This window comes from Streptomyces sp. NPDC051582 (genome assembly GCF_040681715.1).
Taxonomy (GTDB): Bacteria; Actinomycetota; Actinomycetes; order Streptomycetales; family Streptomycetaceae; genus Streptomyces.
On record NZ_JBFAZJ010000013.1, the window covers coordinates 1 to 215683 of the forward strand.

A 215683-nucleotide genomic window follows, 5' to 3' on the forward strand; every position below is an offset into this window, starting at 1 on the left:
TTACATTCCGAACCCGGAAGCTAAGCCTTTCAGCGCCGATGGTACTGCAGGGGGGACCCTGTGGGAGAGTAGGACGCCGCCGAACAATCATTGTGGGAAAGCCCCGCACCTTCTGGTGCGGGGCTTTTCTGCGTTCTGGGTCCCTGTGGGGTCCTGTAGGGTCATGAGGCATCGTTCGTACGTTCAACAGTGGAGGCCCCCGGGTGGAGGTCCAGGAGACTCGGGTTCAGACGGACCGAATTTTCACCATTCCGAACATCCTGAGCATGGCTCGCCTCGCCGGCGTGCCCCTGTTCCTGTGGCTGATTCTGGAGGAGCACGACGGCTGGGCACTGGCCGTGCTCATGCTGAGCGGGGTCAGTGACTACCTCGACGGGAAGCTGGCGCGGCGCTGGAATCAGATCAGCAACCTCGGCCGGCTGCTGGATCCTGCCGCGGACCGGCTGTACATCCTCTCCACGCTCTTCGGCCTGACCTATCGCGAGATTCTGCCGCTGTGGCTCACCGGGGCACTGGTGGCCCGCGAGCTGATGCTGCTGGTCATGGTCTGGATCCTGCGCCGACACGGCTATCCGCCGCCGCAGGTCAACTTCCTCGGCAAGGCCGCGACCTTCAACCTGATGTACGCCTTCCCGCTGCTGTTGCTCAGTGACGGTACGGGTTGGTTGGCCTGGATGGGGTCAGTTTTCGGATGGGCGTTCGCCGGATGGGGTACAACCCTCTACTGGTGGGCAGGAATCCTTTACGTGGTGCAAGTCCGCCGGCTCGTGAAGGCGGACGCCACGGCCGATTGAGCTCGCTCGGCGTGGGACTGACGCGGAGGAGTTGCGGAGTCACCGTCCGGGACGGGTGAGGTCGGCGAGAACGCCGTCTCTCAAGGAGGACTCTTCCGACATGAAGGCCGTCGTGATGGCCGGTGGCGAAGGCACTCGCCTTCGCCCCATGACCTCAAGCATGCCCAAGCCGCTCCTGCCGGTGGCCAACCGGCCGATCATGGAGCACGTGCTCAGGCTGCTCAAGCGGCATGGGCTCAGTGAGACCGTTGTTACCGTCCAGTTCTTGGCGTCACTGGTCAAGAACTACTTCGGTGACGGCGAGGAGCTCGGTATGGAGCTCACCTATGCCAACGAGGAGAAGCCACTCGGCACTGCCGGCAGCGTGAAGAACGCCGAGGAGGCCTTGAAGGACGATGCTTTCCTCGTCATTTCCGGCGATGCGCTCACCGACTTCGACCTCACCGATCTCATCCGGTTCCACAAACAGAAGGGCGCACTCGTCACGGTGTGCCTGACGCGGGTGCCGAATCCGCTGGAATTCGGCATCACCATCGTGGACGAGGAAGGCAAGGTTGAGCGCTTCCTCGAAAAGCCGACGTGGGGGCAGGTGTTCTCGGACACCGTCAACACCGGCATCTACGTGATGGAGCCCGAGGTCTTCAATTACGTGGACCCGGATGTTCCGGTCGACTGGTCCGGTGACGTCTTCCCGCAGCTGATGAAGGAAGGCCGGCCGATCTACGGCTACGTGGCCGAGGGCTACTGGGAGGACGTCGGCACGCACGAGAGCTACGTCAAGGCGCAGGCCGACGTTCTCGAAGGCAAGGTCCAGGTCGAGATGGACGGCTTCGAGATCTCGCCCGGCGTGTGGATCGCCGAAGGCGCCGAGGTGAGCCCGGACGCCGTGCTCCGCGGGCCGCTGTACATCGGGGACTACGCCAAGGTCGAGGCCGGCGTGGAGATCCGCGAGCACACGGTGGTCGGGTCGAACGTCGTCGTGAAGAGCGGGGCCTTCCTGCACAAGGCCGTCATCCACGACAACGTCTACATCGGGCCGCACAGCAATCTGCGCGGCTGCGTCATCGGCAAGAACACCGACATCATGCGGGCCGCCCGGATCGAGGACGGGGCCGTCATCGGTGACGAGTGCCTGGTGGGTGAGGAATCGATCATCCAGGGGAACGTGCGCGTCTACCCCTTCAAGACGATCGAGGCCGGTGCCTTCGTCAACACGTCGGTGATCTGGGAGTCCCGCGGTCAGGCGCATCTCTTCGGTGCCCGCGGCGTCACCGGCATCCTGAACGTGGAGATCACCCCCGAGCTGGTGGTCCGGCTCGCCGGTGCGTACGCGACGACCCTGAAGAAGGGCGCGACGGTCACCACGGCCCGTGACCACTCCCGCGGCGCGAGAGCGCTCAAGCGGGCGGTGATCTCTGCGCTGCAGGCCAGCGCGATCAACGTGCGCGACCTGGAGAACGTACCGCTGCCGGTGGCGCGGCAGCAGACCGCCCGTGGTACCGCGGGCGGGATCGTGGTCCGTACCTCGCCCGGAGTGCCGGACTCGGTCGACATCGTGTTCCTGGACGAGCGGGGAGCCGACCTCTCGCTGCAGCAGCAGCGCAAGCTGGACCGGGTGTACGCGCGCCAGGAGTACCGGCGCGCCTTCCCGGGCGAGATCGGTGACCTCCAGTTCCCGGGCAGTGTCTTCGACGCCTATACGGGTTCGCTGCTGCGGCGGGTGGACACGACCGGTGTCGCCGACTCCGGGCTCAAGGTGGTCGTGGACGCCTCCAACGGCAGTGCCGGGCTCGTCCTGCCCAGCCTCTTGGGCCGGCTCGAAGTGGACGCGTTGACGATCAATCCCGGCCTCGACGAGTCCCGGCCGACAGAGACGGCGGAGTCCCGGCGGGCCGGGCTGGTACGGCTCGGGGAGATCGTGGCCTCGGCGCGGGCCGCCTTCGGGGTGCGCTTCGACCCGGTGGGCGAGCGGATCTCCCTGGTCGACGAGCGCGGGCGGATCATCGAGGACGACCGGGCCCTGCTGGTGCTGCTCGACCTGGTGGCCGCGGAGAAGCGCAGCGGCAAGGTGGCGCTGCCGGTGACCACGACCCGGATCGCCGAGCAGGTGGCGGCGTACCACGGCACCCAGGTGGAGTGGACGACGACCTCGCCCGACGACCTGACGCGCGTGGGCCGGGCGGAGAACACGATCTTCGGCGGAGACGGCCGGGGCGGCTACATCGTTCCGGAGTTCAGCAGCGTCTTCGACGGATCGGCGGCGTTCGTCCAGCTGATCGGGCTGGTGGCGCGGACGCAGCTCACGCTGAGCCAGATCGATGCGCGGATACCGCGAGCCCATGTACTCAAGCGGGACGTGCCGACTCCGTGGGCGGTGAAGGGGCTCGTCATGCGGCGGGTCGTGGAGGCGGCCGGGGACCGGCAGGTGGACACCACCGACGGTGTGCGGGTCGTGGAGGCCGACGGACGGTGGGCGCTGGTCCTGCCGGACCCGGCGGAGGCCGTCACGCACCTGTGGGCCGAGGGGCCCGACGACGCGTCCGCGCAGGCGCTCCTGGACGAGTGGGCGGCCGTCGTGGACGGCGCCGGGCGCTGAGCCCCGGCAGCTGACGGAACAGAGCGGTCCGGTGGGCAGGGTGCGGAGGATGTTGCTCCCTGTCCACCGGACGGGCGCATTCGGTACGGGCGGCGCCGACATGCGACGATGAGCGGCATGTCGCAGCCGCCCCACAACCGGAGTTCGGCGCCGGCGCCCCCCGCGCGCCCGGACGCGTCCATGTCGCTGCTGACGCACGTGATGGACCACAGTCTCGACGAGGGCTACGCGGAAGCGTCGGCCCGGCGCGAGGCGGACGGCACGGCCGGTCTGCCGCGCAATCTGAAGGCCAAGCTGGCGCTCGCCGCCGGGCTCGTGCTCGCCGCCATGGTCGTCACGCTGGGTGCCGCCCAGGCGCGGATAGCGGCGCCGGTGCTGGCCAAGGAGCGGCAGGAGCTGATCGACCGGGTGCAGCGGGCCGACGAGCACGCGGACGGCCTGGAGCGGGACATCGAGCGGCTGCGGGAGAACGTCGCGAGCCGCCAGCGCGAGGCGCTCAAACAGCACGGCGGGGACCAGGGGCAGCTCGTGGCGCTGCTGTCCGGTGCGACCGAGGTCCAGGGGCCGGGTCTGAAGCTGGTCGTCGACGACGCGAAGGGCTCCTCTTCCGGCGGTGGCGGCAAGCCGCGCGAGAACGCCGGGTTCTCGGACACCGGCCGGCTGCGGGACCGGGACATGCAGAAGATCGTCAACGGGCTGTGGCAGTCCGGGGCCGAGGCCATCTCGATCAACGGGCAGCGGCTGACGGCGTTGTCGGCGATCCGGGCCGCGGGTGACGCGATACTGGTCGACAACAGGCCGTTGGTGCCGCCGTACGAAGTGCTGGCGGTGGGGGACAAGAAGCGGCTCGGGACGGCGTTCCAGGACTCCGCGGACGGCCAGTACCTGCACGCCCTGCAGGAGAACTACGGGATCCGCGCCACCTTGTCCCCGGCGGACGGGCTGCGACTGCCGGCCGCGTCCAGCCTGACCGTACGTACAGCTACAGCAGAAGAGCCGAAGAAGGGTGCATCGTGATCGCGGTACTGGGCCTGGTGGCCGGAGTGGTGGTCGGACTTCTGGTCCGGCCCGAAGTGCCGGCCGTCGTCGAGCCTTATCTGCCGATCGCCGTGGTGGCGGCGCTGGACGCGGTGTTCGGGGGGTTGCGCGCGATGCTGGACGGCATCTTCGTCGACAAGGTCTTCGTGGTGTCGTTCCTGTCGAACGTGGTCGTCGCGGCGCTGATCGTCTTCCTCGGCGACAAGCTGGGCGTCGGCTCGCAGCTGTCCACCGGTGTGGTCGTGGTCCTGGGCATCCGCATCTTCTCCAACGCCGCGGCCATCCGCCGGCACGTGTTCCGGGCGTGAGGCCGATGAGTACGAACGACAACCCGCCCGAGGAGCCGATGGGCTCGGAGCTGCCGCCCCAGGACGAGCCGGCGCGGCCCGCCGGGCCCCCGGCGGGTGGCGGGGAGGCGCAGCCCGGTGAGCCCGGGGCGCCCGCGCGCAGCGGCCGGCAGCGGCTGGCGGAGTCGGTGTGGCCGCCCCGAGCGAGCAGGGCCCAACTGATCGTCGCGCTTCTCCTGTTCGTCCTCGGTCTGGGCCTGGCCATCCAGGTGCGCTCGAACAGCGACTCCAGCGCGTTGCGCGGGGCCCGTCAGGAGGACCTCGTGCGGATCCTCGACGAGCTCGACGGGCGGACCAAGCGCCTGGAGGACGAGAAGCAGCGGCTGGAGGACCAGCGCAAGGAACTGGAGAGCAGCTCGAACCAGGCCGAGGAGGCGCGTCGGCAGACGGTCGAGAAGGAACGCCAACTCGGGATCCTGGCCGGTACGGTGGCAGCTCAGGGGCCGGGCATCGTCTTGAAGATCACCGATCCCACGGGCCAGGTGCAGTCGGACCAGCTGCTGGACACCCTCCAGGAGCTGCGGGCGGCCGGGGCCGAGGCGATCCAGGTCAACGGTGTGCGGGTAGTGGCGAGCTCCTTCTTCTCGGACGAGGGCGGCGGCATCGGGATCGACGGTAAGAAGATCACACAGCCTTATGAGTTCAAGGTGATCGGCAAGCCGCAGGATCTGGAGCCCGCCCTGAACATCCCCGGCGGTGTCGTGCAGACACTGGAGAAGGAACAGGCCACCGTCGGCGTCACACGACCGGCGAAGATCGTTGTGGATGCCTTGCGGGCTGCGAAGCAGCCTGACTACGCTCGGTCGTCATCGTCGTGACGCGGGACGGAGCGCGGACGGCCTCACGCGGGCTGATGCCTGCGGGGGGTCGGCGCACTGAAGTCGTGCCGCGTGGTGGAAACTGTCTGGTGGTTACGGACGTTGTGAGAATGTCCGGGTCGGCAGGTGTGTGCATTCGGAGTTCGTCCTGCCCCACGGGCGGGTCTGTTTCGTTCAAGGGGAATCGCCCGTGAAGTTGTTTGAGAAGTTGTTCGGAAAGAAGAACCGCGAGGAAAGCGGTGCGGCCAAGCACCGTGCGGGGCAGGGAGAGGTGGAAGGGCAGGGCGACCGGCCGCTCTTCCGTGACGAGGTCGCCGGCGCGGGGGATGTTCCGGGCGCGCCGGGCGCGTCGTCTGTTGACCCTGCCGGTTCCGGGCGCATAGGTTTCGGTGAACCATCAACCTCAAGTTCGGGTGGAGGGTTTGCCCCCGACCCGTATGCCACCAACGCCTCCGCGGGGCAGCCGCGGCGCGAGGAGCCGTCCATGTCGGCCGAGCAGGTTTGCAGCAGGTGCGGACACCGCAGCGATGCGGCCAGCCGGTTCTGCTCCAACTGCGGCGCGCCGCTGCGGGCGGGCCTGACGCCGGAGCGTGCCTCGGAGACCACGTCCACCATCTCGATCTCGGGCCTTGAGGCCTACGAGGCCGAGGCGTCGGGACAGCAGCACGTGTCGTCCTCGCTGTCCCCCGAGGCCCAGGCCGCGGTGGAAGCTCTGCCTCCGGGTTCCGCTCTGCTCATCGTGCGGCGCGGTCCCAACTCCGGCAGCCGCTTCCTGCTGGACGGTGAGCTGACCACGGCGGGCCGGCACCCGCAGAGCGACATCTTCCTGGACGACGTGACGGTCTCCCGGCGGCATGTCGAATTCCGCAGGAGCCAGGACGGCGGCTTCACCGTCGCCGACGTGGGCAGCCTCAACGGCACGTACGTGAACCGTGAGCCGATCGACTCCGTCGCCCTGCACAACGGCGACGAGGTGCAGATCGGCAAGTACCGGCTGGTCTTCTACGCGAGCCTGCGGGGCATCTGATCCTTCCCCTGGGGTGTGCCCGGGGGGTCCCCCGCCCGGGCTCCGTCCGGGGGACCCGCACCTCCGGACTCCGTCCGGGGGACACCCCCCAGAGGGAAGGTCCCATGCTGCGCATCCCCACCGGCGGTGCCCCGAAGAGCGGCACCGCCGGCAGCGTCGGCTCGGCCGGGCGGCTGGTGAGCATCGGAACGGTGCTCACGCTGCTGCGCGACGAGTTCCCCGAAGTCACGATCTCGAAGATCCGCTTCCTGGAGGCGGAGGGGCTCGTCGAGCCCCGGCGCACACCTTCCGGATACCGCAAGTTCAGCACCGAGGACGTCGAGCGGCTGGCCCGGATCCTGCGGTTGCAGCGAGACCACTACCTGCCGTTGAAGGTCATCCGCGAGCAGCTGGACGCGCTCGCCCGCGGTGAGCAGATCCGTATCCCCGCGCCCACGGCGCACGGGGATTTCGTCGATCCCGCGAGTCCCGGCGCCGTCTACGGCGAGGTGGGCCGGGAGCGGGCCGCCGCGCCCCGGGTGGGGCGCGCCGAGCTGCTCGCCGCGGCCGAGGTCGACGAGGCCCAGCTCGCCGAGTGGGAGTCGTACGGGCTGATCGGCGAGGCCCCGGGTGGCGGATTCGACGCCGAGACGGTCACCGTGGCACGCCTGGTGGCGGATCTGGGCCGCTTCGGGCTGGAACCGCGCCACCTGCGGGCCATGAAGGCCGCCGCGGACCGCGAGGCGGGTCTGGTGGAGCAGGTCGTGGCACCACTGCGCCGCCACCGCAACCCGCAGACCAGGGCCCATGCGGAGGCCACGTTGAAGGAGCTCGCGGGACTCTCCGTACGGCTCCACGAGGCCTTGGTGCAGACCGCTCTCGGGGTCCGTCTGCACTGACCTCGGGGATCTCCGAGGGGGCCCGACTACCCAAACCTGCCGAGCAGGTCCTAGGGTTGCTGTGTGAACGAGCTCGACGTTGTGGGTGTCCGGGTGGAAATGCCCTCCAACCAACCGATCGTGCTCCTGCGTGAAGTGGGAGGCGACCGGTACCTCCCCATCTGGATCGGACCGGGGGAGGCGACCGCCATTGCCTTCGCGCAGCAGGGCATGGCCCCTGCCCGCCCGCTGACGCACGACCTGTTCAAGGACGTGCTGGAGGCGGTCGGCGAGGAGCTCACCGAGGTCCGGATCACGGATTTGCGGGAGGGCGTCTTCTACGCGGAGCTTGTCTTCGCCAGCGGGGTGGAGGTGAGCGCGCGTCCTTCCGACGCCATAGCGCTCGCCCTGCGCACCGGAACGCCGATCTACGGGAGCGACGGCGTGCTGGACGACGCCGGAATCGCCATTCCTGACGAGCAGGAGGACGAGGTGGAGAAGTTCCGCGAGTTCCTCGACCAGATCTCCCCGGAGGACTTCGGCACCGGCCCGCAATGAGCCGGCGGCCGCGCCGGCCGTGCCGTCCACGACGCGTGTCCACGGGGAGCATCAGCCCATTCGGATAGCCTTTCCCCGGCACAGGACACGGGAAACCACTCTCAGGGTGATTATCACTCGGCGTGCCGAGTGTGGCGATCGTTGACGCACCCCTGGTGACTGCCTACCTTCGAGGGGGCAGGTCAAGGACGGAGGGTCGGCGTGAGAGTCACGGGCGACGGTACGACCGGGGGCATCCCCGTGCGAAGTGACGGTGGGCCGTACCCGCTCCACGGCAGTGCGGCGGGATCCGCGCGCCGTCAGCCGGACAGTACGCCGGTCGCGCCGGTGGGAGCGGAGCCGGCACCCGAGCAGGTCGGCTACCGGGGACCGACCGCGTGCGCCGCGGCGGGCATCACGTACCGCCAGTTGGACTACTGGGCGCGGACCGGGCTGGTGGAGCCCACGGTGCGCCCCGCCAGCGGGTCGGGGACGCAGCGCCTCTACAGCTTCCGGGACGTGGTGGTCCTCAAGATCGTCAAGCGTTTCCTGGACACCGGGGTGGCGCTGCAGAACATCCGGACCGCGGTCCAGCACCTGCGCGACCGCGGGTTCTCGGACCTGGAGCGCATGACGCTGATGAGCGACGGCGCCACCGTGTACGAGTGCACCTCGCCGGACCAGGTCGTGAGCCTGCTCCAGGGCGGCCAGGGCATCTTCGGCATCGCCGTGGGCGTGGTCTGGCGCGACGTGGAGAACGCGCTGTCGCAGCTGCACGGCGAGCGGGTCGACACCGGTGAGACGGTGGTCGGACACAACCCGACGGACGAGCTGGCGGCGCGGCGCAACCGGGCCGGCTGAGCACGCTTTCCGGCGCGGCCCGCACACCCGGGGCCCGGCCCCGGCCGAATGTCAGTGGCATGAGGCAGCATCGGGGCTGTGAGAGCCGCGCCGACCATCCTGCATCTGGACATGGACGCCTTCTACGCCTCCGTGGAGCAGGCGTCGAAGCCGAGCCTGCGCGGCAAGGCCGTGATCGTCGGCGGACTCGGGCCGCGCGGAGTCGTCGCCACCGCTTCTTACGAGGCCCGGCGCTTCGGGGTGCATTCGGCGATGCCGACGGCCCAGGCGCGCCGGCTCTGCCCGAACGGCGCGTACCTGATCCCGCGCTTCCGGCTGTACCAGGCGGTCAGCGAGGTGGTCATGGGGCTGCTGCGGGAGCTGTCCCCGTTGGTGGAGCCCCTCAGCCTGGACGAGGCCTTCGTGGACCTGGAGGCGGGCGGGACCGCCTTCGATTCGAAGGGCGCCCGGGAGACGGGGGAGCGGCTGCGGGCGGACATCCGGGCCGTGACGGGCCTGAGCGGGTCCGTGGGGCTGGCGGGATCCAAGATGCTGGCCAAGGTGGCGTCGGAGGAGGCCAAGCCGGCCGGGCTGCTGCTGATCGAACCGGGCACCGAGCGGGAGCTGCTCGCCCCGATGTCGGTGCGGACCCTGCCCGGGGTGGGGCCCGTCACCGGGGAGCACCTGCGGCGGGCCGGTATCACCACGGTCGGGGAGCTGGCCGAGGCCGGCGAGGACGAGCTGGTCCGGATGGTCGGGCGCTCGCACGGGCTCGGGCTGTACCGGATGGCGCTGGGACTGGACGACCGGCCCGTGGTCGCCGAGCGCGACGCTAAGTCGGTGTCGGTGGAGGACACCTTCGACGTGGACCTGCACGACCGGGTGCGGATCCGCACCGAGGTGCAGCGCCTCGCCGACCGGTGCGTGCAGAGGCTGCGCGGCTCGGGGCACTCGGGGCGCACGATCGTGCTGAAGGTGCGGCGCTACGACTTCTCCACGCTGACCCGCTCCGAGACGCTGCGGGGGCCCACGGACGATCCCGCGGTGGTGCGGGAGGCCGCGGCGCGGCTGCTGGAGGCCGTGGACACCACGGGCGGGGTTCGGCTGCTCGGGGTGGGCGTGACGGGCCTGGCGGACTACACGCAGGAGGACCTGTTCGCGCAGTCGCTGGCGGCGGAGGAGGCTGCGGCCGCGGAGGCGGTCGCCGGGGCCGCAGCCGCGGAGGGTGCCGCGGGGGCCGCCGCGGGAGCTGGAGGCGTAGCGGCGGATGGTGCGGCGGAGTCCGGTGGGCCTTCGGGGGCGGTGGGGCCTGGAGGGCCTGGAGGGGCCGCCGAGGGCGCGGAGGCCGGGGGGCCGGGCGGGGAGCCCGAGGCCGCCCCGGAGCGGCGCTGGGCGGCCGGGAGCGACGTACTGCACGCCGTGTACGGGCCCGGCTGGGTGCAGGGCAGCGGGGTCGGGAGGGTGACCGTGCGCTTCGAGCAGCCCGGATCGCCACCGGGCCGGGTGCGCACCTTCCGAGTGGACGACCCCGAGCTGGAGCCCTCCGATCCGCTGCCCCTCGTGGGCCGTGCCGATCCGCGGCCGGCGGCTTAGGGGCCGTCCTCCCCGTTCGCCAGGCGGCCGAAGTCGCGGCGGATGTCCGACGGGAGGGAAATGTCCAGGCCGTAGTGGTGGTAGAGCTGGAGTTCCTGTTCTGGGGAGAGGTGGCGGCCGACGCCGAAGTCCGGGGCGTCCTTGATGAGGGAGCGCTCGAAGGGGACCCGCAGGGTGTCGTCGACGACCTCGCTCGGCTCCAGCGGGACGAACGCGTCCCGGCTGAACAGGCCCGTCCGGACGGCGGCCCACTCGGGCACGCCCGTGGCATCGTCGAGGTACACCTCGTCGACGGTGCCGATCTTGGTTCCGTTGCGGTCGAACGCCTTGCGGCCGATCAGGCTGCGCGGATCGATGTCGGTCTGCACGGTCCCTCCATATGGTCGCAACTCCTCCGTAATGACTACAGAAGGGCATTTCCGCAGTGCGGGCCACTCGAAGCAGGGGCCAGAACCTCGCTGGTAGGCTGGGTGACGGCTGTTGACCCTGTGCGGGAGAGTCCTCCGAGTGAGAACGACGGAGGCGCCGAAGGAGCAAATCCTCCCCGGAATCTCTCAGGCATACGTACCGCACGTGACGAGGCCACTCTGGAAAGCAGGGGCGGGTACCGGGCGCGCAGTGCCGGTTCCCCTCCTCACCGACGGTGAAAGCCGGAATCCGCGGGTCACCCCCGCGACTCCGGTGAAGCTCTCAGGTTGAGATGACAGAGGGGGAGGCCGTCCGGGTGCCCGCGCCGTGGTGCCCCTCGCAGGTCGTACGACCCAGGAGGCCTCCGTACATGACCGCCAACCGCATTCCGCTCTCCCAGCTGGAGCGAGGCATCCCCTTCGAGCAGCGCCACATCGGCCCGGATGCCGAGGCGCAGGCGAAGATGCTCGCCCACGTGGGCTACGGCTCGCTGGACGAACTGACCGCCGCCGCGGTACCGGATGTGATCAAGAGCGCCGAGGCGCTGAACCTGCCCGAGGCGCTGACCGAGGCCGAGGTGCTGGCCGAGCTGCGCACGCTCGCCGACCGCAACCAGGTCCTCACGCCCATGATCGGTCTCGGCTACTACGGGACCTTCACCCCGCCGGTGATCCTGCGCAACGTGATGGAGAACCCGGCCTGGTACACGGCGTACACGCCCTACCAGCCCGAGATCTCGCAGGGCCGCCTGGAGGCGCTCCTCAACTTCCAGACCGTCGTCGCCGACCTCACCGGCCTGCCGACCTCCGGCGCCTCCCTCCTCGACGAGGGCACGGCGGCCGCCGAGGCCATGACGCTGGCCCGCCGCGTGGGCAAGTCCAAGGGCAACATCTTCCTGGTAGACGCCGACGCGCTGCCGCAGACGATCGCCGTGATCGAGACCCGCGCCGAGCCGATCGGCATCGAGGTCGTCGTCGCCGACCTGTCCGGTGGCATCCCGGCCGAGGTCGCCGAGCGCGGGGTCTACGGCGTGCTCCTCCAGTACCCGGGCGCCTCCGGCGCCGTGCGGGACATCAAGCCGGTCATCGACCAGGCGCACGAGCTCGGCGCGATCGTCGCCGTCTCCGCCGACCTGCTGGCCCTGACCCTGCTGACTTCCCCGGGCGCGCTCGGCGCGGACATCGCGGTCGGCACCACCCAGCGCTTCGGCGTCCCGATGGGCTTCGGCGGTCCGCACGCCGGCTACATGGCCGTCCAGGACAAGCACGCCCGCTCGCTGCCGGGCCGCCTCGTCGGCGTCTCCGTGGACGCGGACGGCAACAAGGCCTACCGCCTCGCCCTGCAGACCCGTGAGCAGCACATCCGCCGCGAGAAGGCCACCAGCAACATCTGCACCGCGCAGGTGCTGCTCGCCGTCATGGCCGGCATGTACGCCGTCTACCACGGCCCCGACGGCCTGCGGACGATCGCCCGCCGCACGCACCGCTACGCGAGCCTGCTCGCGGCCGGTCTCCGGGCCGGCGGGGTCGAGCTCGTGCACGGCTCGTACTTCGACACCGTCACCGCCCGGGTGCCCGGCAAGGCCGCCGAGGTCGTCGCCGCCGCCCGCCAGGGCGGGGTCAACCTGTTCCAGGTCGACGCCGACCTCGTCTCCGTCTCCTGCGACGAGACGACGCTGCGCGCCGGCATCGAGGCCGTCTGGGCCGCCTTCGGCGTCACCGCGGACATCGAGACGCTCGACGAGACCACGGCCGAGGCGCTGCCCGAGGGCCTGCTGCGCTCGGACGACTACCTGGCGCACCCCGTGTTCCACCAGCACCGCAGCGAGACCGCGATGCTGCGCTACCTGCGCAAGCTGGCGGACAAGGACTACGCGCTGGACCGCGGCATGATCCCGCTGGGCTCCTGCACCATGAAGCTCAACGCGACCACCGAGATGGAGCCGGTCACCTGGCCCGAATTCGGCCAGCTGCACCCGTTCGCCCCGGTCGAGCAGGCCGAGGGGTACCTCACGCTCATCACCGAGCTGGAGGAACGTCTCTGCGAGGTCACCGGCTACGACAAGGTCTCCATCCAGCCGAACGCCGGCTCCCAGGGTGAGCTCGCCGGCCTGCTGGCCGTCCGCGCCTACCACCGGGCGAACGGCGACGAGCAGCGCACCGTCTGCCTCATCCCGTCCTCCGCGCACGGCACCAACGCCGCCAGCGCCGTGATGGCCGGCATGAAGGTCGTCGTCGTCAAGACCGCCGACGACGGCGAGGTGGACGCGGCCGACCTGCGCGCCAAGATCGAGCAGCACCGCGACGAGCTCGCCGTGCTGATGATCACGTACCCCTCGACGCACGGTGTGTTCGAGGAGCACGTCGCCGACATCTGCGCCCAGGTGCACGAGGCCGGCGGTCAGGTGTACGTGGACGGCGCCAACCTGAACGCCCTGGTGGGCCTGGCCAAGCCGGGTCACTTCGGCGGCGACGTCTCGCACCTGAACCTGCACAAGACCTTCTGCATCCCGCACGGCGGCGGCGGCCCGGGCGTCGGCCCGGTCGGTGTCCGGGCGCACCTGGCCCCGTACCTTCCGAACCACCCGCTCCAGCCCACGGCGGGTCCGGAGACGGGCGTCGGCCCGATCTCGGCCGCCCCGTGGGGCTCGGCGGGCATCCTGCCGATCTCCTGGTCGTACGTGCGCCTGATGGGCGGCGAGGGCCTCAAGCGCGCCACCCAGGTGGCGGTGCTCGGCGCGAACTACATCGCCAAGCGCCTGGAGCCGCACTACCCCGTGCTCTACACCGGCCCGGGCAACCTGGTCGCGCACGAGTGCATCATCGACCTGCGCCCGCTGTCGAAGGCGACGGGCGTCAGCGTCGACGACATCGCCAAGCGCCTGATCGACTACGGCTTCCACGCGCCGACGATGTCCTTCCCGGTGGCCGGCACGCTGATGATCGAGCCGACGGAGTCCGAGGACCTCGCCGAGATCGACCGCTTCTGCGACGCGATGATCGCCATCCGCGGCGAGATCGAGCGGGTCGCGGGCGGCGAGTGGCCGGTGGACGACAACCCGCTGGCCAACTCCCCGCACACCGCGGCGGCGCTGGGCGGCGAGTGGAACCACCCGTACAGCCGCGACGAGGCCGTGTTCCCGGGCGGGGTCACGGCGGCGGAGAAGTACTGGCCGCCGGTGCGCCGGATCGACGGCGCCTTCGGCGACCGCAACCTGGTCTGCTCCTGCCCGCCGCTGGACGAGTACGACAACTGACACATTCGTGTGAAGTGACTGCATGACGAAGGGCCGGTCCGGGAGAATCATTCCCGGGCCGGCCCTTCGTCGTTCTCTTGCGCTCCGTTCCCGTTCAGTGCTGTCGCCGGCTAGGCCGCCTTCATCACATGCGCCGCCGCGAGCGGGCGGTGCGGGGCGATGATCTGGCCGTCCGGCAGCAGCTCACCGGTGTCCTCGAAGAGCAGGACGCCGTTGCACAGCAGGCTCCAGCCCTGTTCCGGGTGGTTGGCCAACGGCTTGGCGGCCTCCCGGTCGGCGGAGTCGGCTGACGGGCACGCTGGCTGGTGCTGGCACATGGATGCGTTCTTTCGCTGCGGTGTGGTCTGTGTGCTGCGGCTCGAAGCTTTGTTCATGGCCGCCCCCCGTATCAACGTCTTGGTTTGGTCAGGGTCCCAGTGTTGCCCTCCGGAGTTGCGTCCGCAGGGATTTCCCGGCAGCTGTCCTCATAGATTGATGACGCATCACCCGTGCGGGCGGTTCAGCTCAACTCCCCTGTCATTTCGGGTGGTTCGGGGGTGGCCCGACTGGGCTAGGCCGAATGGGTCGTACGGACCACCGGCAGGGAACGCACCTGCTCAGCGCCGCCGGACCGCAGCCTCGAAACCCGCTCAGGCGGCCGGTGCGGCCAGCGACGGCGGGACCGGCGGGCTCGGTGGAGTGAGTCGGTGCGTCATCACGGGCAACAGCTCGGACACCGGGTGCGGCCGGTACGGGGCGATGCCGGGCGGGGCCGGGGCCAGCGGAACCAGCAGGTCCGCGGCGGCCGGCAGCCCGGCGGAGGGGTCGGCGCCGACCGCCCCGTGCAGCCACAGCGTGAGCATGTACAGCTCCGGTACGGACAGCAAGCGCGGCTGGTAGTTCTTGCCGAGGGATTCCGCCTGGCGCAGGGCGCGTTCGGTGGCGGCGACGTAGGGGCCCTCGAAGAAATGGGAGAAGACCCAGCCGTCCGGCGTCAGCCGGGTGTCCGCGGCGGCGACGTAGCGGTCGCCGCTGCGGATCAGGAACCGCCAGGCGGTCAGCCGGGTGCGGGGCGGGCGGCCCCCCGTCGCCAGCTGGGAGACGTTCAGCCGGTCCAGGACGTGGACCGGCAGCGGCAGTTCGGCGGTCATCGGACCCTGCAGCGCGCGCAGGGCCGGAGTGTGCGCCTCGTGGACGGCGGTGGGGGAACCGAGTGCCGCGAGGACGCTGCGCAGGGCGGGCGCGGGAGCCGGAGGGACATGCAGCGGCATGGTGGGTCGCCTCTCACTTGGGAGACCTGGGGAACGGGGCAGGTGCGGACGGCGCTGTCGCATTCTGGGGCCAGAGGGGGGCTGAGGGGCAATGGCCGCGCGCCAACTCTCTGCCTCGTTTGCGGAGTTTATACGACATGTGTTCACGCAGTGTTTCGGGTAGCTGTCCCGCCTATTGCCGACAAGTCGCTTACCGGTCCCGCTGTCATGGCTTTCATGCCGCTTGCGCGCGAACATGTCGCGCTGACCTCGGAGGTTACCGGACGGGGGCTCGGCTGGAAAGCGCCCATTATCCGGAACCGGCAAAACCCGCGCGGAATTTGCATACGACGCCTTGCCAAGTGAATGTGCCATAGCGCCCTTCGGCCAAACCGGCGCGCGCTCCCCGCCACGCACGCCCCCTCGGCGTTATGGATCTCGCCTCCGGGGCATCATCGACCGTACACGCGCGCCCGGGTGGCATGGGCCGGGCGCAATCGAGGAGGGACGCTCCGATGGGGGAGAAGGTCGTGGCGGGCGGATTCGACCTGTCCGATCGGCAGAGGTATCGGAGGAAGCTCCACGAGTGCCTGGAGGGGCTGGAGCGACTTCTGGCGGAGAAGAGGTTCGATCGCCCCAAGAACATGATGGGGCTGGAGATCGAGCTGAATCTGGCGGGTTCGGACGGGTTGCCGAGAATGGTGAATGCGCAGGTTCTGGAGCGGATAGCGAGCCAGGATTTCCAGACCGAACTCGGAATGTTCAACCTGGAGGTGAACGTACTTCCGCACCGTCTCGGCGGTCGGGTATTCGACCAGCTCGCCGAGGAACTGAGCGCGGGTCTCGGCTATGCGCACCGACAGGCGGCGGAGATGGACGCCGGGGTGGTGATGATCGGCATCCTGCCGACGCTCACCCGCTCCGACCTGGTCGCCGCCAACCTCTCCGCGGTGGACCGCTACTCGCTGCTGAACGAGCAGATCCTGATGATGCGGGGCGAGGACTTCCTGCTCGACATCGACGGGGTGGAGCGGCTCAGCTGGAGCACCGGGTCGATCGTCCCGGAGGCCGCCTGCACCTCCGTACAACTCCACCTGCAAGTGACGCCCGGGCGGTTCGCCGACGTGTGGAACGCGGCGCAGGCGGTGACGGCCGTGCAGATAGCCGTCGGCGCCAACTCGCCGTTCCTGTTCGGGCGCGAGCTGTGGCGCGAGTCGCGGCCACCGCTGTTCACGCAGGCCACCGACACCCGGCCGCCCGAGTTGCAGGCCCAGGGGGTGCGGCCGCGGACCTGGTTCGGGGAGCGCTGGGTGGAGTCGGCGTACGAACTCTTCGCCGAGAACGTCCGGTACTTCCCGGCCCTGCTGCCCATCTGCGACGAGGAGGAGCCGCTGCGCGTGCTCGCCGAGGGCGGGGTGCCGAGCCTGCAGGAACTGGTCCTGCACAACGGGACGGTCTACCGGTGGAACCGGCCCGTGTACGGGGTCGCCGACGGGATGCCGCACCTGCGGGTGGAGAACCGGGTGCTGCCGGCCGGGCCGACGGTCGCCGACGTGGTGGCGAACGCCGCCTTCTACTACGGGCTGGTCCGCACGCTCGCCGACGAGCAGCGGCCCGTGTGGACGCGGCTGCCGTTCGCCGAGGCGGAGGCCAACTTCGACGCGGCCTGCCGCTACGGCATCGACGCACGGCTGCGCTGGCCGCGCCGGGGCCGCGGCGGCGGGCTGGCGAGCGTCTCCGCCGTACGGCTGGTCCTGGACGAGCTGCTGCCGATGGCGGCGGCCGGACTGGACGCGTGGGGCATCGAGCCCGCCGACCGCGACCACTACCTCGGCATCATCGAGGAGCGCTGCCAGCGGCGGGTCAACGGGGCGACCTGGCAGGTGGACACCTACCACCGGGCGCTGGCGTCCGGGATGGAACGGGACGAGGCGCTGGCGGCCGTCACCCGGCGCTACAGCGAGCTGATGCACAAGGGCGATCCCGTGCACACCTGGCCGGTGGGACTGGCGGACGAGGAGGTGGGCGCCGCGGTGCCGGTACGGCGCTGATCCGGCCGCCCCCGCGTCGGCTCCGGGCCCGCTGCGGGTCCGCTTCAGGTCCGCTCCGGGTCCGGTGATCCGCTTCCCCTGCCGAGGGGGCAGTATGGGGTGGACGAAGCGGAACGGCGGGACGGAGTCGGACGTGCGGGCGGAGCCGGAGCCGGTGGTCAAGGCGTTGCACGAGGACGGGCGCGCAATGCTGCGCACCGAGACGCTGCTCGTGCTGGCGCTGTCGCTGGGGGCGAGCGCCGTCTCCTCGCTGATCAGCTTCATCGGATCGCTGACCAAGCCCGGCGGCCTCAAGGACCAGGCCGCCACCCTGAACGGCTCGTACGCCCCCGGCCGGCCCTGGCTGGACCTGGCCTGGCAGCTGTTCGGCATCGGCACCGCCCTGGTGCCGGTGCTGCTGGTCGCCCACCTGCTGACCCGGGAGGGCGTGCCGGGGCTGCGCGTGCTGGGCTTCGACCGGAGCCGGCCCGGCTGGGACCTGGGGCGCGGGGCCCTGGTGGCGGCCGGGATCGGCAGCGCGGGGCTGGCCTTCTACCTGGGGGCGCGGGCGAGCGGGTTCAACCTGACGGTGGTGCCGGAGGCGCTGCCCGACGTGTGGTGGAAGTTCCCCGTACTGATCCTCTCCGCGGTGCAGAACTCCGTGGTGGAGGAGGTCATCGTGCTGGCGTACCTGCTGCGCCGGCTCGACCAGCTGGGCTGGTCGCCGACGGCCGCCCTGCTGGCCAGCTCGGCGCTGCGCGGCTCGTACCACCTCTACCAGGGCATCGGCGGGTTCATCGGCAACATGGTGATGGGCGTCGTCTTCGTCCTCGCCTACCGCCGCTGGGGCCGGGTCATGCCGCTCGTGGTCGCGCACGCCCTGCTCGACATCGTGGCCTTCGGCGGGTACGCGCTGCTCGCGGGCAAGGTGGGCTGGCTGCCGACGCCGTAGACACCCCCTAGGCGTGGGGGTGTGCGAGCAGTTCGCCGTCGATGACGGTGACCGCGTTGCCGGTCAGCAGCGTACGGTCGCCCGCCAGCTCGACCGCGACGAGTCCGGTGCGCGCGCCGCCCTGGAGGCCGACGAGTGAGGTACGGCCCAGCCGGGCGGCCCAGAACGGGGCGAGCGCGGTGTGGGCGCTGCCGGTAACGGGGTCCTCGTCGATCCCGACGGCCGGGAAGAAGCCGCGGGAGACGAAGTCGTACCCGCAGGAGGGGTCCTCGGCGGCCGCGGTGACGATCACCCCGCGGCGGGCGTGGCCGCGCAGGGCGGCGTGGTCGGGGGCGAGCTCCCGCACGGCCCGCTCGTCCGCCAGCTCGACGAGCAGGTCGCCGATGTGTTCGGACGTGTCGTGCACGGACTTGATCTCCGCGCCGAGGGCGTTGCGCACCACGGGATCCGCTTCCACCGGGGTCAGCGAGGACGTCGGGAAGTCCATGGTGATCGTCGAGTCCCCGGCCGTTTCGGCGGTGAGGATTCCGCACCGCGCGGAGAACCGGATCAGCCCCGTGGCCAGGCCGCTCGTCGCGATGACGTGCGCCGTGGCGAGCGTGGCGTGGCCGCACATGTCGACCTCGGCGGCCGGGGTGAACCAGCGCAGGGCCCAGTCGGCGTCCCCGCCGGGCGGCAGGGGGTGGGCGAAGGCGGTCTCGGAGAGGTTGACCTCGGCGGCCACCTGCCGGAGCCAGGAGTCCGGGGGGAACCCGCCGTCGAGGAGGAGCACTCCGGCGGGGTTGCCGCGGAAGGGGCGGTCGGTGAAGGCGTCGACGATTCGGAGGCGCATGGACCGACGGTAGGGCCGTTTCTCGATCGCCGACAAAGGCCAATCGCGGATGACTGGCCTGGTCGCAGCCGTGTTCGGTATGAGTTTCCGATATATCGTTGACGTGTCGCGATGGGTCAGCGATAGTTGAGGCATCGCAAGAGCGATGACGGGAAACCGAAAGACGAAAGGAGCGCAGCCATGCGTTCTCACGGACAGCACGACCACGGACAGCACGAGCACGGACGGGGCCACGGGCACTGCGGGCCCGATCGTCGGGAGGAGTTCAAGGGGCGGCGCGCCGCCTTCGGCCCGTTCGGACCGCCCTTCGGCGGCGGCCCCTGGGGCGGGCGCGGCGGACGCGGTGGACCGCGCGGCCGGGCCCGGCGCGGAGATGTGCGCGCCTCGATCCTGGCGCTGCTCAAGGACCGGCCGATGCACGGCTACGAGATGATCCAGGAGATCGGCGAGCGCAGCGGCGGGGCCTGGAAGCCCAGCCCCGGATCGGTCTACCCGACCCTCCAGCTGCTTGAGGACGAGGGGCTCATCTCCAGCGAGAGCGAGGGCGGCAAGAAGCTGTTCACGCTCACGGACGCCGGCCGCACCGAGGCCGAGTCCGGCGCGGAGGCCCCCTGGGCCGATGCCGGGCGCGGGTTCGACTTCGAGGCGATGCACGAGGTCCGGACGGCCGGGATCGGCCTGTTCGAGGCCTTCGGGCAGGTCTTCAAGACCGGCTCGCCCGAGCAGCGCGAGAAGGCCCTCGCGGTCATCAACGACGCCCGCAAGAAGCTCTACCTGATCCTGGCCGACGAGCACTGAGCCGGCCCGCACGATGGAAACGGCGCGCCCCGCGAGTCCTCTCGCGGGGCGCGCCGCCGTATGCGGGTGCCCGCCCGGGAAGGGGTCGGGGCGGGGTGGGGTGGGGGCCGGGTGGGGCGGTCAGGCGACCAGGCCGGCCAGCTTGCGCAGCGATTCGTTCAGGGCGGCGGTGGCGGAGTCCTTGAGCTTGCCCGCCATGAGGGAGACGGCGGCCCCGTTGAACTCCCCGTCGATGCGGACCGTGGTGGCCGCGCCGTCCGGGACCAGGGTGTACCGGGTGAGGATGGCCACGCCCATCGGGCCCTTGCCCGTAATGGCGAAGAGGCGCTCGTCCTCCAGCTCCGAGACGCTCCAGGCGACCTCGGCCGGGAAGCCCATCATCTTCATGTTCTCCACGAAGGTCGCCCCGACCGCGAGGGTCTCGGGGCCGCCCTTGGGGAAATTGGTGTGGGTCATGCTCCACTCGCCGTACGCCGCCCAGTCCGTCAGCTGGGCCCAGACCTTCGCGGCGGACGCCTCGATGCGTGATTCCGCGGTCACTTCGGCCATGCGGCCACCCCTTCTCGTCGGGTACGTGCGGCGGAAGGTAGCCCCGGCGGGCGGAACATTCAATACTGACGACCTGTCAGAAATCATCGGTGCGGTCACGCGCGGTCTCGGATCCGTCTCAACAGGTGTCACGCCCATGACGGTCCTGACCGGCCCTGCCATGATGGCCCGATGCAAGCGTCAGGGAGAAACGCCGGACTGGGCCTCGCGCTCGTCTCGGCCGTTGCGTTCGGTGGTTCCGGTGTGGCGGCGAAGCCGCTGATCGAGGCAGGTCTCGACCCCCTCCACATGGTCTGGCTCAGGGTGGCCGGGGCGGCGCTGGTGCTGTCCCCGCTGGCCTGGCGCCACCGCCGGCTCCTGGTGCGCAAACCCCTGCTGCTCGTCGGCTTCGGGATCGTCGCCGTCGCGGGCGTCCAGGCCTTCTACTTCGCCTCCCTGTCCCGGATCCCGGTCGGCGTGGCCCTGCTGCTGGAGTACCTCGGCCCGGCGCTGCTGCTCGGCTGGATCCGCTTCGTACAGCGCAAGCCGGTGACCCGGGCGGCCGCGGCCGGCGCCGCCGTCGCCGTCGCGGGGCTGGCCTGCGTCGTGGAGATCTGGTCCGGGCTGAGCCTGGACCCCCTCGGTGTGCTGCTCGGCCTCGCCGCAGCCTGCTGCCAGGCCTTCTACTTCGTGTTCGCGGACCACGGCGCGGGCGACGGGGCCGAGGACGACGTACCCGACCCGATCGGCGTGATCGCGTTCGGCATGCTGATCGGCGCGCTGGTGATGACGGTGATCGCCCGGCCGTGGCAGATGGACTGGCAGGTGCTGGGCGGACAGGCCTCGATGGGGGACCTGAGGGTGTCCGCGTGGGTCCTGCTCGGCTGGGTGGTGCTGATCGCGACCGTCTTCGCCTACCTGACCGGCGTGGTCTCGGTGCGCAAGCTCTCGCCGCAGGTGGCCGGTGTCGTGGCGTGCCTGGAGGCGGTGGTGGCCACCGTGTTCGCCTGGATCCTGCTGAAGGAGCACCTCTCGACCCCGCAGATCGTCGGCGGTGCGCTGGTGCTGGGCGGGGCGTTCATCGCGCAGTCCGCGCGGCCCACCCCGCCGGGGGCGGCCGATCCGGAGGCGCTCGTTCTGGACCGCGAGACGACGAGAGCCTAAGGTGGCGATCGTGCCTTCGACCGTACTTCCGCCTCCCGCCGCGTAGCCGCGGGCAGCTGCCCCTGTGACGAGGATCCGGCCCGGAGAGTTCCCGGGCGGATCCGCGCTGCCCGCGAAGCGATGACCTTCCCCTTCATCCTTCACGCATGCGCGGAGCACACTCGTGTCGAATCTTTCGCCCGCTTCCGGGCGCAGTCTGCTGTACCTCGTCGTCGCGGGAGCCGCCTGGGGCACCGCCGGGGCGGCCGCCTCCCTCCTCTTCCTGGCCAGTGACCTCGGCCCGCTCGCCCTGTCGTTCTGGCGGTGCGCCGGCGGGCTGGTGGTGCTGCTCGGGGTGCTCGCCGTACGCCGGCCCCGGGCCGCGGCGGCCGCCGCCCGGGCCGCGGCGCGGCCGTCGGCGGCCTCGCTCATCGGCACCGGCCTGATGTTCACGCTCTTCCAGGCCGCGTACTTCGCCGCCGTGCGCGAGACCGGCCTGGCGGTCGGCACGGTGGTCACCCTGGGCGCCGGACCCGTGCTGATCGCGGTCGGGGCGCGGTACTGGATGGGCGAGCGGCTGGGCCGGGGCGGTGTGGCCGCGGTCGTGGGGGCGCTCGCCGGGCTCGCCGTTCTCGTCCTGGGCGGCGGTGGGGGCGAGGTGCGGCCGCTCGGGGTCGGCTGGGCCCTGCTGTCGGCCGCCGGGTACGCCGGGATGACCCTGCGGGCCCGCTGGCTGGGGCGGCGCGGGGCGGGCGGGGACCCGCTGGTCACCACCGCCTGGTCGGTCGCCGTCGGCACGGTGTGCCTGCTGCCGCTCGCCGCGGCGGAGGGGCTGGTGCCGCACACCGCCGAGCTCGGGCGGGTGCTGTGGCTGCTGGTGTACGTGGCCACGGTGCCGACGGCGCTGGCGTACGCGCTGTACTTCACCGGGGCCGCCGCGGTGCGGGCCGCGACGGTGTCCGTGATCATGCTGATCGAGCCGGTGAGCGCGGCCGTGATCGCCGTCCTGGTGCTGGGGGAGCGGCTGACCGGCGCCGTGGTGCTGGGCACCGTACTGCTGCTGACGGCCGTGGGCGCGCTGATCGCGGCGGAGACGGGCAGGGCCGGGGACGGCCCTGCGGGCGGACCGGAGGTCCGGCCCGCCCGTGAGTCGCGTGAGTCCGGTGAGCCGCTCGGGGCTCAGAGCGCGGCGAGGTAGTCCGGAGTGGCGATCCCGGGGGTCAGGTCGTCGGCCGGGATCGGGGTGCCGTGCACCGGCGCGACCGGGACCACGCCCGACCAGTAGGGCAGGCCCGTGTCCTCGGGCTCGTCGTTGGGGCCGCCCGTGCGGATCTTCGCCGACACCTCGTCGAGGTCGAGGCGGATCACCGCGGTGGCGGCGAGCTCCTTGGCGTTGGCGGGCCGGGAGTCGGCCGAGCGGCCGGGAACCACGTGGTCGACGAGGGCGTCGAGGGCCATCCGGCGCTCGGCCTCGTCGGTCACCTGGTGGGCGGTGCCGTGCACGACCACCGAGCGGTAGTTGATCGAGTGGTGGAAGGCGGAGCGCGCCAGCACCAGGCCGTCCACGTGCGTCACGGTCAGGCAGACGGGCAGCCCCGGGTCGGTCTGGCCCGCGGCGAGCAGCGGGCGCGAGCCGGTCGAGCCGTGGACGTAGAGGGTCTCGCCGACGCGCCCGTAGAGGGTCGGCAGGACCACCGGGGCGCCGTCGCGGACGAAGCCGAGGTGGCAGACGTAGGCCTGGTCGAGTATCGAGTGGACCGTCTCGCGGTCGTAGCGGGCCCGCTCGCGGGAGCGGCTCGGGACGGTGCGGTCGGTGGGCTCGTAGCCGCCGCCGGTCGCCCCGGTCGCCCCGGACGTTTCGGGGATCTCTTGCGTGTCGGTCGTGGCGGTCATGGTGCGTTCTCCGTTGTACTAGTGCATACTTGGCTTTGTGCTAGGAGAGTATCGGATCACAGGGCGTCGCGCATCGGATATCGCGGCGAGCGTCGAGGCGGGCGTCGGGTCGGGCGCATTGGCCCCGGGAGCACTGCTGCCGCCGATGCGGGAGCTCGCGGGCGTGCTCGGGGTGAACCCGAACACCGTCGCCGCGGCCTACCGGACGCTGCGCGAACGCGGGGTCATCGAGACCGACGGGCGGCGCGGCAGCCGGGTCCGCGGCCGGCCGGCCAGTGCCCCGCGCGACGAGCTGCGGGTGGCGGTGCCGCCCGGCGCGCGGGACGTCGCGTCCGGCAATCCGGACGTGCGGCTGCTGCCCGCGCTGGACGGGGCCCTGGCCGAGGCGGCCCGGCGGTACGCGCAGGCGCCGACGCTGTACGGGGACGACCCGGTCGTGCCGGAGCTGGAGCGGCTGGCCCGGGCCGACCTCGACGCGGACGGTGTTCCCGCCGGGCCGATGGGGGTGACCTCGGGGGCGCTGGACGGGATCGAGCGGGTACTGGCCGCGCACCTGCGGCCGGGCGACGCGGTGGCGATCGAGGACCCGGGCTGGGGGAGCGTCCTGGACCTGGCGGCGGCGCTGGGGCTGCGGGTGGTCCCCGTGGCGGTGGACGACGACGGCCCGGTCGTCTCCGCGGTGGAGCGGGTGCTCGGGGAAGGCGCACGGGCGCTGGTGGTGACGGCGCGGGCGCAGAACCCGACCGGGGCTGCGGTGAGCGCCGAGCGGGCGGCGGAGCTGCGCGCCGTGCTGGCGCGCCATCCGGAGGTGCTGGTGGTCGACGACGACCACGGGCACGCCATCGTGGACCTGCCGCTGCACTCGCTCGGCGGGGTGACCCGGCACTGGGCGCTCGTCCGCTCGACGGCGAAGGCGTACGGGCCGGACCTGCGGCTGGCGGTGCTGACCGGCGACGCCGTGACCCTGGACCGGGTACGGGGGCGGCAGCGGCTGGGCCCGGGGTGGGTCAGCCGGCTGCTGCAGTACGCGGTGGTCGAGCTGTGGAGCTCGGGGGCGGTGGACCGGACGGCGGTCGCGCGCTCCTACGCGGAGCGGCGGGACGCGCTGGTCGCGGCGCTGCGGGAGCGGGGAGTGGCGGCGCACGGGCGCAGCGGGATGAACGTGTGGGTGCCGGTCGCCGACGAGACGGGGGCGGTGACGCGGCTGCTGGCGGCGGGCTGGGCGGTGGCCCCGGGCAGCCGGTTCCGGGTGGAGTCGGGGCCGGGCGTACGGATCACGGTCTCCGGCGTGCAGCCGGGCGAGGTGCCGGGCCTCGCGGCGGCGGTGGCCGCGTCGGTACGCCGTTCGGCGGGCGGCCGCTTCGACTGACGCACCCGGCCCGGCCCTCCCGTCGCGGGCGCACGACGAGATCCTCGTCGAGGCGTCCCCTCATGCGGGCCGACTCCGTGACCCCTGCCGACCTCAAGGGCCTGCCGCCCGAGGTCGGGCGCGAACTGCGCGGACCCGACGGGAAGATCGACCCGGTCGAGATGGTGCGGTACGCGCTCGACCACTGGGACAAGAAGGACGACCGACACCGAGTGGGAGAGCCCGGTCACACCCGGCACGGTGATCGCGGCGTTGCTCGTCCCGGTCCTGAGATGGAGCACGTCGCCGCGTGGTCGGGGCCGGTCCTCGGTCGGTCGGCCATGGTCGCCTGCCTGCTGCTCGCCCGGTGGATCCGGCGGCGCTGCGGCGTCCGGATCTGGGACGCCTGGCCCGGGCTCTTGGCGTTCGTCTGCGCCCTGCTCAACGCCGTGGCGGTCCTGCTGGAGCTGTTCATGATGTGGGCGGCCTGCACGCCCGACGGTTCCGGGCCGATCCTCGGCGACTGCGGGTAGCCGGCCGCGCCGCGCCTGCTACCGGCGGCGGGTCTGGCTGAGCGCCGCCCCCGCGAGGACGATGGCCGCGCCCACCGGGGTGTTCCAGTGGAGCTGCTCGCCGAGGAGCAGGACGCCCGCCGTGGTGGCGATGACCGGGATGAAGTACGTGACCATCTGGGCGGTGGTCGGGCCGATCTCCGTCACCAGCCCGTACTGCATCTGGAGGGCCATTCCCGTGCCCAGGGCTCCGAGCGCGATCACCGACAGCGTCGGCCAGAGCGGGAACGAGGCCGGGGCCGAGGTGAACGCGGCGCTGACCGCCAGCAGTTGCAGCGTGGAGACCATCAGCTGCGCGCCGGTCAGCGCCACCGGCGAGCCCGGCACCGAGGCCAGCGTGCGCCGGACGTAGATCCAGCCGATCGGGTAGCAGAGCGAGGCGAGCAGGGCGAGGGCGGTGCCCTTGGCGTCGATGCCCGAGAAGCCCTGCCAGGCGCCGAGGACCGTCAGGACGCCGAGGAAGCCCAGGCCCAGGCCGGCGAAGCGGCGGCGCGTGGGGCGGTCCTCGGACAGGGCCACCAGTGACAGCGCCATGCCCCACAGCGGCGAGGTCGCGTTGCAGATCCCGGCCAGGCTCGACGGGATGCTCAGCTCGGCGTACGAGAACAGCGAGAAGGGGGCGGTGTTGAGCAGGAGCGCCGCCACGAACAGGTGGGCCCAGGTGCGGCGGCCGCGGGGGAGCGGCTCGCGGCGGACCAGGAGCACGGTCAGCAGCGCGAGCGCTCCGAAGAACACCCGGCCGAGGGCCACCTGGAAGGGGGCGTAGGCCTCCGTGCCCACCTTGATCAGCAGGAAGCTGAAGCCCCAGACCACGGAGAGGATCGCGAAGCGGATCCGCCAGTCCACCCGGGCGGCGCGGACGGCCGTGACCGGTGGGGAGATGCTGAGGTCAGGGGCGGGGCGAGGGGTGGCGGGTGCGCTCATGGGGAGAACTCTGCTCCGCTCAACTACGTAGGACAAGCGAGATTTCATGGCGGTGACGGCGTAGCATCGCTTACATGTTGAACCTGGAGCGCCTGCGTACCCTCGATGCCCTCGCCCGCCACGGCTCGGTCGGCGGAGCGGCCGACGGGCTCCACGTCACCACCTCCGCCGTCTCCCAGCAGATGGCCAAGCTGGAGCGGGAGGTGGGCCAGCCGCTGCTGGCCAAGAACGGCCGCGGGGTCCGGCTCACGGACGCCGGACGGCTGCTCGCCGATCACGCGGCCCGCATCATCTCCCAGGTCGAACTCGCCCAGGCCGACGTCGAGGCCCAGCGGGGCCGCGCCGTCGGCGAGCTGCGGATCGGAGCCTTCCCGACGGCCATGCGCGGGCTGTTGCCCCAGGCGCTGACGGCCCTGCGCTCCGGACACCCCGAACTGCGGACCCGGGTGCGGGAGCAGGAGCCGGAGGACAGCATGGCGGCGGTCGTGCGCGGCGACCTCGACCTGGCGCTGGCCATCGACTGGCACAACAAGCGCATGCCCGTGCCCGCCGAGCTCACCCGGGCGCACCTCCTCGACGACTCCTGCGACATCGCTGTCCCGGCCGGCCACCGGCTGGCCGGCCGCGACCGGATCTCCATGGCCGAGTTCGCCGACGACGACTGGATCTCCTGGAACGAAGGCCAGTTCTGCCACGAGTGGCTCGTGTACACGCTGCGCGGAACCGGCGTCGAGCCGCGCATCGCGCACATCGCCGAGGAGCACCACACCCAGCTCGCCTTCGTGGAGGCCGGGCTCGGGGTGTGCGTGGCGCCCCGGCTCGGGCGCGGTCCGGTGCCGGCCGGGGTCCGGCTGCTGCCCGTGAATGATTCCGTCCGGCGTCACGTGTACGTCGTGTGGCGGGCGGACGCGGACCGGCGGCCCTCGATCAGGGCCGCCGTGGCGGCCCTGGAACAGGCCGCCGCCGCGGTCGAGTAGGACCTCAGAGCTTGCGGAAGTCCCAGGAGACGATCGACTCCGGGGTGAGGCGGATCCAGGCGTGGCGGCCGTCGTGCGGCATCTCCTCGACGCCGAAGTTCTTGGCCGGAAAGAGCCGCTCCGCCTCGGCGAGTTCCGGGCAGGGTTCGCCCGTGCGCGGCGCCTCGCCCACGAAGACGGCGCTGCCGCAGAGTTCGACCCCGCGCAGTTCGTCGTACGCCTCGCCCGCGTCCACGACCACCGAGATCCGCGGATCCTTGCGCAGGTCCGACCAGCGGCGGCTGCGGGTGATCGAGTACAGCCACATCGAGGCCCCGTCCCAGGCGAACCACAGGGCTCCCACGTGCGGGCGGCCGTCCGCGGAAACGGTCGCCACCCGGCAGGTGCGCTGCTCGCGCAGGAAGGCGTCCACTTCCTCGTCGGTCATCATGATGCGGCGGCCCCGCCGCTGTGATCCGTCCATCCGTCCCGCACCCCTTCACATCTGACTGAGTGTCAGGAATCATGCGGGATCGATCGCCGTCACACCAGGGGGAGCCATGCCGGAACTCGATCCCGCCACCACCGCGCTGCTCACCGTCGAGTGCCAGAGCGGCGTCGTCGGCGAGGAGAGCGCCCTGCCCGAACTCGCCAAGGAGGCGCGGGACTCGGGGATGCTGGGGCGGGTGGCCGCGCTGGTGGACGCCGCGCACGCGGCCGGCGTGCAGGTGCTGCACGCGATCGCCGAGCGACGGCCCGACGGGCTGGCCGCGAACGACAACGCGCGGCTGTTCCGGGCCGCCGGGAAGCTGCCCGTCCGGCAGCTGTCGGGGAGCCCGGCGGTGGAGGTGGCGGCCCCCATCGAGGTGGCCGAAAGCGACCTGGTGGTCCGCCGGCTGCACGGGCTCTCGCCGATCGCCGGCACCGACGTGGACCCCCTCCTGCGCAACCTCGGCATCCGCACCCTCGTCGTCGCCGGGGTCTCCTCGAACATCGCGATCCCGAACACCGTCTTCGACGCCGTGAACCTCGGCTACCGGGTCGTGGTCCCCTCCGACGCCATCGCGGGGGTGCCCGCCGCCTACACCGCCGAGGTGATCCGCAACTGCCTGGCGCTCGTCGCGACCGTCACCACCACCGCCGCCCTGCTGGAGCGGTGGGCTCCCGCCTGAACGGTGGGCTCCCCGCGCCGGCCCCCGTAACCTGGGCTGATGCTGTCCGAAGTGATCGCGACCCGCTACGTCACGCCCTTGCGCGAGGGCGGCTCGCTCCCGGGGATCGTCGAGGCCGACGACCTCGGTACCTACGTCATGAAATTCACCGGAGCCGGCCAGGGGCGCAAGACCCTGGTCGCCGAAGTCGTCTGCGGGCGCCTCGCCCAGCGCCTCGGCCTGCGCGTCCCGCGGCTGGTGCAGATGCAGCTCGACCCCGTGATCGGGCTCGGCGAGCCCGATCAGGAGGTCCAGGAGCTGCTGAAGGCCAGCGGCGGACTCAACCTCGGGATGGACTACCTGCCCGGGTCGATCGGCTTCGATCCGCTCGCCTACCAGGTGGACCCGGCCGAGGCGGGCCGCGTGGTCTGGTTCGACGCGCTGATCAACAACGTCGACCGGTCCTGGCGCAACCCGAACCTGCTGGTCTGGCACGGGGACCTGTGGCTCATCGACCACGGCGCCACCATGATCTGGCACCACAACTGGCCCACCGCCCAGAGCGCCGCCGCCAAGCCGTACAACGCCTGCGACCACGTCCTGGCCCCCGTCGGACCGGACGTCGCCGCGGCCGCCGCCGCGCTCGCGCCCCTCGTGACGCGGGAGCTGCTCGAAGAGGTCGTCGCCGACGTGCCCGACGAGTGGCTGGTCGACGAGCCCGGCTTCGACTCCACCGACGCGCTGCGCCGCGCCTACGTGGACGTGCTGCTGCCGCGCGCGGCCACGATCCACGAGAGGATCACGATGGAGGCCGAGGTGAAGGTCAGGACGGGTCCGCCCGGCTGGCTCGCCGACCGCCTCGACCCCCGTCCCCGGAAGATGAAGAGCGACAGCGAGTGACCAAGCGGGACGTGTTCGAGTACGCGCTGGTGCGCGTGGTGCCCCGGATGGAGCGCGGCGAGTGCTTCAACGCCGGGGTGATCGTCTACTGCCGGGCCCGCTCCTACGTGGCCGCGCGCATCCATCTGGACGAGGCCAGGCTCCTCGCCTTGGACCCGAAGGCCGACGCGGCGGGCGTACGGGCGGCCCTGCGTGCCGTCGAGGGCGTGTGCAGCGGCGGCGAGCGGGCCGGCCAGGCGGCGGGCGACGACGCGGGCCGCCGGTTCCGCTGGCTGATCGCCCCGCGCAGCACGGTGGTGCAGCCCGGACCGGTGCACACCGGCCTGACGGCCGACCCGGAGGCCGAGGTGGAACGGCTGCTCGACCTGCTGGTCCGCTGATCCGCTGATCGTACGAAGACCGGCGAGGTGTTCCGTGCGACGGCCGCCGCGCCTCGGGGTGCCCCGGAGGCGGCGGCCGTTGACACCGCGTGCCAGGGCTCCTAGCGTCTCCTCAGCTGAAGCTACTAAGCGGTTGCTCACCCACGGGCGGCCGCTGATGAGGATTCCGAGGGCGAGGAGATCCACCATGTCCACCACCGAGCAGCGCGTCGCGATCGTGACCGGGGCGGCCCGGGGCATCGGCGCGGCCACCGCCGTGCGCCTGGCCGCCGAGGGCCGGGCGGTCGCCGTACTCGATCTCGACGAGGCGGCCTGCAAGGACACCGTCGAGGCGATCACGGCGGCCGGCGGCAAGGCCCTCGCGGTCGGCTGCGACGTCAGCGACGCGGCGCAGGTGGAGGCGGCCGTCGAGCGCGTCGCGAGCACCCTGGGCGCGCCGACCATCCTGGTCAACAACGCGGGCGTGCTGCGCGACAACCTGCTCTTCAAGATGAGCGAGAACGACTGGGACACGGTCATGAACGTCCACCTGCGCGGTGCGTTCCTGATGTCCAAGGCGTGCCAGAAGCACATGGTGGAAGCCAAGTTCGGCCGCATCGTCAACCTCTCCAGCAGCTCGGCGCTGGGCAACCGCGGCCAGGTCAACTACTCCGCCGCCAAGGCCGGCCTGCAGGGCTTCACCAAGACCCTGGCCGTCGAGCTCGGCAAGTTCGGCGTCACCGCCAACGCCGTCGCCCCCGGTTTCATCGTCACCGAGATGACCGCCCAGACGGCGGCGCGCGTGGGCATGGGCTTCGAGGACTTCCAGGCCGCCGCGGCCACGCAGATCCCGGTGCAGCGCGTCGGGCGCCCGGACGACATCGCCAACGCGATCGCCTTCTTCACGGGCGAGGCCGCCGGCTTCGTCTCCGGCCAGGTCATGTACGTGGCCGGCGGCCCGCTCAACTGACGAGAGGCAGGCGCAGCACATGACGGACAACAGCACGCAGAGGGCGGCGGACAGCGGCAAGGTCGCGCTGATCACCGGAGGGAGCCGGGGCATCGGCTACGGCATCGCCGAGGCGCTCGTCGCCCGCGGCGACCGGGTCTGCATCACGGGGCGCAACGAGGACGCCCTCAAGGAAGCCGTCGAGGCGCTCGGTGCGGACCGGGTGATCGGAGTGGCCGGCAAGGCGCACGACGAGGCCCACCAGGCCGTCGCGGTCGAGCGGACGATGGAGGCCTTCGGGCGCGTCGACTTCCTGATCAACAACGCGGGCACCAACCCGGTGTTCGGCCCGATCGCGGACCTGGACCTCGGCGTGGCGCGCAAGGTCTTCGAGACCAACGTGATCTCGGCGCTCGGGTTCGCCCAGCGGACCTGGCACGCCTGGCAGAAGGACAACGGCGGCGCGATCGTGAACATCGCGTCCATCGCCGGGGTCTCCGCCTCGCCCTTCATCGGCGCGTACGGGATGAGCAAGGCCGCCATGGTCAACCTCACCCTCCAGCTCGCGCACGAGATGGCGCCCGGGGTCAGGGTCAACGCGATCGCCCCCGCGGTGGTCAAGACGAAGTTCGCGCAGGCGCTCTACGAGGGCCGGGAGCAGGAGGCCGCGGCGGCGTATCCGCTCGGCCGGCTGGGGGTTCCGGCGGACATCGGCGGGGCGGCGGCTTTTCTTACATCTGCACAAGCGGAATGGATCACGGGCCAAACTCTGGTCGTCGACGGAGGAATGTTCCTCAATGCCGGAGTGCACTGATCGATAATCGGACGCATTTGCCTCCCATGGGGAGGCAAATGCGTACCTAACAGGCACGAAATCGGTCAAGTGTCACATGAAACCTGCCCATTGGATTTGTGAGGCACTGCGGTAGGGTCTGCCGCACCCCTGGCTGATCGAGGAGCGTGCACGTGTTCATCCGGACCAGATGCCTGCAGATCACTGCAGCCCTTGCGTCCATATCCCTGCTCGCCGGATGCGGTCTGCTTTCGGACGACAGCGACGACGCCGTGAAGAGAATCGTCGTCGGCACGACGAGCGCCCCGAGCACCCTCGATCCCGCCGCGGCCTGGGACGGTTCCTGGGAGCTGTACCGGAACGTCTACCAGACCCTGCTGGCATTCCCCACGGGAGCCACCAAGCCCCAGCCCGACGCCGCCCAGGGCTGCGAGTTCACGGATTCCGGGAACGAGTCGTACCGCTGCACCCTGAAAAAGGGCCTGAAGTTCTCGGACGGCGAGCCGCTCGACGCCAAGGCGGTCAAGCACTCCCTCGACCGGATCCGGACGATCAACTCCCAGACCGGTCCGAAGGACCTCTTCGGCAGCCTGGACAAGATCGAGACCCCGGACGCGCTGACGGTCGTCTTCCACCTGAAGACCCCGGACGCCACCTTCCCCTTCGTCCTCGGCTCCCCGGCGGCCTCGCTGGTCGCGCCCAAGGACTACCCCGCCGACAAGGTCCGCGAGGACGGCAAGATCACCGGCTCCGGCCCGTTCGTGCTCGACTCGTACAAGGAGGGCGGCGAGGCGGTCCTCGGCAAGAACGCCTCCTACAACGGCTTCGCGAACCGGCGCAACGACGGCGTCACGATCCGCTACTTCGCGGACTCCGCCAAGATGGTCGCCGCGCTCAAGGCCAAGGAGATCGACGCCACCTACCGCGGTCTGTCGGCCCCCGAGATCAAGGACCTCCAGACCCCCGCGTCGCACGCGCAGGGCCTCCAGGTCGTCGAGAACGTCGGCGCCGAGATCCGCTACCTGGTCTTCAACCCCAAGGACCCGCAGGTCGCAAAGCCGGCCGTGCGCCAGGCCATCGCCCAGATCATCGACCGCGGCGCGATCGTCTCCAAGGTCTACCAGGGCACCGCCGAACCGCTGTACTCGATGGTCCCCAAGGGGGTCGTGGGCCACAAGACGCCCTTCTACGACAAGTACGGCCAGGCGGACGTCAAGAAGGCCCAGAAGATCCTCAAGGACGCCGGGATCACCCAGCCCGTCGAGCTGACCTTCTGGTACACCACCGACCGCTACGGCGCCTCCACGGCCGACGAGTTCACCGAGCTCAAGCGCCAGCTGGACGAGAGCAACCTGTTCAAGGTCACCCTGCGCGGCCAGCCCTGGAAGGTCTTCCAGGTCGGCTACAAGAACGGCGAGTACCCGGTCTTCGGCCGAGGCTGGTTCCCCGACTTCCCGGACCCGGACAACTTCATCGCGCCGTTCGTCGGCAAGGAGAACGCGGTCGGCACCCCGTACGAGCCCGCCGAGATCCTCAACGACCTGCTGCCCAAGTCCCGCCGCGAGAGCGACCGCTCGGCCGGGGTCCGCGAGTTCGAGCAGGCCCAGCAGATCTTCGCCGAGGACGTCCGGCTGCTGCCGCTGTGGCAGGGCAAGCTGTACGTCGCCGCCCGCGAGGACATCGCGGGCGCCGAGCGGGCGCTCGACCCGCAGACCGCCATGCAGATGTGGGAGCTGTACCGCAAGACCAGCTGGTAGCCGCAGCACCCGCGGGCAGCAGCCGCACCCGCCGCGCCCGCCGTACGCACGCCGCATCCGCAGGAGCCTCCGGGCGCCCGCGGATGCGGCGTTGTCAGTGGCCCCCGGTAGGTTCTGAGCTGTTGCACCGCGCAGTCGCGCGAAACTTGTACCGGAGGTTGTAGACGTGACCCAGATGCTGCCCGAGTCCTGGCTCCCCGTCCTCGGCGACGAGCTGGAGAAGCCCTACTTCGACGAGCTCGCCGAGTTCGTCGAGAAGGAGCGGGCGAACGGGCCGGTCTACCCGCCCCGGGAGCAGGTCTTCGCCGCGCTTGAGGCCACCCCCTTCGACCAGGTGAAGGTCCTCGTCCTCGGCCAGGACCCGTACCACGGCGCCGGCCAGGGCCACGGCCTGTGCTTCTCCGTGCGGCCCGGGGTCAAGACCCCGCCCTCCCTGCGCAACATCTACAAGGAGATGCACGCGGAGCTGGGCACCCCCATCCCGGACAACGGGTACCTGATGCCGTGGGCCCAGCAGGGCGTCCTGCTGCTCAACGCGGTGCTCACCGTCCGTGAGGCCGAGCCCAACTCGCACAAGGGCAAGGGCTGGGAGAAGTTCACGGACGCGGTCATCCGCGCCGTGGCCGACCGCCCCGACCCGGCCGTGTTCGTGCTCTGGGGCGCCTACGCGCAGAAGAAGCTGCCGCTGATCGACGAGGAGCGGCACGCGGTCGTCAAGGGCGCCCACCCCTCCCCGCTCTCGGCCAAGAAGTTCTTCGGCTCCCGGCCCTTCACGCAGATCAACGAGGCCGTCGCGGCGCAGGGCCATGAGCCGATCGACTGGACGATCCCGGACCTGGGCTGACGCCCCACCGCGCCTCGGTGTCAGAACCGGTGCCTCCGGTTAGCGTCGTGACGATCAGACCGGAGCAGGTCTGGCAGAGCGAGCCGGAGGCCGCCGTGACGGAGCAGCAGGAGGCGTCGGAGGACGCCGTCATGACCAGGATCGGCCAGGCCGTGATCCTGCTGCACGCCGGTGACCGCGAGGAGGCCCGCAACCGCCTCGGCGAGATCTGGACCGAGATCGGCGAGGACGGGGACTCCCTCCACCGCTGCACGCTCGCGCACTACATGGCCGACGCCCAGGACGATCCCGCCGACGAACTGGCCTGGGACCTGCGGGCCCTTACCGCCGCGGAGGGGCCGGGGCCGGGGCCGCGCGACGGACTGCCCGCGCGGCACGAGCCCCATCCGGCCGTGCGCGTGTTCTACCCGTCGCTGCACCTCAACCTGGCCGCCGACTACGTCAAGCTCCGCCGGCCCGAGGCGGCGCGGCGACACCTGGCCCGCGCCCGGGCCGCCACCGGGGCCCTGTCCGACGACGGGTACGGCAACGGCGTACGGGCCGCCATCGCCCGGCTGGAGCGGCGCCTGGCCGGGGAACCGCGCGGGGGACCCCGGCCGTTCCCGGAGCAGCACCCTTAGCAGGCCCCTCGCGGAGCAGGCCCGCGGCGGTCGCTCAGCCGCCGTGGACGCCGGAGCAGATACGGGCCTCCGGGCTGTCCGGGTGCCAGCGCCCGTGCCGGCGGCCCAGCGCGCAGACGTCGGCGGGCCGCACCGGCAGCTCCTTCATCAGCTCGCGCGGAACCTCCGCGTCCGGCCCCGAGGGGTCCGTACGGCCACCCTTGCCCCCTGAGGCGCGTCGAGCGGGCCGACGGGGCTCCGGGATGTCCGGCACCGGCGGGACGGCCTGTGAGGCCGCCTCGGCCGCCGGTGCGGCAGCGCCCGCCCGAGCCTGCGCACCCCGTGGTGCGGACTGCACGCCTCCGGTGGTGGCCGCCGGCCGCCCGGCCTCCCCCGGCACCGCCTTGAGGGCCTCCAGGGCGGGAGCCTGGACCTCCACCGGTACGGCCCCCGGTCCGCCGCGCGGCTCGTGGCGCGGCGGCGCCGCCGCGGTGCCGGGCGCCGCCGCCGGCTGCATCGGGGCGGGCGTCACATTCACGCAGCCGGAGACGGCCGAGACGGCACAGGCGACTCCGAGCAGCAGCTTTGTCGTGGTTCGCGTTGGATGCACTCGCGCAACTCTGCTGTGCGAGGACCCCGTTGCGAAAACCCGGAGCCGAAATTGACCCCGCACGGGTGACGGACATCCCCCGGACACCCGCCCGTCACCTGCGCGCCGCGATCCGGCGTGTGGTCGCCGTACGGCCGCCGTAGGGCCCGCGTCAGTCGCCCGTCGCGCCGTCGATCTGCTCGCGCAGCAGGTCCGCGTGCCCGTTGTGGCGCGCGTACTCCTCGATCATGTGCGTGTAGACCCAGCGCAGGCTGAAGGTCTCGCCGCGGTGGTGGCTCTCGGAATCCGACGCCAGGTCCAGTGAGCGGCCCGCCGCGGCCTGTCGCGCCAGCTCGACCTCGGTCTGCCAGGTCCGCTCGGCCTCGGCCCACGTTTCGCCGGGGCCGAAGTGGAAGTCGCCGTCCGGGTCCTCCTGCGTGCAGTACAGCTCGGGGAGCTCTTCGCCCAGCATGATCTCGCGGAACCAGTACCGCTCGACCTCCGCCATGTGCCGTACGAGGCCCAGCAGGCTCAGTTCGGACGGGGGGAGCGCGGCGCGGCCCAGCTGCTCGTCCCCGAGGCCCTCGCACTTCCAGGCGAGGGTGGCGCGGTGGTAGTCGAGCCAGCCGTCCAGCATCTCCCGCTCGTTCGCGGTGGTGGAGGGCTCGGTGCGATGGGATCCGGTGGTGGTGGTGGTGGTGGTCATGCCACCATCCTCGGCGAACGCGAGCCCCGCCACCAGGGATTAAGCTGCGGAGGTCCCGCAAGGATCAACCTGGAGGTTCCCGGTGAAGGTCGGCGTCATCGGACTCGGCGACATCGCCCAGAAGGCGTACCTGCCCGTCCTCACGGCCCGCCCGGGCGTGGAACTGCACCTGCAGACCCGGACCCCGGCCACGCTGGAGCGGATCGGGGCGATCCACCACATCCCGGCCGCCCGCCGCCACACCACCCTCGAAGCACTCCTCGCCGAGGGCCTCGACGCGGCATTCGTGCACGCCCCGACGGCCGTTCACCCCGAGATCGTGACGCGGCTGCTCGAAGCGGGCGTGGCGACGTACGTGGACAAGCCGCTCGCCTACGACATCGAGGACTCGCGGCGGCTCGTGGAACTCGCCGAGGAACGCGGGGTCTCGCTCGCCGTCGGCTTCAACCGCCGCCACGCGCCCGGCTACGCGCAGTGCGCCGAGCACCCGCGCGAGCTGATCGTCATGCAGAAGAACCGCGTCGGGCTGCCCGAGGACCCGCGCACGTTCGTCCTCGACGACTTCATCCACGTCGTCGACACCCTGCGCTTCCTCCTGCCCGGCGAGGCCGACCACATCGACGTCCGCGCCCAGGTCCGGGACGGGCTGATGCACCAGGTCGTCCTCCAGATGTCGGGCCCGGGCTTCACCGCGCTCGGCATCATGAACCGGCTCTCCGGTTCCACCGAGGAGGTCCTGGAGGTCGCCGGGCAGGACACCAAGCGGCAGGTCGTCAACCTCGCCGAGATCATCGACCACCGCGGCCAGCCGACCGTGCGGCGCCGCGGGGACTGGGTGCCCGTCGCCCGGCAGCGCGGCATCGAGCAGGTCGTGGACGGCTTCCTGGAGTCCGTGGCGGCGGGCAAGACGCTCAGCGCCCGCGACGCACTGCTCACCCACGAGCTGTGCGAGCGGGTGGTGTCGTCGGCTCTGGAGCAGGAACGGGCTTCCTGAGCCCGAGCGACCTGGCGCCCTCGGCCGCGCAGTACGCCGCCAGCAGCGCGAGGCAGGCCCCCACGGGCCAGTCCCCGAAGCGGACGTAGTACGTCGAGCCGCGGGCGAGCGGGACCTCGTACACCTGCGCCGCGCGGGCGGAGGTGGGCAGCGCCGGGCCGATCCGCTCGCCGGACGGGCCGTACACCGCGCTGATCCCGGTGAGGGTGGCGTGCACCATCGGACGGCCGTCCTCCGCCGCGCGCAGGGCGGCGAGCGAGGCGTGCTGAGCCGGCGCCCAGCTGCGCTGGAAGCTGGAGGTCGCCGACTGGGCGATCAGCAGGGCGGCCCCGTCACGGGTGAGGCGCCGGCTCATGTCGGGGAAGGCCGACTCGAAGCAGACCAGCGGGCCGATCCGGACACCGGGCCGCCCCGGCAGGTTCATCAGGACCGGCTGCGCCCCGCGCCGGCGGTCCTCGCCGGCGGCCTTGCCGACCGAGGTGGCCCAGCCGAGCAGGGACCGGGCCGGTATGTACTCGCCGAAGGGGACCAGGCGCATCTTGTCGTAGCGGTCGCCGGTCGGTCCGCGCGGGCCGACGAGGACGGAGCTCTTGTAGATGCCCCCCTCGGGAAGGGCGGCGGCCTCGACGGGCGCGGGGGCCGACAGCACCGGGCCCGCCGGCCGCCGGGCGTCGACGTTGACCAGCAGCGGAGCCCCGACTTCGGCGGACAGCGCGGCCAGCCGTCCGGCCAGGTCCGGGCGCGCGGCCAGATCGGCCCCGACGCTGCTCTCGCCCCACACCACCAGGTCCACCCGCTGCCCCGTCAGCGCCCGCGTCAGCCGCTCCCCGGCGGCGAACCGCTGCTCCGTGCTGTCCGGGCCGTCCGCCACCAGCCCCGGCTGTACGACGGCCACGCGCAGCGCGCCCGATGTCTCGGGCCGCGGCACCCACAGCCACACCGCCCCCGTCAGCACCACGCACCCCGTCACCCCGGCCACTGCCGGCACCCGGGCCCCCGGTACGGCGATCAGCAGCACCAGCCCGCAGTTCACCGCCACCACCCACAGGCTCACCAGCCACACCCCGCCCACCGAGGCGAGCCGTAGTGCGGGCGGCACCTGCCACTGGCTGGCCCCCAGCAGCCCCCACGGCCCGCCCAGCCCCTGCCAGGACCGGGCCAGCTCGGACAGCAGCCAGCCCGCCGGTACGAGCAGCAGCGCGGCCGTCGCCCGGCCCGGATCCGGGACCCCGCCGAGGAACTCCCGCACCAGCAGCGCCCAGGGGATCCAGAGCAGTCCCACCAGGGCGGCCAGCGGCAGCAGGAACACGTGCAGGCTGGGCAGCAGCCAGTGGTGGACGGCGACGATGAACCCGGCGCCGCCGAGCCAGCCCTCCAGGGCCGCCCGCCGCCCGGTCGGGGCCGACCTCAGCAGCAGCATCCAGGGCACGAGGGCGACGTACGCGAACCACCAGAGCGCGGGCGCGGGGAAGGCGAGGCACGGCAGCGCCCCGGCGGCGACCGCGGCCGCCGCACGCCGGTACCGGATCCGCTTCGCGACCATGGCGCGCCTCCGCTTCCAGTGTGGAACAGGGCCGTCCGGGCGGCCGCTCGAACAGGTTCACCACGCTCTAGGCGGTCATGTGCCGCCACTTCTCCTGGACGGTGACGCGGGTGAGCAGCCAGCCGCCGTCGGACGCGCGCGCGAGGCCGAAGGTGTAGCGGCCGGCGGCCACGAAGTTCGGCGCGGTCACCGTCCCGTCGAACTCGGGTCCGGCGAGCCGCATGGGATTGAGGAAGTCCGCCCGCACCTCGGCCCGGTCGCCCGGCCAGCCTCCGCGGTCCTCCAGCCGGATCAGCCGGTTCACGATGAGGTGCTGGCACACCGGGAAGAGCTTCATCGTCTCCGCGAGCCAGTCCGCGACCTCCGCGGCCCGTCCCTCCATCCCGCCCGCCGAGCTGTAATCGACCCGCCCGGCGGGGGCGAACAGCGCGCGGTACGCCGCCCAGTCGCCGTCGTCCACGGCCACCGCGTACCCCGTGACCACCTCGTCGATCGCCATCCGGTCCATGACCGTGGCCAGGTCCACACGCTGCGTCATCGGGTCAGTGTGGGGGTGTGGGGCGGCGAGGCCAAGGGGCGTGCGCGGTCCGGATCCGCGCGCGGTGGATCAGTGACCGGAATGCGCCTCCCGCTGCCGGACCACGACGAGGAACGCGTCGGTGGCCAGGTCCATCACCACTTCCGCCTGCACGCCCTCGCGCATCCGCTGCGCCGCGTACTCCTCGGCGGGCCAGCTTCCCCTCGGACTTCCGGCCGGAAACCGCTCCAGCACCACTCGACCCATGGGACACCCCCTGCTGTTTGCCTTCCGGTCTCTTCCGGTCTCTTCAGGCACAACGACGCGGAGGCCGCCCGGGAACGTTCCCGAGCGGCCTCCGGTTCACGCGAAACGGTGAGCGCGGGCGGGCTCAGCCCGCCGACTGGGCGGCGAACGGGCTGAGCACACCCATGCCGATCAGCACGAACAGCGCGATGCCCAGGACGATCCGGTAGATCACGAACGGCATGAAGCTCTTGCTGGAGATGAACTTCATGAACCAGGCGATGACGGCGTAGCCGACGAAGAAGGCGATGACCGTGGCGAAGATCGTCGGGCCCCAGGTGATGTGCCCCGGGCTCTCGACGACGTCCTTGATCTCGAACGCGCCGGAGGCCAGCACCGCCGGGATCGCGAGCAGGAAGGAGTAGCGGGCGGCCGCCTCGCGGGTGAAGCCCAGCAGCAGACCGCCGGAGATCGTCGCGCCGGAGCGGGAGACGCCCGGGATCAGCGCCATCGCCTGGCAGAGGCCGAAGACCAGACCGTCCTTGACGCTCAGTTCCTTGAGCGACTTGCGCTCGCGGACGGCGCGGTGCCGGCCCCCCTCCTCGTCGCGGGCGGCCAGACGGTCCGCGACGCCGAGGACGACGCCCATGACGATCAGGGTGGTCGCGGTCAGCCGCAGGTCACGGGCCGGGCCGGTGATCTGGTCCTTGAACGCGATACCGAGCACACCGATCGGGATCGATCCGACGATCACCAGCCAGCCCATCTTGGCGTCCTGGTCCGACCGCAGCGACGCGGTGAACAGCGAGCGGAACCAGGTGGAGATGATCCGCGCGATGTCCTTGCGGAAGTAGATCAGCACGGCGGCCTCGGTGCCGATCTGCGTGATCGCGGTGAAGGCCGCGCCCGGGTCCTGCCAGCCGGCGAATGCCGCGGTCAGCCGGAGATGGGCGCTGGAGGAGATCGGGAGGAACTCCGTAAGCCCCTGGACGAGACCGAGGATTAGGGATTCGAACCAGCTCATGTCGGGGTGCGCTCGTCCTTGTGATCGTCGGGCAGTTCGGGTCCGATGCTAGGGCCCGTGGGGAGCGGCGCTGACCACAGGGGGGTGCACGGGCACCGGATCGCGCGATTCGCACGCCGGTACGGGCGCCAGCCGGTGCCGCTTGCGCCATCCGACGACCGCGGCCGCCACCGCGGAGACGGCGATGAAACCGAAGGAGGCGAGGAAGGCGGGGGAGTCGGGTGAGGAGGCGCTCGCGCCCGCGACCACGTACGCGGCGGTGTTCGGGACCACGCCGATCGCCGTCGCGAGGAGGAACGGCAGCCAGCCGCAACGGGACACGGCCGCAAGGTAGTTGGCAGCCGCGAAGGGCAGGCCCGGGAAGACCCGGACCGCCAGCACCGAGCGGAAGCCGTGCCGGGCCAGCTGGTCGTCGGCCGCCTGGATCCAGCGGCCGCGCAGCAGCGGCCGTACCGCGTCACGGCCCATCATCCGGCCCAGCCCGAAGGCGATCCCCGCGCCGATGACCGAGCCGCCGACCGCCGCGGCCAGGCCGAAGGGAATGCCGAACACGGCTCCGGCCGCGAGGTTGAGCAGCGGGCGCGGTACCAGGGCCGCCGTGCCCACCCCGTACGCGGCCGCGAACAGCAGGACCGCCGCGCCGACCGGGAGCCCAGGGAACAGACCCTCCGACAGGATGCGCTGCGGCTCGTACAGCACGACGCACACACCGGCCGCCAGCAGCAGCACGACGAGCAGCGACAGCCGCGTCCACGGCGCGAGGAGGAGGGACATCCGGGGAGACTAGCCGACGAATACGGCGTCGCGCCGTAATCTGGGCCTCATGCGGCCGAACGACCAGCAACCTCCGAAGGTCCCGCGCAGCGCCCTCGCGGACACCCTCGTGGAGCGCCTCACCGCCGCGTACGGGGCGGCCGCCGACCCGGAGCGGGCCGCGGCCATGGCCGCGTACATGAAGGACGTCGCGCCCTTCCTCGGCCTGCGCACCCCGCTGCGGCGCGAGCTGTCGAAGGCCGTGACCGAGGGGACCGCCACGCCGCGGGAGGCGGACGTCGCGGCGCTCGTGCTGCGGTGCTGGGCGCTGCCGGAGCGCGAGTACCAGTACTTCGCGGTGGACTACCTGCGGCGCCACGTCGGGGTCTGCTCCCCGGGGTTCCTGCCGGTGCTGCGGCGGCTGATCGTGACGGTCCCGTGGTGGGACACCGTCGACCTCCTCGCGGCGCACGCGGCCGGTCCGCTGGTGACCGCATACCCGGAGCTCTCGGCGGTCATGGACGAGTGGATCGGGGACGAGGACCTCTGGCTCGCCCGCACCGCCCTCCTCCACCAGCTGCGCTACAAGTCCGCGACCGATACCGAGCGGCTCTTCGCGTACTGCCGCCGCCAGAGCGGCCACCCGGACTTCTTCGTCCGCAAGGCCATCGGGTGGGCCCTGCGCGAGTACGCGAAGACGGACCCGGAGGCGGTCCGCGCGTTCGTCGCGGCGCAGCGGGGCCCGCTCTCCCCGCTGTCGGTGCGCGAGGCCCTCAAGAACCTCTGACCCGGGGGAAATCCATTCGACGCGGGCCCGGTCCTGCGGCAGGATCCGAGGCATGTCCCGGTACGCCTTCCCCGCAGCGCCGTCCGCAGTCGCGGACGCGCCGAAGGCTGCCGTCCTCCTCTTCGAGCTCTTCGAGGCAACCGCCTTCGCCGCATTCGACGGCGCACGAAGCTGACCCTTCCCGGATCGTCCGGCGGACCCCACAGGGGGAGGGTCGGTTCGCTCCAGGGGTCCCGCCGCCAGCTTCGGAAGCATTCGGGAAGACATCATGGCCAAGACGGCCTTCGTGCGCACCAAGCCGCACCTCAACATCGGCACCATGGGTCACGTCGACCACGGCAAGACCACCCTCACCGCCGCCATCACCAAGGTGCTCGCCGAGCGCGGCGGCGCCTCCTTCGTGCCGTTCGACCGCATCGACCGGGCCCCCGAGGAGGCCCGGCGCGGCATCACCATCAACCTCACCCACGTCGAGTACGAGACCGACACCCGCCACTACGCCCACGTGGACATGCCCGGGCACGCCGACTACGTCAAGAACATGGTCACCGGCGCGGCCCAGCTCGACGGGGCGATCCTCGTCGTCTCCGCGCTCGACGGGGTCATGCCGCAAACCGCCGAGCACGTGCTCCTCGCCCGGCAGGTCGGAGTCGACCACGTCGTCGTCGCGCTCAACAAGGCCGACGCCGGGGACCCCGAGCTCACCGACCTCGTCGAGCTGGAGGTCCGCGAGCTGCTCACCGCCAACGGGTACGGCGGCGACAGCGCTCCGGTCGTACGGGTCTCCGGACTCGGCGCGCTGGAGGGCGAACCCCGCTGGACCGCGGCGATCGAGGCGCTGCTGGACGCCGTGGACACCTACGTGCCCGTGCCGGTGCGCTACACGGACGCGCCGTTCCTGCTGCCGGTCGAGAACGTGCTGACCATCACCGGCCGCGGGACGGTCGTCACCGGCGCGGTCGAGCGCGGGAGCGTCCGCACGGGCGACCGGGTGTGCATCCTCGGCGGCGACGGCGAGCCCGCCCTGACCGTGGTGACCGGCCTGGAGACCTTCGGCAAGCCGATGGAGTCCGCGGAGGCCGGGGACAACGTCGCGCTGCTGCTGCGCGGGGTGCCGCGCGAGGGCGTACGCCGCGGACAGGTCGTCGCGGCCCCCGGCAGCGTCGTGCCCAGGCGCCGCTTCACCGCGCAGGTGTACGTGCTCTCCGCGCGGGAGGGCGGTCGGACGACCCCGGTGGCGACCGGGTACCGGCCGCAGTTCTACATCCGCACCGCGGACGTGGTCGGGGACGTGGACCTGGGGACGGCCGGGGTGGCCCGGCCTGGGGAGACGGTCGCGATGACCGTCGAGCTCGGACGGGACGTACCGCTGGAGGCGGGGCTCGGCTTCGCGATCCGCGAGGGCGGGCGGACCGTCGGCGCGGGGACGGTCTCGGCCGTCCTCGACTGACGTACGTACCGCACGCGAAGGCGTCCCCGCCGTGGTGGCGGCGGTCCGGTTGCGCCAGACTGCCGTCACCACGGGCGTACGAAGAGGGGCGGGCCGGGATGAGCGGCGATACGGCACTGGTGCTGGGCGGCGGGGGACTGACCGGCATCGGCTGGGAGGCGGGGATCTTGTACGGGCTCGCCGAGGCGGGCGTGGACCTGACCGCGGCCGACCTCGTCGTCGGCACCTCCGCCGGCTCGGTGGTGGGCGCCCAGCTCACCTCCGGACTGCTCAGCCCGCGGGAGCTGTACGAGCGCCAGCTCGGCGACCCCGCCGGCGAGGCCGTGGCCCGGCTCGGCACGGGACTCCTCGCCCGGTACGCCGTCGCGATGGTGCGCTCGCGGGACGCGGAGGGCTACCGCCGGCGGGTCGGCGCCCTCGCCCTCGCCGCCGACACCGGTGAGGAGGCGGAGCGGCGCAAGGTGCTGGAAGCCCGGCTCGTCTCGCACGCCTGGCCCGAGCGCAGGCTCCTCGTCGCCGCCGTCGACGCCCTCACCGGCGAACTCGCCGCCTTCGACCGGGAGAGCGGGGCCGGGCTGGTCGACGCGGTCTCGGCGAGCTGCGCGGTGCCCGGAGTGTGGCCGCCGGTGACGGTCGGCGGCCGGCGGTTCATCGACGGCGGGATCCGCTCCGCCACCAACGCCGACCTGGCCTCCGGCTGTGCGCGGGTGGTGATCCTGGCGCCGATGTCGCTCGGCTCCGGGCTCGTCCCCTCGCCGGCGGCCCAGGCGGAGCGGCTGCGGGAGGCGGGGGCGCGGGTGCTGCTGATCACCCCCTCCGCGCAGGCCCGCAAGACCTTCGGGCGCAACGTCCTGGACCCGGCGCGGCGCGACCCCGCGGCCCGGGCCGGGCTCGCGCAGGCCGCGGAGCACGCGGCCGAGGCGGCCGCGGTCTGGGCGGGCTGAGGCGGGCGAGGCGGGCTGCCCCGCAGCCTGCCGGACAATGGTGCGGTGAGCGACGAACAGATCCCGGTCATCCGGGACGTGGGCCAGGGCACCGCCAAACTGATGCCGGACGTGGACCGGGAGCGGGCCTGGCTGCTGACCGTCGACGGCGCCCCGCAGTCGTACGTGGACCTCGACGATCCAGGGCATCTGGAGTTCGAGTACGTGCGCCGGCTCGCGCACGTACTGGACTGCGCGGCGCAGCCGGGGTCGCCGCTGGACCTGCTGCACCTGGGCGGCGGCGCGCTGACGCTGCCCCGCTACGCGGCGGTGACCCGGCCGGGCTCCCGGCAGACGGTCGTGGAGTTCGACGCCGCCCTGGTGGAGCTGGTCGCGGAGCACCTTCCGCTGCCGGCCGCATCGGAGGTCACCGTGCACGCCGCGGATGCGCGGGCCTGGCTGGAGGGCGCGGCCGCGGACAGCGCGGACGTACTCGTCGCCGACGTGTTCGGCGGCTCGCGCGTACCGGCGCAGCTGACCTCGGTCGAGTACGCCCGCCAGGCGGCGCGGGTGCTGCGGCCCGGCGGGGTGTACGCGGCGAACCTCGCCGACGGGGCGCCCTTCGGCTTCCTGCGGGCCCAGCTCGCCAATTTCGGCGCGGTGTTCGCGGAGCTCGCGCTCGTCGCGGAGCCCGGGGTGCTGCGCGGGCGGCGGTTCGGCAACGCCGTACTGCTCGCCTCGGACGCGCAGTTGCCGGTGGCCGCGCTGTCGCGCAGGTGCGCGGCGGACGCGTTCCCGGCGCGGGTCGAAGAGGGGGCGGCCCTGGCCCGGTTCATGAAGGGGGCCCTGCCGGTGGCCGACGCGGACGCCGTGGCTTCGCCGGAACCGCCGCAGGGCGCGTTCAGCCTGGGCTGACGCCGGTGGGCGCGACCGACGGCTCGGGGGAGGTGGCGGCCGCCGCGGCCTTCGGGCGAGGGGGCTTTCGCGTGAGCCGGCGTACGTCCGGGACGAAGAGGACCGCGGCCGTGCCCAGGACGACCAGCGTGGCGCAGCCCCACAGGGCGCAGGTGCGTCCGACGGCCGACTCGACCGGGCCCGCCACGGCGGTCGCCAGCGGGAGCATCGACACCGAGCCGAACCAGTCGTAGGCGGAGACCCGGGAGAACTTGTCCTCCGGGATCTCCTGGTGCATGGTCGTCATCCAGTTCACGCCGAACACTTCGACGGCCGTTCCGCTGACGAACATCACCGCGCACAGGCCCCAGACCGGCAGCGGCACCGCCAGCCCCGCCGAGGGCAGGGCCAGCGGGAACACGCACAGGGTGCCGACCAGCAGCAGCCGGCGCGGTTTCCACACCATCATCAGGACGGCCCCGGCGATGGTGCCGATGCCGAAGAAGGCCAGGGCCAGGCCCCAGGGGGCCGGCCCGCCCAGCCGGTCCCGGGCGACCAGAGGCCCGTACACCGCCTCCGCGGCGCCGACGACGGCGACGACCACGGAGAACTGGAGCACGATGCTCCACAGCCAGGGCCGGGTGCGGAACTCCACCCAGCCTTCGCGCAGGTCGGCCAGCAGCCCGCCGCCGGGAGCCCGGTCGGCGGTGTGGCTGACGTCGAGGAAGGCGCGCAGGGCTCCGGCGAGCGCGAACGCGGCGGCGTCGACGGCCAGGACCCAGCCGGGTCCGATCGCGGCGATCATGGCTCCGCCGAGGGCGGCCCCGCCGATGCCGGCGCCGTTCATGGCCATGCGGAAGAGGGCGAAGGCGCGGTTGGCGTGCTCGCCGGAGACGCTGGAGAGCAGCATGCCCTCGGCGGCCGGGTTGAAGAAGGCCGTGCCGGTGCCGCAGAGCGCGGTGAGCAGCATCATCTGCCACAGCTGCGGGTGTCCGGTCAGGACGAGGACGGCGAAGGCGGCCTGCGAGACGCAGTTGAGGGCATTGGCCGCGACCATCACGCGGTGGCGGGGCAGCCGGTCGGCGAGCGCGCCGCCTATGAGCAGGAAGAGGACGAGCGGGAGCGTACGGGCCGCCGCCACCAGGCCGACGTCGCCGCCGGAGCCGCCCGCTTCCAGGACGGCGAAGGCGGAGGCGATGAGCGCTCCGTGGCTGCCGAGGTTCGTCACGACCGCGGCGCCCGTGAGGAGGGTGTAGTTGCGGCCTGCCCAGGCGGGCCGGCGGCGGTGTGCGGTGGTGCGGGACGGGGCGGCGGGGGGAGAGCTCACCCCCGGACTATCCACGCCCCGGGCCGAGAATCCAAACGGATTGCGGCCCGGGGCGAGGGACGGGTCAGCTGTTGCCGGGGGTGCCGTTCAGGCGCACCGAGCTGAGGATCTTGTCCATCGTCTCCTGGGGAACCTCACCCGGAACGCCGGTGGCGCTGTAGAGGACCCAGCTGGCGAAGTCGCCCTTGTCGTTCTTGAAGCTGAAGGAGATGGCCTTGCCGTCGGTGTCGCACTTGGTCGCCTTGGGCTGGCCGGTCACGGTCGCCGAGGCGACGTGACCCTTGAGGCCGGAAAGAGTGGTGTACTCCTTGGCTTCGGAGATCTTGGTGACTTCGATGGGCTGAGGCTGCCCGTACGCGGCGTACGCCCAGCTGCCGGCCGCGTTGCGCGCGAGGGACGCGGTGTCCTTCGCTCCCTGGCCCCCCTTGGTGCCGGTCCCGGCCAGTGCCTTGGTCTCCTCGCGGCCGTCCTTGTCGGAGTCGACCTTGCACCAGTCCTCTTTCAAATAGGCCGGTGCGGTCATCATGACGTAGGGGGAGCCGTCCTTCTTCACCTCGTCGTCGAAGCCGATGGCGGTGCCGGAACCGAGCACCTTCCATTCGGGCGGGACGTCGAAGGCGGTGCCGTGGGTCGGGTTGACGATGACCTTCCAGCCCGCGATCACCGGCTTGGCCTCGCCGCCGCCGCGCGGGTTGGCGCCGGGCGAGGCGGGTGCCTGAGCCGTGGCGGGGGCCGAGGCCGAGGAGGACGCGGCGGGCTTGCCGTCGGCCTCGTCGTTCTTCTTGTCGTCCCGGGTCAGGACGAACGCGCCGGTGGCGGCCGCCACCACGATGACCGCGGCCGCCGCGACGATGGCCACGGTCTTGGTCGCGTACGGGCTGCCGCCGCCGCCCTGCTGCGGCATGGGCTGCTGCGGCTGCTGGGGCTGGCCCCACGGCTGGGTCGGCGGTTGGGGCTGGTAGCCGGCCTGCGGGTATCCGTAGCCGGGCTGCTGCTGGTAGGGGTTCGGCTGCTGTTCCGGCTGCCCCGGCTGTCCCTGCTGCTGGTACGGGTTCTGATGCGCGTCCTGAGGGTTCTGCTGTCCCCCGGGCGGCTGCTGCTGTCCTGGCCACATGGCCGGTAACGATAGTGGGAGTGGGTGTCGGGAGGCACGTCCGCCCCTTGTGAAGGTCTGGCCAAGGCCTACTACTCGTGGGTAACATAAGGTTCCATGAGCGCAGATCAGATGAACGTGGGCGAACTGCTCGCCGCGACCGTGCCGATGGCCCGGACCCTGAACCTCCAGTTCCTGGAGACCACCCCCGAGCGTGCGGTCGTACGGCTGCCGGACCAGCCCGACTTCCACAACCACGTGGGCGGCCCCCATGCCGGCGCCATGTTCACCCTCGCCGAGTCGGCGAGCGGCGCGATCGTCCTGGCCGCCTTCGGCGACCAGCTCTCGCGCGCCGTGCCGCTGGCCGTCAAGGCCGAGATCGGCTACAAGAAGCTGGCCAAGGGCGTCGTGACGGCCACCGCCACCCTCGGCCGCCCGGCCGCCGAGGTCATCGCCGAACTCGACGCGGGCGGCCGCCCCGAGTTCCCCGTCACCATCGCCATCCAGCGCGAGGACGAGGCCGTGACCGGCGAGATGACCGTCGTATGGACCCTGCGCCCCAACGCGTAGCGGGCCGCCCCGGGGGGAGCGGCAGCCCAGGACCCGCCGGGGACGCGTCAATCCGCGTCCCCGGCGGGTTCGGTCTTTTCGGGCCCCGCCGCGAGGCCGCCGACCCGGCGCCGCCGCAGGGCTGAAACTCGGGGCGGCGGTGGCGCGTCCGGACGGGCCCCGGCGCGGCGGCGGCGCACAGTGTGCGGGGGAGCGGTCCGGCGCGGGCCGCTCCCGCCGATCCGAGCCGCAGCCGCAGGGAGCCCCCATGAGCGAGGCCGTGTCCAGACGCCGCGCGATCGGGCTGCTCGGGGCAATGGGCGCCGTGGGTGCGGCACTCGGAGCGGGCGGCTGCGTGGCCGCCGTACCGCCCGGCGGCGCGGCCCCCCGCAAGGCGTCGGCGTCCGCCGCCGCGAGCGGGGCGGGCTCCCGGCCCGGGAGCGCCGCCCGGATCGACGCCCTGCTGGAGCGGCTCACCCTCGACGAGAAGACCGCCCTGCTGCACGGCGGCCCCGACCCCGCCCCGCTCGGCCAGGCCGGATACCTGCCCGGCGTGCCGCGCCTCGGCATCCCCGCGCTGCGCCTCGCCGACGGGCCCGCCGGGGTACGGGTCGCCAAGCCCGCCACCGCACTGCCCGCCCCGGTGCTGCTGGCCTCGGCCTTCGACCCGGCGCTGGCCCGTGAGTACGGCAGGGTCATCGGCCGCGAAGGCCGGGCGCTCGGCCAGGACGTGCTCCTCTCCCCGATGGCCAACCTGATCCGCACGCCCTACGCCGGGCGGAACTTCGAGACCTTCGCCGAGGACCCCCGCCTCACCGCGGACCTCGTCGCGGAAGTGGTCCGCGGCATCCAGGACGAGGGGCTCATCGCCACCGTCAAGCACTTCGCCCTGAACAACCAGGAGCGCAGCCGCGACACCGTCGACGTCGTCGTCGCCGAGCAGACCCTCCACGAGACGGAGCTGCGCGGCTTCGAGGCCGCCGTCGCCGCCGGGGCCGGCGCGGTCATGGGCTCGTACAACAAGGTCAACGGCACCTACGCCTGCGAGAACAAGCCCTTGCTCGACGACCTGCTGCGCGGGCGCTGGGGATTCGGCGGCTGGGTGATGTCCGATTGGGACGCAGCCCACAGCACCGTCGCCGCCATCGGCGCCGGCCTCGACATGGAGATGCCCGGCGGCACCCACTTCGGCGGCCCGCTCCGGCAGGCGGTGCGCGGCGGCACCGTCCACGAGGACACCGTGGACCTGGCGGTGCGCCGCATCCTGGCCACCATGGACCGGTTCGGGCTGCTCGCGGCCCGCCCGCCGGCCCGGCCCGCCCGCGACGCCGCCGCCGGCGCCCGGGTCGCCCGCAAGGTCGCGGCCGCCGGCGCCGTACTGCTGCGCAACGAGCACGCCACCCTGCCGCTGACCGGCGCCGCGGCCCGCTCGATCGCCGTGATCGGCCCCACCGGGCAGACTCCCTTCGTCAGCGGCGGGGGCAGCGCGCACGTCGTCCCGGACCGGGCGCCCGCCCCGCTCGACGCCATCAGGGGGCGCGCCGGGAACGGCAGTACGGTGCGCTACGCCCTCGGCGAGGACTTGTACGGGCGACCGCTGCCCCCGCAGCTGCTCACCCCGGCCGCCGACCTCGCCGACCGGCGCGTGGAGGCCGGGCGGAACTGGAGCCACCAGGGCGAGTTCACGCTCGCCGCGGACGAGGAGTGGACGCTGCTCGTCCACTACACCGGGAAGCGGCCCGGCGTACGCCTGGACGGGGAGGAGCTCTTCCCGGTCCGGCAGGGCGCGGCCGAGCAGTTCGCCGGCGGACTCCTGGGAGCTGCGCCCGACGGGCTCACCGTCCGCCGCCGCACCCTCGCCCTCGCCGCGGGCACGCACCGGCTCGCCGTCTTCGCCGAGGGCGGGGCCAAGGGCCAGCGGTTCCGGCTGCGCCACACCACGAACGCGACCCGGGCCGCCGACCTCGCCGAAGCCGTGAAGACGGCCGAGCAGGCGCACAGCGTCGTGCTGTTCGCCTACGAGGACGCCACCGAGGGCGCCGACCGCAGCTCACTGGGGCTGCCCGGCGGACAGGCGCGGCTGATCGAGGCGGTCACCGCCGTGAACCCCCGCACCACGGTCGTGCTGAACACCTCTTCCAGTACGACCATGCCGTGGCTCTCCCGCACCGGCGCGGTCCTCCAGATGTACTACCCGGGCCAGGAGGGCGCGGCGGCCACCGCCGACGTCCTCTTCGGGGACGTGGATCCGGGCGGCCGGCTCACCCAGACCTTCCCGGCCGACGAGCGCGCGACCCCGGTCGGCGGTGACCCGCTGCGCTACCCGGGTGTGGGCGGGCGGCAGGAGTACGGTGAGGGCGTCCACGTCGGGCACCGCTGGTACGACGCGCAGCGGGTGGCTCCCCTGTTCCCGTTCGGGCACGGGCTCTCGTACACGACCTGGGAGTACGAGGACCTCGGCGTGCGGCCCGCGCGCGACGGGCTGCGGGTGGAGTTCACGGTCCGCAACACCGGACGCCGCAAGGGCACCGAGGTGGCCCAGGTGTACGTCGGCCCCTCGACGGAGCTGAAACTCGACCAGCCCGTGCGTGCGCTGGCCGGCTACCGGCGGCTGACCCTGGAACCCGGTGAGGCGCAGCGGGTGGTCCTCGACGTCGATGCCCGCGCGCTGTCCTCCTGGGACCCCGAAGCGCACGCCTGGGTGCTGGGTCCAGGCCGTCGCGAGGTCTTCGCGGGCCGTTCCTCGCGCGAACTCCACCTGAAGGCAAAGGCTGTGGTCAACAGCAGATAGGCTGCCCGTTCGGCGTGTCACAGCGGACGCGCCGCCGCGATACGGGAGGACGTACCGGTGCACATCCAGGAATGGCTGGAGACGATTCCGGCGGTCAGCATCTATCTCCTGGTGGGTCTGGTCATCGGGCTGGAGAGCCTCGGCATCCCGCTGCCGGGGGAGATCGTCCTGGTCAGCTCGGCGCTGCTGGCCTCGCAGCACGGTGAGATCGACCCCGTGGTCCTGGGGATCTGCGCGTCCACCGGGGCGATCGTCGGCGACTCGATCGGCTACGCGATCGGGCGCCGGGGCGGCAAGCCGCTGCTGGAGCGCCTGGGCCGGCGCTTCCCCAAGCACTTCGGGCCGGAGCACGTCGCCCAGGCGGAGCGCGCGTTCGAGAAGTGGGGCATGTGGGCCGTCTTCTTCGGGCGGTTCGTGGCCCTGCTGCGGATCTTCGCCGGACCGCTGGCCGGTGTCCTGCACATGCCGTACTGGAAGTTCCTCATCGCGAACATCCTCGGCGGGATCCTGTGGGCCGGCGGCACCACGGCCGTCATCTACTCGATCGGCATCGTGGCGGAGCCGTGGCTGAAGGGCTTCTCCTGGGTCGCGCTGGTGCTGGCCCTGGTGATCGGCCTCACCGTGACGCTGGTGCTGCGCAGCCGGATGAAGAAGGCGGCCGCCGCCGCGAACGCGAACGAGACGCAGACGGCGGCCGCCGCCGCCGAGTAGCCGGCCGGTGCCCCGCGGCCGGACGTCCTGCGGCCGCGGGGCGTACGTACCTACAGCCCTACAGCCCTACAGCCCTACAGCCCTGCAGCCCCAAGCCCTACGGCTGCGGGGGCAGGGGCTGGACGGCGGCGCGGTGCTGCTTGGCCAGGTCCGCGTACATCAGGGCGTTGACCTTGATGCCCTCGCGCTCCTCCTCGGTCAGCTCGCGGCGCACCTTGGCCGGCACGCCCGCGACCAGCGAACCGGGCGGGACCACCATGCCCTGCGGGACCAGCGCCTGCGCGGCGACCAGAGAGCCCGCACCGATCACCGCGCCGTTGAGGACGGTGGCGCCCATGCCGATGAGGCAGTCGTCCTCGACGGTGCACCCGTGCACCACCGCGTTGTGGCCGATCGAGACGCGCTCGCCGATCGAGACCGGGAATCCGGGGTCGACGTGCAGCGTGCAGTTGTCCTGCACGTTGCTGTCCGCTCCGAGCGAGATCGGACCGCAGTCGGCGCGCAGCACCGCCGAGTACCAGATGCTCGAATTCGGGGCCATCGTGACGTCGCCGACCACGACCGAGGTCGGCGCGGTGAAGGCCGTGGGATCGATCTGCGGGCTCTTGCCGCCCACGCCCGCGACGAGTGCCTGGCCCCGGTCCGCGTGATACGTCATGTTCTCTTCCTCGGTCCTGTGTGCTGGAGTGCCCTGCGTGTCGCGCTACCGGCACGGTAGGCCACGGGCCCGGACCGGCCGTCGATGGGGTGAAGATCACGGCGCGCCCGGGGCGCCCGGCGCGTTACGGTGACCCGGTGCCGAAGAACCAGAACACGTTCTCATCGCTGACGGCCCTGACCGCCCTGCGCCGGCGGCTCGCCAACCGCGCCGTCCACGCCGGCTGGCGCTGGATGCAGCAGGCCGGCGCGGTCACCGCGCAGACCCCCGGCAAGCTGCGCTTCGGCGCGATCGGGCACGGCACCCGCCTCGCCTTCCCTCAGGGCACGGTCTTCGGCGAGCCGTGGATCCGCCTCGGCGACCACTGCATCATCGGCGAGCAGGTCACGATCACGGCCGGGATGATGCCGGGCCTCGACCTCGGGACCGAGCCGGTGCTGGTCCTCGGCAACGGCGTCGTGCTCGGCCGGGACACCCACGTCATAGCCGACACCCGGATCACCATCGGGGACGACACCTTCTGCGGACCCGGGGTGTACATCACCTCCACGAACCACAGCTACGACGATCCGCACGAGCCCGTCGGCAAGCAGTGGCCGCGCAGCGCCCCGGTGGAGATCGGCCCGGGCTGCTGGCTCGGCACGGGCGCGGTGATCCTGCCCGGAGCGCGGCTGGGCCGCAACGTGGTGGTGGCCGCGGGAGCCGTGGTGCGGGGCGAGGTGCCGGACCACGCCGTGGTGGCGGGGGCGCCCGCGCGGATCGTCCGCCGGTGGCAGCCGGAAACGGGTTGGCAGCCGCCCCTGCGGACCCCTGCGCCGGTGCCGATCCCGGAAGGGGTGACGCCGGAGCAGCTGCGCGCGGTGGCGCTGCTGACGGAGGCCGAGGAGCGCGCGGCGCAGACGCGCTAGGGGGTGTCCGCGAAGTGGCGGCGTCCGCCCGCAGGGCGGGCCCGCGGTGTCCGGTGCGGCGAGAGCGCGTGCCGGGCGCCGCGGGACAGGCGGGACTTTGCGGACACCCCTAGCCCGCGGCGAGCAGGACCGTTCCGGCGAGGGCCAGTCCGGCCCCGGCCGCCTGGACGGTCCGCAGCCGCTCCTTGAGCACGACGAACGCGGCCGGCGCGGGCAGCAACCCCCACGGGATCCGCGAGCCGCTCCCGGCGGGCGGGGCCGGGGCGCCGCGCCGGGTCCGGACCCACAGCGCCGCGCCGCCCGCGGCCACGTCGGTGACGCGTTGGACGAACAGGGCGGGGAAGAGTCCGGTGCCGGACGCCTGCGCGACCAGGCCCGCCGCGACCGCGAACCACGGCTGCGGCCCGGCCTCCCGCCGGGCACCGGTGCCCAGGACGACCGCGCCGAGCGCCACGGCGGCCAGGACCTGGGAGGCCACGACCACCCTGAGCGCCGGCAGCCGAAGGGGCAGGGAACACCCCGCACGGTGGTTCGGGCGGCGCGGCGCACCGTGTACGGGTCGCTCAGAGGGCCGGGATCTCGATGGCGGGGCAGCGGTCCATGACCATCTCCAGCCCGGCCTCGCGGGTCCTGGCACAGGCGGCCTCGTCGATCACGCCGAGCTGGAACCACACGGCGTCCGCCCCCGCGGCCACGGCCTCGTCGGCGACGGCCCCGGCCAGGTGGCTGTTGACGAAGACGTCGACCACGTCGACCTTGAACGGGATCTGCGCGAGCGAGGCGTAGCCCTGCTCGCCGTGCACGGTCTCCGCCTTCGGGTGCACGGGGACGACCCGCTTGCCGAACCGCTGGAGCGTGCGGGCCACCCCGTACGCCGCCCGGTCCCGGTTGTTGGACAGCCCCACCACGGCCCAGGTGTCGCCGAGCTCGGTGAGGATCTTGCGAATGGTTGCCGGGTCGCCGTACACGGATGCCGCCTCCTGTTGCCTTCCGGACGCGGCCCGCCACTGCGGCCCGCACCAGTGATCAACCGAAGGCCCGCGCGCCCGATTCCCGGATCGGTTCCGGGCCGCACCCGCGGGCGGCCGGGTCGGCCCCGGCCACGGCTTAGGGTGGAGCGGTGAAGTCGGATCAGTACGTGACGGTGGCCCGGGAGGGCGTGCACGAGGCGGAGATCAACCGCTCGCGCTTCCTGTGCTCGCTCGCGCCCGCCGCGACCGAGCAGGAGGCGCAGGAGTTCATCGCGCGCGTCCGCAAGGAGCACCCCACCGCCACGCACAACTGCTTCGCGTACGTCGTCGGGGCGGACGCCTCCGTGCAGAAGGCCAGCGACGACGGGGAACCCGGCGGCACCGCCGGGGTGCCCATGCTCCAGATGCTGATGCGCCGGGACGTGCGGTACGCCGTCGCCGTCGTCACCCGGTACTACGGCGGCGTGAAGCTCGGCGCCGGCGGGCTCATCCGGGCCTACGGGGGAGTCGTGGGCGAGGCCCTCGACGAGCTCGGCACCGTCACCCGTCGCCGCTACCGGCTGGCCACCGTCACCGTGGACCACCAGCGGGCCGGCAAGACCCAGAACGACCTGCGCTCCACCGGCCGGACCGTGGTGGACCTGCGCTACGGAGCAGCCGTCGAGATCGAGGTCGCCCTGCCCGAGGCGGACCTGCCCGCGTTCGAGGCCTGGCTCGCCGACAGTACGGCGGGCAGCGCCACCCTCACCCTCGGCGGGGAGACGTACGCGTCCTGAGGACGTGCCGTGCGGGCTCCGGTGACGCGTTAGCGTAGAGGGGCCCAGCGAGCGGGCGACGACCGGGACGACCAGGGGGACGGAAGAGACATGTGCGGCCAGACGTCCGGCGGGGCCGGCGAGTGAGGCTCCTGCACACCTCCGACTGGCATCTCGGCCGGTCCTTCCACCGCGTCAACCTGCTCGCGGCCCAGGCCGCCTTCATCGACCACCTCGTCGAGGCCGTCCGCGAGCACGAGGTGGATGCCGTCCTCGTCGCCGGCGACGTCTACGACCGGGCCGTGCCCCCGCTGCCCGCCGTCGAGCTGTACGACCGGGCCCTGCACCGGCTCGCCGACCTCGGCGTGCCCACCGTGATGATCTCCGGGAACCACGACTCCGCCCGCCGGCTCGGCGTGGGCGCCGGGCTGATCGGCCGGGCCGGGATCCACCTGCGCACCGACCCCGAGGGGTGCGCCGACCCCGTGGTGCTGGCCGACGTACACGGGGAGGTGGCCCTGTACGGACTGCCGTACCTGGAGCCCGCCCTCGTGAAGGACCGCTTCGGCGCGGGCAGGGTGAGCCACGAGGCCGTACTGGGCGCGGCCATGGACCTGGTCCGGGCCGACCTCGCCGCCCGCGCCCCCGGCACCCGCTCCGTCGTCCTCGCCCACGCCTTCGTCACCGGAGGGCAGGCCAGCGACAGCGAGCGCGACATCGCCGTCGGCGGGGTCGAGGCCGTGCCCGCCGCCGTCTTCGACGGGGTGGACTACGCCGCCCTCGGCCACCTCCACGGCTGCCAGACGATCAACGAACGGGTCCGCTACTCCGGTTCCCCGCTCGCCTACTCCTTCTCCGAGGCCGACCACCGCAAGACCATGTGGCTGATCGACCTCGGCCCGGCCGGGGAGATCACCGCAGAGCGCCTCGACACCCCCGTGCCGCGCCCGCTCGCCCGGCTCCGCGGACGGCTCGACACGCTGCTGGAGGAGCCCGGGTACGGCGCGTACGAGGACTCCTGGATCGAGGCCACCCTCACCGACCCGGTCCGCCCCGAGGACCCCATGGCCCGGCTCGCCGCCCGCTTCCCGCACACCCTGAGCCTCGCCTTCGACCCCGAGGACCGTGAGGAGTCCGGCGGGGCCTCGTACGCGCAGCGCCTCAAGGGGCGCAGCGACCAGGAGATCGCGGAGGACTTCGTCGCCCACGTGCGCGGCGGCGGGATCGCGGACGAGGCCGAACGGGCCGTGCTCCAGGGCGCCTTCGAGGACGTACGGGCGGACGACAGCCGGCAGGAGACCCGCCGATGAGGCTGCACCGGCTCGGCATCACCGCCTTCGGGCCCTTCGCCGGACCCCAGGAGATCGACTTCGACGCGCTGTCCGGCGCCGGGATCTTCCTGCTCCACGGCCCCACCGGCGCGGGCAAGACCTCCGTCCTCGACGCCGTCTGCTACGCCCTGTACGGATCGGTGCCCGGCCCCCGCCAGGCCCCCGGAACCAGCCTGCGCAGCGACCACGCCGACGGCGGGACCCCGACCGAGGTCACCCTCGAACTCACCGCGGGCGGGCGGCGCCTGGAGATCACCCGGCGCCCCGAGCAGGACCGGCCGAAGAAGCGCGGCAGCGGCACCACCAAGGACAAGGCGCAGAGCCGGCTGCGCGAGTACGACGGGGAACGCTGGCAGGCGCTCAGCCGTTCCCACCAGGAGATCGGCGAGGAGATCGAGCAGCTGCTCGGCATGAGCCGCGAGCAGTTCTGCCAGGTGGTGCTGTTGCCGCAGGGCGAGTTCGCCAAGTTCCTGCGGGCCGACGAGGCGGCGCGGGGCCGTCTGTTGGGCCGGCTCTTCGACACCCGCCGCTTCGCCGCCGTCGAGCAGCTGCTCGCCGAGCGCCGCCGGGCCGCCGAGGCCAAGGTCCGGGCCGGCGACGAGAAGGTGCTCGCCGCCGCCCAGAGGCTCGCCCAGGCAGCCGGGGACAGCGCCGACCTGCGCGCGTGGCCGCTGCCCGGACACCAGCCCGGCGATCCCGGGCTGGCCGGCGCCGTCCGGGCCTGGGCCGCCGTCGCCCGCTGCTCGGCCCGCGAGCGGCTCACCGTCGCCGAGTACGCGCTGGCGGCCGTCGAGGGCCGGCACGCCGCCGCCCGACGGGCCGCCGAGGAGGAGCGGGAGCTCGACCGCCTCCAGCGCCGGCACGCCGAGACCGCGCGCCGCACCGCCCTGCTCGCCCAGGCGGAGCCCGAGCGGGAGCGGGTCCGCGCCCTGCTGGACCGGGCCCGGCGGGGCGCCCTGGTGGCCCCCGCCCTGGAACTTCGCGGAGCCGCGTCGGCCGCCCACCTGTCCGCCGCCCACGCGGAGACGGCCGCCCGCTCGGCCCTCCCGCACACCCTCGCCGAGGCGGGCACCGAGCAGCTGTCCGCCGTCGAGCAGCGGCTGCGCGAGGACCTCGGCGCGCTCGGTGCCGCCCAGCGGTCCGAGCAGCGCAGCGCCGAGATCGGCCGCGAGCGGGCCACCCTGGAGCGGGAGGCGCGCGACGCCGAGGAGCAGCTGCGGGACTCCGCCGACTGGCTCGCCCGCTGGGAGACCACCCGGACCGCGCTCGCCGAGCGGGTGGACTCCGCCCAGCAGGCCGCGACCCTGGCCGAGCAGCTCGCGGGGCGGCTGGAGCCGGCCCGGATGCACCTGAAGGCGGCCCGGCGCCGGGACGCGCTGGACGCCGAGGCGGAGCGCGCCGGGGGAGAGCTGCTGTCCGTACGGGAGGAATCGACAGCCGCCCGGGAGCGCTGGCTGGAGCTCAAGGAGGCCCGGCTGCGCGGGATCGCCGCCGAGCTCGCCGAGGCACTGGTGGCCGGTCAGGCCTGCACGGTGTGCGGATCGGCGGAGCACCCCGCTCCGGCGCGCCCGGCCCCCGGGCACGTGGACCGCGCCGCGGAGGACTCCGCCCACGCCCGCTACGAGCAGGCCGAGGAGCGCAGGGCCGCCGTCGAGCGCAAGCTCGCCGCCGTCCAGGAGGGCCGCGCCGAGGCCGCGGCCGCCGCCGGGGAGGCCACCACCGCGGAACTCCTCGCGCTGACCTCGGACCTGAGCTCCCGGCACGCCGCCGCCCACGCCGCGGCCGCAGGGCTGCACGCCGCCCGGGAGCGGCTGGCCGGCGCCGAGCGGGAGCACGCCGTACGCAGCTCCGACCGGCTCGACGCCGAACGCCGGGCCGCCGGCCGGGCGTCCCGGCGCGAGGCCCTGGACCAGGAGCAGGCCGCGCTGGAGGCGGAGCTGGCCCTGGTACGGGGCGAGGCGCCCACGGTCGCGGCACGTGCCCGGACCCTGGAGGACCGGGTCCGGATGGTCACGGGCGCCGCGGCCGCGCTGCGCCGGGCCGAGGACACCGCCGCCCGGCTCAAGGAGGCCGACGCGCAGCTCGCCGACGCCGCCTTCAAGGCCGGCTTCGACACCATCGACGCCGCGGCCGACGCGGTCCTCCCCGACTACGAACGCACCGCGCTCCAACGGAAGCTGGACGCCTGGCAGGCGGAGGAGGCCATGCTGGCCGACCGGCTCGGCGAGGGCGACACGGCCCTGGCCGCGACCCGGCCCCCGGCCGCGCCGGATGCCGCCGAGGCGTACGAAGCCCGGGCGGCGGCGAAGTTGCGTACGGCAGGATCGGCCGTGGACGCGGCCCGGGTGCGCTGCGCCGAGCTGGACGGGCTCTCCCGGCGGGCGGAGCACGAACTGCGCGCGCTGGGCCCGCTGCGCGAGGCCTACGACCGCGTGGCCCGGCTGGCCGGGCTGACCGCCGGCACCTCCGCCGACAACGAGCGCAAGATGCGGCTGGAGGCGTACGTCCTGGCGGCCCGCCTGGAGCAGGTGGCGGCCGCCGCGACGGTACGGCTGCTGCGGATGTCCGGCGGGCGTTACACCCTCGTCCACTCCGACGCCAAGGCGAGCGGCCGGGGGCGTTCCGGCCTCGGGCTGCACGTGGTCGACGCCTGGACCGGCAGTGAGCGCGACACGGCCACGCTGTCGGGCGGCGAGACCTTCTTCGCCTCGCTCGCCCTCGCCCTCGGCTTGGCCGACGTGGTCACCGACGAGGCGGGCGGCATGCGCCTGGACACCCTCTTCATCGACGAGGGCTTCGGCAGCCTCGACGACCAGGCGCTCGACGAGGTGCTCGACGTGCTGGATTCCCTGCGCGAACGGGACCGCAGCGTCGGCATCGTGAGCCACGTCGCCGACCTGCGCACGCGCGTCCAGGCCCAGTTGGAGATCGTCAAGCAGCGCGGCGGCTCGCTGGTCCGTCATCGCACGGCCTCCCTCACCGACTGAGCCTCACCGACTGAGCCCCGGTTCCCGCGACGCGGGATTCACGGGCTCAGCGGGCGCCGGGACAGGGGGGAGGAGTACACGATGCTCGTGGTGACGGAGCCGAGGCCCGAGATCCGGCCCGCGACCTCCTCCAGGTGGCCCATCGAGCGGGTGGCGACCTTGAGCACGAAGCAGTCGTCGCCCGTGACGTGGTGGGCCTCCAGGATCTCCGGGGTCGCCTCCAGCAGGTCGTGGAAGGGCTTGTAGTTGCCGTGCGGATAGCGCAGCCGGACCAGCGCCAGGATGGACTTGCCCAGCTTCTCCGGGTCGACCACGGCGGTGTACCCGGTGATCACGCCGGCCTCTTCCAGGCGGCGCACCCGTTCGGTGACCGCGCTCGCGGACATCGAGACGGTGCGCGCGAGGTCGGCGAAGCTCGCCCGGCCGTCCTCCTGGAGGGCCGTCAGGATGCGCCAGTCGGTGGCGTCAGGGGAATAGTCGGTCATGATGCAGATGTACCAGGGGAATCCCCGGCCGAACAAGGGGAAGGCCGGGGAAAGGCGCTTCCCGAGATGATCAGGGGCTCGTAGATTCAAAGCCATGACGACGACACGGAACACCACCGCCCCGGCCCACACCGCCCCCGCCACCACCGCCCCGGCTTCCGCCGCGAACCCCGTGCTCCGGGTGCCTCCGGCCGCGCCGGCCGCGGCCGCCGCCTACTTCGCCGCGAGCCTCGCCTTCCACGCGGACGTGTCCGATGTCGCCGCCGCTTTCAAGGCCCACCGCGAGCAGGGCTCCGAGCTCGGCTTCCAGCTGCTCGACTCCCGCTCGACCCCGGCCTGGGACCAGGCCCACGTGCCGGGTGCGGTCCACCTGCCGACCGCCCTCATCCCGGAACAGGCCGAGCGGCTGCTCGACAAGAGCCTTCCGGTGGTCACGTACTGCTGGGGCCCCGGCTGCAACGGAGCCACCCGCTCCGCCCTCGCCCTTGCCCAGCTCGGTTTCCAGGTCAAGGAGATGCTCGGCGGCATCGAGTACTGGATCCGCGAGGGCTTCGAGGTCGAGACCTGGCAGGGCAGCGAGCGGCGCACCGCGGCGGACCCGCTGACCGCGCCGACCGACTCCGACGACTGCGGCTGCTGAGGGACGCCCGCGCGCCGGGAACGCCGTACGGGCCGCCCACTCCCTCGTGAGGGTGCGGGCGGCCCGTACGCGACCGCGGTCGGTCAGAGGAGCGACCGCGCTCGGTCAGAGCTTCGACAGCTCGTCCACCAGGTCGTCCAGGCCCAGCGAGCCCTGCGACAGCGCCGCCATGTGCCACGCCTTCAGATCGAAGGAGTCGCCGTGCGCGGCGCGGGCGTTGTCCCGGCCGAGCAGCCAGGCCCGCTCGCCCAGCTTGTAGCCGATCGCCTGGCCCGGCATCGACAGGTAGCGGGTCACCTCGCTCTCGATGAAGTCCGCCGGCCGGCCGCTGTGCAGGCCGAAGAACTCCTGGGCCAGTTCCACCGTCCAGCGCTCGCCCGGGTGGAACGGCGAATCCGCCGGGATGTCCAGACCCAGGTGCATGCCGATGTCCACGATGACGCGGGCGGCGCGCATCATCTGGCAGTCCAGGTAGCCCAGCCGCTGCTCGGCGTCCTTGAGGTAGCCGAGCTCGTCCATCAGCCGCTCGGCGTACAGCGCCCAGCCCTCGACGTTGGCGCTGACGAGGCCGACGCTCGCCTGGTAGCGGGAGAGCCGGTCGGCGACGTGCGCCCACTGCGCGAGCTGGAGGTGGTGGCCCGGAACGCCCTCGTGGTACCAGGTGGAGACCAGGTCGTACACCGGGAAGCGGGTCTGGCCCATCGTCGGCAGCCAGGTGCGCCCCGGACGGGAGAAGTCCTCCGAGGGGTTCGTGTAGTACGGGGCCGCCGCGCCGCCCGGCGGGGCGATCATGGATTCCACCCGCTTCACGCGCTCGGCGAGCTCGAAGTGGGTGCCGTCGAGGTTCTCGATGGCCTCGTCCATGATGCCCTGCAGCCAGGCCTGGACCTCCTCGACGCCCTCGATGTGGGTGCCGTGTTCGTCGAGGTGCTTGAGCGCTTCCCAGGGACCTGCGCCCGGCAGGATCTTGGCGGCTTCCGCGTTCATCTCGGCGAGCAGCCGGTGGTATTCCGACCAGCCGTAGGCGTACGCCTCGTCCAGGTCCAGGTCCGTGCCGTTGAAGTACCGGGACCAGCGGGCGTAGCGCTCGCGGCCCACCGGGTCCGGCGCGTCGGCGACGGCGGGCGCGTACACGTCGCGCATCCAGTCGCGCAGTTCGGCGACGGCCGCGGTGGCTCCGGCGGCCGCTTCTTCCAGTCCGGTGCGCAGCGCTTGCGGGCCGTGGGAGGCGAGTTCGCCGAAGAAGGCCTCGCCGCGGCCCTCGCCCTCACCGTCCTCGCTCTCACTGCCCTCGCCCTCGCCGTCTTCGCCCGCCCAGGTGGTGAGCTGGTCGATGAAGGTGGCCGTGGCGCGCGGGCCCCCGTACAGGCCGCGGTCCAGGCCGAGTGCGAGGCTTTCGCGGTAGCCGGCGAGGGCGGCGGGGACCGCGCGCAGCCGCTCGGCGATGGCGGTCCAGTCCTCGTCCGTGTCGGACGGGGTCAAGGTGAAGACGTCGCGGACGGCGTGGGCGGGCGAGTGGATGTTGCTGACGGAGCGCAGGTCCTCGTCCGCCTCGTACACCGCCAGTTCGGCGTTGAGGCGCTCGCGCAGCAGCCGGCCGCAGCGGCGCTCGGCGTCGCTGTCGGCGCCGGGCAGCCGCTCGGCGGCGTCGAGGCGGGCGAGGGTGGAACGGGACAGGTCGGCGGCGGCCGCACGGCCGGCCGGCGAGAAGTCCGGGAGTCGGCTGGAGCACGCCGCGACACCGAGATAGGTGCCCGAGATCGGATCGATGGCAATGAGGTCGTCGACATAGGCGTCGGCGACCTGGCGGGGCAGCCGGGAGGCGCTGTCGCTGCGAAGGGTCTCTGACATGCGGCCATCTTCGTACGGAGGACGGCCCCGCGTCATCACCGTTCGCTGTCAGCCTCCTGACGTGCACGGGAGCGGCGGAGCCTGCCCCCCGCTCCCGTGCGGTCGGCGGCCGGGCGCCGGTGTCGGCCGGGTGTGGCGGTGCCGGTCCGGAGCCGGGTCCACAGCGGATGCCGTGCCGGGATCCCGCCGCGCGCGGTTCAGCGGGAGCGCTGCTGCCCGTACGGCTGCTGCCCGTGAGGCTGCTGCCCGTACGGCTGCTGCGCGCGCGGGAGCTCGTACGCGGCGCCGGAGACGGCCGGGGTCGTGTCCAGCCGGGCCGTGATCACAAGGGTGCCGTCCTCGATCTGGTAGTCGAGGGGGAGGCCGAGGCCGCGCATGGCCGCGACCATGCCGGTGTTGGAGGACTGGGTGACGGCGTACACGCTGTCGCAACCGGTCTCGGTGGCCATCGCGATGAGGCGGCCCAGCAGTTCGGAGCCGATGCCGCGGCGCTGCCAGTCGTCCTCGATCAGGAGCGCGACCTCGGTCTCGTCCCCGTCCCACAGCAGGTGGCCGAGGGCGACGAGCTTGCCGGACGCGGTGGTGGCGGCCAGCGTACGGCCGAACCGGGGGCTCAGCAGGTGGCCGAGGTAGCGGTCGGCGTCGGCGACGGGACCGTGGTACCGCAGACCCAGGGTGCGATCGGAGCAGCGGTCGTGCATCGCGCGGGCGGCGGCGAGGTCGGAGCCGTCGGCGCGGCGCACCGTGATCTCGTTGCCCTCGGGCAGGGTCAGCACGTCCTGGCTGCGCGGGACGCGCGGGCCGAGCCGGGCGTCGAGCTCGACGAGGGCGCGGGCCCGGGCGAACTCGGTCGGGGTGAACGGCAGGTACGGGCGCTCGACGGTGATGGCGCCCCCGGAGGGGTCGCGCAGCCGCATCACCGTCGCCTCCAGGACGCCCTCGACCGGGGCGTCGGCGCCCGCGTTGGGGCGGCCGGAGAGGGTGGTGGCCGGGATCGAGTGGATGGTGCAGCGGCCGAGCAGCTGGCGCAGCGCCAGCGGCAGCTCGGCGGCGTCCAGGGCGGTGCGGGTGGCCAGGCCCAGGACGCGGGTCGGGGTGTCGACGAGATCGTGGGCGTCGGCGCGTTCGATCCAGGTGCTGTGGCCGCCGGCTCCGGCGACGGCGCGCGAGAGTTCGGCGGAGGTCAGCAGGTGCGGGGAGCGCAGCAGGAACTCGTCGACGGTGCCGCCCTCGGGGAGCGGGTGGGTCTGGAGGGTCAGGACGTCGACCCGGTGGTGGGCGAGCGCGCCGCAGATCGCGGCCAGGCTGCCGGGCTCGTCCCGTACGGTCGTCCGCATCCGCCACAGCGAGGTGGTGGGGGCGGTGGCGCTCTCGGGCGCGGACGCTGCCGGATCGGCGCCCGCGGCCGGATCGGAGGGCGCCGCGCTCGGCGGCGGTGCATGGCTGTTGTGGCGGCGCGCCCACCAGGTGTGGAAGGCCGTCGTGACGAGCAGCGCGACGGCCGAGGCGATGAGCAGGACCGGGCCGTCGGGGCCGTGCGCGACGAGATTGGCGATGCCGTCGGCGACCGCGACGGCGCAGAACAGTGCGGCCAGTTCGACGAGGTCGCGGCGCCAGTGGTGGCGGTGGTGGCGCTGGGCGGGGACGTGGTTGCGTTCAGTCATGCATGCCACTGTGACGCAGGGGTGTTGCGTGATCACGAACGATCTGTGTCCGCCTGGTTAAGTATCCATCTGGCCGATTTCGCCCGGTTCTTCGAACGGGGTGCAGGCATCCGGAATCCGCGGCGGCGGGCCGGGGGAGCCGGAGCCGGGGCGCCGGAACCTCCCCGGCTCCGGCGCCGGCCGCCCGCGGACGCGGCTCTCCCGGGCTCCGGACCTGGGGTCGCTACTGACCCACGCGTCCGGGCTGGAGCGAGGTGGTGAACAGGACGCCGCCTCCCTGGCGGCGCAACCGGACGGTGAGCTCCCCGGATTCGCCGTCGATCTCGACCTCCCCGTAGTACGGGGGGTTCTCGGACGGTGACATGTTGGCGACCGGGGCCGACTGGACGTACGCGGTCTCGGGGCCGAAGGTGGCGTCGAGCTTCCCGGCGGGGAACCCGCCCGCGCCGACGGGGCCGGAGACGAACTCCCAGAACGGCGCGAAGTCGGTGAAGGCGGCCCGCTCGGGGGCGTAGTGGTTCGCGGCCGTGTAGTGGACGTCGGCGGTGAGCCAGAGGGTGCCGGTGATGCGCTGGTGCTTGATGTGGCGCAGGAGTTCGGCGATCTGGAGCTCGCGGCCGAGCGGGGCGCCCGGGTCGCCCTGGGCGACGGCCTCGAAGTTCTCGGTCCCGTCGGGGACGACGATGCCCAGCGGCATGTCGGCGGCGATGACCTTCCACGTGGCGCGGGAGCGCGACAGCTCGCGCTTGAGCCAGGCCAGCTGCTCCCGGCCCAGGATGCCGACCGGGTCCGTTGTCTGGCGGCCGGGGGAGTTGGCGTCGCGGTAGGTGCGCATGTCGAGGACGAACACGTCGAGCAGCGGCCCGTACCGCATCACCCGGTACATGCGGCCCTCGGCGCGGCCGCCGCGGAGGTCGGTGACCGGGAAGTACTCGCCGAAGGCGCGGCGGGCGCGGCCGGCGAGGGTGTCGACGTCGCGCACGGTGTAGCGGGGGTCGTCGATCACCTGGCCGGGGTACCAGTTGTTGCGCACCTCGTGGTCGTCCCACTGGGCGAGGACCGGTACCTGGGCGTTGAAGTCGCGGAGGTTGTGATCGAGCAGGTTGTAGCGGAAGTTCCCGCGGAACTCGTCGAGGGTCTCGGCGACCTTCGCCTTCTCCTCGGTGGTGATGTTGCGCCAGATGCTGCCGTCGTGCAGCGGGACGGAGGCCTGGATCGGCCCGTCGGCGTAGATGGTGTCCCCGCTGAAGAGGAAGAAATCGGGGTCGCGCCGGCGCATCTCGTCGAACACGCGGTAGCCGCCGAGGTCGGGGTTGATGCCCCAGCCCTGTCCCGCGAGGTCTCCGGACCACAGGAAGCGCACGTCGTGGCGGCGGGAGACGGGGGTGGTCCGGAAGGTGCCGCGGACCGGCTCGCCCGTGCGGCGCGGGTCGTCCGGGTCGGCCAGGACCACCCGGTAGTGGATCTGCTGCCCGGGCGGGAGGTCGCGCAGGGTCGCGGTGCCGGTGAAGTCTGTGGCGGGGCCGAGGAAGGGGCCGCCGTGCCGCCGGACGCCGTAGCGGAACGATTCGCTCGGGGAGGTCTCGACGTACATCCGCGCGGGGCGGTCGGCGCGCGTCCAGACGGTGGCCGAGTGCGCGGTGATCTCACCGGACTGGGTGCCCCACGGCGCGCTCGGGCGCCCGGAGCGGGTGAACGCCGCGGCGGTGGTGGGCGCGGCGAACGCGGGCGCGGCGAGCGCGCCGGACAGGGCAAGGCCCACCGGAACGGCGAGTGAACCGCCGAGCAGGGACCGTCGGGTGTGCGGCATCGGTGCCATCGGAGCGTCTCCAGGGGCCGGCGGGGACGGGTCGGACCAGTGTGCCGTCGCACACGGGCCCGCCCGCGTCGCCCAACCGAACCGTGGATGAACAGCCGTCAGCCGCTCAGGCCGAATGGCCGGTTGTGGCGCGCACCGTGTCCAGAACCACGCGGCAGACCAGCGCCGGGTCGTCGTTCATCGGTACGTGGCCGCAGCCGCGGAGCCGGACCAGGCGGGCGTCCGGCACCGTGTGCTTGGCGCGTACGCCCTGGCGGGGCAGGAGCAGGCGGTCGCGGGAGCCCCAGGCGATGGTGACCGGCAGGCCGGGCACGTCCGAGGTGAACCGTACGGAGCGGCCCGCGGCCAGCGTCTCCTCGAAGCCGGTGGCGTCGCGCAGGGCGAGGGTCTCGGCGACCACGGCCTCCGGGGAACGGCGGGCCGGGTGCGCGTAGATGGTGCCCGTGAGCGCGGCCCGGCCGGCGGCGCTGCGCGAGAGCCGTTCCAGGGTGGAAGGGGGCAGCGTGAGGGCGCCGACGCGCATCGCGCGCAGGGTGGCGAAGGCGTACTTGCGCTCGGCCTCGGTCCAGAACCCGGCGGGGGAGAGCGCGGTGACCGAGCGGACGAGGCCGCTCCGGCCCATCTCCAGGGCGAGGAGTCCGCCGAGGGAGTTGCCGACGACGTGCGGGCGCTCGACACCGAGGGCCGCGCAGAGCGCGCCGAGAGCCGGGACGAAGGTGCCGAGGTCGTACGGGACCCCCTGGGGCAGCGGCCCCGAGGCGCCGAAGCCGGGCAGGTCGACGGCGATCACGTCGTGCTCGGCGGCCAGGATGTCGGTCACCGGGTGCCAGGCCTGGAGGTGGTGGCCGATGCCGTGCAGCAGGAGGAGCGGTGTGCCCGCGCCCTTGCGCTCGTAGGCGACGGTGGCGGTGCGGGGGCCCAGCGGCGATTCGATCGGGAAGGAGACCGTGGCGGTCATGCTGCTCCTCGTCGGGTGGACGCGTGTGAGACAGGTTGTCAGTAATGACTACCGCCATGATTACCGCCCGGTAGCCCGGCGGGACAAGCCTCCGGCGCGTGTCGCGGTGAGCGAGAACATCGCGTGAACGGCTTGATACGTATGCCCGATCTGCCCGGTAAAGGGGTGAGGATTGGTCTTGACCAAGGGGGTGTGCCGTCCTATCGTCGCAGGGATAGTGCAGGAACCTTTAATAAACAAAGGCGCGGAACTGCCGCTGGAACACGGCGATTGCAGCGATGGCAGGAGGACTCAGGGTGGGGACCACGCAGCTCGAAACGGTGCCGGAGCCTAAGTACTGGCACCTCAAGACCGTCCTCAGCGAAGCGCTCGACCAGGACTTCGCGGTGGGTGAGATCCTGCCGAACGAGCGTGAGCTCGCCGCCCGCTTCGGAGTCGCCCGCGCGACCCTGCGACAGGCCCTGGAGCAGCTCGAACTCGAAGGGCGGCTGCAGCGCCGCCGCGGGGTCGGCACCACCGTGGCACCGCCGCGGGTCGGCGTCGCCGTCGGCAGCGCGGGGCAGGGCTGGCCCGGCGAGAGCGTCGACGGCTGGGAGCTCGTGGACGCGGACGGGACCGCTGCCGCTGCCGCTCTGCCGTCCGCCGCCGTCCTGAAGCTGCTGGGTGGCGCCGCCGCCGACCAGCCCGTGCACATCGTGCGCCGGACCAGGGTCTCCCACGGGCAGGCCGTCGCCGCCGAGCTGCTGTACGTCCCGGCCGCTTCCGTGCCCGGCCTCTCCGCCATCGACGACCCGGCCGGAACCGCCCGCGCCCGGGCGGTGCTGCGCGAGCTCCAGCGGCTCGCCCTGGACGGGCAGGACCGCTCGGTGGAGCTCGGCTCGGCGCGCGCCGACGACGCCAAGGAACTGGACCGGCTGCCGGGTGCGCCGGTGCTCGTGGTCACGACCCGGTACTTCACCGCCGCGGGGACGGCGGCCGTCTCGGTGGCCACGTACCGCGCCGACACCTGCCGCCTGACCTTCGCAGACTCGGGCGACGTGGAGATAACGCACGAAGCCCGCGTCGCCTCCTGATCCGGCGTCCCCGCCGGCTCCTGCGTCCCCGCCGGGCTCTTCGAGGGCCCCCTCCCGGCCCACCCGCCGGGAGCGGGCCGTATCGCTTCCCCGCCGCGGCGGTTCAGCGGCGGCGGGTCGTGACCGTCTTCTCCACCGCGAAGAGCTCTTCCTCCACGTGGTCCAGCGCCAGGCGCAGGGCTCCGGTGGCCACCGCGGCTTCGCCCAGCAGTGACTGCGCCACCCTCGGGGGGCGCAGGCAGTAGCGCTCCAGTTCCCGGCGCAGGGGATCCAGGACCCCGTCCAGGCCGGCCGCCCAGCCGCCGACCACGACGAGCTCCGGATCCATGGCCAGGACCAGCGCCGCCACGTCGTGCACCAGCCGCTGGATGAAGCGCTCCACCGCGGCCACGGCCCGCTCGTCGCCCCGGCGGGCCATCGTGAACACCTCGGCCACCGCCTGCTCGTCCAGCGGGTGCAGCGGTTCGCCGGTCGTGGACAGCAGCTTCTCGGGCGTCACGTCGCGGCCCAGCAGGTGCAGGGCGCCGATCTCACCGGCCGCCCCGCCGTACCCGCGGTGCAGTCGGCCTCCGATCAAGGAGCCCGCGCCGGGGCTGAGCCCCGCCATCACGAACACCATGTCGTCGGTGTCCTGGGCGGCGCCCTTCCAGTGCTCGGCGACCGCGGCCGCGTTGGCGTCGTTCTCCACCTGCACCGGGCAGCGGAACGAGCGCCGCAGCCGCTCCCCGAGCGGCAGGCCCGTCCAGCCCGGCAGGGCCGTGCCCAGGCGCACGGTGCCGTCCGCCTCCACGATCCCGGGGCTGCCGACGCCGACCGCCCGCAGGGAGTCCCGCGGTACCCCGGCCCGGCGCAGCAGGTCGGCCACGGCCGCCCGCACCCGCTCCAGCCGCTCGTCGGCGGACGCCGTCTCGGCGACTTCCTTGGTGCCGGCGCCGATGACCCGCCCGTCCAGCCCGGAGAGCAGCACGGCGACCCGGTGCGAGCCGATCTCGATGCCGAGCAGATGCCCCGCCTCGGCCCGGAAGCGGTAGCGCCTGGCCGGCCGGCCCTGGCGCCGCGCACCCTCCTCCGCGCCGGCCTCGACGACGAGCCCGGTCCCGATCAGCCCCTCGACCACGCCCTCGACGGTCGGCCGGGACAGCCCGGTCACCCGGGTGAGGTCGGTGAGGGTCGGCGATCCGGCCGCCCGCAGCGCACGCAGCACCACGGCCGAATTGATCCGCCGGAGCAGAGAGGGGTCCCCGCCGGTCAGCTGCCCCAACGTGTGTCCTCCCAGCTAGCGAGCTTGTCTGCCGGATCGTACTGTGCGCCGGGGGGCGCTGCGAGACGCAGCCCCCCATCGGCCGGAACCGGCTTCTCCCTCAGGCCGGGGCGACGAAGCCCGACTCGTACGCCGTGATCACCGCCTGGGTCCGGTCCCGCGCTCCCAGCTTGCCCAGAATCGCGCTCACATGGGACTTCACCGTCTCCGTGCCGACGATCAGCTCCTTGGCGATCTCGACGTTCGTCAGCCCGCGCGTCATCAGCCTCAGCACGGCCTCCTCCCGCTCGGTGAGCGCCGCCCGCTCCAGCACCGCCCGCGCCTGCCGGTTCCCGTACTCGGCGGCCAGCGCCCGCACGGCCGCCGGGAACAGCAGCGTCTCGCCCTCGGCCACCAGCCGTACCGCGTGCACGATCTCGGAGGGGCGGGCCCGCTTCAGCAAGAACCCGTCCGCACCGGCCCGCAGTGCCTGGTACACGTACTCGTCGTTCTCGAACGTGGTCACCACGAGGATCTTCGGCGGGGAGTCCACGGTCCGCAGCACGGCCCGCGTCGCCTCGATCCCGTCGAGCAGCGGCATCCGTACGTCCATGGCCACCACGTCCGGCCTCAGCTGCCGCACGAGGGGGACCACGGAGGCCCCGTCGGCCGCCTCACCCACCACTTCGATGTCGGGCTGGGCATCCAGGACGGCACGCAGACCCGCGCGCACCAGGGGTTCGTCATCGACGAGCAGAACGGTAACCGGCATCCGGTCAGCGTATTCGTTCCAGCGGGAGCCGGGCGCGCACCCTCCAACTGCCCTCGAAGGGACCGGTCTCGGCCTCTCCGCCGAGCAGCGCGGCCCGCTCCCGCATCCCGCGCAGCCCGCTCCCGCCGCCGGGGCTGAAGGCGGGCTCCTCCGGCAGCGGGTTCGTGACCTCCATGTCCAGCCTGCCGACGGCCATCTCCACCCGGACCCGGACCGGTACCGGACCGCAGTGCCGCAGTACGTTCGTGAGCGCCTCTTGCAGGATCCGGTAGCCCTCCCGGGTGACCGGGCCCGGCAACTGCTCCAGCGGACCGATCAGTTGGGCGTCGACCTCCGAGCCCGAGGCCCGGGCCGACTCCAGCAGGCGGTCCGCCTCGGCCAGCGTCGGCCGCTGCGACACGGGCTGCGCCGACTCCCGCAGGACCAGCAGGACCCGTTCCAGGTCCTCCAGCGCGGCCCGGCCCGTCTCCTCGATCGCGCTCAGCGCCCGGTCGGTGAACTCGGGGTTGCCCGCGGCCCGGGCCGCCCCCGCCTGCACCACTGCCACCGTCAGGGCGTGCCCGATCGAGTCGTGCAGCTCCCGCGCGATGCGGGTGCGCTCCAACAGCTGCTCGGTGCGGGCTTCCAGGGCGGTGAGCCGCTCGGCGGCCGAAGGCCCCAGAAGTCGGCGCGCGATCGCGGTGACCAGCTCGCCCAGGAGCACCACTATGACGATGAGGAGGACCAACGGGACCGGAACGAGCAGAGCGGCGGCCCAACGCGGGGGAGCGAAAGGGATCATGAGGTCCGAACCGAGTGGATGCCCGAGCGCGGCCGCGATCAGTTCGACCGTGACCGTGGGGAGCCACACGGTCGCGGCCATGGCGGCGAGCGCGATGGCGAGCCGCGCTTCGAGCCACAGGAGGGTCCGCCAGCGGTCGCCCCACCGCGCCGACGGCGCGGCACTGATGCCGCTGTCGTGGGCGCCGCGATCGTGCGGTGTGAGCAGGAACTGTGCCTGAAGCCCCTCCGCCAGCCGCACCCACGGCACCAGGCCGAACGGTATGACGATGACCAACGGCATCCACGGCCACGCCGGCTCTATGAACATCCACAGGGCCAGCAGCAGCACGGGCACGCACAGATGCAACCAGCGTGAGTAGGTCACCGGTTGGAACGGGGCACGGAGCAGTCGGTACATGCCCCCATCGTGGCAGTGACCGGCCACGATGCGTCTCCCCCACGTGGGGGAGACGGCACCCTCGCATGGGGGAGGAAGGGGGGTGGGGCGGACGGCGAGCCTTGAGCCATGAACAGCATCGAGATCCGAGAACTGACCAAGGAATACGGCCGCACCACGGCCGTGGACCACCTCACCTTCGACGTCCTGCCGGGGCGGGTCACCGGATTCCTCGGCCCCAACGGCGCCGGCAAATCCACCACGATGCGTCTGCTGCTGGGCCTGGACCGCGTCACCTCCGGCACGGCCACCATCGGCGGGGCCCGGTTCACCGACTTCCCCGACCCGCTCCGCCGGGTCGGTGCACTCCTGGACGCCCAGGCGGCCCACGGCGGCCGCACCGCCCGTGACCACCTGCGCTTCCTGGCCGCCGCCAACCGCATTCCGGTGCGCCGGGCGGAAGAGGTGCTGGAGCAGGCGGGGATAGCCTCGGCGGCGAAGCGGCGGATCAAGACGTTCTCGCTCGGCATGCGCCAGCGGCTCGGCATAGCGGCCGCGCTGCTGGGGGATCCCGAGGTGTTGCTGTTGGACGAGCCCACCAACGGGCTCGACCCCGAAGGGATCATCTGGATCCGCGAGCTGATGCGGGGCCTCGCCGCCGAGGGCCGCACGGTGCTCGTCTCCAGCCATCTGATGTCCGAGACGGCGGCGCTGGCCGACCACCTGGTCGTGCTCGGGCAGGGCAGGCTGCTGGCCGACTCCTCGATGGAGGAGTTCATCGAGGCCCGCAGCACCCCGAAGGTGCGGCTGCGCACCTCGGATCCGATCCGGCTCCGGGCGGCCCTGGCCCGGGACGGCTTCGAGTTGGCGGCCGCCGACGGCGAGCGCTGGACCGTGGAGGGCATACGGGCCGAGCAGCTCGGCGGCATGGCCGCCCGCGAAGGCATCCCCGTGCTGGAACTCTCCGACGAGCGCGCCTCGCTGGAGCAGGCCTACCTCGACCTCACGGCCGATCACGCCCAGTTCGCCGCCACCCACTGACTTTCACCCAGACCCAAGGAGGCCTCGCCATGAGCGCCGCTCTGCCCACCGTCCCCGTCCTGCACTCCGAATGGATCAAGATACGGTCCCTGCGCGGCACGTTCGGGGCATTGATCGCCATGTTCGTGGCCACCGCCGGAATACAGGCGCTGGCGGCCGCCGCCATAGGCCAGGCGGAGGCAGGCGGCTTGGGGGAGGACCCACTGCTCGGAGCCTTCTACGGCATCAACTTCGGCCAGATAGCGGCGTTCACCTTCGGGGCGAGCGCGCTGGCCGCCGAGTTCCACAACGGCGCCCTGCGCACGACGCTGACCTCGGTGCCGAACCGGACGCGCTTCTACCTGTCGAAGATCGCCATGGTGGGTGCGCTCGCCTTCCTGGTGGGCCAGGTCACGGGACTGCTCACGTTCGTCCTGGGCCAGGCGTTCATGGGCCGGTACGCGCTGTCGCTCGGGGACCCGGGCACCCTTCGGGCCGTCTTCGGCAGTGGGGTGTACTTGACGCTCATGGCCCTGTTCGCGGCCGGACTGACGGCGGTGCTGCGCAGTGCGGCGATCGTGCTGAGCGTGCTCATACCCTTCGTCGTCATGGTGCCGTTCATCATCGGCCAGGCCGCGGGCGGTGTCGCCGAGTTCCTGCCGGACCAGGCGGGGCAGCTCGTCCTGCACATGGAGTCCACCGGTCGGCTCGGTCCCTGGAGCGGCCTCGGGGTGCTCGCGCTGTGGGCGGCGGCCGCGTTGGCCGGAGGCTGGCTGGCGGTGCGCCGGCGGGACGCGTGACGCCGGGCCAGTTGTCAGACCCCGGCGCGATACTGACGGCATGACCACGGCAGAGCATCTCGACACGATCGACCGGCTCCGGACGCGTGCCTTCCCCGACGTGCGGGGCAGGTCCGAAGTGGGCACCAGCGGGCCCGGCTACCACCTCGCCGAGCTGGGCGGCAGCCGGTGGTACGGGGACGAGGACGCGGCCGATCGCCTGGCGCACGAGGACCAGGAGGCCGCCGAGTTCGAGGCCCTGGCCCTGCGGCTGGAGGAGCGCTGGGGCAAGCCGGACCGGTTCACTCTCGACAGCCTGCGGCTGCGGACGCAGGCGCGCGAGGTGCCGCAGCCGTGGCAGGAGATCGGCGACACCAGCGACCACCTTCACCTCTGGCGGGTCGAGGACCGCTGGGTCGCCGTCTACGAGGCCCGGTGGGGCGCCGACCACTCACCGCAGCTCATGGCCGCGGTGACGGTGATCGACCCGCCCTAGGCGGTGTCCGGGGTCTGTTCGGCGGCCGTGCGGAGGCGGGCGTACTCCTGGGCCATGGACTCCGCGCTCCAGTGGGCGTTGAGGCCGCTGGGGTTGGGGAGTGCCCAGATTCGGGTGGAGCCGATGGTCCGGTCCTGGGGGCCGATCTGGGCCTTCCTCTCGCCGAAGGCCGTGCGGTAGGCGGTGACTCCGACGACCGCCAGCCACTGCGGGCGCAGCAGTTCCACCTTCGAGGTCAGGATGCGGCCGCCCTCGCGGAACTCCTCGGCGCTCAGCTCGTCGGCCCGGGCCGTGGCGCGGGCGACGACGTTGGTGATGCCGAGCCGGTAGGTCAGCAGCTCCTCCTGCTCCGCGGGGTCCAGGCGGCGCGGGGTGAAGCCGGACAGGTGCAGGACCGGCCAGAAGCGATTGCCGGGGCGGGCGAAGTGATGGCCCGTCGCGGCGGAGAGGAGACCGGGGTTGATCCCGCAGAACAGCACACGCAGACCGCCCGCGACCACGTCCGGGAGGACGCGGTCACGGGCGGCGCTCAGCTCCTCGGGGGTCAGAGGATCGACCCCGGCGCGTACCCGGCGGCCTCCGGGTGCTGCTTGGCGATCGCCTCGATACGAGAGACCACCGTGGCGACCTGGTCACCGGCCGCGCCCGTGAAGGACAGCTTGTCGGCCATCAGGGCGTCGAGCTGGGCCCGGTCCAGCGGCATCCGCTCGTCGGCGGCCAGCTTGTCCAGCAGCTCGTTGCGCTCGGCGCCCTGTTCGCGCATGGCGAGCGCGGAGGCCACCGCGTGCTCCTTGATGACCTCGTGGGCGGCCTCGCGGCCGACGCCCGCCCGCACCGCGCCCATCAGGACCTTGGTGGTCGCGAGGAACGGCAGGTAGCGGTCCAGCTCGCGGGCCACGACGGCCGGGAAGGCGCCGAACTCGTCGAGGACCGTCAGGAAGGTCTCCAGCAGGCCGTCGAACGCGAAGAACGCGTCGGGCAGGGCCACCCGGCGGACCACGGAGCAGGACACGTCGCCCTCGTTCCACTGGTCGCCGGCCAGCTCGCCGGTCATCGAGGCGTAGCCGCGCAGGATGACCATCAGGCCGTTGACGCGCTCGCAGGAGCGGGTGTTCATCTTGTGCGGCATCGCGGAGGAGCCGACCTGGCCGGGCTTGAAGCCCTCGGTGACCAGCTCGTGGCCGGCCATCAGGCGGATCGTCTTCGCGATCGACGAGGGGGCGGCCGCCAGCTGCACCAGGGCGGTGACCACGTCGTAGTCGAGCGAGCGGGGGTAGACCTGTCCGACGGAGGTGAAGGCCTGGGCGAAGCCGAGGTGGGCGGCGATCCGCTGCTCCAGGTCGGCCAGCTTCGCGGCGTCGCCGCCCAGCAGGTCGAGCATGTCCTGCGCGGTGCCGACCGGCCCCTTGATCCCGCGAAGCGGGTAGCGGCCGAGCAGGTCCTCCAGCCGGGCGTAGGCGACCAGCAGCTCGTCGGCCGCCGTCGCGAAGCGCTTGCCCAGGGTGGTCGCCTGCGCGGCGACGTTGTGGGAGCGGCCCGCCATGACCAGCTCGGCGTGCTCGCCGGCCAGCTTGCCCAGGCGGGCGAGGACGGCGACCGTGCGGTCGCGGGCCAGCTCCAGCGAGAGCCGGATCTGGAGCTGCTCGACGTTCTCGGTGAGGTCGCGCGAGGTCATGCCCTTGTGGACGTGCTCGTGGCCGGCGAGGGCGTTGAACTCCTCGATGCGGGCCTTCACGTCGTGCCGGGTGACCTTCTCGCGCTCGGCGATGGAGGCGAGGTCGACCGTTTCCAGGACGCGCTCGTAGTCGGCGAGGGCGGCGTCCGGGACCTCGATGCCGAGGTCCTTCTGGGCGCGGAGCACGGCGAGCCACAGCCGCCGCTCCAGCGTCACCTTGTACTCGGGGGACCACAGGACGGCGAGCTCCGCGGAGGCGTAGCGGCCGGCCAGGACATTGGGGATGCGGGGCTTGGCAGTCACGTGTAGGGATTCTACTTGGGCCGCGGCTGTGCGTTTACGCAGGTCGGGACCCTGCCCCGGATTGTGCCTTGCTACGAGAGCGGCTCGCCCGCGCTGACCTCGTACGGCAGCAGCTCCGGGCGCTTGGCCGGGCGGCCGTCCCCGGAGGAGCGGCCCGTCAGCCGGCGGCCGACCCACGGCAGCAGGTGCTGCCGGGCGAAGCTCAGGTCCTGCGAGCGGCGCGAGGCCCAGCCCGGCGGCACGGCGGCCGGGAGTTCGGCGCGCCAGTCCTGCTCGGGCGGCAGGCCCAGCGTCTGCCAAACCGCCTCGGCCACCCGGCGGTGGCCCTCGGCCGTCAGGTGCAGCCGGTCCACGTCCCACATCCGGGGATCGGCCAGCACGCCGGCCCCGTACAGGTCCACGACCAGGGCCCCGTGACGGGCGGCGAGCTCCTCGATGATGACGAAGACCTCCTCCATGCGCGGCCGGAAGCGGTCCATCACCGGCCCGTTGCGCCCCGGCGAGCGCATCAGCACGAGCGTCTTGCACGTGGGGGCCAGCAGCCCCACGGCCTCCTCCAGGTACCCGCGCACCCTGCCCATGTCCACCTTCGGCCGCAGCGCGTCGTTCAGACCGCCGACCAGCGTCACCACGTCCGCGCCCATCGCCGCCGCGACCGGGGCCTGGTCCTCGGCGATCTGCCCGATCAGCTTCCCGCGCACCGCGAGGTTCGCGTAGCGGAAACCCGGCTCGCGCGCCGCGAGGCGGGCGGCCAGCAGATCGGCCCAGCCGCGGTAGGAGCCGTCGGGCAGCAGGTCGGACATGCCCTCCGTGAAGGAGTCGCCGACCGCGACGAAACTGGTGTAAGAGGCATTCATCTCCATGGCGCAGCGATGCTACCGCGCGGTACCCCGGCCCCGCAGGGCCGGGGGCACCGCCGCGGCGGGGGCCACCTCAGGCGGAGGCCGGCCTGCCGAACAGCTCGCGCAGCACGTCCTCCATCGTGACCAGGCCCGTCATCGCCCCGCCCGAGCCCATGACCGCCGCCAGGTGGGTCCGACTGCGCCGCATCGCGGTCAGCACGTCGTCCAGCGGGGTCTCCGCCCGTACCTGGGCGATCGGACGCAGCGCGGACACCGGGAAGGGCTCGTCCCGCTCCGGCCCGTCCGCATCCAGGGCGTCCTTGACGTGCAGGTATCCGAGGATCCCGGCCTGCGCGTCGATCACCGGGAAACGGGAGTACCCGGACTCGGCCGACAGGCGCTGCAGAGCCGCCGGCGTGACGCCCTCCCGGGCCACGACGACCCCGTCCAGCGGCAGCACCACATCGGTGACCGGCCGCCGGCCCAGCTCCAGGGCGTCGTGCAGCCGCTCGCTCGCGCGGTCGTCGATCAGCCCCGCGTCACTGGAGTCCTTCACGATCCGGGCCAGCTCGTCGTCCGAGAAGGTCGCCGCGACCTCGTCCTTCACCTCCACCCGCAGCAGACGCAGCAGGAGGTTGGCGAAGGCGTTGATCGCGAAGATCACCGGCCTGAGCGCCCGGGTCAGGGTCACCAGCGGCGGACCGAGCAGGAGCGCGGTGCGCACCGGCTCGGCCAGGGCCACGTTCTTCGGCACCATCTCGCCGAAGAGCATGTGCAGGTAGGTCGCCAGTGCCAGCGCCACCACGAACGAGATCGCGTGCGTCAGCCCGGAGGGCACCCCGACGAGATCGAACAGCGGGGTCAGCAGGTGCGCGATGGCCGGCTCGGCCACCACACCCAGCACCAGGGTGCACAGGGTGATGCCCAGCTGGGCCGCCGCCATCAGCGCCGACACGTGCTCCAGCGCCCACAGCACGGCCCGGGCCCGCCGGTCGCCCTGCTCGGCGTACGGCTCGATCTGGCTGCGCCGCACCGAGATCAGCGCGAACTCCGCGCCGACGAAGAAGGCGTTGACGACCAGGGTCGCCAGGCCGATCAGCAGTTGGATGACGGTCATCGGGCCCCCTCCTCACCCTTGTCCGACGGCTCCTGTGCCGGGTCGACCGGGGCGTGCAGCAGCACCCGCGCGGCCCGCCGGCCGCTCGCGTCCTGCACGTCGAGCCGCCAGCCGGCCAGCTCCATGCCGTCGCCGACGGCCGGGATCCGGCCCAGCTCCGTCGCTATCAGCCCGGCGAGGGTCTCGTACGGGCCGTCCGGGACGCGCAGTCCGATCCGCTCCAGCTGGTCGGTGCGCACGGAGCCGTCGGCGGAGTACAGGCGGCGTCCGGAGGCGTCCGTACCGGCCGGGGCCAGGTCGGAGGTCTCGTGCGGGTCGTGCTCGTCGCGCACCTCGCCGACGACCTCCTCGACGATGTCCTCCAGGGTGACCACGCCGGCCGTGCCGCCGTACTCGTCGATCACCACGGCCATCGTCTGGCGGCCGGACAGCAGGTCCAGCAGCCGGTCCACGGTCAGCGACTCGGGTACCAGCAGCGGGTCGCGCAGCAGCCGGGAGACGGGGCGGCGGTGGCGTTCCTCGGCGGGCAGCGCGAGCACGTCCTTGATGTGGACGGTGCCGACGACCGTGTCGAGGCTGCCCCGGTAGACGGGGAAGCGGGACAGGCCGGTCGCGAGCGTCGCGTTCGCCACGTCCTCGGCGGTGGTCTGCACATCGAGGGCCGTGACCTGGACCCGCGGGGTCATGACGTTCTCGGCGGTCAGGTCGGCCAGGTTCAGGGTCCGCACGAACAGCTCGGCGGTGTCCTTCTCCAGCGCGCCCGCCTTCGCGGAGTGCCGGGCCAGCGCCACCAGCTCCTGCGGGGTGCGCGCGGAGGCCAGCTCCTCGGCCGGCTCCATGCCGAGCCGGCGGACCATGTGGTTCGCCGTGGTGTTCAGGTGGCTGATGAACGGCCGGAACGCGCGGGTGAAGACCCGCTGCGTGGTGGCCACGCGTTTGGCGATGGCCAGCGGGGAGGAGATCGCCCAGTTCTTGGGCACCAGCTCGCCCACGACCATCAGGACGACGGTCGACAGCACCGTGCCCAGGATCAGGGCGGTGGAGGAGGCGGCGCCGGCGGACAGCCCCAGGGCCTCGAAGGGGCCCTGGAGCAGAGCGGCGATCGAGGGCTTGGAGATCATGCCGATGACCAGGCCGGTCACGGTGATGCCGAGCTGGGCTCCGGAGAGCTGGAACGTCAGGCTCCGGACGGCCGCGAGGGCGCTCTCGGCTCCGCGCTCTCCCCGCTCGGCGGCCTGTTCGAGCTCACTGCGCTCAACGGTGGTCAGCGAGAACTCGGCCGCGACGAAGGCCCCGCAGGCAAGGCAGAGCAGCAGCGCCACGAGGAGCAGGAGCACTTCGGTCATCGGTCGGTCACCTCCGTCCCATGATCAGCCAGGAGGAGGGGTGTCGCGCGACGTCGGGTACTGGGGGGCTCGCCCATGGGCGGACGCTCACACCTTTCGTTCGGGTCGGTTCCGGGTCGGCCGACTGCTGGTCACCATAGTAAAGGAAAGGCAAAGAGGCCGGATCATCCTTTTGGCGGAGCGCAACCGGATGATGGGATCCGGCCATGAGTGATCTTCACATCGGTCCCGCGGCCGCCGCCGATCTCACCGCCGTGCTCGACTTCTGGAAGACGGCCGCCGAGGGAACGAGTATCAGTGACGACCTCGCCGGGGTCGAGCGCCTCCACGCCCGCGACCCGCACGCCCTGCTGCTCGCCCGGCGCGAGGGAGAACTGATGGGCACCGTGATCGCGGGCTTCGACGGCTGGCGCTGCCACCTCTACCGGCTCGCGGTGCATCCGGACCACCGCCGCCGCGGCATCGGATCCGCGCTGCTGGCCGCCGCGGAGGAGCGGTTCCGCGAGCTCGGCGGACGGCGCGCGGACGCGATGGTGCTGGACCGCAACGAGCGGGCGCAGGGGGCGTGGACGGCGGGCGGCTACCACCCCGAGGACCACTGGACGCGCTGGGTCAAGCCGCTGGCCTGAGGGTCGGCCGAGAGGTGGTGCAGGACCTTCGCGGGTTACGCGGGACCGCGGCGTGCCGTACCGATCACGCAGTACGAGGTCGGAAGCGCCGGTCCGCGCTCCGGCAGCCGGAAGGCGCGGCACGAGGTGACCCGGAAGCCGGCGGCCTCGATCGCGGCGACGGGCTCCCGGGCGGTGTGGCACCCGCCGAAGAGGCGGGGCCAGACGGTCCGGTCCAGCGTCCGCTGGACGGCGGCCATGCCGGCGGCGGGCGCGCGGCCGTGCTCGAAGAAGCGCAGCTCGGCGTCCGGGCGCAGCACGCGGTGGAGCTCCGAGAGCGCGCGCGGCAGGTCCCGTACGGTGCACAGCACCAGGGAGGCCACGGCGGCGTCGAAGGCCTCGCTCTTCACGGGAAGCGCCTCGGCGACCCCCGGCACGAGATCGACCGGGACCTCGGCGCGCAGGGCGGCGTCGGCCGCGAGCCGGCGAAGACGGCGCTCCGGTTCGACGGCGACGACCTCGGAGACGGCGCGCGGGTAGTGGGCGAAGTTCAGGCCGTTGCCCGCCCCGATCTCGATGACGCGGCCCGACACCCCGTGCAGGAGCTCGCGGCGAAGACCGCGTACGCCGCCGCGGGCGTCGGCGGTGGTGCTGAGCCGGGCGTAGAACCGGGCGAAGAGCGGATGGTCGACGGAGTCCGGGTCGCGGTGCGGTGAGGGCATGGCGGACCTCCGGGTGAAGAGCGACGGGTGGGCGGGCCTGCCGGGCGTGTTCCCCGCCCGGGCGCCCCGTAACCGGTGCCCGCGGGTGACCGGCGCCCAACCCGCCCTCTGAGTACGCGTACTCATGTGCCCGGCGCCGCGCGGTGATGACAATCGGCTGATCGCAGGATTCGAGAGCGGAGACCCCGTGACCTCCCGTACGACCCCCGCCGGTGCGGTGCTGCTCGCCGCAGGACTGCTCGTCCTGACCGCATGCGGCACCAAGGTGCCCGGGAGCGCCGGGGCCGGGGCCGGGGCCCCGTCCCCGCTCCCGTCCCTGAGCCCGACTCCGGACTACGCCGCCCGGGCGGCGGCCGCGGTGGCCCGCCACGACGAGCTCTTCCCCGCGGTGGCCGCGGCGTGCGCGGGGAAGCCGACTGCACTCCCGAGCCGGTCGGCCGCACCGGACGACCTGCCCACGGACCCCGAGGCGCGCAAGTACGCGGAGAACCACGCGTACAAGCAGCAGGGCACTCTCACGCCCGCGGACCAGTGCCGGGGCGACGCGCACGCCGCCCGGATCAACGCGGCGCTGGGCGGCTCCGACGGGAAGGGCGCACCGCGGACGGCGCAGGAGCTCGGCGCGCTGCTGACCGGGATGGGCTACAAGCCGGAGACCGCGGACGTGTACGCGTCGAGCACGGGCGACCTCTCGTTCGTCCTGGCGATCCCGGAGAGCGGGCCGTGCGTGACGGGTCGTCTGACCCCGCCGGTGAGCGTGCGGGCGCACGCCGTCTACATGGAGGGCGGATGCAACGAGCCCCGTGGCGGCCACTGACGATCGAGGGGCCCGGCCTGCGGATCGGGGCCCCGGCCCGCCGGCCGGGGGCCGCTGACCCGTCGGCCGGGCCCCCGGGCGCACCGCTCAGGGCTGCCAGGCCGTCAGGAAGGACTCCGGCGACCACGAGCCAGAGAGGTCGGCGCAGAGCCACGTCGGGGCCGCCTCGCGGAAGGACTCCGGGGACAGGGAGCCCGAGGCCTCGGGTACGACGCCCAGCAGCGGGAGCCCCGAGGACGACGGGAGGTCCGCCAGGTTGCAGCGGCAGGCCAGGTCCGGCTCCGCCGGCCAGCTGCCGATGACCACGCCCGGCGCCGCCAGGCCCCGCGCCCGGAGGGCTTCCGCCGTCAGCGTCGTGGAGTTGAGGGTGCCCAGCGCCGGCGGGGCGACCACCAGGACCGGTGCGTCGAGCAGGCGGGCGGCGTCGGCCAGGGTGTGGCCGGCCTCGTCGAAGCGGACCAGCAGCCCGCCCGCCCCCTCCACCAGGACCAGGTCGTGCGAGCGGGACAGCTCCCGCGCCGCGTCCGCGATCTCCTGGGGGGAGAGCGTCGCCAGCCCCGCCCGGCGGGCCGCGGTGTCCGGGGCCAACGGCTCCGGATAGCGGGCCAGTTCCACCGCCGTGACCGAGGGCCCGGCGAGGCGGACCACCTCCGCCGCGTCGCCCGGAGCGCCGGGCTCCATGCCCGTCTGAGCCGGCTTCAGGACCGCCACCGAGCGGCCCGCCGCCACCGCGGCGGCCGCGAGCGCCGCCGTGACCACCGTCTTGCCGATCTCCGTGCCCGTGCCCGAGACCATCAGTACCGTCATGTCAGCCCTCCTGCGCCGCCGCGCACACCGCGCGGCAGATGCGGGCCACGTCGGCGTCGCCCGTGACGAACGGTGGCATCACGTAGATCAGGTCGCGGAAGGGACGTACCCACACGCCTGCGCGGACCGCGGCCCGGGTCGCCGCGGCCACGTCGACCTCGTGCGTCAGCTGGACCACGCCGATCGCGCCCAGGACCCGTACGTCCCGCACACCGGGCAGCTCGCGCGCCGACGCCAGGCCCTGCGACAGGCCCGCCTCGATGCGCTTGACCTCGCGCTGCCAGTCCTGCCCGAGGAGCAGGTCGATCGAGGCCAGCGCCACGGCCGTGGCGAGCGGGTTGCCCATGAAGGTCGGTCCGTGGGCCAGGATCGGAACGGCGCCCCGGGAGATCCCGTTCGCCACCCGCTCCGTGCACAAGGTGGCGGCCAGCGTCAGGTAGCCGCCGGTGAGGGACTTGCCGAGGCACATCACGTCCGGAGTGATCCCGGCGTGGTCCGCCGCGAACAGGGCGCCGGTGCGGCCGAAGCCCGTCGCGATCTCGTCCAGGACGAGCAGGACGTCGTACTCGTCGCACAGTTCGCGCAGCACCCGCAGGTACCCCGGGTTGTGGAAGCGCATGCCGCCCGCGCCCTGCACCACCGGTTCCACGATCACCGCGGCCAGCTCGTCCGCGTGCGCGGCGAGCAGGGAGCGCAGGTGGTCGACGTACGCGGGGTCCACGGGCGCGTCGAACCCGCTCGGCGGGACGTCCGCGAAGAGCTGCTGGGGGAGGATCCCCGACCAGAGCTCGTGCATGCCGCCCTCGGGGTCGCAGACGCCCATCGGCGTCCAGGTGTCCCCGTGGTAGCCGCCGCGCCAGGTCATCAGCCGGTTCTTGCCGGACCGGCCGATGGAGCGCCAGTACTGCAGGCACATCTTCACCGCGACCTCGACCGAGACGGATCCCGAGTCGGCGAGGAAGACGTGCTCCAGACCGGGCGGGGTGATCTCGACCAGCCGGGAGGCGAGGCGGACGGCGGGCTCGTGGGTGAGCCCGCCGAACATCACGTGCGACATCCGGCCGAGTTGGTCGGTCACGGCCTCGTTCAGCGCCGGGTGGTTGTACCCGTGGATCGCCGACCACCACGAGGACATGCCGTCGACCAGCTCGTCCTGCCCCTGCGAGGGCTCGGCCAGCCGCAGCCGGACGCCGGAGGCGGAGGAGACCACCAGCGGCTCCTGCCGCCCCGGCATCGGACCGTACGGGTGCCAGACGTGCTGCCGGTCCAGCGCGAGCAGCTCCGCGGCCGGCAGCGAGTGGTGCTGATCAGGCATTGGGGGCGAGGTCCGTTCCCGCGCCCCGGCGGCGGACCGCCACCAGGTCCGGGCGGACATCGCCCGCCGGAGCCTGGGCGGGGCCGGATGCCGCGGCCGGCTCGGGTGCCGACGCCTGCGCCGGGACGGCCTCCTGCCCGTGGCCCGAGCAGCCGCCGCACGCGGAACCGCAGCCCGCCTCGGCGGCCGAGGAGCCGCACGGGCCCTGGGCCGCCGCGTTCCGGGCGGCGGCCAGCGCGTCCGCACGGTGCGCCGGCAGGGTCGTCGTACCGGCGCCCTCCACCTCGAAACCGGCGTCCGCGATCATGTCGAGGTCGGCCTGGCCGGCCTGGCCCTCACTGGTGAGGTAGTCGCCGAGGAAGATGGAGTTGGCGATGTTCAGCGCGAGCGGCTGCATCGAGCGCAGGTGCACCTCGCGGCCGCCGGCGATCCGGACCTCCACGTCGGGGCAGACGAACCGGACCATCGCCAGGATCCGCAGGCAGCGCTGCGGGGTGAGGTTCCACTCCTTGGCCAGCGGGGTGCCCTCGAAGGGGATGAGGAAGTTGACCGGCACCGAGTCGGAGTCCAGCTCGCGCAGCGAGTAGACGACGTCGACCAGGTCTTCGTCGCTCTCGCCCATGCCCGCGATCAGACCGGAGCAGGCCGACAGGCCCGCCGCGTGCGCCTTCTGCACCGTGTCGACACGGTCCGCGTAGGTGTGGGTCTTGGTGATCTGGCCGTACGTGGCCTCGGAGGTGTTGAGGTTGTGGTTGTAGGCATCGGCACCCGAGTCCTTCAGACGCTCGGCCTGGCCGTCCGAGAGCAGACCGAGGCAGGCGCAGACCTCGACGCCCTCGTTCTGCTCCTTGATCGCCTCGATCGTCTTGCCGACCCGGTCCACGTCGCGGTCCGTCGGGCCGCGGCCGCTCGCCACCAGACACACGCGCTTGGCTCCGCCCGCGACACCCGCCGCGGCCGCCTGGGAGGCCTCCTCGGGCTTCAGCCACGTGTACTTGAGGATCTCGGCCTTCGAGCCCAGCCGCTGGGAGCAGTAGGAGCAGTCCTCGGGGCAGAGGCCGGATTTCAGGTTGACCAGGTAGTTCAGCTTGACCCGACGCCCGAACCACTGGCGGCGCACCTTGCCGGCCGCGGCCACCACGTCGAGCAGTTCGTCGTCAGAGGTCGCCAGTACGGCGAGCGCCTCTTCGCGGGTCGGCAGCTCGCGCCGCAGCCCCTTGTCCACCAGGGTGTTCAGCAGGTCCATGACGCCGATCCTGGACTACACGAGCACTCCCGGCCAAGGAGAGATCGCACAACATGGCCGGAACGGAGTGTGTGGATCGCCACACCTGACACTCAAGTGACGGCCGTTAGGGTCAGGCAGGTCTGTGGACTGCCGACAAAAAACGAGGACCCGCCGATGAGCCAGCACAGCCCCGAGCCCGATGACGTGTTCGCCTGGATCGACGACGCGGAGCTGGCCCGTGAGCAGGCCGGACTCGTCCGGACGCTGCGCCCCCGCCCGGCCGCCTCGCCGCTGCTGGACCTCGCGAGCAACGACTACCTCGGCCTGTCCCGGCACCCGGAGACCGTACGCGGCGCCCGTGAGGCCGCCGAGCGGTGGGGGGCGGGGGCCACTGGATCACGCCTGGTGACCGGTACGACCGAGCTTCATGCGGAGCTTGAGCACGAGCTCGCGCAGTTCTGCGGATTCGAGGCCGCGCTCGTGCTGTCCTCCGGGTACGCCGCCAACCTGGCGGCCGTCACCGCGCTCAGCGACCGCGGCACCCTCGTCGTGTCCGACGCCGGCAACCACGCCTCGATCGTCGACGGCTGCCGGCTCTCGCGCGCCGCGGTCGAAGTGGTGCCGCACTCCGATCCGGAGGCCGCGCGCAAGACGCTCGCCACGCACGAGGGCCGGGCGCTGCTGATCAGCGACTCGGTGTTCTCCGTGGACGGGGACGCCGCTCCGCTCGCCGCGTACGCCGCCGCCTGCCGGGAGCGGGGCGCGGCCCTGGTCGTGGACGACGCGCACGGGCTGGGCGTCCTGGGCGAGGGCGGCCGAGGAGCCCTGCACGCCGCCGGACTCGCGGGGGCGCCCGGGGTGGTCGCCACCCTCACGCTCTCGAAGTCCCTGGGCAGCCAGGGCGGGGCCGTGCTCGGTCCGGCCAAGGTGATCCGGCACCTGGTCAACACGGCGCGGACCTTCATCTTCGACACCGGGCTGGCGCCGGCCGCCGCGGGTGCGGCACTGGCGAGCCTGCGCCTGCTCCGGCGGGAGCCGGAGCGCGCCGGCCGGGCCCGCGAGGTGGCCGACCGGCTGTACGGACGGCTCACCGCGTCCGGCCTGACCGCGGCCCGGCCGGACGCGGCCGTGGTGTCGGTACGGGCCCCGTCGGCTTCGGCGGCACTGCGCTGGGCCGCCGACTGCCGCGAGGCAGGTCTGTCCGTGGGGTGCTTCCGTCCGCCGTCGGTGCCGGACGGCATCTCCCGGCTGCGGCTGACCGCACGGGCCGATCTCACGGGGGACGAGATCGACCGGGCCGTCGAGACGATCCTGAGGACCGCCCCCGCCGGTGCCACGGACCGCTAGGGCCTCACGCGAGTACGTCCGCGCCGGCCCGTACGGCTGCGAGGAAGCCGTCCCAGGCCGGCCCGGTGAAGAGCACGGCCGGGCCGTCCGTCCGCTTCGAGTCGCGGACGGCCAGCAGGCCGCCGCCACCGAGCACGGCGGTTTCCACGCAGTTGTTCATTCCGGTGCTGCGGCTGCTCCGCCGCCACCGCGCGCTGATCAGAAGTCCGCTGGTGGAGAGGGGGGTTGCGGACACGGGGGTGCCTCCTTACGCGTCGTCAGCGAGTGAGCTGATGAGATCCGACGAGTCCTGGGGCGGTAGGGCGTGCGCCTGGATGGTGCGGAATGCGGCGCTGTACGCCTCAAGGTCTTCCTTCCGCTCCAGGTAGAGGCTACTCGTCAAATGGTCGAGTACCACCACATCCAGATCGGCGATGTTCGGAAATGAGAAAATTACGAACGGTCCTGTCAGGCCGAGATGACCCCCCACGCTGAACGGCAGTACCTGCAAACGCACTTGCGGCAACCGGGCCACCTGCACCAGATGCCGCAACTGCGCCGCCATCACCCCGGGCCCGCCGATCTGCCGCCGCAGCACCGCCTCGTCCAGCACCGCGCTGAGCTCCAGCGGCGGATCCGCCCGCAGCACCGACTGCCTCGCCAGCCGTACGTCGACCAGCGCGTCGACCTTGGGCTCCGGCAGCCCGCCCAGCGCGGCCCGGGTCACCGACCGCGCGTACTCCGGGGTCTGCAACAGGCCCGGAACCACCGACAGCTCGACCGTACGGGCCGAACGGGCGCTCGCCTCCAGGCTGATGAAGTCCCGGTACTCCTGGGGCAGCAGGCCCCGGTAGTCGTGCCACCACTGGCGGCCGCGCCCGGCCTCGCCACCGCCCGCCCCGGGTCCCGCCGCCGAGGCCGACAGGGCCTCCAGCAGCGCCCGCTGCTCGGGGCTGACGACCTTCGCGTACACATCGAGGAGGAGGCGGATGTCCTCCGGTTTCACGCCACTGCGCCCTGTCTCGATGCGGCTGATTTTCGACTGGTGCCACCCCGCGATCCGGGCGGCCTCACCACTGGTGAGTCCGGTCCGGTCGCGCAGGGCGCGCAGTTCCTCGCCGAGCTTGCGCCGACGCACCGCGGGACCGTGCTGCATACCCGCCTCCTTCCACCGGCACAGCTCGCACCAGTCTGCCGTCCAAATACGCTCTTCCGTAGCAGAGTTCACCGCATTGAGCGACAGATATATGCATATCTTGGGGGAACGGCCGCGCCGACGGGACGATGGGTGGCACTCTGGCGTCCAGCACAGATCCGGGGCGGTTCGCCCCGGTGGGAAAGGGACCGTCGCCATGGCAGACCACCAGGAAGCATCCGTCACTCTGCCGAGCGATCCCGCCTCGGTCGCCACCGCCCGCCGCTACGTCGCGGAGGTGCTCGGTGAATGGGGACTGCCCGACGAGACCGACACCGCCGACAGCGTGCGGCTGATCGTCTCGGAGCTCGCCACCAACGCCGTCCAGCACACCTTCGGCCAGTCGCCGACCTTCACCGTCGACGTGCGTCTGGAGCGCGGGGAGTGGCTGCGCGTCGGGGTGACCGACAGTCACCCGCGCTGGCCCCGGCGACTCCCGGCCGCCGTCCAGCAGGACAACGGCCGGGGGATGGTCATCATCCGCTGGCTCACCGCCGAAGCGGGCGGCCGGCTCACCGTCAGCCCCACCGAGGACGGCGGCAAGACCGTCTGGATCGCCCTTCCCTGGCCCGTCGGGGCCCCCGTGGAGAGCATTTCGGGCTGTTGACCTTCCGGCCCTCTGGCCCTCTGGCCCTCTGGTCCTCTGACTCTCCGGCCCGCTGCCCCTTGAGGCCTTGACCCGCCTGACCCGCGCTCAGCCCTGCCCGCGCTCCGCGGCACCGCGCCCGGGCGGCCGGGGAGTTGGACCGGGTGCTTCCCCGAAACGTGGGTTAACGCGGCGGAAAAGCGCGCCGTCTAGCGTGGCGGGCGCGACGTTCCGTCAATGATCACCCATCCTTCGGCAAAGCGGCGGTGGTCGGGAAGGAAAGCCTTCCCCTGCATTGGGCAAGAGACGCTTGGCTCGGATATACGCAGGTCAACAAAGTGTTGAAGGCGGCTAGGGTCGGCCCGGCGCGACGCTGATCTGGTCCCGGAAACTTGGTGATACGAGTGCAACTGACACCGCACGAGCAGGAACGACTGCTCATCCACGTGGCCGCGGACGTGGCCGAGAAGCGCAAGGCGCGCGGCGTCCTCCTCAACCACCCCGAGGCGGTCGCCCTGATCACCTCGCACATCCTCGAAGGGGCCCGCGACGGGCGGACCGTGGCCGAACTCATGGCATCGGGCCGCACGGTGCTCGGGCGCGCCGACGTGATGGAGGGGATCCCCGAGATGATCCACGACGTCCAGGTCGAGGCGACCTTCCCGGACGGAACCAAGCTCGTCACCGTCCACGACCCGATCGTCTGAAGGGGAGAACCCGCATGATCCCCGGCGAAATCGTCCACGGGGACGGCCCGGTGCGCCTCAACGAGGGCCGGCCCGTCACCCGCCTCACCGTACTCAACGCCGCCGACCGGCCCGTCCAGGTCGGCTCCCACTACCACTTCGCCGAGGCCAACCCCGGCCTCGACTTCGACCGCCCGGCCGCCCGCGGGCTGCGGCTCAACATCGCCGCCGGCACGGCCGTGCGCTTCGAGCCGGGCATCCCGGTCGCGGTGGAACTCGTACCGCTCGGCGGGCTGCGCACCGTACCGGGCCTGCGCGGGGAGACCGGGGGGCCGCTCGATGGCTGAGCTCGACCGGCGCGCCTACGCCGACCTCTTCGGGCCGACCGCGGGCGACCGCATCCGGCTCGCGGACACCGACCTCTTCGTCGAGATCGAGCAGGACCTCAGCGGCGGACCGGGACGCTCCGGCGACGAGGCCGTGTTCGGCGGGGGCAAGGTGATTCGCGAGTCGATGGGCCAGGCCCGCACCACGCGTGCCGAGGGCGCCCCCGACACCGTGATCACCGGGGTCGTCGTCCTCGACCACTGGGGCATCGTCAAGGCCGACGTCGGCATCCGCGACGGCCGCATCTGCGGCATCGGGAAGGCCGGCAACCCCGACACCATGGACGGGGTGGATCCCGCACTCGTGATCGGCCCCGAGACCGAGATCATCGCGGGCAACGGGAAGATCGTCACGGCGGGCGCCATCGACGCCCACGTGCACTTCATCTCGCCGACCGTCATCGACGAGGCCCTTGCCTCCGGCATCACCACCCTCGTCGGCGGCGGCACCGGCCCCGCCGAGGGGAGCAAGGCCACGACCGTCACCCCCGGACCCTGGCACCTCGCGCGGATGTTCGCCGCCCTGGAGTCCTACCCCGTCAACATCGGCCTGCTGGGCAAGGGCAACACCATGTCCCGCGAGGCCATGCACTCGCAGCTGCGCGGCGGCGCCCTCGGCTTCAAGATCCACGAGGACTGGGGGGCCACCCCCGCCGTCATCGACGCGTGCCTCACCGTCTGCGACGAGACCGGCGCCCAGGTCGCCATCCACACCGACACCCTCAACGAGGCCGGATTCGTCGGCGACACCCTCGCCGCCATCGCCGGGCGGACGATCCACTCGTACCACACCGAGGGGGCGGGCGGCGGGCACGCACCCGACATCATCACCGTGGTCTCCGAGCCGAACATCCTGCCCAGTTCCACCAACCCGACCCGGCCGCACACCGTCAACACCATCGAGGAACACCTCGACATGCTGATGGTCTGCCACCACCTGAACCCGGCCGTCCCCGAGGACCTGGCCTTCGCAGAGTCCCGGATCCGGCCCTCGACCATCGCCGCCGAGGACGTCCTGCACGACCTCGGCGCGATCTCCATCATCTCCTCCGACTCCCAGGCCATGGGCCGCGTCGGCGAGGTCGTGATGCGCACCTGGCAGACCGCCCACGTGATGAAGAAGCGGCGCGGCTTCCTGCCCGGCGACGGACCGGCCGACAACCACCGCGCCCGCCGGTACGTCGCCAAGTACACGATCAACCCCGCCGTGGCCCAGGGACTCGCCCGCGAGATCGGCTCGGTGGAGACCGGCAAGCTGGCGGACCTCGTGCTGTGGTCGCCCGCCTTCTTCGGGGTCAAGCCGGAAATGGTCGTCAAGGGCGGCCAGATCGCCTACGCGCAGATGGGCGACGCCAACGCGTCCATCCCGACCCCGCAGCCCGTGCTGCCCCGTCCGATGTTCGGCAGCCACGGCCGGGCCCCCGGGCTGAACTCCCTCAACTTCACCGCGCAGGCCGCGCTCGACGACGCGCTTCCCGAACGGCTCGGACTCGGCAAGCAGTTCGTGGCCATCGAGAGCACCCGAAAAGTGGGCAAGACAGACATGCGCAACAACGAGGCCATGCCGCGGGTCGAGGTCGACGCCGACACCTTCACCGTCACCATCGACGGCGAGGTGGTGGAGCCCGCGCCCGCCGCGGAACTGCCCATGGCCCAGCGATATTTCCTCTTCTGACATGGGAGCGCTACCGACGGGCGCCGCCCCGTGAGCCTCGCCGCCCTGCTCGTCCTCGCCGACGGACGGTTCCCCGCCGGGGGCCACGCCCACTCCGGCGGGGCCGAGGCGGCCTGCAAGGCCGGCCGCATCCACGACGCCGCCACCCTGGAGGAGTTCTGCCGCGGCCGGCTCCACACCGCCGGACTCACCGCCGCCGCGCTCGCCGCGGCCGCGGCCCTCGCGCTCGACCCCGCGGTCCTCGACGCCGCGGCCGACGCCCGTACGCCCTCGCCCGCACTGCGCACCGCGGCCCGGAGGCTGGGCCGCCAGCTGCTGCGCGCCGCCCGGGCCACCTGGCCCGCCGCCGAACTCGACGCGCTCGCCGCGGCCTTCCCTCGGGGCGCGCACCAGCCGGTGGTGCTCGGGCTGACCGCCCGCGCGGCCGGGCTCGGGCCGCTGGAGGCCGCGCACGTGGCGGCGTACGAGAGCGTGAGCGGACCGGCGACGGCGACGGTACGGCTCCTCGGCCTCGACCCCTTCCAGGCGAGCGGGGTCCTGGCGAGCCTCGCCCCCGAGCTCGACGCCGTCTCGGCCAGGGCCGCGCGGGCAGCGGACCGCGCCCGCCGGGACGGCCCGGACGCCCTGCCCGCGGCCTCTTCGCCGCTGCTCGACATCGCGGCGCAGGCCCATGCCGACTGGCCGGTACGGCTGTTCGCCTCCTGACCGGCCCCCTCGCCCTTTTCGACCACCTCCACGACCGGAGATCCCCATGCACCTCGACCACGGCGTGACCTACCCCCAGCGCCACACCCACGGCGCCGAGCCGGTACGGGCGGACGGCTCGCGCCGCGCCCTGCGCATCGGACTCGGCGGACCCGTCGGCTCCGGCAAGACCGCCACCGTCGCCGCACTCTGCCGCGCCCTGCGCACCGAGCTGTCCATGGCCGTCGTCACCAACGACATCTACACGCGCGAGGACGCCGAGTTCCTGCTGCGCGAGGCGGTGCTGCCGCCCGAGCGGATCAGCGCGGTGGAGACCGGCGCCTGCCCGCACACCGCCATCCGCGACGACATCTCGGCCAACCTGGAGGCGGTGGAGGAGCTGGAGGAGACGGTCGGTCCGCTCGACCTGATCCTCGTCGAGTCCGGCGGCGACAACCTCACCGCCACCTTCTCGCGCGGCCTCGTAGACGCCCAGATCTTCGTCATCGACGTGGCCGGCGGCGACGACATCCCGCGCAAGGGCGGCCCCGGGGTCACCACCGCCGACCTGCTCGTCGTCAACAAGACCGACCTCGCCCCCTACGTGGGCTCCGACCTGGACCGGATGGCCCGCGACGCCGCCGAGCAGCGCGGCGAACTCCCGGTGGCCTTCCAGTCGCTGCGCGGCACCGAAGGCGTGGCCCCGGTGGCGGCGTGGGTGCGCGAGCGGATCGCCGCCTGGGCCGCCCGGTGAGTCTTACGGTGGCCGGCGCGCCTCCCGCCGCCCTGCCGGCCCCGGCTCCGCCCGGCCCGGTCCGGCCGGCCCCGCCCGAGCCCCCCACGACGCCGGCCGGGGTACGGGCCACCGCCCGGATCGCCGCCGTCGCCGACGGCCGGGGCGGAACCGCCCTGCCCCTGCTGGCCGGGGAGGGACCGCTGGCGCTGCGCCGTACCCGGGGCGCGGGAGCCGAGGCCGGCGTGATGCTGGTCGGCGCGATGAGCGCCCCGCTCGGCGGGGACCACCTCACCGTGGAGGCCGCCGCCGGTCCCGGCGCCCGGCTCGCCCTGGCCTCCGCGGCCGCCACCCTCGCGCTGCCCGGCCGCGGGGGCGAGCCCGCGCGGTACGACGTACGGCTGACGCTGGCCGAGGACTCGGCGGTGCGGTGGCTGCCGGAGCCGCTGGTCTCCGTGCGCGGCAGTGACCTGCGGGTGCGCACCCGCGCCGAACTCGCCCCCACGGCCCGGCTGCTGCTGCGCGAGGAGCAGGTGCTGGGCCGGTCGGGGGAGGAACCGGGCCTGCTGCGAAGCCGGCTCACCGTGACCCGGGGCGGGATCCCGCTGCTGGACCAGGAGCTGGCCTGCGGACCGGGCGCGCCCGGCGGCTGGGACGGCCCGGCGGGGCTCGCCGGCCACCGGACGCTCGGTCAGCTCCTGGTCGTGGACCCGGCGTTCGCCGGATCGCCGCCGGCCGCCGCCGTACTCGGGGAGTTCGCGGCCGTCACCCCGCTGGCGGGTCCCGCCGTCCTGGTGACGGCCCTGGCGCCGGACGCCTTGCGGCTGCGCGAGGTACTCGACGCGGCGTGTCGCACGTATGGCTGGTAACAGCTGAGCGAACCTGGGAGGAATGGGACACCGCTCAGCGGTACACGCCTTTCCGGTTATCGGGTTGGCAAAGAACGCGACCTCGCTCTGTTGTCAGGTGTTGGTCAGGCGAAAGGATCCCCCTGTTCGACCGACCGACCCGACCGACCCGACCCGGCCTTCTCCGGCCGGGTCTGACGCAGGGGGAACAACCACGTGATACGCACTGCAGCGCTGGGGAGCGCTGCCACTCTGATCACCGGAGCACTGGCCGCGGGCCTGCTGCTGGCCACGCCGGCAGCCGCGGCCCCGTCCAGCCAGAACAGCGGGTTCCCGGAGGCGCTGGGCGTCCAGTTGGCCGCCGCCCGCGCCGCCGCCACCGGGGTCGAGTGGAAGGACTGCCCCGCCGACTGGGGCTTCGAGGCCCCGATCCAGTGCGGCTGGGTCAAGGTCCCGCTGGACTACTCCAAGCCGTTCGGCAAGACCATCGACCTCGCGGTCGACCGGATCGGCAGCACCGGCACGAAGGAAGAGCGCCAGGGCGCGCTCGTCTACAACCCGGGCGGCCCCGGCGGCTCCGGCATGCGCTTCCCGCGCCGGGTCACCACCAAGAGCCCGCTGTGGGTCAACACCTCCAAGGCGTACGACTTCGTGGGCTTCGACCCGCGCGGCGTCGGCCACTCCGCCCCGATCTCCTGCATCGACCCGCAGGAGTTCGTCAAGGCTCCCAAGGCCGACCCGGTCCCCTCCAGCGAGGCGGACAAGCGCGCCCAGCGCAAGCTGGCCGCCGAGTACGCGGACGGCTGCAAGGAGCGCAGCGGCGAGATGCTGCCGCACATGACCACGCCGAACACCGCGCGCGACCTGGACGTCATCCGGGCCGCGCTCGGCGAGAAGAAGCTGAACTACCTCGGCGTCTCCTACGGCACCTACCTCGGCGGCGTCTACGCGACGCTGTTCCCGACCCACGTGCGCCGCATGATCGTCGACAGCGTGGTCAACCCGGACACCGACAACATCTGGTACGAGGCCAACCTCGGCCAGGACGTGGCCTTCCAGATGCGCTGGAACGACTGGCAGGACTGGGTCGCCAAGAACGACGGCGTCTTCCACCTCGGCAACACCCGCGCCAAGGTCGAGGCCAAGTGGCAGGAGCTGCGCGCCAAGGCCAAGGCCAACCCGCTGGGCGGGGTCGTCGGCCCGAACGAGCTCATCGGCTTCTTCCAGGGCGCCCCGTACTACGACTCCTCATGGGTCCCGGTCGCGCAGGCGTTCAGCGCCTGGGCCGCCGGTGACGAGAAGCCGCTGATCGAGGCGATCTCCCCGGACATGTCGGACACCGCGGGCAACGCCGCGTCCGAGAACAGCAACGCCGTCTACACCGCGGTCGAGTGCGCCGACGCCAAGTGGCCGACCAGCTGGGCCAAGTGGGACCGGGACAACTCCAAGCTGCACGAGAAGTACCCGTTCCTGACCTGGTCCAACGCGTGGATGAACCTGCCCTGCGCGACCTGGAAGGCCAAGCAGAGCAACCCGATCGAGGTCGGTGCCAAGCGCGGCCTGCCGCCGGTCCTGATCGTCCAGTCCGAGCGTGACGCCGCCACTCCGTACGAGGGCGGTGTCGAGATGCACCGCCGCCTGGCCGGTTCGCGTCTGATCACCGAGCAGAACGCCGGCTCGCACGGTGTCACCAGCCTGGTGAACCCCTGCATCAACACCCGGGTGGACGCCTACCTGCTGACCGGCAAGGTCGACGCCAAGGACGTGAAGTGCGGTCCGCACGCCACTCCGGTCGCCCCGGCTCCGGCCGCCGCCCGCTCCCTGGAGAAGGCTCCGGCCTCGGCGCTTCCGGCGCTGGAGGAGCTGCCCGCCGTCCGCTAGGACGGTAAGGGGCCCAAGCCCGGCCGGCCATGCGTGGGAGAAGGCTCAGCGCGTCTTGCGCCGGGCCTTCTTCCGCGCTTCCTCCTCTTCGGCCTTGACCTCGGCGGCGTACCGGTCGACGTACTCCTGGCCGGACAGGCCGAGGATCGCGTACATGATCTCGTCGGTCACGGCCCGCAGTACGGCCCGCTCGCGCTCCATCCCGGCGTACCGGGAGAAGTCCAGCGGCTCGCCGAAGCGGATGGTCACGCGCCGGATGTTCGGGATCTTCTGCCCGGGCGGCTGGATCTCGAAGGTCCCGACCATCGCGCAGGGCACGACGGGCACCCCGGCTCCGAGCGCCATCGCGGCCACGCCCACCTTGCCCTTGTAGAGCCGCCCGTCGTGGGAGCGGGTGCCCTCCGGGTAGATGCCCAGCAGCTCCCCCTCGGCCAGTACCCCGAGCCCCTCGCGCAGCGCGGCCTGCCCGGCGTCCTTGCCGGAGCGGTCCACCGGGATCTGCCCGGCGCTGCGGAAGAAGAACGCGGTCAGCTTCCCCTTCACCCCGGGTCCGGTGAAGTACTCGGCCTTGGCGAGGAAGGTGATCCGTCGCTTGAGGATGGCGGGCATCAGGAAGTGGTCGGAGAACGACAGGTGGTTGCCCGCGATGATCGCGGCCCCCTCCCCGGGGATGTTCTCCAGTCCCTCGATGCGCGGACGGAACAGCAGCCGGAGCAGCGGACCGAGCAGCACGTGCTTGAGCAAGTGGTAGAACACCTGGGCATTTTCCCTTCGCCTGGGGGTCAGGCCAGTGTGCCGGACGCGGTGCCGGATGGGCATGACGAAGCAGAATCCGACCAGAAGGGACGGCGTCGCCGGGGGTTCACGGGAGGGCCGGTCGGAATCGGCCGAAGGAGCCGGGCCCGGGGAGGGGCCTGAGGTGGGGGGCCTGCGGTAGGGGGCCTGAGGCGGGAGGGGCGGACGGTGCGCAGGCGTCCGTTCAGGTCTTCTGGGACGCTGCCATGCCGGCGGTCAGCAGGCCGAGAACGACCCACCCGAACCACAGCCAGCCGTTGCTGCCGAGGGCCACGGAGTACGTGGCGACGGCCACCAGAGCGGCGAAGGTCATGACGGCCATCGCCTTAACGGATCCGGTCATGCCCCATGGTCGCGCGCGAAGGTGCCGGCGCGCTACTGGCCACGCGCTTGGAGTGAGGCGAGATAGGAGTTGTACGCCTCCAGCTCCTGGTCGCCGTCGCGGTCCGCGGCCCGGTCCGCGCGCTTCGCGGCCCGCTGCTCGGAGTGGTACCACTGGTAGACCAGCGCGATCAGGACCAGTACGGACGGGATCTCGCTGAAGGCCCAGGCGATGCCGCCGCCCCACTGCTGGTCGAGCAGCGGGTCGATGCCGAGGGAGGCCGGCGGGTTCGCGTACGTCTTGATCATCGGCTCGCTCGCCATCATCAGCGCGATGCCGAAGAAGGCGTGGAACGGCATGCCGGCGAACAGCTCCAGCATCCGCATCACGTAGCCGGGGCGGTGCGGGCCCGGGTCCACGCCCATGATCGGCCAGAAGAAGACCAGGCCGACGGCCAGGAAGTGCACCATCATGCCGATGTGGCCGGCCTTGCTCCCCATCAGGGAGTCGAAGATCGGGGTGAAGTAGAGGGCGTAGAGGCTGGCGATGAACAGGGGGATCGTGAAGACCGGGTGGGTGATCACCTTCATGTACCGGCTGTGCAGCAGCATGAGCAGGAGCTCACGCGGCCCCTTGTGGCCGCGGGCCGCGGGCGGCAGCGCGCGCAGCGCCAGCGTCACCGGCGCGCCCAGCAGCAGCAGGATCGGGGAGAGCATGCTGATGACCATGTGCTGGACCATGTGCACGCTGAACATGACCATGCCGTAGTCGTTCAGCTTGGTGCACATCACCAGGGCGACGCTCAGCACGCCGGCGGTGAAGGCGATGGTCCTGCCCGGCGACCAGGCGTCCCCGCGACGGCGCAGCCGCACCACGCCCCACAGGTACAGGCCGAGGCCCACCAGCGAGCCGATCAGGAAGAACGCGTCGAAGGAGAACTCCAGCCCGCGCCCGAGAGTGAACGGCGGCAGGTCCATGTTCATGTCCATGCCGTGCCCGCTGTGATCCATCTGTCCACTCCCTTGACCTGTGGTGCCCCACCACAGTAGTGCCGCCCCCGGACGCGATGGCGTCCGGGGGCGGCAACTACGGGATATCGGACCAGAAGGGGGGAAACATCACAGAACGTTCTGCGCCTCGGAGTACCGCTCCGCCGGGACCGTCTTCAGGGTCTGCACCGCGTCGGCGAGCGGGACCATCTCGATCTCCGTGCCGCGCAGGGCGGTCAGCATCCCGAACTCGCCGCGGTGCGCCGCCTCGACCGCGTGCCAGCCGAAGCGGGTGGCGAGGACCCGGTCGTACGCGGTCGGGGTACCGCCGCGCTGGACGTGGCCCAGGATGACCGGACGGGCCTCCTTGCCCAGGCGCCGCTCCAGCTCGACCGCGAGCAGGTTGCCGATGCCGGCGAAGCGCTCGTGCCCGTACTGGTCGGTGCCGCCCTCCTGGAAGTCCATGGAGCCGGCGCGCGGCTTGGCGCCCTCGGCGACCACGACGATCGCGAACCGCTTGCCCGCGGAGAAGCGCTCGCCGACGATCGCCGTCAGTTCGTCGATGTCGAAGGGGCGCTCCGGGACGACGATGGCGTGCGCGCCGGCGGCCATGCCCGAGTGCAGGGCGATCCAGCCGGTGTGGCGGCCCATGACCTCCACCACCATCACGCGCTGGTGGGACTCGGCGGTGGTCTTCAGCCGGTCCAGCGCCTCGGTGGCGACTCCGACGGCGGTGTCGAAGCCGAACGTGACGTCCGTCGAGGCGATGTCGTTGTCGATGGTCTTCGGCACGCCCACGATCGGCAGACCGGCCTGCGAGAGCAGGTTCGCGGCCTTCAGGGTGCCCTCGCCGCCGATCGGGATGATGGCGTCCAGACCGAGGTCGGCGACGTGCCCGCGGGCCCGCTCCACGCCGTCGCGCAGGTGCGCGGGCTGCACCCGCGAGGAGCCCAGGATGGTGCCGCCGCGGGCCAGGATGCCGGCCACGGCATCGAGGTCCAGCTTGCGGTAGTCGCACTCCAGCAGGCCGCGCCAGCCGTCGTGGAAGCCGATGACCTCGTCGCCGTGGTCGACGACGGCGCGGTGGACGACGGAGCGGATGACCGCATTGAGGCCGGGGCAGTCGCCGCCGGAGGTGAGCACACCAATGCGCATGGCAGGAAGACCTTTGCAACGTGGGCCGACGACCGGACCACGTCGTCCGGTTGGAACTACGGCCACCCTACAAGCGGTGGAGAGGTGGACTGAACCATCCTCCACATGCTGGTCATACTCGTCGTACGAAACCACGTCGGCCCGGTTCCCCCAAGGGAAAACCGGGCCGAACACATGATGGCGGGGCCGCCCCGATGAGCGGTCCGCGCGGTGCTACGCGGGCTGCGTGGCCGCCGCGATGCGCTCCGCGCGCAGCGCCTCGTACCACCGGTCGTCGATGGGCGGCAGGGCGTTCACGTCGAGGGCCAGCTTCAGCAGCAGGTCCGCGATCTGCGGGTTGCGGGCCATCACGGGACCGTGCATGTAGGTGCCGAAGACGGTGTCGTTGTACGCGCCCTCGGTGCCGTCGCCCGTGCCGTTGCCGCGGCCCAGCCGGGTGCGCGCGAAGGGCCGTGCGGACGGGCCGAGGTGGGTGACGCCCTGGTGGTTCTCGAAGCCCGTCAGCTGGGGCAGGTTCAGGCGCGGGTCGATGTCCGCGAGGACGTCGCCGACGCACCGCTCGCCCTCGCCGCGCACGGTGACCACGTCCAGCAGGCCGAGGCCCTCCTGGCGTTCGCCCATGTCGTTGACGAACTCGTTGCCGAGGATCTGGTAGCCGGCGCAGACGGAGAAGACGATCGCCCCGTTCGAGACGGCCCGCTCCAGACCGCCGTCGCGCAGCAGGCGCTCCGCGGCGAGCCGCTGCGGGCGGTCCTCACCGCCGCCGATCAGGTAGATGTCGCCCGAGGTGGGGATGGGCTGGTCGCTGCGCACGTCCACGCGCTGCACGTCCAGTCCGCGCTGGCGCGCCCGGCGCTCCACCACGAGGGCGTTGCCCTGGTCTCCGTACGTGCTCAGCAGGTCGGGGTAGACCCACACCAGACGCAGGCTGTTGTCGCTCATGCTCTTGTCCTCTATGGGTGACTAGTTGCCGACGCGGCGGCGCACGTCCTGGAAGGCGGTGTAGTTGGCGATCAGCTCGATCTGCCCGGGCGGCGCCAGCTGCACGGCCTCGTCGAGGGTGTCGCACACGCGGAAGTCCAGGCCCGCGACTTCGAGGCGGACCGCCAGGTCCAGCTTGCGGTCGCCGATCACGAAGATCGGGTGGCCGGACAGGCGCGGGTAGTCCACGTCCCACAGCCAGGAGGTGTCCGTGCCGTCGGCGCCGCGGGCGTTCACCGAGAGGATCACCGGGGTCGGCGGCGGGTCGATCAGCGAAAACGTTTCGAGCCAGCCCGCCGGGTTCTTCGCGAGCAGCAGGCGCAGCTCACGGCCCTGGAAGGTGATGACGTCGTAGCGGCCGGCGACGGCCTGCACCTGGTACATCCGCTCCAGCGCGACCTGCGGCGGAACGCCGAAGACGGCGGCCACGGCGGCCGAGGTGGCGGCGTTCGCCTTGTTGGCGCGGCCGGGCAGCTGGAGGTGGATCGGCCAGGCCGAGCCGTGCGGGTCGAGGACGTGGTCCCCGGACAGCACCCAGCTCGGGGTGGGGCGCCGGAATCCGCACTCGCCGCAGAACCAGTCGTCGCCGGGGCGCTGCATGACGCCACCGCAGGAGGGGCACGACCAGGCGTCGTCCTTCCACTCCTGGCCCGCGGCGACCCACACCACGTTCTGCGAGGAGGAGGCCGACCACACGATGAGCGGGTCGTCGCAGTTGGCGACGATGACGGCCTTGGAGCCCTGGAGGCCCTCGCGCCACTTCTCCGCGAGCATGCGGGTCTCGGCGGCGCGGTCCAGCTGGTCGCGGGAGAGGTTCAGCAGGGCGATCACCTTGGGGGTGACGTCCCGGGCCACTCCGGCGAGGTACTTCTCGTCCACCTCGATGACGCCGTACTTGGCGTCCGAGCCGCCCGCGAGGGCGGAGGTGATGCCGGCCGGCATGTTCGCCCCGAGGGCGTTGGAGACGACGGGACCGCTGGCCCGCAGGGCCTCGGCGATCAGCCGGGTCGTCGTGGTCTTGCCGTTCGTCGCGGAGACGAGGACGACGTCGAGATGCTGCGCGAGCGCTCCGAGGAGATCGGGGTCGAGTCTGAGTGCGACCTTCCCGCCGATCACCGATCCGCTTCCGCGTCCCGCGGCCCGCGACACCGCCGCCGCGGCCTTGCCCGCCGTCACGGCCAGCTTGGCCCGCGGCGAAAGCGGCTCTGTGTTGCCTGCCATCGTCCCTTGTCCTCCTTGCGTCGGTCGGCCCCAGCCTATCCAGTACCGGCCGGGGCCCTGACCGCGGCGCCCCAGGGCGCCGCAGATCTCCTCATATATTCGCCCGTCGTACCCTTACGGCCATGCGACAGCGCCCCATCCCCGGTACCACCGGCCTCGTCCGCACCATGAGCCTGCTGGGCGACCCGGTGCTCCACTCTCCGTGCGAGGAGGTCACCGCGTTCGGCCCGGCCCTCGACCGGCTCGTCGAGGACATGTTCGCGACGATGTACGCCGCCGAGGGCGTCGGCCTCGCCGCGAACCAGATCGGCGTCGGGCAGCGGGTGTTCGTGTACGACTGCCCCGACGACGAGGACGTGCGCCACGTCGGGCACGTCGTCAATCCGCGACTGGTGGCGGCCGACGGGGACGAGTTCCGCGGCCCAGAGGGCTGCCTTTCGCTGCCCGGCCTGGAGGCGGGCACGGTCCGCTTCGACCGCGCGGTCGTCGAGGGGGTCACCTCCGACGGCGCGCCCGTACGGATCGAGGGCACCGGCTTCTTCGCGCGCTGCCTCCAGCACGAGTGCGACCACCTCGACGGCACGGTCTACGCGGACCGGGTCACGGGTCTGCGCGCCAGGCGGCTGCGGCGGGCGATCCGCAAGACGCCTTGGGGCGCGGGGGCCTCGGCGGCCGCGCGGAACTGAGCGCGGCCCCTTTCGTACGGCAGGGCTTTCAGAACCCCGGGCCGTCGGCGCGGTTGCCGGCCGTGGCGAGCCGGCCCCACAGCAGGTCGGTGAGGCCGGCGACCAACTCCGCGCGCTCGCACGGGCGCTCGCCGAGCCACCAGTCACCGGCGGCGTGCATCATGCCGACGATCCCGTGGCCCCAGATCCGGGCCAGGCGCTCGCCGCCGGGGCCGAGGTCCACGCGCTCGCCGATGACGTCGGCGAGCTCCTCGCCGAGCCGGCGCAGCAGCGGGGCCGAGTGCACGCCCACGTCGAAGCCCTTCTCGGCGGCCTGCGAGTCCTCGGCGGGGTGCATGAGGAAGCGGTAGACCTGCGGGCGGGCCTCGATGGCCGCGAGGTAGGTGTCGAGGGTGGACTCCACGCGGCTGCGGCGTTCGGCCGGGGCGTCGAGCGCGGCCCGCAGCGAGTCGAGCAGGGCGTCGGTGTGCCGGACGGCGAGGGCCTGGTAGAGCCCGGCCTTGTCCCCGAAGTGCCGGTAGAGGATCGGCTTGGTGATGCCGGCCTCCGCCGCGATGGCGTTCATGGACGCCTTGGGCCCGTCCCGGAGGACGACCCGGTCGGCCGCTTCGAGCAGCTCCCGCCTGCGGCGCTCGGCCGCTCCCGGTTCGCCGGCCTGCTGAGTGGTCTCCATGACGTGTTTCTCTCCCCGCCCTTGCGATGGTGCGTGACGCCCACGCAACGTAACACCCCGCACACCCTCGCGATCGATCGGCTGCGCTGCGGGCGGCGCTGCTTGACAGTGCCTACTCGCCGGTAACACACTGTGGTCACCGTATGGGTTACCGCTAGTAACACACTGGTGGACGCACAGCTGGAGGGGAACATGGCGGAGTTCACCATGGAGCTCAATGACGACCAGAAGCAGGTACGCGACTGGATCCACGGCTTCGCGGCCGAAGTGATCCGCCCCGCGGCCGCGGAATGGGACGAGCGCGAAGAGACTCCGTGGCCCGTCATCCAGGAGGCCGCGAAGGTCGGCATCTACTCGCTCGACTTCTACGCCCAGCAGTTCTTCGACCCTACCGGTCTGGGCATCCCGGTGGCCATGGAAGAGCTGTTCTGGGGTGACGCGGGCATCGCCCTGTCGATCGTCGGCACCGGGCTCGCCGCCATCGGCGTCGTCGCCAACGGCACCGAGGAGCAGATCGGTACCTGGATCCCGCAGATGTACGGCACCCCCGACGACGTGAAGGTCGCCGCCTTCTGCTCCTCCGAGCCGGACGCCGGATCCGACGTCGGCGCGATGCGCACCCGCGCCGTCTACGACCAGGCCAAGGACGAGTGGGTGCTCAACGGCACCAAGACCTGGGCGACCAACGGCGGCATCGCCAACGTGCACATCGTCGTCGCGGTCGTCGACCCCGAGCTCGGCACCAAGGGCCACGCCTCCTTCATCGTGCCGCCGAACACCCCGGGCCTGTCCCAGGGCCAGAAGTTCAAGAAGCACGGCATCCGCGCCTCGCACACCGCCGAGGTGGTCCTGGAGGACGTCCGCGTGCCCGGCTCCTGCCTGCTCGGCGGCAAGGAGAAGCTGGACGAGCGGCTCGCGCGGGCCCACGAGCGGGCCAAGGCCGGCGGCGGTGGCGAGCGCGTGAAGAACGCGGCGATGGCCACCTTCGAGGCCTCCCGCCCGGCCGTCGGTGCCATGGCCGTCGGCACCGCGCGCGCCGCGTACGAGGTGGCCCTCGACTACGCCAAGACCCGTACCCAGTTCGGCCGTCCGATCATCGACAACCAGGGCGTGGCCTTCCAGCTCGCCGACATGCGGACCTCCATCGACGCGGCCCGGCTGCTGGTGTGGCGGGCCTCCTGGATGGCCGTCGCGGGCAAGCCCTTCACCTCCGCCGAGGGCTCCATGTCGAAGCTGTTCGCGAGCGAGGTCGCCAAGAAGGTCACCGCCCAGGCGGTCCAGATCCTCGGTGGCAACGGCTTCACCCGCGAATACCCGGTGGAGCGCATGCACCGTGACAGCGCGATCTACACCATCTTCGAGGGCACCAGCGAGATCCAGCGACTGGTGATCGCCCGCACCATCTCGCAGATGCCGATCCGCTAGGCCATTCTGCCAGCAAGACACGCGTAACCATGCGCAGCGAAGAACCCCCGTCGGAGGTTTCGGCGGGGGCTCTGCATGTAAGGCGGCAGGGGCCCTACGCGGGCCCTGGGAGATTTTTGGGAGATCGCCGGTCACGAGCCCGCTTGAACGGGGGATACGGGCCCAGCTCGCGGCGATCGACGACCGTCCGGAGGGCCTGCTCCCAACGCTCCTGCAATGCCTCGGCGATCGCAAGCTCCATGGCCAACGTGACGTGAGAGTAGGTCCCTTCCACCCCAGGCAGCACGTGCCCCATCCTCGCCTCGACGGCTACCCGCGGGTGGTTTCCTTCATCGAGCCAGACCTTCTGAGAGTGCCGCAGCCCATGAGGGGTCAACCCTTCGACGCCAAGAACAGGGCGAATGCCCTCGCGGGCTTTGGCGCCACGGACCACTCCTCGCGGGGCTCGACCGAGAACCATGGGGTGCCAGGTCTCTGCGTACCAGTCGCCAGCCCGGAGGAGCCGTCCGCCCTTGGGTGCAGTGAACACCCACTCGGACTCCGGCCGGCTGTCGATCAGGGCCTGAAGCAGGTTCGCCAAAGCGGGCGGGATGATGAGGCCTCGGCCGGAGTCGTACTTGTTGTCGATCTGGGTGAAGACCCCGTCGACGTACTGTCCCTGCTCGTGGGAATGGATCCGGGAGCCAGTGCCGGTGTCCTTGAGTTCGACGTGGTTGCGGTGCAGGCCGGCCAGCTCGCCGATGCGCATGCCCGTATAGGCCGAGGTCAGGACGAGGGCGTACTCGTTTAGGCCTCCCACGATCAGCCCGTTGCGGGCCACCAGCAGAGCTTGGCGGGGTGTGGCGGTGACCTTCTGGTTCTTCGGCTTGGGCACAAACCGGCCGCGCCGGCCGCCGCTTCGGGACTGGACCGGGTTGTCGAGTCGAAGGCCTTCCGTAACCGCGTCGTTCATCATCGTGCGGAAGACGGACACGATCCCGTCCGCGTAGTTCTTCGAGAGCCGTTTCCGCAGGTCTTTCTCCCAGGTGGCAATCGCTGCGGGGGAGAGGTCCTTGACCGCCACGCTGCCCCACTCGGGATCGATATGGTTCCTGATGCGAAGCCGGTATTCCTTCTCGCTCAGGGGGCCGACGTCGATTGCTGCGAGCCAGGTGGTCGACCACTGGTTCACCGTGGTCCGGGCGCTGCGGGGGGCAACAACGGTTTTTCCGCGGCGGTGGTCTGCTTCCAGGCCTTGGGCGTATGCCTCGGCCGATCGCTCGGTATAGAAGGGCTTGCCGTCGTCGTCGCGGCTTACCGATCCCCATTTGCCGTTGGGCAGCTTGTAGCGCCCGCGGTAGCGCCACTTCCTTGCCTGCTTGTCGTATCCGCGCTTTTCGCCGAAAGCCATGGATGACCTCGTTCGATGTTCCGAGCCTGATCGCCGCCTGCGGGTCTGAGCCCTGGTGTCAGCCTGCGACGGCGCGTAGGTGAGGGCGCGCGGGTTCGGCTGACTGACGCTCCCACGCGACAACCAAGTCGTTGAACATTGTCTGCAAAAGGATCGCGCCGTCAGCAGACAGCAACTTTGAGTCGACGTAGATCGTAAGCGTCGTCGGGCCGTCCGCCACCCACACTTGCACGCCGAGGGGCATCCCGGTCACGCTCAGAACCTGTACACGCATAGGTCCCCCAACCACCTCTTGGGCGCCCCCCTAGCGGTGTCCGCATATGACACCACACATCTGCACCGTATGTGGAGAGACCGTGCGGAAATGATGATCCGTCAGTTACGCCTCATTGGCCGCACGCGGCTCACTGTCGTCATCGTCAGGAAGGTTCTGCAGCTTGCGCTCTGCTCGACGCCACGCTTCCAGGGCCTGCTGAATATCTTCGGGGGATGCGTCTGGAGCGCCCCTGACGACAACCGTCATTCGGACATCCCCCTTGGTGGGGAGCTTGATGACCGCGGTATCGACGAGGCGCCCGCCGTTCTTCAGCTCGTCGACAATCCTCAGCGGAAGATCGGTCCTGTCCAGGTCTCGATCTTCACCCCGTGACGCTGCCTCGGTGGTTGGGTCTCCGCCGGCAAGGACGGCGAGCCCGGAACCGGGCGTCCAGCCTAGCGCCGCCTCGATCTTAGGAAGAGTGCTCGGAGTTCGCTTGCGGGTCGTGCCGGACTCAAGGTTCTGCACCGTGGATTCGCTGACGTCGGCTGCCTCCGCGAGGGCGACCTGCGTCATCCCCTTGGCATCGCGTGCCTCTTCGATGGCACGCGCGAGGCGCTCCCAGTCCCTGGTCATGCCGTCATCATGCCTGACGCCTAGGCAACACGCACCCACCGATTCCCTGATTTGACCAGTAACGATCGGTGTTGGGGGCGCATTTTTGTTGCCTTTTAAAGCGCCGTCTGTGCGCCGGGGGCTCGCCCTGTCCGCCTTGCGTCGCTCTGCGGCACGGCGTGCACCCAACAAACACCCAAGGAAACCGGCGGAAGCCTTGCAAACACCCAAGCTATGGGTCTACGTTGTGGATGTGACACCGAACGGAGCCGCAATAAGGGCCTTCCGCAGGATGCGCGGCATGTCCATGCGGCGGCTCGCACACCTCATCGACCGCGATCCCGGCTACCTCTCCCACGTGGAGACGGACCGGCAGGGAGCGGGCCGGGAAACCCTCCAGCGCATTGCGGAGGAACTCGGCGTACCCATGGAAGCAATCACAAGGGAGAAGCCCAGTGACCAGGACAGACCTGGCCCCCCCGAACGTTGACTCGGCCCTGATCGAGCGTCTCGCTGAAGCTTTCGAGTCGCTGGCCAAGCTCGTAACTCCGGCAACGTCAGACCTTCAGTGCTTCACGCCAGCCCAGGCTGCAGAACTCCTGGGCAAGACGGAGAACTGGGTGGTCGAAGCCATTCAGGACGGCCGGGTCCCCTGCACGTACATCGGCAAGTCGCCGCGCCTCACCGCCGCCCACATTCGCTGGGTGCAGAACAGCGGCGAGCGCATGCCGAGCAAGTACAGCATCCGCGCCGCCTAGCTGCGGCAAACGGCCCCAGCCAACGGGCTCTCACACACCGCCGGCCAGGGCCTCCCGAAATCCACCTCCCCTGCACGCCTACATGCAGAGAGACGAGGACCCCGATGTCCCACATCATGCCCGATCGGGTCGCTGACCTGATCCCCTCCCAGCGCCCCAAGCCTGCCGATCCGGCTGTCGCCCCGTTCGCGGTGGCACTGTTCTCGGCCTCCCGCCGCCCTGACTCGCAGATCCTCGCCGCAGCCGAGATGGCGGACGTCGAGCGTGACCTGAAGCTGCTGCGCCCGCTGGCCTCGGTCGAGGACCGGGGTGACCGCGAGACCCTCCTGGCCCGGTACGCGGCGGCGGACAAGCACCTGTCGGCGGTTCCGCTGCGGCAGTCCACGGCGGTCCTGTCATGAACGACCGCGTCCTGCCCGCCGAGTCGGGCAACCCCAACCCCACCGCCCGCGAGCAGCTGCTGAGCTTCGTATCCGGCACCGTCGTGAACGGCTACTTCGTGTCCAAGAAGCGTGCGAACGCGCTGCTCGACGCCTACCGCGCCGAGGTCGTGGCCGAGGCCATCGAGGCCGCCCGCTCCGAGTACTTGACGGACGCCACCGGCACCGACGAGGACAACGACTACAACAACGGCATCACGGACGCGGTCGCCGCGATCGGCGCGCTGCTTGAGGCCGGTGAGTCTCGTGGCTGACCTCCTCCCCGTCGACACCGACCGCCCGGGCATCGCGGGTCTGGCCCCGGCCGGTATCGCCCAGCTGGATGTGCCGCTGGCCCAGCTCTCTGCCGAGATCGACGAGCGCACGCGGCGGCTGATTGCCGCCGAGCAGCGGTACGACATGCACCACCTCGACGCCGACAGCTCCTGCGTCCTCTCGGACTGCCAGTACACCTGCTACCTGCCCGGACCTGCTGGAGGCCAGTCGTGACCACGAAGCCCTTGACGCCCGCCGCTGGCGAGATCTGGATGACCGAGCAGGGCGCCTACGTCCTCGTCGCCGGCGCGGACCGCACGCACGCCGTGACCTGCCCGGTCGCGATCCTCCCCGACGGCAGTGTCGTGGCCCACCCGCGGGGCCGGAAGGCCGGGCAGGTCCTGCTTGCCTCGTTCTCCTCGGGCCCGTACCGGTACGTCAGCGTCGCGAAGGCCCGGACGGCGGTGACCCGGTGAAGAAGTCCCCGGCTGTGATCCTCGCCGACGCGGTGGAGATCCTTCGCCGCAACGGCCACTTCAAGGGCGGCTACTACGACCCCAGCACTGACGAGCCTGCCCTGTCCGAGCAGCCGGTCTGCGCAATCGGCGCCATCCTGATCGCCGCCGAGGGATGGCCCACCCCCGAGATGCCGGGCGTGTTCGGCGAGACCACCTACGAGGCCATCAAGGTGCTGGCTCGCAGCGTCTACTCCACCGTCGTTGACGAGGACCCGATCGAGCGGATCGCGGACTGGAACGACGACGCGGACCGGACTCCCGGCGAGGTCATGCAGGCCATGACGCGGGCGGCTGAGGAGTGGGCGGCATGAGCCCCCGAGAGACGCAGGTCCTGTCGGCCCTCCTCTGCGACCCGGACGCCGCGGTGATCGCCGCTCCCGGACTGCTGCGGGCGCTGGGCCTGGTGCCGGTCGACCCGGACTTCGCGGACACGGTGGCCGCCGGCTACGTCGAGTCCGCCGACGACTGGTTCGCCCGGATCGGTAGCCCGCGATGACCCTCCGCCGTATCGCCGTCCTGGACGCCCTCGCGGGTGTCATCTGCGCCGCCATCGCCCTCGCCGGGCGCCACTACCTCAGGGGAAACCGTGACTGACCGCATTGCTGAACTGGAGGCCGAGTCCTCACGGCTGGCGGCCGAGCGTGACGCCTTCCGTGACCAGCGCAACGGGGTCATCAAGGACAACGAGCGCCTGATCGAAAGGGCAGAGCAGTCTGTCGAGGCGCGGCTCCACGCGGAGAACGCGACCCGAACTGCTCAGCGCGAGATCGCGCGGCTGAAGGCCAGGGTCGCCGAGTTGGAGGCGGCGCAGGACTCGTTCCTCCTGCCCTGGGCCTACCAGCTCGATGCGAAGAGCCTGGACAACTTCACCATCGACCTCACCCGAGCCGCTGATGCGCCGCTCATGATCGTGGTGGATGAGATCCACCAGACCGTGGCTCAGTGGCGCGAGCTGGTCGCGAAGAGGTCCACCGGGGCGGTGACCTCCGATGGCCGCTGACCTCCTCGCCGAAGTGCAGGCGCAGATCAAGCTGCTGCGCAACGGCCTCAACGCCGCCCACGAGATGAGCGGCCACGTGCACCAGGCGTTCGGCGGCTGGGAAGAGTGCGCTCCCTGCGAGAAGGCGAACGATGAGTGCGACAACTCCTTCGCCTGCGACAGCTACAAGCGCTGGCAGCGGGAGTACATGGCGGGGCTCACCTCCCGAGCCGAGCTGACAGTCGAGCGGCTGGGGCGACTCATCGCCGAGCGTGACGAGCAGATCGCCTACCTCATCGCCGCCGAGCCCACCCTCGACGACGACCAGCCGGGAGCCCCCAGGTGAGCCTGCCCCTCATATCCCGCGTCCGGGAACGTACCCGGGGTCACGGCCAGCACCGCGCGGTCGACGAGGTGGCCCGGCTGCGGGCCCAGATGTACCCGCTGCTCGTCCTCGTCGCCTGGCTGATCGGCAAGCTGCGGGAAGCCACCGCCGCCCGGGACACAGCGAACGCGAAGGTCAGCCGGCTGGGCGAGATCGAAGCCCAGCTCGCCGAGACCACGCACCAGCTGACCGTCCAGACCGCCGAGCTTCGCGAGCTGCGGGCGTTCAAGGCCAACCATTCCCGGACCGGCGACCTGCGCAACCATCCGGCGGTCGCGGAGACGCAGCCGATCCCGGTCGTCTCGCTCGCCAGCACCAACCTGGCCGTGTACGCGCCGATGCGGCTGTCTGCCGCCGCCGAAGCCGGCCTCATCTAGCCGGTCCGCGCCATCGGATGACACCGGACCGACGGCGCGGACCCCACCACCACCGCCCCGGACGGGCACCAACCGCCCGCCCGCGGGCCAGCACACCCTGAAAGGGGTCAACATGACCACCCACCTCTTCGGCGCCAACCGGCAGCGCGTCGGCTACGAGGACCAGGAATGGGCCGTCTGGGTTCTCGGCCTGGACGACGTGCACCACCAGCAGGCCCTGACCGAGGCCCTGGAGCTTGCCGCCGCACTGAACTCCTCGTTCGCCGAGCTTCGCCTCCGCGACAGCAGCGAGTTCTCACCCGTCCTGTACGCCGTCGTCCTGCACTGGGGCTACGCCTGGAACCAGGCCGTGGAGCACTCCTTCGGGGTCGACTGCGGACACCCCGACTGCGGCCCCTGCTCCGCCGACCGCGCGCTGCCGAAGGCCGTCTGATGGCCGCCACCACGCCCGAAGACCGCGTCGAGGAACTGGAAGCCGAGCTCGCCGAAACTCTCGACAAGCTCGTCGACCGCGACGACACGATCGAAGACCTGAATCGGAAGATCGAGGTCCTCGAAGACAAGATCCAGGACGCCACCATCTCCGCCAACGAGATGCTCAGGGATCTGGCCCGGTGACGGCCCCAACGCTTCCCGCCCCGGCGATCGTCGATGGCCTGTCGGCCGAGGACTACCACGCCGACCGGGAGTCGATCTCCTCGTCCGGCCTCCGGAAGCTCCTCAACCCGGGATGCCCGGCCCAGTTCAAGTACGACCTCGACCACCCGCAGGCCGCGAAGAAGGAGTTCGACCTCGGGCACGCCGCCCACAAGCTCGTTCTCGGCGACGGGCCTGACCTCGAAGTCGTCCCGGGGGCCCGATGGGACACCAAGGACGCCAAGGCGAAGATCGCCGAGATTCGGGCTGGCGGCGCCGTCCCGCTCAAGGAACACGAGCTACAGCAGGTCCAGGACATGGCCGCCGCGATCCGTCGGCACCCCATCGCAGGACCCCTGTTCACCCCGGGCACCGGCATAGCCGAGCGGTCCATTTACTGGACTGACCCGGCGACCGGGATCCGCTGCCGGGTCCGCCCCGACTGGCTGAAGCTCCTCGGCCCAATGAACCTGTGCGTCGACTACAAGTCCTGCAAGGACGCCGCCCCCGAGGCCGTAGCCCGAGCCATCCGGGATCACTCGTACCACCAGCAGGACCCGCTCTACATCGACGGCATCGACGCCGCCCTGCCGGCCGAAGAGGGCACCCGGTTCATCTTCGTCTTTCAGTCCAAGACGGCCCCGTACCTGATCACGGTGCGGGAGCTCAACCAGCAGGACCGAGACATCGGCCGAGCCCGCAACGACCGGGCCCTCCGCATCTACGCCGACTGCCTGACCACCGGCAACTGGCCCGACTGGACAGGGCCCGTCACCGAAATCCCCGCCATCTCCATGCCGTCGTGGGACGTCCTGCGCCAGACCGAGGAGTATCTGAAGTGACCGAACTCGCCGTACCCGAGCAGCGCAACCAGCTCGCCACCCGCGAACCCGACGAGCCCAGCGACCTCATGAAGTGGGTCGAAGACGCCCGACAGGCCAACCTCGTCGCCAAGTCCCTCGCCACCACCAACTTCGCCGGCGCGTTCAAGGGCAAGCCCGACGAGCTCACTGCCGCGATCCTCGCCGGCCAGGAACTCGGACTGAAGCCGATGGCCTCCCTCAAGTCCATCGACATCATCCAGGGCACCCCCGCCCTCAGGGCGCACGCCATGCGGGCCATCGTCCAGGGCCACGGCCACGAGATCGAACTCGTCGAGTCCACCAACACCTACTGCAAGATGCGAGGCCGCCGGAAGGGCGCCGAAACCTGGCAGTACGTCGAATGGGACATCCCCCGCGCCCAGGCGCTGGGGCTGCTCACCAAGGACCAGTGGAAGAAGCAGCCGAAGACGATGCTCATCGCCCGAGCCACGGGCGAACTGTCCCGCCTGATCGCCTCCGACGCCCTCCACGGCCTGCCCCACGCAGCCGAGGAGATCGACGGCTACACCAGCGGCGAGATCCTCCCCGCCCGGGCCCCGCTCAGCGTCGCCCAGCTGACCGCCCCGGTCCCCGTTGCCGAGCCTGCAACGCAGGCCACCGAAATCGAAGACGGCGTCTGGGACACGGAAGCCGCCGAGGACTCCGTCGACTGGCCCGAGACCGCGCAGCCCGGTGGTGCCGCGTGAACGGGCCCCAGCACTACATCGAAGGCGAACGCCACCTGAGCGCCGCCTCCCACCTCGACCGGCCGGGCGGAAAGCCCACCGACCCGTCAGCATCCGCCTACCACCTGATGGCAGCCCAAGCCCACTTCGCTGGCGCCCAGGCTGCAGCCGCAGCAGGCCTGCTCGCCGACAAGTACGCCGGTGACGGGGCCCACATCAACGAGTGGCGTGCCGCGATCGCCGCGACAAAGAAGGTGAACGACGACCCCTGGGTGGGTCAGCCCGACCCCTACATCCCCGGCCAGCCGTATTCGCCCCCGGTCGAGATGGCTCTGCGGAATCTCAACCTCGCCGGCTACGTCACGCCTGCCGACACCCTCATCGCCGCGAGCCACGTCATCGCCGGGCACATCGCCGAGGCCTTGTCTCCGCCTGAAGGCGAGGAGGTCAAGAACTGGGCACGCAGCATCGCCAACGAGCTGAAGCGGATCGGCCTCGACCTCCGAGGCGCCATCGAGAGGCGGGCCGAAGACCTGAACGACGGCACCCCCTTCGCGTACAGCGAAGAGCCCCCCTTCTAGCCCGCATCTGGGGGTCGGCCGCAGGCAACGCGGCCGACCCCACCCCCAAGCAGACCACACCCGAGGAGCCCACGCCATGACCGCCAGGACCATGCATCCCGCCGAGGCCAACCTCAGGGCCGCGCTCAACACCCTCGCCGAGCGATGGGAGCGGATAGCGGCCAACGAGGAGGCCGCTATCCCGCTCTTCGAAGGCCCCGCCGCCGAGTCCGTCGCGAACAGCGTGCGCGAGCGGATCCACGCCTACCGCAAGGCCGCGGACGACACCCGCCAGGTACTTCGGACCGGCCGCATCCCCCACGACCTGATGACCGACGCCGAGCTCGAACAGCACGGAACTCCGGAGCGTGAGTCATGACCTCGATCCAGCCGGCCCTCGACGGAACCGTCCCCACCCCCAAGATCCCGGCCGCCCGCCGTAAGGCCGAGGACTACGAGACCTGGATCGACGAAGTCTGGCCGAAGTACCTCGAAGCCGCGGCCTCTGGCCGGACGTACACGATCTTCGAGATAGCTGACCAGCACCAGCTCGCCGAACCCCCGGACCCTGCGCACCACTGGGGCCGGCTCGCAACCCTCCTCCGTGAGGCCGGCTATCACCGCCCGGCGGGCTGGACGACCTCCTCAAGGCCCTCGTCGCATCACTCCGGACTGCGGACCTGGAAGGGCACCGCGGCAGCCAGGAGGGCCGCCGCGTGATGGGCCCCTGGGAATGGTTCCTGATCTTCGCGGTCTGCGGGCTGATCGCCGCCGCTGCCTGGCACTGGAACCGCAGCGACGACTCCCGCGGCTACCGGGCCACCTGGCAGGAATCGACCCGCAGCGAGGACGACGTCCGCGCCGACGTCTCCTCTTGGCGCCAGCGCCGCGAACCCGCCATCGAAACCGAAGCGGGCGACCCGTACAGCGACGACCGCATCACCGCCGAACTGATCTTCATCCCGCAGCAGAGGACGGAGGAATCCCGATGACAACCGCCACACAGCGAGTCCGACAGCCCGGCCCCCTTCCCGACCACGGCGACGTCCGACGCTACCGCCGCGGCTGCACCTGCCCGCCCTGCACCAGCGCCGCCACCGCCGAAGCGAAGAAGTGGGAGTACCTCCGCAGCATCGGCCGCAGCTCGCTCGTACCGGCCGGGCCGACGATCGCACGGATCTGGGCCCTGCGCGCGGCAGGCATGACCGACGCGGAGATCGACACCGCGGCAGACCTCAAGTCCGGTCGCCTCAACTTCATCATCCGCACTGGTAAGCCGATCCGTCACTTCACCGCAGCGCGGATCCTCGCCGTCCCGGTCCCAGAGGCCGCGGGCGAACCGACCCGCAACGGCGCCTTCGTCCCCAGCCTCGGGACCACCCGCCGCCTCCAGGCCCTGACGGCTGACGGCTGGCCCGCATGCGTCCTTGAGAAGCGCATGGGCACCGGCCAGGGCTACGTCTCGTACTTCCTCCGAGGCGACGCCGGCGACACGGTGCGCCTGTTCACCGCGGCTTCAGTCCGGCGCCTGTGCCACGACCTGCAGCGCACCGAGCCCCAGGGCAACCGGGGCGCCATCACCTCGGCCCGGAAGCGAGCGGCCCGCAACGGCTGGGCAGGCACCGCGTACTGGGACGACGACGACTACGACAACCCGGACTTCACCCCCGCCGTGAAGGAGCCGCCGCGGTACGCGGTGCTCGCCGAGAACGGCCTCGAACTTGAGCGGCTCGGTCACACCCGCCAGCAGGCCGCAGACCGGCTCGGCGTGACCAAGGACGCCTTGCAGCACGCCATCGACTACGCCCGCAAGGCCGCCACCGCCGCCTAGCGGCACCACCACCCGCACCAGCCAGCCAGAGAGAAGACGCCGTGAGCAAAGAGGCCATGGACTGGGCGCTCGAATACGCCCCGCCGATGCCGTCTCAGCTGATCGCCACGCTGAGCGGACTCGCTCGGCACGCCGATAGGGCAGGCCGCGGCGCGTACCCCTCCGTCGCTCGTCTCGCTGCCTATGCCTGCAAGGCCGAGCGATCTGTACGGCGCGACCTGAAGGAGCTCCGGGAGCTCCAGTTGATCCGGCTGGGCGACCAGTCGAAGGCGGCTCATCTCCCGGAGGGAAAGCGTCCCGAGGTCTACGACTTGGCTGTCGAGCGGGTCGTTCCGGGGGGCCGCGCGGGGCGGGATGAGGTGACGCTGGCGTCACGGGTGACGCTGGCGTCATCCCGTCGCAGGGGCGGGCGCAAGAAGCCCAGCTCAGACGAGTTCTCGGGGCCGGGAGCGGGTGACGTCCACGTCACCCCTGACGTGGACGTCACCCCTGACGTGGACGTCACTGATGGGGTGACGCCCACGTCCCAGGAGGGGGGACGTCCACGTCACCCAAACCAAAAGAAGAACCCAAGTACTGAAGAGAGGGGCGCGGGCAGCGGACCCAGCAGCGGCAGCAGCCGCGAAGGTCTCCACGCTCTCCCCGACGACTTCCACCTCAACGACGCCATGCGCCGCTGGTCCCAGAAGACCTTCGGGCCCGCCGTCGACCCGGCCTTCGAGACCGACAAGTTCATCGACTACTGGCGAAGCGAAGGCCGCCGCAAAACCAACTGGCACGCCGCTTGGCAGAAGTGGATGCGCGACGCCGCCGACTTCGAGGCGAAGCGTGCGCACCGCCCGAATCTCCGCGCCGTCTCCGGCGAGTCCTACGCAGACAAGGGGATCTACTAGTGACCATCGAAATCGGCCCGCCCGCCGACTACCCGGCGGCCGCCTTCGAGCGGGTGCCCCCGCAGGACGAGGGCGCCGAGCTGTACGTCCTCGCCGCCTGCATGCAGGGCAAGCAGGCCGTGAAGACCGCCCTGGAAATCCTAACCCCGGCCGCGTTCTACCGGCCCGTCAACGCCACCGTCTTCCAGGGCATCAGCGAGATGCAGTCCGCGAACCGGGCCATCGACCCGATCACCCTCAATAAGCACCTCGCCGATGCCGGCAAGCTCAGCGCCATCGGCGGCCCCGGCTACCTCCACTGGATCCTCCAGCAGTGCCCCTACGCCACCAACCCTGGCGACTACGCCGAGATCGTCCACGACCGGGCCGTTCGCCGCGAGCTCATCAAGCACGGCACCACCCTCGCCGAGAGGGGCTTCAACACCGAGACCGCCACCAGCGACCTCGTCGAGCACGCCGTCAAGGAAGCCCGCGACCTCCGCGACCAAGGGATGGCCGCCGAGGACCTGCCAACCGAGGACATCCTCGACTTTGTCGAACATGAGGACACGTTCAACTGGATCGTCCCCGGCCTCCTGGAGCGGATGGACCGGCTGATCCTCACCGCATCCGAGGGCGGCGGCAAGTCGACACTGCTCCGGCAGATGTCCGTCACCCTCGCCGCCGGCATCCACCCGTTTCGGACCTTCGAGATGATTGACCCGGTCAAGGTCCTCACCCTCGACTGCGAGAACAGCGCGCCCGCGTCCCGCCGCAAGTACCGGCCCCTGCTGGCCGCCGCTGATCACATCGAGCAGCCTGTCCGCCGTGGCATGTTCCACATCGAGTGCCGGCCCGAAGGTCTCGACCTCACCCAGCCCCGAGACCGGGCGTGGATGATGCGCCGCGTCGAGAAGATCAAGCCCGACGTTCTGATCATCGGGCCCGTCTACCGCCTCCACGCCGGCGACCCGAACTCCGAGGAACTCGCCCGCAAAGTCTCCGTCGTCATCGACGAGGCCCGCTCCACCGCCGGCTGCGCCGTACTCCTCGAAGCCCACGCCCCCCACCACAACGGCATGGGCCAGCACCGCAACCTCCGCCCCCTCGGCTCCTCCCTGTGGATGCGTTGGCCCGAGTTCGGCTTCGGCCTCCGCCCCGTCGAGGACGAGAAGTCCGCGGCGAACACCGAAGGCTGCCGCGGCCGGCGCGTCGTCCCCTGGCGCGGCATGCGCGACGAACGCGACTGGCCCGCCTTCATCAAGCAGGGCGAGAAGTGGCCCTGGGAGACATACCGGCCCATGGATGCCGACCAGTTCACCGGCTACTCACCCACAGGAGCCATCTGGTGATCACCACCGACACCTGCCCGAGCTGCCTCACCCGCGGCATACCGGCCGCGAAGGAACGCCGCCGCGGCCTGCACATCGCCCACGGCTACATCTGCCGCTGCGGCCACCGCTGGGCCACCGCCCGACTCATCTCCGCATACCCGACCCGAAAGGCCGCCTGATGAGCGACATCGACATTCACATGCACGACCTGACCGCAGCCGCTCACATGCTCGTCACCGACTGGGCCGACGTACAGGTCCGCGGCTACCTCAAAGAGCACCCCGACATCGTCGAGTACCGGCTCGGGATGGCGGAGAAGGCGCTCCGTGAGATCCGCGCCAAGGTCGAGGCCGAGCTTGCGGCCAACCTCTGGCCCGGCCGGGTCGCCGACCCGGACCTCGACTTCAACACCGCCGCCACGGACTACGCCGAGCACTCCTGCAACTGCGAGTGGTGCCTCTGCTGCGCGCCCGCCGGCGTCGGCGACGAGCCCATCGTCTGGACCACCGACGCCCCCGCCGCCTGACCGCCCGCACCCATCGGCTGACAGGCAACCAGCCGACCACGCAGGACGCCCGCCTCGGAGCTAGCGAGGCGGGCGCCCGAAGAGCCTCTCACGAACGGAGCCCACGATGCCCAGCCCCCTCCCCGCCCGCCCTCTGCGGCTGGTCGTGACCGACCGGTCGGCGGCGATCCTCCGCCGCTGCTACCGCCTCGAACCCCCGGCCGACGTGATCCAGCGGGCCCTGCTTCTCCTCGCGACCGCCGACGGGCACCTCGACGCGACCGGGACGCCGGTGGCCGAGCGGTACCGGAGGCGGGGGTGATGCAGGCGACGTCCCGACGGGGCCCCAGCAAGCGGCCCCTCACCGAGCACCAACTGACCGCGCTCCAACTGGCGGCGGGCGGAGCAACCCAGGCCGCCATCGGCCGCTCGCTCGGCATCGACGGGAAGAGCGTCGGCAAGTTGATGACCGAGGTCTTCCGGAAGCTCGGCGCGGTCAACATGCCGAACGCCGTCTTCCTCGCCTGCCATGCCGGCTACCTCGACGGCCGCCGCCGTACCCATGGCGACCACGCCGGCTACGAGGCCCACCGCCGCCGCGGCGAGGACCCGAAGCTGTGCCGCCTGGGATGCCCGGAGGGGGAGGCGGAGCACCGGAAGCGGTACCCGAAGTCCCGGAAGGCGCCTGAGAGCCCCTGAGGCGCCGTCGGGGTCCACAGACGCCGACCCGAACCCCCGAGGCCGCCAGAGGCGCCACCAGCGGCCCGCAAACGCCAACTCCCGCCCACAGCCCTCCCCGCCGATCCGGTTCGTGCCGGCTCGCGCACACCGAAGGAGACCCGCCATGCCCGAGCGCATCACCGTCACCGTCGCCGACCTTGAGACCGCCCTCCGCGGCTGGCTCGCCCACTTCGACTACGACCTGCACAAGGCGACCGAGTGCAGCGAGGACGACGGCACCGACTCCTACCCGGTCGAAGCCGCCGCCCTGTTCGCCCGGCTTCGCGCGGCTGCCCGCCCGTCCGCCTGACCCGTCCCACGGCCGGCCCGCACCCCGCGGGCCGGCACCCCACCAACCAGCCCAGGAGCACACCGTGCCAATCAACCTCGTCTCCACACCGCTCTACACGCTCACCTGCGACGACCCCGAGTGCGGCTACCTCGCGGACGTCGATGGTGACGGCGGCATCTACTTCGAGTCCCCCGAGCAGGCCCGCACCTGGGCGCGCGGCTGGGGCTGGACTCGCGACACCGGCGGTACCGGCCGCCTGCTCTGCCCCGGCTGCACCGAGGCGCAGCAGAACGCCGCCGATGAGGCCGACGAGATCGCGGCGGCCGTGCAGTACGCCATCGACACGCTCTGACCCCGCCCGCCGGTCGTCCCGCAGCCCGGGACGACCGGCCTCACCCGAGCCACCAGGAGCCCACCGTGACCGACCAGCAGCCGTCTTGGCCGTTCAACCTCATCGACCCGTCCCGCGCCGTCCACTTCGCCATGGAGCCCGACTGCCCGTACAACAACCCTCGGAGCTGCCCGACCGAGTCGTCTGCTGTCGCCGCGATCATCGCCTACAAGGCCTGGGCGTCCGTCCACCCCCAGCTCGCCCCGCGCCGTCGTCTCACCGAGCTGGAGCACAGCCGGGCCTGGCACGCCATCGATGGCCTCGAATGGCAGGCATTCCCGGACGCCGACACCGTGCTGAACGCCGTCCTGGGCGCGCTCAGCATCGACCCGCCCGCCCGCGACTGCCCGTCCTGCGAGGTCGGCATCGAGCACGACGTCCACTGCCCGACCCCGGAGAGCCACAACTGGGGCTGCGGCTGCCCAACCGACCAGCGTCCGGCAGCCGAAGCCGCCGAGGGGGCCGGAGCATGAGCCAGCAGCCCGCGCCCGAGGCGGCCCGCCCGCCGACGATGGCCGCCTACCTGTCGACCCCCTGCGACGCCTGCGAGCACACCCTCAACTGGCACGACAACAAGGCCGGCTGCACTGTCCCTCGCTGCGCCTGCGGCCACTTCCAGACGCCCGAGGTGTAGCCGTGCTGACCCTGCTCCTCATCGCCGGCGGCCTCACCCTCGGCTACCTCACCGGCCGCGCCCGGCCCGCGCACCGCGCCTCCGACTGGGCCCACTGGCAGCAGTACGGCCAGCGACCCACCGGCATCCGCTACGCCGCGGTCTGGACGATCCGCTCCGCCGAGAACATCGGCTGGCTGATGACCCACCCCGTGAAGGGCTGGCACGCCTGGCGGACCCGCAACGACCCGCCGCCTCCGCGCAGCCCGGCCATCCGACTCGCAGGCGACTGGCCGCCCGAGGACCCGCGGTGAACGGCTGGGCGTGGGCCGGGTCCACCGTCCTGGTCATCGTCCTCGCCGCGATCGCCATGAGCCGAGTCCTCCGCCACGGCGAGGAGCAGGACCGTCAGACCCGCCAGACGGACCCCCACGCCGCCTACTGGGGCTCCGACATCCCCGACACCCCGCCCGCACCCGACAAGCCCGCAGCCGGGCAGCCACGACACCGGAGAGACCGATGACCGAGGAAGAACGCGACGCCCTCATCGACCAACTGCCGACCTCCACCATGATCCTGTGGCCGGACGACGAGGAACTGTCCTGGTTCCCGAACCGCAACTACGGGGAGTGGCGGAACATCCTCGGCCACCCCCACGCCCACACCGCCTGCTGTGAAACCTGCGGATGCGCTGGAACCTGCACCCTGGGCTCCTTCTACGACTCGGTCATCGCCAGCGTCGTCCGGGAGCTCGACAAGCTCGGCCTGCTCGTCACCCAGCCCGACGGGAGCTCCCGATGATCTGCACTGCGAGCCTCGACGACACGCTCACCGCCCGCCTCCACCACTGCACCCTCACCGCCCGGCATGACGACTGGCACCGTGGGCCGACGGTCGGCGGCACCACGCTCCGGTGGACCGATGCCACCCCCGGCGCCAAGCCGCACCGCGACGTCCCCGAACCCGAACCGGCCCCCGAGCTTCAGACCTGCGACGACCGGCGCGGTGACTGGACCTGCGGACTCCTCGCCGGACCCCACCCCGAATGGAAGCACTGGGATCCGAAGGCCGGGCACTGGTGGCAGCAGAACGCCGAACCGCCGTGGAGCAACCGGGACCAGATGGCCGCGCTCGGCAGCGAAGGGAGCAGCCGGTGACGATCGCCATCGCCTACGCGCTCGACTGGCTGCTCGCGGCCCTCGCAGTCGGCGTCCTGGTCTCGATGCTCTACCTGAACTGGCGAGACCGGTGACCGGCCAGCTCGAACTGTCGTGGCCGGGCTGGGACATCGAGCCCTGCGACACCAGCCCGGCCCCCGATCACTGCGCCGAAACCCGGTACGGCCACGGCCTCGACGAGACCACCGACCGGCCCCGCATCATCCCCGGCGACCACGGACGGGCGCCCGGCCGGGCCAGCTACGTCGGCGAGGTCACCATCCACACCCTGACGATCTTGGGAGACGTCCTGTGAACGACCAGCTCGAACCTCTCCGGCCGCGCGCCGAACGCTGCCCCGAACCCGAATGCACCGACGAGAACCAGTGCTGGCGCTGCGACTACGAGGAATCCCAGCACGCTACCGCGACAGCCATCGCCAACGGCTACTGCCCGGACTGCGGCCGCGGCGACGCTGGACCCACCGCCGACCAGTACGAGCAGCAGCGACAGCGGGCCGACGCCGCCGAAGCCAGCCTCGCCGCCCTGAAGCGCGCCCACGTAGCCATGGCCGAACAGGCCGGACGAGAGCAGGCCGCACTCGGCCGAGTCCAGGCGTACCTCGACCGGCTCGACGAGTTCACCGACCTGACCGCCAGCCGCCCCGACCGCAGCCTCTACCAGAGCTTGGCCACCGACCTTCGGAAGGCGCTCAACGGACAGGAGTCGACGTCATGAGCCGCTACGACGACCTGAGCGACCAGGCCCGCCTCTACCTGAACAACTGCGACGAGATCGAACTCGCCGAGATGTGCGCCCGCTACGGCGACCGAATCGAGCAACTGCGGGAGCAGGCCGAACAGGCCGAACGGCGCGCATCCGACACAGCGAAGAAATGGGGCTACACCTTCGGTCTCCTCGCCCAATCCGTCGACCACATCCCACCCGGCGACCTCCGCGACCGCATCCGCGCCGCCCTCAACCCCGAGGAGCCGACCCCGTGACCGACCTCCGCGACCAGGCCCTGACCGCCGCCCAGGCAGCCATCCGCGACGGCCAGTGGTGGCTCCCACCCGCCGGACAAGCCCAGCTCGTCGACGCCGTACTCAACGTCACCCTGCGCCTCGTCGCCGCCGAGCTCCGGGGGCAGGCCGAGCAGCACGACAAGGCCGCGGCCATGACACCCCACCCCGAACTCGCCGACGGGCACCGCGACCTGGGCGCCGGCTTCCTCGCCGCCGCCGGACACGTTCGCACGCTGCACCGCCCCACCACCTGACCTGCCGCACCGCCAGCACGAGGAGCACAGCCGTGGACACCTGCATCGCCAGCACCTGCACCCGCGAACTCCGCGACCACGAGATAGCCGCCCGACAGCTGCTCTGCGACCCCTGCGTCTGGCAGCTCCGAGCCTGGCTGAAGTCCATCCCCAACCTGATGATCGTCCTCCGGGAAGGCAGCATGCAGCGGGAGGTCTGCGGCGCCGGAGGCCGGTCCGGGACCAAGACCCCGCCGCTGCCCGGCCGGATCGACACCCTCAACCTGACCGGCCCCGCCGCAGCAGGCCCTATCCGGGAGCACATCGAGGACCAGTGCGGCGACATTCCCATCGCTGGCGTCCTCGCCGGCTGGGTGCGGGTCGTCATCGAAAAGCGGCCCGCTGCGCCCCCGAAGGCGACAACAGAAATCGCGCTCGCTGCCTGGCTGACGCTCCACATTGGCTGGGCCTCGCAGCAGACCTGGGTCCGCGAAATGCGAGACGAGATCCACGACGCCATGCGGACCATCTGGGGCATCACCCGCCTCCAGCCGCAGACGCACGCAGTCACCCGGCCCTGCCCCCGCTGCGACCTCATGACGCTCACCCGGACTGATCACGACCTGTACACGCGGTGCAGCTCCTGCGGGACCAGCTACACCGGCCAGGAACTCGGCGACGACGCAGCACGCAGGGTCGCCGCGGCATGACGAAGCCCCCGCTGCCATCTCGGTGGCGGGGGCTTCTCTCGCTACTTGCCGCGGGAAATCTGATGCGCCCGCTGCGGGCTAACACCTCCCATCACCTCCCCGACCTTGCGCCACGACCGACCCTCCGCGTGTAGATCGTGAGCGATCTTTCTGCGGGCCTCCTGGATCGCTGTGGTGATGAGCGCTTCCAGCGTGACGAGCCCTTCGTAGCGGAGGGACGGGTCGGTGATGGCGTCGAGGGTGTCGCGGATGTTGTCGGCGGCGGCCTCCAGTGAGGGGTTCATGTGCTGAGAGTAAGGGGCATTCCGGGCTGCATCAAGGTGAGGCTTGACATCCGATTCGTCAAGCTCTACCTTGATGGACGTGGGGAGCGCGGCTCACTCCTACCGGACCCAGTCCGTCGAGCCGTCCGCCCCTAGACGACAGAAGGGCTGGCCCGCGACTCCTACATCGCAGACCAGCCCATAACGGCCCCCGTGTCTCACCACGGGGCCGCTACATCCGGACCACTGACTTCACCAGGGGACCAGACATGACGAATCGTACTTGCGCTATGCGCAGTAACGACAGCACCCCGGCCCGGCGACTGATCGCCGCGGGGATCAAGCGCGGCGCCGGCCCGCTCGTCGTCGAGCAGCCGTCGATGACCGCCGCCGACCATGCGGCGCAGGCCGCAACTCTCTTCGAGCAGCTGGCCGCGGACGCCCGTAACGCCGGCGACATCGTCGAGGCCGAGGCTTGCGCCGCCCAGGCCGACGGACTCCGCGGGGACTTCCTGCGCCACAAGCCGAGCGCCGCCTGATGGCCGCCCCGCAGCCCAACAGCATCGCCGACGCCCCCGCGACCCCCGCCGCCTGCGCGCAGGACCTCCGCAGCCCGGCCCAGGCCGCCCAGGCGCAGGCCGACGCCCGCAACGCCACCGCGCAGCTCGGCACCGGCCAGCAGCACACCCACCGCAGCTGAGGAGCCCCCATGCAGCACGCGACCCCCGAGGCGTACCGGGCCGAGGCCGCCCAGTACCGCGAGATCGCCGACCAGCACGAGAAGACCGGCCGTCTCCGGCTCGCCGAGCAGTTCCGCGACAGGGCCGACGACTGCGACGAACGCGCCGCCGCCCTCGAAACCCGCTGAACTCCACCCCTCCCGCCTGACCAACGAGGAGCACAGCCATGCGTAAGAACACCCAGACCGCCTTCGCCGCCGCCTGGCCGAAGGGCGTCATCGCCCGCTACCAGACCGTCGCCGGCGCGACCGTCGACCTGATCAGGAGCGCCGGTGGCGACCCCGCCTACATCGACGGCGGCCACTGCACCGGCTGCGACCACTCCATCAAGTGGACGCGGGAGGAATACGGCCGGGAGCAGGCCCAGTCCCACGCCGAGACCTGCCGCGCCATGCCCAAGCCCACCGTCTGACGAGGAGTCGTCATGCCCAAGCACGAGTCCGTCCAGGCCTACATCGCCGCCCGGAACGCCGGAAACGCCGACACCGCGTCCCGGATCGTCGCCGAGGTCACCGCCCGATACGAGACCCGCACCACCGACGGCAGTGAGCTCGCCGAACTCCTCGACGCCAACCTCACCGTCCCCCTCGCCAACAAAGAGCGCTGACCATGCCCGCTGCCGCAGCGCAGGCCGACAAACTCCGCCCCAACCAGCCCATCGACGCCTCCGCCCCGATCATCTGCTGCCGCTGCCAGATGCGGCACCGCCGGATCGGACCCGGTGCCGCTGACTGGGAGTGCGACACCTGCGAGCTGAGCATCGCCGCCCGAGGCGGCCGCATCCGGCTCATCCACCCCTAGCCATCCCGCCTGACCACCGGAAGGACCACCGCCATGAACGCCACCGTCACCAGCCTGACCGCCCGCCGCCGCTCGGCCACCGTCGAGGACGCCCTGGCCTCCATCCACGCCGCCGCGATCGCCGACTACCTGACCGCCGGCCTGGCCCGCGACTGGGACGGCATGCGGATCATCCGCCGCCGCGCCGAGCAGCTCGACACCAAGCACGGCGGGGACCTCGTCGGCCAGCTCGACGCCCTCCGCAGCCAGCCAGCCGCCTGATGGACATCTCCGGCTACCAGTTATCAGCCCGGTACGGCAAAACGCTCCGCCTCGTCGAACGGGTCGCCGACCAGGCCGCCACCCTCGTGCAACAGCGGATGCGGGAACGGATGCCCGCCACGCGCATCCAGGTAGTCGACGGCAAGCGGTACCTGCAGGCCCTCGTCGAAGGCCAGCAGGCCGCACTGGGTACCAGCCGGCTCCCGAACCGGCGCAGCAACCCAAGGGTCTACGGGGCTACGACTCTCAGCCCGACCGGCGTCCTCGTCATCATCAACGCCAAGGTCTGCGACGACCCGGCGAACCTCGTCGAAACCGTCGTCCACGAGCTGGTGCACGCCGTCCAGTACGGGCGCCCCGGCAAGCGGGAGAACGCCATGCAGGCGCTCCGCAACAACTACGGCATCGAGTCCATGTCCTGGCGCGGCGCCTGGAAGCTCAACCACATCCACGACAAGGACGAGCGCGAGGCCCAGGCACTCGAAGTCCTCGCCCGAGAGATCCGCTGAAGGAGAGACCCGCATGTCCAAGCTCGGCAAGAAGCTGTCCAACGCGGCCGACACGGTCGCCGCCACTGTCGTCTACGCCGGCCTGAAGGTCGGAGGTGAGCGCGGCATGAAGGCCGCGAACAAGGTCGTCGGCGAGCTCCTGCACCGGGAACTCGACGAAGAGGCCTGGCGTAACGACCCGCGCGGCCAGCGCTGACCGGTTGCCCGATCCGTCCGACAGGTGCGGGCGGTGAGGGGAGCCCGGGACAGCCCCGGCCCAGACAAGGAGATCCTGATGGCCCGCTTCAACCCCCGCACTCAGCACCATGCCGACCAGTCCGCAGCCGCGTCCGAGAACGGCGACGACAGCGAGGCGTACCGCCAGTTCAAGAAGGCGGTGGCCGAGGACCCCAAGAACGCTGTCGCGGCTCTCGCCAACGCCCACCTCGCAGGCCGCGACAACCGCCGCTGACCGGCTGCCCGATCCGCAGGTCCCGTACCTGCGGTGAGGGGAGCCGGGACAGACCCGGCCCACTGACACCCATGGAGACGACGTGTCCCTGTTCCGCCGCACGTGCAAGACGACCGTGTACGACGTCGGCTTCGGCAACTGGAACTTCCGCTGTACCTGCGGAGCCCATGGCCGAGCGATCCCGCAGAGGGCCGAGATCGAGGAGAAGGCCCGCCTGCACGAGTCGGCCGGGCGCCGCTGACTAAGGAGAATCATGGGCTTCTTACGCAACCACCAGGACGACCGCATCTTCCGCGGCGCGACCGTCACAATGCGCACCAACACCAACTTCGGCCGCACCACTTTCGACGTCTACTGCTCCCAGTGCCACCTCGTAGGGACGCTCGACCTTGAATCGCGAGGCAGCGCCCCCAACGAGGAGATCGTCCGCAGGTTGGCCGACGAGCACCGCGAATGGCATAAGGCCGGACTCAAGTCCGGGCGCCCCGCACCCAATCCGGGGCAGTGCCGCCCCCGCTACCTGCGCAGCTGACCGTAGCCCTCGCCGCCCGTCTCGAACGGGCGGCCTGGAGATCCGTCAGCACCACCACCCCGCCCCGCGACACGAGGAGCTTCGCCATGCCCATCTTCCGCCGCCCGACCAAGACCCCCGCCACCCCCACCCCGAAGCCGTCTAGCCCGATCGATCCCGATCGCCCCAGTGACAAGCAGTGCTCGGCGTCTCCCAGCTGTTACTGGGAGCCGTGCCGGCCGACCTGCAAGGGCTGGGACACCTCCGAACTCGGCTGAGTAGCCGTACAGAGCCCGGGAGGGCCGCATGCACGCCTATCTGATCACTGCGCAGCCGTCGCGCTGGCGCCGGGCCGGCCGCTGGGTCCGGGTGTGTATGGCCCGCCTCCTCGTCGGCGCCGCGCTGCTCCTGCTGGGACTGCTCGTACTCGTCATCCGCTGCCTCCGCCCCATCATCAACATCCTCGCCACCTGGGCCGTCCGCACCGAGTTGGAGATCTCGATCCGAACCGGTCTCCCCTCCGTCGGCGCCACGCTCGGCGCCCATCTGACCGACGCATTCATCGCCGAGTTCCACAAGGGATGGAACCGCACCAAGGAAGGACAGTCGTCATGACCGCCCAGCTCGACCACGTCAACGGCCGGCCCATCACCGCAGAACCGCGGTTCGACCCGATCGCCCTCGCCAAGGCCGAGGCCATCCGGACGCAGGCCGAGGCTGAAGCCAAGGCGCTGTGCATCAAGGCCGAAGGCGAAGCCAAGGCGGCCGAGGCCACCGCCCGCGAGGAAGCCGAGAAGCAGCGCATCCTCAACGAGCGCGCCGCAATGAAGCTGGAGGCCGACCGGGCGATCCAGGCGGAAAGGGTGGCCAAGGCGATGGCCTCTGCCGCCTCCTCGGAAGCCGCTGCAGCCAAGACGAAGCGACTCGCCGACGCCGAGATCGAGGACGAGTACACCCGGGAGCGGGAAGAACAGCGCACCGAGGCGACCTGGAAGTGGTCGGCCCGGGGTATCTACCTCACCAGCCTGATCATCGCTCTGCCTCTTCAGCTCAAGGCGTTCTACAGCGACGACAAGCCGTTCATGGTGGCCGCACCCGTGCTCCTCGAAGGCCTCGCTCTCGTGCTCGCCTTCGGTGGCGCCTGGGCCATTGCCCACCGCAGGGACGTCCTGCCCTACCGCATCGGCATCATGGCCGCCGCACTGATCGCCGCCGGGGTGAACCTGTGGCACGGTAACACCGACCCGAGCATCGGAATCGAGGCCGGCATCGTAGGCGCCCTCGCCTCCCTCGGCGGCCCGGTCGTCCTCATGGCCTACGAGCACGGCATCGCCCAGAAGCGCGACGGCATTCCTTCCTACCGGGAGCGCCGCGACGCGAAGAAGGCTGCAGCTAAGGCGGCGAGGGAGGCCGCAGAAGCGGCGCGCGAGAAGCAGTCGGCTGAGGAGTCCCGACGCACCGATCGGGAGCGGGCCGAGGCCCGCGCGGCGGCCGAGCAGAAGCGCAAGGACGCCGACCGCCAGAGCGCCCACCCGAAGGTCTGGGATGTCGCTGAGGCCATGCGTTCGGCCCGCGGTCTGGAGTTCGTCACCGACCAGATCTGGAGCGAAGCCTGGCACCGGGTGACCGGCTCCAAGATTGTCGGCATCTGGCCCGAGCTGGAGGCCAGCAGTAAGGCCGCCGCGGCCGAGATGAAGGCCGCCTCCGAGGGCACGTTGTCGCACGTCGAATCCCAAATGCCCCCCAGCCGCGAGAAGGCCGCTGAAGCCCTCGACGGAAGGCGTTTCAACGGGGGTACGCCGCCCCGTCGCGTGCCCAATGACACCCCTCCGTACAGCATCGCCGCGCGCACCGTCGCGTCCCTCGCTGCCCTGCAGAACCCCGCCTCCGAGGAGCAGTCGTGAGCGTCGACACCACCCCCGCAGACTGGGACGTGTCCAAGGTCATCCCCGGCCAGCTCGCCGCCTCCCAGCTGACCGCCGATGAGGCCGACGACATCGCGCCCGGCGTTCTTGAAATCCGCCCCAACTATGAGCCCGTCCTGTACCGCGCGGGCAGTGCCGCGATGGTCGTCGCCGCGGCCACCGGCAAGGCCATCGGGATCACCGCCCGAGCCGGCTGGACCGGGGCCCGATGGTTTGGAACCGGCTTCAAAGCCAGCTGCATCCTGGGCTGGCGGTACGTTCGCGGCTACGACCACCAGGCCGTCCTCGGCGGCATGACGTCCGGCTCCGACTGGCACAGCGTGACCCGCACTCGGCACTCGCGCTGGAAGTTCCTGGGGATCGCCCCGTTCGTTGCTGCGGGTGTCGATCTGCTCGGATGGTGGGCGATCACCGCCTGGGCCGACATCCCCGCCAGCTACGCCCTGCCAGTCCTCCCCGGCCTTGAACTGGCCGGCGCCGTCGCGGCCGTCACGGCTTACGGCCGGTACCGGGCGAAGGCCCCCGAGATCGCCCCCCAGCAGCCGGTCGCCGACATGGACGACCCGGACAACGAGGACCCCTACCCGATCTCCTGGGTGAACTCGGGGGACCAGGCCGCCGACTGCCTCGCCCGCGCCCTGTATGCCGAGGGCGCCGACTACCGGGACGTCAAGACGATCGCCCGCCACCCCTGGGGCTGGGAGATCGAGGTCATCCTGAAAGGCGCCACGCCTGGCAAGGTTCAGGCCGCGGCGGACCAGATGGAATCCCACATGGGGCTCCCCGACGGCGGCTTCATGATCGAACCCGACACAAGCGACAAGTCCCGCATCATCGTCCGCCTCGTCCAGCGCAACCCGTTCGCCGACATGCCCGCCCCTGCCGTTCACGCCCCGCGGTCCCTGTCCGTTCACGACGTGATCATCATGGGCCGCGCCATGGATGGCAGTCTCCTCGAACTGACCCTCGATGGCTTCTGCGCGCTGATCGTCGGCGCCATGGGGGCCGGAAAGACCCTCGGGGCGCTCCGCACGTTCAACGAAGCCCTCACTGCCTGCCGTGACGCAGTCGTCTGGGACCTCGACCCGATCAAGGGCGGACTGTCCGAGTTCGGCCAGCTCATGGCCCGCGTGGCCCGCACCCCCGAGGAGTGCGAGGAAGCCCTCGAAGAGGCACTCTCCTACGTCTCCGCCCGCCGCCACCTCATGGCGAGCCTTGGCATGGGCGACCGGTGGCACGCCAGCGAGAAGCACCCCAACCTGTACATCAACATCGACGAGTTCATCCAGCTCAGCCCGCGCGGCAAGGAGCTGGCCATCAAGATCCTGCGGACGGGGCGCCAATATGGCATCTACCTGATCATGGCCGGTCAGGAAGCCACCGCAGACGCTCTCGGTGACGCCGTAGCAATGATCATTGCCTACCGGGTTCTCATGGCCTGCCGCTTCGAAGACGTAAAGATCGCCTTCGGACCCGGAGCTGGCGCCCTGGGCTGGCGGCCCGACCGCATGAAGCCCGCCGTCGGCCCCGTCGACAACGACGCAGGCCAAGCCATGATCATGGGCGGGCCGTTCAATCGCGCGATCCGCTACCAGTTCAACAAGTACACGCGCGACCAGATCGTCTCCGCCGCCGCCGAACGCCTGGCAGCCGGAATGCCCGTCATGGACACAGACACCCTCCTCAAGGCCGGCGGCACGCTCTCCCGCGCCGGGCAGCGCGGAAACCTCCTCAGCCGCCTCAGCCAGTCCAGCCATGCCGACGCGACTCTGATCCTCGCGCTCCTGCAAGCATTCGAGTCGGCGCAGCGGGACTACCTGCCGACAAACGAGGCGATCTTGCCCGCCCTGTCGGCCGCCGGATTCGACGACGTGGACGCCACCGCTCTGTCCAACCGCCTCCGCAAGCACGCCCCCGACGCCAAGGCCGGCCGCGAGGACTGCCCCGAGGGCAAGTACCTCCGCGGCTGGCACCGGACCTCCGTCGAGCGGGCCGCCGCGGGCCTCCTAGACCCGGCGAAGACCCGACAGAACCCCGGCACGCCCCCGGCGTAGACCCGGCACGCCCCCGGCGGAGTTCGAGGCATCGGCGCAGGCCGCCGGGTGTCTGCCGGGCTCCCGCCGGGGTTACGCCGACCCTGTGCCGCCCTATTGATCCACATATGCACCGTTCAAGCGAGGGGGAGTAGCCGTGCCCACCAAGACCGCCCCGAAGAAGCCCACCACCCGCAAACGGACCACCGCCCGCCGCAAGAAGCTCGCCCCCCGCAAGGCCCCAACCCGGACCCGCAAGGGCGGCAGCCTCATCGACCGAGCCGGCGCCTGGATGGCCCTCCGCGCCGCCCGCCACGCCAAGACCCACATGGCCACCGCCACCAGCCGCCGTGACGCCGCCATCCTCCGCATCACCCACGAAGGCTGTCCCACCTGCCAGGGCAACGGCCAGATCTTCACCAAGGACAAAGACGGCAGCTTCACCGGCTCCAAGCCCTGCCCCACCAAACCGAAGGTCCAGAAGGTCAGCCGCTTCAAGGTCGCCATCGCCGCCCGCTTCGGCCCCGAGAAGACCAGCGGACTCATCGGCTGGACCTGCCCCTGCGGCACCAAGGAGAAGCCCCGCTTCCGCGACGCCAAGGAAGCCACCAAGGCGCTTCGCGACCACGAGAAGAAGAAGCACGGCGCCAAAACCGTCGGCGGCGCCTGGTACGCGCAAGTCGCCGCCAGCCCGGCCCCGGCACCCGCGAACACCCCCTAACACACCCACCCGCCAACCAACTGACGAAGGAGATCACCATGGGTAGGACCTGGAACGCCAACCGCCGTCGCGACGAGAGCGACTTCCTCAACTGGCTGAGGAAGGGCAAGACCGTCTACGTGATCACCGATCACCGGCGGGAACCCGACGCGGCCCTCATGGAGCACCCGAGGACCTACAACTCGTACACCTGCACCGGCGAGCACCCGTTGATCGGCGGATGGCAGATGTCCGCCCACTTCGTCAACGGCAAGGCCATCTCGCACACCGACGCAGCGACCCTCTTCCGCTGGGCGGGCGAAGTCCACGACACCCCGCCCCACGGCATCCCCCACGCCTCCGACCCCGGGCCGCGGGTGAACGGCCCACTCCCTTACGGCACCTACGAGATGAGCCCCAAGGAGATCCAGTACCAGCACGACCAGGCGGAGGACCGGGCCAACGGCGACCTGAAGGCCGGCCGCCGCAAGCGGACCTCGTGGTTCTGATGCAGGCCGCCACCCGCCTCGGCACCAAGCCGGCCACCCGGCCCATCACGCTCGACGACCGACTCGCCCTCCGCGGCCTGGCCATGGACGAACGCCTCGACCAGGCCGCCGCCGACCACCTGATCCGCACCGCCCACATCGACATCCCCCACGTCGAGACCGGCCCGCCGATCCTCCCCACCCAGACCAGCCCGTACCGGACGCCGATCGCCCAGCTCCTGCACCAAGCCCAGCAGCAGATCGCCAAGCCCGGCGGCTGGTCCCGAGACACCGCCGTCGAAGGCAGCGCCATGTGCCCGCTCTTCGCCATTCGCACCTACGCCGACGGGCCCGGACAAGAAGGCCAGGCGCGGACCATGTTCCTCGACGCCATCCGCGCCGAATGGCCGCACACCGCCGGCGTACCCCGCTGGAACGCACAGCAGCCCGGACCCGCCAACCCGATCCGCATGCTCGGCAACGCCGCCCGAGAAGCCGACCGGAGAGGCCTGTGAGATACCTGGGCAGCATGCCGACCGCGCTGCTGAACGACCAGAAGATCCATCCGATCGAGTTCCGGAAGTGGGCGGACGCCGAGCGACAGTTCGCCCGCGGTAAGGATCGGCAGCGAGTCGACGAACTGAAGGCCTCGATTAAGAAGCGCGGGCTACTGAAGCCGATCAAGCTCGGCGTCTCTGTCCGCTATCCCGACGTCTACGTCGGCGACGGGCACCACCGGGCCATCGCGCTACGCGAGCTGGGAATCGCAGATTTCCCGTTCCACTGGTACTGGATCAAGAGCTTCGGCGTCCATATCGAGACGGAGCCATTCCCGTACCGCCTGCTCGACGCCTGACCTACCGCCCGTCGCGGCCCTGGCCCTCACCGGTCGGGGCCGTCCGCGTTGGTACCGCGCGCGCCACCCATCGGGGTCCGCCCACCTGTGCCGGCTGGAGGGTCACCGTCACCTCCACCCCGAACTGCCGCAGCAGACCGAGCAGGGCCAAGCCGTCCGCGCACTCCTGCGCCGTATCACCCGCGACCCCGAACGAGACCCCCATGAAGGGGAGGGTGCCACAAGCACGGATCGTTGACACGATTCACCACCGGGATTCACGCTGATCAGACCATTCCCGGCAGGAGGACACATGTCGACACCCACCCCGGCCATCCTCCGACCCGAGGACTACGGCGCCACCCTCGGCAAAGACGCCACCAGCGCGTTCCAGAAACTGTTCGCCGACGTAGACCGAAGACTCGGCCGCGATGCTGGCGGGAGCGTGCCCGTCGCAACCGTCGAGATCCAGCTCGCGGGCTCGTACACCGTCTCCGACACGATCACAACGCCGGCGCCAGGTCGGGCGCAGGGCCTCACGATCCGCGGCACCGGGAAACGGTCCACCGAGATCGTCATGACCGGCGCCGCCCCGATGCTCGTCAACCAGGACCGCTGGATGGGGGTCAGGTTCTACGACCTGTCGTTCCGCTCCACCAACCCCGCCGCCACCTGCCTCATCTCCTACGGGGCGGTCGGCGCACAGGACTGGGGGTGGACGAACTGCGAATGGCGCGGCACATGGCTACGCGGCATCGGCCTCGACGGCGGCACAAACTCCAACCTGAACAGCGAGTTCATGTTCGACCGTTGCACCGTCACCGGCAGCTACGAAGATGCCTGGTTCCACTCTGGCCTCTCGCCGCAGTACCCGCAGCAGGACCAGTTCCTCAACTACAGCTTCCGCGACTGCAAGATGGAAGCCCGCTACGGCGACATCCTCCGCTTCGACAAAGGCGGCGCGATCAACGTCTCGGGCGGATCCTGGATCCATGTCGACAAGAGGCCCGACGGGAAGCCGTCCCGGTTCTTCTACATGCCGGCCACCACGCACTACGACAGCGTGCAATCCCTCACCGTCGTCGGCACCCGCTTCGAACCCCGCGACCCAGCCAACCTTGTCATCGACAGCAGCTGGAAGGGTCAGGTCCAGTTCATCGGCTGCATGGACGACGCCTGGGCTTTCAAGGCCTACTCGGCCGCTGACGACTACGCCCCCCACCGGTACACCAACCCCGGCGGCGTCCGCTACCAAGGCTGCCAACTCACCGGCCGCCACAGGTATACGCAAACCGCGGCCCCCTCCCGGCAGGCCATCGTCTACGACCAGTGCGCCCGCACCGTCGCAAGCAGGCGCACCAAGCCGGCATTCCTCGACCTCCAAGGCGGCTACGTGGCCAGCATGCGGATCAGCCACCGCGACGACCGGGACGGCATCAACTAACCCTCGGACACGACGAAGCCCCGCCCCAGATCAACCCGGGCGGGGCTCGCGCACGCATGGAACCTACACGTCAGGCCTTCGGTGCCCACTCCGGACGGAAATCCGCATGACCGCAGTAGGGCAGGGCCAGCAAGCGAGCCCTGCGCTCCACCTGCTCGTCACGGCCACAGTCGCAAGGGCCGCCAGCGCGACTCTCGTCAATGCAGACCGGTTCCCCTTCATGGTCACGAGCGGCGGCACACGAGTACCAGTGGTCCTCCTCGTTCCACTCATGACCCGCACGGAGGATGTCGTCGAGCAACTGCCTCTTGGCCTCGACCTCGGCGAGGACACGGGCCGGATCGTGGCGGGCGATGTGTGCGGCCTGCGCGGTAGGTACGGGGTCAGCGGTGAAGTGTCCGAGGAACGTCGGGTGGTTGGCGTTGCCAGCAGCGATCAGGGAGTGAGGCTCCTCCCGGCCGAACCACTCGTCGAGGGACCAATGGTCGTCCCCGCTGGGGCCGCATGAGGCAGCACGCGCGTGTGCCTCGTCCTCGGCCAGGCGGGCGTGCAGGAAGGCGAGCAGCGCGGCGCTCACGGCGTCCACTCCTCACGGTAGTCGGGGTGGTCGGCGTAGGGGCGAGCCATCAGATCCAGCGCCTCGTCGAGGTCGAAGCTCCAGAAGTCGGCGTCGGACGCCCGGTCGTTCATCCGCTCCAGCCAGTCGAGCAGACGCTCCTTCGCCTCCACCTCGACCAGGACCCGCGCAGGATGGTGACGGGTGAGATGGATCAGATCGCCAACCCGGTACACGGTCGCCACCGTCCCCGCATTGGCGTCATCCCGAACCTCCATGACGTAGTCGTCCGCATGCCAGCTGGCCGACGGCTGCTGGTGACCGTTCGCGACCTCGCGATCCTCCTGAAGGCGGGCGCGGATGAACGCCAGTCGGGCAGCAGTCATGATCTCCACTCCTCACGAAACTCCGGGTGGCCGGCATACGGCTGTACGAACGCCGTGAGAACCGCTTCGGCGCACGGATCAGGCCCGTCCTCGTTGTCGTGCAGGAAGTAGGCGCAGGCGTCCAGCGCCTTCCCCTTGGCCTCAAGGTCGGCGAGGACGTGCGCTGGGTCATGGCGGGTGACGTGCGCCTCATCCCGCTCAACCTCGCCCTCCACGTACTCCACCTGACCCAGCACGCCATAGAGATCACTGCTGGCCGCACGGGCGGCCTGGTCATCCTCGGCGTAGCGGGCACGGAGGAACGGCACGCGGGGATCGGTCATGACTGTTCTCCATCGGGCTTGAGTTTGCCGACCGTGGGCGGACGCAGCCTCTCGACGCCTTCTGCCCGGGCGATCCGGCGGAAGAACTCCGGAGTCAATCCGGTCAGCTTTGCGAGGTCTCGGACGGTGGCTCCGGCCTTGAGGTCGTTGGCGGCCTGCTCGCGGACAGGGTCTTTGAGCTCGGCTTCTGTTTCGCGGGCGCGCTTGTAGCGGGTGTAGAGGCGGACGGCTTCGTCGTCGGGTGTGTAGTCGGACATGGGTGCAGGATCCCACAAGTATTGGCCTATAGCGAGGCCACCGCGTTGTGCTGCCAAATCCAACGCGTAGGCCACTTGACTGGCCAACGCGTTGGCCTCATGCTGGATGTATCACCAGCAAGGGGGACGTCATGAACGCCAAGGCCCGCACCGCCCGCCAGACCCTCCGCGACCGCAGCCGCACCCAGCGAGCCGCCGCTCGCATCGCCCGGCGAGGTGCCGGTACCCTCGCCGCCCACTGTGTCGCTGCCGGTCTCGGCATCCGTGAGGCCCGCACTGTCGCTGGCAGCCTCCGCAACAACGCGGCGAAGGCGAACGCGGTCGGCATCCCCGGCGTCAGCTACACCCACGGCCGGGCCCGCACCTGCATCCGGTACACCCCGGCCGAGGTGGCCCGCATCGCCGTCATCTACCGCCCGCGCAAGCAGGCATTCATCGCCGCCGCTGCGCGCCTCGCCCTCGCCGCCTGAGGAGGCGTCGTGAACAACCTCGCCCCGAATGCCCAGCCGGCGCCGCTCGCCTCGTGGGAGCCCACGATCCGTGAGCTCGCTGTCGAGGACCGGGCATGGGACCGGTGGGAGCAGGACTACGACTACACCGACGAAGAATGAGGAGCCTGATGGCTGACTACGAGAACGATCCGCCGAAGGTGACCGAGCTCACCGAGGCGCAGATCGACGCCCTGGCGGACGCTGGTAACAGGGCCTTGAACGACCACTACCACGAGAGCCTGTGCTACTGCTCAGCCTGGCCGGAGGGCTGCGTGAGCTCTGGCAACTACTTCGCCGGGTCCTGGGACACGGCGGCGTTCAACATCGGAATGCGTGCCGTGATCGGCAGGTGGGAGTCGATGCGGGCTCCGGCTCCGCAGCTGTCGATGGATGAAGAGCGGATTGCCGTGATCCGTCGGCGGCGGACGCACTGCGAGGCCGTCCGGGGCGAGTCCGAGGATGAGCGTCCGGTGCACGTCTGGGGGCCGTCGCAGTATCCCGGCCGGGACATGTGCCAGCGGTGCACGACCGAGCGGGCGTGGGCCGAGGACGAGAGCGCCGACGAGGTTGTTCTCCTGGCGGAGATCGACCGGCTGCGTGCTCGGCTGGCCGAGCTGGAGGCCCTGAAGCCCGCCCCGATCCAGGACTGCCGCAAGTGCGGCGCCGGCTACAACTACGGGTCGCCGTGCTCGAACTGCGCGTTCCAGGCCAAGATGGCGGCCCTGATCGGGCGGCCGGAGGAGGGTCAGTGATCCATCCGCTTCCCGTTGGCGCCCGCGTGACCCACGTCAACCAGGAGTGGGCGAACGCCCGGACTGCGCCGGAGGGCACCGCCGAGATCCTCGAAGGGCGCGGCCCGTACATCGACGGCAGCTACGAGTACCACGTCCTCGCCTGCCGCGACTTCAGCCGCCAACCCGGCCCCGACAACCCGCTCGACCGTGAGGCCTGGTGGTCGTCCAACGCGGTTCGACCCAGCCAAGGAGAAGAATGATGATCCAGAATCCGGCTGCCGACCTCATCTACCCGCCCCACGCCCTCCCCGCCCTGGAGTTCGTCACCCATGGCCCGGATGGATCCCAGATCCACTATCGGGTCGACGAGAAGGCGCCCATCAGTCTTCGCGACCGGGCCCTCTTGCGGGCGCTCCTGTCCGCCGCCTACGGACACCTGAACGCCACCGAAGGGGCGGCCCAGATCGCCAACGGGGGCATCCGGTGACCGCGTTCGCACGAGCCTTCCGCCTCCACACCCCCGACGGAGAACGGTACGACGGCTCCGTCTACCCCTCCGGACGCTGCCTGATCGACCACCGCGAACGCGGCCTCGCCACCGCCTGGATCAGCCTGCAAGCACTCAAGGACGACAACCCGGGCGCCCTCATCGAATGGGCCGACGGAACCGAGGAGCAGCTGTGACCGACCAGCCCGACTGGTACACCGTCGACACGATCACCGGTGAGGCCCTCGCCGAACTGTACGCACGGCTGGCCCAGGCCGAGCAGGACGCCGAAGACTCGATCGCTGCCGCCGCCCGCCTCACCACCCTCGTAGGCCGCCGCTCCGAACGCGCCGAGAAGGCGGCCAAGGCCGAACGCGGCCGGGCCGACAGCGCCCAGATCGAACTCCGCACTCTCCGAGCAGGCCTCCAGGCGAACGGCGCCGACCCGACTCAACTCCAGAACCTGTGGGCGCAAATCCGACTCCGCAACCGCCAATGGCGGGAGGAGAGGCAGCGGGCTGAGCTGGCCGAGGCCACGATCGAGCGGATGAAACGCACCAACCGCATGGTCAACCACGGCGCCCGCGATGCCCGAATCCGCGCCGAGCAGGCCGAGGCGGCGCTCAACCGTGTTCGTGCAGCCATCGCCCAGTTCGACGGCCGCGGCGTCCTCGGCGACCCGCGCTGCTGGCCCCTCCCCACCGCAGGCGACGTCCTCACCGCCATTCGCACAGCCCTCGACCCCCAGGAGCCCACCCCGTGACCGATCGACCCAAGGCCCACGTCCAAGTCGCCCGCTTCGAGGTATCAGTCTTGCCCCAGGGCGACGTCAACCGCCGGCACTTCACGCTCTACGTCGAATGGCGTGGTGGCGGACAGTGGGCCGTGAGCAACGGGTTCCACGAGTGCCTTTCCGCCGACGGCACCTGGAGCTACGAGTCCATCCCGACGGGGCGGCGAGACGAGTGGATCGCCGCCAACCGGTTCAGCCTCAGCACTGCCGTGGCCCTCGCCAAGGAGCATGCGCCGCTGATCTCCGTCAACGGCCACACCGCCCTCGACGTTCTGGAGCGCACCCTGTGAGCACCACCCGAACCGTCGACTACTTCCTCCAGGTCCAACAGCCCGACGGCTCCTGGGAGACCGGCAGCGGGCCCATGCACGACTACAACCACGCGCTGGCCCGTCTGGGCATCCGCCGCCAGACAATGCCCGAGTACGAGCACCGGATCGCCCAGCGAACGACCGTGCAGACCGTCACCATGCTGCCCATCGACGAGGAGGCGCCGACTCACATCGGCGGCAACGCGGAGGACTGCCCGGCCTGCGCTCGGTACGTCCACAACGTCACGTACCCGTCCATCTGCCCCGGCCCGTCCGCCTAAGTAAGGAGATCCCATGTCCTACCCGCAGCTCCTCACTCCGGAAGAGAAGCTTGCCGACGGCAAGCGGCAGCTCAACATCCCGAAGATCGTCTGTCTGTGTGGCAGTACCCGCTTCATGGCTGAGATGGGCGAGGCTGACCTCTTGCTCACGTCAGATGGCCACATCGTCGTCAAGCCCGGCTGCAACATGAAGCGTCGGCATCCCCGCTGGGCCGACCCGGCCGCGGCGGAGGCACTGAAGATCCGGCTTGACGACCTGCACCGCGCCAAGATCCGCCTCGCCGACTGGATCCTCGTCGTCGGCGACTACATCGGCGACAGCACCCGCGCCGAGATTGCCTACGCCCGCAGCCTCGGCAAGCTCGTTCGGTTCACACACCCCCAGGTCGACCCGGACGTCTGATCGCGCGGTCTTGTCTGGACGTCATGCCATTCTGGGCGCGTGGGTGATCGCCGCCGCCAGGTCACCCCGCGCCCTCCGCACCACCGCTGTCGAGGAGCCACCGTGCGTACTGCAACCGCCTGTCCCGGAACTTGCAACTCGGCCTGGCGTCGCGCCGAGACCATCCGCGAAGAAGCCGGAACCGAGCACACCCTCACCCCCGCCTGGGGGCGGCCCGTCCAATGCGACGCCTGCACCGAACGAGCCCGCCACCAGCTCGCCGAACTCCCCGAACTCCTCGTCGCCGTCCAACTCGAATCCCTCAACGGATCCCGCTCCCCGTCCACCGCCACCATCGGATCGCGGGGCTCCAGCGACGCCCCCGCCTGGCCAGGGCAGGCCGCGCGCCTCCTCCTCGAAGCCGTACTCGGCGAGATGGAGGAACTGGAGACCGATATCCTGATCCGTCGCGGCATATGGGCTGTCGACGCCGAGCCGAAGAGCGACGGCATCACCGAAGGGCGCCGCATCACTGACGCCGCGAAGATCCTCGGCGCTCACCTCGACTGGATGATGCAGCACCACCCCGCGGCCGGCGAACCCCACGACCACGGGAATGCCAACCCGGCCGCGCAGATCCGCGGCTGGCACGGCGCCGCCCAGCGGTTCATCAAGGCCCACCCGCAGCACGACGTCCGGAAGCTCGCCCCCTGCCCTCGCTGCCATGGGCCGTATCTGGCCGAGTCCCGAGACCTTCGCCTCGTCGACGATCGGCCGTACATCGAGTGCCGTGACCCCGACTGCCAGCGGATCCTCACCGGCGTCGAGTACGACGCCTACGTGAAGGCTCTTGCCGCTGGCATTTCCCGAGCGGCTTGATTCCGGCCGCATCATGCATGACAATGCGGGTACGTCCAGCATGCCCAAACGTGCTCAAGGCCCTCACAGTTCACTCCGTGGGGGCCTTTCCGCATTCCGGGCCGAGAGCCGGAGAGGACTCCGATGGTCGACCTTGATGTGGATCTGCACACGACTCTCTGGACAGTCGCCCAGGCGGCCGAGGCCGCCCGGGTCAGCCCGAACGTGGTCCGCAACTGGTGCTACCGGGGCAAGCTCAAGGCTGCCGACCCCGGGCACCGAGGCCGCCCCCGCTTCCGTGCCATCGACGTGATCCGCGCCGAGAAGGACACCCGCGAGCGCGCACGCCGCACCTACAGCCTGCAGGCCGCCTGACCTACCGCTCGACGATCGGGGGTGGCCATGGGCGACCTGCCCCTCCGATGGCGGACCGCGACCGTGGCCGGGACGCAGTGGGCGGCGACGTTCACGTTCCTCGACGACGACGGCGCCCGCATGGACATCAGCGGCAAGGTCTTCGAGTTCGTGATCCGCCCGAACTCCGCGGACGCCACCGTCCCGGCCCTGGTGAAGCTGACCACGACGGCAACGGCCCAGGGCTACCTGGTCGTCGACCCCGTCGCCTCGACCGTGCAAGCCGTCCTCTCTCCGACAGCGACGCTCGCGCTCGGGACCGGCTGTCGGCCATTCGCCCTCTGGATGGACCCCGGCCTAGCCGACCAGACCTGCCTCATCGAGGGCCCGTTCTACTCCCGCCTCGTTCCCACCGCGTAGGGAGGTCGGCATGCCCAGCGTCATCGTGGCGTCGTCCGGTACCTCGGGCCCGCGCGGCAACAGCGTCCTGACCGGCACCGGTGCGCCCTCGGCGGGTACGGGCATCGACGGTGACTGGTACATCGACAACAGCACGCCGTCCGCCCTCGTCATCTACGGGCCCAAGGCCGCAGGCGCGTGGGGCAGTGGGCAGGCGCTCGGCGCCGGCGGGGCGCTGCTGCAGACGAACAACCTGTCCGACCTGAACTCGGTGCCGGCGGCACGGACGAACCTCGGGCTCGGCGGCGCCGCAGTCCTCAACATCGGGACGACTGCAGGCACGGCAGCCGCAGGCGACGACAGCCGGATGACCAACTCCCGGACGCCGACGGCGCACGCCGCCTCCCACGGATCCGGTGGCAGCGACCCCGTCACCCCGGCCGCCATCGGCGCGTACACGAACGCTGCTGGCACCGCCCTCGACGCCCGGGTCACGACCGTCGAGAACACGGCGCTGACCAAGACCGACAACCTGGCCAGCCTCGGGAACGCGACGACCGCGCGCACGAACCTGGGCCTGGGCAACTCGGCTACCCGCGCCGTTGGCACGACCGCGGGGACCGTGGCGGCTGGCGACGACGCCAGGTTCACGGCCGCGGACGCATGGGTCTTCGACGTCGTCTCCTACGGCGCGGTCGGCAACGGCAAGGTCGTCGCCGACGCCGCCATGACGGCCAGCAGCGCGACCCTGACCAGCGCCACCGCAGCCTTCGTCGTCGGCGACGTCGGCAAGGCCATCCAAGTCCTCGGCGCGGGCGCGTCCGGGGAGACCCTCGTCGGCACGATCAGCGCGTACACGAGCGGCACCCAGGTCACCCTGTCCGCGACCGCGGGCAGCACCGTGTCCGGGGCGTGCGCGATGTGGGCCACCGACGACACCACGGCCATCCAGGCCGCGATCGACGCCGCTGCGGCCTACGCGGTCGCCCATTCCGGCTCTGCGACCGTGCGGATCCCTCCCGCGTCCGGGCAGTTCTACGGGATCGCGGGCGCGCTCAAGACGGGCGGCAGCACGCTCGGGAACGCGCAGCTGACGCTGCCCGTGTACGCGGCGACCGGCCGGAAGATCACCCTGTCGATCCGAGGCACGTCCAGCGGGGCCGGGGTTCAGCACTGGCAGCAGACCGTCCCGAACACGACCGGCGCGACTCTGCTGTCCTTCGGGCTCTTCGCCTCGGCGGGGGCGCAGACGACGAGCATCAACGCTGGTGGCAACCCGGCAGTCATCGGCGGCCCGGCGCAGCCCGGCGGCTACGGCGTGGCCCCGGGGGTCTTCTCCAACCTGTACGTGGACATTGCGAACCTGTCGGTGCTGACCGCGCACTCGAAGTTCGGGCTCACCTACACCGCGATCGACCTGTCCGGTGCCGCCAACGCCCGGCTGCAGGACGTTGCGTACAGCACCACCGGCACCGTCCCCGGCAGCAGCTACGTCTCCCCGGGCGTCTTCGCCACCGGCCTGTCCATCGGTGTCCTGCTGCCGGCCAACGGGAACAACGACCTCACGATCGTCGAGAACGTGACCTGCGGCGGCGGCTACACCTACGGCATCGTCGTTCCCGAGCACACCGACATTTACGGCCTGCGGATCCTGTACTGCTGGGCCGCGTTCTGCCCGGCCGGCAGCTACTACAGCTCAGTCGGCGCCGCGCACTCGATCCGGGCCAGCCTCATCTCGATCGAGCAGTGCACCTTCCTGATCTACATCTTCGGGCCCGGCACTGGCGGCCTTGGACCGACGATGGACCTGAGGATCGACACCGAGACCAGCATCCCGCGCTTCGGGTGCCGCACCGGTGGAACAGGCTTGGCCGCCGCCCGCGGCCGGGTCGTCATCGCCGGCCTCTTCACCCCGGCCAACCTGACGCTGGACTACCCGACCGGGCTCCACATCGAGTCCGCCCAGCTCAGCTACCCCGTCACCACGAAGACGGGCAACTACACCGCGATCAGCTTCGACGAGGACATCCTCGCCGACGCAACCTCAGGCCCGATCACCATCACCCTCCCGACCGCGGTAGGCCGCACCAGGCCTATCACCGTCAAGAAGATCGACGCGAGCGGCAACCCAGTCTCGGTAGACGGCGCAGGCTCGGAAACCATCGACGGACAGCTGGTCCGCCAGCTCTTCGGTCAGTGGGACTACGCCACCCTCGGCCCCTCCGGCAGCGGCTGGTACGTCAAGGCGGCCCCCACGGCGACCTCATGGACGGATCGCCCATCAGAACAAGGGCTGCTCGCCTGGACCTACGACCCGAACATGGCTGGCCACGTCACCGCGCAGAGCAACGCGGGTGTGGCAGGCCGGATCACCCTCGTCAAGATCCCGATCCGCGAGCAGATCACCTGGAGCTCCATCTGGTTCGGCCTGGCCGGAGTCGACGCCGGCGCCACCCTGTCGAACTGCTACCTCGGCGTCTACGACAGCGCAGGGAACCTCAAGGGCGCGACAGCAGACATCTCCTCATCGCTGATGTCCGGCGCAACCGCGAAGGCCGTCGCGCTCACCTCCTCGTTCACCGCGGCACCCGGCACGTACTACATCGCCATGCTGCTTAACGGCACCTGGACCACGAACTCGCTCACCTTCAAGGCCTCGGGAGCTGGCGTTTCTGTCAACGCGGGGCTGACCGCACCCAACCTGCGGTACAGCAACCTTCTGACCAGCCAGACGTCGCTGCCATCCACTCTGACCCTGTCCAGTCAGTCCACGTCGATCATCAACACCGGCTGGGCCTCGCAGTGGTACGGGGTCAGCTGACTGCGACCGCGGCAACCAGAGGACTCACACCGACAAGGAGGCCCCCGTGGTCGCATCCAAGGCGCAGCAGGCCTTCACCGCTGAGCGGCGCGCCAAGGCCATCCGCATGAAGATCGACGGCTCCACGTACACCGAGATCGCCGAAGAGCTCGGCTACTCCGGCAGGAACTCGGCCTGCGTCGACATCCGCCGCGCCCTCGAACGGCACGTCATCGAGGAAGGCCTCGCCGTCGAGGCGTGGCGGGAGCTCGAACTCGCCCGCCTCGACGTCCTCCAGAAGGCGATCTGGCCCGAGGCGATGAAGGGCAACCCCCGGGCCATCGAGACCGCCCTGAAGATCCTCGACCGGCGGGCGAAGATGCTCGGCCTCGACAGCGCCGTCAAGCTGGAGGTGCTGACGATCGATGCCCTCGACGCCCAAATCCAGCGCCTCGAAGCCGAGCTCGGAACTGGAGCCCTCGGAATCCCCACTGCTGCGGGCGAAGTTGGAGAAACTCCGCCAGCTGAAGGCCCTGCAGGCTGAAGCCCAGCGGCGAGAGTCTGAGCGACTCCGGAAGATCGACGTCTTCGGTCTGCTCGGGTACGTCCCCACCACCAAGCAGCAGGAGTTCCACGACGCAGCCGAGTACGACGTGCTCTATGGCGGCGCCGCGGGCGGGGGCAAGACCCGAGCCCTCCTCATGGACGACCTCCGAGACTGCGTCCGAAACCCCGGCATCCGTATCGGGGCGTTCCGTCGCACCTACGGCGAGCTGAAGGAGTCCCTGCTCGCCGAGCTCTCCCAGATCGGGTACGCGGGCGCGCTCGGGGCGTCATGGAACGGCACCGAGTATGAGCTGCGCTTCCCCAACGGCTCGCTGCTGATGTTCCGGTACGCCGAGTCCGTCAAAGATGCGAGCCGCAGGCAGGGCGGCCAGTACCAGAAGCTGACCTTCGACGAGCGGACCCTGACCCCGCCCGACGTCTGCAGCTTCCTGGAGTCCCGCCTCCGCTCGGGCCGCTCCGACATCCCAGTCATCGGAATCCGCTCGGGCACCAACCCGGGCGGCGCCGGCCACGGCGCGGTGAAGACCCGCTACATCAAGCCCACGAACTACGGCGCCGACGTCATCACCGACGAACGCGACCGCACCGTCCGCTTCATCCCGAGCAAGCTCGCCGACAACCCGCACGTCAACCCGGAGTACGCCAAGGACCTCATGGGCCTCACCGGCAAGCTCCGTAGCGCCTTCCTGGACGGTGACTGGGACGTGTTTGCCGGCCAGATGTTCCCCGAGATCAAGCGCGACCGGCACGTCCTGGACCCGATCGCACTCCCAGCGACGTGGAAGCGGTACAACGGCGTCGACTGGGGCTTCTCCGCCCCCTGGGCTGTTCTGTGGGCCGCGGTCGACGAGGACGGCCGAGTCTGGATCTACCGGGAGCTGTACGAGCGCGGTGTTGGCGAGTCGGAGCAGGCGCAGCGGATCCTCGCTGCCGAGGCGGCCGGCGAGAACGTCGCGAGTCGATTCGCAGACGACGCGATGTGGGCCACCCGCGGCGACGCCAAGGCGATCGCCTCGGTGTACGCGGACAACGGCGTCCACCTCACGGCGGCGGGCAAAGGTGCCGGCTCCCGGGTCACGGGCTGGCAGCGTGTCCGCAGCTACCTGGTCGAAGCGCCTGCCTGCCCGCACCACCGGGCTCAGGGCTGGGAGACCTGCCCGAGGCTGCACGTGTTCTCGGCCGTCACCGAGCTGTACCGCGAGCTGTCCGACCTGCCTCACGCCACCAAGGGCGACCCCGAGGACGCCGATACGACAGCAGATGATCACGCGAGTGACGCCCTGCGCTACCTACTCACGAACCTGGGCACCGGCCCCGAATTCCCCCTGCTCGACACCCCGGCCCGCCAAGCTGAGGACTCGCTCCAGCCCCTCGGACCGTCGATGGCCTACCGGCCTGCCGAGACCGCCCAAGACGACGCCTCGTGGTGGTTCGACGACGATGACGGCCCGCGGCCCGGGGGGACGGTGCAAGTCGAATGAGCCTCAGGACGTGGTGGCAGGGCCTGACCGGACAGGCGGAGATACTGGAGACGGCCCCGGCGAAGGCGCCCGAGCGTGCCGGCTATGAGTACGGCATCGGGCCCGGTGGCCTGACCGAGAACATGCAGGGCACCACCGGTACCGATCGGCGTGGCACGCTCACCCAGCTGTACGACGCCTACCTCGCCTGCCCCTGGGCCTGGGCGTCGGTCAACGCGATCGCCCGAACGGTGACGGCCGGCGGCCTGGTCATGGACTGGGCGAACGACGACGGGCAGGGCGACGAGGAACCGCCCGAGAAGCCCGCCGAGGTGCTCCTCCTCGAACGGATGATCAGCTTCTGCAATCCGAGGGAGAACATCCGGCAGATCCTCCGCGGTGCCGTCACTGACCTGCTGGTCTTCGGTGACGCGTTCATCGAGGTCGTCTGGCTCGCAGGCCAGCCCGTCGCCCTGTACTCGCTGGACTGCCCGAGCATGCGGCCGATCGCCGACGAGCACGGTCAGGTTACCGGCTACGTGCAGGTCACCGAGCAGGGGCAGCGGGCCACGTTCGAGCCGCGCGAGGTCATACACATCAGCCTGGACTCCCCGCGGTCCGGCCTGTTCGGGGTGTCGCCGACCCAGGCGGCCATGCTGCCGATCACCAGCTGGCTGTTCGCCGCGGCCACCAGCAAGGAGATCTTCCGCAAGGGCTCCCCGCCGCAGATCCACGTCGACTTCCCCGCGAACTTCTCCCCGGCGGAGATGAACCGGTGGAACGCCCAGTACCAGCAGCGGAACATCGGCCCGCGGAACATCGGCACGCCGATCTCCACCAAGGGCGGCGCGCAAATCCAGGAGCTCGCCCAGGGCCGCACCGTCGACTACCTGAAATTCTTGGACCAGCGGCGCGACGAGATCATCGCCACCTACGGCGTGCCGCCGGCGAAGGTCGGCATCATCGAGTCCGGCAACCTCGGCGGCGGAACCGGCGAGAGCCAGGACCGGACGTTCATGGTCAACACGGTGCAGCCGATCGCCGAACTCATACTCGAAGCACTCAACTTCCACCTCGGCCGGGTTGGCTTCGGCATCGAGGGCTGGCGGATGAAGTTCCGGGACGTCGACATGAGGGACTCCAAGACGGTCGAGGAGATCCGCGACATGCGACTCCGCTCCGGCGCCTGGAGCCTCAACAGATACCGCGCCGACATCAACGAACCGCCCGTCGAAGGCGGCGACCAGCCGCTCCTCGTCGACCGCACCAATTTCGTGCTCTGGTCCGACATGGACGCCATGTCCCGGGCCACCGTCGCAGACCGGCTCAAGGGAACGAGCTTCGACCTCGACGGCCCCACGCCGGGCGCGCCCCTCGAACTGGTAGCCACGGAACCGCCGGCCGCAGCGCCACCCGCGCCGACGGAGACTCGCCAGCAGCAGTACAAGCGGCGCCTGCGCGAGGCGCTGGCCAGCCTGCCGGGAGGCGTCGATGAGCGCGCCGCCTGAACCCGAGCCCGGCCCCGTCCTCCAACCGCCCGATCCGCCAGGGCATCCGCTGCGGGCCAAGGACGTGGCCCCGCTCATCAAGAAGCGCATCGGCTGAGGAAAGGGGGCGGCGTGGCGTCTCCGGACTATTCCGACGGCTGCATGATCGCCCTCTACCCGCCGCCGGAACTCGCCGAGGAGCTCGCCGTCGAAGGCGGTCTTCCAGCCGAGGACTTGCACGTCACGGTGGCCTACCTCGGGAACGCTGACGAGGTGGACGCCGAGCCCTTCAACCAGGTCGCCCAAGAGTTGGCCGAGCGGAAGCCGTTCACCGGGAAGCTGGCCGGCCTGGCCCGCTTCACCGGCGGCGACAAAGACGTCCTGGTCGCTCTGGTCGACTCCCCAGACCTTGAGGACCTGCGCCGCGACACTCTCGACGCCCTCTACGAGCGCGGCATCGAGATCCCGCGTGACCACGGGTACACGGCCCATCTCTCCTTGACGTATCTGGAGCCCGAAGAGACGGCCCCGCTCGACCGGTTGCCCGCCCAGGACGTCGAGTTCACCGCCCTGGCAGCTGTCCACGGCCTCGACCGCGCGGATACGACCTTCGCACACCCCATGGACTCGGTGGCGCGCGAGGCGTTCGCGGCCGGCTGGGCCATGTCGGGCGGGCCGATGACCGAACGCGTTCAGGTGGCCTGCGAGACCGCGGTGCAGATCGCAGCCGAGGCAGCAGATGACCCGGACATTCTCCGAGCGACCATCGACCTCGGCCGCCTCGAAGGCATGTGGGCATTGCTCTTCCAGCGTCGCGAAGAGCAGCAGGCCAAGCATGCCAAGGCCATCGGCGTCGCATGGCGGCCTCTCATCGACCGCGCGGCCGTCGCGGCTGCGGTCGACGAGTTCAGGCTTCGCATGGGCGTCGCGGAAGCACGCGGTCCGGACTGGGCGCGGATCCGCGCCGAGGCACTCGCCACGGCGAAGAAGATGCTGTACGCCCTCGTCGACGTCGCCGGCTTCGGGAAACTTCGGCAGGCCCTGCGGGACGCGATCGCCGCGGGCCGGGCTGAGGGCATGGTCAACGCGGTCGCCATCGCAGCCGAACGCGGAGCCCAGATCGGCCTCGACTGGAACATCGCCTTCAAGGATGCCTACCGGTCGATGGAACGCCTCGACGAACTGTGGGCCGACGCGGACGGCTGGCTCGCCCGCACCCTCGACGGCGCCGCCGGAGACCTCGGCAGCGTCCTCGCCGACGGCATGGAAGCCGGCCTAACCCGCGACGAGATGATCGACGCGGCCATGGACGTCCTCACCGCCGACGACGCCGCGGTGGCCTTCACCGTCGACTGGGCTATGACCACCGCAGCCGACGAAGGCGCGTTCGCCCTGTACCGGGCCGAAGGCGTCCTGCAGATCGACATCATCACCGCAGGCGACGGCAGGGTCTGCAGCGCCTGCATCGATGCCGAGTCAGGCAACCCCTGGCATATCGGCGACCAGCCGCGGATGCCCCTGCACCCGATCTGCCGCTGCTGCTACGCCGCCGACGTGTCCCTCGCCCACTTCGCGGCCTGGATGACCTGACCTCCTGGAGGAGCCCATGAGCCAGCCCTTCTCCCCGATCGGACGGTGAGACATGGCCTCCATCGGAACGATCACTGGCGTCGCCCTTGAGCCCGGCGTGAGCCGCAACGGGCGCCGCTACACGGTGGAGAACATCGGCAAGGCCGTCGCGCGCGCCAAGGAGCGCCTCGCCGAGGGTGAGTTTCCACTCACGATGCTTTCGCATCATGCCGCCGATGACGACTCGACGCAGATCGTCGGCCGCATCACCGCGATTGAGCAGGACGAAAACGGTGCAGCCCGTTACGCCGCGTCCATCGCTGACACCGGGCCCGGCCGCACGATCGCTGCGCTTGTCGACGACTCGGACGGGCCGCCGTTCCTGCGCGGCGTCTCTATCCGTGGCGCCTGGGTCGGCAAGGTCCGTCGCGAGACTGGCCCTGATGGCGCCCCCGTGGAGACCGCCCCGGACCTCGAAATCGACGGTCTGGACTTCACCAGAAAGCCGGGTGTCCCAGGAGCCCGCGTCGACACCTACACGCCTGCCGGCGGCCAGCCGGCGGAGTCTGCACCCGATGGCCGGGTGTTCATCACCGAGTCTGTACAGGAGGCGCTGGTGCATACCGTCAGCGAAACAGCCGCCGAATCGGCGGCCGTCGAGTCGGCGGGCATCTACGCCGACTCCGGCTACCAGGCCGACAAGGGGAAGCGGTTCCCCCTCGACACCAAGGCGCAGGCCAAGGCTGCGTGGGTCAGCGTCCACGAGACCGAAACCGCCCGCAACTACACGTCCGCGCAGCTCAAGCGTGTCCGCCAGCGCATCGTCAAGTCCCTCAAAGGCCACGGCGTACAGGTCGCAGCGCAGGAGGGCTGGCTGATCGACCCGATCGGTCAGGTCTCGGAGGCCATGGCCGAGTGCCTCGGCTTCTCTGATGACCCAGGCCACGGCGGATCCATGTCGGTCAGCCTCACCAACGGGCCGACCACGGTCACCGTCACCTCGTACTGCGTCGACCCCCACGACCTCGACGCAGTCGGCCGCGCCGCGATGGCAGGCGCCTGCCAGGCCATCGCGGCGATCGACCCGGACATGGACGCCGACATCGACACGTCGGCAGCCGTCAACGCGGACCTGGAGGACGACGACGCCATGGAGACCGCCCCCGAAACCCCGGCCACGGAATCCCCGGCGGCCGAGACCACCCAGGAACAGGAGACCGCCATGGCGGAGTCCACCACCCCGGCCGCCGAGGCGGCGGCCGTCCCCGCCGCGGGCGGGGTCCACCTCACCGACGACCAGTTCAAGGCCCTCCTCGCTGCAGTCGCCCCGCAGCCGGCGCCCGCCGCGGTCGAGTCCGCGCCCGCCGAGCCGGTGGCCGAAGCGGCTCCCGCTGCGGCCGAGGTCACGGAGACCGAGGACGCGCGAATCGCCCGCCTGGTCCAGGAGGGCATCGCCAAGGCCCTCCCTGCGGCCGTGCAGGAGCACGTCGAGACCACGGGCGGCCCCTCCCGCAAGGGCCTCGTTGCCCCGGTCGCCGAGTCCACGGCCGCCGGAACTGGCACGGGCCTGCCGGAGGGCTGGCCGCAGAAGCCCCTCCACGAGTACAGCGACGAGGAGTGGCGCCAGACCGGCGGCAGCACCATCGTCGGCGCGATCCTCGGCAACCGGCAGCCCTCCCAGGGCTGACCAACCCCTCACGCTTCCCTGACCGCCAGCCGCCGGCTGGTGCCTTCCGGCAGTGATGGTCACCCAGCCCCGCCCCCGCGCGGGGCTTCGTCGTACCCACCACGTTCCGAAAGGCAACACCATGTCTCAGGCTGAACTCCGCGAGGCTCTGACCGCCGCGGGTGCCGCATCCCTCGTCAACACCGTCATCGACCCGATGCTGCTGGAGTACCAGCGCCGGTACGCGCCGCTCGTGCGCGCTGTCACCGCCAAGAAGTGGGACTCCACGGTCTACTACTTCAACCAGCGGACCCAGCGGGCTACCGGCGGCTTCGTCACCGACGGCGGCGCCCGGCCGGTCTCCAACAGCACCTACCTGCAGAACAGCTTCCCGATCCGCAACATGCAGGCCGTCGGCGCGGTCACCGGCTACGCCCAGGCCGTCACCCGCAGCCTCGTCCAGGACCTGAAGCAGCAGGAAATCGAGGGCTCCATCCAGGGCCTGTACTGGGACATCGAGAACGCCATGCTCTGGGGCAACGCGGGCAGCACCCAGTACGGCGCCTACCCCCAGTTCGACGGCGTCGACAGCCTCGTCTCGACGTACTCCGGCACCAACCAGAACGCGATCGACTTCAATGCCGCCATGTCGCTCGGCGCGCTCGACAAGCTGATCGACATGGTCGAGCAGCAGGCCGCCATGGCCGTCCAGGACAAGTCGTGGATGCTGGTCATGTCTCCGACCGCGGCATCGAAGGTCGCGCAGCTGCTCCAGGCCCAGCAGCGGTTCGCCGACCGCGTCGAGGTCGCTGGCGGCCTGAACGTCCCGACCTACCGAGACGTCCCGATCATCAAGTCCTCGTTCCTGTCGGCCCGCGGCTTCGCCATGGGCGCGGTCACCACGGCGACCGCCACTACTGGCGGCACGCTCGCCGCGGCCACGTACTACTACCAGGTGGTGCCGGTCATCGCCCGTCAGGGCGAGCTCCAGCCGTCCACGGAGGTCTCGCAGGTCACCACCGGCGCCACGTCCACCGTCACCCTGTCCTTCTCCACCCCGGCAGGCCTGGACGGCTCCCAGCCCAACCTCTACAAGGTCTACCGGTCGACCGCCACCGGCACGGAGACGCTCCTCGGCTACGTGGACGCGGTCGTCGGTGTCGCGGCGGACGGGGTCACCCCGGTCCTGACCGTGTCGATCGTGGACGACGGCGCCAAGCTCACCCCGAAGAACGGCTCGACCGTTCCTGCCCAGGGCCCGGCCGCCTACGTCGGCACCAACGCCTCTGCGAAGCCGTCGGCGGCGGGCCAGGAGAACATCTATCTGATGTCCCGCGACCCGAACTTCGTGGTGCGGCCCTACGTCCGCGAGCTCACTCCGCTCGATGTCTATCCGACGGTGAACGGCGCGGACCAGCTGCCCTACGCCATCGTCTCCGACACGACCCTCGCGGTCCGGGCGACGAAGTACCTGGGCAGGCTCGCCCGCGTCACCACGACCCTGTCCAGCTGACCCCTCGCCGGGTGCGCCAGCCGGAGCTGGCGCACCCGCCCCACACCTAAGGAGGAGCCTGATGGCTCTCATCCGCAAGGCGGCAGCCGGCGCCGACAGCTTCGGCCACGTCTGGCCGGAGGACGGCGCTGTCGTCGAGATCGACAACGCCGAAGAGATCGCCGCGCTGATGGCCATTCCCGACGCCGGATTCAGCGAGGTCGTCCGCCCGACCAAGAAGGCCAAGGCCGACGAACCGAAGGACAGCGACCCGTCAGACGGCGAGGAACTGTCCGAGGTCGACCCCAAGGCGGAAGACGTCGAGACGCCGCCCGCCAAGAAGACCGCGGCCCGCAAGACCGCCGCCAGCAAGCCGGAGTAGCCGATGGCCGCGGACTCGCCGGCACCGCTGGCCACAGCGTCCGACATGGCCGCCGGCCAGTTCGCCGACCTGGTCCGCGACTACGACGCCGACATCCTCGCCCAGCTGATGATCGAGGCAACCCGCCAGTGCGAGGGCATCGCCGGCCGGCGCCTCGCACCGTTCACCGCGGTCCCGGAGTCACACCGGGCCACGGGCATCGACCCGGACGAACTCTCCGACGCGGGATCCATGCCGCTGGACCTGCAGGCCACCGTCGGCCGCTCCTACGCAGCCGCGCTCGGCGGCGGCGACCAGGTCCGGCACGTGTGGCTCAACGAATACGCTCCCCGCTACCCGGAGATGTGGACGTACTCGAACTTGCAGGTCACGCTGCTGCGCTCCTACGGCGGCTCGCAGATCGTGGGAGCGGCATCCCTACTCGGCGCCGAAAACGACTCAGGCCACGTCTGGTTCTCCCTCGGCACGTTCCTGCCACCCGGCTCACTAATCCGCGTGCTCTACGACGGCGGCTACTCCACCACCCCGGCCGATCTGGGCCGGGCCTGCAAGCTGCTGGCGGCCAGCCTCGCTCTCGGCGAGATCGACCCGGCCGGCACCCAGTTCGGTCACGACCGCGGTGTCCTGGCCGCGCAGGCCGAGGCCATCCTCTGCTACTACCAGCGGTCATGAAGGGGGCGACGTGAGCAGTGCCGACGCGGTCGCCCGAGAGACGGCCTGGCTGTCCGCCTTCGACCCCGAGGACGGGCTTCCCGCACTCCTGGCGGCCCAGGACGGGCCGTTCGATGTCCTTCAGGGCTACCTGCCACGTACCCCGATCCAACGGCGCCGGCAGCTGTACGTGATGCGGCGGCGCATCCAAGAGGTGCGTACCGCGAACGTTCGGCGGATGGCCCGGTACAACTTCGAGCTACAGATCACCTGGCCGGCGTCTTCCCCCTCTGGATCCGCCGAGGAGCCCCAGCAGGCCCTCGACAACGCCGTGGATCTCGTCCTGCAGCGGATCGGCGGGCTGATGCTCGACAAGACCCACGGCGGCCGCTTCCTGAGCGTGGCCGAGGACCCGGCCGAGGTCTCTGTCGTTTTTGCCGACCCCGACCCGTCGCTCCGCGGCAACGCCGACCTGACCTGCAGCATCAGCTATTCGGCCGACGACATCGAGATCAGCGGCTGACCCTCCCCACGAGCCCCCAGCCGTCTGGCCGGGGGCTTTCCCACGCCCCGACCTCGGGAGAGCCCTGTGCGCCAGCGCAACGACACCGGGCAGGCCTGGCACTTCGCAGCCGCGCCCGCCACCGACAGCAAGCCCGAGCAGCCGCCGTACAGCGTCGAACCGGGCGACACCGTCGACTATCCGCAGCTCCTGGACGGCTGGACGGCCGCCCCCGAGACCCCGGCTCCGGCCAAGACCCGCGGCAAGAAGACTGCCGAAGATGAGGGAGGTGAGCCGTCGTGACGCTCCTCTCTCGGCTCGGATGGGTCGGCATCGCGAAGGAGTCGGTGCAGGGCACGTTCCTCGCACCGACGTTCTATCTGCCCGTCACCAAGTCGGACTTCAACGTCGAGTACACGCAGCTGAAGGACGTCTCCTACCGGGCCAATGACACGAATCTCCAGGGCCTGTACCAGGGCGTGGGAGAGACCTCCGCGAGCCTTGAGCTGGCCGCTTACCCGGACTGCCTCGGGTACTTCCTGCGGATCATCGGCCCGGACACGGTCACGGCCGGCGTCGCCACGACCCTGTCGTCTTCGACGATCGCCGGCGCCTCATCGATCTCGACGGCTGCCACGATCCCGGCCGGGTCGACGATCCGCATCGACACCGCTGGCAACGCGGAGTACGCGATCACCGGAACCCCCTCCGGGTCTGGCCCGTACACGATCCCGATCACGACGCCGGCGACCGGGCTGACGCTGCCCCACTCGTCGAGCGTCGCGGTGGTGGCGCAGACCACCCATACCTTCAAGCAGTCCACCTCGGTCGCGAAGCCGACCTACTCCTTCGTCGACCAGAACGTTTTCGAGACGTGGGGCTACCCGGGCTGCATGCTGTCCGAGGTCGGCCTGAAGATCGACCCGAAGGGCATGGCCACCCTCGACGCCAAGCTGACCGGATGGATCCCCGCCGTCCAGACCGGCCTGGCCGCGCCCACGTTCACCAGCGTGCAGCCGATGCTCGGCTGGCAGTGGGCCATGACCAACGCCGGCGGATCCTCCACGCGCGGCCTGTCCTACGACCTGACGCTGAAGCGGTCCACGGACGCCATCCACGCGTCCAACGGGTCTCAGCAGCCCCGCGAGGTGTTCTCGGGCGTGCTCGATGCGGACGTCAAGTACAAGGCGATCTACGAGAACGACACGGACTACAACCTGTACCTGCAGGCGCTGCAGACGTCGCCGACGACCGCAGTCCTCACCCAGCCCGTCACCGCTGGCGGCGCCTCCCTGACGCTGACTACGACCACTCCTGGCTGGTCGAAGGGCGGCTATGACAAGTCCGGCACCTACGTGAGCGCCGACTTCGAGATCAGCGGCATCTACAACTCGGCCGACGCCGGCGCCATCCAAGTCGTCCTCAAGAACTGGGTCACCTCGGCCTACTAGCCCCTCAACTCCCTGGCCGTGCCGCACGTGAGGGCGTCACGGCACGGCCAGGGTCTGACGCCCTCGACGCCCTCAACACTGGAGATCACCATGTCCGGCTACGCCAACCCCTTCGTCCTGCTCAAGTTCCCGGAGCTCGGTGAGGACGTCTCCGTTCTCATGCGGAACCCTCAGCTGCTGCCGCAGAACGTCCTGACACCCAGGGATGTCCCGCTCGATGAGCAGGGGCAGCCCATCGACCAGGCGGACGCGAACGAGGCGATGTATGAGGTGTTCGCCCGCGTGATCGTCGCTTGGAAGGTCTACGACGGCTCCGAGGCGATGCCGCTGGAGATCGCGGAGGACGCTGACCCTGTCGCCCTCTTCGAGTCGCTCAGCCAGGACGGCGACCAGCCCCGTCTCGGCGCGATCACGACCGAGAACGTCGCCAAGATGCCGATGCGCATCATCAAGAGCGTCATGGAGGAAATCGCCCAGGTCGCGGACCCTCAGTAGGCCCCGGATCCCCGTACTACGAGGACGTCCTCCTCCCGATCGAATCGATCATCGAGGGGACGTGGGGCAGCGACGACTGCCCTGCCGAATGGGCCGACTTCATCCTGATGCGGCGCATGCACTGGTCCTGGGACGAACTCCAGGCAACCCCCATGTACGTGCGCCGCTACTGCCTCGACATCGTCGGCATGATCGGCGAACACGAGCGGCAAGAGAACGAGCGGGCCCAGGCCAAGGCGGACAGGGCCGCCGGGGGGTGACATGCACGAGCTTCGCCCCGGCATGTTCACCGCCCTGTTCACGGAGATCGCAGCGGATGGGCAGCTCAAGTCGAAGACATTCCTGACTCAACTGGCCAACGCGATCGAGCGTCAGGCCAAGGTCAACGCCTCGTCGGGGTCCCACCGTCGGGGCACCCCCACCCCGGCCAGCCCTGGATCCGGACCGGCGGTCATCTCGGGAACGCTTCGACGCTCCATCACCCACGACGCGGTAATGCCGAGCGGTACAGGCTGGGAAACAAAGGTGGGTACGGGCGTGGGGATCTCCCCGCCCTACGGCCGAACGCCGGCCAGCAAATACGGCTTGGCGCTTGAGAGCGGGCTCCGCAATGGCGCCACGTATCCGTTCCTGAAGCCCGCCTACAGGTTCGGGATCACCGTCGTCGCCCCTCAGCTGTACGTGACCGTCTACCGCGTCGGCTGGCCCCGCATCTGATCCACCACCGCTGACGACGAGAGGCGGTGGCCATGCCTGAAGTCGCCGACCTCTTCGTTCGCCTCCGGGCCGAGACGAGCCAGTTCACCGCCGGCATGGCCGCTGCGAGCCGCGGCGGCGAGTCCTTCATGGCCCGCATGGGTGGCGTGCAGGGCCTCCTGACCAAGGTCGGTGCCGCCACCACCGTCGTCGGGCTCGCTTTCGTCGCCTACGGCGTGAAGGCTGCGGGTGACTTCCAGCAGCAGATGAACTTGCTGGTGACCGCGTGTGGCGAGTCGCAGTCGAAGCTGAAGATGGTCTCCGACGGGGTCATGAGCTTGGCCCGCAACACCGGTACGTCGACCGGGCAGCTCGCGGAGGGCATGTACCAGGTCGAGAAGGCCGGCTACCGCGCCGGCGATGGCCTGCAGGTTCTGAAGGCTGCGGCGCAGGGTGCACGCGAGGAAGGCGCCGACCTCAAAGACGTCACCAACGCCATGACCTCCGTGATGGCGTCGTACCACCTTGAAGCGTCGGACTCGGTCCGGGTCATGAACTCGCTCAAGACCGCGGCCGGCGAAGGCAAGATGACCATGCAGGAGTTCTCGGCCAGTTTGGCCACGGTCATCCCGATCGCCTCTGCGAACAAGGTCAGTTTCGCGGAGGTCGGCGGCGCGATCGCGACCCTGTCGCAGCACGGTACGTCGGCGCGCGAGGCCACGCAGGAACTCGCGTCCACGATCCGGCAGCTGGCCGCACCGAACAATGTCGCGGTCCAGGAGATGCAGAGGCTGGGCCTGTCCTCGACAGACGTGGCGACCCGGCTCGGCGAGCGCGGTCTGACCGGCACGCTCGACCTGCTGTCGACGACGGTCCTGTCGAAGATGGGGCCCTCGGGCACGGTCCTGCTCGACGCTTTCAACAAGACCAAGCAGGCGGCTCAGAACGCCGAGACGATGATCAAGTCGATGCCGCCGAGCATCCAGGAACTCGCCCGCTCGTACAGCTCGGGGTCGATCTCGCTGGCTGAATGGCGCAAGGAACTGAAGGGGCTCCCACCGGAGCAGGCGAACCTGCTCAGCCAGTACGCCACGCTCCAGAACAAGGCCAACGGATTCTCGGCAGAGTTGAAGAGGGGCGGGCCGGCCGCCCAGACGTACACCGAGGCCATCAAGAAGATGACCGGCGGCGCGATCGGCCTCAATACGACCCTGCAGCTCACCGGGGAGAACACGGAGGGTTTCAAGGATCGCGTTGAGAAGGTATCGCATTCTTTCAACAATGCGTCGAAGGATGTCGAGGGCTGGGAGCTGACCCAGAAGTCCTTCAACGTTCAGATGGGCCGCCTGAAGGAGGCGGTGACCACGGCGGCGATCACGATCGGGCTGAAGCTCATTCCGGTGATCCTCGCCGTGATCACCTATTTCGAGCGGAACAAGCCAGCCGCGATCGCCCTCGCCGTGGTGATCGGCACCGTCCTCGTGGCGGCGATGGCAGCGTTCACGGCTTCGCTGTACGCGATGGCCGCGGCAGCCGCGGTCAACCCCGTCACTTGGATCATCCTCGGCGTGGTCGCTGTGATCGCGGCGATCGTCCTCCTGGCCACTCACTGGGACACGGTCTGGGCGTGGATCAAGTCAGTCACGAAAGTCGCTGTCGATTTCATCGTCGGGCGCTGGCGTGACTTCACCAGCAAGAATTCGGCAATATGGAGCGGAATAGTTGCGACAATTTCCGCAGCCTGGCGCGGACTCTCCGCATTTTTTGTCGCGGGATGGCACCTGCTGGTCGACCCAATCGTCATGGGCTGGAATTGGCTATCGCGGACCACCGTGTCAATCTGGGGGGGGATTACCGCATTCTTCCGTCACTGGTGGCCGCTCCTGTTGGTCATTTTCGCTCCTGCTGTCGCCCTGATTATGTCGATATGGAACCATTTCCATTCGTCGATCGTCGGCACAGCGGTCAGCGCCTGGAACATTACGGTCGCGTATTTGATGCAGGCCTGGAGTTTCATAAAGGCTGGCGCGAGCCTAATATGGGGCGGAATCCAAGGTGCGATAATTACGCCAATTTTGACCGCCTGGGGCTGGCTGACTTCTGCCTGGAGTTCAATTTCCGGCTGGCTGCGCAGCAATTGGTCCGGAATTCGGTCATCCGCAGGGTCGATTTGGGCCGGAATTCGCGACTCCATGATCACGCCGCTGATCCACGCCAACAATACGATCAACGCCACCATGGACCGGATCGGCGCCTCCATCCGCGGCGGCCTACGCGGAGCCTGGGACTCCGTGAAGCAGGTCAGCGGCTGGTTCTGGGACATCGGCGTCGCGATCGTCCGGGGCATCGTCAACGGCGTCAGCGCCGGCGCGGGATGGCTGTACAGCAGCCTGAAGAACCTGGCCGCGAACGCCCTGTCCTCGGCGAAGAGTTTCCTCGGCATCAAGTCTCCGTCGCGGGTCTTCGCCGATCAGGTCGGCCGCAACATCTCCGAGGGCGTCGCCCAGGGGATCGACGACCACGCCCACCGGCCAGTGGCGTCCGTGCGAGGACTGGCCGGGCAGCTCGCCAAGCAGCGGATCGCCGGCCCGTCCATCACCTCCGGGGGCTTCGCCCTCGCCGGCGGCGGGAGCGGCGTGTCCGGGCCGGTCGCCAACGTGACGGTGGTCGTGCACGGCAGCGTCCTCGCCGAGCGCGACCTTCGCGACACCGTCGAAGAGCAGATGCTGCGGCTCGGCATGCGCAACTCGACCACCTACACCCCCTACCAGCGCTGATCCCCTCATCGTCGCGCCTCCTGGCGCCCACCACAGCCAGGAGGCGCGATGCCGAACCCCAAAATCTCCACCCTCGTCGACGCTTTCACCGCGGCCACGCTCAACACGACCCTGTGGAACTCGATCACCGGTACGGCCACCCTCGACACCACCGCCGACGTCGTAACGCTCGCGCACCCGACGACCAGCGGGGCCACCAACTCATTCGGGGCGACGAACCTGTACGACGCGACCGCCAGCAGCGTGTACGCGCAGGTCACCGCCGCCCCGAACGGCAACGGCAGCACGAAGACCGCCCTCGTTCTGCGGGTCGACGCGAACAACTCCGTCGCGGTGCGCGCCGAGGCCGGCTCCCTGAAGTTCACCTTGCAGACCGCGGGTACCACGGTCACGACCGCGCTCGGTATCTACGACCCGCACACGCACCGCTGGTGGCGGATCCGCGAATCCGCCGGCACCTGGTACGCGGACACCTCCGCCGACGGCTGTACGTGGACGCAGCGGACTTCCTCCGCGTACAGCTGGGCCGCCTCGGCCGTGGCGATGACCTTCGCATTCCAGACGTCAGCCGGCGCTACCGAGGTAGCGGGCATGACCGCGACGATCAGCCACATCGGCACCCCCTTCGGTGGCGGCATCAACCCGAACTGGCCCCTCATCGACGACGCCTGGGGGCCGTATTGGAACGCGAGCAGCGGCGTCCTCAACGACCGCTACGTCGAACTGAGCGACCGGAGCCGAGGAGGGTCCGGGATCAGCCGCGGACGCCAGTACGAGCTGGACCAGGTCCGTTCGGGCGAACTCAACGCCACCTTCGCCAACGTCGATGGTCTGCTCGACCCGACGAACGCGAGCTCACCCTTCGCCGGGAGAATCCTGCCGTACCAGCCGTTCCGCAAGCGCGCCCAGTGGCCGCCCACCCTCAATCTCTGCTCGCAGACAGCAGCGACCGGCGGCGACCAGGGCGGCTACGCGATCGGCTCCACGCTGGCGGCCGACAGCATCTTCAGCGACACAGACGCCTCGGGATCCTGCGCCATCACACTCAGTGCGTCCCCCTGGATGGGCATCACGGTCCTCCAGGCGGGCGTCACGTCAGGCGCTACCGCCTCGGGGCGCATTTGCCACACGACACAGCCGTCCGTGCTTCCCGGCGCGACGTACACCCTGCAGATGCGCGTCAGGAACGTCACGGCAGCGACCTCACTGCAGGTCAAGGCTGGCATTGGCTGGTACAACGCAACGACGGGCGGTACTGCTACCGGCTTCACGTACAGCTCCAGCAGCACCCTGACGGGCTCCTCAACGGCCGCCTGGACTTACATCACGGTCACGGCGACCGCGCCCGCGAACGCGGCAGGCCTCGACGCCGGAGTCATGATCGCGGCGACGGCTGGCGCGACCTGCTCGATCCAGGTCGACGGCTGGCAGCTGGAGAAAGGGGCGGCAGCCACCCCATGGGTTGCGCCGGGCGTCTGCTACACGCTGTACAACGGCTGGGTTGAGCGCTGGCCGTCGGACTGGCGTGAGGGCGTCTACGGCACGATCGGCCCGACGTGCGTCGACGCGTTCGCTCTCCTGTCACAGGTCAAGTTGTCGGATCCCCTGACCCAAGAGATCGACTCGCACAACCCCCGCTTCCTGTACAAGTTGGACGACCCGCAGGGCTCTGACGGGGCAAGTGACTCCACCGGCAATTACGATCAGGCGGAGATCGCTACCTCCAAATACGGGGCCGGCAGCCTCGCCTTCGGCTCACAGATTGCCTCTAGCGACCCAGACGGTGGCTTCATCGGCAGCTCGGGGACTGTCGTCACCATCGACAACCCCAACCCGGGCACCACCATCCCCAGCCCGGCCACCTATCTCAAGCTGACGCAGGCAGGGATCACAGGCCCAGCCGACCCGACGTCCTGGGCCCGGACGCTGGCGTTCAGGTACACCGGTCCCACTCCCACGGCTGCCGCCTACATGTGGACATGCATGGATGGCCAGCGTGCCGGTGGTGTCCCGACCGGCTCCAGGATCTGGCTCAGCCTCGACAACACGGGCGTCCCCCGCTTCTGGCTGGCCGGCCCCACGGGGGCAGGGACCCTGTACGCCCCCGCCGGCACCCCGAACTGCGCGGACGGAAACTGGCACTGGGTGCTGTTCGGATACAACCTGGCGACACAGCAGGTCCTTTTCAGTATCGACGGGGCCATCGCGGCCTACGTCGGGTCGGTGCCCACCACGTACACGCCGACAGGCCTGATCAGCGACAATCTCGGCGGATGGGTCGATAGCGGCGTCGGTGGCGGTACCTACCAAAACTTCAAAGGCGAACTCGCCTTCGCAGGGGAACTGCAGGGCTGGGTCAGCACCGGTGCTCAGATCGCCGGCCTGTACAGCGCCTGGAAGAGCTCCTTCACAGGCGAGTCCTCCACCGCCAGGTACCAGCGGATCCTGCGATACGGGGGCTGGACAGGGAAAACGAGCCTGCAGACCGGCCTGACGACCTCTATGGGACCGGCCCTTTTCGGGGGGCAGGATGCACTGTCTGCCCTGCAGGCGGTGGTCGATACCGAGGGAGGGGCTCACTACGCCGCTGCCGACGGCACCCTGACCTTCCGGTCCCGGTCCGCCCGGTACAACGCCATGACCGCCGCACTCACGTTCGGAGAGCGCGCCGACCTGGGCGAGTACCCCTACGAGGAATGCAAACTCGACTACGACCCCACTCGGCTCGCCAACCAGGTCACCGTCACCCAGGCCAGTACGGGCCAAGTGTTCGCAGCGCAGGACGCGGCCAGCATCACCGCCTATTTCCCGCGCACCCTGACCCGCACGGTCAACACCTCATCCGTGGCCGAATGCCAGGACGCCGCCTACTACCTGCTGTCCAGGTACAAGCAGCCCGCCACCCGCGTGACCAGCCTGAAGCTCCATCCTTCCGCCATGCCGACTCTGTGGCCTGCCGTCCTCGGGCTGGAGCTGGGCACCAGGATCCGCGTCATGCGCCGTCCCCCCAATGTCCCTGCGATCCAGGCCGACTGCTTCGTCGAATCGATCAAATGGGACATGGATGACCGCGGGGAGGCATTCGTCACCCTGCAATGCTCACCGGTCGACACGACGCCCTACGCTCTCTTCGCGAGCTGGCACACGACCCTGCAGTCGTCGGTGACCTCGGGGGTGACAAGCATTGTCGTCAACGCCAGCGCGGACACCGTGAACCCGCTCGCCACGCAGCTCGGGTTCGGACAGCAGCTCGTCCTCGGGCAGAACACCGCCAATCAGGAGACCGTCACCGTCTCATCGGTCGGCACGACGACGGCGGGCTGGACCACAGCCACCCTCACCCTCACCGCGGCCACCACCAAGGCTCACACGGCAGGCGACGTGATCTGCGAACCCCTGCCAGCCGGGATCACCGACCCGACGACCTGGGACGCCACCAGCCAGTTCGACGAGATCGCCTTCGCCTACTAGCCCCCGGGAGGGCCGATGCCTCTTGCCGCACCTAACCCTGCCTCCGTCAGCCCGGGAGGCTATGTCACCGGCGCCCTCTGGAACGCCAACGTCTACAACGGGCTCACGTTCCTGGCGAACAAACCGCTGTTCATCGGCATACAGACCGTCGTGCAGTCCGTGGCCAACGGCACCTGGCAGGTGCTGACCTTCGACACGGAGACCATCGACACATACGGCGGACACTCCACCGTCAGCAACACCTCCAGATACACCTGCCAGCTCGCCGGCTGGTACCGGATAGCCGGCCGGGCCGCATTCGCCGTGAACGGCACAGGGTCCCGCGGCTGCCGGGTCCACCTCAACGCCAACTACATCCAGGGCGCGGCAACGCTGACCGGCGCGGGAACGCTGATGGGCATCCCGGAGGTCACCCACACCCTCTACCTCAACGTCGGCGACTACGTCGAACTTGCTGGGGGCCAGAACTCGGGCGGCTCCCTGTCGACCGCCTACGTGAACGAGGGCGCGTCGATGATGTACGTCATCTGGGAGCACGCATGATCACCTGCAAGTGCGGGGAGCCCGCCGTCGTCCAATGGAAGCGCCGGCCTACCAGCACCGAGCTCAATGCCGCCCGCGCCGCGGAGACCTCACGCCGAGCCTCGGCCGCCGCCAGCGGGCCCGCCGCTCCCGATTTGCCCCCGCTGTCGCCCACCGACAGCACCATCCCCGTGTACGCGTGCGCCGACCACGCCCTCACCCCCGCTCTTGCCTCCCTCGTCCACCAGGCGGCATGTGCCGGCCCGGACAAGAACGGCACATGCCCCTGCACCCCGGAACCGGCGCCTGCGGCTGACTTCCCGGACGACCCGACCAAGCCGAAGCGGCGCCTACCGAAGGGCTGGTAACCATGGGCATCTACGGACAGGACTGGGCGTCCTACCAGGGGACCGAGCCGAGCATCGCCGGCATCGACTTCGTCTTCACGAAGATCACGGAAGGGCTCGGGTACACCAGCCCCAAGTGGGTCCGCCAGCGCGCCCACGCCAAGAGGAACGGCCTGGTCTGGGGCGCCTACCACTACCCCCACATGGCCAACTCCCCGTCGGAGGAGGCCGACTTCTTCCTCAAGCAGGTCGCCTGGCAGCCCGGCGACCTGATCGTCCTCGACTGGGAGGGCTACGACAACGCCAACCAGGGCGTCTCCAAGGCCCGCCAGCTCGCCTACAAGGAAGCGTGGCTGAGGTATGTCAAGGCCCGCATGCCGGGCCACCGGGTCGGCATGTACGCCAACGTCGACTACTGGAAGAACGTCGACAACACCGGCCACTACGGCGACTTCCTGTGGATCGCCACCGCGGGCCGCAAGGCCGGCGACCCCGGGATCAAGGCGCCGTGGATGTTCCACCAGTACGGCGACAACCCGGTCGACAAGGACTACTGCCCCCTGTCCAGCCGCGAAGAACTGCGCGCCTGGGCCCTGCTAGAGGAGGACGACATGCCCACGCCCCAGGAGATCGCCACCGCGGTCTGGAGCCACAAGGTGACCAACGCGGCAACGGGCAGGCCGGTGGCCGTCGAGGACGTCATGGCCTGGCAGGACAAGATCCACAACACGCAGATCGAGATCCTCACCCGCCAGAACACCGCCACCAACGCCGCCGTCGCCGCCCTCGCCACCCAGCTCGGTCAGGCACACGACGTCGACACCGACACCGTCGTCGCCGCCGTCCGGCAGGCCATCGCCGACGCCGTCATCCACGTCGACGTCGCAGTCACCGGCACCCCCTCCACCACCGCCTGAAAGGCCCTCACATGAAGCTGTTCGGAAGAGAACCCGTCTACATCCTCGGCGCCATCGCCATCTTCCTGAAGCTCGGCGCGGCATACGGCCTCGACGTCTCCGAGACGCAGCAGACCCTCATCAACACCCTTCTCGCCTGCATCGTCGCGGCCATATCCGCGATCGTGCTGAAGACCGGCGCCGCGGGCGCCGCGATCCTCCAGCTCGCGCAGGCCGCCCTCGCCCTCTTCGTCGGCTTCGGCCTCCACATGACCGCCACCGAGCAGGCCGGCTGGATGTCCGCCGTCGCGGCGATCCTCGCGATCGTCGAGCACCGCGAGGTCGAAGCGCCGATCGGCCGTCTGTCGATCGAGCAGTCCAGCCCGGTCAAGCCCTCCGCCCCGCAGGCGGTCTAGGTGAGGTGCCGTGCGGCCCGGCGGCTGCGTCGACAGCTGGGCCGCCGCGGCGCCATCCTCACCTCCTACGGACTCGTCTGGCTGCTATACGGCTACGCGCAGCTCGTCACCCCGCAAGTCGACCAACGTGGGCTCGCCCTACTCCTGCGGGCGATGCCGCTCGACAGGTGGGCCTGGTGCTGGATAGTCGCCGGCGCCATCGCTCTGGTATGCGCATGGGCCCCGCCGGGCCGAGACGCTGCCGCCTTCCTCGCCCTCGTACTGATCGTCGTCCCCTGGACTGCGACGTACCTGGTGGCCTGGCTGTCCGGGGAGTATCCCCGCGGCTGGGTGTCGGCAGCGGTATGGACGGTCATCACCGTCCCCGTCCTGGTGGTCGCGGGATGGCCCGAGCCGCCCCGCCGTAAGAGAGCGGAACCCCCGTATGAATGCTGAGACGTGGGCCTCGATAGGCGTGTCAGCCGTGACCGGCCTGAGCGGCGTGTGGGCGGTACGGGCCGCGCGCCGCACACCCCGGCAGGAGAAGCGCGACGACTTCACCGCGGTCACCGACCGTATGAACGGCGAGATTGAACGACAGGGGCTGAGGATCACCGAGCTTGAGGCGACCACCGGCGCGCAGAATCGACGACTCGAAGGCGCTGGCGTCGCGATCACCTACCTGATCGCCCGGGTGCGAGAACTTCACGGCTACATCCGCTCCGTCGGCATGGAGCCGCCAACGGCCGAGCCGATCCCCGAGAAGGCCCGCGAGTTCATCCACCACGACGTGTGAGAGAACTGGAGTGCGATGAGCCCCCGCCCCTCTGGGCGGGGGCGTTCTGCTGTGCCTTGCGGGGGGCGACTCTGCGATAACCCCCACGAACCGCAGCCCCGTTGGGGGAGTCGAGCCCAGATAAGATGCCGTATCGCCTGCTCAGCGCCGGTACTGCGGCACGACGTCAGCGAACACTGCCTCGGCGGCGTCCACGTGGGCGGCATTGCGCTGGCCCTTGTTCCGCCGGTTCCAGTACCCGACGGTGGTGGCCGGGTTGTCGTGGTCGGCGAAGGCCTGGACCTCGGCCAGCGGCTCCCCGGCGTCGAGCATGTGGGTGATGCGGGATGCGCGCAGGACGTGGGGGGTCAGCTTTCGGCAGACCTTGCACTTGTCGAACGAGTGCTTCTCAGGGCCGTCTACCTTGGAGCAGGTGAGGACGCGGGCCTTCCTGCCCAGACGGGTGAGTAGCCGGGTGACGTCGTGCCGGTCCAGTCGACGGCCGTCGGCGTCGAGGAGCAGGGGACCCTCGTTCCGGCCCACTGTGTGAGCATCGAGCAGTTCCGCGACGGTGAGCGGGAGCGGCAGGATTCGCTCCTTGTGCTCCTTCCGCGTCACGTCGACGAATGAGCGGCGTCCGCGTTCGATGCGGTCGGTCACGTCGGCGGAGCACATCTCGGAGACCCGACCGGCCAGCGTGTAGAGCAGGGTGACGACGAGCAGGTCGAACTCGTCCTTCGCCTGAGCGGCGACGGCCTGGATCTCCTCGACTTCCAGCACGGGCGTGCTCCGCGACGTGTTGCCGCTGTCGATGCGCGGCCGGTCGTCCTGGGTGACGGGGTTCCGGGGCAGGTCCATGCGCTCGCCGGCATACACGTGCAGGGAGGACAGGGCGCGCAGGTACCGGGCGATCGTCGTGTTCGGGGTGCCCTTGGCTTCCATGCGGATGCGCCAGGCTCGGATGTGGTCCTGGGTGAAGCAGCCGATGTAGTAGCGGTCGTGGCCGATCTCCTGGGCGTAGACGGCCCAGCGGCGGATGTCGTCGACGTAGGCCCGCTTCGTGGTGAGGGCGCTGCGGCGCGTGGATGACAGCCAGTCGAGGACCATCACGAACGTCTCGGGAGTGACGACCTCTGCGAGGAGCTCGGCGCGCGGCCGGTAGATGCGCTCCTGTCCGCGGCGGTCGACCTGGACGTGGCCGAGGTCGTCGAGGAGCTTGCGGCGGACGGTCTCGAAGAGGTCCGAGCCGGGCAGGGCAACCGTCCGCTGCCCTGCCTGTGAGATCTCTGCGTTCACGCTGCAGCCTTGGTGCGGGCCTTGTAGGTGAGGCAGGTCGTGCACGTCAGCTCAGCGGCCACGACCCGGTAGCGGGTGCCCAGGTTGGTACTTCCGCCAGTGCGGCAGTACGGGAACGGGTCGTCCTCGGTCGCACCCGGCATAAGGGTGTGGACCTTGCCGCCCGCGACCGGCGTGCAGTGCTGCTCGGACTTAGTGTCGGCGACGATGGCCTCCTCCTCCGGGGCGTCCACCTTGAGGAGCATGACCCTGCGGCCGTCGTGGTAGGTGATCCGCGCTCCCGTGCTACCGGCGAACATCTCACGAACGTGGCGCTTGCCGTCCATCTGGGCGTGGCTCATCTCCGCCGCCCCCTCCTTCAGGGAGACGAAGGTGGTGTTGCCGTTCTCGGTGCGCTTGTAGACCTTCATTTCCGTCTCCCCTGCTCGCCGCTTGTTTCTGTACCTACAGAATGCTCTCGCGACGCGCCCTTGTCAAGCTCCTCTCGCAGATGGATGCTAGTTTCTGTACCCACACTCACGAGGGGGAGACATGGCCCGACCTGCTACAGGCAAGACGCCACTCCGGAACATCCGCGTACCCGACGACCTGTGGCAGGCGGCCAAGGCGGAAGCCGCCGCCGAGGGGCGGAGTTTGACCGATGTCATCCTCGGAGACCTGCATCGGTACGTGACGCGCCGGCGCCGCGAACGAGGCGTCGCGGATGGCTCCGCGGAGGGCTCAAATCCCAGCGCTTAACAAGACGTTAAGCGCTACTGAGAGAAGGAGGGGCCGTGGGGATCAACGACGCGATCGCCGAGGTGCTGGACGCCATCGGCGACGACGAGGAGTACGCCGCAGGGCGGGCCGAGCTGCTGCTTGCCGAGCGGGCCCTGCGGGAGGGGACGACCGCGGAGGCCCGGATCCACCTCGACCGCGCACAGGAGCTCATCGACGCTGCCTGTCCGCTGTAGTCGTTCGGTTCGGTTCCCCAGCACCGGACCGGACAACTCCGCCACACTGAAGCCCCGCCCGAGGAGGCCGTCATGCCCGAGCCCACCACCCACGACTTCGGCCCCGGTAAGCGCTGCTGGGGTCACGACTACTCGATCACCAAGGTCGTCGACTCCGGCCAGCGTCTCCATGTCACTGGCTGGGGGCCGCGCATGAAGGAGGGCGACTTCATGCTGCTCGCCAACAGGGGCCGCGAGACCCGCTACCGGATTGCCGCCTACGAGCCGGTGATGGATCCCACCGACATGTGGCACGCAGTCCTCGACTTCGCGCCCCGCCAGGCCGCCTGACCGCCCTGCCACACTGAAGCCACCCGAAGGAGGCGTTATGGAAGTACCGATGTGGCTGCTCATCCATGTGGGCTGGGGAGTGGCGGGCTGGGTAGTGGGCGTCATTCTCGCCGATGCGGCTTGGGAGTTGACGCACGGTTCCGACGCTCCTGCTGACCTGGCGAAGCCCATGCCAGCCGGGCATGTCGTTCTTCGAGTGATTGACGGACACGAAGTTCGAAGCTGGTCCTGACCGCCCCGCCGCACCGAGGCCACCCGAGGGGGCCGTTATGCCGTACCGCCCGTACCCGAACGCCGACCGCGCCCTGCGGCAGGTCGCCCGGCACCAGTCCCCACAGCAGCCGACGCCGCCGTCGGAGTTCACGCTGAAGATGGCGGCCCAGGCGAACGCCGTCCTCGCCGCGGTGGCGGAGGCGACGCGCCCGCTGAGGGAGTCGTTGGATGCGATGGGTGCGCCCAACCCGGCCCCGCTCGCCGTCAAGGTGGCCGTCGTCATGGGTAAGTAGTTGGAGGCCGACCTCGCACAGTCGGCGCCGGGGCTGCTCACTCTGCATCGGATGGCGCAGGGGATGCGCCGTCCGGCCTGACGCTCGGGGCAGAGGTCTCCGGAGACGCAAAGACGCCCGCCCCTTGTATCGCGGGGGCGGGCGTTCTGCTGTGCTCTACGAGACGTTGGCGATGATGGCCTTCCCGATCAGCCCGTCGGTATAGGCGACGGACTTGGCGGTGAAGCTCCCCTTGCCGGTGATGCTGCCGGTGATGTTCTCGCCGGGGGCCAGATCGACGGTGCCGATCTGGTCTTCGTCGACAGCCAGTTCAACGGTGTGCTTGGTGCCCGCGGTGTCGGTGATCGTGAAGTACAGCGGGTTGACGTTGATCGGCTTCGACGAGTTGTTGGTGACGGTGACTGACACGCTCGTGTAGCCGTCACCTTGGGCCAGCACGGACGGCTTGAACGCCGCCTTCTTCGCATCCACCCCTACTGCCGCCTTCTTTTCCGGCGCCGCGGATGACGGCTGGGTCTCCGGCTGCTTCGCCGGCGCTGACGGTGCGGCCGGATCCTTCGCCGCCTTGTCGTCGCTGCCGCCTCCGAGCAGGGCCCCAATGATGCCGAGGAGTACGACCAGACCGACGATGCCCAGGCACGAGAATCCGACGATCTTCCCGGCGCTCGACTTCTTCGGCTGTGGCGGGGGCGGGTAGCCGTATCCGGACTGCTGTGGCTGGCCGGGCGGCGGGAACTGCTGAGACATGGTGACCCCCAGGGGACTGGTGCGAGTGCGGTCACCGTATGGGCGCGGGAGCGGGCACGTGCGGCAGTGGCCGAACCGTGACATTCGAAGTTTCAACCAACGCGGCGTTCCGGAATTTCCCTTGTCATATGCCTACCGCCGCGCCACCTGCGGGTCTACGGTTCCCTCACCGGTCCTGACCATCCCGGCCCGGCGCCCTCCCGGCCCTCCCCACGGGAGGGCCGCCGCACGTCCGCTACGGCTGCTGCGGACCGTCCGGCGCGGGCCACGTTCCAGGCCCGCCTCCCCGCCACTCGATCATCGGCGAGGCGGCAACCTGCTCCGACTCCCAGTCCAGACCTGCCCGGCGCAGGAACTCGGTCAGATCCCGCAGGCTGTACGCGAGGCCGAGGATCGTCGAGTCGACGTGCACGCGCCGGCCGCCGGAGGAGTCGGGCGGGTGGACCACGATGATCTGGCTCATGGATCCAGCGTGCGGGCGGCCGGTCAGTCCAGCACGCCGAGCTCGGCATCCGCCCGGCAGTACGGGCAGCCTTCCAGCAGGTCGACGCCGAGAAGCCGGAGCGCCTCCTTACGGGTGATGGCCCGGGACCGGAAGCCTCGGCCGCCCATGGTGCAGCCGCCGACGTGGACGCGGGTCGGGCGCTGGCCGAGGTCGAGTTCCAGCTGCCACTCCGGCGGGGGTGTGGGCGGCCGGCGGGCGGCGAGCTCGGCCAGGCGGGCCTCCTCGGCGGCGATCCATCCGCGGGTCCGCTCCAGGTCCTGCAGCTGAACCCGTTCCAGGAAGCGGAGCAGGTCGAGGCGGGGGGCGGATGGATCGGACACATGTTCGAGTCTACGCCGATCAGCGCAGGTGATTGTCAGCGGCCGGGTCTACGGTCGGATCACTTGCATTTCGGCCCCAAGCTAGGGGATAGCTGCTGGGCTGCACGTGCACCGTTCCGCCCTACCGGACCCCGCCCCAGGGGACAGCGCCCGGTGGGGCGGAGCGCTGTCAGGCCTCAGACGCCGGATGCCGGACGGCCTTCTTCACCGCGGCCTCGACATCGTTCCGCGGCTTCTCGATCTCCCTCGCGTATTCCGTCACCGCCGCCTGGGCGTCGGCCGCCCGGTCCCGCCACGCCGCGTAGGCGGCATCCCGCTCACTCAGCTGCTCCTGCGTCCAGCCGGCGATCGGCCCATACGCCTCGGCCAGCCGCAACACCTCGGCATGCGCCACGTCAGAGGCGCTCTGGAGTCGGATCAGCTCATCGGCGCGGTCGCCGGTCAGTTCGATTGCCACCCGCAGATCCTAGGCGGCCGGTTCGACCTCGGCGCGCATCGCCGCCGCCCACTCCTCCAGCAGCTCCCGATACCGGGGCGTACCCGCGCCGTCGGCCGCCACCAAGGCGCGGATCTCGGTATTCACCACGGCCGACGGGCGTGCGGGAGCACGGCCGGATGAGGTGGGGGACATGCCGCACAGGATATCGGCCGCTGACCGCCGCGCCGTAGGGTTGTCCGCATGATTCGGACTGTCGTGCTGGACGTCGGCGAGACCATCACCCGAGACGACCGCTACTGGGCGGCCTGGGCGGACTGGCTCGACGTACCGCGGCACACCCTGTCCGCGCTCGTCGGCGCCGTCGTCGTGGACGGCCGCGACAACGCCGACGCCCTCCGCCTCGTCAAGCCGGGCATCGACGTGGGCGCCGAGTACCGGGCCCGGGAGGCCGCCGGCCGGGGCGAGCAGCTCGACGAGACGGACCTGTACGACGACGTCCGCCCCGCCCTCACCGCCCTGCAGGCCGCCGGCGTCCGAGTCATCATCGCCGGCAACCAGACGACGAAGGCCGGCGACCTGCTTCGCTCCTTGGACCTGCCCGCGGACCTGGTCGTCACCTCGGGAGAGTGGGGCGTCGCCAAGCCGTACCTGGAATTCTTCGAGCGGGTCGTCGAGGCGTCCGGGGCTGCAGCCAGCGAGACGCTGTATGTCGGAGACCACCCCGAGAACGACATCATCCCGGCGCACCACAGCGGCCTGCTCACCGCCCACCTGCGCCGCGGGCCCTGGGGTCACTGGTGGGCTGGCGACCTCGCCGTCCAGGCGGCCGCTGACTACTCCATCAACTCCCTCCACGACCTGGTCGCCATCGTCAACGAGTCCTGACGAACAGCCTGTTCGAGAGGCTGGCCGCCGGTAGCGTGCGCAGACACGCACCGATCGGAGCATGATGGCCAGCCACCTCGGGCAGCGCATTGCCACGGCCCGCCGCACCCGCCGCCTGAGCCAAGAGGACTTGGCGCGCGCGGCGTTCATCTCGACGAGCATGCTCCGCAAGATCGAACAAGGCAGCCGGGCGCCCAGCGACGACACCCTCGAAGCGATCGCGGACGCCCTCGGCATGGACCCGGGCCGGCTCCTCGACGGGCACGACCGGTCCGACCGCCGTATCCACGCCGGGCTGCCCGCCATCTCCGCCGCGCTCGCCGCCTACGACATCGACCTCGGCCTGCCTGCGCCCCCCTGGGAACGGCTCCGGGCGCAGGCCGACGAGGCGCTCCAGTACCGGCTGGCCTCCCAGTACTCCCGGCTCGCCGCCATAGCGCCCGCCCTCCTCGCCGACGCGTGCGCCGCCCTCCACGCCAGCAGCGCCACCGACCGGCCCGCGGCGGCACGGCTCCTCGCGTCCGTCGCACGGTCCGCCGACGCAGTCGCCTACAAGGCTGGCGCCCGGGATCTGTCCGCTCGCCTCATCGACGTCATGCGCTGGGCAGCACAGTGGGCCGAGGACCCGCTGCTGGACGCGACGTGCAGCTACGTGCGAGCCGAGACGTACTTCGCCGCCCGCGCGCACGCCGCTGGCCTCCGCGCCCTGGAGACGGCCCTGGAGACCGCGCCAGCCACCGGAACGGGAGGCCTTGCCGCCCGCGGAGCCCTCCACATGCGGGCCGCCGTCCTCGCCGGCCGAGCAGGCGACGCCGACACCGCCGCCGGCCACATCCGTGAAGCCCGGACCCTGGGCGACCGCATCCCCGAGGCGATCTACCAAGGCACCGCGTTCGGGCCCGAGTCCGTCCGCATCCACCAGGTGTCCCTCGGCGTCAGCCTCGGCGGCGACCACATCGCCGCAGCCCTCGACCTCGCCCGCGAGTGGAAGCCGAGCCAAGACCTGCCCGCTGAACGCCGCTCAGGGTTCTACATCGAACTCGCCCGCGGCCAGCTCCACGAGGGACTGGTCGACGACGCGTTCGAGTCCCTGAAGGTCGCGCGCGGCATCGCCCCGCAGCACACGAGGGAACATCCCTGGGCCCGGGAGGACGCTGGCACGCTGCGGCGCCTGAAGCGGGCCGACGTCGAAAGCCTGACCGGGTTCGCCGAGTGGATCGGAGCCGTCTGACGGTGACACAAGCTGTGTCACTTGTGGCTCTTCCCGCTGCGCATGATCTGTCTGTGCCCACAAAGCAGCAGACAGGAGGGGCCATGAGCACGGATCCGCCGACACCCGTCGACGCCGACGTCTCCATCGCCCGGTTACACGGGGAGGCGTGCTGGGACTGCGGCGCCGTCGGCACCACCCTGCACCCGGCCGGCGCCGTCACCCTGCCCGGCGGACAGGTCTGGGAGATCCGCAAGTGCGTCAATCACCGGGACCTCACCGAGCTGCAGGAGCGCGGGCGGGCCTGTGTGCACTGTGGCGTGATCCTGGACAACGGCTCCGCGATTCAGCTCCCCGCCCGCCTCGTCACCCGCGGAGGCCACCTGACCAGCTGGCTGCCCCGCGCCTGCCCGCCGCACGGTGCGCTCCCATAGACCCCCGCCCCTCCTGGTCGCGGCGGCGGTCGGGAGGGGCGGGAACTGGCCAGCTACCGACCAGTCGGGTTGTGTTCGCTTAAACAAAGTTTCAGACAGTTGTTCGATCGGACATGAGTCAAGTGCAGGGTAGAGCCTGACTGTTGGTGATGTTTTCGCAGGTCGCGCTCGGGGTGCACGTGCATATATCTGTGAACCCTCTGGCGACCGGTGCATGGGGCAGGCAGACTGGGGAAATCGCGCAGGGTGGCCGAAAGGTCACCTACGTGTTTGGCGGTAGCAAGCTCTTCACCGAGATCCGGAGGACGGCGGCAATGCGGAGCAGACTGCTGAATTTCGCGTCTGTCGTGCCTCGCTCGATCCTCTGGAGAGTGGATCGGTCAATGCCGGCTCGTTCGGCCAGCCGCTCCTGGGTGAGGTTCTCGTGGAGGCGGGCTACCCGGACGCGGTCGCCCAGTGTTATCTGGGCGTCTCGAATCCATTGATCTTGATCGGCTGGCACCAGCTCAGGTCAACCCAACAAGATCAACTTGTCAGCAGCAAAAATGAAGCATTGTTCGATCTTGATCTGACCGGCGGGCTGCCGGTCGGTGGCGACTTCCTCAATAAGGGCCCATGGCCCCCTGAACGTACCGGCGCCGGGAAAGGGCGCCCCCCTCGCGGTGGCCGGTACAGCGCACCCCCCGACGCTAGACGTCGGGGGGTGCGTCTCATTCGGGGGAGATGGGAGATTTCTGGGAGACGTGGGAGCCCACGGAACACTGAGAAGCCCGGAGCAACCCCGAGGAACGCGGCCCTGGAACGCCGTAACACCAGGTCCGACCCAACTCCCGACCTGCAGGCCAGCACCTCTGGGAGGTGACAGCGCGATCTACACCATCTTCGAGGGCACCAGCGAGATCCAGCGACTGGTGATCGCCCGCACCATCTCGCAGATGCCGATCCGCTAGCCGGGCCGCCGTGCCTCACGCGTGATGCCGTCAGTGGTGCAGGGGCGTGAGGCACAGCGAATGGACGCCCTCGGCCCACTTCTCGGGGACGCTGATCAGGTCGCCGTCGGCGCAGTCCGCGCCGCCGGTGCCCCGCTCCTTGGTGACCAGGTACTCGGCCAGCGGGGAACCGCAGGCCTCCGGAACCAGCTTCTCGTTGCGCAGCTTGTCCGCGTCGCGCACGCACGTCCCGATGGCCGGGCCGGTCGACGGCTCGTCGTCCCCGGCCATCAGGCCGAGCAGCACGAGGAGGGGCGGTGCGACGGCGATCAGCACGGTCGCCGCGAGGAAGACCAGCGCGGGCGGGCGGCGCCACAGCGGCTTGCCGGGGCTCAGCGGGGGCAGGATGTGGCCCGCCGGGGGAGCGAGCTTGACGAAGCGGGAGCGCGCTCCGAGGTTCATGAGCACGGTCACCGGCGTGATGAACACCGACAGCGGACCCCACCAGCCCTGCCACAGGGTGTCCGCGGACATCTTGCGGTAGGTGGCGAGCCCGCAGTCGCGGCAGAACGGCCCCTCCCGGCGCAGGAACCGCATCAGCACCAGCATGCCCTGGTGCCCGCGCACGGTGGCCCGCGCCGCCGGCTGTGCCCCGCACACGCGGCAGCCGTACGGGGCCTGCGGCATCGGCTGGTGGCCGTACGGGACGGCCTGGGGCGGGACCCCGTACGGTACGGCCTGCGGCGGGGGCCCGTACGGGGAGTGGGGACCGCCCTGCTGCGGGCCGTACGGGTGGTAGGGGCCGGCGCCGTGCTGCGGTGGCGGAGTGGCCACGATCTCTCCTCGGTCTCGCGGTGATCACCGGGCGGTCGGTGATCACGGCACCCTAGCCCGCGCCGTCACCCCCGCAGCAGCCGGGCGAGGGCCCGCGAGAAGAGAAGCCGGCCGGCCGCCGCGACCAGCGGGTCGAAGCGGCGCCCCAGCCCTCGCACGCGCAGCTCCTCGCGCCACTCCACCAGCGATCCGCCGGCCGGACCGGGGCGGACCTCGATCTCCGCCCACCCCGTGACCGCGCGCCCGCGCTTCTCCAGCCGGACCAGTCCCGGTGAGGCGTCGGCCGGGGGCCGCCAGAGCACGACTTCCATGAGGTCGTCGAACGTGATCCTCCCCACGCCCGTGCGCGCCGTGAAGCGCGTTCCGGCGCCCGTGGGCGGCGCCGTCCCGATGATCGTCCGCGTGAGCGGGACCTGTGCGCCGTGGCGTTCCCAGTCCGTGACCCGCAACCAGGCCGCGGCGGGCGGGAGGGGGGTTCGGTGAACGATCCGAATACCGGGCATGAGCGCATGGTAAGCGGGCATACACACCCTGAACTGGACCACGAATATGGGTTCCGTCCGGGGGCGGCGATCAGCAATACTCACCGCCACCGTGGATCGCGGATTCGACCGGGTGACCACCGGCCCTCCCGCCCCACATTGCGAGGAGGTGCGCCATGTGCTCCCACCAGCCCCCATGCCCGTCCGCCGACAGCGCCGACCACGACGCCGCCCGCACGGTGGCCTTCCGCCCCGAACAGGGCTGGAGCCTGCTCTGCAACGGCCTGGTGGTCTTCGACGACACCGGTGAGCTGCTCCCCGACGGCCGCGCGGTGGAACCCCGCCGCCCGGCCCTGGTCTGAGCTAGGAGGCCGCATGCGCCAGCAGCTGATCCGCAAGCCCGTCCCCAAGCCCGCACCACGAGACCTGGACCTGCGCACACCGTCGGGCAGACCCCTCCCGTACTGACGGGAGCCCCGACGTTATGCGGCTCCACCGGCTGGAGTTCAGCCGGTGGACGCCGCCGTTCCGCCCAGGAAGGCGGCCTCGAAGGCCTCGTCGCCGATCGCCGCGCGGGCCTGCTGTTCGCCCTGGTCCCGCAGGGCCGTCAGCGAGGGTGAGCCCATCTGCGGCCGGCCGATCGTGCGCCACCAGGCGTGCCCGGTGCCGAGCAGCCGTGCCGCGAGTTCCCCGTCGCCCAGGGCCGCCACCGCCGCCGCGAGCACGTCCAGGCCGAGCGCGATGCCGGAGCGGTCGCCGAGCAGCCGCTTGCCGGAGAGCATCGCCCGTACGTGGCGCGCCGCCTCCCCGTGGCGGCCGAGCCCGAGCGCCGCGACCGCCAGGATGTAGTCCGCGTACGCCCGCAGCCAGCGCTCGCCCAGCTCCGCACAGGCCTCGCGCAGCCCCCGGGCCTCCTCGGCGGCCTCCTCGAAGCGCTCCAGGTCGCACAGGGCGTAGCCGGTGGCCAGCCGGCACAGCAGCCAGCCCGCGCCGCTGGTGCGCCCGCCGTGGCCGGCCCGCGCCCGCGGCCCGGCCAGCTCCAGCGCCCGTACGGGGTCCCCGGGCAGCAGTACCGACACCCCGTGCAAGTACGCGGCGCGCAGCTCCGGTTCGGGGTCGGCCAGCCGGGCCGCCGCGCGGGTGCACTCCCCGCCCAGCTCCCGGGCCGCGTCCATGTCCCCCTGGAGCAGGGCGGTCAGACCGAGGGCCCACAGGGCCTGGGTGTACGCGGCGCCCGTGCCCGGGACCGTGCGCAGGGCCCGTTCCAGGAAGCCCCGGCCCTCGTGGACGTGCCCGCAGGAGAACCAGAAGAACCACAGGGCCCCGGCCATCTCCAGCGCGGCCGCGGGATCCGCGCCGAGGAGGTGCTCCAGCGCCGTGCGCAGCTGCGCGTGCTCGGCGGTCATCCTGCGGTACCAGTCCACCTGCTCCGGGCTCATCCAGCCCCGGTCGGCGGCCTGGCAGAGCGCCGCGTACCAGTGGGCGTGCCGGTCGGCGAGCGTCTGCACCTCGCCGAGCTCGGTCAGCCAGTCGTGGCCGTACTCGCGGATGGTGTCCAGCATCCGGTAGCGGGCGCCCGTCCCCCGCTCCCGGGTGCGCCGTACGACGGACTTCGCGACCAGGCCCGCGAGCACCCGCTCCACCCGGGACGCGGGCAGCGGTCCGCCCGAGCACACGGCCCGGGCGGCGGCGATGTCGAAGTCCCCGGTGAAGACGGACAGCCGGGCCCACAGCAGCCGTTCCACCGGCTCGCACAGCTCGTGGCTCCAGCCGATGGCGGTCCGCATCGTCCGGTGCCGGGGCTGGAGCGCGCGCCCGCTGTCGGAGAGCACGGCGAAGCGGGTGCCGAGGCGCTGGGCCATCTGCTCCAGGGTCCACAGCCGCAGCCGGGCGCCCGCGAGTTCGAGGGCCAGCGGGATCCCGTCGAGGCGGCGGCACACCTCGGCGGCCAGCCGTGCCCGTTGGGGGTCGTCGAAGGCCGCGGCGGCCTCCGGGGTCGCGGCCACGGCCCGGGCGCGGAACAGGGCGAGGGCGTCGCTGTCGGGGCCCTCGCAGGGCAGCGGGCAGACTTCGAGGAGCTGTTCGCAGCGGCTGTCGAGGGGTTCCCGGGACGTCACGAGGACCGTCAGTCCCGGTGCGGACTGGAGGAGTTCGCCCACGAGGTGGCGGCATTCGGCCACCATGTGCTCGCAGGTGTCGAGGACGAGGAGCAGTTCCTTGTCGGCCATCCACGCGCACAGCTCCTCGTCGAGAGGGCGTGCGGAGTGGTCGGCCAGGCCCACCGCGTGGGCGACGGTCATGGTGAGCAGGCCGGGATCGCGCAGCGGTGAGAGCTCCACCCACCAGATCCCGTCGGGCCGGGCCTGTGCGGGATCGCTGACGGCCCGCAGGGCGAGACGGGACTTGCCCACGCCGCCGACGCCGGTGAGGGTGGTCAACCTGCGGGAGCGCAACAGGCAGTGGAGTTGCGCGAGTTCGCCCTCCCGGCCGACGAAGCCCGAGGGGTCGGGTGGCAGGTTTCCCGGCGGGGTGCAGGGAGCCGGGTCGGGATCGCCGTCGGTTTCCCCGGAATCCGGCCGTTTTTTGTTGAACGCGTACTCACCGGACACGGGTGTATTGTGCGCGATCTTATGGCCCTGCCGCGCCGTTCCGTCCGGATTGCCGTCATGTTGCCGCAGTCCCGCCGTGCGCCTCATGCCACGAGTACGATGCTCCGCTCCGCCGAGAAGGCCCCCCAGTTGCCGTCGGGCAGCCGGGCGCGCAGCTTGAGCGTCCACCGCGTGCCGGCCGGCTCGGTCACGGTGAGCCGGTGCTCCACCCGGGCGGCTCCGGAGGCGGGCACGGCGCCGGCGCCGAACTGGATGACGGTGACGGGCCTGCCGTTGACGTGGAGTTCGTACTCCGCGGTCGGGCGGCCGGTGTCCGGGGCGGTCCAGGTCAGCGTGACGGCGCCGGGGGAGGCGGTCGCGGTGAAATCGGCGGGGGCGGTGCCGGGTCCCTGTCCGGCGGAGGGCGGGGTGCTCACGTCCACCGGCGGACCGTCGGGGGAGGAGTTGTCCGCCCCGTCGCGGGCCCGGACGGTGAAGGTGTAGGCGGTGTCGGGCTGGAGGCCGGTCAGGGTGGTGGCGGTCTCGCCTGGGCCGGCCGTGTGGATCCGTACGCCGCCCTGGTAGACGTCGTACGCGGTCACGCCGGTGTCGTCGCTCGCCGCGGCCCAGGACAGCGTGGCGGACCGCGGCCCGTCCGCCCGGCCCGTGGTGCGGGCGGGGGCGGTCGGGGCCTGGTGGTCCTCGGCCTTGGCGGCCGGGGTGGTGGCCAGGGCGGAGGCGCTCGGGGCGGAGGTGTTCCCGGCGGCGTCGCGGGCCCGGACCGTGAAGGCGTAGGAGGTCTGCGGGGTGAGGCCGGTGACGTCCACCATCGTCTTGTCGGCCGGGAGTTCGCGCACCAGCCGCCCCGCCTGGAAGACCTGGTAGTTGGTCACCGCGTCGGCCGGGGCCGCCGCCTGCCACATGACGTGCACGGAGGTGGCGCTGCCGGCCTGGGCGGTGGTCCCGGCGGGGGCCGCCGGGGGCGTGGTGTCGGCGGCGGTGCAGGCGGTGAGCCAGGCGCCGGCCAGGCAGAGGGCGAGCAGGGGGGCGGTGCGTCGCACGGGGGGCCTTCCTCGGCTTCCGCTTCCTCGTAAAGGTCTAGACATATATGGCACGGGTGCGGGCGGTGCGGCAAGACCCGTGCGCCGCCCGGACGTCGTCTTCACGCGGCGATCCCGCCGCCCGAGCTCGCCAGGGGGTTCGACGACGACACCGCCCGCACCATACGACCTCGACCGGGCGAAGAAGCTCCTCGACGAGGCCGGCTGGAAGACGGGCGGGGCCCGACTCTCGGGTCGCCCTGGTCGGGGTGGTCGAGGAGTACCGCACGGACACCGGGGCCGGGCTGCTCGCGGTGGGCCACGATCCGGTCCTGCTCGCGCGCTGGTGCGCCCGTACGACCCACTGGGACGGGATCGTCAAGCACTGATCGCCCGTCACGGACGGTCAACACCCGTACGGCGGACACGGGTTTCGCCCGAAGGCACCCCCTCCTGCGCCACGATGGGCGCCGCTCTCAGGAGGTAACGATGGTGATCTCGCTCTCCGTGGTCGTGCTGCTCCTCGTCCTCGCGTGGATCTTCATGCGCAGTGGCGGCCTGAAGTTCTCCCACGCCCTCGTCTGCGTGCTGCTCGGCTTCTACCTCGCGAGCAGCAGCATGGCGGCGACCATCCACGACGGCCTGACGGCCACGGCCGAGGTGGTCTCCGGCCTGCGCCCGTAGTCCGGCCGCTCCCGCCCGAATCGATCAACTGTTGCGCCTTCATGAATCATCCGGCTCCTCCATGGACTCCTCAGGCCGTGCGATCTAGCGTCTGGCGGCGGCGCGATGTCATACGCACTGTCAATAAAACTGAAGAGAACGGAGGAAGTCCGGATGTTCCGAAGAGCGCTGAACTGCGCCGTGGTCCCCGCCCTCATCGTGTTCACCGCGATGTACGGGATCTCTCCGGCGCAGGCCGCGGAGATACCCCAGGCACCCGGTCACCGCCTGGTCGGCCATTACGACGGCGCCCCGGCGGCCGCCGTCCCGCTGCCCGGCGAGGCCCCGCCCCAGCACCCCTTCCTCGCGCCCAACGGCCGCAGCGGAATGCACTCCGACGCCGGGGGCAGTGCCACTTCCCCCTGGTCCGGGCCGCTCGGCAAGAGCCCGCACGTCAGCAGCGAGAAGATCGCGGCCCTCGGCGGCGAATGCGCCACCGCCACCTTCGACTCGGGAGGCCGGCTGGTCACGGTGTGCGGCACCTTCACGGGCTTCAAGGTCAAGCTCCTCGATCCCCGTACGCTGGCGACGCTCGCGGAACACCAGCTTCCGCAGCGTTCCTCGACGGTCGAGGCGATCACCTCCCTCGACTTCTCCAAGATCTTCAAGGACACCTCGGGCGGCGCCTACTTCTACCTGGACGACCAGGACCGGGCCGTGCTGGCCGACTCCCGCCAGCACGTCCTGCGCCTCTCGCACGCCCAGCGGCCGGACGGCAGCTGGACGTTCCGCGTGGACGACGACTGGGACCTCACCGGCCAGGTCCCGCACGACTGCGTCACCTGGACCAACCTGCGGCCCAGCGGCACCTGCGACCCCGTCACCTCCGTGATGCCCGACTGGAACGGCCGCATCTGGTGGGTCACCCGCCAGGGCCGCGTGGGCACCGTGGATCCGCGCACCGCGCAGATCCGCTCGATCCGCCTGCCGGGCGAGGAGATCCAGAACTCCTTCTCGGTCGCAGAGGACGGGGTGTCGATCGTCACCGACCACGCCCTCTACAGCTTCCGCGCCGCCGCCGACGGTACCCCCGACGTGCAGTGGCGCCAGACGTACGACCGCGGTACGGGAACCAAACCCGGATCCGTGAACCAGGGTTCGGGCACCACCCCGGACCTCTTCGGCGACGGCTACGTCGCCATCACCGACAACGCCGACGACCGGATGAACGTCCTGGTCTACCGGCGGGGGACGGACGTACCGGCGGACCGGCGGCTCATCTGCAAGGTGCCGGTGTTCGGCAGCGGCGCCTCGACCACCGACAACTCCCTGATCACCTGGGGCAACAGCATCGTCGTCGAGAACAACTACGGCTACGAGAACCTCACCAGCCTGCTGCTCGGCAAGTCGGTCGTCGGCGGGGCCAGCCGGATCGACGTCCGCGCCGACGGCAGCGGCTGCGACACCGTGTGGCAGAGCAGCGTCCGCTCGCCCTCCGTGGTCCCGAAACTGTCCACCGCGAACGGGCTGCTCTACTTCTACGAAAAGGAGCCCAACGCCTGGGGGATCGACGCCTGGTACCTGACGGCGGTGGACTTCCGCACCGGCGAGCGCCGCTGGCGGCAGCTGACCGGCACCGGGCCGCTGTACGACAACAACTGGGCGCCGATCACGCTCGGACCCGACGGCACCGCCTACGTCGGCGTCTTCAACGGCATCGTCGCCGTGCGCGACGGCGGCTGACGGCGACCGGCGCGGGGCCGGCCGACGCGAGATCCGCGGCGGCCGGTCCCCTCACTCCTCGGGCCGCCACAGCGGGTGTTCGCGCTCGGCCCAGGCACGGCCGACGGAGCCGGTACGCAGCCCCCGGCGCGCCTCGGGGTCGCCCAGGGCCTTGCCGATGTGCGCGGCGAGCACGACGGCGACGGTGAGGGCGAGCCAGTCGTGGACGAAGGTGGCCGCCGTGCGCTGGACCAGCGGGACCAGTCCGGTCCACCACATCAGCATGCCGGTGCCCGCCATCACCAGCACCGCCCCGGCCAGCCAGCCCGCGTACACCTTCTGCCCGGCGTTGAACTTCCCGGCGGGCCGCCGGGTCACCCGGTCGCGCCGCAGGGCGGCCCGCAGCCAGACCCGGTCGTGCGGCCCGAACCGGCCCAGGCGCCGAAGATCGGCGCGGAACGCCCGCGAGGCGAGCCCCAGCAGGAACGGTACGACGAGCAGCAGCCCGGACCAGACGTGGACGGTGACGACGAGGTGGCGGCGGCCGACGAGTTCCGCGAGCGCGGGCAGGTACAGACAGGCGGCGGTGGCGACGCAGAGGCACATCAGCGCGGCCGTGGAACGGTGGATCCACCGTTCGCCGCGGCTGAACCTGCGGATCCGCTCCTTGTGCCCGGTGTGCCCGGTGTGCCCGGTGTGCCCGGTGTGCCCGGTGTGCGCGGAGCGCTCGGAGTGCCGCAGCAGCGGATCAGACGGTCGGCGCATCGTCGCGTCCGTTCGACCGGCCGACCCAGGCGTCGACGTCGTACCCGAGGTCTTCCCAGTAGCCGGGCTCCACGTCCCGGGTGAGGGTGATGCCGGAGAGCCACTTCGCGGACTTGTAGAAGTACATCGGGGCCACGAACAGCCGGACGGGCCCGCCGTGCGAGTGGCTGAGCGGCTCGTCCTGCATGCGCAGCGCCACCAGGACGTCGTCCCGGCGGGCCTGGGGGAGGGTCAGGGACTCGGTGTACGTCCCGTCGAAACAGCTGAAGCGGATCGCCCGCGCCTCGGGACGCACCCCGGCCGCGTCGAGCAGCCGCGTCAGCGGAACCCCCTCGAAGGGCGTGCCGGGCACCCGCCAGCCGGTGACGCACTGGACGTCCCGTACGACCCGGGTCTGCGGAAGCGCCCGGAGCGCGTCGAGGGTGTAGGTCGCGGGGCGGTCGACCAGGCCGTCGACGGTGAGCCGGTAGTTCTCGGGGCCGCGCGCGGGGACGGAAGAGGCCACGGAGTAGTAGCGGAACCCGCCGCCGTTCGGCAGCAGGCCGGTGAGGCCGGTGGGGTCCTTGGTGGAGGCCGCGCCGAGGAAGGCTTCGAAGCCGCTCTGGAGGTACGGGGCGGCGACCAGTCCGGCGGCGCCGAGCCCGACCATGCCGAGGACCAGGCGGCGCCCGACCGGCGCGCCCCGGCCGTCGGGGTCGGGATCGAGGCCGGGATCGGGACCGGGGTCCGGTGGCGGCTGTGGCGCGGGTACGGCTGCGGGTGCTGGGCTCACAGCCCGATTCGACCACCGCCGCCGCCCCCGCACCAGGCCCGGCGGGCGTCCGTCAGACTTCCGTCACACCTTGTCCGGCGTTCAGGGGTGGCCGCCGGAGGTGCCGGTAGGGTGCCGGTTGATCAAATCTGTTCATCGGACCATCACCCAAGGAAGCGGCAGCCACGGTATGAGCGCGTCGAGAGCCATCGGACACCCCGGGCCGGGAGCCGTGCCGGGCGGCGGCGCCCGTCTGGCCGCCCTGGACGGCGTCCGGATCCTCGCCGCGCTGGCCGTCCTGTGCTACCACTACCTGGCGCTCGACAGCGGCTGGGGAGAACCGGCCGCCTCCGTCTTCCCCGTCGCGAGCGCCTGCGCCGCCTACGGCTGGCTGGGCGTCGAGATCTTCTTCGTCGTCAGCGGGTTCGTCATCTGCATGAGCGCCTGGGACCGCGGTGTGGGCGAGTTCGCCGCCTCCCGCATCTCCCGCCTCTTCCCGGCCTACTGGGCGGCCGTCCTCTTCACGGCCGGGATCCTGTTCGCCTGGCCGGAGGTGCGCGGGGTCAAGGCGTTCAGCGACGTCGTGGTGAACCTGTCGATGCTCCAGGGCGGCATGAAGGTGCCGCACATCGACGACGCGTACTGGACCCTCTTCGTCGAGCTGAAGTTCTACGCCCTGTTCGCGCTGGTCGTCGTGCGTGGCGTCACCTACCGCAACTGCGTGTTCTTCTGCACCGTCTGGACCGTCGCCGGCGTGGTGGCGCCCACCGCCGACAGCGGAGTGCTGTCCTTCTTCGCGATCCCGACCTTCTCGCCGTACTTCATCGCGGGGATCGCCTTCCACCTCATGCGCCGCTTCGGGCCCAACGCCGTCCTGTGGGGCATCGCCGGCCTCCAGTTCGTCCTCGCGCAGAGCTACGTCCAGGGCCGCATGATCAGCAACCTGGGGCGCGGCGTCGCGGCGCACACGCCGGTCTGGCCGGCCCACGTCGTCATAGCCTGCGGGTTCCTCGTCATGGCGGGGATCGCCCTCGGGGCCTTCGACCGCGTCCGGTGGCGCTGGCTGGGGCACGCGGGAGCGCTCACCTATCCGCTGTACCTGATCCACATGATGGCCGGGCTGACGTTCATCCACCACTTCCGCCACGACGTGCGGCCCGTCCCCCTCGTCCTGGGCGTGACCGCGTTCATGGTGGTGCTCGCCTGGCTCGTCCACCGGCTGATAGAGCGGCCCCTGGGCCGCCGGCTGCGCACCGGGCTGCGGCGCGCCGCGCACGACATCCGCCGGATGTCCGCGCAGCCGACGGTGGTCCCCGCGGTCCCGGCCCAGGCGCCGGCGCCCGAGGCGGAGCGCGTCCGTACGATCCGCCGCTGACCGCCCGCCCGGGCGCTCGGGTCTACGCCTTCCAGAAGAAGACGGCCGTCATCCGCTTCTCCTCCAGGGTGTGGCCCCAGTAGCCGGTGGCGCTGTGGATCAGGTTCGCGGAGTAGAGGAGCAGGCGGTTGGCGCGGTGGGGGACCCGTACGTCCTCGGTGAAGGAATCCGGGGAGACGAAACGGGTGCCCAGCGCGTCGACCAGGTTGTTGTGCGGCGCGATCACCTGATTGCCGCCCAGGGCGCCGCCGGGCAGGCTCTGCCGGTAGAAACTGGTCCCGCAGTCCTTCGGCACCTTCGGGTTGAGGTAGAGCACGGCGGCGTAGCGGCACAGGCTCCGTGAGTCGGTGTGCGGGCGTGACTCGGACTCGCCCTCGCCGACGACCTGAACACAGTTGTGGTTGAACGTGCCGCCGCCCGCGGGCCGTTCGGCCCAGATCTTCGGCGCGCCGGTCGACTTGCGCACCAGCCGTTCCACCAGGGCCAGTTCATCGGGTTCCAGACCCGGCATCGCGCGCAGCCCCGGCCAGCTCTCGGGCTTGTGGGGGTAGCCCTCGGTCCAGTCGTCCTTGGCCAGGCAGCGCTCCCGTACGGCGTCCGGATCCGGCAGTACGTCGTCCAGTACCCAGTAGTCGCGCCCGCGGGTCGGCCTGCGGTACGGGAGGACCGGGAGGGGAGGAGGTAGGGGCATGGCAGGGACGGTAGCCACCGGGGCCGCCGGGGCTCGCTCCGGAAGGAGTCAACGTTCCGTCAAGTGTTGACCATGGCACGGGAGATCGCCGGGACACGCCCGCGGGCGCCCGCCACCGGGCGGTCCGGGTGGTTCACTGGCGGGATGCCGCTCGAAAACTACGGAGTGCTGTCCGGAACCCTGCACCGCCACTTCCGCGACCGTCCCGATGACCAGGGCCGCTGGTTCCACGTCCACCTGGAGGTGGACGCGCCCGCCGGGCGCTACGAATGCGCCATCGACGTGGACAGCAAGCACTCCGCGATCGGGGTGCAGTGGAAGGTCTTCACCCTGCACGCCTCGGTGCTCGACCCCGTCGCCTCGCCCACGCCCGGGTACCACGACCTCGCCCGGACCTCCGGATCCGGTGCGCTCGACTACCTGCGGCACCCGGCCCTCGCCGACCGCCCCGGCTGTCTCCTCGGCGGCCACCCGCCGCGGTGGTTCCAGCGGATCCTGGACCGGCTGAACCCGCCCCGGCCCTGGATCTCGGGTTCGTACCTGGAGGCCTCGGCGGCGCTGGAGCCCATCCTCGTCGTGGGCCGGCCGGTCCTGGTCTTCGGAGAGCCCTTCGACGAGGGACTCGGAATGCACAACGTCCACCAGAACCAGGGTGATCCGTACGGCAGCCAGTGGTGGCCGGACAACGGCATCTGGCAGGACGGGGCCACGCTGACCCGCCGCCCGGACGGTCTCTTCGACGTGTTCGTCTCCCGGTTCTCCACCCAGAAGGATCCGACCGACGACGACGGCCACCCGCTCTGACCTGCGGCGGGCGCGCTAGTGCGCCGCGCGGCAGGCCCCGGACGCGACGTCCGCGGAGATGCCGACAGCCTGGAGGCTCGCGGCGCAGCTGGTCTGGTTGCCGATCTGACCCTCGTAGCAGGCCTGCCCCACTCCGTCCGTGATCTGCTTGCCGTGCTGGACGACGTACTGCTCGCACTGCTGGATGCTGGTGGGGGCGGCCGCGCCGACGGCCGGGGCGGCGAAGAACGCGCCGCCGACGGCGAGGACGAAACCGGCGAGGACACTGGGGACACGGGCCGACGGACGCATGCGGACGCACCTGCTCTCGGGGTCGGTCACGCGGCCCGCCGGTGCGCCGGACCACGGGCGGGGCGGGGGCGGCGCGGGCCGTTCGGGGAACGGCCGGCGCGGCGCGTCGCTCGCCCCGCTCTTTCGACGCTAGAACACCGGGCGGCGGGCCGCCACCGCCGCGCAGACCGCCGCCAGGGGCAGTTCCGCGCACACCGCCAGGGCCACCGCCGTCGCCCGGGCGCTGCCCGGAGCGGCGGTGATCACGTCGAACCAGGCGTCCGTCAGCAGCAGCGCGGCCGTCGCCGCGGCCAGGGACGCGGCGCGCGGATCGTGGCGCCCCAGCAGCAGACCCGTACCGCCCAGTCCGGCGGCGAGCATGGCGTCCAGCCCGATCCAGGCCGTCGACCAGTTGGAGACCTCCGCGGTCTGCGGCAGCGTCTTCGCCAGCACCACCATCCACGGCAGCAGCGCCACCCCCGCGCCGGTGAGCAGCGTGGCCAGGCGGGGCCGGGGGATGCGGCGGGTCCGGAAGCGCGGGGCGACGAGGGTCATGGTGGAGGAGCTCCTTCCGGCCCCGGTGGTCCGTCCTCCGGGTACGAAGATCACTCTGGTCGTGCGGGGGAGCGGAAGCAGTAGCGGCACCGTCCGAACCGGGGGTGGCACTGGCTACACCCCCGACCGGGCACCAGGGTGATGGAGCGGCTCTGATCAGTGCGATTACCGTACGGGCATGGGACTTTCCGGAGCGCTGCGGCGTGCCACACGCTGGACCGCCGACCATGCCCCCTGGTCGGCATGGGCCTGGCGGACCACCGCGTTCACCGCCGCCGCGATCCCGATGGCCCTGCCGGCCGCGGCCGCGCTCGTGTTCTTCAAGGCCGCCCCGCTCGTGCTGCTCGTGTCACTGGTCCTGACCCCGTTGCTCACCCGGCTCCAGCGCAGCCGCTTCCGCGAGCTGCTGGAGCGGGAGATCCCGGCCGTCGCGCACGGAGACCGGCCGCTGCGCCCGCGGGCGCTGCTCGAACGGCTGCGCTCGGAGTCGACCTGGCGGCAGTACGGCTACCACCTCCTGGTCAGCCCGCTCGCGGGGATCGCCGGAGCACTGATCGTCCTGGCCTGGGCGTGCGGATTCGCCGGGGCCGGCGTGTACGGATGGTCGTGGCTGCTGCCCGTCGAGTACCGCGGCGCCGACTGGACCTGGCGCTACGACTCCGTCACCGTGCTCGGCGCCCTGCTGCTGCTCGCCACCCCCTGGCTCGCCGCTGCCCTGGCCCGGCTCGACTCCTTCGCCGCGGCCGCGCTCCTCGGACCCAGCCGGGCCAAGGAGTTGGAACGCCGCGTCGAGGACCTGGCCGAGAGCCGGGCCGACGTCCTGGACGCGGCCGACCTCGAACGCCGCCGGATCGAACGCGACTTGCACGACGGCGCCCAGCAGCGGCTGGTCGCCCTCGCCATGAACCTCGGCATCGCCCGCGCCACGCTCACCGATCTGCCGCCCGAGGTCAAGGCCGTGATCGACGAGGCCCACCGCGAGGCCAAGGAGGCCATCGAGGAGCTCAACAACCTCGTGCGCGGCCTGCATCCGGCGGTCCTGGAGGACCGGGGGCTCGACGCGGCGCTCTCCGGCATCGCGGCCCGGGCGCCCCTGCCCGTCGAACTGGCCGTGGAGCTGGAGCGCCGGCCCGGCCCCACCGTCGAGGCCGTCGCCTACTTCGTCGTCTCCGAGGCGCTCGCCAACGTCGCCAAGCACGCCAGGGCCTCGCGCTGCCGCGTGGAAGCCCGCCGGGACGGCGACCTGCTGCGCGTCACCGTCACCGACGACGGGGTGGGCGGCGCGGACGCGGCCCGCGGCACCGGACTGGTGGGCCTGCGCAAACGCGTAGGGTCGGTCGACGGAACCATTGTGATCAACAGCCCCCTCGGGGGCCCGACCGTCGTGACTGTGGAGCTGCCGTGCGGGCTGTGATCGCCGAGGACTCGGTGCTGCTGCGAATAGGACTGGTCAAGGTCCTCGAAATGGCCGGGTTCGAGGTGGCGGCGGAGACCGGGGACGCCGAAGCCCTGCTCGCCGCCGTCGCCGAGCACGAACCCGACCTCGCCCTGGTCGACGTCCGCATGCCGCCCGGATTCACGGACGAGGGCGTCCGGGCCGCCCTGATGATCCGCAGGCAGTGGCCCGGCACCTCGGTCCTGCTGCTCTCGCAGTACGTGGAGGAGCGCTACGCCGCCGACCTGCTGGCCTCTCAGGCCGGGGGCATCGGGTACCTGCTCAAGCAGCGGGTCGCCGACGTCGAGGAGTTCATCGACGCCGTCCGGCGGGTCGCCGCGGGGGGTACCGCCCTCGACCCGCAGGTCGTCTCGCAGCTGCTGCTGCGCCGGGGCGGCGGCATCGATCCGCTGGAGCGCCTCACGCCGCGCGAGCGGGAGGTGCTCGCGCTGATGGCCGAGGGGCGCTCCAACGCGGGGATCGCGGCGCAGCTCGTGGTCAGCGAGAGCGCCGTCGCCAAGCACATCAACAACATCCTCGCCAAGCTGGACCTGCCGCAGGCGGACGGCGACCACCGGCGGGTGCTCGCGGTCCTGCGCTTCCTGGACGGCAGTTCGTGAGCGGCGGCGCCGGTGGTGGCGGAGGTGGCGGTGGTGGCGGTGGCGGGGGCAGCGCCCGGCGCCCCCGGCGCACGGCCTGGATCGTGGTCGCCGTCCTGAGCGCCGTGCTCGTCGTCGCCCCCGCCGCCTGGCAGGTCTGGTCGTACGCCTCCACCGAGAGCGGGACGCTGAGCGGCGGCAGCGGCGAACGGCCGGTGACCGCCGTGGAGATCGACGCGGGCGGCGCCGATGTGCGCGTCACCCCCCGCTCCGACGGGCGGGTGGTCTACGAGGCCCGGGCGCGCTGGTCGGCGGGGGCCGCGACGATCGACGAGAGCTGGCTCGGCGACACCCTGAAACTGACCCCGCGCTGCCCGGCGGTCGCGGCTCTCGTGGAATCCGGCATCGGCTGTTCGGTCGACCTGGGCGTCACCGTGCCCGCCGGGATCCCGGTGAAGGTGACGGCGGGCTCCGGCACGGTGGTGATCAGCGGGCTCGGCGGCGCCGTCGACGCCGAAGTCGGAGCCGGGACGCTGCGGCTGAGCGCGCTGCGCGGGCCGCTGCGGGCGGGCGTCGGCGCGGGCTCGCTCGAAGCCTCGGGGCTCAGCTCGCCGCAGGCGGAGATCCGGGCCGGGACGGGTTCGGCCGTCGTCCGCTTCGCCGCGCCGCCGCAGCGGGTCACCGCCCGGGCGGGCGCCGGCCGGCTCCGGCTCAGCGTGCCCGGGGCCACCCGGTTCCGGGTCACGGCCCGGGCCGGGGCGGGGCGTTGTGACGTCGCGCCGGGGATGGACGACCCCGCCGCACCGGCCCGCCTGGACATCTCGGCGGACTCGGGCCGCGCGGAGGCGGGCTACTGAGGGGCGCGGGACCGCCCGGCCGGCGGCCACGGCGGGGTGCCGTGGCCGCCGGGGCGGTCAGCTCCGGGGCGGGACCCCGGAGGGGCGGCCCCTGCCTCGGGTGAGGGAGTATCCGAAGATGCCGGCGAGGGCGCCGAGGATCCCGCCCGCCGCCGTCCAGATCCAGCGGTCGGACCACCGGCCGCCGGACCAGCCGTCGGCCGGCTCGCCGACCGCGGCCGGCTGCGCCGAACTCCCGGACCCCGCCTGGGCGGCCTTGCCGATGCCGGGTACGAGCGGCTTCGCGAGGGCGCCGTCCACCGCGAAGGCGCCCCCCGTGTCCCGGGTGGAGGCCTCTACCTCGGCCCGTACGGGGAGACCGAGGTCCTCCTGCACCACGCCGACGACCGTCAAGCGGACGTAGTAGCTGCCGGGCAGCGGGTCGTTGGCCCAGGGCTCCGCACCCGGGCGCACGGTGCGCAGGGTGCAGGAGAGGTCGACCGAGGCGGCCTCCTTGGCCGCCGCCGCCGTTTGCGTGCCGTAGGTACAGGCCTGGCGGCGGCGCAGGCCGTCGTAGACGTCCAGCTGCCAGGTCGAGGCGCCGTGCCGGTTCGCCGCCGGGGGCAGCTTCACCGTGGCCTTGACCGTGGCCCGCTGCCCCGAGTCCAGCGGGAGCACCCAGTACAGGTAGTCACCCGTGGACGCGTCGGCCGTGGCCCGCTGGCCCGGCCGGATCGCCGTGGCGGTCCGGAAGGCCGTGCCCGCCTCGGTCGGCCCGGAGTCCTTGCCGCCGGGGCTCGCGCTCGCGCTCGTACTCGCGCTCGCCGAAGGGGTGTCCGCGAGGGCGGCGCCCGCCGCGGCGAGCACCCCGCCCGCGGCGAGGGCGGCGGCGGTCAGTATGCGTACGGTACGCATCAGTTGGTCCTCCAGACCGAGATACGCCAGCGGGAGATCCAGCCCCACAGCAGACCGGCGACGAGACCGGCGAGGACCAGCACGCCGATCAGCCACCAGCCGCGGCCGAGACCGAACGCCGCCGCGTCGGAGGCGTCGTCGGGGCCGTCCACCACGTCGATGGTGAGTTCGACGGGCAGGCCCGGCGCGGTCTTCACCGAGGCGGGAGCCGAGAAGGAGTTGCTGACCTGGAGGCAGACCGTCTCCACCGCGGCCTTCCCGTCGCCGTCCTCGTCGGAGTCGTCCACCTCGGCCTTCGGGTAGCGCAGACCGGTCGAGATCATGTCGGTGCGTCCGTCGCCCGCCTCCGAGCCCCGGACGATCTCGCGGCCGTGGACGGTCGTCGCCCGCAGCATGACCCCGTAGTCGTTGTTGACGGCCCGGTCGGCCGCGACGCTGACCGAAGCGCGCAGCTCCTGGCCGGGCTTGACGTCGACCCGGTACCAGCGGTGCTCGCCGAAGGTCTCGCGGTCCGTGTAGAGGCCCGCGCCGAGCTGCGGGGCTCCGGCGCACTGCTTGGCGCCCTCGGTGGCCACCGGGGTGACGACCGGGGTCGCCGCCCGGTCCACCAACTGCTTCACGCGGCCCGAGAGTTCGGCGGTGTGCTGCACCGAGGTGTACGTGCCGCCGGTGGCCTCGGCGATGCAGATCAGCTGGTTGCGCGTCTTGGCGTCGGGGACGAGCCCGAGCGTGTCGATGACGAGGTGGATGCCCTGCGCCGCGATGTCGCGGGCCACCTCGCAGGGGTCGAGCGGGGCGCAGGTGTCCTCGCCGTCGGTGATGAGCACGATCCGCCGGGTGGCGTCGCCGCCCTTGAGGTCATCGGCCGCGCCCAGCAGGGCCGGCCCGATCGGCGTCCAGCCGGTGGGGGCCAGGGTGGCCACCGCCGTCTTCGCCTCGGTCCGGTCCAGCTTGCCGACCGGGTAGAGCTGCTTGGTGTCCTTGCAGCCGAGCTGCCGGTCATCACCGGGATAGGTGGCCCCGAGGGTCCGTATCCCGAGCCGCACCTCGTCCGGCGTGGCGTCCAGCACCTCGTTGAACGCCTGCTTCGCCGCGGCCATCCGCGACTTTCCGTCGATGTCGGTCGCCCGCATCGAGCCGCTCACGTCGAGGACCAGCTCGACCTTGGGGGACTCCTTCGCCACCGGTTCACCGGCGGCGGCATTCGCCGGGAAGAGCCCGACCGCCAAAGTGGCCAACAGGCCGCAGGCCCCGGCCGCCACCCATTTTCTTGTGATCATCGCCGGATCGTATTGAGGATCCGCCCCGAGACCAAAACGCTCCCGACCTGCCGTCCCCGGCGGGCGCGGCTACGCTGGACGGGGGCCGGTCCGCAGTGCCCCGACGGAGGCGATCCCATGAGACGACGCCATCACTTCCACATCGATCATGCCGGGCACTCCGTCAGCGCCACCGTCGAGACCGGCCACCGCGTCGACGTGGAGATCCTGGTCGACGGCAAGGAGACCGGGCACGGCACCACGCACCACGACCGGCCCGTCACCGTGCAGGTGGAACTCCCGACCGATCCGCCGACCCCGGTGTCCGTTCGGGCGACTCCCGGTCCCGGCCTCCCGCGCTGCGTCCTGGAGGCCCCGGACGCGGTGTCCCAGGTGATGTCCCCGCGCCGTTACTGACGCGGGGACACCGGGCGGGGGTCAGCTCGCCTGGAGGGTGACGTCGTCCACGACGAAGGAGGTCTGGAGGGACTGGTCCTCCACGCCCTGGAACTTCAGGGTGACGGTCTGGCCGGCGAACCGGGACACGTCGTAGCTCTTGAGCACGTAGCCCGGGGCCGCGTCCACGTTGGACAGGGTCTCCAGGGTCTGGCCGCCCACCGAGACGGTGAACCGGTCGTAGACCACGCTCTCGTCCTCGTCGGTGTCGATGTGGAGGTAGAAGGAGAGCCGGGCCGTGGCACAGCCGGCCGGGAGTGCCAGCGACTGCGAGGCGCTGTCGGTGTGGGAGGTGCCGTACCCGGTCAGCCACGCCATGTACGAGCCGCTGTGCGAGACCTGGCCGGACTGGTTGGTGACGACCCCGGCGGTGGCGGTCCACGGGCTGCTGCCGCTCTCGAAGCCGCCGTTGACCACGACCTGCTTCGGGGTGCAGGTACCCCCGCCGCCGACGGTCAGGGTGTAGGTGGTGCTGTGGGCGACCGTGCCGGTGCCGGTGACGGTCAGGGTGTACGTGCCCGCCGTGGTGGTCGCGCCGACCTGCACGGTGAGCGTCGAGGAGCCGCCGGACTGCACGGAGGCCGGGCTGAGCGTCGCGGTCACCCCGGACGGGGCGCCGGAGACCGACAGGGCGAGCGTCTGCGGGCTCCCGCTCACGGTGGTGGTGTTCACCGTGGAGGTGACACTGGTGCCCGGAGCGGCGGAGCCGGCGGACGGGGAGGTGTTGATCGAGAAGTCCTGCGCCGGGGTGTCGCCGCCGACGGCCTGCTTCCAGATCGCGTAGGCGACGCCGTCGGCGCTGCGGTCCAGCACCGTCGCGTTGATGTTGTTCGTCGTGTCACAGGAGCTGTGGTAGCAGGAGTCGTACGCCGCGTTCGCGGTGCCGCCCCACTTCGTGGCCTGCGCCGAGGTCTTGCGGGCGCTGGCGCCGGCGGCGTAGCCGGAGGTGGGGATGCCGCCCTGCTGGAAGGAGTAGTCGTCACTGCGGCCCTGGCCCTCGGTGTTCTCTTCGGGGGCGAGGTTCAGCGAGGCCCAGTACGCCTTCAGCGGCGCGGCCGTGGTCGAGTTGAGGTTGTTGATGAAGTAGCCGCCGTTGGGCGAGCCGACCATGTCGAAGTTGTAGTAGCCCTTGATGGCGCTCTTCTCGGCGCTGCTGAGCCGGCCCACGTAGAACTCCGAGCCGTTCAGGCCCTGCTCCTCGTCGGTCCACCAGGCGAAGCGCACGTGCTTGGTCAGGGTGGGGTTCTTCTGCGCGAGGACGAGGGCGTTCTCCAGCAGGGTCGCGGAGCCCGAGCCGTTGTCGTTGATGCCCGGGCCCGCCGAGACGCTGTCGAGGTGGGCGCCGAACATGACGGTCTGGTCGGCGGGCCCGCCCGGCCAGTCCGCGATCAGGTTGTTGGACGGGTACGTGCAGGAGGTGCAGCTCTGCTCGGTGACGGTGAAGCCGGCCGCCTGCAGCTTGCCCTTGATGTACGCGACGGACTGGGTGTAACCGGCGCTGCCCGCCCGGCGGTTGCCGCCGTTCTGCGAGGCGATCGTGTTCAGCTGGGTCAAGTGCGCCTGCACGTTCGCCACGTTGATGTTCGGCGGGTCGCTTCCGGGCTGGGTGCTGCCGACGTTCAGCGCGTAGTCGACGGTGTGCGCGAGGCTCGGGCCCTGGCCCTTGACCGTGATCGTGGAGGCCCCGGGCGCCGCGTTGGCCGTGGCGGACAGGGTCAGCGTCGAGGACTGGCCGGACTGCACGGTGGCCGGGTTGAAGGAGGCGCTCACCCCGGACGGCAGATTGGTGGCCGTGAGGGTCACCTGCTGCGCCTGGCCGGTGGTGGTGCTGGTGGTCACGGACGTCGTGACCGAAGCGCCCTGCTGGACGGTGCCCGCGGAGGGGTTCAGCGCCATCGAGAAGTCGTCGTTCTGCCCGCTCGGGGTACAGGTCGGGTCGCCGGACTGGGCGGGCACGCTGATCGCGTCCCAGGCGGCCTTGGTCCGGGTGAACAGGTTGCAGGTGGCCGGGTCGAGGGACTTGGCGGAGCTGAGGGTCGCCGTCCGGTACTTCTTGTAGGACATGCTGCTGGTCTTCAGCAGCATGCCGCCGTAGAAGATCTTGCCGGCGGTCTGCACGCCCACGCCGGTGACCGTGGACTGGTTGCAGGTGGGGCTGGTGGGCTTGCCGCCGCCCGGGTTGCTGCCCTCGGCCAGCAGGTAGAACCAGTGGTTCAGGGGACCCGCGGCCGCGTGCACCTCGGTGCCGGGTATCGCGGAGCTGTAGCAGTTCGGGTCGTTGTCGACGGCCGACGGGTTGTACATGTTACGGATCGGACCGCTGCCCGTCAGGTTGATCATCTCGCCGACGGTGTAGTCGGGGGTGTCGTACGGGGCCGGCTCGTTGGCGTAGGCCTCGGTCAGCGCGCCGAAGATGTCGCCGGTGCCCTCGCCGAGCCCGGACTCCTGGCCGCTGGTGCCGCCGGGGGTGTTGGAGTCGATGGCGTGCCCGTACTCGTGGCCCACCACGTCGATCCCGGCGATCCACTCGTTGGCGCTGTTGTGCCCGATGGTGACCGAGCTGCCGTCCCAGTACGCGTTCAGGTCGCCGAGGCCCACCTTGCCGGGGAAGCTGCGGCCGTTGCCGCTGACGCCGTTGCGGCCCAGCCACTGGCCCAGCATGTCCCACTGCTTCTGCGCGGCGAACATCAGGTCCGTGCAGCCGGTTTCCTTGGACGTCGCGTTGCCCGTGCCCCAGGAGTCCGAGGACTTCGTGAACACGCTGCCGTTGCCGTAGTCGGCGCAGCTCAGACCGGGCCGGTTCGGGTCGCGCAGCGAGTACGAACCGCCCGAGGCCGTGGTGTCGATGCTGAGCGGGTTCGGGCCGTTCCACTTGCTGGTGCCGCTGCCGGCGACGACCTCGTCGTGGCGGTCGACGACCTTGCCGGTCCGGGCGTCCACGAAGACGTGCAGCTTGCTGGGCGCCGTTTTGGTGCTGCCGGAGAGGACGGTCTCCCAGGCGAGCACCTGCTTGTCGTCCTTGATCTTGACGACGAGCCGGCTGTCGAGCACCTTGTCGACCTTGGCCAGCTCCGCGCGCGAGACCGTCTCCGCCGCCTTCGCGCTGACGGAGGGGGTGGTCGCCACGTCGATCGCGGTGGCGGAGGCCGACTGGACGGCGCGTACCCGCCCCTCGCCGTCGGCGAGGACGACCGCGTCGCCGCCGACGACCGGCAGGCCGCGGTAGCTGCGCTCGTAGGAGACGGAGTACAGGTCCTGCACCCAGGGGGTGACCAGGCGCCGGTCGTACTGCTGCTGGGCCGAGTTGACCAGGGTGTCGAGGCCGCTGCGGACCGCCGCGTCGGCGGCGGCGACCGCGCGCTCGGCGGACCTGGCCTGCGGGGAGGGCGCGGGCGGCTGGGCCTGTGGTGCGGCGGACGCGGCGGTGGCCAGCGTGCCGGCGAGGCCCGCCGTCAGCGCCAGGGCCGCCACGGAGGCCATCCATCTGGTGGGCTGCAAGAGTCCACTCCGATCGTGTGTGGGGGGTAATGCGGGTGGGTGTTGGCGCCGAGTATGGGCGTGGACATGGCGAGATTGGGACATCCCTGCGCCCATAAGGTCCGCGTTATGGTGTCGTGGGGTCACGCTGCGTAAGCTGCCCGGATGCAGCTGGAGTTGAGGCATCTGCAAGCCGTGTGCCAGATAGCGGAGTCAGGCAGTCTGGGGGGTGCGGCCCGGCGGCTGGGCGTCTCCCAGCCCGCGCTCTCGGCCCAGCTGCGCAGGATCGAGAGGGTCACGGGCGGCGAGCTCTTCGTCCGCGGCCGCAGCGGCGTCGAGCCCACCCCGCTGGGCCAGTTCGTGCTGACCAAGGCGCGCCGCGTGCTCACCGAGATGGAGAGCCTCGGCGCCGAGAGCCGCGCGATGGCGACCGACGCGCCCCTGCGGCTCGGCTGCATCCTGCTCGTCCTCATCGACGGACTGCTCGCCCGGACGGACCTCGTCCTGTCCGGGCGGGAGATCACCGTGGACGTGGAGCACTCCGTGACCGCGCTCGTACGGATGCTCGGCGCGGGACGGTACGACGTCATCGTCTACGGCGAGGTCAACGACCACGAGGTCGCGCTGCCCCAGGGCGCCCTGGCGCGGACCCTGGTGCCCAAGGAGCCCTTCTGCATCCGGATGTCCACGGGGCATCCGCTGGCGGGACGGGAGGTCCTCGACCTCGCCGAGCTGGCCGGCGAGCAGTGGATGACCCTGGTCGAGGACGACGACGGCGGCCCCGAGGCACTGGTCGAGGCCTGCGCGAAGGCCGGCTTCGCCCCCTCCCTGCGCCACCGGATCACCGACCGCCAGATGCGCCACGACCTGGTGGCTGCCGGCCGCGCCATCTCCCTGACCCAGCCCACGGCCCCCGCGGTGGAGGGCACGGTGATGCGCCCGCTGCTCGGCACCCCGATCACGGGCCGCATCCGGCTGGCCTGGAACCGCTCGGCGGTCTCCGCCGGACAGGCGGACTCCCTCTACCGCGCGGCGGCCGGCGCGTACCTGGCCAACGTGGACAACAACCCCTTCCACCGCGCCTGGTGGGACGCCCACCCGGAGGCCCATCCGGTCCTCGGGTGAGCCCGGACCTCAGGGGTGCACCGGGCCCGGAGGCGTCCGCAGCGGCGCTTCGTGGACGAGACCGGCCACGTGGTCGGACACCATGTCGAGGATCGCCGCCGCCGCGGCCGTGTCGCCGAGCACGAGGAAGTTCAGGGTCAGCCCGTCCGTCATGGCCGCCAGATAGCGGGCCAGCACGGGGACGGGGACGCGCAGTCCGCTCTCCGTGCGGAGACAGACCTCTTCGAGCAGCTCCGCGTAGGTCGCGCAGTACAGCTCGTGCTGGCGCCGCGCCAGGTGCTCGAACCCGGGCTCGCGCAGGGCGTACTGGGTGAGTTCGTACGTGAGCATGTGCTCGGCGGGGTGGGTCCGCACGTGGTCCCAGTAGGCCTGGAAGCCGGCCCGCACGGTCTCGCGGAGGGTGGTGCGCGGCCGGATCGCCTCTTCTACCACGGTCAGATAGTGCTCGGTGATCGTCTCGATGACCGATTCGAGCAGCGCCTGCTTGGAATCGAAGCAGTAGTGGAAGACGCTCAGCGACACGCCCGCCTCGGCGGCGATCGACCGGGTCGTCGTCCTGGGGACCCCGTCGCGGGCCATCGCGCGGATCGCGGCCTCGGTGAGCTGCCTGCGCCGCTGCGCCAGCGGCATCCGTGCCATGCGGAATCGGTTCCCTTCGTGCGGGGGAGGTACGGCCGAGGCCGGGGCCGGAGGGATCGGGCGAGCCGATCCTCCCGGCCCCGGCCTGCGGGAGCCGCTGCGGGCCGTCAGCTGCTGTAGACGCCGACTTCGTGCAGGGAGTAGCCCCACTGCGTGCCGCGACCCACGCCGTGGACGCGTACGTACCGGGCCGGGACGCCGGCGAACTGCGCCGTGTCCAGGCCGCCGTCACCGGTGGTCGTGGACCACACGGTCTGCCAGTTCACGTCGTCCGCCGAGACCTCGATCCGGTACGACTTGCCGTACGCGCGCTCCCAGTCGAGGGTGACGCGCTTGACGGTCGCGGGGGAGCCGAGGTCGATGCGCAGCCACTGGTCGTCGCTCCAGTCGCTCGCCCAGCGGGAGCCCTTGTCACCGTCGACGGCCTTGCCGGGCGCGTAGCTGACGAACGGGTTCCACTCCGCGGAGCTGGCCGCGGCGGGAGCGTTCGCGGCGAGGTTGACGCCCGCCTTGTGCTGCTCGGACGCCCCCCAGGTGTGCAGGTAGGACTCGGCGCCCTTGAAGAGGTCGTCCACGACGCCCTGTCCGCCGACGAGCCGGATGTCCTCGATCCAGTCGGGGACCAGACCGTAGTGCGCGGCGCCGTCGGTGTTGAGGTCCCAGGTGCGCTGCCCCGTGGTCTGCTTGTCGATGACGGAGCCGCCGTCGGTGCTGCGGAAGGGGTACTTCACCGGGTTCGGGGTGTCGGCGCCGCGCGGACCCGGCCAGCCGCCGACCCCGTTCATGTCGGTGCCGTACCCGTAACCCACGTTGTACTTGTCGCGCAGCGCGTCGGTGCGCGCGGCCTCCGCGCTGAAGCCCTCGGCGCCGTTCATGTACTGCGCGGCGAACCCGCCCAGCTTGTAGAGGCGTTCGGTCCAGCCCAGGTCCATCCAGCTGTGCGAGGAGATCACGCCGGGGTAGGACTCGGATTCGAGGATGTCGAAGGCCCGGCCCGCCGCCTTGACGCTCATGTGGTCGACTTCGAGCATCATCTTGCGTTTCATCATGCCGCGCACGGCGTACTCACCGAGGTCGGTGAGACCGCGGGAATTGCACTGCGCGTCGGCCGCGTACGAGGGGACCGCCACCCCGGCCGGCAGCTCCTTCTGCGCCCCTGGTGCGGGCGCCAGGCCGATCGGGTTGTCGTGCTGCGGGCCGGTGCACTGCTCGGTCTTCCAGAAGGTGCCGGTGGACAGGAACTGTCCGACGTTGATCGCCGTTCCCAGCGCACCCTCGTCGAAGCGGACCCCGCACAGGGCGTTGTCGAACTTGTGGCAGAGGAACATGCTGCGCACGCCGAGGCGGTACAGCTCGTCGAGGCCGCGGTCGATGTCCTGCTTGCTGCACTGGGAGACGTCCAGGATCTGCTTGCAGCCGAACGGCTCGGAGGTCTCGACGCCGAGCACCACGGCCAGCTTGCCCTGCTGGATGACGTCGCGGGCCTGCGCGGAGTCGGTGACGATCCGGAACCAGCCCTTGCCCGGGCCGCCGTACATCTTGTCGATGAAGGCCTGCATGTCGTAGGTCTTCTGCGCCTCCAGGCGGATGGCGGTCATCTCGTCGCAGCTGCGGTCCTTGAAGAAGTAGACCGAGCAGATCACCCCGTTGGTGACGAGGTCGTTGACGAGGACGCGCTGGCCGCCGCGCCAGGCGCGCTCGATCCAGGCGTAGTAGTTCTGCTGGTGGGTCAGCGAGTCGTGGGCGGGCCAGTCCTTGAACGTCGGCCAGCCGTTGGGGTCGTGCTTGCCGTCCCCGCCCTTGGTGATGAAGTCGAAGATCGCGAGGGAGCCGTCGGGGTAGTGCTCGGGGCAGTCCTTGAGGGCGTCGGCCACGCCCTGGTCGGAGAAGGCCTTGCCGCAGATGAGCCGGCCGCCGAAGCCCTCGTTGGACATGATGTGGTCGTGGGCGTCGACGAAGCCCCGGACCTGTCCCTTGGCGTCGGTGCCCTTGAACGGCTCGCCCGTGACGTTGATCTGGGAGTCGGGCGCGGGCCGCGCGGTGGGGTTCCACCAGCCGGCATCGCCCTCGGCGGCCGCGCCGGGCGCGGGGCCGAGGGCCATGGCCACCATGGCCAGGAGAAGGGCGAGCAGCGCGAGGGGCCTGCGCCTTCGGTGCGGGACTCGGGTCATGGTCATCACTCACGTCATCGGTCGGCGGATGGCGCGGTCGAGGACGCAGACCGTCTGAGGGAGCCGGCTGATTGTCATGTCCCGCGCAGGCAGTGTCACGAGAATGGCTACCGGCGGTAACAGAGTCAAGGGTCCGGGACGGATGACCTGATGCGATGTCAGGTGTTTGGCCGGGCCGGGCCGGGGGAGGGCCCGGCGGTGCTACTCGGTCCCCTCGTCGAGCACCGCCGCGACGCCCTGGGCGAGGCAGGGGATCCGATGCGCGGGGATCCCCGCGATGTTGATCCGTCCGGCCGTCGTCCCGTAGATGGCGAACCGGCTGCGCAGCCGCAGCATCTGGCGCGCGGTGAGCGGCAGCATCGAGAACATCCCCTTCTGCCGCGCCAGCACGTCGGCCTGGGCGTGCCATCCGAGGGCGGTCAGCTCAGCGGTCAGCCCGCGGCGGTTGTCCTCGATCCGGGCCCGCATGCCATCCAGCTCGGCGCGCCACAGGGCCCGCAGCCCGTCGTCTTCGAGGATCGCCGTCACCACGGCGGCCCCGTGCTCCGGCGGCATCGAGTAGAGGGTGCGGGCCGCGTTCTGCAGGGCCGTCTCCACGTGCCGCAGGGACTGCCGCGAGGCGCCGAGGACGACGGCGCAGCCGGTCCGGTCGCTGTACAGCCCGAAGTTCTTCGAACAGCTGATGGCGACTAGCATCTCGGGAACCCGCTCCGCCAGCATGCGGGTGGCGGCCAGATCCGCCTCCAGCCCGTCGCCGAGCCCGTGGTACGCGAGGTCCACGAACGGCACCCAGCCGTGCTCCGCGGCGAGTTCGGCCATCGCCTCCCAGGCCTGCGCCGTCGGGTCGACGCCGGTCGGGTTGTGGCAGCACCCCTGGAGCAGGACGACGTCGTCGCGCCGCGCCCGCCCGAGGTCGCGCAGCATGCCCGCCGTGTCGAAGCGGCCCTCGCCGTCGAGCCAGCCGTACGTCCGCACGGTCAGCCCGGCGGCCTCCAGGATGGGCCGGTGGTTGACGTACGCGGGGTCGCTGATCCACACCGTCGTGCCCGGCCGGGTCCGGCAGATCAGGTCGGCCAGCAGCCGCAGCGCGCCGCTGCCCGCGACGGTCTGGACGGCCACGGCCCGCTCGGCCGCGCCGCCGGAGCCCAGGACCAGCGACAGCATCGCCCGGTTGAAGGCCGTGTTGCCGGACAGCCCCCGGTACTCCTTGGAGGCGGAGCGCTCCGCAAGCCGTATCTCGGCCTCGCGCACGGCCGCCATGACCGGGGTGCCCCCGGTCTGGTCGCGGTAGACGCCGAGCACGAGGTTCAGGCGCTCGGGCCGGGCGTCGGCGCCGTACGCCTCGGTGAGGTCCCACAGCGGGTCGACGGGCGGCGGGAGGAGCAGCTCAAGCATGGTCGGGAACCTCGGACTGGGTGCGGGGAAGGGAGAGGGCTGCGGTTGGGGTGCGGGGGCGCCGGTTGGCGAGGGCCACGCCCGCGGTGATCAGGGGGACGCCGACGAGCACGGCCGCGGTCGGCGACTCGCCCAGCAGGGGGATGGCGAGCAGGACCACCGCGACCGGGCTCAGGCTGCCCCCGGTGGAGCTGCGCTCGGCGCCGAGGCTGCGGATGGCGTAGGCGTACAGCAGGCCGGCGCACAGGCCGACCCCCAGCCCCTGCACCACCAGGAACAGGGCGATGTCGCTCCCGGCGGCCGAGGCCAGGCCGGTGGGCAGTACCCCGGTCAGGACCAGGAGCGCCATCACCGCGAACGAGGGCAGGCACAGCAGGCCGATCGATCCGACCGGATCGAGGTCCACTTCCTTCAGCCCGACGGTGTACAGGGCCCACAGCCCGCTCGCGAGGAGCAGGATCCCGGCGCCGGCCAGCACCTGCGTGTTCAGCGGGACGACGTAGCGCCAGACCAGGGCGACCACGCCGGCCGCGATCAGCGCCAGTCCGCCCGCCTGCGTGCCCCGGGGCAGACCCTTGCCCGCGGCGACCATCAGGGCGGAGACGAACAGCGGGACCATCCCCGGGACGATGGAGCCGACGAAGGCCGCCGAGGTCAGGGAGCCGCCGTACATCGCGGCCAGGAAGAACGGCACCCCTGCTCCGCAGGCGATCTTGAGCGCGGTGGCCGGGCGGACGGCGGCGATCCGCCGGCGCCGCCGCCACAGCGCGGGAGCCAGGGCGAGCAGCGGGACGCCGAAGCGCAGCAGGGCCGCGTCGGCGGGGAGCAGGGAGGAGGAGCTCAGCGCCCGGGCGCTGAGCGCGAAGGCGGCCCAGATGAGCACGGTCACGACCAGCGCCAGGGTGCCCTTCGTCCGGGCCGAGAGCCGTGGGCGGGCCGCGGGGGGCAGTGCCGTTGCGGGTCCGGCATTCGTGGTGACCAAGGGGCTCCTCCAGCCTCGGGGGCCGGATCCGGCCAAGGAGCAACGCTAGGTCTTTCGACGGGGCAGCCGATTGCCAGTTCTGCCGCTCAGACATACGTTTGGGGCAGGATCTGCCAAACAGGAGCCGAGGAGGGGTGATGGACGCAGTCGATCTCCAGATCATCCGCGAGTTGCAGGCCGATGGGCGGCTCTCCAACCAGGACCTCGCCGACCGGGTCCGGCTGTCCCCGTCGCCCTGCCTGCGCCGGGTGCGGCGCCTGGAGGAGGCCGGTCTGATCCGCGGCTACACGGCCATGGTCGACCAGGTCGCCTTCGGCCTGCCGATCACGGTGTTCGTGCGGATCCGCCTGGACCGCCACACGAAGGAGGCGGTCGGCGTCTTCGAGGGGCACGTCGCGCTCATCGAGCACATCCAGGACTGCTATCTCATGGCCGGAAGCAGCGACTACCTGCTCCGCGTGGTCATCGAGAGCCTGGAGGCGTACGAATCCCTCGTGCGGAACCGCATCCACGCCATCCCCGGCATCGCGTCGATCGAGTCCAGCTTCGCCTTCGGCAGCGTGAAGCAGTCCCGGGTCTACCCCGCCCCCGCGTGACGGGCGATCGCGCCCACGGCCGATGCCGACCGGAGAACGGCCGCGCGGTCCTCTTCGAGAAGACGGCCGAACTCGTGGAGCCGCTCGCCGCATTCCCCGACCGGGCCTGATCGCCCCCGGGAAGGCGCGGAGCGTTGTGCCGGGGCCCGGTTCGCCGGGCACGGCCGCCGCCACTCTGTGTGACGGGCCGCCATGGCCGTGGCCCCTCTGTACCCCGGCCCGTGCAACCCGCGCTACATGTCCGTATTTGCCCTGCCTTCGAGCGTGAACAAGAACACTCTCCGCAAAGCATTGCGCATGGATCTCGGGTCCCGGGGCAACCGGGCGGTTCGTGTCGGTGCCACCGGCAGGGGGAATCAGAGGACGAAAGGCAATACGCAACGTGACCGCAGCACAGCAGAGCATTCATGTGGGCGGAGAGTGGCGCGCAGCCCTCTCCGGCGCCACGCGCGAGATCATCGATCCCGTCGACGCGACCGCCTTCGCGGTCGTCGCCGAGGGCGGCGTCCAGGACACCGACGAAGCAGTGGCCGCTGCCCGCGCCGCGTTCGACGCCGGCGCCTGGCCGCGTACGCCGGTCGCCGAGCGGGCTGCCCTGCTGCGCCGGGTCGCCGCCCTGCTGGAGCGCGACCGCGAGCGGATCGGCGCCCTGGAGAGCCAGGACGCGGGCAAGACGCTGGAGGAGGGCCGCGTCGACGTCGACTGCGTCCGCGACGCCTTCCTCTACTTCGCGGACCTCGTGGCCGACGAGAGCGGCGGACGCGTCGTCGACGCCGGCTCGGACGAGATCCACAGCGTCGTCGTGCACGAGCCGGTCGGGGTCTGCGCCCTGATCACGCCGTGGAACTACCCGCTGCTCCAGGCCAGCTGGAAGATCGCGCCCGCCCTCGCCGCCGGCAACACGTTCGTGATCAAGCCCAGCGAGATCACCCCGCTGACCACCGTCGCGCTGATCGAGCTGCTCCTGGAGGCCGGACTGCCGCTCGGCGCCGCCAACATCGTCACCGGCCCCGGCGGCACGGTCGGCGCCCGGCTCGCCGAACACCCCGACGTCGACCTCATCTCCTTCACGGGCGGTCTCGTCAGCGGCACGAAGGTGGCCAAGGCGGCTGCCGACAGCGTGAAGAAGGTCGCCCTCGAACTGGGCGGCAAGAACCCCAACGTCGTCTTCGCCGACGCCTGTTCCACGCCCGAGGCGTTCGACACCGCCGTCGACCAGGCACTCAACGCCGCCTTCATCCACAGCGGCCAGGTCTGTTCCGCCGGATCCCGCCTCATCATCGAGGAGCCGCTGCGCGACCGGTTCGTCGCCGAGCTCGCCCGCCGCGCCCAGCTGATCCGGCTGGGGCGCGGCACCGACGAGGGCGTCGAATGCGGACCGCTGGTCTCCGCCGCCCAGCTCGCGCGCACCGAGGAGTACGTGGCCTCCGCCCTCGCCGAGGGCGCCGTCCTGCGCGCGGGCGGCGAGAAGCCGGCCGGACCCGGGTACTTCTTCCGGCCCACGGTCCTGGACCGCTGCCACCGCGGCATGCGCGTCGTCCGCGAGGAGGTCTTCGGCCCGGTCCTCACCGTGGAGACCTTCCGGACCGAGGAAGAGGCCGTCGCCCTCGCCAACGACACCGAGTTCGGCCTCGCCGGAGCGGTGTGGACCTCCGACGGCGAGCGGGCCCGGCGGGTCGCGGCCGCGCTGCGCCACGGCACCGTCTGGATCAACGACTTCCACCCCTACCTGCCGCAGGCGGAGTGGGGCGGCTTCGGAAAGTCCGGCATCGGCCGCGAACTGGGCCCCGGCGGCCTCGGCGAGTACCGCGAGGCCAAGCACATCTACCAGAACCTCGCCCCGCGCCCCGTGCGCTGGTTCGCGGGCGAGGCGCAGAAGGACCAGGCATGAACGACCAGTACCTGTACGACTACGTCGTCGTCGGCGGCGGGACCGCCGGCTCCGTGATCGCCTCCCGGCTGACCGAGGACCCGGACGTCAGCGTCGCCGTCATCGAGGGCGGCCCCAGCGACGTCGGCCGCGACGACGTCCTCACCCTGCGCCGCTGGATGGGCCTGCTCGGCGGTGAACTGGACTACGACTACCCCACCACCGAGCAGCCCCGGGGCAACTCGTACATCCGGCACAGCCGTGCGCGGGTGCTGGGCGGCTGTTCCTCGCACAACACCCTCATCGCCTTCAAGCCGCTCCCCTCCGACTGGGACGAGTGGGCGGAGGCCGGCGCCGAGGGGTGGGACGCGGCGGCCATGGACCCGTACTTCGCCCGGCTGCGCAACAACATCGTCCCCGTGGACCAGGCGGACCGGAACGCGATCGCCCGGGACTTCGTCGACGCGGCGCAGAACGCGCTCGGCGTTCCGCGCGTCGAGGGCTTCAACAAGAGCCCCTTCCACGAGGGCGCCGGCTTCTTCGACCTCGCCTACCACCCGGAGGACAACAAGCGGTCCTCCGCCTCCGTCGCCTACCTGCACCCGTTCCTGGACCGGCCGAACCTGCACATCGCCCTGGAGACCTGGGCGTACCGGCTGGAGCTGGAGGGCACCCGCGCCACCGGCGTGCACATCCGCACCAAGGAGGGCGCGGAGCACGTCGTGCACGCCCGGCGCGAGGTGCTGGTGTGCGCCGGGGCCGTGGACACCCCGCGCCTGCTGCTGCACTCGGGCATCGGCCCGCGCGCCGACCTGGAGAAGCTGGGCATCCCCGTCGTGCACGACCTGCCGGGCGTCGGGGAGAACCTGCTCGACCACCCCGAGTCGGTCATCGTGTGGGAGACCCACGGACCGATCCCGGAGAACTCCGCGATGGACTCCGACGCCGGGCTGTTCGTCCGCCGGGACCCGGCCTCCGAGGGCCCGGACCTGATGTTCCACTTCTACCAGATCCCCTTCACCGACAATCCCGAGCGCCTGGGCTACGAACGGCCCGAGCACGGCGTGTCGATGACCCCGAACATCCCCAAGCCGCGCAGCCGCGGCCGGCTCTACCTGACGAGCGCCGATCCCGGGGACAAGCCCGCCCTCGACTTCCGGTACTTCACCGACGAGGACGACTACGACGGCCGGACCCTCGTCGACGGCATCCGCATCGCCCGGAAGATCGCCGAGAGCGAGCCGCTGGCCGGATGGCTGAAGCGCGAGGTGTGCCCCGGGCCCGAGGTGACCTCCGACGAGGAGCTCAGCGCGTACGCGCGCCACGTCGCGCACACCGTCTACCACCCCGCCGGCACCTGCCGGATGGGCGCCGCCGACGACGAACTCGCCGTCGTCGCGCCCGACCTGCGGATCCGGGGCCTCGACGGCATCCGGATCGCCGACGCGTCCGTGTTCCCCACCATGACTGCCGTGAACCCGATGATCGGCGTCCTCATGGTCGGCGAGAAATGCGCCGACCTGCTGGGAGGTACCACCCGATGAACGCTCCGCACACCCCCACCGCCCCCGGGCAGTCCGTCTTCTCCGTGCGCGACCTGTGGAAGGTCTTCGGTCCGAAGGCCGACCGGGTGCCCGCCGACCCGGAGCTCGGCGCCCTCGGCGCCGCCGAGCTGCGCGAGCGCACCGGCTGCACGGCCGCCGTCCGGGACGTCTCCTTCGACGTCCACAAGGGCGAGGTCTTCGTCGTCATGGGCCTGTCGGGCTCGGGCAAGTCCACGCTCGTCCGCTGTCTGACCCGGCTCATCGAGCCGACCTCGGGCACGATCTCCATCGACGGGGAGGACGTGCTCTCCATGGACACCGGCCGGCTCCGCGAGCTGCGCCGGCACCGGGCGGCCATGGTGTTCCAGCACTTCGGGCTGCTGCCGCACCGCACGGTGCTCGACAACATCGCGTACGGACTGGAGATCCAGGGCGTGGGACGCGGCGAACGGCGCGAACGAGCGGCCGAGTTCGTCGCCAAGGTCGGCCTGGACGGCTTGGAGCAGCGCAGACCTGGCCAGTTGTCCGGCGGCCAGCAGCAGCGCGTGGGCCTCGCCCGCGCCCTCGCCGTGGACCCCGAGGTCCTGCTCTTCGACGAGCCGTTCAGCGCGCTGGACCCGCTGATCCGCCGGGACATGCAAGAGGAGGTCGTACGCCTGCACCGGGAGGAGGGGCGCACGATGGTCTTCATCACGCACGACCTGAGCGAGGCCCTGAAGCTCGGCGACCGGATCGCGCTGATGCGCGACGGCCGGATCGTGCAGCTGGGCACGCCGGAGGAGATCGTGGGCGCCCCCGCCGACGACTACGTCAGGGACTTCGTCCGGGACGTGCCGCGCGAGCAGGTGCTCACCGTCCGCTCGGCGATGCGCCCGGCGCTCGCCGACGAGCGCGAGAGCGGTCCCGCCCTCGACCCCGGGGCCACCGTCCACGAGGCCATCGAGGCCGTCGCCCGTACGGGCGAGAACGCCCGGGTCGTCGAGGACGGCCGCTGCCTCGGCGTGGTCGACCACGCCGGACTCCTCGGTGTCGTCGCCGGGGTACCGGCCGCGGCCCGGAAGGCGGTGGCCTGATGTACGCCCATACGACCTGGCCGCCGCCGGGCGCCGCGAGCGCCGCCGCGTCCGAGGGACGGTGGGGCCGATGACCGCCACCGCCACCCCCGCCACCACGGGCTCCGTCACCGCCGGCGACGCACGCCCCGCAGGCCTGCGCACCCTCGCGCGCCACCGCGGCCGGCTGATCGGCGCGGGCGCGGTCCTCGGCCTCGTCCTCGGCTCCGTGCTCCTGGGCGGCGGCAGCTGGCCGGCCGCCCTCGGCGTCGACCTCTCCGGACCGCTGGAGCGCGTCGGCGACTGGATCGTCGACAACCGCGACGGCCACCCGCTGTTCCTCTACTTCCTCGGCCACGTCAGCAACGCCGTCGTCGTGTCCGTCCGCGCGGTGTACCTGCTGCTGCTCGCCCTCGGCTGGGCCGGCGTCACCGCCGCCGCCGGGCTGGTGGCCTGGCGCGTCGCCGGCGTCCGCCTGGCGCTGACCTCCGTCGCCGCGTTCGCCGTGTGCGGACTGCTGGGCATGTGGGTGCCGACCATGCAGACGCTCGCCCTGATGGTGGTCGCCGTCGCCGCGTCCGTACTGTTCGGAGGCCTCCTCGGGCTGGCCGCCGGCCTGTCGGACCGCATGCACCGCATCCTGCGGCCGGTCCTGGACACCATGCAGGTGCTGCCTGCCTTCGCGTACCTCCTGCCCGTCGTGCTGGTCTTCGGCATCGGCGTGCCCGCCGCCGTCCTCGCGACCGTCGTCTACGCCGCCCCGCCCATGGCGCGCCTGACCGCGCTCGGACTGCGCGGCGCCGACGCCGGCGTCGTGGAGGCCGCCACCTCTCTCGGTGCCACCGGCCGCCAGCGGCTGCTGACGGCCCGGCTGCCGCTGGCCCGCAAGGAACTGCTGCTCGGCGTCAACCAGTCGATCATGATGGCGCTCGGCATGGCCGTGATCGCGTCCGTCATCGGCGCGGGCGGCCTCGGCGACCGCGTCTACCAGGCGCTGGCCTCCGTCGACGTCGGCGCCGCGCTCGCCGCCGGTGTGCCGATCGTGCTGCTGGCCGTCGTCCTGGACCGGGTCACCGCCGCCGCCGGGGAGCGGCTCGGTGAGGCACCGGCCGCCCGGTCCCGGCTCGGCTGGGCCCTCGCGTTCGCGGTGACCGTCGCCGTCGCCGTCGCCGGGCGCCTCGCCGACCGGCTCTCGTGGCCCGACGGGTGGACGGTGGACACCGCCGAACCCGTCAACCGTGCGGTCGACTGGATGACCGCACACCTCTACTCCGGAGTGCCCGTCGTCGGCGGCACCGCCGACTGGGCGGCCCGGTTCACCACGTGGGTCCTCAACCCCCTGCGCGACGGACTGCAGTGGCTGCCCTGGTGGGCCGTCCTGCTGACCGTGGGCGCCCTCGCCCTGCTCATCGGCACCTGGCGCACCGCCGTGACCGCCGTCCTCGCCATGGCCGCGATCGGCGTGCTCGGAGTCTGGGAGCCGGCGCTCGACACGCTGTCCCAGGTGCTGGCCGCCGTCGCCGTGACCCTGCTGCTCGGCTTCGCGCTCGGCGTGGCCGCGGCCCGCAGCGCCCGCCTGGGCCGCGCCCTGCGCCCGGTCCTCGACGTCTTCCAGACCATGCCGCAGTTCGTGTACCTCATCCCCGTGGTCGCCCTGTTCGGCGTGGGCCGCGCCCCCGCGGTCGCGGCCGCCGTGATCTACGCGCTGCCCGCGGTGGTACGGATCACGGCCCAGGGCGTGCGCGCGGTGAACCCGGCCGCCCTGGAGTCCTCGCGCTCGCTGGGCGCGACCGGGCGCCAGCAACTGCTCCAGGTCCAGCTGCCGCTGGCCCGGCCCGCGCTGCTGCTGGCCGTCAACCAGGGCGTGGTGCTGGTCCTCGCCGTGGTCGTCATCGGCGGCCTCGTGGGCGGCGGTGCGCTCGGCTACGACGCGGTCTTCGGACTCGCCCAGGGCAACCTGGCGACCGGTCTGGTCGCGGGCGCCGCGATCGTCTGCCTCGGCCTGATGCTCGACCGCGTCACCCAGCCCACGGAACGCCGCGACCCCGCCGGAAAGGGGGCCTGACATGGCTCGCACACGCCTCGCCGCACTCGCGGCAGCGGCCGCCGTCACCGTGACGGCCCTCACGGGCTGCGGCGCCGCCGACATGACCCGCCAGGCCTCCCCGTACGCCGACGCGAAGGGCTCCCGCACGGTGACGCTGTCCGTGCAGTCGTGGGTGGGCGCACAGGCCAACGTGGCCGTCGCCCAGTACCTGCTGGAGCACGAACTCGGCTACCGGGTGGACACCGTCCAGATCGACGAGGTGCCCGCCTGGGACGCGCTCAGCCAGGGCCGGGTGGACGCCATCCTGGAGGACTGGGGCCACCCCGACCAGGAGAAGCGGTACGTCGACGACAAGGCGACGATCAAGCCGGGCGGCGAGCTCGGGGTGACCGGCCACATCGGCTGGTTCGTGCCGACGTACTTCGCCGAGCAGCACCCGGACGTCACCGACTGGAAGAACCTGAACAAGTACGCGAACGACTTCCGTACGGCGGAGAGCGGCGGCAAGGGCCAGCTGATGGACGGCTCCCCCTCCTACGTGACGAACGACAAGGCGCTCGTGAAGAACCTGGGCCTGGACTACCAGGTCGTCTTCGCGGGCTCGGAGGCGGCGCAGATCACGCAGATCAAGCAGTTCGCCAAGGAGAAGAAGCCGTTCCTGAGCTACTGGTACAAGCCCCAGTGGCTGTTCGAGAGGGTCCCGATGACGGAGGTAAAGCTGCCCGAGCACCAGGAGGGCTGTGACGCCGACACGGAGAAGGTGGCCTGCGCGTACCCGCACACGCCGCTGAAGAAGTTCCTCAACGCCCGCTTCGCGGACGGCGGGGGCGAGGCCGCCGCCTTCCTGAAGAAGTTCCGGTGGACGACCGACATGCAGAACGACGTCTCCCTGATGATCGCGGAAGAGAAGCTGGCGCCGCAGGAGGCGGCCGCCCGCTGGGTGAAGGAGAACGAGGCCACCTGGCGGACCTGGCTCCCGTCCTGACGCCGGATCGGCTCGCGCGTACGGTCACGCGTACGAGGCCGCCAGCTCGCTGCTGCGATCGCGGGCGGCCTCCAGGGCCGCCATCAGGGCGGCCCGTACGCCGTGCCGTTCCAGCTCCCGCACCGCGCTGATGGTGGTCCCCGCCGGGGAGGTGACCGCCGCGCGCAGCTCGACCGGGTGCGTGCCGGAGTCGCGCAGCATGACCGAGGCGCCCACGGAGCTGCGGACGACGAGCTCGTGCGCCTTGTCCCTCGGAAGTCCCAGCAGGACGCCCGCGTCGGTCATCGCCTCGACGAGGAAGTAGAAGTAGGCCGGTCCCGAGCCCGACAGGGCGGTCGCGGCGTCCTGCTGGGACTCCGGCACGGTGAGGGTGTGGCCGACCCCGCGGAACAGCTCCGCGGCCTGCTCCACGTGCTGCTGCGAGGCGTGGCTGCCGCCGGAGAGCACGGTCATCCCCTCGTCGACCAGCACCGCCGTGTTGGGCATGGCCCGCACCACCGCGACGCCGGCCGGGACCCGCTCCTCGAAGAACGCCGTGGTGAGCCCGGCCGCCACGCTGATGAGCAGGGTCCCGGAGGCCATCGCGGGGGTGATCTCCGCCAGCAGCGCGCCCATGTCCTGCGGCTTCACGGCCAGGATCAGCACATCGGCCCAGGCGGCGGCCTCCGTGTTGCCCATCGGCGCGACCCCGTGTCGGGCCTCGATCTCGGCCGCCCGCCGCTTGCGCCGGCAGGTCACCCCGAGCGCCGGGGCCGGCCAGCCGGAGCGCAGCAGGCCGCCGAGGAGTGCCTCGCCCATCTTGCCCGCGCCGAGCACGGCGACCTTGCACGTCATGACTTGCTCCCTCGTGGTGGAAGTGACGAAGAGAAGAAGGGGCCGCCGGCCCGGCTCACCCCGTACCCGTCCCCGCGTACGCGTGCGGCGCGAACAGGGCCACGTCCTGCGCACCGACGACCTCGGGATACGCCACGGCCGCGGGCCCGTCCTGCGGTACGGGGAACCCGGCGAGCAGCCGGATCAGATCGCCGGACGCCAGCCGGGCGAGGCCGCGCGCCACGGGCCGGCCCGCGCCGTCGGCGAGGTCCACCGGGTCACCCGCGGCGAACTGCCCCTCGACGGCGGTGACTCCGGTCCACAGCACGGGCCCGCCGTGCTCCCGCACGTCCCGCACCGCGTCCGCGTCGAGGACGAGCCGGCCCTGCGGCGCCGTGGCGTGGGCGAGCCAGAACAGCTGCTCGGCGGGCCGCTGGCGGGCGGCGTGGAAGTACGTGCCGGTCCCCGCGCCCGCCAGCGCCCGCGCAGCCTGTCCCGCGGCGGCCAGCACCACGGGGATCCCGGCGCTCGCGGCGGTCATCGCCGCCTGGACCTTGGCCCCCATGCCGCCCGTACCGACTCCCGAGCGTCCCGGGGTGCCCGTGCCGATCCCGGCGAGGTCGGCGGGTCCGCGGATCTCGGCGATCGGTCTGGTCCCGGGGGCCAGCGGGTCCCCGTCGTACAGCGCCTCCACATCGGAGAGCAGGACGAGCAGGTCCGCTCCGATCAACTCGGCCACCAGCGCCGCCAGCCGGTCGTTGTCCCCGAAGCGGACCTCGTGGGTGGCGACGACGTCGTTCTCGTTGACGACCGGCACGATCCCCAACAGCATGAGCTTCTTCAGGGTGCGCCGGGCGTTGTGGTAATGGTCGCGGCGGGTGACGTCCCCGGCCGTGAGGAGGACCTGACCCACCTGGATGCCGTACCGGCCGAACTCCGATCCGTACGTGCCCATGAGCAGCCCCTGGCCGACGCTGGCCGCCGCCTGCTGCTCGGAGAGCTCCGTGGGCCGCGTGGTCAGGCCCAGCGGGGCGAGTCCGGCCGCGACGGCGCCGGAGGACACCAGGACGACGCTCTTGCCCTTCCGGTGCAGCCCGGCCAGGACCTCGACGAGGGCCGCAGGCCGGGCGGGGTCGAGGCGTCCGGAGTCCGAAGTGAGCGAGGACGAACCGATCTTGACCACGATGCGGTGGGCCCCGGCCACGTCCGCACGCTCGGTGCGCGGGTCGTCCGGAGCGGCTGCGGGTGTCACGGGGGCTCTCCTCGGGGGCGGTGAGGTGGTGGGGCAGCGGCTGTGGGGCTCCGATTCAGCCATGATCAGTTCCCGTTTCGTTCCCGGTCACCGGGAAGGATCCGGGATCGATTCGGTAGCCACCGGTCTCATTTTTGCTGGGCATCAGTAGGCCCACAGCAAAAAGAGGAAGGAGGCAGGGAGTTCGGTGTTCTCGTCATTCACGGAGAAAATGGCACAACCGGATCTGATAGATCTCGGCGACGGCATGTATGTCCTCCGGTTCGAGGTAATGAAGGTGACCTCGGTCTACCGGGCGGTCAAGGAGCTGCTGGCGCGCGGGGTGATCCGGCCCGGACAGACCCTCGTCGACAGCTCCAGCGGCATCTACGGTCACGCGCTCGCCCTGGTCTGCCGGGAACTGGGACTCAAGTGCCACGTCTTCGCGTCCGTCGCGGTCGACGACGGGATCAAGACGCAGCTCAAGTACCTCGGTGCCACCTACGACCAGGTCTCCGGCGGCGGGGCCAACCTCCAGCACGACCAGGAGGCCCGCGTCCGGCTCGTCCACGACTACCTCCGGCGCAATCCGGACGCGTACTGGATGCAGCAGTACCACGACGACGTGCACTACGCCGGCTACGAGCACGTCGCGGAACTGCTCCTCAAGGAGCTGGGCTGGGCCGAGATGACCCTGGTCGGCGGCGTCGGCACCGGCGCGTCGACCAGCGCGATGAGCCGTTTCCTGCGGGCCTCGTGCCCCAACGTCCGGGTCGCCGGGATCCAGCCGTTCGGCAGCCGCTCCTTCGGCTCCGAGAACTTCCCCCTCGACGGGTTCATCATCGCCGGGATCGGCAGCGGCATCCGCTTCGACAACATCGACTACAGCGCCTACGACGACATCCACTGGGTCGACTTCGACGTGTCGGCCGCGGGCTGCCGCCACCTGCTCTCCACCACGGGCGTCTTCGCCGGGCTGTCCGCCGGCGCCGGCTGGCAGGCCGCCCGGTACATCCGCTCGACCGAGCCCTCCGGCGGTCCCGTCGTCTTCATGGCCGCCGACCCCGGACACCGCTACATCAAGCAGGTGTTCCCGCCCGACGGACCGCTCGTCGAGGACCCGGAGTACCGGCCCGTGGTCATTTCCGCACTGGAGGAGATGACCGGACCCTGGTGCACGATGAACTGGGGCCGAAGGCCGTACAGCGTCCAGGACGACCTCCCGGTGCTCGCCCTGCAGGGCTGAATCGCCCGCACGGCCGACCCTGGATCGCCGAATTCCCCCGTAAAGAATCAGAGGCCGCACCATGACCGATGTCGCCATCATCAATTATGGCGCCCAGCACGACTATCCGGCCATGCTCCACGAGCTGGCGAACCGGCTCCACGTCTTCAGCCACAACCCCCTCGCGCACACCGCGGGGCTCGGCTCCTACGAGCACGTCGAGGACTGCGAGTTCGTCCCGTACGCCGAGCTGCGCATCCGGCAGCTGGCGCGGACCCGGCGCTTCGCCCACGTCATCACCGACAACGAGTACGACCTCGAACGGGCCGCCCGCATCCGGGAGGACCTCGGCATTCCCGGCCAGTCGGCCCGCAGCGCACGCCAGTTCCGCGACAAGGTCGTCATGAAGCAGACCGCGGGACGCACGGTGGCCACCCCGCGCCACGCCCGGCTGGCGACGATCGTCGACCTCACCCGGTTCATCGCCGACAACGACTACCCGGTCGTCGTCAAGCCGGTGAGCCAGGGCGGCTCGCGCGACATCGTCGTACTGCGCGGCGAGGACGACCTGATGGCCTTCAGCCGCCGCCACTGGCGCGAGGACCTCATGGTGGAGGACTTCGTCGACGGCGAGATCTACCACGTCGACGCGATCCTGGCGCCGGGCTACCGGTTCGTGGCCTCCTCCCGCTACCTGCGCGACTGCCTCGGCGTCCTCTCCGGCCAGAACAACGGTTCCCTCCAGCTCGACCCGGCCGGCAAACTCTCCCGGCGGCTGGAGGAGTTCCTCGACCGGGTCCTGGACGCCTTCGACACCCCGGAGGTCGGCGCCTACCACCTGGAGGTGTTCCGCACGCCCGAGGACGAGTTCGTGCTGTGCGAGATCGCCTCGCGCGTCGGCGGCTCCCGCATCCCCGCCCTCACCCGCCTCACCTACGGCCTGGACCTGCACGCCACCTGGCTCCGACTCTCCTGCGGCCTGCCCGTGGACCCCGCGCCGAGCACCCCGCCGGCCCAACTGCGCGGCTCCATCGGCATCGTCCCCCAGGGCCGCCCGGTGCGCGCACCGCGGAGCCTGCCGTTCGACTGGGTCGAGCACTACCAGGTCAACGAGCAGCTCGCACTCGGCGCCGTCGCGCAGAACAGCACTTCCAACCTCTGCTTCGCCCTGGTCCGCGGGGCCGACACCGCCGAGGTGGAGCAGCGCCTGCTCCAGACCGAGGCCTGGATCCTGGACAACCTGATCGAGGCCGACGAACCCGCCCGGCTCCCCGCGCCGTGAACGCCTGGCGAGAGGCGTCCCCCACCGCGCGCCTCCTGCTGGTCGCGGTGCTCTTCACCGGCCTGACCACCTTCATGTTCCTGCCGCTGCTGGCCATAGAGCTGACGGCGCAGGGCATACCGGCGGGCCGCACCGGCTTCCTGGTCGGCCTGCTCGCCTTCTCCGGCCAGGCGTTCTCCCTCCTGACCGGGCTGCTGGTCGACCGGTTCGGCGCCCACCGGGTGATGGCCGCAGGCTTCCTCCTGCGCGTCCTCGGCTACGTACTGCTCGGGCTCGGCGGCGCCGGGGCTCCGGCGCCGCTCGTGGCCGGGATCGTGGCCATCGGGGTCGGCGGCTCGCTGCTGGGCCTGTCGACCAAGACGCTCCTCGTCTCGCAGGAGGGCGCCGACCCGCGCACGATGCTCGCGCTGCGCTCGACGTTCGTGAACGTCGGCGTCGTGGCCGGGCCGGCGCTGGGCGCCGCGGTGTACCCGCTGGGGTTCGGCTGGATCCTGGCGGCCTGCGTGCTCTCCCACCTCGTCCTCGGCACCTGCCTGGTCCTGCGACGGTCCGTGACGGCCTCCCGGTCACGGGCCGTCGTGGGACGGGCGGCCGCCCCGGCCGCGGGCGGCGCCCCCGCCGCGCCGTGGACCCTGCGCCAGTGGCTGCCCCTGTGCGGGCTGGGGGTCGCGTACTGGGCGATCTACAGCCAGCTCAACGTCCTGCTCCCGATCACCGCGAACGCGATGACCGGCAGCGCCGCCGCGATCTCGGTGGTCTTCACGGTCAACGGGCTGCTCGTCGTGCTGTTCCAGTACACCCTGCTACGCCACGTGTTCCGCCGCGCCACCGCCCGCACCCTGCTGGTCCTCGGCTTCCTCGCCTTCGCCTGCGCCTACGCCACGTTGATACCGCTGGCCGGGTGGTACTCGCTGCTCGCCTTCGTGGTGCCGGTCACGCTGGCGGAGATGCTGATCGGCCCCAGCCTCGACGAGCAGGCGGTCAACGCCGCCGCCACCCGCCGCACCGGACTCGCGCTCGGCACGATGAGCGCGGCCGGAGCCCTGGGCAGCCTCTTCGGCTCCAGCGCCGGCGGCTACCTGCTGCAGAGCGCGCGGGGCGGCAGCGAGGTGTGGCTGCTGCTCGTCGGGTCCTCCCTCGCCGCCGCGGCGATCTGTCTCCTCCTACCGAAAGTGCGTACGCGCCATGTCTGACACACAGCCGACCGCCGTGCTGCTCAACCCCCGCAGCCATGTCCTGGCCGCGGCCCGGAAGCTGGGGGTCGCCACCGTGACCGTCCCCGAACCCGGCAGGCCGCTGCCCGAGGACGGGGCCGGGGTGGCCTTCCACTCCCCGTGGATCACCGACCCCGAGGACCTGGTCGAGCGGCTGCGCGCCCTGGACCTGCCCGCCCCCGTCAGCTGCTTCGGCTTCGGCGAACTCGGCTGCTCCGTCGCCGCGCTGGTCAACCGGCGCCTCGGCTGGCCCGGCAACCCGCCCGAGGCCATGGAGGCGTTCAAGGACAAGGCGAAGCTGCGCTCCGCGGTCGGCGACCGGGCCGGCGCGCCCGTCGCGTACGTGCTGTGCACGGAGAAGAGCGCGATCCGTCCGGCCGTCGAAAGCATCGGCTACCCCTGCATCGTGAAGCCCGCCGACGGCACCGGCAGCGCCGGGGTGCGCCACCTCGCGGGGCCGGACGAGCTCGAAGGCCACCTTGCCTCGCTGGAGTTCACCTCCCCGCACATCGTCGAGGAGTTCCTCGTGGGGACCGAGTACAGCGTGGAGGCGATGAGCTCGTCCGCGGGCCACCGGGTCCTCGCGATCACCGAGAAGGCGACCACCGGCGCCCCCGGATTCGTCGAGACCGGCCACACCCTGCCCGTACGGCTCGACCCGCAGGACGAGGCGGCCGTCGCCGCCCTGGTCACCGCGACCCTGGATGCGGCGGGCTACCGCAGCGGCCCCTCGCACACCGAGGTCATGCTCACGGCCAAGGGGCCCCGCCTCATCGAATCGCACGGCCGCCCCGGGGGCGACCGCCTCAGCGACATGCTGGACCTGGCGCTCGGCGAGGACGTCTTCGAACAGGCCATGGCGGACCTGCTCGGCCTGCCCGTCCCGGGCGCCCCCACCCGCGACCGCGTCGCCGGGATCCGCTACGTCGGCTTCGACCGTACGGCGCCGCTCACGGTCACCGACGCGGAGATCGCGGCGGTCGCCGCCCTGCCCGGGGTCACCGAGGTCGCCATCGCCGTACCGGCGGGCCAAATCCCCCCGCAGGTGCACCGGTCCGGGGACCGGCACGGCTTCGTGGTCGCCTCCGGCGCGGACCGCGAGGAGCTGGAGAGCCGGCTCGCCCTCGCCGTACGCACCCTCACCGCCGGCCGCTGAGCCTCCACCGCACCCGCTCCGCCGCCCCCGTACCCACCCGCACACCAACACGTCAGCGCCCGAAAGGCACTTCCCATGTCGTACAAGATCCTGGTCCTCGTCTCCGAGGCGGCGAAGTTCCGCCTCGACAACCACTCGATCATTCCGAGTGCGCTCCACCGGGAGGGGCACGACGTCCACATCGGCGACATCGACACCCTCTGCCTGCACGACAACACCGTGGTCGTCGACCGGGTGCGGCTCAGCGAGGAGTACCTGACCGGCCACGACTTCCCGGCGCTGAGCGAGTCCTACGCCTCCGCCGAGGACTTCGACCTGGTCTGGGTCCTCACCGGCACCCACCCCGAGGCGCTGGCCGACTCCTTCCAGCTGCTCTGGCTGCTCAACCAGCGCGTCCCCTTCGTCAACGACGCCTCCGCCCTCTTCTACCTCAACTCCAAGATCACCCTGGGCGCGGCGGTCCCCGCGGAGCACCTGCCCGCCTCCTACGTGTCGAACGACTTCGAATACCTCACCGAGCTGGTCGAGTCCGACGAGAACCGCACCTGGGTGCTCAAGCCGACCAACGAGGGCTGCGGCGCGGGCGTGTACTTCGTCAACAAGAACGAGCGCAACCGCCCCGCCCTGCTCCAGGCCGCCACCGGCAACGCCGTGCCGCGCTACGAGATGTACAGCCGCAACATCATCGGGCTGTCCAAGCGGTACACGGCCGTGCAGGAGTACATCCCCAACGTCCGCAGCAACGAGAAGCGCGTCATCATCGCGGGCGACGTACCGGTCTGCGGGTTCCGCCGCTTCCACTTCGACAACGACGACCGCGCCAACGTCACGCTCGGCACCAAGTTCGAGGGCCTCACCCTGACCCCGGAGGAGGACGAGTTCGTACGGGCCCTCGGCAAGCGCATGATGGACCTGGGCATCTTCTACTCCGGCATCGACATGGCGTACCCGTACATCATGGAGTTCAACCTGGTGAACCCGGGCGGGCTCAACTACTCCTTCCGGGCCACCGGCGTCGACCAGTCCTCCGAGACCGTCAACGCCGTGCTCGCCGCCCTGCGCGCCGCCGGGAAGATCTCGTGAGCACTTGGTCCTCGCTCGACCCCCGGGCCACCGCCGCCTGGACGGAGTTCGCCGCCACCGGAGCGGCCGAAGCGGACAACGAACGGTTCCAGAAGCGGCTCCACCGGCCCGGCTGGGTCCACGCGTACCCGCCCGTCGTCTTCCGCGGGGCCGCCGCCGACGAGGTCACCGAGCTCGGCCTGCGCCTCGCCGACCTGGTCTCGGACTTCCCCCGCCGCGTCTTCGGCGAGGACCTGGAGGCCTGGGCCGGCTACCTCGGCATCCTCGCCGAGGACGCGGAGCTGATGATCAGCGCCCTGCGCCACCCGCGGACGGGCCGCGCGGCCACGGCCGTCATGCGGCCCGACCTCGTGGTGACCGACGACGGACTCCAGCTCGTCGAGCTCAACGTCTCCACTCCGATGGGCGGCATGAGCACGATCGCCCCGTACACCGAGGCCACCCTCGACTCGGACTACGCCCGCTTCCTCGCGACGCGCGGCCTCACCCCGGGGGCCGCGGCCACCTCGCACGTCTGGCTGGACATGTTCGTCGGCCTCCTGCGCGACCACGAGACGGAGCGGCCGCTCCACGTGTTCGAGGCGATCGCGAACCCCGCGGACTCCGACTCGGGCCGGCGCTTCTTCGTGGACATGATCCGCTCGGGCGGGTATGAGATCAGCTGCGGCC

260 protein-coding genes, 1 rRNA gene, 3 pseudogenes and 1 riboswitch (1 of these 265 cut by a window edge) are annotated in these 215683 nt (G+C 71.3%); of the genes and pseudogenes, 185 read left to right on the forward strand and 79 right to left on the reverse strand.

Annotation, left to right across the window (positions count from 1 at the left end; genetic code table 11):
- From rrf to AB0M92_RS18235, 11 genes are all read left to right on the forward strand, one after another.
- Positions 1-85: ribosomal RNA gene (gene rrf, locus AB0M92_RS18185) — 5S ribosomal RNA — on the forward strand; the annotation flags it as partial.
- Between the two features lie 118 nt (positions 86-203).
- Positions 204-794 carry a CDP-alcohol phosphatidyltransferase family protein gene (locus tag AB0M92_RS18190; protein WP_366103202.1) on the forward strand — a complete coding sequence of 197 codons (591 nt, stop codon included), beginning with the start codon at positions 204-206 and terminating at the stop codon, positions 792-794.
- A 100-nt stretch (positions 795-894) separates the two neighbouring features.
- On the forward strand, positions 895-3390 hold the full coding sequence (locus AB0M92_RS18195) for a mannose-1-phosphate guanyltransferase (protein ID WP_366103203.1): 2496 nt from the start codon (positions 895-897) through the stop codon (positions 3388-3390).
- Between the two features lie 108 nt (positions 3391-3498).
- The gene (locus tag AB0M92_RS18200) at positions 3499-4407 is read left to right on the forward strand and encodes a DUF881 domain-containing protein (RefSeq protein WP_366103204.1); all 909 of its coding nucleotides are present in this window, start codon (positions 3499-3501) and stop codon (positions 4405-4407) included.
- Entirely contained in the window at positions 4404-4736 is a 333-nt protein-coding gene (locus AB0M92_RS18205; RefSeq protein WP_030158423.1) for a small basic family protein, read from the forward strand. Before AB0M92_RS18200 ends, AB0M92_RS18205 begins: the two co-directional genes overlap by 4 nt.
- Positions 4737-4741: 5 nt before the next feature.
- On the forward strand, positions 4742-5593 hold the full coding sequence (locus AB0M92_RS18210) for a DUF881 domain-containing protein (RefSeq protein WP_366103205.1): 852 nt from the start codon (positions 4742-4744) through the stop codon (positions 5591-5593).
- A gap of 130 nt (positions 5594-5723) precedes the next feature.
- Positions 5724-6620: an FHA domain-containing protein gene (locus tag AB0M92_RS18215; RefSeq protein ID WP_366103206.1), complete on the forward strand. Its 897-nt coding sequence runs from the start codon at positions 5724-5726 to the stop codon at positions 6618-6620.
- A gap of 104 nt (positions 6621-6724) precedes the next feature.
- The gene (locus tag AB0M92_RS18220; RefSeq protein WP_366103207.1) at positions 6725-7498 is read left to right on the forward strand and encodes a MerR family transcriptional regulator; all 774 of its coding nucleotides are present in this window, start codon (positions 6725-6727) and stop codon (positions 7496-7498) included.
- 63 nt (positions 7499-7561) lie between these two features.
- On the forward strand, positions 7562-8035 hold the full coding sequence (locus AB0M92_RS18225) for a bifunctional nuclease family protein (RefSeq protein WP_007262890.1): 474 nt from the start codon (positions 7562-7564) through the stop codon (positions 8033-8035).
- A 201-nt stretch (positions 8036-8236) separates the two neighbouring features.
- Entirely contained in the window at positions 8237-8875 is a 639-nt protein-coding gene (locus tag AB0M92_RS18230; RefSeq protein WP_366103208.1) for a MerR family transcriptional regulator, read from the forward strand.
- A 78-nt stretch (positions 8876-8953) separates the two neighbouring features.
- Positions 8954-10447 (forward strand): DNA polymerase IV, encoded by a 1494-nt coding sequence (locus tag AB0M92_RS18235; RefSeq protein ID WP_366103209.1) that lies wholly within the window; start codon positions 8954-8956, stop codon positions 10445-10447.
- Here AB0M92_RS18235 and AB0M92_RS18240 read toward each other — a convergent pair.
- A complete protein-coding gene (locus AB0M92_RS18240) occupies positions 10444-10815 on the reverse strand; it encodes a PRC-barrel domain-containing protein (protein WP_366103210.1) in 372 nt (123 codons plus the stop codon). The two genes, AB0M92_RS18235 and AB0M92_RS18240, sit on opposite strands and share 4 nt — an antisense overlap.
- Positions 10816-10928: 113 nt before the next feature.
- A riboswitch (glycine riboswitch) is annotated at positions 10929-11027 on the forward strand.
- 198 nt (positions 11028-11225) lie between these two features.
- Between AB0M92_RS18240 and gcvP the strand changes: the two genes are divergently transcribed.
- Positions 11226-14111 carry an aminomethyl-transferring glycine dehydrogenase gene (gcvP, locus tag AB0M92_RS18245; RefSeq protein WP_366103211.1) on the forward strand — a complete coding sequence of 962 codons (2886 nt, stop codon included), beginning with the start codon at positions 11226-11228 and terminating at the stop codon, positions 14109-14111.
- Positions 14112-14221: 110 nt separating this feature from the next.
- Here the strand turns inward: gcvP and AB0M92_RS18250 are convergent, their stop codons facing one another.
- Both AB0M92_RS18250 and AB0M92_RS18255 read right to left on the reverse strand, forming a co-directional pair.
- Complete coding sequence (locus AB0M92_RS18250; protein WP_030158404.1) at positions 14222-14428, reverse strand: DUF5999 family protein; 207 nt, start codon at positions 14426-14428, stop codon at positions 14222-14224.
- 312 nt (positions 14429-14740) lie between these two features.
- Positions 14741-15361 carry a hypothetical protein gene (locus AB0M92_RS18255; protein WP_366103212.1) on the reverse strand — a complete coding sequence of 207 codons (621 nt, stop codon included), beginning with the start codon at positions 15359-15361 and terminating at the stop codon, positions 14741-14743.
- A gap of 494 nt (positions 15362-15855) precedes the next feature.
- Between AB0M92_RS18255 and AB0M92_RS18260 the strand changes: the two genes are divergently transcribed.
- Together AB0M92_RS18260 and AB0M92_RS18265 are read left to right on the forward strand one after the other, a co-directional pair.
- Positions 15856-17391 (forward strand): glutamate-cysteine ligase family protein, encoded by a 1536-nt coding sequence (locus AB0M92_RS18260; protein ID WP_366103213.1) that lies wholly within the window; start codon positions 15856-15858, stop codon positions 17389-17391.
- A gap of 187 nt (positions 17392-17578) precedes the next feature.
- Complete coding sequence (locus AB0M92_RS18265; protein ID WP_366103457.1) at positions 17579-18322, forward strand: CPBP family intramembrane glutamic endopeptidase; 744 nt, start codon at positions 17579-17581, stop codon at positions 18320-18322.
- A gap of 7 nt (positions 18323-18329) precedes the next feature.
- On the opposite strand, the gene AB0M92_RS18270 is transcribed toward AB0M92_RS18265, so the two are convergent.
- Positions 18330-19154 (reverse strand): PhzF family phenazine biosynthesis isomerase, encoded by an 825-nt coding sequence (locus AB0M92_RS18270; protein WP_366103214.1) that lies wholly within the window; start codon positions 19152-19154, stop codon positions 18330-18332.
- Positions 19155-19334: 180 nt separating this feature from the next.
- Between AB0M92_RS18270 and AB0M92_RS18275 the strand changes: the two genes are divergently transcribed.
- Entirely contained in the window at positions 19335-19952 is a 618-nt protein-coding gene (locus AB0M92_RS18275; protein WP_366103215.1) for a PadR family transcriptional regulator, read from the forward strand.
- 120 nt (positions 19953-20072) lie between these two features.
- Here AB0M92_RS18275 and AB0M92_RS18280 read toward each other — a convergent pair whose 3' ends face one another.
- Positions 20073-20501: an SRPBCC family protein gene (locus tag AB0M92_RS18280; RefSeq protein ID WP_366103216.1), complete on the reverse strand. Its 429-nt coding sequence runs from the start codon at positions 20499-20501 to the stop codon at positions 20073-20075.
- Positions 20502-20672: 171 nt separating this feature from the next.
- Here AB0M92_RS18280 and AB0M92_RS18285 point away from each other — a divergent pair, with 171 nt between their 5' ends.
- Both AB0M92_RS18285 and AB0M92_RS18290 read left to right on the forward strand, forming a co-directional pair.
- Positions 20673-21644: an EamA family transporter gene (locus AB0M92_RS18285; protein ID WP_366103217.1), complete on the forward strand. Its 972-nt coding sequence runs from the start codon at positions 20673-20675 to the stop codon at positions 21642-21644.
- Positions 21645-21807: 163 nt separating this feature from the next.
- Entirely contained in the window at positions 21808-22821 is a 1014-nt protein-coding gene (locus AB0M92_RS18290; RefSeq protein WP_366103218.1) for a DMT family transporter, read from the forward strand.
- On the opposite strand, the gene AB0M92_RS18295 is transcribed toward AB0M92_RS18290, so the two are convergent.
- Positions 22803-23516 (reverse strand): pyridoxamine 5'-phosphate oxidase family protein, encoded by a 714-nt coding sequence (locus AB0M92_RS18295; protein ID WP_366103219.1) that lies wholly within the window; start codon positions 23514-23516, stop codon positions 22803-22805. The two genes, AB0M92_RS18290 and AB0M92_RS18295, sit on opposite strands and share 19 nt — an antisense overlap.
- Positions 23517-23553: 37 nt before the next feature.
- Between AB0M92_RS18295 and AB0M92_RS18300 the strand changes: the two genes are divergently transcribed.
- Together AB0M92_RS18300 and AB0M92_RS18305 are read left to right on the forward strand one after the other, a co-directional pair.
- Entirely contained in the window at positions 23554-24885 is a 1332-nt protein-coding gene (locus tag AB0M92_RS18300) for an aminotransferase class I/II-fold pyridoxal phosphate-dependent enzyme (protein ID WP_366103220.1), read from the forward strand.
- 62 nt (positions 24886-24947) lie between these two features.
- Positions 24948-25397, forward strand: a complete 450-nt coding sequence (locus tag AB0M92_RS18305) for a hypothetical protein (protein WP_366103221.1) — start codon at positions 24948-24950, stop codon at positions 25395-25397.
- 18 nt (positions 25398-25415) lie between these two features.
- On the opposite strand, the gene AB0M92_RS18310 is transcribed toward AB0M92_RS18305, so the two are convergent.
- Positions 25416-26360 carry a DMT family transporter gene (locus AB0M92_RS18310; protein WP_366103222.1) on the reverse strand — a complete coding sequence of 315 codons (945 nt, stop codon included), beginning with the start codon at positions 26358-26360 and terminating at the stop codon, positions 25416-25418.
- Between the two features lie 74 nt (positions 26361-26434).
- Between AB0M92_RS18310 and AB0M92_RS18315 the strand changes: the two genes are divergently transcribed.
- The gene (locus tag AB0M92_RS18315; protein ID WP_366103223.1) at positions 26435-27337 is read left to right on the forward strand and encodes a LysR substrate-binding domain-containing protein; all 903 of its coding nucleotides are present in this window, start codon (positions 26435-26437) and stop codon (positions 27335-27337) included.
- 4 nt (positions 27338-27341) lie between these two features.
- On the opposite strand, the gene AB0M92_RS18320 is transcribed toward AB0M92_RS18315, so the two are convergent.
- Positions 27342-27800 (reverse strand): pyridoxamine 5'-phosphate oxidase family protein, encoded by a 459-nt coding sequence (locus AB0M92_RS18320; RefSeq protein ID WP_366103224.1) that lies wholly within the window; start codon positions 27798-27800, stop codon positions 27342-27344.
- 76 nt (positions 27801-27876) lie between these two features.
- On the opposite strand from AB0M92_RS18320, the gene AB0M92_RS18325 reads away from it, so the two are divergent.
- From AB0M92_RS18325 to AB0M92_RS18360, 8 genes are all read left to right on the forward strand, one after another.
- Positions 27877-28488, forward strand: coding sequence for an isochorismatase family protein (locus tag AB0M92_RS18325; protein WP_366103225.1), 612 nt, complete (start codon positions 27877-27879; stop codon positions 28486-28488).
- A gap of 39 nt (positions 28489-28527) precedes the next feature.
- Entirely contained in the window at positions 28528-29367 is an 840-nt protein-coding gene (locus AB0M92_RS18330; RefSeq protein WP_366103226.1) for a HipA family kinase, read from the forward strand.
- Positions 29364-29747 (forward strand): DUF3037 domain-containing protein, encoded by a 384-nt coding sequence (locus AB0M92_RS18335; RefSeq protein WP_366103227.1) that lies wholly within the window; start codon positions 29364-29366, stop codon positions 29745-29747. Before AB0M92_RS18330 ends, AB0M92_RS18335 begins: the two co-directional genes overlap by 4 nt.
- A 187-nt stretch (positions 29748-29934) precedes the next feature.
- Complete coding sequence (fabG, locus tag AB0M92_RS18340; RefSeq protein WP_366103228.1) at positions 29935-30696, forward strand: 3-oxoacyl-ACP reductase FabG; 762 nt, start codon at positions 29935-29937, stop codon at positions 30694-30696.
- 19 nt (positions 30697-30715) lie between these two features.
- Positions 30716-31489, forward strand: a complete 774-nt coding sequence (locus tag AB0M92_RS18345) for an SDR family oxidoreductase (RefSeq protein WP_366103229.1) — start codon at positions 30716-30718, stop codon at positions 31487-31489.
- A gap of 152 nt (positions 31490-31641) precedes the next feature.
- On the forward strand, positions 31642-33225 hold the full coding sequence (locus AB0M92_RS18350) for an ABC transporter substrate-binding protein (RefSeq protein WP_366103230.1): 1584 nt from the start codon (positions 31642-31644) through the stop codon (positions 33223-33225).
- 175 nt (positions 33226-33400) lie between these two features.
- Positions 33401-34069 carry a uracil-DNA glycosylase gene (locus AB0M92_RS18355; RefSeq protein ID WP_366103458.1) on the forward strand — a complete coding sequence of 223 codons (669 nt, stop codon included), beginning with the start codon at positions 33401-33403 and terminating at the stop codon, positions 34067-34069.
- A 95-nt stretch (positions 34070-34164) separates the two neighbouring features.
- Positions 34165-34689, forward strand: coding sequence for a hypothetical protein (locus AB0M92_RS18360; protein ID WP_366103459.1), 525 nt, complete (start codon positions 34165-34167; stop codon positions 34687-34689).
- Positions 34690-34723: 34 nt separating this feature from the next.
- Here AB0M92_RS18360 and AB0M92_RS18365 read toward each other — a convergent pair whose 3' ends face one another.
- Positions 34724-35278: a hypothetical protein gene (locus AB0M92_RS18365; RefSeq protein WP_366103231.1), complete on the reverse strand. Its 555-nt coding sequence runs from the start codon at positions 35276-35278 to the stop codon at positions 34724-34726.
- A 151-nt stretch (positions 35279-35429) separates the two neighbouring features.
- Positions 35430-35963 carry a DinB family protein gene (locus AB0M92_RS18370; RefSeq protein WP_366103232.1) on the reverse strand — a complete coding sequence of 178 codons (534 nt, stop codon included), beginning with the start codon at positions 35961-35963 and terminating at the stop codon, positions 35430-35432.
- An 82-nt stretch (positions 35964-36045) separates the two neighbouring features.
- Here AB0M92_RS18370 and AB0M92_RS18375 point away from each other — a divergent pair, with 82 nt between their 5' ends.
- Positions 36046-36957 carry a Gfo/Idh/MocA family oxidoreductase gene (locus AB0M92_RS18375; protein WP_366103233.1) on the forward strand — a complete coding sequence of 304 codons (912 nt, stop codon included), beginning with the start codon at positions 36046-36048 and terminating at the stop codon, positions 36955-36957.
- Here AB0M92_RS18375 and lnt read toward each other — a convergent pair.
- The 5 genes from lnt to AB0M92_RS18400 form a co-directional block, all read right to left on the reverse strand.
- Positions 36896-38500: an apolipoprotein N-acyltransferase gene (gene lnt, locus AB0M92_RS18380; protein ID WP_366103235.1), complete on the reverse strand. Its 1605-nt coding sequence runs from the start codon at positions 38498-38500 to the stop codon at positions 36896-36898. The genes AB0M92_RS18375 and lnt overlap by 62 nt on opposite strands.
- 67 nt (positions 38501-38567) lie before the next feature.
- Positions 38568-39038, reverse strand: coding sequence for a nuclear transport factor 2 family protein (locus AB0M92_RS18385; RefSeq protein WP_366103236.1), 471 nt, complete (start codon positions 39036-39038; stop codon positions 38568-38570).
- Positions 39039-39107: 69 nt separating this feature from the next.
- Positions 39108-39284, reverse strand: a complete 177-nt coding sequence (locus AB0M92_RS18390; protein WP_366103237.1) for a hypothetical protein — start codon at positions 39282-39284, stop codon at positions 39108-39110.
- Between the two features lie 124 nt (positions 39285-39408).
- Complete coding sequence (locus tag AB0M92_RS18395; RefSeq protein WP_366103238.1) at positions 39409-40287, reverse strand: undecaprenyl-diphosphate phosphatase; 879 nt, start codon at positions 40285-40287, stop codon at positions 39409-39411.
- Between the two features lie 48 nt (positions 40288-40335).
- The gene (locus AB0M92_RS18400) at positions 40336-41061 is read right to left on the reverse strand and encodes a VTT domain-containing protein (protein ID WP_366103239.1); all 726 of its coding nucleotides are present in this window, start codon (positions 41059-41061) and stop codon (positions 40336-40338) included.
- Positions 41062-41110: 49 nt separating this feature from the next.
- Between AB0M92_RS18400 and AB0M92_RS18405 the strand changes: the two genes are divergently transcribed.
- From AB0M92_RS18405 to AB0M92_RS18425, 5 genes are all read left to right on the forward strand, one after another.
- Positions 41111-41827: a DNA alkylation repair protein gene (locus AB0M92_RS18405; protein ID WP_366103240.1), complete on the forward strand. Its 717-nt coding sequence runs from the start codon at positions 41111-41113 to the stop codon at positions 41825-41827.
- Between the two features lie 52 nt (positions 41828-41879).
- A complete protein-coding gene (locus tag AB0M92_RS18410; protein ID WP_366103241.1) occupies positions 41880-42002 on the forward strand; it encodes a hypothetical protein in 123 nt (40 codons plus the stop codon).
- Between the two features lie 93 nt (positions 42003-42095).
- Positions 42096-43277 (forward strand): elongation factor Tu, encoded by a 1182-nt coding sequence (gene tuf / locus AB0M92_RS18415; protein ID WP_366103242.1) that lies wholly within the window; start codon positions 42096-42098, stop codon positions 43275-43277.
- 98 nt (positions 43278-43375) lie between these two features.
- Entirely contained in the window at positions 43376-44221 is an 846-nt protein-coding gene (locus AB0M92_RS18420; protein WP_366103243.1) for a patatin-like phospholipase family protein, read from the forward strand.
- 102 nt (positions 44222-44323) lie between these two features.
- Entirely contained in the window at positions 44324-45115 is a 792-nt protein-coding gene (locus tag AB0M92_RS18425; protein ID WP_366103460.1) for a fused MFS/spermidine synthase, read from the forward strand.
- On the opposite strand, the gene AB0M92_RS18430 is transcribed toward AB0M92_RS18425, so the two are convergent.
- A complete protein-coding gene (locus tag AB0M92_RS18430) occupies positions 45102-46421 on the reverse strand; it encodes an MFS transporter (RefSeq protein ID WP_366103244.1) in 1320 nt (439 codons plus the stop codon). The genes AB0M92_RS18425 and AB0M92_RS18430 overlap by 14 nt on opposite strands.
- A gap of 64 nt (positions 46422-46485) precedes the next feature.
- Entirely contained in the window at positions 46486-47535 is a 1050-nt protein-coding gene (locus AB0M92_RS18435; RefSeq protein ID WP_366103245.1) for a hypothetical protein, read from the reverse strand.
- 96 nt (positions 47536-47631) lie between these two features.
- On the opposite strand from AB0M92_RS18435, the gene AB0M92_RS18440 reads away from it, so the two are divergent.
- From AB0M92_RS18440 to AB0M92_RS18450, 3 genes are all read left to right on the forward strand, one after another.
- Positions 47632-48084 carry a DUF4442 domain-containing protein gene (locus tag AB0M92_RS18440; protein WP_078864849.1) on the forward strand — a complete coding sequence of 151 codons (453 nt, stop codon included), beginning with the start codon at positions 47632-47634 and terminating at the stop codon, positions 48082-48084.
- A 247-nt stretch (positions 48085-48331) separates the two neighbouring features.
- Entirely contained in the window at positions 48332-50854 is a 2523-nt protein-coding gene (locus AB0M92_RS18445) for a glycoside hydrolase family 3 C-terminal domain-containing protein (RefSeq protein ID WP_366103246.1), read from the forward strand.
- A gap of 57 nt (positions 50855-50911) precedes the next feature.
- Positions 50912-51565, forward strand: coding sequence for a DedA family protein (locus AB0M92_RS18450; protein WP_366103247.1), 654 nt, complete (start codon positions 50912-50914; stop codon positions 51563-51565).
- A 97-nt stretch (positions 51566-51662) separates the two neighbouring features.
- Here AB0M92_RS18450 and AB0M92_RS18455 read toward each other — a convergent pair whose 3' ends face one another.
- Positions 51663-52223, reverse strand: a complete 561-nt coding sequence (locus tag AB0M92_RS18455; RefSeq protein ID WP_366103248.1) for a gamma carbonic anhydrase family protein — start codon at positions 52221-52223, stop codon at positions 51663-51665.
- A gap of 137 nt (positions 52224-52360) precedes the next feature.
- On the opposite strand from AB0M92_RS18455, the gene AB0M92_RS18460 reads away from it, so the two are divergent.
- A complete protein-coding gene (locus tag AB0M92_RS18460; RefSeq protein ID WP_366103249.1) occupies positions 52361-53131 on the forward strand; it encodes an acyltransferase in 771 nt (256 codons plus the stop codon).
- A gap of 109 nt (positions 53132-53240) precedes the next feature.
- Here the strand turns inward: AB0M92_RS18460 and AB0M92_RS18465 are convergent.
- Positions 53241-53633 (reverse strand): annotated as a pseudogene (locus AB0M92_RS18465) (hypothetical protein); the annotation flags it as partial.
- A 61-nt stretch (positions 53634-53694) separates the two neighbouring features.
- On the reverse strand, positions 53695-54099 hold the full coding sequence (locus tag AB0M92_RS18470; protein ID WP_366103250.1) for a CoA-binding protein: 405 nt from the start codon (positions 54097-54099) through the stop codon (positions 53695-53697).
- Positions 54100-54251: 152 nt separating this feature from the next.
- Between AB0M92_RS18470 and AB0M92_RS18475 the strand changes: the two genes are divergently transcribed.
- The 3 genes from AB0M92_RS18475 (at position 54252) to AB0M92_RS18485 (ending at position 59175) form a co-directional block, all read left to right on the forward strand.
- Positions 54252-54878: a YigZ family protein gene (locus AB0M92_RS18475; protein ID WP_359177285.1), complete on the forward strand. Its 627-nt coding sequence runs from the start codon at positions 54252-54254 to the stop codon at positions 54876-54878.
- Between the two features lie 122 nt (positions 54879-55000).
- Entirely contained in the window at positions 55001-56167 is a 1167-nt protein-coding gene (locus AB0M92_RS18480) for an exonuclease SbcCD subunit D (RefSeq protein WP_366103251.1), read from the forward strand.
- Positions 56164-59175 carry an SMC family ATPase gene (locus tag AB0M92_RS18485; protein ID WP_366103252.1) on the forward strand — a complete coding sequence of 1004 codons (3012 nt, stop codon included), beginning with the start codon at positions 56164-56166 and terminating at the stop codon, positions 59173-59175. Before AB0M92_RS18480 ends, AB0M92_RS18485 begins: the two co-directional genes overlap by 4 nt.
- Positions 59176-59213: 38 nt before the next feature.
- Here AB0M92_RS18485 and AB0M92_RS18490 read toward each other — a convergent pair whose 3' ends face one another.
- A complete protein-coding gene (locus tag AB0M92_RS18490) occupies positions 59214-59660 on the reverse strand; it encodes an Lrp/AsnC family transcriptional regulator (protein ID WP_366103253.1) in 447 nt (148 codons plus the stop codon).
- A 94-nt stretch (positions 59661-59754) separates the two neighbouring features.
- Here AB0M92_RS18490 and AB0M92_RS18495 point away from each other — a divergent pair, with 94 nt between their 5' ends.
- The gene (locus AB0M92_RS18495) at positions 59755-60300 is read left to right on the forward strand and encodes a rhodanese-like domain-containing protein (protein WP_366103254.1); all 546 of its coding nucleotides are present in this window, start codon (positions 59755-59757) and stop codon (positions 60298-60300) included.
- A gap of 105 nt (positions 60301-60405) precedes the next feature.
- Here AB0M92_RS18495 and AB0M92_RS18500 read toward each other — a convergent pair whose 3' ends face one another.
- The 4 genes from AB0M92_RS18500 to AB0M92_RS18515 all read right to left on the reverse strand — a co-directional run bounded on the left by AB0M92_RS18500 (position 60406) and on the right by AB0M92_RS18515 (position 66592).
- Positions 60406-62151, reverse strand: coding sequence for a DUF885 domain-containing protein (locus AB0M92_RS18500; RefSeq protein WP_366103255.1), 1746 nt, complete (start codon positions 62149-62151; stop codon positions 60406-60408).
- A 197-nt stretch (positions 62152-62348) separates the two neighbouring features.
- Complete coding sequence (locus AB0M92_RS18505; protein WP_366103256.1) at positions 62349-63815, reverse strand: GNAT family N-acetyltransferase; 1467 nt, start codon at positions 63813-63815, stop codon at positions 62349-62351.
- Positions 63816-64038: 223 nt separating this feature from the next.
- Positions 64039-65625, reverse strand: a complete 1587-nt coding sequence (locus tag AB0M92_RS18510) for an alkaline phosphatase D family protein (RefSeq protein WP_366103257.1) — start codon at positions 65623-65625, stop codon at positions 64039-64041.
- 115 nt (positions 65626-65740) lie between these two features.
- Positions 65741-66592, reverse strand: coding sequence for an alpha/beta fold hydrolase (locus AB0M92_RS18515; RefSeq protein ID WP_366103258.1), 852 nt, complete (start codon positions 66590-66592; stop codon positions 65741-65743).
- A 296-nt stretch (positions 66593-66888) separates the two neighbouring features.
- Between AB0M92_RS18515 and AB0M92_RS18520 the strand changes: the two genes are divergently transcribed.
- Positions 66889-67665, forward strand: coding sequence for a GntR family transcriptional regulator (locus tag AB0M92_RS18520; RefSeq protein ID WP_366103259.1), 777 nt, complete (start codon positions 66889-66891; stop codon positions 67663-67665).
- A 103-nt stretch (positions 67666-67768) separates the two neighbouring features.
- Here the strand turns inward: AB0M92_RS18520 and AB0M92_RS18525 are convergent, their stop codons facing one another.
- The 3 genes from AB0M92_RS18525 to AB0M92_RS18535 form a co-directional block, all read right to left on the reverse strand.
- Positions 67769-68926, reverse strand: coding sequence for an ROK family transcriptional regulator (locus AB0M92_RS18525; protein WP_048476853.1), 1158 nt, complete (start codon positions 68924-68926; stop codon positions 67769-67771).
- Positions 68927-69026: 100 nt separating this feature from the next.
- Positions 69027-69677 carry a response regulator transcription factor gene (locus tag AB0M92_RS18530; protein WP_366103260.1) on the reverse strand — a complete coding sequence of 217 codons (651 nt, stop codon included), beginning with the start codon at positions 69675-69677 and terminating at the stop codon, positions 69027-69029.
- A 4-nt stretch (positions 69678-69681) separates the two neighbouring features.
- Positions 69682-70857 carry a histidine kinase gene (locus AB0M92_RS18535; protein ID WP_366103261.1) on the reverse strand — a complete coding sequence of 392 codons (1176 nt, stop codon included), beginning with the start codon at positions 70855-70857 and terminating at the stop codon, positions 69682-69684.
- 108 nt (positions 70858-70965) lie between these two features.
- On the opposite strand from AB0M92_RS18535, the gene AB0M92_RS18540 reads away from it, so the two are divergent.
- The 3 genes from AB0M92_RS18540 to AB0M92_RS18550 are packed head-to-tail and all read left to right on the forward strand — an operon-like array spanning position 70966 to position 73131.
- Entirely contained in the window at positions 70966-71877 is a 912-nt protein-coding gene (locus AB0M92_RS18540) for an ATP-binding cassette domain-containing protein (protein ID WP_366103263.1), read from the forward strand.
- Positions 71878-71906: 29 nt separating this feature from the next.
- Positions 71907-72656, forward strand: a complete 750-nt coding sequence (locus AB0M92_RS18545) for an ABC transporter permease (RefSeq protein WP_366103265.1) — start codon at positions 71907-71909, stop codon at positions 72654-72656.
- 40 nt (positions 72657-72696) lie between these two features.
- Positions 72697-73131, forward strand: coding sequence for a hypothetical protein (locus tag AB0M92_RS18550; protein ID WP_366103266.1), 435 nt, complete (start codon positions 72697-72699; stop codon positions 73129-73131).
- On the opposite strand, the gene mug is transcribed toward AB0M92_RS18550, so the two are convergent.
- From mug to AB0M92_RS18575, 5 genes are all read right to left on the reverse strand, one after another.
- Complete coding sequence (gene mug, locus AB0M92_RS18555) at positions 73128-73679, reverse strand: G/U mismatch-specific DNA glycosylase (protein ID WP_366103461.1); 552 nt, start codon at positions 73677-73679, stop codon at positions 73128-73130. The genes AB0M92_RS18550 and mug overlap by 4 nt on opposite strands.
- A complete protein-coding gene (gene purB, locus AB0M92_RS18560; protein WP_366103267.1) occupies positions 73676-75109 on the reverse strand; it encodes an adenylosuccinate lyase in 1434 nt (477 codons plus the stop codon). The genes mug and purB overlap by 4 nt, the downstream gene beginning before the upstream one ends.
- A gap of 71 nt (positions 75110-75180) precedes the next feature.
- Positions 75181-75972: an SGNH/GDSL hydrolase family protein gene (locus AB0M92_RS18565; protein ID WP_366103268.1), complete on the reverse strand. Its 792-nt coding sequence runs from the start codon at positions 75970-75972 to the stop codon at positions 75181-75183.
- A gap of 70 nt (positions 75973-76042) precedes the next feature.
- Complete coding sequence (locus AB0M92_RS18570) at positions 76043-77068, reverse strand: hemolysin family protein (protein ID WP_366103269.1); 1026 nt, start codon at positions 77066-77068, stop codon at positions 76043-76045.
- Positions 77065-78414: a hemolysin family protein gene (locus tag AB0M92_RS18575; RefSeq protein ID WP_366103270.1), complete on the reverse strand. Its 1350-nt coding sequence runs from the start codon at positions 78412-78414 to the stop codon at positions 77065-77067. The genes AB0M92_RS18570 and AB0M92_RS18575 overlap by 4 nt, the downstream gene beginning before the upstream one ends.
- A 206-nt stretch (positions 78415-78620) precedes the next feature.
- Between AB0M92_RS18575 and AB0M92_RS18580 the strand changes: the two genes are divergently transcribed.
- The gene (locus tag AB0M92_RS18580) at positions 78621-79043 is read left to right on the forward strand and encodes a GNAT family N-acetyltransferase (RefSeq protein WP_366103271.1); all 423 of its coding nucleotides are present in this window, start codon (positions 78621-78623) and stop codon (positions 79041-79043) included.
- A gap of 35 nt (positions 79044-79078) precedes the next feature.
- Here AB0M92_RS18580 and AB0M92_RS18585 read toward each other — a convergent pair whose 3' ends face one another.
- A complete protein-coding gene (locus tag AB0M92_RS18585; protein WP_366103272.1) occupies positions 79079-79744 on the reverse strand; it encodes a class I SAM-dependent methyltransferase in 666 nt (221 codons plus the stop codon).
- Between the two features lie 187 nt (positions 79745-79931).
- Between AB0M92_RS18585 and AB0M92_RS18590 the strand changes: the two genes are divergently transcribed.
- A complete protein-coding gene (locus AB0M92_RS18590; protein WP_366103273.1) occupies positions 79932-80561 on the forward strand; it encodes a hypothetical protein in 630 nt (209 codons plus the stop codon).
- Between the two features lie 87 nt (positions 80562-80648).
- Here AB0M92_RS18590 and bioD read toward each other — a convergent pair whose 3' ends face one another.
- From bioD to bioB, 3 genes are read right to left on the reverse strand one after another with little or no spacing between them, the layout of a single operon-like run.
- A complete protein-coding gene (bioD, locus tag AB0M92_RS18595; protein WP_366103274.1) occupies positions 80649-81368 on the reverse strand; it encodes a dethiobiotin synthase in 720 nt (239 codons plus the stop codon).
- Between the two features lies 1 nt (position 81369).
- On the reverse strand, positions 81370-82683 hold the full coding sequence (locus AB0M92_RS18600) for an adenosylmethionine--8-amino-7-oxononanoate transaminase (RefSeq protein ID WP_366103275.1): 1314 nt from the start codon (positions 82681-82683) through the stop codon (positions 81370-81372).
- Positions 82676-83929, reverse strand: a complete 1254-nt coding sequence (bioB, locus tag AB0M92_RS18605; protein ID WP_366103276.1) for a biotin synthase BioB — start codon at positions 83927-83929, stop codon at positions 82676-82678. The genes AB0M92_RS18600 and bioB overlap by 8 nt, the downstream gene beginning before the upstream one ends.
- Before the next feature lie 156 nt (positions 83930-84085).
- On the opposite strand from bioB, the gene AB0M92_RS18610 reads away from it, so the two are divergent.
- Complete coding sequence (locus AB0M92_RS18610) at positions 84086-85258, forward strand: 8-amino-7-oxononanoate synthase (protein WP_366103277.1); 1173 nt, start codon at positions 84086-84088, stop codon at positions 85256-85258.
- 4 nt (positions 85259-85262) lie between these two features.
- Here the strand turns inward: AB0M92_RS18610 and AB0M92_RS18615 are convergent, their stop codons facing one another.
- Positions 85263-85493: a DUF397 domain-containing protein gene (locus tag AB0M92_RS18615; protein WP_366103278.1), complete on the reverse strand. Its 231-nt coding sequence runs from the start codon at positions 85491-85493 to the stop codon at positions 85263-85265.
- 12 nt (positions 85494-85505) lie between these two features.
- Entirely contained in the window at positions 85506-86393 is an 888-nt protein-coding gene (locus tag AB0M92_RS18620) for a helix-turn-helix transcriptional regulator (protein ID WP_366103279.1), read from the reverse strand.
- A gap of 196 nt (positions 86394-86589) precedes the next feature.
- On the opposite strand from AB0M92_RS18620, the gene AB0M92_RS18625 reads away from it, so the two are divergent.
- From AB0M92_RS18625 to AB0M92_RS18660, 8 genes are all read left to right on the forward strand, one after another.
- Positions 86590-87039, forward strand: a complete 450-nt coding sequence (locus tag AB0M92_RS18625) for an ATP-binding protein (RefSeq protein ID WP_366103280.1) — start codon at positions 86590-86592, stop codon at positions 87037-87039.
- 383 nt (positions 87040-87422) lie between these two features.
- Positions 87423-87725, forward strand: coding sequence for an urease subunit gamma (locus AB0M92_RS18630; protein ID WP_048476832.1), 303 nt, complete (start codon positions 87423-87425; stop codon positions 87723-87725).
- A 14-nt stretch (positions 87726-87739) separates the two neighbouring features.
- Positions 87740-88051, forward strand: a complete 312-nt coding sequence (locus AB0M92_RS18635) for an urease subunit beta (RefSeq protein WP_030860667.1) — start codon at positions 87740-87742, stop codon at positions 88049-88051.
- Positions 88044-89765 (forward strand): urease subunit alpha, encoded by a 1722-nt coding sequence (locus AB0M92_RS18640; protein ID WP_366103281.1) that lies wholly within the window; start codon positions 88044-88046, stop codon positions 89763-89765. The genes AB0M92_RS18635 and AB0M92_RS18640 overlap by 8 nt, the downstream gene beginning before the upstream one ends.
- A gap of 30 nt (positions 89766-89795) precedes the next feature.
- Entirely contained in the window at positions 89796-90470 is a 675-nt protein-coding gene (locus AB0M92_RS18645) for an urease accessory UreF family protein (RefSeq protein WP_366103282.1), read from the forward strand.
- Positions 90471-90516: 46 nt separating this feature from the next.
- Positions 90517-91203, forward strand: a complete 687-nt coding sequence (gene ureG / locus AB0M92_RS18650; protein ID WP_366103283.1) for an urease accessory protein UreG — start codon at positions 90517-90519, stop codon at positions 91201-91203.
- A 119-nt stretch (positions 91204-91322) separates the two neighbouring features.
- Entirely contained in the window at positions 91323-92051 is a 729-nt protein-coding gene (locus tag AB0M92_RS18655) for an urease accessory protein UreD (RefSeq protein WP_366103462.1), read from the forward strand.
- 195 nt (positions 92052-92246) lie between these two features.
- Positions 92247-93911 (forward strand): alpha/beta hydrolase, encoded by a 1665-nt coding sequence (locus AB0M92_RS18660; protein WP_366103284.1) that lies wholly within the window; start codon positions 92247-92249, stop codon positions 93909-93911.
- Between the two features lie 45 nt (positions 93912-93956).
- Here AB0M92_RS18660 and AB0M92_RS18665 read toward each other — a convergent pair whose 3' ends face one another.
- From AB0M92_RS18665 to AB0M92_RS18690, 6 genes are all read right to left on the reverse strand, one after another.
- Positions 93957-94667 carry a lysophospholipid acyltransferase family protein gene (locus tag AB0M92_RS18665; protein WP_366103285.1) on the reverse strand — a complete coding sequence of 237 codons (711 nt, stop codon included), beginning with the start codon at positions 94665-94667 and terminating at the stop codon, positions 93957-93959.
- A 223-nt stretch (positions 94668-94890) separates the two neighbouring features.
- The gene (locus AB0M92_RS18670) at positions 94891-95049 is read right to left on the reverse strand and encodes a hypothetical protein (protein WP_366103286.1); all 159 of its coding nucleotides are present in this window, start codon (positions 95047-95049) and stop codon (positions 94891-94893) included.
- 32 nt (positions 95050-95081) lie between these two features.
- The gene (locus AB0M92_RS18675; protein WP_366103287.1) at positions 95082-96038 is read right to left on the reverse strand and encodes a cytochrome c oxidase assembly protein; all 957 of its coding nucleotides are present in this window, start codon (positions 96036-96038) and stop codon (positions 95082-95084) included.
- 108 nt (positions 96039-96146) lie between these two features.
- A complete protein-coding gene (locus AB0M92_RS18680) occupies positions 96147-97172 on the reverse strand; it encodes a 6-phosphofructokinase (RefSeq protein WP_366103288.1) in 1026 nt (341 codons plus the stop codon).
- 213 nt (positions 97173-97385) lie between these two features.
- Complete coding sequence (locus AB0M92_RS18685) at positions 97386-98114, reverse strand: glutamine amidotransferase (protein WP_366103289.1); 729 nt, start codon at positions 98112-98114, stop codon at positions 97386-97388.
- Positions 98115-98135: 21 nt separating this feature from the next.
- Complete coding sequence (locus AB0M92_RS18690) at positions 98136-99374, reverse strand: MurT ligase domain-containing protein (protein ID WP_366103290.1); 1239 nt, start codon at positions 99372-99374, stop codon at positions 98136-98138.
- A gap of 122 nt (positions 99375-99496) precedes the next feature.
- Here AB0M92_RS18690 and def point away from each other — a divergent pair, with 122 nt between their 5' ends.
- Positions 99497-100060, forward strand: a complete 564-nt coding sequence (gene def, locus AB0M92_RS18695) for a peptide deformylase (protein WP_366103291.1) — start codon at positions 99497-99499, stop codon at positions 100058-100060.
- A 28-nt stretch (positions 100061-100088) separates the two neighbouring features.
- Here the strand turns inward: def and AB0M92_RS18700 are convergent, their stop codons facing one another.
- Positions 100089-100733: a TetR family transcriptional regulator gene (locus tag AB0M92_RS18700; RefSeq protein WP_366103292.1), complete on the reverse strand. Its 645-nt coding sequence runs from the start codon at positions 100731-100733 to the stop codon at positions 100089-100091.
- Positions 100734-100925: 192 nt separating this feature from the next.
- Here AB0M92_RS18700 and AB0M92_RS18705 point away from each other — a divergent pair, with 192 nt between their 5' ends.
- Positions 100926-102158 (forward strand): acyl-CoA dehydrogenase family protein, encoded by a 1233-nt coding sequence (locus AB0M92_RS18705; RefSeq protein WP_366103463.1) that lies wholly within the window; start codon positions 100926-100928, stop codon positions 102156-102158.
- A 94-nt stretch (positions 102159-102252) separates the two neighbouring features.
- Here AB0M92_RS18705 and AB0M92_RS18710 read toward each other — a convergent pair whose 3' ends face one another.
- Positions 102253-103548 (reverse strand): tyrosine-type recombinase/integrase, encoded by a 1296-nt coding sequence (locus tag AB0M92_RS18710; RefSeq protein WP_366103293.1) that lies wholly within the window; start codon positions 103546-103548, stop codon positions 102253-102255.
- A 379-nt stretch (positions 103549-103927) separates the two neighbouring features.
- On the reverse strand, positions 103928-104440 hold the full coding sequence (locus AB0M92_RS18715) for a helix-turn-helix transcriptional regulator (protein ID WP_366103294.1): 513 nt from the start codon (positions 104438-104440) through the stop codon (positions 103928-103930).
- 232 nt (positions 104441-104672) lie between these two features.
- On the opposite strand from AB0M92_RS18715, the gene AB0M92_RS18720 reads away from it, so the two are divergent.
- From AB0M92_RS18720 to AB0M92_RS18910, 39 genes are all read left to right on the forward strand, one after another.
- A complete protein-coding gene (locus tag AB0M92_RS18720; protein WP_366103295.1) occupies positions 104673-104909 on the forward strand; it encodes a helix-turn-helix transcriptional regulator in 237 nt (78 codons plus the stop codon).
- On the forward strand, positions 104875-105177 hold the full coding sequence (locus AB0M92_RS18725) for a hypothetical protein (RefSeq protein ID WP_366103467.1): 303 nt from the start codon (positions 104875-104877) through the stop codon (positions 105175-105177). Before AB0M92_RS18720 ends, AB0M92_RS18725 begins: the two co-directional genes overlap by 35 nt.
- A 104-nt stretch (positions 105178-105281) precedes the next feature.
- On the forward strand, positions 105282-105578 hold the full coding sequence (locus tag AB0M92_RS18730; protein WP_366103296.1) for a hypothetical protein: 297 nt from the start codon (positions 105282-105284) through the stop codon (positions 105576-105578).
- Positions 105575-105871 (forward strand): hypothetical protein, encoded by a 297-nt coding sequence (locus AB0M92_RS18735; RefSeq protein WP_366103297.1) that lies wholly within the window; start codon positions 105575-105577, stop codon positions 105869-105871. Before AB0M92_RS18730 ends, AB0M92_RS18735 begins: the two co-directional genes overlap by 4 nt.
- Entirely contained in the window at positions 105864-106106 is a 243-nt protein-coding gene (locus AB0M92_RS18740; RefSeq protein WP_366103298.1) for a hypothetical protein, read from the forward strand. The genes AB0M92_RS18735 and AB0M92_RS18740 overlap by 8 nt, the downstream gene beginning before the upstream one ends.
- Positions 106103-106348 carry a hypothetical protein gene (locus AB0M92_RS18745; protein WP_366103299.1) on the forward strand — a complete coding sequence of 82 codons (246 nt, stop codon included), beginning with the start codon at positions 106103-106105 and terminating at the stop codon, positions 106346-106348. Before AB0M92_RS18740 ends, AB0M92_RS18745 begins: the two co-directional genes overlap by 4 nt.
- Positions 106345-106701, forward strand: coding sequence for a hypothetical protein (locus tag AB0M92_RS18750; protein ID WP_366103300.1), 357 nt, complete (start codon positions 106345-106347; stop codon positions 106699-106701). The genes AB0M92_RS18745 and AB0M92_RS18750 overlap by 4 nt, the downstream gene beginning before the upstream one ends.
- On the forward strand, positions 106698-106886 hold the full coding sequence (locus AB0M92_RS18755) for a hypothetical protein (protein ID WP_366103301.1): 189 nt from the start codon (positions 106698-106700) through the stop codon (positions 106884-106886). The genes AB0M92_RS18750 and AB0M92_RS18755 overlap by 4 nt, the downstream gene beginning before the upstream one ends.
- Positions 106887-106976: 90 nt before the next feature.
- Positions 106977-107390, forward strand: a complete 414-nt coding sequence (locus tag AB0M92_RS18760; RefSeq protein WP_366103302.1) for a hypothetical protein — start codon at positions 106977-106979, stop codon at positions 107388-107390.
- The gene (locus AB0M92_RS18765; RefSeq protein ID WP_366103303.1) at positions 107380-107715 is read left to right on the forward strand and encodes a hypothetical protein; all 336 of its coding nucleotides are present in this window, start codon (positions 107380-107382) and stop codon (positions 107713-107715) included. The genes AB0M92_RS18760 and AB0M92_RS18765 overlap by 11 nt, the downstream gene beginning before the upstream one ends.
- Positions 107712-108131 carry a hypothetical protein gene (locus tag AB0M92_RS18770; protein WP_366103304.1) on the forward strand — a complete coding sequence of 140 codons (420 nt, stop codon included), beginning with the start codon at positions 107712-107714 and terminating at the stop codon, positions 108129-108131. The genes AB0M92_RS18765 and AB0M92_RS18770 overlap by 4 nt, the downstream gene beginning before the upstream one ends.
- 112 nt (positions 108132-108243) lie before the next feature.
- The gene (locus tag AB0M92_RS18775) at positions 108244-108564 is read left to right on the forward strand and encodes a hypothetical protein (RefSeq protein WP_366103305.1); all 321 of its coding nucleotides are present in this window, start codon (positions 108244-108246) and stop codon (positions 108562-108564) included.
- On the forward strand, positions 108564-108749 hold the full coding sequence (locus AB0M92_RS18780) for a hypothetical protein (protein WP_366103306.1): 186 nt from the start codon (positions 108564-108566) through the stop codon (positions 108747-108749). Before AB0M92_RS18775 ends, AB0M92_RS18780 begins: the two co-directional genes overlap by 1 nt.
- Positions 108746-109609 (forward strand): PD-(D/E)XK nuclease-like domain-containing protein, encoded by an 864-nt coding sequence (locus AB0M92_RS18785; RefSeq protein ID WP_366103308.1) that lies wholly within the window; start codon positions 108746-108748, stop codon positions 109607-109609. The genes AB0M92_RS18780 and AB0M92_RS18785 overlap by 4 nt, the downstream gene beginning before the upstream one ends.
- Positions 109606-110337, forward strand: coding sequence for a hypothetical protein (locus AB0M92_RS18790; RefSeq protein WP_366103309.1), 732 nt, complete (start codon positions 109606-109608; stop codon positions 110335-110337). The genes AB0M92_RS18785 and AB0M92_RS18790 overlap by 4 nt, the downstream gene beginning before the upstream one ends.
- Positions 110334-110897 (forward strand): hypothetical protein, encoded by a 564-nt coding sequence (locus tag AB0M92_RS18795; protein WP_366103310.1) that lies wholly within the window; start codon positions 110334-110336, stop codon positions 110895-110897. The genes AB0M92_RS18790 and AB0M92_RS18795 overlap by 4 nt, the downstream gene beginning before the upstream one ends.
- Before the next feature lie 76 nt (positions 110898-110973).
- Positions 110974-111255, forward strand: coding sequence for a hypothetical protein (locus AB0M92_RS18800; RefSeq protein WP_366103311.1), 282 nt, complete (start codon positions 110974-110976; stop codon positions 111253-111255).
- A complete protein-coding gene (locus AB0M92_RS18805) occupies positions 111252-111596 on the forward strand; it encodes a hypothetical protein (RefSeq protein WP_366103312.1) in 345 nt (114 codons plus the stop codon). Before AB0M92_RS18800 ends, AB0M92_RS18805 begins: the two co-directional genes overlap by 4 nt.
- Positions 111596-111868, forward strand: coding sequence for a hypothetical protein (locus AB0M92_RS18810; RefSeq protein WP_366103313.1), 273 nt, complete (start codon positions 111596-111598; stop codon positions 111866-111868). The genes AB0M92_RS18805 and AB0M92_RS18810 overlap by 1 nt, the downstream gene beginning before the upstream one ends.
- On the forward strand, positions 111865-112707 hold the full coding sequence (locus AB0M92_RS18815) for a hypothetical protein (RefSeq protein ID WP_366103314.1): 843 nt from the start codon (positions 111865-111867) through the stop codon (positions 112705-112707). The genes AB0M92_RS18810 and AB0M92_RS18815 overlap by 4 nt, the downstream gene beginning before the upstream one ends.
- Positions 112708-112748: 41 nt before the next feature.
- Positions 112749-113600 carry a helix-turn-helix domain-containing protein gene (locus tag AB0M92_RS18820; protein ID WP_366103315.1) on the forward strand — a complete coding sequence of 284 codons (852 nt, stop codon included), beginning with the start codon at positions 112749-112751 and terminating at the stop codon, positions 113598-113600.
- Complete coding sequence (locus AB0M92_RS18825; protein ID WP_366103316.1) at positions 113600-114931, forward strand: AAA family ATPase; 1332 nt, start codon at positions 113600-113602, stop codon at positions 114929-114931. Before AB0M92_RS18820 ends, AB0M92_RS18825 begins: the two co-directional genes overlap by 1 nt.
- The gene (locus tag AB0M92_RS18830; RefSeq protein WP_366103317.1) at positions 114928-115092 is read left to right on the forward strand and encodes a hypothetical protein; all 165 of its coding nucleotides are present in this window, start codon (positions 114928-114930) and stop codon (positions 115090-115092) included. Before AB0M92_RS18825 ends, AB0M92_RS18830 begins: the two co-directional genes overlap by 4 nt.
- Positions 115092-115439 carry a hypothetical protein gene (locus AB0M92_RS18835; RefSeq protein ID WP_366103318.1) on the forward strand — a complete coding sequence of 116 codons (348 nt, stop codon included), beginning with the start codon at positions 115092-115094 and terminating at the stop codon, positions 115437-115439. Before AB0M92_RS18830 ends, AB0M92_RS18835 begins: the two co-directional genes overlap by 1 nt.
- Before the next feature lie 106 nt (positions 115440-115545).
- Positions 115546-115740: a hypothetical protein gene (locus AB0M92_RS18840; RefSeq protein ID WP_366103319.1), complete on the forward strand. Its 195-nt coding sequence runs from the start codon at positions 115546-115548 to the stop codon at positions 115738-115740.
- A complete protein-coding gene (locus AB0M92_RS18845; protein ID WP_366103320.1) occupies positions 115740-116117 on the forward strand; it encodes a LuxR C-terminal-related transcriptional regulator in 378 nt (125 codons plus the stop codon). The genes AB0M92_RS18840 and AB0M92_RS18845 overlap by 1 nt, the downstream gene beginning before the upstream one ends.
- Before the next feature lie 145 nt (positions 116118-116262).
- Entirely contained in the window at positions 116263-116448 is a 186-nt protein-coding gene (locus AB0M92_RS18850) for a hypothetical protein (RefSeq protein WP_366103321.1), read from the forward strand.
- A 64-nt stretch (positions 116449-116512) separates the two neighbouring features.
- Positions 116513-116782: a hypothetical protein gene (locus tag AB0M92_RS18855; protein ID WP_366103322.1), complete on the forward strand. Its 270-nt coding sequence runs from the start codon at positions 116513-116515 to the stop codon at positions 116780-116782.
- A 65-nt stretch (positions 116783-116847) separates the two neighbouring features.
- Complete coding sequence (locus tag AB0M92_RS18860; RefSeq protein WP_366103323.1) at positions 116848-117294, forward strand: hypothetical protein; 447 nt, start codon at positions 116848-116850, stop codon at positions 117292-117294.
- Positions 117291-117455 carry a hypothetical protein gene (locus AB0M92_RS18865; RefSeq protein ID WP_366103324.1) on the forward strand — a complete coding sequence of 55 codons (165 nt, stop codon included), beginning with the start codon at positions 117291-117293 and terminating at the stop codon, positions 117453-117455. The genes AB0M92_RS18860 and AB0M92_RS18865 overlap by 4 nt, the downstream gene beginning before the upstream one ends.
- Positions 117456-117457: 2 nt before the next feature.
- The gene (locus AB0M92_RS18870; RefSeq protein ID WP_366103325.1) at positions 117458-117748 is read left to right on the forward strand and encodes a hypothetical protein; all 291 of its coding nucleotides are present in this window, start codon (positions 117458-117460) and stop codon (positions 117746-117748) included.
- Positions 117745-117957, forward strand: coding sequence for a hypothetical protein (locus tag AB0M92_RS18875; RefSeq protein ID WP_366103326.1), 213 nt, complete (start codon positions 117745-117747; stop codon positions 117955-117957). Before AB0M92_RS18870 ends, AB0M92_RS18875 begins: the two co-directional genes overlap by 4 nt.
- Positions 117954-118235 carry a hypothetical protein gene (locus tag AB0M92_RS18880; protein ID WP_366103327.1) on the forward strand — a complete coding sequence of 94 codons (282 nt, stop codon included), beginning with the start codon at positions 117954-117956 and terminating at the stop codon, positions 118233-118235. The genes AB0M92_RS18875 and AB0M92_RS18880 overlap by 4 nt, the downstream gene beginning before the upstream one ends.
- Positions 118232-118591, forward strand: a complete 360-nt coding sequence (locus tag AB0M92_RS18885; protein ID WP_366103328.1) for a hypothetical protein — start codon at positions 118232-118234, stop codon at positions 118589-118591. The genes AB0M92_RS18880 and AB0M92_RS18885 overlap by 4 nt, the downstream gene beginning before the upstream one ends.
- A 91-nt stretch (positions 118592-118682) precedes the next feature.
- Entirely contained in the window at positions 118683-118907 is a 225-nt protein-coding gene (locus tag AB0M92_RS18890; RefSeq protein WP_366103329.1) for a hypothetical protein, read from the forward strand.
- Positions 118904-119329, forward strand: a complete 426-nt coding sequence (locus AB0M92_RS18895) for a hypothetical protein (RefSeq protein WP_366103330.1) — start codon at positions 118904-118906, stop codon at positions 119327-119329. Before AB0M92_RS18890 ends, AB0M92_RS18895 begins: the two co-directional genes overlap by 4 nt.
- Complete coding sequence (locus tag AB0M92_RS18900; protein ID WP_366103331.1) at positions 119326-119595, forward strand: hypothetical protein; 270 nt, start codon at positions 119326-119328, stop codon at positions 119593-119595. The genes AB0M92_RS18895 and AB0M92_RS18900 overlap by 4 nt, the downstream gene beginning before the upstream one ends.
- The gene (locus AB0M92_RS18905; RefSeq protein ID WP_366103332.1) at positions 119592-119870 is read left to right on the forward strand and encodes a hypothetical protein; all 279 of its coding nucleotides are present in this window, start codon (positions 119592-119594) and stop codon (positions 119868-119870) included. The genes AB0M92_RS18900 and AB0M92_RS18905 overlap by 4 nt, the downstream gene beginning before the upstream one ends.
- A 32-nt stretch (positions 119871-119902) precedes the next feature.
- A complete protein-coding gene (locus AB0M92_RS18910) occupies positions 119903-120559 on the forward strand; it encodes a hypothetical protein (protein WP_366103333.1) in 657 nt (218 codons plus the stop codon).
- 41 nt (positions 120560-120600) lie between these two features.
- Here AB0M92_RS18910 and AB0M92_RS18915 read toward each other — a convergent pair whose 3' ends face one another.
- Positions 120601-120843, reverse strand: coding sequence for a hypothetical protein (locus tag AB0M92_RS18915; protein ID WP_366103334.1), 243 nt, complete (start codon positions 120841-120843; stop codon positions 120601-120603).
- A 269-nt stretch (positions 120844-121112) separates the two neighbouring features.
- Between AB0M92_RS18915 and AB0M92_RS18920 the strand changes: the two genes are divergently transcribed.
- The 21 genes from AB0M92_RS18920 to AB0M92_RS19020 all read left to right on the forward strand — a co-directional run bounded on the left by AB0M92_RS18920 (position 121113) and on the right by AB0M92_RS19020 (position 131520).
- Positions 121113-121361 carry a hypothetical protein gene (locus tag AB0M92_RS18920; RefSeq protein ID WP_366103335.1) on the forward strand — a complete coding sequence of 83 codons (249 nt, stop codon included), beginning with the start codon at positions 121113-121115 and terminating at the stop codon, positions 121359-121361.
- Entirely contained in the window at positions 121361-121522 is a 162-nt protein-coding gene (locus tag AB0M92_RS18925) for a hypothetical protein (RefSeq protein WP_366103336.1), read from the forward strand. The genes AB0M92_RS18920 and AB0M92_RS18925 overlap by 1 nt, the downstream gene beginning before the upstream one ends.
- Before the next feature lie 9 nt (positions 121523-121531).
- Positions 121532-121690 carry a hypothetical protein gene (locus tag AB0M92_RS18930; protein WP_366103337.1) on the forward strand — a complete coding sequence of 53 codons (159 nt, stop codon included), beginning with the start codon at positions 121532-121534 and terminating at the stop codon, positions 121688-121690.
- Positions 121691-121728: 38 nt separating this feature from the next.
- On the forward strand, positions 121729-121974 hold the full coding sequence (locus AB0M92_RS18935; protein WP_366103338.1) for a hypothetical protein: 246 nt from the start codon (positions 121729-121731) through the stop codon (positions 121972-121974).
- Positions 121975-121986: 12 nt separating this feature from the next.
- The gene (locus AB0M92_RS18940) at positions 121987-122169 is read left to right on the forward strand and encodes a hypothetical protein (RefSeq protein WP_366103339.1); all 183 of its coding nucleotides are present in this window, start codon (positions 121987-121989) and stop codon (positions 122167-122169) included.
- A 2-nt stretch (positions 122170-122171) separates the two neighbouring features.
- Positions 122172-122363, forward strand: a complete 192-nt coding sequence (locus tag AB0M92_RS18945) for a hypothetical protein (RefSeq protein WP_366103340.1) — start codon at positions 122172-122174, stop codon at positions 122361-122363.
- Positions 122364-122396: 33 nt separating this feature from the next.
- Positions 122397-122624 (forward strand): hypothetical protein, encoded by a 228-nt coding sequence (locus AB0M92_RS18950; RefSeq protein WP_366103341.1) that lies wholly within the window; start codon positions 122397-122399, stop codon positions 122622-122624.
- Positions 122624-123133, forward strand: a complete 510-nt coding sequence (locus AB0M92_RS18955) for a hypothetical protein (RefSeq protein WP_366103342.1) — start codon at positions 122624-122626, stop codon at positions 123131-123133. The genes AB0M92_RS18950 and AB0M92_RS18955 overlap by 1 nt, the downstream gene beginning before the upstream one ends.
- A 13-nt stretch (positions 123134-123146) precedes the next feature.
- Entirely contained in the window at positions 123147-123329 is a 183-nt protein-coding gene (locus tag AB0M92_RS18960) for a hypothetical protein (RefSeq protein WP_366103343.1), read from the forward strand.
- Between the two features lie 78 nt (positions 123330-123407).
- Positions 123408-123584 (forward strand): hypothetical protein, encoded by a 177-nt coding sequence (locus AB0M92_RS18965; RefSeq protein ID WP_366103344.1) that lies wholly within the window; start codon positions 123408-123410, stop codon positions 123582-123584.
- Between the two features lie 82 nt (positions 123585-123666).
- Positions 123667-123825, forward strand: coding sequence for a hypothetical protein (locus tag AB0M92_RS18970; protein WP_366103345.1), 159 nt, complete (start codon positions 123667-123669; stop codon positions 123823-123825).
- Between the two features lie 12 nt (positions 123826-123837).
- Positions 123838-124116, forward strand: coding sequence for a hypothetical protein (locus AB0M92_RS18975; protein WP_366103346.1), 279 nt, complete (start codon positions 123838-123840; stop codon positions 124114-124116).
- An 86-nt stretch (positions 124117-124202) separates the two neighbouring features.
- Positions 124203-124373, forward strand: a complete 171-nt coding sequence (locus tag AB0M92_RS18980; protein ID WP_366103347.1) for a hypothetical protein — start codon at positions 124203-124205, stop codon at positions 124371-124373.
- A gap of 28 nt (positions 124374-124401) precedes the next feature.
- Positions 124402-124710 (forward strand): hypothetical protein, encoded by a 309-nt coding sequence (locus tag AB0M92_RS18985; protein WP_366103348.1) that lies wholly within the window; start codon positions 124402-124404, stop codon positions 124708-124710.
- Complete coding sequence (locus tag AB0M92_RS18990; protein WP_366103349.1) at positions 124707-125999, forward strand: hypothetical protein; 1293 nt, start codon at positions 124707-124709, stop codon at positions 125997-125999. The genes AB0M92_RS18985 and AB0M92_RS18990 overlap by 4 nt, the downstream gene beginning before the upstream one ends.
- Positions 125996-128074, forward strand: a complete 2079-nt coding sequence (locus AB0M92_RS18995; protein WP_366103350.1) for a hypothetical protein — start codon at positions 125996-125998, stop codon at positions 128072-128074. Before AB0M92_RS18990 ends, AB0M92_RS18995 begins: the two co-directional genes overlap by 4 nt.
- A 136-nt stretch (positions 128075-128210) precedes the next feature.
- The gene (locus AB0M92_RS19000; RefSeq protein WP_366103351.1) at positions 128211-128774 is read left to right on the forward strand and encodes a hypothetical protein; all 564 of its coding nucleotides are present in this window, start codon (positions 128211-128213) and stop codon (positions 128772-128774) included.
- A gap of 38 nt (positions 128775-128812) precedes the next feature.
- A complete protein-coding gene (locus AB0M92_RS19005) occupies positions 128813-129262 on the forward strand; it encodes a hypothetical protein (RefSeq protein ID WP_366103352.1) in 450 nt (149 codons plus the stop codon).
- Positions 129253-129756, forward strand: a complete 504-nt coding sequence (locus AB0M92_RS19010; RefSeq protein WP_366103353.1) for a hypothetical protein — start codon at positions 129253-129255, stop codon at positions 129754-129756. The genes AB0M92_RS19005 and AB0M92_RS19010 overlap by 10 nt, the downstream gene beginning before the upstream one ends.
- Positions 129757-129770: 14 nt before the next feature.
- Positions 129771-130097, forward strand: a complete 327-nt coding sequence (locus AB0M92_RS19015; RefSeq protein ID WP_366103354.1) for a ParB/RepB/Spo0J family partition protein — start codon at positions 129771-129773, stop codon at positions 130095-130097.
- A gap of 292 nt (positions 130098-130389) precedes the next feature.
- A complete protein-coding gene (locus tag AB0M92_RS19020; protein ID WP_366103356.1) occupies positions 130390-131520 on the forward strand; it encodes a hypothetical protein in 1131 nt (376 codons plus the stop codon).
- A 70-nt stretch (positions 131521-131590) separates the two neighbouring features.
- Here AB0M92_RS19020 and AB0M92_RS19025 read toward each other — a convergent pair whose 3' ends face one another.
- The 4 genes from AB0M92_RS19025 to AB0M92_RS19040 are packed head-to-tail and all read right to left on the reverse strand — an operon-like array spanning position 131591 to position 133042.
- The gene (locus AB0M92_RS19025) at positions 131591-132097 is read right to left on the reverse strand and encodes a DUF6221 family protein (protein ID WP_366103357.1); all 507 of its coding nucleotides are present in this window, start codon (positions 132095-132097) and stop codon (positions 131591-131593) included.
- A complete protein-coding gene (locus tag AB0M92_RS19030) occupies positions 132094-132462 on the reverse strand; it encodes a DUF6221 family protein (RefSeq protein ID WP_366103358.1) in 369 nt (122 codons plus the stop codon). The genes AB0M92_RS19025 and AB0M92_RS19030 overlap by 4 nt, the downstream gene beginning before the upstream one ends.
- Positions 132459-132785, reverse strand: a complete 327-nt coding sequence (locus AB0M92_RS19035) for a DUF6221 family protein (RefSeq protein ID WP_366103359.1) — start codon at positions 132783-132785, stop codon at positions 132459-132461. The genes AB0M92_RS19030 and AB0M92_RS19035 overlap by 4 nt, the downstream gene beginning before the upstream one ends.
- Positions 132782-133042: a hypothetical protein gene (locus AB0M92_RS19040; RefSeq protein WP_366103360.1), complete on the reverse strand. Its 261-nt coding sequence runs from the start codon at positions 133040-133042 to the stop codon at positions 132782-132784. The genes AB0M92_RS19035 and AB0M92_RS19040 overlap by 4 nt, the downstream gene beginning before the upstream one ends.
- Before the next feature lie 131 nt (positions 133043-133173).
- On the opposite strand from AB0M92_RS19040, the gene AB0M92_RS19045 reads away from it, so the two are divergent.
- From AB0M92_RS19045 to AB0M92_RS19220, 36 genes are all read left to right on the forward strand, one after another.
- Positions 133174-133512, forward strand: a complete 339-nt coding sequence (locus AB0M92_RS19045) for a hypothetical protein (protein ID WP_366103361.1) — start codon at positions 133174-133176, stop codon at positions 133510-133512.
- A 9-nt stretch (positions 133513-133521) separates the two neighbouring features.
- Complete coding sequence (locus tag AB0M92_RS19050) at positions 133522-133653, forward strand: hypothetical protein (protein ID WP_366103362.1); 132 nt, start codon at positions 133522-133524, stop codon at positions 133651-133653.
- Positions 133654-133661: 8 nt separating this feature from the next.
- Positions 133662-134285, forward strand: a complete 624-nt coding sequence (locus AB0M92_RS19055; RefSeq protein WP_366103363.1) for a hypothetical protein — start codon at positions 133662-133664, stop codon at positions 134283-134285.
- The gene (locus AB0M92_RS19060) at positions 134282-134527 is read left to right on the forward strand and encodes a hypothetical protein (protein WP_366103364.1); all 246 of its coding nucleotides are present in this window, start codon (positions 134282-134284) and stop codon (positions 134525-134527) included. Before AB0M92_RS19055 ends, AB0M92_RS19060 begins: the two co-directional genes overlap by 4 nt.
- On the forward strand, positions 134527-134754 hold the full coding sequence (locus AB0M92_RS19065; protein WP_366103365.1) for a hypothetical protein: 228 nt from the start codon (positions 134527-134529) through the stop codon (positions 134752-134754). The genes AB0M92_RS19060 and AB0M92_RS19065 overlap by 1 nt, the downstream gene beginning before the upstream one ends.
- Positions 134751-134951 carry a hypothetical protein gene (locus AB0M92_RS19070; protein ID WP_366103366.1) on the forward strand — a complete coding sequence of 67 codons (201 nt, stop codon included), beginning with the start codon at positions 134751-134753 and terminating at the stop codon, positions 134949-134951. Before AB0M92_RS19065 ends, AB0M92_RS19070 begins: the two co-directional genes overlap by 4 nt.
- Positions 134948-135517 carry a hypothetical protein gene (locus AB0M92_RS19075; protein WP_366103367.1) on the forward strand — a complete coding sequence of 190 codons (570 nt, stop codon included), beginning with the start codon at positions 134948-134950 and terminating at the stop codon, positions 135515-135517. Before AB0M92_RS19070 ends, AB0M92_RS19075 begins: the two co-directional genes overlap by 4 nt.
- On the forward strand, positions 135514-135837 hold the full coding sequence (locus AB0M92_RS19080) for a hypothetical protein (RefSeq protein WP_366103368.1): 324 nt from the start codon (positions 135514-135516) through the stop codon (positions 135835-135837). Before AB0M92_RS19075 ends, AB0M92_RS19080 begins: the two co-directional genes overlap by 4 nt.
- Complete coding sequence (locus AB0M92_RS19085; RefSeq protein ID WP_366103370.1) at positions 135834-136139, forward strand: hypothetical protein; 306 nt, start codon at positions 135834-135836, stop codon at positions 136137-136139. Before AB0M92_RS19080 ends, AB0M92_RS19085 begins: the two co-directional genes overlap by 4 nt.
- A gap of 13 nt (positions 136140-136152) precedes the next feature.
- On the forward strand, positions 136153-136542 hold the full coding sequence (locus tag AB0M92_RS19090; protein WP_366103372.1) for a hypothetical protein: 390 nt from the start codon (positions 136153-136155) through the stop codon (positions 136540-136542).
- Between the two features lie 102 nt (positions 136543-136644).
- Complete coding sequence (locus AB0M92_RS19095; protein ID WP_366103373.1) at positions 136645-137400, forward strand: hypothetical protein; 756 nt, start codon at positions 136645-136647, stop codon at positions 137398-137400.
- 123 nt (positions 137401-137523) lie between these two features.
- Entirely contained in the window at positions 137524-137754 is a 231-nt protein-coding gene (locus AB0M92_RS19100; protein WP_366103374.1) for a helix-turn-helix domain-containing protein, read from the forward strand.
- Positions 137755-137781: 27 nt separating this feature from the next.
- Positions 137782-138153, forward strand: a complete 372-nt coding sequence (locus AB0M92_RS19105) for a hypothetical protein (protein WP_366103375.1) — start codon at positions 137782-137784, stop codon at positions 138151-138153.
- Between the two features lie 10 nt (positions 138154-138163).
- Positions 138164-140953, forward strand: a complete 2790-nt coding sequence (locus AB0M92_RS19110; RefSeq protein WP_366103376.1) for a hypothetical protein — start codon at positions 138164-138166, stop codon at positions 140951-140953.
- Positions 140954-140999: 46 nt separating this feature from the next.
- The gene (locus AB0M92_RS19115; protein WP_366103377.1) at positions 141000-141476 is read left to right on the forward strand and encodes a hypothetical protein; all 477 of its coding nucleotides are present in this window, start codon (positions 141000-141002) and stop codon (positions 141474-141476) included.
- Positions 141439-142980 carry a terminase family protein gene (locus AB0M92_RS19120; RefSeq protein ID WP_366103378.1) on the forward strand — a complete coding sequence of 514 codons (1542 nt, stop codon included), beginning with the start codon at positions 141439-141441 and terminating at the stop codon, positions 142978-142980. Before AB0M92_RS19115 ends, AB0M92_RS19120 begins: the two co-directional genes overlap by 38 nt.
- Positions 142977-144467: a phage portal protein gene (locus AB0M92_RS19125; protein ID WP_366103379.1), complete on the forward strand. Its 1491-nt coding sequence runs from the start codon at positions 142977-142979 to the stop codon at positions 144465-144467. Before AB0M92_RS19120 ends, AB0M92_RS19125 begins: the two co-directional genes overlap by 4 nt.
- A gap of 111 nt (positions 144468-144578) precedes the next feature.
- On the forward strand, positions 144579-146036 hold the full coding sequence (locus tag AB0M92_RS19130; protein WP_366103380.1) for a 2'-5' RNA ligase family protein: 1458 nt from the start codon (positions 144579-144581) through the stop codon (positions 146034-146036).
- A gap of 52 nt (positions 146037-146088) precedes the next feature.
- The gene (locus AB0M92_RS19135; protein WP_366103381.1) at positions 146089-147702 is read left to right on the forward strand and encodes a DUF6582 domain-containing protein; all 1614 of its coding nucleotides are present in this window, start codon (positions 146089-146091) and stop codon (positions 147700-147702) included.
- A gap of 121 nt (positions 147703-147823) precedes the next feature.
- Positions 147824-149194, forward strand: a complete 1371-nt coding sequence (locus tag AB0M92_RS19140; RefSeq protein WP_366103382.1) for a hypothetical protein — start codon at positions 147824-147826, stop codon at positions 149192-149194.
- A gap of 61 nt (positions 149195-149255) precedes the next feature.
- Positions 149256-149555: a hypothetical protein gene (locus AB0M92_RS19145; protein ID WP_366103383.1), complete on the forward strand. Its 300-nt coding sequence runs from the start codon at positions 149256-149258 to the stop codon at positions 149553-149555.
- 3 nt (positions 149556-149558) lie between these two features.
- Positions 149559-150227 carry a hypothetical protein gene (locus tag AB0M92_RS19150; RefSeq protein WP_366103384.1) on the forward strand — a complete coding sequence of 223 codons (669 nt, stop codon included), beginning with the start codon at positions 149559-149561 and terminating at the stop codon, positions 150225-150227.
- Between the two features lie 10 nt (positions 150228-150237).
- Positions 150238-150729: a hypothetical protein gene (locus AB0M92_RS19155; RefSeq protein WP_366103385.1), complete on the forward strand. Its 492-nt coding sequence runs from the start codon at positions 150238-150240 to the stop codon at positions 150727-150729.
- A 66-nt stretch (positions 150730-150795) separates the two neighbouring features.
- The gene (locus tag AB0M92_RS19160; protein ID WP_366103386.1) at positions 150796-151011 is read left to right on the forward strand and encodes a hypothetical protein; all 216 of its coding nucleotides are present in this window, start codon (positions 150796-150798) and stop codon (positions 151009-151011) included.
- Positions 151008-152159 (forward strand): phage tail tube protein, encoded by a 1152-nt coding sequence (locus AB0M92_RS19165; protein ID WP_366103387.1) that lies wholly within the window; start codon positions 151008-151010, stop codon positions 152157-152159. Before AB0M92_RS19160 ends, AB0M92_RS19165 begins: the two co-directional genes overlap by 4 nt.
- A gap of 90 nt (positions 152160-152249) precedes the next feature.
- Positions 152250-152654 (forward strand): hypothetical protein, encoded by a 405-nt coding sequence (locus tag AB0M92_RS19170; protein WP_366103388.1) that lies wholly within the window; start codon positions 152250-152252, stop codon positions 152652-152654.
- 107 nt (positions 152655-152761) lie between these two features.
- The gene (locus tag AB0M92_RS19175; RefSeq protein WP_366103389.1) at positions 152762-152914 is read left to right on the forward strand and encodes a hypothetical protein; all 153 of its coding nucleotides are present in this window, start codon (positions 152762-152764) and stop codon (positions 152912-152914) included.
- Between the two features lies 1 nt (position 152915).
- Positions 152916-153371 (forward strand): hypothetical protein, encoded by a 456-nt coding sequence (locus AB0M92_RS19180; RefSeq protein ID WP_366103390.1) that lies wholly within the window; start codon positions 152916-152918, stop codon positions 153369-153371.
- Positions 153372-153403: 32 nt separating this feature from the next.
- On the forward strand, positions 153404-156127 hold the full coding sequence (locus AB0M92_RS19185; protein ID WP_366103391.1) for a phage tail tape measure protein: 2724 nt from the start codon (positions 153404-153406) through the stop codon (positions 156125-156127).
- A gap of 48 nt (positions 156128-156175) precedes the next feature.
- Positions 156176-159598 carry a hypothetical protein gene (locus AB0M92_RS19190; protein ID WP_366103392.1) on the forward strand — a complete coding sequence of 1141 codons (3423 nt, stop codon included), beginning with the start codon at positions 156176-156178 and terminating at the stop codon, positions 159596-159598.
- A 15-nt stretch (positions 159599-159613) separates the two neighbouring features.
- The gene (locus tag AB0M92_RS19195; RefSeq protein ID WP_366103393.1) at positions 159614-160141 is read left to right on the forward strand and encodes a hypothetical protein; all 528 of its coding nucleotides are present in this window, start codon (positions 159614-159616) and stop codon (positions 160139-160141) included.
- Positions 160138-160488: a hypothetical protein gene (locus tag AB0M92_RS19200; RefSeq protein WP_366103394.1), complete on the forward strand. Its 351-nt coding sequence runs from the start codon at positions 160138-160140 to the stop codon at positions 160486-160488. Before AB0M92_RS19195 ends, AB0M92_RS19200 begins: the two co-directional genes overlap by 4 nt.
- A 2-nt stretch (positions 160489-160490) precedes the next feature.
- The gene (locus AB0M92_RS19205; RefSeq protein ID WP_366103395.1) at positions 160491-161384 is read left to right on the forward strand and encodes a glycoside hydrolase family 25 protein; all 894 of its coding nucleotides are present in this window, start codon (positions 160491-160493) and stop codon (positions 161382-161384) included.
- Between the two features lie 11 nt (positions 161385-161395).
- The gene (locus AB0M92_RS19210; protein WP_366103396.1) at positions 161396-161779 is read left to right on the forward strand and encodes a hypothetical protein; all 384 of its coding nucleotides are present in this window, start codon (positions 161396-161398) and stop codon (positions 161777-161779) included.
- Positions 161780-162214: a hypothetical protein gene (locus AB0M92_RS19215; RefSeq protein ID WP_366103397.1), complete on the forward strand. Its 435-nt coding sequence runs from the start codon at positions 161780-161782 to the stop codon at positions 162212-162214. It abuts the gene before it with no gap.
- A gap of 28 nt (positions 162215-162242) precedes the next feature.
- Entirely contained in the window at positions 162243-162554 is a 312-nt protein-coding gene (locus AB0M92_RS19220; RefSeq protein WP_366103398.1) for a hypothetical protein, read from the forward strand.
- A 141-nt stretch (positions 162555-162695) separates the two neighbouring features.
- On the opposite strand, the gene AB0M92_RS19225 is transcribed toward AB0M92_RS19220, so the two are convergent.
- Together AB0M92_RS19225 and AB0M92_RS19230 are read right to left on the reverse strand one after the other, a co-directional pair.
- Entirely contained in the window at positions 162696-163829 is a 1134-nt protein-coding gene (locus tag AB0M92_RS19225; RefSeq protein ID WP_366103399.1) for a tyrosine-type recombinase/integrase, read from the reverse strand.
- Positions 163826-164239: a hypothetical protein gene (locus AB0M92_RS19230; protein ID WP_366103400.1), complete on the reverse strand. Its 414-nt coding sequence runs from the start codon at positions 164237-164239 to the stop codon at positions 163826-163828. Before AB0M92_RS19230 ends, AB0M92_RS19225 begins: the two co-directional genes overlap by 4 nt.
- A 363-nt stretch (positions 164240-164602) precedes the next feature.
- On the opposite strand from AB0M92_RS19230, the gene AB0M92_RS19235 reads away from it, so the two are divergent.
- The 3 genes from AB0M92_RS19235 (at position 164603) to AB0M92_RS19245 (ending at position 165618) form a co-directional block, all read left to right on the forward strand.
- Positions 164603-164782, forward strand: coding sequence for a hypothetical protein (locus AB0M92_RS19235; protein WP_366103401.1), 180 nt, complete (start codon positions 164603-164605; stop codon positions 164780-164782).
- Between the two features lie 72 nt (positions 164783-164854).
- Positions 164855-165112, forward strand: coding sequence for a hypothetical protein (locus AB0M92_RS19240; protein WP_366103402.1), 258 nt, complete (start codon positions 164855-164857; stop codon positions 165110-165112).
- A gap of 269 nt (positions 165113-165381) precedes the next feature.
- Positions 165382-165618, forward strand: a complete 237-nt coding sequence (locus AB0M92_RS19245; protein ID WP_366103403.1) for a hypothetical protein — start codon at positions 165382-165384, stop codon at positions 165616-165618.
- 156 nt (positions 165619-165774) lie between these two features.
- Here the strand turns inward: AB0M92_RS19245 and AB0M92_RS19250 are convergent, their stop codons facing one another.
- The 5 genes from AB0M92_RS19250 to AB0M92_RS19270 all read right to left on the reverse strand — a co-directional run bounded on the left by AB0M92_RS19250 (position 165775) and on the right by AB0M92_RS19270 (position 167821).
- Positions 165775-166365: a DUF4352 domain-containing protein gene (locus AB0M92_RS19250; protein ID WP_366103404.1), complete on the reverse strand. Its 591-nt coding sequence runs from the start codon at positions 166363-166365 to the stop codon at positions 165775-165777.
- Between the two features lie 235 nt (positions 166366-166600).
- Positions 166601-166828 carry a hypothetical protein gene (locus AB0M92_RS19255; RefSeq protein WP_366103405.1) on the reverse strand — a complete coding sequence of 76 codons (228 nt, stop codon included), beginning with the start codon at positions 166826-166828 and terminating at the stop codon, positions 166601-166603.
- Between the two features lie 23 nt (positions 166829-166851).
- Positions 166852-167190, reverse strand: coding sequence for a DUF6233 domain-containing protein (locus AB0M92_RS19260; RefSeq protein WP_366103406.1), 339 nt, complete (start codon positions 167188-167190; stop codon positions 166852-166854).
- A gap of 169 nt (positions 167191-167359) precedes the next feature.
- Positions 167360-167647: a hypothetical protein gene (locus tag AB0M92_RS19265; RefSeq protein ID WP_366103407.1), complete on the reverse strand. Its 288-nt coding sequence runs from the start codon at positions 167645-167647 to the stop codon at positions 167360-167362.
- Positions 167648-167656: 9 nt separating this feature from the next.
- Complete coding sequence (locus tag AB0M92_RS19270; protein WP_366103408.1) at positions 167657-167821, reverse strand: hypothetical protein; 165 nt, start codon at positions 167819-167821, stop codon at positions 167657-167659.
- 48 nt (positions 167822-167869) lie between these two features.
- Between AB0M92_RS19270 and AB0M92_RS19275 the strand changes: the two genes are divergently transcribed.
- From AB0M92_RS19275 to AB0M92_RS19285, 3 genes are all read left to right on the forward strand, one after another.
- Positions 167870-168514 carry an HAD family hydrolase gene (locus AB0M92_RS19275; RefSeq protein WP_366103409.1) on the forward strand — a complete coding sequence of 215 codons (645 nt, stop codon included), beginning with the start codon at positions 167870-167872 and terminating at the stop codon, positions 168512-168514.
- A 61-nt stretch (positions 168515-168575) separates the two neighbouring features.
- Complete coding sequence (locus tag AB0M92_RS19280) at positions 168576-169745, forward strand: helix-turn-helix transcriptional regulator (protein WP_366103410.1); 1170 nt, start codon at positions 168576-168578, stop codon at positions 169743-169745.
- Positions 169746-169828: 83 nt separating this feature from the next.
- Positions 169829-170158 carry a hypothetical protein gene (locus tag AB0M92_RS19285; protein WP_366103411.1) on the forward strand — a complete coding sequence of 110 codons (330 nt, stop codon included), beginning with the start codon at positions 169829-169831 and terminating at the stop codon, positions 170156-170158.
- Between the two features lie 262 nt (positions 170159-170420).
- On the opposite strand, the gene AB0M92_RS19290 is transcribed toward AB0M92_RS19285, so the two are convergent.
- The gene (locus AB0M92_RS19290; RefSeq protein ID WP_366103412.1) at positions 170421-170660 is read right to left on the reverse strand and encodes a helix-turn-helix transcriptional regulator; all 240 of its coding nucleotides are present in this window, start codon (positions 170658-170660) and stop codon (positions 170421-170423) included.
- 358 nt (positions 170661-171018) lie between these two features.
- Between AB0M92_RS19290 and AB0M92_RS19295 the strand changes: the two are divergent.
- Positions 171019-171108, forward strand: a pseudogene (locus AB0M92_RS19295) (acyl-CoA dehydrogenase family protein); the annotation flags it as partial.
- 30 nt (positions 171109-171138) lie between these two features.
- Here AB0M92_RS19295 and AB0M92_RS19300 read toward each other — a convergent pair.
- Together AB0M92_RS19300 and AB0M92_RS19305 are read right to left on the reverse strand one after the other, a co-directional pair.
- On the reverse strand, positions 171139-171921 hold the full coding sequence (locus AB0M92_RS19300) for a hypothetical protein (protein ID WP_366103413.1): 783 nt from the start codon (positions 171919-171921) through the stop codon (positions 171139-171141).
- Positions 171922-171986: 65 nt separating this feature from the next.
- The gene (locus tag AB0M92_RS19305; protein WP_366103414.1) at positions 171987-172424 is read right to left on the reverse strand and encodes an SRPBCC family protein; all 438 of its coding nucleotides are present in this window, start codon (positions 172422-172424) and stop codon (positions 171987-171989) included.
- Positions 172425-172579: 155 nt separating this feature from the next.
- On the opposite strand from AB0M92_RS19305, the gene AB0M92_RS19310 reads away from it, so the two are divergent.
- The gene (locus AB0M92_RS19310; protein WP_030158228.1) at positions 172580-172765 is read left to right on the forward strand and encodes a DUF5999 family protein; all 186 of its coding nucleotides are present in this window, start codon (positions 172580-172582) and stop codon (positions 172763-172765) included.
- A gap of 144 nt (positions 172766-172909) precedes the next feature.
- Here the strand turns inward: AB0M92_RS19310 and AB0M92_RS19315 are convergent, their stop codons facing one another.
- Together AB0M92_RS19315 and AB0M92_RS19320 are read right to left on the reverse strand one after the other, a co-directional pair.
- The gene (locus AB0M92_RS19315; RefSeq protein ID WP_366103415.1) at positions 172910-175012 is read right to left on the reverse strand and encodes an NB-ARC domain-containing protein; all 2103 of its coding nucleotides are present in this window, start codon (positions 175010-175012) and stop codon (positions 172910-172912) included.
- A gap of 83 nt (positions 175013-175095) precedes the next feature.
- A complete protein-coding gene (locus AB0M92_RS19320) occupies positions 175096-176052 on the reverse strand; it encodes a fibronectin type III domain-containing protein (protein ID WP_366103416.1) in 957 nt (318 codons plus the stop codon).
- A 236-nt stretch (positions 176053-176288) separates the two neighbouring features.
- Between AB0M92_RS19320 and AB0M92_RS19325 the strand changes: the two are divergent.
- From AB0M92_RS19325 to AB0M92_RS19335, 3 genes and pseudogenes are all read left to right on the forward strand, one after another.
- A pseudogene (locus tag AB0M92_RS19325) lies at positions 176289-176420 on the forward strand (ABC transporter ATP-binding protein); the annotation flags it as partial.
- A gap of 100 nt (positions 176421-176520) precedes the next feature.
- On the forward strand, positions 176521-176715 hold the full coding sequence (locus AB0M92_RS19330) for a hypothetical protein (protein WP_134074112.1): 195 nt from the start codon (positions 176521-176523) through the stop codon (positions 176713-176715).
- A gap of 210 nt (positions 176716-176925) precedes the next feature.
- The gene (locus AB0M92_RS19335) at positions 176926-178437 is read left to right on the forward strand and encodes a hypothetical protein (protein ID WP_366103464.1); all 1512 of its coding nucleotides are present in this window, start codon (positions 176926-176928) and stop codon (positions 178435-178437) included.
- Positions 178438-178488: 51 nt separating this feature from the next.
- On the opposite strand, the gene AB0M92_RS19340 is transcribed toward AB0M92_RS19335, so the two are convergent.
- Both AB0M92_RS19340 and AB0M92_RS19345 read right to left on the reverse strand, forming a co-directional pair.
- The gene (locus AB0M92_RS19340) at positions 178489-179181 is read right to left on the reverse strand and encodes a cytochrome b/b6 domain-containing protein (RefSeq protein ID WP_366103417.1); all 693 of its coding nucleotides are present in this window, start codon (positions 179179-179181) and stop codon (positions 178489-178491) included.
- Positions 179165-179953, reverse strand: a complete 789-nt coding sequence (locus AB0M92_RS19345; protein WP_366103418.1) for a molybdopterin-dependent oxidoreductase — start codon at positions 179951-179953, stop codon at positions 179165-179167. Before AB0M92_RS19345 ends, AB0M92_RS19340 begins: the two co-directional genes overlap by 17 nt.
- Before the next feature lie 169 nt (positions 179954-180122).
- On the opposite strand from AB0M92_RS19345, the gene AB0M92_RS19350 reads away from it, so the two are divergent.
- Positions 180123-181307, forward strand: a complete 1185-nt coding sequence (locus AB0M92_RS19350) for an acyltransferase (RefSeq protein ID WP_366103419.1) — start codon at positions 180123-180125, stop codon at positions 181305-181307.
- Between the two features lie 22 nt (positions 181308-181329).
- Here AB0M92_RS19350 and AB0M92_RS19355 read toward each other — a convergent pair whose 3' ends face one another.
- Positions 181330-181998, reverse strand: coding sequence for a DUF6445 family protein (locus AB0M92_RS19355; RefSeq protein WP_366103420.1), 669 nt, complete (start codon positions 181996-181998; stop codon positions 181330-181332).
- Between the two features lie 144 nt (positions 181999-182142).
- On the opposite strand from AB0M92_RS19355, the gene AB0M92_RS19360 reads away from it, so the two are divergent.
- Complete coding sequence (locus AB0M92_RS19360) at positions 182143-182802, forward strand: DUF2278 family protein (RefSeq protein ID WP_366103421.1); 660 nt, start codon at positions 182143-182145, stop codon at positions 182800-182802.
- Between the two features lie 15 nt (positions 182803-182817).
- Here the strand turns inward: AB0M92_RS19360 and AB0M92_RS19365 are convergent, their stop codons facing one another.
- Positions 182818-183093 carry a hypothetical protein gene (locus AB0M92_RS19365; protein ID WP_366103422.1) on the reverse strand — a complete coding sequence of 92 codons (276 nt, stop codon included), beginning with the start codon at positions 183091-183093 and terminating at the stop codon, positions 182818-182820.
- 129 nt (positions 183094-183222) lie between these two features.
- Positions 183223-183627, reverse strand: coding sequence for an LPXTG cell wall anchor domain-containing protein (locus AB0M92_RS19370; protein WP_366103423.1), 405 nt, complete (start codon positions 183625-183627; stop codon positions 183223-183225).
- Between the two features lie 178 nt (positions 183628-183805).
- Here AB0M92_RS19370 and AB0M92_RS19375 point away from each other — a divergent pair, with 178 nt between their 5' ends.
- Genes AB0M92_RS19375 through AB0M92_RS19385 form a run of 3 tightly spaced genes read left to right on the forward strand, consistent with a single transcriptional unit; the run spans position 183806 to position 186518 of the window.
- On the forward strand, positions 183806-185041 hold the full coding sequence (locus AB0M92_RS19375) for a sensor histidine kinase (RefSeq protein ID WP_366103425.1): 1236 nt from the start codon (positions 183806-183808) through the stop codon (positions 185039-185041).
- Positions 185029-185682 carry a response regulator transcription factor gene (locus tag AB0M92_RS19380; RefSeq protein WP_366103426.1) on the forward strand — a complete coding sequence of 218 codons (654 nt, stop codon included), beginning with the start codon at positions 185029-185031 and terminating at the stop codon, positions 185680-185682. The genes AB0M92_RS19375 and AB0M92_RS19380 overlap by 13 nt, the downstream gene beginning before the upstream one ends.
- Complete coding sequence (locus AB0M92_RS19385; protein ID WP_366103427.1) at positions 185679-186518, forward strand: hypothetical protein; 840 nt, start codon at positions 185679-185681, stop codon at positions 186516-186518. The genes AB0M92_RS19380 and AB0M92_RS19385 overlap by 4 nt, the downstream gene beginning before the upstream one ends.
- Before the next feature lie 57 nt (positions 186519-186575).
- On the opposite strand, the gene AB0M92_RS19390 is transcribed toward AB0M92_RS19385, so the two are convergent.
- Together AB0M92_RS19390 and AB0M92_RS19395 are read right to left on the reverse strand one after the other, a co-directional pair.
- The gene (locus tag AB0M92_RS19390) at positions 186576-187412 is read right to left on the reverse strand and encodes a hypothetical protein (RefSeq protein ID WP_366103429.1); all 837 of its coding nucleotides are present in this window, start codon (positions 187410-187412) and stop codon (positions 186576-186578) included.
- A complete protein-coding gene (locus AB0M92_RS19395; RefSeq protein WP_366103430.1) occupies positions 187412-188692 on the reverse strand; it encodes a VWA domain-containing protein in 1281 nt (426 codons plus the stop codon). Before AB0M92_RS19395 ends, AB0M92_RS19390 begins: the two co-directional genes overlap by 1 nt.
- Before the next feature lie 117 nt (positions 188693-188809).
- On the opposite strand from AB0M92_RS19395, the gene AB0M92_RS19400 reads away from it, so the two are divergent.
- Positions 188810-189088 carry a hypothetical protein gene (locus AB0M92_RS19400; protein WP_366103431.1) on the forward strand — a complete coding sequence of 93 codons (279 nt, stop codon included), beginning with the start codon at positions 188810-188812 and terminating at the stop codon, positions 189086-189088.
- Positions 189089-189109: 21 nt separating this feature from the next.
- Here AB0M92_RS19400 and AB0M92_RS19405 read toward each other — a convergent pair whose 3' ends face one another.
- Positions 189110-192607, reverse strand: a complete 3498-nt coding sequence (locus AB0M92_RS19405) for a M28 family peptidase (protein ID WP_366103465.1) — start codon at positions 192605-192607, stop codon at positions 189110-189112.
- A gap of 162 nt (positions 192608-192769) precedes the next feature.
- Here AB0M92_RS19405 and AB0M92_RS19410 point away from each other — a divergent pair, with 162 nt between their 5' ends.
- Positions 192770-193729: a LysR family transcriptional regulator gene (locus AB0M92_RS19410; protein ID WP_366103432.1), complete on the forward strand. Its 960-nt coding sequence runs from the start codon at positions 192770-192772 to the stop codon at positions 193727-193729.
- Positions 193730-193738: 9 nt separating this feature from the next.
- On the opposite strand, the gene AB0M92_RS19415 is transcribed toward AB0M92_RS19410, so the two are convergent.
- The 4 genes from AB0M92_RS19415 to AB0M92_RS19430 form a co-directional block, all read right to left on the reverse strand.
- Positions 193739-194368, reverse strand: coding sequence for a TetR/AcrR family transcriptional regulator (locus AB0M92_RS19415; RefSeq protein ID WP_366103433.1), 630 nt, complete (start codon positions 194366-194368; stop codon positions 193739-193741).
- A 107-nt stretch (positions 194369-194475) separates the two neighbouring features.
- A complete protein-coding gene (locus AB0M92_RS19420; RefSeq protein WP_366103466.1) occupies positions 194476-196539 on the reverse strand; it encodes a discoidin domain-containing protein in 2064 nt (687 codons plus the stop codon).
- 201 nt (positions 196540-196740) lie between these two features.
- A complete protein-coding gene (locus AB0M92_RS19425; protein ID WP_366103434.1) occupies positions 196741-197934 on the reverse strand; it encodes an aromatic amino acid transaminase in 1194 nt (397 codons plus the stop codon).
- The gene (locus AB0M92_RS19430; protein WP_366103435.1) at positions 197927-198916 is read right to left on the reverse strand and encodes a DMT family transporter; all 990 of its coding nucleotides are present in this window, start codon (positions 198914-198916) and stop codon (positions 197927-197929) included. The genes AB0M92_RS19425 and AB0M92_RS19430 overlap by 8 nt, the downstream gene beginning before the upstream one ends.
- Before the next feature lie 137 nt (positions 198917-199053).
- Here AB0M92_RS19430 and AB0M92_RS19435 point away from each other — a divergent pair, with 137 nt between their 5' ends.
- The 6 genes from AB0M92_RS19435 to AB0M92_RS19460 all read left to right on the forward strand — a co-directional run bounded on the left by AB0M92_RS19435 (position 199054) and on the right by AB0M92_RS19460 (position 207010).
- The gene (locus AB0M92_RS19435) at positions 199054-199512 is read left to right on the forward strand and encodes an Lrp/AsnC family transcriptional regulator (protein ID WP_366103436.1); all 459 of its coding nucleotides are present in this window, start codon (positions 199054-199056) and stop codon (positions 199510-199512) included.
- 382 nt (positions 199513-199894) lie between these two features.
- A complete protein-coding gene (locus tag AB0M92_RS19440) occupies positions 199895-201403 on the forward strand; it encodes an aldehyde dehydrogenase family protein (RefSeq protein WP_366103437.1) in 1509 nt (502 codons plus the stop codon).
- Complete coding sequence (locus tag AB0M92_RS19445; protein WP_366103438.1) at positions 201400-202926, forward strand: GMC oxidoreductase; 1527 nt, start codon at positions 201400-201402, stop codon at positions 202924-202926. Before AB0M92_RS19440 ends, AB0M92_RS19445 begins: the two co-directional genes overlap by 4 nt.
- Positions 202923-203999: a glycine betaine/L-proline ABC transporter ATP-binding protein gene (locus AB0M92_RS19450; RefSeq protein WP_366103439.1), complete on the forward strand. Its 1077-nt coding sequence runs from the start codon at positions 202923-202925 to the stop codon at positions 203997-203999. The genes AB0M92_RS19445 and AB0M92_RS19450 overlap by 4 nt, the downstream gene beginning before the upstream one ends.
- A 70-nt stretch (positions 204000-204069) precedes the next feature.
- Positions 204070-206043, forward strand: a complete 1974-nt coding sequence (locus tag AB0M92_RS19455) for an ABC transporter permease subunit (RefSeq protein ID WP_366103440.1) — start codon at positions 204070-204072, stop codon at positions 206041-206043.
- Position 206044: 1 nt separating this feature from the next.
- Entirely contained in the window at positions 206045-207010 is a 966-nt protein-coding gene (locus AB0M92_RS19460) for an ABC transporter substrate-binding protein (RefSeq protein ID WP_366103441.1), read from the forward strand.
- 24 nt (positions 207011-207034) lie between these two features.
- Here AB0M92_RS19460 and proC read toward each other — a convergent pair whose 3' ends face one another.
- Positions 207035-207844 carry a pyrroline-5-carboxylate reductase gene (gene proC / locus AB0M92_RS19465; RefSeq protein ID WP_366103442.1) on the reverse strand — a complete coding sequence of 270 codons (810 nt, stop codon included), beginning with the start codon at positions 207842-207844 and terminating at the stop codon, positions 207035-207037.
- A gap of 55 nt (positions 207845-207899) precedes the next feature.
- Entirely contained in the window at positions 207900-209075 is a 1176-nt protein-coding gene (proB, locus tag AB0M92_RS19470) for a glutamate 5-kinase (protein WP_366103443.1), read from the reverse strand.
- A gap of 211 nt (positions 209076-209286) precedes the next feature.
- On the opposite strand from proB, the gene AB0M92_RS19475 reads away from it, so the two are divergent.
- The 6 genes from AB0M92_RS19475 to AB0M92_RS19500 form a co-directional block, all read left to right on the forward strand.
- Positions 209287-210300: a pyridoxal-phosphate dependent enzyme gene (locus AB0M92_RS19475; RefSeq protein WP_366103444.1), complete on the forward strand. Its 1014-nt coding sequence runs from the start codon at positions 209287-209289 to the stop codon at positions 210298-210300.
- 61 nt (positions 210301-210361) lie between these two features.
- Positions 210362-211561, forward strand: a complete 1200-nt coding sequence (locus AB0M92_RS19480) for a hypothetical protein (RefSeq protein ID WP_366103445.1) — start codon at positions 210362-210364, stop codon at positions 211559-211561.
- Positions 211558-212754, forward strand: a complete 1197-nt coding sequence (locus AB0M92_RS19485; protein ID WP_366103447.1) for an MFS transporter — start codon at positions 211558-211560, stop codon at positions 212752-212754. Before AB0M92_RS19480 ends, AB0M92_RS19485 begins: the two co-directional genes overlap by 4 nt.
- A complete protein-coding gene (locus AB0M92_RS19490) occupies positions 212747-213931 on the forward strand; it encodes an ATP-grasp domain-containing protein (RefSeq protein ID WP_366103448.1) in 1185 nt (394 codons plus the stop codon). Before AB0M92_RS19485 ends, AB0M92_RS19490 begins: the two co-directional genes overlap by 8 nt.
- Positions 213932-214006: 75 nt before the next feature.
- Positions 214007-215014, forward strand: coding sequence for a glutathione synthase (locus AB0M92_RS19495; protein WP_366103449.1), 1008 nt, complete (start codon positions 214007-214009; stop codon positions 215012-215014).
- A protein-coding gene (locus AB0M92_RS19500) for a hypothetical protein (RefSeq protein ID WP_366103450.1) crosses the window boundary here: on the forward strand, positions 215011-215683 show its beginning. 710 nt of this gene lie beyond the right edge of the window; only the first 673 of its 1383 coding nucleotides appear in the window; it begins with the start codon at positions 215011-215013; its stop codon lies off the right edge, out of view. The genes AB0M92_RS19495 and AB0M92_RS19500 overlap by 4 nt, the downstream gene beginning before the upstream one ends.

Coding starts and splice junctions, on each gene's coding strand:
- AB0M92_RS18390 (WP_366103237.1), bottom strand. CDS start 39,284: ATGGGTCGAGTGGTGCTGGAGCGGTTTCCGGCCGGAAGTCCGAGGGGA.
- AB0M92_RS19395 (WP_366103430.1), bottom strand. CDS start 188,692: ATGATCACAAGAAAATGGGTGGCGGCCGGGGCCTGCGGCCTGTTGGCC.
- AB0M92_RS18265 (WP_366103457.1), top strand. CDS start 17,579: ATGCTGCGCACCGAGACGCTGCTCGTGCTGGCGCTGTCGCTGGGGGCG.
- AB0M92_RS18915 (WP_366103334.1), bottom strand. CDS start 120,843: ATGAACCCCTCACTGGAGGCCGCCGCCGACAACATCCGCGACACCCTC.
- AB0M92_RS19335 (WP_366103464.1), top strand. CDS start 176,926: ATGTACGGGATCTCTCCGGCGCAGGCCGCGGAGATACCCCAGGCACCC.
- AB0M92_RS19415 (WP_366103433.1), bottom strand. CDS start 194,368: ATGGCACGGATGCCGCTGGCGCAGCGGCGCAGGCAGCTCACCGAGGCC.
- AB0M92_RS19405 (WP_366103465.1), bottom strand. CDS start 192,607: ATGGCCTCCGTGGCGGCCCTGGCGCTGACGGCGGGCCTCGCCGGCACG.
- AB0M92_RS18200 (WP_366103204.1), top strand. CDS start 3,499: ATGAGCGGCATGTCGCAGCCGCCCCACAACCGGAGTTCGGCGCCGGCG.
- AB0M92_RS18640 (WP_366103281.1), top strand. CDS start 88,044: ATGGCTGAGCTCGACCGGCGCGCCTACGCCGACCTCTTCGGGCCGACC.
- AB0M92_RS19410 (WP_366103432.1), top strand. CDS start 192,770: ATGCAGCTGGAGTTGAGGCATCTGCAAGCCGTGTGCCAGATAGCGGAG.
- AB0M92_RS18800 (WP_366103311.1), top strand. CDS start 110,974: ATGACCGCCAGGACCATGCATCCCGCCGAGGCCAACCTCAGGGCCGCG.
- AB0M92_RS18705 (WP_366103463.1), top strand. CDS start 100,926: ATGGCGGAGTTCACCATGGAGCTCAATGACGACCAGAAGCAGGTACGC.
- AB0M92_RS19390 (WP_366103429.1), bottom strand. CDS start 187,412: ATGCGTACCGTACGCATACTGACCGCCGCCGCCCTCGCCGCGGGCGGG.
- AB0M92_RS18975 (WP_366103346.1), top strand. CDS start 123,838: ATGGGCTTCTTACGCAACCACCAGGACGACCGCATCTTCCGCGGCGCG.
- AB0M92_RS18270 (WP_366103214.1), bottom strand. CDS start 19,154: ATGCGCCTCCGAATCGTCGACGCCTTCACCGACCGCCCCTTCCGCGGC.
- AB0M92_RS18400 (WP_366103239.1), bottom strand. CDS start 41,061: ATGTCCCTCCTCCTCGCGCCGTGGACGCGGCTGTCGCTGCTCGTCGTG.
- AB0M92_RS18775 (WP_366103305.1), top strand. CDS start 108,244: ATGACCACCCACCTCTTCGGCGCCAACCGGCAGCGCGTCGGCTACGAG.
- AB0M92_RS18625 (WP_366103280.1), top strand. CDS start 86,590: ATGGCAGACCACCAGGAAGCATCCGTCACTCTGCCGAGCGATCCCGCC.
- AB0M92_RS18675 (WP_366103287.1), bottom strand. CDS start 96,038: ATGGATCACAGCGGGCACGGCATGGACATGAACATGGACCTGCCGCCG.
- AB0M92_RS18440 (WP_078864849.1), top strand. CDS start 47,632: ATGAGCGCAGATCAGATGAACGTGGGCGAACTGCTCGCCGCGACCGTG.
- AB0M92_RS18545 (WP_366103265.1), top strand. CDS start 71,907: ATGAGCGCCGCTCTGCCCACCGTCCCCGTCCTGCACTCCGAATGGATC.
- AB0M92_RS18305 (WP_366103221.1), top strand. CDS start 24,948: ATGCGGGCCGACTCCGTGACCCCTGCCGACCTCAAGGGCCTGCCGCCC.
- AB0M92_RS18685 (WP_366103289.1), bottom strand. CDS start 98,114: ATGAGCGACAACAGCCTGCGTCTGGTGTGGGTCTACCCCGACCTGCTG.
- AB0M92_RS19450 (WP_366103439.1), top strand. CDS start 202,923: ATGAACGCTCCGCACACCCCCACCGCCCCCGGGCAGTCCGTCTTCTCC.
- AB0M92_RS19275 (WP_366103409.1), top strand. CDS start 167,870: ATGATTCGGACTGTCGTGCTGGACGTCGGCGAGACCATCACCCGAGAC.
- AB0M92_RS18550 (WP_366103266.1), top strand. CDS start 72,697: ATGACCACGGCAGAGCATCTCGACACGATCGACCGGCTCCGGACGCGT.
- AB0M92_RS18455 (WP_366103248.1), bottom strand. CDS start 52,223: ATGACGTATCACGCGGACCGGGGCCAGGCACTCGTCGCGGGCGTGGGC.
- AB0M92_RS18325 (WP_366103225.1), top strand. CDS start 27,877: ATGCCGGAACTCGATCCCGCCACCACCGCGCTGCTCACCGTCGAGTGC.
- AB0M92_RS19455 (WP_366103440.1), top strand. CDS start 204,070: ATGACCGCCACCGCCACCCCCGCCACCACGGGCTCCGTCACCGCCGGC.
- AB0M92_RS18405 (WP_366103240.1), top strand. CDS start 41,111: ATGCGGCCGAACGACCAGCAACCTCCGAAGGTCCCGCGCAGCGCCCTC.
- AB0M92_RS18620 (WP_366103279.1), bottom strand. CDS start 86,393: ATGCAGCACGGTCCCGCGGTGCGTCGGCGCAAGCTCGGCGAGGAACTG.
- AB0M92_RS19005 (WP_366103352.1), top strand. CDS start 128,813: ATGGGTAGGACCTGGAACGCCAACCGCCGTCGCGACGAGAGCGACTTC.
- AB0M92_RS19180 (WP_366103390.1), top strand. CDS start 152,916: ATGCACGAGCTTCGCCCCGGCATGTTCACCGCCCTGTTCACGGAGATC.
- AB0M92_RS18755 (WP_366103301.1), top strand. CDS start 106,698: ATGAGCCCCCGAGAGACGCAGGTCCTGTCGGCCCTCCTCTGCGACCCG.
- AB0M92_RS19150 (WP_366103384.1), top strand. CDS start 149,559: ATGGCCGCGGACTCGCCGGCACCGCTGGCCACAGCGTCCGACATGGCC.
- AB0M92_RS19425 (WP_366103434.1), bottom strand. CDS start 197,934: ATGCTTGAGCTGCTCCTCCCGCCGCCCGTCGACCCGCTGTGGGACCTC.
- AB0M92_RS18710 (WP_366103293.1), bottom strand. CDS start 103,548: ATGGCTTTCGGCGAAAAGCGCGGATACGACAAGCAGGCAAGGAAGTGG.
- AB0M92_RS19105 (WP_366103375.1), top strand. CDS start 137,782: ATGGGCGACCTGCCCCTCCGATGGCGGACCGCGACCGTGGCCGGGACG.
- AB0M92_RS18885 (WP_366103328.1), top strand. CDS start 118,232: ATGATCTGCACTGCGAGCCTCGACGACACGCTCACCGCCCGCCTCCAC.
- AB0M92_RS18385 (WP_366103236.1), bottom strand. CDS start 39,038: ATGACGCAGCGTGTGGACCTGGCCACGGTCATGGACCGGATGGCGATC.
- AB0M92_RS19170 (WP_366103388.1), top strand. CDS start 152,250: ATGTCCGGCTACGCCAACCCCTTCGTCCTGCTCAAGTTCCCGGAGCTC.
- AB0M92_RS18315 (WP_366103223.1), top strand. CDS start 26,435: ATGTTGAACCTGGAGCGCCTGCGTACCCTCGATGCCCTCGCCCGCCAC.
- AB0M92_RS18955 (WP_366103342.1), top strand. CDS start 122,624: ATGGACATCTCCGGCTACCAGTTATCAGCCCGGTACGGCAAAACGCTC.
- AB0M92_RS18330 (WP_366103226.1), top strand. CDS start 28,528: ATGCTGTCCGAAGTGATCGCGACCCGCTACGTCACGCCCTTGCGCGAG.
- AB0M92_RS19270 (WP_366103408.1), bottom strand. CDS start 167,821: ATGTCCCCCACCTCATCCGGCCGTGCTCCCGCACGCCCGTCGGCCGTG.
- AB0M92_RS18505 (WP_366103256.1), bottom strand. CDS start 63,815: ATGACTGAACGCAACCACGTCCCCGCCCAGCGCCACCACCGCCACCAC.
- tuf (WP_366103242.1), top strand. CDS start 42,096: ATGGCCAAGACGGCCTTCGTGCGCACCAAGCCGCACCTCAACATCGGC.
- AB0M92_RS18840 (WP_366103319.1), top strand. CDS start 115,546: ATGCCCAGCCCCCTCCCCGCCCGCCCTCTGCGGCTGGTCGTGACCGAC.
- AB0M92_RS19330 (WP_134074112.1), top strand. CDS start 176,521: ATGGTGATCTCGCTCTCCGTGGTCGTGCTGCTCCTCGTCCTCGCGTGG.
- AB0M92_RS19480 (WP_366103445.1), top strand. CDS start 210,362: ATGACCGATGTCGCCATCATCAATTATGGCGCCCAGCACGACTATCCG.
- AB0M92_RS18445 (WP_366103246.1), top strand. CDS start 48,332: ATGAGCGAGGCCGTGTCCAGACGCCGCGCGATCGGGCTGCTCGGGGCA.
- AB0M92_RS19055 (WP_366103363.1), top strand. CDS start 133,662: ATGGCTGACTACGAGAACGATCCGCCGAAGGTGACCGAGCTCACCGAG.
- AB0M92_RS18485 (WP_366103252.1), top strand. CDS start 56,164: ATGAGGCTGCACCGGCTCGGCATCACCGCCTTCGGGCCCTTCGCCGGA.
- AB0M92_RS18565 (WP_366103268.1), bottom strand. CDS start 75,972: ATGGAGATGAATGCCTCTTACACCAGTTTCGTCGCGGTCGGCGACTCC.
- AB0M92_RS18780 (WP_366103306.1), top strand. CDS start 108,564: ATGGCCGCCACCACGCCCGAAGACCGCGTCGAGGAACTGGAAGCCGAG.
- AB0M92_RS19445 (WP_366103438.1), top strand. CDS start 201,400: ATGAACGACCAGTACCTGTACGACTACGTCGTCGTCGGCGGCGGGACC.
- AB0M92_RS19495 (WP_366103449.1), top strand. CDS start 214,007: ATGTCGTACAAGATCCTGGTCCTCGTCTCCGAGGCGGCGAAGTTCCGC.
- AB0M92_RS19175 (WP_366103389.1), top strand. CDS start 152,762: ATGCGGCGCATGCACTGGTCCTGGGACGAACTCCAGGCAACCCCCATG.
- AB0M92_RS19135 (WP_366103381.1), top strand. CDS start 146,089: ATGGCCTCCATCGGAACGATCACTGGCGTCGCCCTTGAGCCCGGCGTG.
- AB0M92_RS18515 (WP_366103258.1), bottom strand. CDS start 66,592: ATGACCGCCACGGTCTCCTTCCCGATCGAATCGCCGCTGGGCCCCCGC.
- AB0M92_RS18500 (WP_366103255.1), bottom strand. CDS start 62,151: ATGTCAGAGACCCTTCGCAGCGACAGCGCCTCCCGGCTGCCCCGCCAG.
- AB0M92_RS18250 (WP_030158404.1), bottom strand. CDS start 14,428: ATGTGCCAGCACCAGCCAGCGTGCCCGTCAGCCGACTCCGCCGACCGG.
- AB0M92_RS18495 (WP_366103254.1), top strand. CDS start 59,755: ATGACGACGACACGGAACACCACCGCCCCGGCCCACACCGCCCCCGCC.
- AB0M92_RS18815 (WP_366103314.1), top strand. CDS start 111,865: ATGACAACCGCCACACAGCGAGTCCGACAGCCCGGCCCCCTTCCCGAC.
- AB0M92_RS19110 (WP_366103376.1), top strand. CDS start 138,164: ATGCCCAGCGTCATCGTGGCGTCGTCCGGTACCTCGGGCCCGCGCGGC.
- AB0M92_RS19255 (WP_366103405.1), bottom strand. CDS start 166,828: ATGAGCCAGATCATCGTGGTCCACCCGCCCGACTCCTCCGGCGGCCGG.
- AB0M92_RS18610 (WP_366103277.1), top strand. CDS start 84,086: ATGAGCCAGCACAGCCCCGAGCCCGATGACGTGTTCGCCTGGATCGAC.
- AB0M92_RS18370 (WP_366103232.1), bottom strand. CDS start 35,963: ATGACCACCACCACCACCACCACCGGATCCCATCGCACCGAGCCCTCC.
- gcvP (WP_366103211.1), top strand. CDS start 11,226: ATGACCGCCAACCGCATTCCGCTCTCCCAGCTGGAGCGAGGCATCCCC.
- AB0M92_RS18945 (WP_366103340.1), top strand. CDS start 122,172: ATGCCCGCTGCCGCAGCGCAGGCCGACAAACTCCGCCCCAACCAGCCC.
- AB0M92_RS18580 (WP_366103271.1), top strand. CDS start 78,621: ATGAGTGATCTTCACATCGGTCCCGCGGCCGCCGCCGATCTCACCGCC.
- AB0M92_RS19090 (WP_366103372.1), top strand. CDS start 136,153: ATGTCCTACCCGCAGCTCCTCACTCCGGAAGAGAAGCTTGCCGACGGC.
- AB0M92_RS18920 (WP_366103335.1), top strand. CDS start 121,113: ATGCGCAGTAACGACAGCACCCCGGCCCGGCGACTGATCGCCGCGGGG.
- bioB (WP_366103276.1), bottom strand. CDS start 83,929: ATGGACCTGCTGAACACCCTGGTGGACAAGGGGCTGCGGCGCGAGCTG.
- AB0M92_RS19100 (WP_366103374.1), top strand. CDS start 137,524: ATGGTCGACCTTGATGTGGATCTGCACACGACTCTCTGGACAGTCGCC.
- AB0M92_RS18925 (WP_366103336.1), top strand. CDS start 121,361: ATGGCCGCCCCGCAGCCCAACAGCATCGCCGACGCCCCCGCGACCCCC.
- AB0M92_RS18280 (WP_366103216.1), bottom strand. CDS start 20,501: ATGGCCGAAGTGACCGCGGAATCACGCATCGAGGCGTCCGCCGCGAAG.
- AB0M92_RS19145 (WP_366103383.1), top strand. CDS start 149,256: ATGGCTCTCATCCGCAAGGCGGCAGCCGGCGCCGACAGCTTCGGCCAC.
- AB0M92_RS18410 (WP_366103241.1), top strand. CDS start 41,880: ATGTCCCGGTACGCCTTCCCCGCAGCGCCGTCCGCAGTCGCGGACGCG.
- AB0M92_RS19420 (WP_366103466.1), bottom strand. CDS start 196,539: ATGACCCGAGTCCCGCACCGAAGGCGCAGGCCCCTCGCGCTGCTCGCC.
- AB0M92_RS19240 (WP_366103402.1), top strand. CDS start 164,855: ATGCCCGAGCCCACCACCCACGACTTCGGCCCCGGTAAGCGCTGCTGG.
- AB0M92_RS18935 (WP_366103338.1), top strand. CDS start 121,729: ATGCGTAAGAACACCCAGACCGCCTTCGCCGCCGCCTGGCCGAAGGGC.
- AB0M92_RS19065 (WP_366103365.1), top strand. CDS start 134,527: ATGATCCAGAATCCGGCTGCCGACCTCATCTACCCGCCCCACGCCCTC.
- AB0M92_RS19140 (WP_366103382.1), top strand. CDS start 147,824: ATGTCTCAGGCTGAACTCCGCGAGGCTCTGACCGCCGCGGGTGCCGCA.
- fabG (WP_366103228.1), top strand. CDS start 29,935: ATGTCCACCACCGAGCAGCGCGTCGCGATCGTGACCGGGGCGGCCCGG.
- AB0M92_RS19360 (WP_366103421.1), top strand. CDS start 182,143: ATGCCGCTCGAAAACTACGGAGTGCTGTCCGGAACCCTGCACCGCCAC.
- ureG (WP_366103283.1), top strand. CDS start 90,517: ATGCACCTCGACCACGGCGTGACCTACCCCCAGCGCCACACCCACGGC.
- AB0M92_RS18635 (WP_030860667.1), top strand. CDS start 87,740: ATGATCCCCGGCGAAATCGTCCACGGGGACGGCCCGGTGCGCCTCAAC.
- AB0M92_RS19375 (WP_366103425.1), top strand. CDS start 183,806: ATGGGACTTTCCGGAGCGCTGCGGCGTGCCACACGCTGGACCGCCGAC.
- AB0M92_RS18845 (WP_366103320.1), top strand. CDS start 115,740: ATGCAGGCGACGTCCCGACGGGGCCCCAGCAAGCGGCCCCTCACCGAG.
- AB0M92_RS19185 (WP_366103391.1), top strand. CDS start 153,404: ATGCCTGAAGTCGCCGACCTCTTCGTTCGCCTCCGGGCCGAGACGAGC.
- AB0M92_RS18585 (WP_366103272.1), bottom strand. CDS start 79,744: ATGCCCTCACCGCACCGCGACCCGGACTCCGTCGACCATCCGCTCTTC.
- AB0M92_RS19340 (WP_366103417.1), bottom strand. CDS start 179,181: ATGCGCCGACCGTCTGATCCGCTGCTGCGGCACTCCGAGCGCTCCGCG.
- AB0M92_RS19045 (WP_366103361.1), top strand. CDS start 133,174: ATGAACGCCAAGGCCCGCACCGCCCGCCAGACCCTCCGCGACCGCAGC.
- AB0M92_RS18540 (WP_366103263.1), top strand. CDS start 70,966: ATGAACAGCATCGAGATCCGAGAACTGACCAAGGAATACGGCCGCACC.
- AB0M92_RS18880 (WP_366103327.1), top strand. CDS start 117,954: ATGACCGAGGAAGAACGCGACGCCCTCATCGACCAACTGCCGACCTCC.
- AB0M92_RS18490 (WP_366103253.1), bottom strand. CDS start 59,660: ATGACCGACTATTCCCCTGACGCCACCGACTGGCGCATCCTGACGGCC.
- AB0M92_RS18255 (WP_366103212.1), bottom strand. CDS start 15,361: ATGCCGCTGCATGTCCCTCCGGCTCCCGCGCCCGCCCTGCGCAGCGTC.
- AB0M92_RS19210 (WP_366103396.1), top strand. CDS start 161,396: ATGAAGCTGTTCGGAAGAGAACCCGTCTACATCCTCGGCGCCATCGCC.
- AB0M92_RS18420 (WP_366103243.1), top strand. CDS start 43,376: ATGAGCGGCGATACGGCACTGGTGCTGGGCGGCGGGGGACTGACCGGC.
- AB0M92_RS19370 (WP_366103423.1), bottom strand. CDS start 183,627: ATGACCCTCGTCGCCCCGCGCTTCCGGACCCGCCGCATCCCCCGGCCC.
- AB0M92_RS18930 (WP_366103337.1), top strand. CDS start 121,532: ATGCAGCACGCGACCCCCGAGGCGTACCGGGCCGAGGCCGCCCAGTAC.
- AB0M92_RS18535 (WP_366103261.1), bottom strand. CDS start 70,857: ATGTACCGACTGCTCCGTGCCCCGTTCCAACCGGTGACCTACTCACGC.
- AB0M92_RS19355 (WP_366103420.1), bottom strand. CDS start 181,998: ATGCCCCTACCTCCTCCCCTCCCGGTCCTCCCGTACCGCAGGCCGACC.
- AB0M92_RS19200 (WP_366103394.1), top strand. CDS start 160,138: ATGATCACCTGCAAGTGCGGGGAGCCCGCCGTCGTCCAATGGAAGCGC.
- AB0M92_RS18570 (WP_366103269.1), bottom strand. CDS start 77,068: ATGACCGTCATCCAACTGCTGATCGGCCTGGCGACCCTGGTCGTCAAC.
- AB0M92_RS18700 (WP_366103292.1), bottom strand. CDS start 100,733: ATGGAGACCACTCAGCAGGCCGGCGAACCGGGAGCGGCCGAGCGCCGC.
- proC (WP_366103442.1), bottom strand. CDS start 207,844: ATGACGTGCAAGGTCGCCGTGCTCGGCGCGGGCAAGATGGGCGAGGCA.
- AB0M92_RS19350 (WP_366103419.1), top strand. CDS start 180,123: ATGAGCGCGTCGAGAGCCATCGGACACCCCGGGCCGGGAGCCGTGCCG.
- AB0M92_RS18260 (WP_366103213.1), top strand. CDS start 15,856: ATGGGGGAGAAGGTCGTGGCGGGCGGATTCGACCTGTCCGATCGGCAG.
- AB0M92_RS18320 (WP_366103224.1), bottom strand. CDS start 27,800: ATGGACGGATCACAGCGGCGGGGCCGCCGCATCATGATGACCGACGAG.
- AB0M92_RS18805 (WP_366103312.1), top strand. CDS start 111,252: ATGACCTCGATCCAGCCGGCCCTCGACGGAACCGTCCCCACCCCCAAG.
- AB0M92_RS19035 (WP_366103359.1), bottom strand. CDS start 132,785: ATGACCGATCCCCGCGTGCCGTTCCTCCGTGCCCGCTACGCCGAGGAT.
- AB0M92_RS18425 (WP_366103460.1), top strand. CDS start 44,324: ATGCCGGACGTGGACCGGGAGCGGGCCTGGCTGCTGACCGTCGACGGC.
- AB0M92_RS18295 (WP_366103219.1), bottom strand. CDS start 23,516: ATGACCGCCACGACCGACACGCAAGAGATCCCCGAAACGTCCGGGGCG.
- AB0M92_RS19205 (WP_366103395.1), top strand. CDS start 160,491: ATGGGCATCTACGGACAGGACTGGGCGTCCTACCAGGGGACCGAGCCG.
- AB0M92_RS18530 (WP_366103260.1), bottom strand. CDS start 69,677: ATGCCGGTTACCGTTCTGCTCGTCGATGACGAACCCCTGGTGCGCGCG.
- AB0M92_RS19400 (WP_366103431.1), top strand. CDS start 188,810: ATGAGACGACGCCATCACTTCCACATCGATCATGCCGGGCACTCCGTC.
- lnt (WP_366103235.1), bottom strand. CDS start 38,500: ATGGTCGCGAAGCGGATCCGGTACCGGCGTGCGGCGGCCGCGGTCGCC.
- AB0M92_RS18940 (WP_366103339.1), top strand. CDS start 121,987: ATGCCCAAGCACGAGTCCGTCCAGGCCTACATCGCCGCCCGGAACGCC.
- AB0M92_RS18960 (WP_366103343.1), top strand. CDS start 123,147: ATGTCCAAGCTCGGCAAGAAGCTGTCCAACGCGGCCGACACGGTCGCC.
- AB0M92_RS19245 (WP_366103403.1), top strand. CDS start 165,382: ATGCCGTACCGCCCGTACCCGAACGCCGACCGCGCCCTGCGGCAGGTC.
- AB0M92_RS18275 (WP_366103215.1), top strand. CDS start 19,335: ATGCGTTCTCACGGACAGCACGACCACGGACAGCACGAGCACGGACGG.
- def (WP_366103291.1), top strand. CDS start 99,497: ATGCGACAGCGCCCCATCCCCGGTACCACCGGCCTCGTCCGCACCATG.
- AB0M92_RS18435 (WP_366103245.1), bottom strand. CDS start 47,535: ATGTGGCCAGGACAGCAGCAGCCGCCCGGGGGACAGCAGAACCCTCAG.
- bioD (WP_366103274.1), bottom strand. CDS start 81,368: ATGACGGTACTGATGGTCTCGGGCACGGGCACGGAGATCGGCAAGACG.
- AB0M92_RS18715 (WP_366103294.1), bottom strand. CDS start 104,440: ATGACCAGGGACTGGGAGCGCCTCGCGCGTGCCATCGAAGAGGCACGC.
- AB0M92_RS18985 (WP_366103348.1), top strand. CDS start 124,402: ATGCACGCCTATCTGATCACTGCGCAGCCGTCGCGCTGGCGCCGGGCC.
- AB0M92_RS18220 (WP_366103207.1), top strand. CDS start 6,725: ATGCTGCGCATCCCCACCGGCGGTGCCCCGAAGAGCGGCACCGCCGGC.
- AB0M92_RS18310 (WP_366103222.1), bottom strand. CDS start 26,360: ATGAGCGCACCCGCCACCCCTCGCCCCGCCCCTGACCTCAGCATCTCC.
- AB0M92_RS19490 (WP_366103448.1), top strand. CDS start 212,747: ATGTCTGACACACAGCCGACCGCCGTGCTGCTCAACCCCCGCAGCCAT.
- AB0M92_RS18950 (WP_366103341.1), top strand. CDS start 122,397: ATGAACGCCACCGTCACCAGCCTGACCGCCCGCCGCCGCTCGGCCACC.
- AB0M92_RS19435 (WP_366103436.1), top strand. CDS start 199,054: ATGGACGCAGTCGATCTCCAGATCATCCGCGAGTTGCAGGCCGATGGG.
- AB0M92_RS18735 (WP_366103297.1), top strand. CDS start 105,575: ATGAACGACCGCGTCCTGCCCGCCGAGTCGGGCAACCCCAACCCCACC.
- AB0M92_RS19195 (WP_366103393.1), top strand. CDS start 159,614: ATGCCTCTTGCCGCACCTAACCCTGCCTCCGTCAGCCCGGGAGGCTAT.
- AB0M92_RS19250 (WP_366103404.1), bottom strand. CDS start 166,365: ATGTCTCAGCAGTTCCCGCCGCCCGGCCAGCCACAGCAGTCCGGATAC.
- AB0M92_RS18575 (WP_366103270.1), bottom strand. CDS start 78,414: ATGACCGAAGTGCTCCTGCTCCTCGTGGCGCTGCTGCTCTGCCTTGCC.
- AB0M92_RS18600 (WP_366103275.1), bottom strand. CDS start 82,683: ATGCCTGATCAGCACCACTCGCTGCCGGCCGCGGAGCTGCTCGCGCTG.
- AB0M92_RS18210 (WP_366103205.1), top strand. CDS start 4,742: ATGAGTACGAACGACAACCCGCCCGAGGAGCCGATGGGCTCGGAGCTG.
- AB0M92_RS19310 (WP_030158228.1), top strand. CDS start 172,580: ATGTGCTCCCACCAGCCCCCATGCCCGTCCGCCGACAGCGCCGACCAC.
- AB0M92_RS18395 (WP_366103238.1), bottom strand. CDS start 40,287: ATGAGCTGGTTCGAATCCCTAATCCTCGGTCTCGTCCAGGGGCTTACG.
- AB0M92_RS19285 (WP_366103411.1), top strand. CDS start 169,829: ATGAGCACGGATCCGCCGACACCCGTCGACGCCGACGTCTCCATCGCC.
- AB0M92_RS18195 (WP_366103203.1), top strand. CDS start 895: ATGAAGGCCGTCGTGATGGCCGGTGGCGAAGGCACTCGCCTTCGCCCC.
- AB0M92_RS18865 (WP_366103324.1), top strand. CDS start 117,291: ATGAGCCAGCAGCCCGCGCCCGAGGCGGCCCGCCCGCCGACGATGGCC.
- AB0M92_RS18990 (WP_366103349.1), top strand. CDS start 124,707: ATGACCGCCCAGCTCGACCACGTCAACGGCCGGCCCATCACCGCAGAA.
- AB0M92_RS18690 (WP_366103290.1), bottom strand. CDS start 99,374: ATGGCAGGCAACACAGAGCCGCTTTCGCCGCGGGCCAAGCTGGCCGTG.
- AB0M92_RS19475 (WP_366103444.1), top strand. CDS start 209,287: ATGGCACAACCGGATCTGATAGATCTCGGCGACGGCATGTATGTCCTC.
- AB0M92_RS18980 (WP_366103347.1), top strand. CDS start 124,203: ATGCCCATCTTCCGCCGCCCGACCAAGACCCCCGCCACCCCCACCCCG.
- AB0M92_RS19190 (WP_366103392.1), top strand. CDS start 156,176: ATGCCGAACCCCAAAATCTCCACCCTCGTCGACGCTTTCACCGCGGCC.
- AB0M92_RS19015 (WP_366103354.1), top strand. CDS start 129,771: ATGCCGACCGCGCTGCTGAACGACCAGAAGATCCATCCGATCGAGTTC.
- AB0M92_RS18345 (WP_366103229.1), top strand. CDS start 30,716: ATGACGGACAACAGCACGCAGAGGGCGGCGGACAGCGGCAAGGTCGCG.
- AB0M92_RS18730 (WP_366103296.1), top strand. CDS start 105,282: ATGTCCCACATCATGCCCGATCGGGTCGCTGACCTGATCCCCTCCCAG.
- AB0M92_RS19020 (WP_366103356.1), top strand. CDS start 130,390: ATGTCGACACCCACCCCGGCCATCCTCCGACCCGAGGACTACGGCGCC.
- AB0M92_RS18900 (WP_366103331.1), top strand. CDS start 119,326: ATGAGCCGCTACGACGACCTGAGCGACCAGGCCCGCCTCTACCTGAAC.
- AB0M92_RS19030 (WP_366103358.1), bottom strand. CDS start 132,462: ATGACTGCTGCCCGACTGGCGTTCATCCGCGCCCGCCTTCAGGAGGAT.
- AB0M92_RS18835 (WP_366103318.1), top strand. CDS start 115,092: ATGAGCGACATCGACATTCACATGCACGACCTGACCGCAGCCGCTCAC.
- AB0M92_RS19230 (WP_366103400.1), bottom strand. CDS start 164,239: ATGAAGGTCTACAAGCGCACCGAGAACGGCAACACCACCTTCGTCTCC.
- AB0M92_RS18670 (WP_366103286.1), bottom strand. CDS start 95,049: ATGACCGGATCCGTTAAGGCGATGGCCGTCATGACCTTCGCCGCTCTG.
- AB0M92_RS19305 (WP_366103414.1), bottom strand. CDS start 172,424: ATGCCCGGTATTCGGATCGTTCACCGAACCCCCCTCCCGCCCGCCGCG.
- AB0M92_RS18285 (WP_366103217.1), top strand. CDS start 20,673: ATGCAAGCGTCAGGGAGAAACGCCGGACTGGGCCTCGCGCTCGTCTCG.
- AB0M92_RS18355 (WP_366103458.1), top strand. CDS start 33,401: ATGCTGCCCGAGTCCTGGCTCCCCGTCCTCGGCGACGAGCTGGAGAAG.
- AB0M92_RS19280 (WP_366103410.1), top strand. CDS start 168,576: ATGATGGCCAGCCACCTCGGGCAGCGCATTGCCACGGCCCGCCGCACC.
- AB0M92_RS18510 (WP_366103257.1), bottom strand. CDS start 65,625: ATGCCGCACACCCGACGGTCCCTGCTCGGCGGTTCACTCGCCGTTCCG.
- AB0M92_RS19125 (WP_366103379.1), top strand. CDS start 142,977: ATGAGCCTCAGGACGTGGTGGCAGGGCCTGACCGGACAGGCGGAGATA.
- AB0M92_RS19460 (WP_366103441.1), top strand. CDS start 206,045: ATGGCTCGCACACGCCTCGCCGCACTCGCGGCAGCGGCCGCCGTCACC.
- AB0M92_RS18965 (WP_366103344.1), top strand. CDS start 123,408: ATGGCCCGCTTCAACCCCCGCACTCAGCACCATGCCGACCAGTCCGCA.
- AB0M92_RS19365 (WP_366103422.1), bottom strand. CDS start 183,093: ATGCGTCCGTCGGCCCGTGTCCCCAGTGTCCTCGCCGGTTTCGTCCTC.
- AB0M92_RS18765 (WP_366103303.1), top strand. CDS start 107,380: ATGGCCGCTGACCTCCTCGCCGAAGTGCAGGCGCAGATCAAGCTGCTG.
- AB0M92_RS18810 (WP_366103313.1), top strand. CDS start 111,596: ATGGGCCCCTGGGAATGGTTCCTGATCTTCGCGGTCTGCGGGCTGATC.
- AB0M92_RS18850 (WP_366103321.1), top strand. CDS start 116,263: ATGCCCGAGCGCATCACCGTCACCGTCGCCGACCTTGAGACCGCCCTC.
- AB0M92_RS19040 (WP_366103360.1), bottom strand. CDS start 133,042: ATGTCCGACTACACACCCGACGACGAAGCCGTCCGCCTCTACACCCGC.
- AB0M92_RS18680 (WP_366103288.1), bottom strand. CDS start 97,172: ATGCGCATTGGTGTGCTCACCTCCGGCGGCGACTGCCCCGGCCTCAAT.